At 70.1% G+C, this 227,599-nt stretch carries 216 protein-coding genes, 4 tRNA genes and 2 pseudogenes (2 of these 222 running past the window's edge); 102 read left to right on the top strand and 120 right to left on the bottom strand.

Features of this window, described 5'->3' with window-relative positions:
- The 3 genes from C3481_RS11675 to C3481_RS11665 all read left to right on the top strand — a co-directional run.
- A protein-coding gene (locus tag C3481_RS11675; RefSeq protein ID WP_146053644.1) for a sensor histidine kinase crosses the window boundary here: on the top strand, positions 1-322 show its 3' portion. 875 nt of this gene lie to the left of the window's left edge; 322 of the gene's 1,197 nt are visible here — the last part of the coding sequence; its start codon lies beyond the left edge, outside the window; it ends in the stop codon at positions 320-322.
- Positions 319-1,008: a response regulator transcription factor gene (locus C3481_RS11670; protein WP_103842424.1), complete on the top strand. Its 690-nt coding sequence runs from the start codon at positions 319-321 to the stop codon at positions 1,006-1,008. The genes C3481_RS11675 and C3481_RS11670 overlap by 4 nt, the downstream gene beginning before the upstream one ends.
- Positions 1,009-1,218: 210 nt before the next feature.
- Positions 1,219-1,962, top strand: a complete 744-nt coding sequence (locus C3481_RS11665; protein ID WP_103842422.1) for an SDR family oxidoreductase — start codon at positions 1,219-1,221, stop codon at positions 1,960-1,962.
- A gap of 37 nt (positions 1,963-1,999) precedes the next feature.
- On the opposite strand, the gene C3481_RS11660 is transcribed toward C3481_RS11665, so the two are convergent.
- Entirely contained in the window at positions 2,000-2,521 is a 522-nt protein-coding gene (locus tag C3481_RS11660; protein WP_103842420.1) for a tetratricopeptide repeat protein, read from the bottom strand.
- Positions 2,522-2,604: 83 nt separating this feature from the next.
- Between C3481_RS11660 and C3481_RS11655 the strand changes: the two genes are divergently transcribed.
- Positions 2,605-3,972: an alpha-amylase family glycosyl hydrolase gene (locus C3481_RS11655; protein WP_103842418.1), complete on the top strand. Its 1,368-nt coding sequence runs from the start codon at positions 2,605-2,607 to the stop codon at positions 3,970-3,972.
- Between the two features lie 87 nt (positions 3,973-4,059).
- Here the strand turns inward: C3481_RS11655 and C3481_RS11650 are convergent, their stop codons facing one another.
- From C3481_RS11650 to C3481_RS11630, 5 genes and pseudogenes are all read right to left on the bottom strand, one after another.
- Positions 4,060-7,467: an error-prone DNA polymerase gene (locus C3481_RS11650; RefSeq protein ID WP_071917920.1), complete on the bottom strand. Its 3,408-nt coding sequence runs from the start codon at positions 7,465-7,467 to the stop codon at positions 4,060-4,062.
- Positions 7,467-9,008: a DNA polymerase Y family protein gene (locus C3481_RS11645; RefSeq protein ID WP_258039106.1), complete on the bottom strand. Its 1,542-nt coding sequence runs from the start codon at positions 9,006-9,008 to the stop codon at positions 7,467-7,469. Before C3481_RS11645 ends, C3481_RS11650 begins: the two co-directional genes overlap by 1 nt.
- A gap of 1 nt (position 9,009) precedes the next feature.
- Positions 9,010-9,711 (bottom strand): hypothetical protein, encoded by a 702-nt coding sequence (locus C3481_RS11640; RefSeq protein ID WP_064954983.1) that lies wholly within the window; start codon positions 9,709-9,711, stop codon positions 9,010-9,012.
- An 857-nt stretch (positions 9,712-10,568) separates the two neighbouring features.
- Positions 10,569-10,964 (bottom strand): annotated as a pseudogene (locus C3481_RS16795) (diacylglycerol kinase family protein); the annotation flags it as partial.
- A 93-nt stretch (positions 10,965-11,057) separates the two neighbouring features.
- Entirely contained in the window at positions 11,058-11,669 is a 612-nt protein-coding gene (locus tag C3481_RS11630) for a TetR/AcrR family transcriptional regulator (RefSeq protein ID WP_103842414.1), read from the bottom strand.
- Between the two features lie 256 nt (positions 11,670-11,925).
- Here C3481_RS11630 and C3481_RS11625 point away from each other — a divergent pair, with 256 nt between their 5' ends.
- Both C3481_RS11625 and C3481_RS11620 read left to right on the top strand, forming a co-directional pair.
- Positions 11,926-12,399 (top strand): hypothetical protein, encoded by a 474-nt coding sequence (locus tag C3481_RS11625; protein ID WP_258039105.1) that lies wholly within the window; start codon positions 11,926-11,928, stop codon positions 12,397-12,399.
- 22 nt (positions 12,400-12,421) lie between these two features.
- Positions 12,422-14,011 (top strand): alpha/beta hydrolase, encoded by a 1,590-nt coding sequence (locus C3481_RS11620; RefSeq protein WP_219817665.1) that lies wholly within the window; start codon positions 12,422-12,424, stop codon positions 14,009-14,011.
- A 39-nt stretch (positions 14,012-14,050) separates the two neighbouring features.
- Here C3481_RS11620 and C3481_RS11615 read toward each other — a convergent pair whose 3' ends face one another.
- The 3 genes from C3481_RS11615 to C3481_RS11605 all read right to left on the bottom strand — a co-directional run bounded on the left by C3481_RS11615 (position 14,051) and on the right by C3481_RS11605 (position 16,748).
- Positions 14,051-14,548, bottom strand: a complete 498-nt coding sequence (locus tag C3481_RS11615; protein WP_023954771.1) for an HNH endonuclease — start codon at positions 14,546-14,548, stop codon at positions 14,051-14,053.
- A gap of 314 nt (positions 14,549-14,862) precedes the next feature.
- Positions 14,863-15,765 carry a M23 family metallopeptidase gene (locus C3481_RS11610; protein ID WP_088380125.1) on the bottom strand — a complete coding sequence of 301 codons (903 nt, stop codon included), beginning with the start codon at positions 15,763-15,765 and terminating at the stop codon, positions 14,863-14,865.
- A gap of 284 nt (positions 15,766-16,049) precedes the next feature.
- Positions 16,050-16,748 carry a metal-dependent transcriptional regulator gene (locus C3481_RS11605; protein ID WP_023954775.1) on the bottom strand — a complete coding sequence of 233 codons (699 nt, stop codon included), beginning with the start codon at positions 16,746-16,748 and terminating at the stop codon, positions 16,050-16,052.
- Between the two features lie 124 nt (positions 16,749-16,872).
- Here C3481_RS11605 and serC point away from each other — a divergent pair, with 124 nt between their 5' ends.
- Complete coding sequence (serC, locus tag C3481_RS11600) at positions 16,873-17,985, top strand: phosphoserine transaminase (RefSeq protein WP_103842410.1); 1,113 nt, start codon at positions 16,873-16,875, stop codon at positions 17,983-17,985.
- A gap of 76 nt (positions 17,986-18,061) precedes the next feature.
- Here serC and C3481_RS11595 read toward each other — a convergent pair whose 3' ends face one another.
- Positions 18,062-18,826, bottom strand: a complete 765-nt coding sequence (locus C3481_RS11595; protein ID WP_103842408.1) for a DUF3027 domain-containing protein — start codon at positions 18,824-18,826, stop codon at positions 18,062-18,064.
- Positions 18,810-19,193 carry a cold-shock protein gene (locus C3481_RS11590; protein ID WP_023954781.1) on the bottom strand — a complete coding sequence of 128 codons (384 nt, stop codon included), beginning with the start codon at positions 19,191-19,193 and terminating at the stop codon, positions 18,810-18,812. Before C3481_RS11590 ends, C3481_RS11595 begins: the two co-directional genes overlap by 17 nt.
- A 112-nt stretch (positions 19,194-19,305) precedes the next feature.
- Between C3481_RS11590 and C3481_RS11585 the strand changes: the two genes are divergently transcribed.
- Genes C3481_RS11585 through C3481_RS11575 form a run of 3 tightly spaced genes read left to right on the top strand, consistent with a single transcriptional unit; the run spans position 19,306 to position 23,014 of the window.
- Positions 19,306-19,581 carry a hypothetical protein gene (locus tag C3481_RS11585; RefSeq protein ID WP_023954783.1) on the top strand — a complete coding sequence of 92 codons (276 nt, stop codon included), beginning with the start codon at positions 19,306-19,308 and terminating at the stop codon, positions 19,579-19,581.
- A 1-nt stretch (position 19,582) separates the two neighbouring features.
- On the top strand, positions 19,583-21,310 hold the full coding sequence (locus C3481_RS11580) for a helicase-associated domain-containing protein (protein ID WP_103842406.1): 1,728 nt from the start codon (positions 19,583-19,585) through the stop codon (positions 21,308-21,310).
- Between the two features lie 60 nt (positions 21,311-21,370).
- The gene (locus C3481_RS11575) at positions 21,371-23,014 is read left to right on the top strand and encodes a DNA repair helicase XPB (RefSeq protein WP_088380128.1); all 1,644 of its coding nucleotides are present in this window, start codon (positions 21,371-21,373) and stop codon (positions 23,012-23,014) included.
- A 24-nt stretch (positions 23,015-23,038) separates the two neighbouring features.
- Here C3481_RS11575 and C3481_RS11570 read toward each other — a convergent pair whose 3' ends face one another.
- Complete coding sequence (locus C3481_RS11570) at positions 23,039-24,043, bottom strand: CPBP family intramembrane glutamic endopeptidase (protein WP_103842404.1); 1,005 nt, start codon at positions 24,041-24,043, stop codon at positions 23,039-23,041.
- A gap of 88 nt (positions 24,044-24,131) precedes the next feature.
- On the opposite strand from C3481_RS11570, the gene C3481_RS11565 reads away from it, so the two are divergent.
- The 3 genes from C3481_RS11565 to C3481_RS11555 all read left to right on the top strand — a co-directional run bounded on the left by C3481_RS11565 (position 24,132) and on the right by C3481_RS11555 (position 27,047).
- Complete coding sequence (locus C3481_RS11565) at positions 24,132-24,824, top strand: response regulator transcription factor (RefSeq protein ID WP_023954791.1); 693 nt, start codon at positions 24,132-24,134, stop codon at positions 24,822-24,824.
- 112 nt (positions 24,825-24,936) lie between these two features.
- Positions 24,937-26,625: a cell wall metabolism sensor histidine kinase WalK gene (locus C3481_RS11560; protein ID WP_023954793.1), complete on the top strand. Its 1,689-nt coding sequence runs from the start codon at positions 24,937-24,939 to the stop codon at positions 26,623-26,625.
- 134 nt (positions 26,626-26,759) lie between these two features.
- Positions 26,760-27,047 carry a WXG100 family type VII secretion target gene (locus tag C3481_RS11555; protein ID WP_023954795.1) on the top strand — a complete coding sequence of 96 codons (288 nt, stop codon included), beginning with the start codon at positions 26,760-26,762 and terminating at the stop codon, positions 27,045-27,047.
- Positions 27,048-27,105: 58 nt separating this feature from the next.
- On the opposite strand, the gene groL is transcribed toward C3481_RS11555, so the two are convergent.
- The 5 genes from groL to C3481_RS11530 form a co-directional block, all read right to left on the bottom strand.
- Positions 27,106-28,725, bottom strand: a complete 1,620-nt coding sequence (gene groL / locus C3481_RS11550) for a chaperonin GroEL (protein ID WP_064954993.1) — start codon at positions 28,723-28,725, stop codon at positions 27,106-27,108.
- Positions 28,726-28,899: 174 nt separating this feature from the next.
- Positions 28,900-29,103 carry a cold-shock protein gene (locus C3481_RS11545; RefSeq protein ID WP_023954799.1) on the bottom strand — a complete coding sequence of 68 codons (204 nt, stop codon included), beginning with the start codon at positions 29,101-29,103 and terminating at the stop codon, positions 28,900-28,902.
- Between the two features lie 121 nt (positions 29,104-29,224).
- Positions 29,225-29,809, bottom strand: a complete 585-nt coding sequence (locus C3481_RS11540; RefSeq protein WP_103842403.1) for a LytR C-terminal domain-containing protein — start codon at positions 29,807-29,809, stop codon at positions 29,225-29,227.
- A gap of 29 nt (positions 29,810-29,838) precedes the next feature.
- Entirely contained in the window at positions 29,839-30,081 is a 243-nt protein-coding gene (locus tag C3481_RS11535; RefSeq protein ID WP_023954805.1) for a DUF3263 domain-containing protein, read from the bottom strand.
- Between the two features lie 9 nt (positions 30,082-30,090).
- Entirely contained in the window at positions 30,091-31,086 is a 996-nt protein-coding gene (locus C3481_RS11530) for a DUF2332 family protein (RefSeq protein ID WP_103842401.1), read from the bottom strand.
- Positions 31,087-31,152: 66 nt separating this feature from the next.
- Between C3481_RS11530 and msrB the strand changes: the two genes are divergently transcribed.
- Positions 31,153-31,560, top strand: a complete 408-nt coding sequence (gene msrB / locus C3481_RS11525) for a peptide-methionine (R)-S-oxide reductase MsrB (protein ID WP_023954808.1) — start codon at positions 31,153-31,155, stop codon at positions 31,558-31,560.
- Positions 31,557-32,093 (top strand): nitroreductase family protein, encoded by a 537-nt coding sequence (locus C3481_RS11520; RefSeq protein WP_103842399.1) that lies wholly within the window; start codon positions 31,557-31,559, stop codon positions 32,091-32,093. Before msrB ends, C3481_RS11520 begins: the two co-directional genes overlap by 4 nt.
- A 5-nt stretch (positions 32,094-32,098) precedes the next feature.
- Here C3481_RS11520 and C3481_RS11515 read toward each other — a convergent pair whose 3' ends face one another.
- Positions 32,099-32,341, bottom strand: coding sequence for a helix-turn-helix transcriptional regulator (locus C3481_RS11515; protein ID WP_071917912.1), 243 nt, complete (start codon positions 32,339-32,341; stop codon positions 32,099-32,101).
- Positions 32,342-32,424: 83 nt separating this feature from the next.
- Here C3481_RS11515 and C3481_RS11510 point away from each other — a divergent pair, with 83 nt between their 5' ends.
- The 6 genes from C3481_RS11510 to C3481_RS11485 are packed head-to-tail and all read left to right on the top strand — an operon-like array spanning position 32,425 to position 38,415.
- Positions 32,425-32,790, top strand: a complete 366-nt coding sequence (locus C3481_RS11510; RefSeq protein WP_162815266.1) for a helix-turn-helix domain-containing protein — start codon at positions 32,425-32,427, stop codon at positions 32,788-32,790.
- 54 nt (positions 32,791-32,844) lie between these two features.
- Complete coding sequence (locus C3481_RS11505; protein ID WP_071917910.1) at positions 32,845-33,210, top strand: helix-turn-helix domain-containing protein; 366 nt, start codon at positions 32,845-32,847, stop codon at positions 33,208-33,210.
- On the top strand, positions 33,200-33,625 hold the full coding sequence (locus C3481_RS11500; protein ID WP_103842397.1) for an ImmA/IrrE family metallo-endopeptidase: 426 nt from the start codon (positions 33,200-33,202) through the stop codon (positions 33,623-33,625). Before C3481_RS11505 ends, C3481_RS11500 begins: the two co-directional genes overlap by 11 nt.
- Before the next feature lie 52 nt (positions 33,626-33,677).
- Entirely contained in the window at positions 33,678-34,772 is a 1,095-nt protein-coding gene (locus C3481_RS11495) for a 3-oxoacyl-ACP synthase III (RefSeq protein ID WP_103842395.1), read from the top strand.
- Between the two features lie 5 nt (positions 34,773-34,777).
- Positions 34,778-37,444 (top strand): alpha/beta fold hydrolase, encoded by a 2,667-nt coding sequence (locus tag C3481_RS11490; RefSeq protein WP_258039112.1) that lies wholly within the window; start codon positions 34,778-34,780, stop codon positions 37,442-37,444.
- Positions 37,441-38,415: an NAD(P)-dependent oxidoreductase gene (locus C3481_RS11485; protein ID WP_103842544.1), complete on the top strand. Its 975-nt coding sequence runs from the start codon at positions 37,441-37,443 to the stop codon at positions 38,413-38,415. The genes C3481_RS11490 and C3481_RS11485 overlap by 4 nt, the downstream gene beginning before the upstream one ends.
- A gap of 5 nt (positions 38,416-38,420) precedes the next feature.
- Here the strand turns inward: C3481_RS11485 and C3481_RS11480 are convergent, their stop codons facing one another.
- Entirely contained in the window at positions 38,421-39,374 is a 954-nt protein-coding gene (locus C3481_RS11480; protein WP_023954827.1) for a DMT family transporter, read from the bottom strand.
- Between the two features lie 194 nt (positions 39,375-39,568).
- Here C3481_RS11480 and C3481_RS11475 point away from each other — a divergent pair, with 194 nt between their 5' ends.
- The 6 genes from C3481_RS11475 to C3481_RS11450 all read left to right on the top strand — a co-directional run bounded on the left by C3481_RS11475 (position 39,569) and on the right by C3481_RS11450 (position 42,092).
- Positions 39,569-39,931, top strand: a complete 363-nt coding sequence (locus C3481_RS11475) for an ATP-dependent DNA ligase (RefSeq protein WP_103842393.1) — start codon at positions 39,569-39,571, stop codon at positions 39,929-39,931.
- A gap of 22 nt (positions 39,932-39,953) precedes the next feature.
- The gene (locus tag C3481_RS11470; protein ID WP_023954831.1) at positions 39,954-40,229 is read left to right on the top strand and encodes a hypothetical protein; all 276 of its coding nucleotides are present in this window, start codon (positions 39,954-39,956) and stop codon (positions 40,227-40,229) included.
- Between the two features lie 106 nt (positions 40,230-40,335).
- A complete protein-coding gene (locus tag C3481_RS11465) occupies positions 40,336-40,653 on the top strand; it encodes a hypothetical protein (protein ID WP_103842391.1) in 318 nt (105 codons plus the stop codon).
- A gap of 64 nt (positions 40,654-40,717) precedes the next feature.
- A complete protein-coding gene (locus tag C3481_RS11460) occupies positions 40,718-41,077 on the top strand; it encodes a hypothetical protein (RefSeq protein WP_137750504.1) in 360 nt (119 codons plus the stop codon).
- 154 nt (positions 41,078-41,231) lie between these two features.
- Positions 41,232-41,591: a hypothetical protein gene (locus tag C3481_RS11455; RefSeq protein WP_023954837.1), complete on the top strand. Its 360-nt coding sequence runs from the start codon at positions 41,232-41,234 to the stop codon at positions 41,589-41,591.
- Positions 41,592-41,747: 156 nt separating this feature from the next.
- Positions 41,748-42,092, top strand: coding sequence for a hypothetical protein (locus C3481_RS11450; protein WP_023954838.1), 345 nt, complete (start codon positions 41,748-41,750; stop codon positions 42,090-42,092).
- 4 nt (positions 42,093-42,096) lie between these two features.
- On the opposite strand, the gene C3481_RS11445 is transcribed toward C3481_RS11450, so the two are convergent.
- Complete coding sequence (locus C3481_RS11445) at positions 42,097-42,426, bottom strand: hypothetical protein (protein WP_023954840.1); 330 nt, start codon at positions 42,424-42,426, stop codon at positions 42,097-42,099.
- Positions 42,427-42,624: 198 nt separating this feature from the next.
- On the opposite strand from C3481_RS11445, the gene C3481_RS11440 reads away from it, so the two are divergent.
- The gene (locus C3481_RS11440; RefSeq protein ID WP_103842389.1) at positions 42,625-42,972 is read left to right on the top strand and encodes a hypothetical protein; all 348 of its coding nucleotides are present in this window, start codon (positions 42,625-42,627) and stop codon (positions 42,970-42,972) included.
- Here the strand turns inward: C3481_RS11440 and C3481_RS11435 are convergent.
- Together C3481_RS11435 and C3481_RS11430 are read right to left on the bottom strand one after the other, a co-directional pair.
- Positions 42,972-43,044: transfer RNA gene (locus C3481_RS11435), tRNA-Thr, on the bottom strand. The genes C3481_RS11440 and C3481_RS11435 overlap by 1 nt on opposite strands.
- Before the next feature lie 65 nt (positions 43,045-43,109).
- Positions 43,110-44,096, bottom strand: a complete 987-nt coding sequence (locus C3481_RS11430; protein WP_103842387.1) for a thioredoxin domain-containing protein — start codon at positions 44,094-44,096, stop codon at positions 43,110-43,112.
- Between the two features lie 245 nt (positions 44,097-44,341).
- Between C3481_RS11430 and C3481_RS11425 the strand changes: the two genes are divergently transcribed.
- Positions 44,342-45,445 (top strand): ABC transporter ATP-binding protein, encoded by a 1,104-nt coding sequence (locus C3481_RS11425; protein ID WP_023954846.1) that lies wholly within the window; start codon positions 44,342-44,344, stop codon positions 45,443-45,445.
- A gap of 85 nt (positions 45,446-45,530) precedes the next feature.
- On the top strand, positions 45,531-46,835 hold the full coding sequence (locus C3481_RS11420; protein ID WP_023954849.1) for a DUF4032 domain-containing protein: 1,305 nt from the start codon (positions 45,531-45,533) through the stop codon (positions 46,833-46,835).
- A gap of 21 nt (positions 46,836-46,856) precedes the next feature.
- On the opposite strand, the gene C3481_RS11415 is transcribed toward C3481_RS11420, so the two are convergent.
- The 4 genes from C3481_RS11415 to cysS form a co-directional block, all read right to left on the bottom strand.
- Positions 46,857-47,495 carry an NAD(P)-dependent oxidoreductase gene (locus C3481_RS11415; RefSeq protein ID WP_023954851.1) on the bottom strand — a complete coding sequence of 213 codons (639 nt, stop codon included), beginning with the start codon at positions 47,493-47,495 and terminating at the stop codon, positions 46,857-46,859.
- Positions 47,496-47,550: 55 nt separating this feature from the next.
- Positions 47,551-50,019 carry a glycogen/starch/alpha-glucan phosphorylase gene (locus C3481_RS11410; protein ID WP_064955097.1) on the bottom strand — a complete coding sequence of 823 codons (2,469 nt, stop codon included), beginning with the start codon at positions 50,017-50,019 and terminating at the stop codon, positions 47,551-47,553.
- 144 nt (positions 50,020-50,163) lie between these two features.
- Complete coding sequence (gene rlmB / locus C3481_RS11405) at positions 50,164-51,153, bottom strand: 23S rRNA (guanosine(2251)-2'-O)-methyltransferase RlmB (protein WP_023954855.1); 990 nt, start codon at positions 51,151-51,153, stop codon at positions 50,164-50,166.
- Positions 51,146-52,549 carry a cysteine--tRNA ligase gene (gene cysS, locus C3481_RS11400; RefSeq protein WP_103842385.1) on the bottom strand — a complete coding sequence of 468 codons (1,404 nt, stop codon included), beginning with the start codon at positions 52,547-52,549 and terminating at the stop codon, positions 51,146-51,148. The genes rlmB and cysS overlap by 8 nt, the downstream gene beginning before the upstream one ends.
- A 72-nt stretch (positions 52,550-52,621) precedes the next feature.
- Here cysS and C3481_RS11395 point away from each other — a divergent pair, with 72 nt between their 5' ends.
- Positions 52,622-53,551 carry a DMT family transporter gene (locus C3481_RS11395; RefSeq protein WP_023954859.1) on the top strand — a complete coding sequence of 310 codons (930 nt, stop codon included), beginning with the start codon at positions 52,622-52,624 and terminating at the stop codon, positions 53,549-53,551.
- 1 nt (position 53,552) lies between these two features.
- Positions 53,553-54,035 (top strand): GNAT family N-acetyltransferase, encoded by a 483-nt coding sequence (locus tag C3481_RS11390; protein WP_023954861.1) that lies wholly within the window; start codon positions 53,553-53,555, stop codon positions 54,033-54,035.
- A gap of 3 nt (positions 54,036-54,038) precedes the next feature.
- On the opposite strand, the gene ispD is transcribed toward C3481_RS11390, so the two are convergent.
- Positions 54,039-55,220: a 2-C-methyl-D-erythritol 4-phosphate cytidylyltransferase gene (gene ispD / locus C3481_RS11385; RefSeq protein WP_103842383.1), complete on the bottom strand. Its 1,182-nt coding sequence runs from the start codon at positions 55,218-55,220 to the stop codon at positions 54,039-54,041.
- 22 nt (positions 55,221-55,242) lie between these two features.
- Complete coding sequence (locus tag C3481_RS11380) at positions 55,243-55,725, bottom strand: CarD family transcriptional regulator (protein ID WP_023954865.1); 483 nt, start codon at positions 55,723-55,725, stop codon at positions 55,243-55,245.
- 155 nt (positions 55,726-55,880) lie between these two features.
- On the opposite strand from C3481_RS11380, the gene C3481_RS11375 reads away from it, so the two are divergent.
- Positions 55,881-56,414 (top strand): hypothetical protein, encoded by a 534-nt coding sequence (locus C3481_RS11375; RefSeq protein WP_064955010.1) that lies wholly within the window; start codon positions 55,881-55,883, stop codon positions 56,412-56,414.
- Between the two features lie 93 nt (positions 56,415-56,507).
- On the opposite strand, the gene C3481_RS11370 is transcribed toward C3481_RS11375, so the two are convergent.
- Together C3481_RS11370 and C3481_RS11365 are read right to left on the bottom strand one after the other, a co-directional pair.
- On the bottom strand, positions 56,508-57,191 hold the full coding sequence (locus C3481_RS11370; RefSeq protein WP_064955011.1) for a response regulator transcription factor: 684 nt from the start codon (positions 57,189-57,191) through the stop codon (positions 56,508-56,510).
- A complete protein-coding gene (locus C3481_RS11365) occupies positions 57,188-58,396 on the bottom strand; it encodes a cell wall metabolism sensor histidine kinase WalK (RefSeq protein ID WP_023954871.1) in 1,209 nt (402 codons plus the stop codon). The genes C3481_RS11370 and C3481_RS11365 overlap by 4 nt, the downstream gene beginning before the upstream one ends.
- 171 nt (positions 58,397-58,567) lie before the next feature.
- On the opposite strand from C3481_RS11365, the gene phoU reads away from it, so the two are divergent.
- A complete protein-coding gene (gene phoU / locus C3481_RS11360) occupies positions 58,568-59,254 on the top strand; it encodes a phosphate signaling complex protein PhoU (RefSeq protein ID WP_023954873.1) in 687 nt (228 codons plus the stop codon).
- 64 nt (positions 59,255-59,318) lie between these two features.
- On the opposite strand, the gene C3481_RS11355 is transcribed toward phoU, so the two are convergent.
- A complete protein-coding gene (locus C3481_RS11355) occupies positions 59,319-60,068 on the bottom strand; it encodes a phosphoglyceromutase (protein WP_023954875.1) in 750 nt (249 codons plus the stop codon).
- 40 nt (positions 60,069-60,108) lie between these two features.
- Between C3481_RS11355 and C3481_RS11350 the strand changes: the two genes are divergently transcribed.
- The gene (locus C3481_RS11350) at positions 60,109-60,927 is read left to right on the top strand and encodes a class I SAM-dependent methyltransferase (RefSeq protein WP_036305870.1); all 819 of its coding nucleotides are present in this window, start codon (positions 60,109-60,111) and stop codon (positions 60,925-60,927) included.
- 53 nt (positions 60,928-60,980) lie between these two features.
- On the opposite strand, the gene C3481_RS11345 is transcribed toward C3481_RS11350, so the two are convergent.
- Complete coding sequence (locus tag C3481_RS11345) at positions 60,981-61,676, bottom strand: HEAT repeat domain-containing protein (RefSeq protein ID WP_023954879.1); 696 nt, start codon at positions 61,674-61,676, stop codon at positions 60,981-60,983.
- Positions 61,677-61,750: 74 nt separating this feature from the next.
- Positions 61,751-62,680, bottom strand: coding sequence for a LysR family transcriptional regulator (locus C3481_RS11340; RefSeq protein ID WP_103842381.1), 930 nt, complete (start codon positions 62,678-62,680; stop codon positions 61,751-61,753).
- Here C3481_RS11340 and C3481_RS11335 point away from each other — a divergent pair.
- Together C3481_RS11335 and C3481_RS11330 are read left to right on the top strand one after the other, a co-directional pair.
- A pseudogene (locus tag C3481_RS11335) lies at positions 62,679-63,812 on the top strand (MFS transporter); the annotation flags it as partial. The gene C3481_RS11340 and the pseudogene C3481_RS11335 sit on opposite strands and share 2 nt — an antisense overlap.
- A 296-nt stretch (positions 63,813-64,108) precedes the next feature.
- Entirely contained in the window at positions 64,109-65,758 is a 1,650-nt protein-coding gene (locus C3481_RS11330; protein ID WP_103842377.1) for an amidohydrolase, read from the top strand.
- A gap of 32 nt (positions 65,759-65,790) precedes the next feature.
- On the opposite strand, the gene C3481_RS11325 is transcribed toward C3481_RS11330, so the two are convergent.
- The 5 genes from C3481_RS11325 to C3481_RS11305 form a co-directional block, all read right to left on the bottom strand.
- Positions 65,791-67,002, bottom strand: coding sequence for an alcohol dehydrogenase catalytic domain-containing protein (locus C3481_RS11325; protein WP_023954885.1), 1,212 nt, complete (start codon positions 67,000-67,002; stop codon positions 65,791-65,793).
- 117 nt (positions 67,003-67,119) lie between these two features.
- On the bottom strand, positions 67,120-68,238 hold the full coding sequence (locus C3481_RS11320; RefSeq protein WP_023954887.1) for an FUSC family protein: 1,119 nt from the start codon (positions 68,236-68,238) through the stop codon (positions 67,120-67,122).
- Position 68,239: 1 nt separating this feature from the next.
- The gene (locus C3481_RS11315) at positions 68,240-69,331 is read right to left on the bottom strand and encodes a folate-binding protein YgfZ (protein WP_103842375.1); all 1,092 of its coding nucleotides are present in this window, start codon (positions 69,329-69,331) and stop codon (positions 68,240-68,242) included.
- Positions 69,328-69,933, bottom strand: coding sequence for an FABP family protein (locus tag C3481_RS11310; protein ID WP_071917892.1), 606 nt, complete (start codon positions 69,931-69,933; stop codon positions 69,328-69,330). The genes C3481_RS11315 and C3481_RS11310 overlap by 4 nt, the downstream gene beginning before the upstream one ends.
- A gap of 177 nt (positions 69,934-70,110) precedes the next feature.
- Positions 70,111-70,401: a hypothetical protein gene (locus C3481_RS11305; RefSeq protein ID WP_036306055.1), complete on the bottom strand. Its 291-nt coding sequence runs from the start codon at positions 70,399-70,401 to the stop codon at positions 70,111-70,113.
- Between the two features lie 108 nt (positions 70,402-70,509).
- On the opposite strand from C3481_RS11305, the gene C3481_RS11300 reads away from it, so the two are divergent.
- The 8 genes from C3481_RS11300 to C3481_RS11265 all read left to right on the top strand — a co-directional run bounded on the left by C3481_RS11300 (position 70,510) and on the right by C3481_RS11265 (position 79,757).
- A complete protein-coding gene (locus C3481_RS11300) occupies positions 70,510-71,208 on the top strand; it encodes a response regulator transcription factor (protein WP_064955017.1) in 699 nt (232 codons plus the stop codon).
- Between the two features lie 50 nt (positions 71,209-71,258).
- The gene (locus tag C3481_RS11295) at positions 71,259-73,427 is read left to right on the top strand and encodes an RNA degradosome polyphosphate kinase (protein WP_103842373.1); all 2,169 of its coding nucleotides are present in this window, start codon (positions 71,259-71,261) and stop codon (positions 73,425-73,427) included.
- Entirely contained in the window at positions 73,424-74,362 is a 939-nt protein-coding gene (locus C3481_RS11290) for an NUDIX domain-containing protein (RefSeq protein WP_023954899.1), read from the top strand. The genes C3481_RS11295 and C3481_RS11290 overlap by 4 nt, the downstream gene beginning before the upstream one ends.
- A 162-nt stretch (positions 74,363-74,524) precedes the next feature.
- On the top strand, positions 74,525-75,628 hold the full coding sequence (pstS, locus tag C3481_RS11285; protein WP_071917891.1) for a phosphate ABC transporter substrate-binding protein PstS: 1,104 nt from the start codon (positions 74,525-74,527) through the stop codon (positions 75,626-75,628).
- A 78-nt stretch (positions 75,629-75,706) separates the two neighbouring features.
- Positions 75,707-76,660, top strand: coding sequence for a phosphate ABC transporter permease subunit PstC (gene pstC, locus C3481_RS11280; RefSeq protein WP_023954902.1), 954 nt, complete (start codon positions 75,707-75,709; stop codon positions 76,658-76,660).
- A gap of 1 nt (position 76,661) precedes the next feature.
- Positions 76,662-77,759, top strand: coding sequence for a phosphate ABC transporter permease PstA (gene pstA, locus C3481_RS11275; protein ID WP_103842371.1), 1,098 nt, complete (start codon positions 76,662-76,664; stop codon positions 77,757-77,759).
- A gap of 19 nt (positions 77,760-77,778) precedes the next feature.
- Complete coding sequence (gene pstB / locus C3481_RS11270) at positions 77,779-78,558, top strand: phosphate ABC transporter ATP-binding protein PstB (protein WP_023954907.1); 780 nt, start codon at positions 77,779-77,781, stop codon at positions 78,556-78,558.
- A gap of 362 nt (positions 78,559-78,920) precedes the next feature.
- Positions 78,921-79,757 carry a type IV toxin-antitoxin system AbiEi family antitoxin domain-containing protein gene (locus tag C3481_RS11265; RefSeq protein WP_103842369.1) on the top strand — a complete coding sequence of 279 codons (837 nt, stop codon included), beginning with the start codon at positions 78,921-78,923 and terminating at the stop codon, positions 79,755-79,757.
- Between the two features lie 146 nt (positions 79,758-79,903).
- Here the strand turns inward: C3481_RS11265 and C3481_RS11260 are convergent, their stop codons facing one another.
- The 4 genes from C3481_RS11260 to sigK all read right to left on the bottom strand — a co-directional run bounded on the left by C3481_RS11260 (position 79,904) and on the right by sigK (position 83,300).
- A complete protein-coding gene (locus tag C3481_RS11260) occupies positions 79,904-80,788 on the bottom strand; it encodes an aminodeoxychorismate lyase (protein ID WP_103842367.1) in 885 nt (294 codons plus the stop codon).
- Between the two features lie 337 nt (positions 80,789-81,125).
- The gene (locus tag C3481_RS11255) at positions 81,126-81,764 is read right to left on the bottom strand and encodes a hypothetical protein (RefSeq protein WP_036306059.1); all 639 of its coding nucleotides are present in this window, start codon (positions 81,762-81,764) and stop codon (positions 81,126-81,128) included.
- 118 nt (positions 81,765-81,882) lie between these two features.
- Entirely contained in the window at positions 81,883-82,704 is an 822-nt protein-coding gene (locus C3481_RS11250) for an anti-sigma factor domain-containing protein (protein ID WP_103842365.1), read from the bottom strand.
- On the bottom strand, positions 82,701-83,300 hold the full coding sequence (sigK, locus tag C3481_RS11245; RefSeq protein ID WP_023954917.1) for an ECF RNA polymerase sigma factor SigK: 600 nt from the start codon (positions 83,298-83,300) through the stop codon (positions 82,701-82,703). The genes C3481_RS11250 and sigK overlap by 4 nt, the downstream gene beginning before the upstream one ends.
- Positions 83,301-83,545: 245 nt before the next feature.
- On the opposite strand from sigK, the gene C3481_RS11240 reads away from it, so the two are divergent.
- The 5 genes from C3481_RS11240 (at position 83,546) to C3481_RS11220 (ending at position 87,018) form a co-directional block, all read left to right on the top strand.
- Positions 83,546-84,217: a fasciclin domain-containing protein gene (locus C3481_RS11240; protein WP_088380152.1), complete on the top strand. Its 672-nt coding sequence runs from the start codon at positions 83,546-83,548 to the stop codon at positions 84,215-84,217.
- A gap of 167 nt (positions 84,218-84,384) precedes the next feature.
- Positions 84,385-84,460, top strand: a tRNA-Lys gene (locus tag C3481_RS11235).
- 170 nt (positions 84,461-84,630) lie between these two features.
- A complete protein-coding gene (locus tag C3481_RS11230; RefSeq protein ID WP_103842363.1) occupies positions 84,631-86,286 on the top strand; it encodes a catalase in 1,656 nt (551 codons plus the stop codon).
- Positions 86,287-86,364: 78 nt separating this feature from the next.
- Positions 86,365-86,706: an Lsr2 family protein gene (locus tag C3481_RS11225; RefSeq protein ID WP_036305878.1), complete on the top strand. Its 342-nt coding sequence runs from the start codon at positions 86,365-86,367 to the stop codon at positions 86,704-86,706.
- Between the two features lie 78 nt (positions 86,707-86,784).
- A complete protein-coding gene (locus C3481_RS11220) occupies positions 86,785-87,018 on the top strand; it encodes a glycine zipper family protein (protein WP_103842361.1) in 234 nt (77 codons plus the stop codon).
- Here the strand turns inward: C3481_RS11220 and C3481_RS11215 are convergent.
- Both C3481_RS11215 and C3481_RS11210 read right to left on the bottom strand, forming a co-directional pair.
- Positions 86,979-87,335 carry a hypothetical protein gene (locus C3481_RS11215; protein ID WP_103842359.1) on the bottom strand — a complete coding sequence of 119 codons (357 nt, stop codon included), beginning with the start codon at positions 87,333-87,335 and terminating at the stop codon, positions 86,979-86,981. The genes C3481_RS11220 and C3481_RS11215 overlap by 40 nt on opposite strands.
- 48 nt (positions 87,336-87,383) lie before the next feature.
- Positions 87,384-87,626 carry a hypothetical protein gene (locus C3481_RS11210; protein WP_071917863.1) on the bottom strand — a complete coding sequence of 81 codons (243 nt, stop codon included), beginning with the start codon at positions 87,624-87,626 and terminating at the stop codon, positions 87,384-87,386.
- 158 nt (positions 87,627-87,784) lie between these two features.
- Here C3481_RS11210 and C3481_RS11205 point away from each other — a divergent pair, with 158 nt between their 5' ends.
- On the top strand, positions 87,785-88,822 hold the full coding sequence (locus C3481_RS11205; RefSeq protein WP_103842357.1) for a YdcF family protein: 1,038 nt from the start codon (positions 87,785-87,787) through the stop codon (positions 88,820-88,822).
- 76 nt (positions 88,823-88,898) lie between these two features.
- Entirely contained in the window at positions 88,899-89,177 is a 279-nt protein-coding gene (locus C3481_RS11200) for a PLD nuclease N-terminal domain-containing protein (protein ID WP_023954936.1), read from the top strand.
- A 23-nt stretch (positions 89,178-89,200) separates the two neighbouring features.
- On the opposite strand, the gene C3481_RS11195 is transcribed toward C3481_RS11200, so the two are convergent.
- From C3481_RS11195 to C3481_RS11180, 4 genes are all read right to left on the bottom strand, one after another.
- Entirely contained in the window at positions 89,201-90,055 is an 855-nt protein-coding gene (locus C3481_RS11195) for a PhzF family phenazine biosynthesis protein (RefSeq protein ID WP_103842355.1), read from the bottom strand.
- A 54-nt stretch (positions 90,056-90,109) separates the two neighbouring features.
- The gene (locus C3481_RS11190; protein WP_103842354.1) at positions 90,110-90,793 is read right to left on the bottom strand and encodes a PBS lyase heat domain-containing protein repeat-containing protein; all 684 of its coding nucleotides are present in this window, start codon (positions 90,791-90,793) and stop codon (positions 90,110-90,112) included.
- Positions 90,794-90,873: 80 nt separating this feature from the next.
- Positions 90,874-91,635 (bottom strand): response regulator, encoded by a 762-nt coding sequence (locus C3481_RS11185; RefSeq protein ID WP_103842352.1) that lies wholly within the window; start codon positions 91,633-91,635, stop codon positions 90,874-90,876.
- On the bottom strand, positions 91,632-92,918 hold the full coding sequence (locus C3481_RS11180; protein WP_258039104.1) for an ATP-binding protein: 1,287 nt from the start codon (positions 92,916-92,918) through the stop codon (positions 91,632-91,634). Before C3481_RS11180 ends, C3481_RS11185 begins: the two co-directional genes overlap by 4 nt.
- Before the next feature lie 163 nt (positions 92,919-93,081).
- Here C3481_RS11180 and C3481_RS11175 point away from each other — a divergent pair, with 163 nt between their 5' ends.
- From C3481_RS11175 to C3481_RS11165, 3 genes are read left to right on the top strand one after another with little or no spacing between them, the layout of a single operon-like run.
- Positions 93,082-94,104 carry a tripartite tricarboxylate transporter substrate binding protein gene (locus tag C3481_RS11175; RefSeq protein WP_103842540.1) on the top strand — a complete coding sequence of 341 codons (1,023 nt, stop codon included), beginning with the start codon at positions 93,082-93,084 and terminating at the stop codon, positions 94,102-94,104.
- The gene (locus tag C3481_RS11170) at positions 94,101-94,721 is read left to right on the top strand and encodes a tripartite tricarboxylate transporter TctB family protein (protein ID WP_023954948.1); all 621 of its coding nucleotides are present in this window, start codon (positions 94,101-94,103) and stop codon (positions 94,719-94,721) included. The genes C3481_RS11175 and C3481_RS11170 overlap by 4 nt, the downstream gene beginning before the upstream one ends.
- Before the next feature lies 1 nt (position 94,722).
- Complete coding sequence (locus tag C3481_RS11165) at positions 94,723-96,240, top strand: tripartite tricarboxylate transporter permease (protein ID WP_064955031.1); 1,518 nt, start codon at positions 94,723-94,725, stop codon at positions 96,238-96,240.
- A gap of 71 nt (positions 96,241-96,311) precedes the next feature.
- Here C3481_RS11165 and C3481_RS11160 read toward each other — a convergent pair whose 3' ends face one another.
- The 4 genes from C3481_RS11160 to C3481_RS11145 all read right to left on the bottom strand — a co-directional run bounded on the left by C3481_RS11160 (position 96,312) and on the right by C3481_RS11145 (position 100,450).
- Positions 96,312-97,859 (bottom strand): GMC family oxidoreductase, encoded by a 1,548-nt coding sequence (locus C3481_RS11160; protein ID WP_088380160.1) that lies wholly within the window; start codon positions 97,857-97,859, stop codon positions 96,312-96,314.
- A complete protein-coding gene (locus tag C3481_RS11155; protein WP_103842350.1) occupies positions 97,856-98,854 on the bottom strand; it encodes a gluconate 2-dehydrogenase subunit 3 family protein in 999 nt (332 codons plus the stop codon). Before C3481_RS11155 ends, C3481_RS11160 begins: the two co-directional genes overlap by 4 nt.
- Entirely contained in the window at positions 98,851-99,750 is a 900-nt protein-coding gene (locus C3481_RS11150) for an SDR family oxidoreductase (protein WP_103842348.1), read from the bottom strand. Before C3481_RS11150 ends, C3481_RS11155 begins: the two co-directional genes overlap by 4 nt.
- Before the next feature lie 109 nt (positions 99,751-99,859).
- On the bottom strand, positions 99,860-100,450 hold the full coding sequence (locus tag C3481_RS11145) for a TetR/AcrR family transcriptional regulator (RefSeq protein WP_023954958.1): 591 nt from the start codon (positions 100,448-100,450) through the stop codon (positions 99,860-99,862).
- 94 nt (positions 100,451-100,544) lie between these two features.
- On the opposite strand from C3481_RS11145, the gene C3481_RS11140 reads away from it, so the two are divergent.
- On the top strand, positions 100,545-100,934 hold the full coding sequence (locus C3481_RS11140; RefSeq protein ID WP_023954960.1) for a DUF1304 domain-containing protein: 390 nt from the start codon (positions 100,545-100,547) through the stop codon (positions 100,932-100,934).
- Positions 100,935-101,017: 83 nt separating this feature from the next.
- The gene (locus C3481_RS11135; protein WP_103842346.1) at positions 101,018-102,037 is read left to right on the top strand and encodes an NADP-dependent oxidoreductase; all 1,020 of its coding nucleotides are present in this window, start codon (positions 101,018-101,020) and stop codon (positions 102,035-102,037) included.
- Between the two features lie 78 nt (positions 102,038-102,115).
- On the opposite strand, the gene C3481_RS11130 is transcribed toward C3481_RS11135, so the two are convergent.
- The 5 genes from C3481_RS11130 to C3481_RS11110 are packed head-to-tail and all read right to left on the bottom strand — an operon-like array spanning position 102,116 to position 105,768.
- Positions 102,116-102,748, bottom strand: a complete 633-nt coding sequence (locus C3481_RS11130) for an HAD-IA family hydrolase (protein WP_181021922.1) — start codon at positions 102,746-102,748, stop codon at positions 102,116-102,118.
- A gap of 57 nt (positions 102,749-102,805) precedes the next feature.
- On the bottom strand, positions 102,806-104,218 hold the full coding sequence (locus C3481_RS11125) for a PTS ascorbate transporter subunit IIC (RefSeq protein WP_071917853.1): 1,413 nt from the start codon (positions 104,216-104,218) through the stop codon (positions 102,806-102,808).
- A gap of 59 nt (positions 104,219-104,277) precedes the next feature.
- The gene (locus C3481_RS11120; RefSeq protein WP_023954969.1) at positions 104,278-104,559 is read right to left on the bottom strand and encodes a PTS sugar transporter subunit IIB; all 282 of its coding nucleotides are present in this window, start codon (positions 104,557-104,559) and stop codon (positions 104,278-104,280) included.
- Positions 104,556-105,008 (bottom strand): PTS sugar transporter subunit IIA, encoded by a 453-nt coding sequence (locus tag C3481_RS11115; protein ID WP_023954971.1) that lies wholly within the window; start codon positions 105,006-105,008, stop codon positions 104,556-104,558. The genes C3481_RS11120 and C3481_RS11115 overlap by 4 nt, the downstream gene beginning before the upstream one ends.
- 13 nt (positions 105,009-105,021) lie before the next feature.
- Positions 105,022-105,768 (bottom strand): GntR family transcriptional regulator, encoded by a 747-nt coding sequence (locus C3481_RS11110; protein ID WP_071917852.1) that lies wholly within the window; start codon positions 105,766-105,768, stop codon positions 105,022-105,024.
- 121 nt (positions 105,769-105,889) lie between these two features.
- On the opposite strand from C3481_RS11110, the gene tkt reads away from it, so the two are divergent.
- Complete coding sequence (gene tkt / locus C3481_RS11105; RefSeq protein WP_103842342.1) at positions 105,890-107,965, top strand: transketolase; 2,076 nt, start codon at positions 105,890-105,892, stop codon at positions 107,963-107,965.
- A gap of 78 nt (positions 107,966-108,043) precedes the next feature.
- On the opposite strand, the gene C3481_RS11100 is transcribed toward tkt, so the two are convergent.
- Positions 108,044-109,519, bottom strand: coding sequence for a DHA2 family efflux MFS transporter permease subunit (locus tag C3481_RS11100; protein ID WP_103842340.1), 1,476 nt, complete (start codon positions 109,517-109,519; stop codon positions 108,044-108,046).
- Between the two features lie 53 nt (positions 109,520-109,572).
- Here C3481_RS11100 and C3481_RS11095 point away from each other — a divergent pair, with 53 nt between their 5' ends.
- Both C3481_RS11095 and erm read left to right on the top strand, forming a co-directional pair.
- Positions 109,573-110,247 carry a TetR family transcriptional regulator gene (locus C3481_RS11095; protein WP_103842338.1) on the top strand — a complete coding sequence of 225 codons (675 nt, stop codon included), beginning with the start codon at positions 109,573-109,575 and terminating at the stop codon, positions 110,245-110,247.
- Between the two features lie 298 nt (positions 110,248-110,545).
- Positions 110,546-111,337, top strand: a complete 792-nt coding sequence (gene erm / locus C3481_RS11090) for a 23S ribosomal RNA methyltransferase Erm (RefSeq protein ID WP_103842336.1) — start codon at positions 110,546-110,548, stop codon at positions 111,335-111,337.
- Here erm and C3481_RS11085 read toward each other — a convergent pair.
- From C3481_RS11085 to C3481_RS11065, 4 genes are all read right to left on the bottom strand, one after another.
- Positions 111,319-111,636 (bottom strand): hypothetical protein, encoded by a 318-nt coding sequence (locus C3481_RS11085; protein WP_088380167.1) that lies wholly within the window; start codon positions 111,634-111,636, stop codon positions 111,319-111,321. The genes erm and C3481_RS11085 overlap by 19 nt on opposite strands.
- Positions 111,637-111,785: 149 nt before the next feature.
- On the bottom strand, positions 111,786-112,655 hold the full coding sequence (locus C3481_RS11080) for a WcbI family polysaccharide biosynthesis putative acetyltransferase (protein WP_071917850.1): 870 nt from the start codon (positions 112,653-112,655) through the stop codon (positions 111,786-111,788).
- A gap of 45 nt (positions 112,656-112,700) precedes the next feature.
- Positions 112,701-113,252, bottom strand: a complete 552-nt coding sequence (locus C3481_RS11075; RefSeq protein ID WP_103842334.1) for a CGNR zinc finger domain-containing protein — start codon at positions 113,250-113,252, stop codon at positions 112,701-112,703.
- Between the two features lie 222 nt (positions 113,253-113,474).
- Complete coding sequence (locus tag C3481_RS11065; RefSeq protein WP_103842332.1) at positions 113,475-114,827, bottom strand: D-alanyl-D-alanine carboxypeptidase family protein; 1,353 nt, start codon at positions 114,825-114,827, stop codon at positions 113,475-113,477.
- A 114-nt stretch (positions 114,828-114,941) separates the two neighbouring features.
- Here C3481_RS11065 and C3481_RS11060 point away from each other — a divergent pair, with 114 nt between their 5' ends.
- From C3481_RS11060 to C3481_RS16635, 5 genes are all read left to right on the top strand, one after another.
- Positions 114,942-115,910, top strand: coding sequence for a hypothetical protein (locus C3481_RS11060; protein ID WP_103842330.1), 969 nt, complete (start codon positions 114,942-114,944; stop codon positions 115,908-115,910).
- Positions 115,907-117,481: a hypothetical protein gene (locus C3481_RS11055; protein ID WP_103842328.1), complete on the top strand. Its 1,575-nt coding sequence runs from the start codon at positions 115,907-115,909 to the stop codon at positions 117,479-117,481. The genes C3481_RS11060 and C3481_RS11055 overlap by 4 nt, the downstream gene beginning before the upstream one ends.
- A 101-nt stretch (positions 117,482-117,582) precedes the next feature.
- Entirely contained in the window at positions 117,583-118,230 is a 648-nt protein-coding gene (locus C3481_RS11050; RefSeq protein ID WP_370576225.1) for an ABC transporter ATP-binding protein, read from the top strand.
- Entirely contained in the window at positions 118,230-119,549 is a 1,320-nt protein-coding gene (locus C3481_RS11045; protein ID WP_103842326.1) for an ABC transporter permease, read from the top strand. Before C3481_RS11050 ends, C3481_RS11045 begins: the two co-directional genes overlap by 1 nt.
- Before the next feature lie 109 nt (positions 119,550-119,658).
- A complete protein-coding gene (locus C3481_RS16635; protein WP_219817664.1) occupies positions 119,659-121,281 on the top strand; it encodes a serine/threonine-protein kinase in 1,623 nt (540 codons plus the stop codon).
- Between the two features lie 4 nt (positions 121,282-121,285).
- Here the strand turns inward: C3481_RS16635 and C3481_RS11035 are convergent, their stop codons facing one another.
- From C3481_RS11035 to C3481_RS11020, 4 genes are read right to left on the bottom strand one after another with little or no spacing between them, the layout of a single operon-like run.
- A complete protein-coding gene (locus C3481_RS11035) occupies positions 121,286-121,870 on the bottom strand; it encodes an isochorismatase family protein (protein WP_023955001.1) in 585 nt (194 codons plus the stop codon).
- Entirely contained in the window at positions 121,867-124,071 is a 2,205-nt protein-coding gene (locus C3481_RS11030) for an efflux RND transporter permease subunit (protein WP_258039103.1), read from the bottom strand. The genes C3481_RS11035 and C3481_RS11030 overlap by 4 nt, the downstream gene beginning before the upstream one ends.
- A 60-nt stretch (positions 124,072-124,131) precedes the next feature.
- Positions 124,132-124,569, bottom strand: a complete 438-nt coding sequence (locus C3481_RS11025; RefSeq protein WP_023955005.1) for a hypothetical protein — start codon at positions 124,567-124,569, stop codon at positions 124,132-124,134.
- A gap of 27 nt (positions 124,570-124,596) precedes the next feature.
- Complete coding sequence (locus C3481_RS11020; RefSeq protein WP_071919331.1) at positions 124,597-125,175, bottom strand: TetR/AcrR family transcriptional regulator; 579 nt, start codon at positions 125,173-125,175, stop codon at positions 124,597-124,599.
- A 188-nt stretch (positions 125,176-125,363) separates the two neighbouring features.
- On the opposite strand from C3481_RS11020, the gene C3481_RS11015 reads away from it, so the two are divergent.
- Both C3481_RS11015 and C3481_RS11010 read left to right on the top strand, forming a co-directional pair.
- Complete coding sequence (locus C3481_RS11015) at positions 125,364-126,128, top strand: sugar phosphate isomerase/epimerase (protein ID WP_181021924.1); 765 nt, start codon at positions 125,364-125,366, stop codon at positions 126,126-126,128.
- Complete coding sequence (locus tag C3481_RS11010) at positions 126,125-127,252, top strand: Gfo/Idh/MocA family protein (protein WP_064955044.1); 1,128 nt, start codon at positions 126,125-126,127, stop codon at positions 127,250-127,252. Before C3481_RS11015 ends, C3481_RS11010 begins: the two co-directional genes overlap by 4 nt.
- Positions 127,253-127,320: 68 nt before the next feature.
- On the opposite strand, the gene C3481_RS11005 is transcribed toward C3481_RS11010, so the two are convergent.
- Positions 127,321-127,396: transfer RNA gene (locus C3481_RS11005), tRNA-Thr, on the bottom strand.
- A gap of 230 nt (positions 127,397-127,626) precedes the next feature.
- Between C3481_RS11005 and C3481_RS11000 the strand changes: the two genes are divergently transcribed.
- The 5 genes from C3481_RS11000 (at position 127,627) to C3481_RS10980 (ending at position 131,234) form a co-directional block, all read left to right on the top strand.
- Positions 127,627-128,523, top strand: coding sequence for a MetQ/NlpA family ABC transporter substrate-binding protein (locus C3481_RS11000; RefSeq protein WP_023955012.1), 897 nt, complete (start codon positions 127,627-127,629; stop codon positions 128,521-128,523).
- Positions 128,524-128,591: 68 nt separating this feature from the next.
- Positions 128,592-129,629: a methionine ABC transporter ATP-binding protein gene (locus C3481_RS10995; protein WP_023955014.1), complete on the top strand. Its 1,038-nt coding sequence runs from the start codon at positions 128,592-128,594 to the stop codon at positions 129,627-129,629.
- On the top strand, positions 129,622-130,281 hold the full coding sequence (locus C3481_RS10990) for a methionine ABC transporter permease (protein WP_023955016.1): 660 nt from the start codon (positions 129,622-129,624) through the stop codon (positions 130,279-130,281). The genes C3481_RS10995 and C3481_RS10990 overlap by 8 nt, the downstream gene beginning before the upstream one ends.
- Before the next feature lie 146 nt (positions 130,282-130,427).
- Positions 130,428-130,616: a nucleotidyltransferase domain-containing protein gene (locus tag C3481_RS10985; protein WP_103842322.1), complete on the top strand. Its 189-nt coding sequence runs from the start codon at positions 130,428-130,430 to the stop codon at positions 130,614-130,616.
- Positions 130,617-130,697: 81 nt separating this feature from the next.
- A complete protein-coding gene (locus C3481_RS10980) occupies positions 130,698-131,234 on the top strand; it encodes a hypothetical protein (RefSeq protein WP_146053643.1) in 537 nt (178 codons plus the stop codon).
- Between the two features lie 88 nt (positions 131,235-131,322).
- Here the strand turns inward: C3481_RS10980 and C3481_RS10975 are convergent, their stop codons facing one another.
- From C3481_RS10975 to C3481_RS10935, 9 genes are all read right to left on the bottom strand, one after another.
- Complete coding sequence (locus tag C3481_RS10975; protein ID WP_103842318.1) at positions 131,323-132,876, bottom strand: alpha/beta hydrolase; 1,554 nt, start codon at positions 132,874-132,876, stop codon at positions 131,323-131,325.
- Entirely contained in the window at positions 132,873-134,027 is a 1,155-nt protein-coding gene (locus C3481_RS10970; protein ID WP_103842316.1) for a DNA polymerase III subunit delta', read from the bottom strand. Before C3481_RS10970 ends, C3481_RS10975 begins: the two co-directional genes overlap by 4 nt.
- A gap of 76 nt (positions 134,028-134,103) precedes the next feature.
- Positions 134,104-134,742: a dTMP kinase gene (gene tmk / locus C3481_RS10965; RefSeq protein ID WP_064955050.1), complete on the bottom strand. Its 639-nt coding sequence runs from the start codon at positions 134,740-134,742 to the stop codon at positions 134,104-134,106.
- Positions 134,739-137,444 carry a type I DNA topoisomerase gene (gene topA / locus C3481_RS10960; protein ID WP_103842314.1) on the bottom strand — a complete coding sequence of 902 codons (2,706 nt, stop codon included), beginning with the start codon at positions 137,442-137,444 and terminating at the stop codon, positions 134,739-134,741. Before topA ends, tmk begins: the two co-directional genes overlap by 4 nt.
- 350 nt (positions 137,445-137,794) lie before the next feature.
- The gene (locus C3481_RS10955; protein ID WP_103842312.1) at positions 137,795-138,112 is read right to left on the bottom strand and encodes a helicase; all 318 of its coding nucleotides are present in this window, start codon (positions 138,110-138,112) and stop codon (positions 137,795-137,797) included.
- Positions 138,112-138,450 (bottom strand): TadE family type IV pilus minor pilin, encoded by a 339-nt coding sequence (locus C3481_RS10950; protein ID WP_103842310.1) that lies wholly within the window; start codon positions 138,448-138,450, stop codon positions 138,112-138,114. The genes C3481_RS10955 and C3481_RS10950 overlap by 1 nt, the downstream gene beginning before the upstream one ends.
- Entirely contained in the window at positions 138,447-138,647 is a 201-nt protein-coding gene (locus tag C3481_RS10945) for a DUF4244 domain-containing protein (protein ID WP_023955032.1), read from the bottom strand. The genes C3481_RS10950 and C3481_RS10945 overlap by 4 nt, the downstream gene beginning before the upstream one ends.
- 96 nt (positions 138,648-138,743) lie before the next feature.
- Positions 138,744-139,643: a type II secretion system F family protein gene (locus C3481_RS10940; RefSeq protein ID WP_103842307.1), complete on the bottom strand. Its 900-nt coding sequence runs from the start codon at positions 139,641-139,643 to the stop codon at positions 138,744-138,746.
- Positions 139,640-140,662, bottom strand: a complete 1,023-nt coding sequence (locus tag C3481_RS10935) for a TadA family conjugal transfer-associated ATPase (RefSeq protein ID WP_103842305.1) — start codon at positions 140,660-140,662, stop codon at positions 139,640-139,642. The genes C3481_RS10940 and C3481_RS10935 overlap by 4 nt, the downstream gene beginning before the upstream one ends.
- A gap of 415 nt (positions 140,663-141,077) precedes the next feature.
- Between C3481_RS10935 and acs the strand changes: the two genes are divergently transcribed.
- A complete protein-coding gene (acs, locus tag C3481_RS10930) occupies positions 141,078-143,042 on the top strand; it encodes an acetate--CoA ligase (RefSeq protein WP_103842303.1) in 1,965 nt (654 codons plus the stop codon).
- A gap of 22 nt (positions 143,043-143,064) precedes the next feature.
- On the opposite strand, the gene C3481_RS10925 is transcribed toward acs, so the two are convergent.
- The 3 genes from C3481_RS10925 to C3481_RS10915 all read right to left on the bottom strand — a co-directional run bounded on the left by C3481_RS10925 (position 143,065) and on the right by C3481_RS10915 (position 145,592).
- A complete protein-coding gene (locus tag C3481_RS10925) occupies positions 143,065-144,804 on the bottom strand; it encodes a Na+/H+ antiporter (protein WP_023955040.1) in 1,740 nt (579 codons plus the stop codon).
- Between the two features lie 102 nt (positions 144,805-144,906).
- Positions 144,907-145,374 carry a RidA family protein gene (locus C3481_RS10920; RefSeq protein ID WP_103842300.1) on the bottom strand — a complete coding sequence of 156 codons (468 nt, stop codon included), beginning with the start codon at positions 145,372-145,374 and terminating at the stop codon, positions 144,907-144,909.
- A complete protein-coding gene (locus C3481_RS10915) occupies positions 145,371-145,592 on the bottom strand; it encodes a DUF4177 domain-containing protein (RefSeq protein ID WP_023955044.1) in 222 nt (73 codons plus the stop codon). The genes C3481_RS10920 and C3481_RS10915 overlap by 4 nt, the downstream gene beginning before the upstream one ends.
- A gap of 107 nt (positions 145,593-145,699) precedes the next feature.
- Here C3481_RS10915 and C3481_RS10910 point away from each other — a divergent pair, with 107 nt between their 5' ends.
- The 4 genes from C3481_RS10910 (at position 145,700) to C3481_RS10895 (ending at position 150,117) form a co-directional block, all read left to right on the top strand.
- Positions 145,700-148,240: a transglycosylase domain-containing protein gene (locus tag C3481_RS10910; protein ID WP_103842298.1), complete on the top strand. Its 2,541-nt coding sequence runs from the start codon at positions 145,700-145,702 to the stop codon at positions 148,238-148,240.
- Entirely contained in the window at positions 148,240-149,169 is a 930-nt protein-coding gene (locus C3481_RS10905; protein WP_103842296.1) for a metallophosphoesterase, read from the top strand. The genes C3481_RS10910 and C3481_RS10905 overlap by 1 nt, the downstream gene beginning before the upstream one ends.
- A gap of 48 nt (positions 149,170-149,217) precedes the next feature.
- Positions 149,218-149,291: transfer RNA gene (locus C3481_RS10900), tRNA-Pro, on the top strand.
- 61 nt (positions 149,292-149,352) lie between these two features.
- Entirely contained in the window at positions 149,353-150,117 is a 765-nt protein-coding gene (locus C3481_RS10895) for an HAD-IIB family hydrolase (protein ID WP_181021921.1), read from the top strand.
- A 99-nt stretch (positions 150,118-150,216) separates the two neighbouring features.
- Here C3481_RS10895 and C3481_RS10890 read toward each other — a convergent pair whose 3' ends face one another.
- The 6 genes from C3481_RS10890 to C3481_RS10865 form a co-directional block, all read right to left on the bottom strand.
- On the bottom strand, positions 150,217-151,500 hold the full coding sequence (locus C3481_RS10890; RefSeq protein ID WP_103842291.1) for an alpha-hydroxy acid oxidase: 1,284 nt from the start codon (positions 151,498-151,500) through the stop codon (positions 150,217-150,219).
- Between the two features lie 49 nt (positions 151,501-151,549).
- A complete protein-coding gene (locus C3481_RS10885) occupies positions 151,550-152,269 on the bottom strand; it encodes a FadR/GntR family transcriptional regulator (RefSeq protein WP_023955054.1) in 720 nt (239 codons plus the stop codon).
- Between the two features lie 101 nt (positions 152,270-152,370).
- A complete protein-coding gene (locus tag C3481_RS10880) occupies positions 152,371-152,985 on the bottom strand; it encodes a thymidine kinase (RefSeq protein WP_064955064.1) in 615 nt (204 codons plus the stop codon).
- Positions 152,986-152,990: 5 nt separating this feature from the next.
- Positions 152,991-154,499, bottom strand: coding sequence for a malate:quinone oxidoreductase (locus tag C3481_RS10875; RefSeq protein WP_023955058.1), 1,509 nt, complete (start codon positions 154,497-154,499; stop codon positions 152,991-152,993).
- A 21-nt stretch (positions 154,500-154,520) separates the two neighbouring features.
- Positions 154,521-155,579 carry an aspartate-semialdehyde dehydrogenase gene (locus C3481_RS10870; RefSeq protein ID WP_023955060.1) on the bottom strand — a complete coding sequence of 353 codons (1,059 nt, stop codon included), beginning with the start codon at positions 155,577-155,579 and terminating at the stop codon, positions 154,521-154,523.
- Between the two features lie 94 nt (positions 155,580-155,673).
- Positions 155,674-156,390, bottom strand: a complete 717-nt coding sequence (locus tag C3481_RS10865; protein ID WP_023955062.1) for an NRDE family protein — start codon at positions 156,388-156,390, stop codon at positions 155,674-155,676.
- A 70-nt stretch (positions 156,391-156,460) separates the two neighbouring features.
- On the opposite strand from C3481_RS10865, the gene coaBC reads away from it, so the two are divergent.
- On the top strand, positions 156,461-157,672 hold the full coding sequence (gene coaBC, locus C3481_RS10860; RefSeq protein WP_071917835.1) for a bifunctional phosphopantothenoylcysteine decarboxylase/phosphopantothenate--cysteine ligase CoaBC: 1,212 nt from the start codon (positions 156,461-156,463) through the stop codon (positions 157,670-157,672).
- A 129-nt stretch (positions 157,673-157,801) separates the two neighbouring features.
- Here the strand turns inward: coaBC and thrC are convergent, their stop codons facing one another.
- The gene (gene thrC / locus C3481_RS10855) at positions 157,802-159,205 is read right to left on the bottom strand and encodes a threonine synthase (RefSeq protein ID WP_103842288.1); all 1,404 of its coding nucleotides are present in this window, start codon (positions 159,203-159,205) and stop codon (positions 157,802-157,804) included.
- Between the two features lie 93 nt (positions 159,206-159,298).
- Positions 159,299-160,585: an aspartate kinase gene (locus C3481_RS10850; RefSeq protein ID WP_036305893.1), complete on the bottom strand. Its 1,287-nt coding sequence runs from the start codon at positions 160,583-160,585 to the stop codon at positions 159,299-159,301.
- Between the two features lie 154 nt (positions 160,586-160,739).
- Here C3481_RS10850 and C3481_RS10845 point away from each other — a divergent pair, with 154 nt between their 5' ends.
- On the top strand, positions 160,740-162,131 hold the full coding sequence (locus C3481_RS10845; RefSeq protein ID WP_023955070.1) for a threonine/serine exporter ThrE family protein: 1,392 nt from the start codon (positions 160,740-160,742) through the stop codon (positions 162,129-162,131).
- A gap of 81 nt (positions 162,132-162,212) precedes the next feature.
- On the opposite strand, the gene C3481_RS10840 is transcribed toward C3481_RS10845, so the two are convergent.
- The gene (locus C3481_RS10840) at positions 162,213-163,241 is read right to left on the bottom strand and encodes a 6-phosphofructokinase (protein WP_023955073.1); all 1,029 of its coding nucleotides are present in this window, start codon (positions 163,239-163,241) and stop codon (positions 162,213-162,215) included.
- 185 nt (positions 163,242-163,426) lie between these two features.
- Here C3481_RS10840 and C3481_RS10835 point away from each other — a divergent pair, with 185 nt between their 5' ends.
- On the top strand, positions 163,427-163,966 hold the full coding sequence (locus tag C3481_RS10835) for a hypothetical protein (RefSeq protein WP_146053642.1): 540 nt from the start codon (positions 163,427-163,429) through the stop codon (positions 163,964-163,966).
- A 59-nt stretch (positions 163,967-164,025) separates the two neighbouring features.
- Here C3481_RS10835 and C3481_RS10830 read toward each other — a convergent pair whose 3' ends face one another.
- The 4 genes from C3481_RS10830 to C3481_RS10815 form a co-directional block, all read right to left on the bottom strand.
- Positions 164,026-166,179, bottom strand: coding sequence for a DEAD/DEAH box helicase (locus C3481_RS10830; RefSeq protein WP_103842284.1), 2,154 nt, complete (start codon positions 166,177-166,179; stop codon positions 164,026-164,028).
- 219 nt (positions 166,180-166,398) lie between these two features.
- A complete protein-coding gene (locus tag C3481_RS10825; RefSeq protein WP_023955079.1) occupies positions 166,399-167,043 on the bottom strand; it encodes a hypothetical protein in 645 nt (214 codons plus the stop codon).
- Positions 167,044-167,069: 26 nt separating this feature from the next.
- Positions 167,070-169,388 (bottom strand): cation-translocating P-type ATPase, encoded by a 2,319-nt coding sequence (locus C3481_RS10820; protein ID WP_103842282.1) that lies wholly within the window; start codon positions 169,386-169,388, stop codon positions 167,070-167,072.
- Entirely contained in the window at positions 169,388-169,600 is a 213-nt protein-coding gene (locus tag C3481_RS10815; RefSeq protein ID WP_023955083.1) for a heavy-metal-associated domain-containing protein, read from the bottom strand. Before C3481_RS10815 ends, C3481_RS10820 begins: the two co-directional genes overlap by 1 nt.
- A gap of 92 nt (positions 169,601-169,692) precedes the next feature.
- Between C3481_RS10815 and deoC the strand changes: the two genes are divergently transcribed.
- Complete coding sequence (deoC, locus tag C3481_RS10810; protein WP_023955085.1) at positions 169,693-170,409, top strand: deoxyribose-phosphate aldolase; 717 nt, start codon at positions 169,693-169,695, stop codon at positions 170,407-170,409.
- 42 nt (positions 170,410-170,451) lie between these two features.
- Here deoC and C3481_RS10805 read toward each other — a convergent pair whose 3' ends face one another.
- From C3481_RS10805 to C3481_RS10770, 8 genes are read right to left on the bottom strand one after another with little or no spacing between them, the layout of a single operon-like run.
- Positions 170,452-171,423, bottom strand: a complete 972-nt coding sequence (locus C3481_RS10805) for a bifunctional riboflavin kinase/FAD synthetase (protein WP_036306095.1) — start codon at positions 171,421-171,423, stop codon at positions 170,452-170,454.
- Complete coding sequence (locus tag C3481_RS10800; RefSeq protein ID WP_023955089.1) at positions 171,420-171,851, bottom strand: hypothetical protein; 432 nt, start codon at positions 171,849-171,851, stop codon at positions 171,420-171,422. The genes C3481_RS10805 and C3481_RS10800 overlap by 4 nt, the downstream gene beginning before the upstream one ends.
- Before the next feature lie 55 nt (positions 171,852-171,906).
- Positions 171,907-172,275: a hypothetical protein gene (locus C3481_RS10795; protein WP_023955091.1), complete on the bottom strand. Its 369-nt coding sequence runs from the start codon at positions 172,273-172,275 to the stop codon at positions 171,907-171,909.
- Entirely contained in the window at positions 172,272-173,207 is a 936-nt protein-coding gene (gene truB, locus C3481_RS10790; protein WP_103842280.1) for a tRNA pseudouridine(55) synthase TruB, read from the bottom strand. Before truB ends, C3481_RS10795 begins: the two co-directional genes overlap by 4 nt.
- Positions 173,208-173,249: 42 nt before the next feature.
- The gene (locus C3481_RS10785; RefSeq protein WP_103842278.1) at positions 173,250-174,767 is read right to left on the bottom strand and encodes an alpha-N-arabinofuranosidase; all 1,518 of its coding nucleotides are present in this window, start codon (positions 174,765-174,767) and stop codon (positions 173,250-173,252) included.
- The gene (locus C3481_RS10780) at positions 174,764-175,858 is read right to left on the bottom strand and encodes a Gfo/Idh/MocA family protein (protein WP_064955075.1); all 1,095 of its coding nucleotides are present in this window, start codon (positions 175,856-175,858) and stop codon (positions 174,764-174,766) included. The genes C3481_RS10785 and C3481_RS10780 overlap by 4 nt, the downstream gene beginning before the upstream one ends.
- On the bottom strand, positions 175,831-176,538 hold the full coding sequence (locus C3481_RS10775) for a ThuA domain-containing protein (protein ID WP_023955099.1): 708 nt from the start codon (positions 176,536-176,538) through the stop codon (positions 175,831-175,833). Before C3481_RS10775 ends, C3481_RS10780 begins: the two co-directional genes overlap by 28 nt.
- A complete protein-coding gene (locus C3481_RS10770; protein WP_103842277.1) occupies positions 176,535-177,719 on the bottom strand; it encodes a Gfo/Idh/MocA family protein in 1,185 nt (394 codons plus the stop codon). The genes C3481_RS10775 and C3481_RS10770 overlap by 4 nt, the downstream gene beginning before the upstream one ends.
- Positions 177,720-177,810: 91 nt before the next feature.
- On the opposite strand from C3481_RS10770, the gene C3481_RS10765 reads away from it, so the two are divergent.
- Positions 177,811-178,827 (top strand): LacI family DNA-binding transcriptional regulator, encoded by a 1,017-nt coding sequence (locus tag C3481_RS10765; RefSeq protein WP_103842275.1) that lies wholly within the window; start codon positions 177,811-177,813, stop codon positions 178,825-178,827.
- A gap of 16 nt (positions 178,828-178,843) precedes the next feature.
- On the opposite strand, the gene C3481_RS10760 is transcribed toward C3481_RS10765, so the two are convergent.
- Positions 178,844-180,667: a beta-L-arabinofuranosidase domain-containing protein gene (locus tag C3481_RS10760; protein ID WP_181021920.1), complete on the bottom strand. Its 1,824-nt coding sequence runs from the start codon at positions 180,665-180,667 to the stop codon at positions 178,844-178,846.
- Between the two features lie 76 nt (positions 180,668-180,743).
- Between C3481_RS10760 and C3481_RS10755 the strand changes: the two genes are divergently transcribed.
- Positions 180,744-182,963 (top strand): alpha-galactosidase, encoded by a 2,220-nt coding sequence (locus tag C3481_RS10755; RefSeq protein ID WP_103842271.1) that lies wholly within the window; start codon positions 180,744-180,746, stop codon positions 182,961-182,963.
- Positions 182,964-182,998: 35 nt separating this feature from the next.
- Positions 182,999-184,237 (top strand): glycoside hydrolase family 27 protein, encoded by a 1,239-nt coding sequence (locus C3481_RS10750; RefSeq protein ID WP_103842269.1) that lies wholly within the window; start codon positions 182,999-183,001, stop codon positions 184,235-184,237.
- Positions 184,238-184,442: 205 nt separating this feature from the next.
- Here C3481_RS10750 and C3481_RS10745 read toward each other — a convergent pair whose 3' ends face one another.
- The 5 genes from C3481_RS10745 to C3481_RS10725 form a co-directional block, all read right to left on the bottom strand.
- Positions 184,443-185,531, bottom strand: coding sequence for a Gfo/Idh/MocA family protein (locus tag C3481_RS10745; protein ID WP_181021919.1), 1,089 nt, complete (start codon positions 185,529-185,531; stop codon positions 184,443-184,445).
- Positions 185,528-186,307 carry a ThuA domain-containing protein gene (locus tag C3481_RS10740; protein ID WP_023955113.1) on the bottom strand — a complete coding sequence of 260 codons (780 nt, stop codon included), beginning with the start codon at positions 186,305-186,307 and terminating at the stop codon, positions 185,528-185,530. Before C3481_RS10740 ends, C3481_RS10745 begins: the two co-directional genes overlap by 4 nt.
- Positions 186,304-187,218: a carbohydrate ABC transporter permease gene (locus C3481_RS10735; RefSeq protein WP_233494953.1), complete on the bottom strand. Its 915-nt coding sequence runs from the start codon at positions 187,216-187,218 to the stop codon at positions 186,304-186,306. Before C3481_RS10735 ends, C3481_RS10740 begins: the two co-directional genes overlap by 4 nt.
- A complete protein-coding gene (locus C3481_RS10730; protein ID WP_023955117.1) occupies positions 187,215-188,186 on the bottom strand; it encodes a carbohydrate ABC transporter permease in 972 nt (323 codons plus the stop codon). Before C3481_RS10730 ends, C3481_RS10735 begins: the two co-directional genes overlap by 4 nt.
- A gap of 61 nt (positions 188,187-188,247) precedes the next feature.
- Complete coding sequence (locus tag C3481_RS10725; RefSeq protein WP_219817663.1) at positions 188,248-189,525, bottom strand: ABC transporter substrate-binding protein; 1,278 nt, start codon at positions 189,523-189,525, stop codon at positions 188,248-188,250.
- Between the two features lie 259 nt (positions 189,526-189,784).
- Between C3481_RS10725 and C3481_RS10720 the strand changes: the two genes are divergently transcribed.
- The 3 genes from C3481_RS10720 to C3481_RS10710 are packed head-to-tail and all read left to right on the top strand — an operon-like array spanning position 189,785 to position 194,060.
- On the top strand, positions 189,785-190,786 hold the full coding sequence (locus tag C3481_RS10720) for a LacI family DNA-binding transcriptional regulator (RefSeq protein ID WP_084670425.1): 1,002 nt from the start codon (positions 189,785-189,787) through the stop codon (positions 190,784-190,786).
- A gap of 13 nt (positions 190,787-190,799) precedes the next feature.
- A complete protein-coding gene (locus C3481_RS10715) occupies positions 190,800-193,184 on the top strand; it encodes a glycoside hydrolase N-terminal domain-containing protein (RefSeq protein ID WP_103842263.1) in 2,385 nt (794 codons plus the stop codon).
- A gap of 9 nt (positions 193,185-193,193) precedes the next feature.
- The gene (locus C3481_RS10710; RefSeq protein WP_023955125.1) at positions 193,194-194,060 is read left to right on the top strand and encodes an A/G-specific adenine glycosylase; all 867 of its coding nucleotides are present in this window, start codon (positions 193,194-193,196) and stop codon (positions 194,058-194,060) included.
- A gap of 44 nt (positions 194,061-194,104) precedes the next feature.
- On the opposite strand, the gene rbfA is transcribed toward C3481_RS10710, so the two are convergent.
- The 4 genes from rbfA to nusA all read right to left on the bottom strand — a co-directional run bounded on the left by rbfA (position 194,105) and on the right by nusA (position 198,784).
- Positions 194,105-194,542, bottom strand: coding sequence for a 30S ribosome-binding factor RbfA (gene rbfA, locus C3481_RS10705; protein WP_071919310.1), 438 nt, complete (start codon positions 194,540-194,542; stop codon positions 194,105-194,107).
- Positions 194,543-194,675: 133 nt separating this feature from the next.
- A complete protein-coding gene (gene infB, locus C3481_RS10700) occupies positions 194,676-197,420 on the bottom strand; it encodes a translation initiation factor IF-2 (RefSeq protein WP_103842261.1) in 2,745 nt (914 codons plus the stop codon).
- Between the two features lie 95 nt (positions 197,421-197,515).
- Complete coding sequence (locus C3481_RS10695; protein ID WP_023955131.1) at positions 197,516-197,767, bottom strand: YlxR family protein; 252 nt, start codon at positions 197,765-197,767, stop codon at positions 197,516-197,518.
- Positions 197,768-197,797: 30 nt separating this feature from the next.
- On the bottom strand, positions 197,798-198,784 hold the full coding sequence (gene nusA / locus C3481_RS10690) for a transcription termination factor NusA (RefSeq protein WP_023955133.1): 987 nt from the start codon (positions 198,782-198,784) through the stop codon (positions 197,798-197,800).
- A gap of 141 nt (positions 198,785-198,925) precedes the next feature.
- On the opposite strand from nusA, the gene C3481_RS10685 reads away from it, so the two are divergent.
- The 3 genes from C3481_RS10685 to C3481_RS10675 all read left to right on the top strand — a co-directional run bounded on the left by C3481_RS10685 (position 198,926) and on the right by C3481_RS10675 (position 201,644).
- Complete coding sequence (locus C3481_RS10685; RefSeq protein ID WP_071919308.1) at positions 198,926-199,534, top strand: GPR1/FUN34/YaaH family transporter; 609 nt, start codon at positions 198,926-198,928, stop codon at positions 199,532-199,534.
- Positions 199,535-199,632: 98 nt separating this feature from the next.
- Positions 199,633-200,739 (top strand): NAD(P)-dependent alcohol dehydrogenase, encoded by a 1,107-nt coding sequence (locus tag C3481_RS10680; RefSeq protein ID WP_088380190.1) that lies wholly within the window; start codon positions 199,633-199,635, stop codon positions 200,737-200,739.
- 95 nt (positions 200,740-200,834) lie between these two features.
- Positions 200,835-201,644, top strand: a complete 810-nt coding sequence (locus C3481_RS10675) for a DUF1206 domain-containing protein (protein ID WP_103842259.1) — start codon at positions 200,835-200,837, stop codon at positions 201,642-201,644.
- Between the two features lie 64 nt (positions 201,645-201,708).
- Here the strand turns inward: C3481_RS10675 and C3481_RS10670 are convergent, their stop codons facing one another.
- Genes C3481_RS10670 through C3481_RS10660 form a run of 3 tightly spaced genes read right to left on the bottom strand, consistent with a single transcriptional unit; the run spans position 201,709 to position 205,237 of the window.
- Positions 201,709-203,466, bottom strand: coding sequence for a proline--tRNA ligase (locus C3481_RS10670; RefSeq protein ID WP_103842257.1), 1,758 nt, complete (start codon positions 203,464-203,466; stop codon positions 201,709-201,711).
- A gap of 50 nt (positions 203,467-203,516) precedes the next feature.
- Positions 203,517-204,710 (bottom strand): hypothetical protein, encoded by a 1,194-nt coding sequence (locus C3481_RS10665; protein ID WP_103842255.1) that lies wholly within the window; start codon positions 204,708-204,710, stop codon positions 203,517-203,519.
- Positions 204,701-205,237, bottom strand: a complete 537-nt coding sequence (locus C3481_RS10660) for an RNA polymerase sigma factor (RefSeq protein ID WP_071919303.1) — start codon at positions 205,235-205,237, stop codon at positions 204,701-204,703. The genes C3481_RS10665 and C3481_RS10660 overlap by 10 nt, the downstream gene beginning before the upstream one ends.
- 135 nt (positions 205,238-205,372) lie before the next feature.
- On the opposite strand from C3481_RS10660, the gene pcp reads away from it, so the two are divergent.
- Positions 205,373-206,008, top strand: coding sequence for a pyroglutamyl-peptidase I (gene pcp, locus C3481_RS10655; RefSeq protein ID WP_071919302.1), 636 nt, complete (start codon positions 205,373-205,375; stop codon positions 206,006-206,008).
- Positions 206,009-206,155: 147 nt separating this feature from the next.
- On the opposite strand, the gene ispG is transcribed toward pcp, so the two are convergent.
- Positions 206,156-207,286 (bottom strand): flavodoxin-dependent (E)-4-hydroxy-3-methylbut-2-enyl-diphosphate synthase, encoded by a 1,131-nt coding sequence (gene ispG / locus C3481_RS10650; protein ID WP_023955151.1) that lies wholly within the window; start codon positions 207,284-207,286, stop codon positions 206,156-206,158.
- Between the two features lie 238 nt (positions 207,287-207,524).
- Here ispG and C3481_RS10645 point away from each other — a divergent pair, with 238 nt between their 5' ends.
- Positions 207,525-209,462 carry an anthranilate synthase family protein gene (locus C3481_RS10645; protein WP_103842251.1) on the top strand — a complete coding sequence of 646 codons (1,938 nt, stop codon included), beginning with the start codon at positions 207,525-207,527 and terminating at the stop codon, positions 209,460-209,462.
- 26 nt (positions 209,463-209,488) lie between these two features.
- Here C3481_RS10645 and C3481_RS10640 read toward each other — a convergent pair whose 3' ends face one another.
- Positions 209,489-210,793 (bottom strand): RIP metalloprotease, encoded by a 1,305-nt coding sequence (locus C3481_RS10640; RefSeq protein ID WP_103842249.1) that lies wholly within the window; start codon positions 210,791-210,793, stop codon positions 209,489-209,491.
- A gap of 56 nt (positions 210,794-210,849) precedes the next feature.
- Between C3481_RS10640 and C3481_RS10635 the strand changes: the two genes are divergently transcribed.
- The 5 genes from C3481_RS10635 (at position 210,850) to pflA (ending at position 217,143) form a co-directional block, all read left to right on the top strand.
- On the top strand, positions 210,850-211,437 hold the full coding sequence (locus tag C3481_RS10635) for a hypothetical protein (RefSeq protein WP_103842247.1): 588 nt from the start codon (positions 210,850-210,852) through the stop codon (positions 211,435-211,437).
- Positions 211,438-211,493: 56 nt separating this feature from the next.
- A complete protein-coding gene (locus C3481_RS10630; RefSeq protein WP_103842245.1) occupies positions 211,494-212,195 on the top strand; it encodes a DUF1775 domain-containing protein in 702 nt (233 codons plus the stop codon).
- 66 nt (positions 212,196-212,261) lie between these two features.
- Positions 212,262-213,869 (top strand): Mur ligase family protein, encoded by a 1,608-nt coding sequence (locus C3481_RS10625; RefSeq protein WP_103842243.1) that lies wholly within the window; start codon positions 212,262-212,264, stop codon positions 213,867-213,869.
- Positions 213,870-214,051: 182 nt separating this feature from the next.
- Entirely contained in the window at positions 214,052-216,325 is a 2,274-nt protein-coding gene (gene pflB / locus C3481_RS10620; RefSeq protein WP_023955163.1) for a formate C-acetyltransferase, read from the top strand.
- Positions 216,326-216,339: 14 nt separating this feature from the next.
- Positions 216,340-217,143: a pyruvate formate-lyase-activating protein gene (gene pflA / locus C3481_RS10615; protein WP_258039110.1), complete on the top strand. Its 804-nt coding sequence runs from the start codon at positions 216,340-216,342 to the stop codon at positions 217,141-217,143.
- 9 nt (positions 217,144-217,152) lie between these two features.
- Here the strand turns inward: pflA and dxr are convergent, their stop codons facing one another.
- Positions 217,153-218,238, bottom strand: coding sequence for a 1-deoxy-D-xylulose-5-phosphate reductoisomerase (gene dxr / locus C3481_RS10610; protein ID WP_103842241.1), 1,086 nt, complete (start codon positions 218,236-218,238; stop codon positions 217,153-217,155).
- Between the two features lie 57 nt (positions 218,239-218,295).
- Positions 218,296-219,273 carry an FKBP-type peptidyl-prolyl cis-trans isomerase gene (locus tag C3481_RS10605; protein WP_103842239.1) on the bottom strand — a complete coding sequence of 326 codons (978 nt, stop codon included), beginning with the start codon at positions 219,271-219,273 and terminating at the stop codon, positions 218,296-218,298.
- A gap of 139 nt (positions 219,274-219,412) precedes the next feature.
- Here C3481_RS10605 and C3481_RS10600 point away from each other — a divergent pair, with 139 nt between their 5' ends.
- The 3 genes from C3481_RS10600 to C3481_RS10590 all read left to right on the top strand — a co-directional run bounded on the left by C3481_RS10600 (position 219,413) and on the right by C3481_RS10590 (position 221,767).
- Positions 219,413-219,739 (top strand): hypothetical protein, encoded by a 327-nt coding sequence (locus C3481_RS10600; RefSeq protein WP_146053641.1) that lies wholly within the window; start codon positions 219,413-219,415, stop codon positions 219,737-219,739.
- Between the two features lie 12 nt (positions 219,740-219,751).
- Complete coding sequence (locus C3481_RS10595; protein WP_103842235.1) at positions 219,752-220,870, top strand: HNH endonuclease signature motif containing protein; 1,119 nt, start codon at positions 219,752-219,754, stop codon at positions 220,868-220,870.
- A gap of 93 nt (positions 220,871-220,963) precedes the next feature.
- Entirely contained in the window at positions 220,964-221,767 is an 804-nt protein-coding gene (locus C3481_RS10590) for a 1-acyl-sn-glycerol-3-phosphate acyltransferase (RefSeq protein ID WP_036305910.1), read from the top strand.
- 9 nt (positions 221,768-221,776) lie between these two features.
- Here the strand turns inward: C3481_RS10590 and C3481_RS10585 are convergent, their stop codons facing one another.
- The gene (locus tag C3481_RS10585) at positions 221,777-222,256 is read right to left on the bottom strand and encodes an OsmC family protein (protein WP_023955175.1); all 480 of its coding nucleotides are present in this window, start codon (positions 222,254-222,256) and stop codon (positions 221,777-221,779) included.
- A 52-nt stretch (positions 222,257-222,308) separates the two neighbouring features.
- Here C3481_RS10585 and C3481_RS10580 point away from each other — a divergent pair, with 52 nt between their 5' ends.
- Both C3481_RS10580 and ald read left to right on the top strand, forming a co-directional pair.
- Positions 222,309-223,298 (top strand): asparaginase, encoded by a 990-nt coding sequence (locus C3481_RS10580; RefSeq protein ID WP_023955177.1) that lies wholly within the window; start codon positions 222,309-222,311, stop codon positions 223,296-223,298.
- Positions 223,299-223,332: 34 nt separating this feature from the next.
- Positions 223,333-224,448, top strand: coding sequence for an alanine dehydrogenase (ald, locus tag C3481_RS10575; RefSeq protein WP_064955608.1), 1,116 nt, complete (start codon positions 223,333-223,335; stop codon positions 224,446-224,448).
- Here ald and C3481_RS10570 read toward each other — a convergent pair.
- Positions 224,414-227,149: an FtsK/SpoIIIE domain-containing protein gene (locus C3481_RS10570; protein WP_103842231.1), complete on the bottom strand. Its 2,736-nt coding sequence runs from the start codon at positions 227,147-227,149 to the stop codon at positions 224,414-224,416. The two genes, ald and C3481_RS10570, sit on opposite strands and share 35 nt — an antisense overlap.
- Positions 227,150-227,216: 67 nt before the next feature.
- Positions 227,217-227,599 carry the end of a PP2C family serine/threonine-protein phosphatase gene (locus tag C3481_RS10565; RefSeq protein ID WP_023955184.1) on the bottom strand. Its footprint extends 418 nt past the window's final position, so 383 of the gene's 801 nt are visible here — the last part of the coding sequence; its start codon lies beyond the right edge, outside the window; its stop codon occupies positions 227,217-227,219.

Below are 227,599 nucleotides of genomic sequence, written 5' to 3'. Positions count from 1 at the left end.
GCGCCTGGAGCAGACCGGAACCGTGACCGAAGGCGCTGCGGTGAGCCTGACGATCTACCGCATCGTGCAGGAGGCGCTGACGAACGTCCTGCGGCACGGACGTGACGTGCGCGACGTGCTCGTGCGGCTGGTGTTCGAGCGCTCCGAGGTGACGATCCTGGTGAAGGACGTGTCGGCGCCGGCAGCCACGCCCACCTCTCCGGGGCGCGGGCTCGTCGGCATCCGGGAACGGGCCGCCTTCTACGATGGCTCGGTGGAGGCTGGACCGGTCGCCGGCGGCGGCTGGCGGGTTCTCGTCCGCCTCTCGACGGAGGAACGATGACCCAGCCCGGCGCGCCCGAGGCCCGTACGGCGGTGCTGCTCGTCGACGATCAGGAGCTCATCCGGTACGGCTTGCGGCTCGTGCTCGAGGCTCAGCCCGACCTGGTCGTGGTGGGTGAGGCATCCGATGGCGCGGAAGCCGTGCAGGCCGCGCAGCGGCTGCGCCCCGACGTCGTGCTGATGGACGTGCGGATGCCGGGACTCGACGGCATCGAGGCCACCCGCCGGCTGACCGCGGCTCTGCCCGAAACGCGGATCATTGTCCTGACGACGTACGACCTCGACGAGTTCGCGTTCGGTGCGCTGCGGGCGGGCGCGGCCGGCTTCCTGCTGAAGAACACCCGCCCCGACGAGCTCGTCGCCGCGGTGCGGGCCGTGACGGCGGGTGACGCCGTGGTGTCACCTCGGATCACCGCGAAGCTCATCGATGCCGCGATGCCGCATCTCTCGGGTACCGGCCGACCGGCATCCCCGGATGCGCTCTCGGCGCTGTCGCCGCGCGAGCGCGACGTGTTCCGTCACGTCGGACAGGGCTTGACCAACGCGGAGATCGCGGCGGCGCTGCACCTGAGCGAATCGACCGTGAAGGCGCACTTCGGCCGCATCCTCGTGAAGCTCGACCTCGCGAACCGTGTACAGGCTGTGATCCTCGCCTACGAGCTCGGAGTGGTCAGCGTCGAGCGCTGAGCCTGTTTGCGGCACGGCACGGCGGTGTGGCTCGCCCGGGTCAGCGCTTCGCTTGGCACCTTGCGCCCCCTCGGGTCGGGGATGGGGGCCACAGCTGCCAGGTGAACCGCCTCGCCGAATGCGCTATCTGGGTGTGGGCGGGGGCGTCAGGAACGCGAGAACCATCCGTCGATTCTCGCCCGCGACCCCCAGCCCCGGCATACTGACCTCGTGAGGATCGCGATCGCCGGCAGCACCGGCACCGTCGGCAAGCTCGTCCACAGCGTCGCCACCGAACGCGGACATGACGTCGTCGCGCTCGCGCGCAGCAACGGTCATGACCTCGAGCATGCCTCGCTCCCACCCTCGGTGCTGGACGGTGTCGACACGATCGTCGACGTCAGCGGCATCCAGACGCTCTCGCGGCATCGCTCGCGGCGGTTCTTCGAGAGCGTGTCAGCCAACCTGCAACAGGCGGGAACGGCCGCCGGAGTCGGGCACCTCGTCGCGCTCTCGATCGTCGGCATCGACGGGGTGGATGCCGCCTACTACGGCGGGAAGCTGGCGCACGAACGGGCCGTGCAGCGCGGGGCGCTCCCCCACACGCTGCTCCGCGCTGCGCAGTTCCACGAGTTCGCCGAGCAGACGCTCGTCCGCGGAAAGATGGGCCCGATCACCGTCGTGCCGGCCGCCCGGGTACGCCCGATCGCTGCACGCGAGGTCGCCGAGCACCTCGTCACGCTCGCGGAGGGCGAGCCGGTCGGCCGGGCGCGCGATCTGACCGGGCCGCGCGACGAGCTGCTCATCGACATGGTGCGAGCGCTGCTCAATGCCCGCGGCATCCGCCGGACCACGATCGAGATGCGCCTGCCGGGATCGTTCGGTCGCGCGATGTCGTCGGGGCGCCTGCGCGGGCACGCGAACGCCGAACGCGGCACCGTCACGTTCGCGGAGTGGCTCGCGGCGCAGAGCTGAGTTGCCGGCCGCGGCGCCGGCTCACCGCGTGGCCCCGTCACGCCGCGGAGTCAGCGTTCGCCGCGAGCGACCGCAGGTAGGCGGCGTTGCCGCGCAGCGCGGGCTTGTAGCGGTCGAGCTCATCCGAGTCGACGGCATCGGCGAGGAGGTCGAGCAGTCCAGCGAGCGCCTGATCGGCCCGGCCGGCTGCGTGAAGCGTGAGAGCCTCGAACGCGCCGAGAGACACCGACTCGGGGTACTCCCGCCGCGCCTGAGCGAACACCGCGAGCGATTCGTCGAGACGGTCGAGGTTGCGCAGCGTGCTGCCGTACTGCAGCAGGCAGCGGCGCCGGGTGTCTCCGCTGAGCCCGGCCCCGAGCGCGCGCTCGTACAGCGCGCAGGCAGCCGCCTCGTCACCGGCGGTGTCGTAGGCGCCGGCAAGCTCGTACACGACACGCGCGTCGTCGGGATGCCGCTCGTACAGCGGCAGAAGAGCGGCGATGGTCGGGGCCATGTCGTCGCGATCGCGTGCGGCGAAGATCCGATCGAGTTCGGCGTAGTGGTCGTCCACATCCGCCATCCTCGCAGGCTCGGCCCTCTACGTCGTCGCGGGCCCGGCGGCAAGCACCTGCGACCGGAAACCGGTTCGTGTTGACTGCCGGGATGAGCAATTGGGCCGAGACCGTCATGTGGTGGCACGTGTACCCGCTGGGATTCACGGGAGCACCGATCCGGCCGGACCTCTCCGACGCGCAGGCGGACGCTGCCGGCGCGGACCAGCCCGTCGAGCACCGGCTCGGCCGTATTGAGGCGTGGCTCGATCACGCCGTCGAGCTCGGGCTCAACGGGCTGCTGCTCGGGCCGGTGTTCGCCTCGAGCACGCACGGCTACGACACGACCGACTACTTCCGCATCGACGCGCGGCTCGGCGACGGGCTCGATCTCGACCGCCTCATCGCGGCCGCCCACGACCGCGGCATCCGGGTGCTGTTCGACGGTGTCTTCAACCACGTGGGACGCGAGCATCCGGCCTTCGAAGCTCTCGAGGAACGGGGCCCGGAGGCTGACACCGCCGACCTCTTCCGCGTGCGGTGGGACGGCTGGCAGCCCGGTGGGCCGGTAGACGCCGACGTCTTCGAGGGGCACGACGCCCTCGTGACACTGAACCACGACTCACCCGCCGTCGCCGACCTCGTGGTCGAGGTGATGACCCACTGGCTCGGACGGGGCATCGACGGATGGCGACTGGATGCCGCCTACGCCGTGTCTCCCGCGTTCTGGGCTCGGGTGCTGCCGCGGGTTCGCGCCGAGTATCCCGAGGCGTGGTTCCTCGGCGAGGTCATCCACGGCGACGCCGCTCGCATCGTCGAGGAGTCGACGATCGACTCGCTGACGCAGTACGAGCTGTGGCAGGGCATCTGGCACGGCATCGCCGACCGCAACCTGTTCGAGCTGAAGCACGCGATCGAGCGGAACAACGAGCTGCTGTCGGTCTTCGCTCCGCAGACCTTCGTCGGCAACCACGACGTCACGCGGATCGCCTCGGCGGTCGGCCCCGACCTGATGCCGCACGCACTGGCGGTGCTGTTCACGGTGGCAGGCGTGCCGTCGGTGTACGCCGGCGATGAGTACGGCTACGAAGCGGTGAAGGAGGAACGTCTCGGCGGCGACGACGCGGTGCGCCCCGAGTTCCCCGACGCGCCGCCCGCTCCCGAGTCGCTGCCCGAGAGCGCGCAGCACATCCTCCGCACGCATCAGCAGCTCATTGCCGTGCGCCGGCAGCATCCCTGGTTGCATCGCGCCCACACCGACGTGATCCATATCGACAACACCGCGATGGTTCTGCGGACCGCGACGGGAACGGATGCCGTCGTCACGGCGCTCAACGTCGGCGACGCACCGGTGACCGTGCCGGTCGCCGACGCGACACAGGTGCTCGCCGGATCGCTGGCCGACGACATCGACAGGCGCGCCGGCGAGGCATCCCTTTCCCCGCGCGGCTGGGCAGTGCTATCGGGTACCCCCGCCTGACCCGCGACCCGACCCAGATGGCGGTTCTCCCCCACGCGTGACGACAGTTCGCGTCGGCTCGCATCGGGTTCGGGTCGCGCGGTGGCGTCAGCGGAAGTCTCGTGACTGGTGCCTCACCCCCACCCGCAGGTCTTCGAATGCGTCGGCGAGGATGTTCACGACTCCCTCGTTGGACCGCTCCAGGATGCCGCGGACGATGAGCGCCGGGCTGTCGCGCACGACTCGCCGGTAGCGGTGCCACATGCCCGTCGAGCAGATGACGTTCATCAGTCCGTGCTCGTCCTCGAGGTTGAGGAACGTGATGCCGGATGCCGTCGCCGGCCGCTGCCGGTGGGTGACGAGCCCGGCGATCTCGACGCGTCGTCCGGTCTCGTGCTGACGCAGGTCGTTCGCGGTGAGCACCCCGCGCGCGTCGAGCTGCGAGCGGTAGTGGGTCATCGGATGATCGTCGGGTGAGATGCCCGTGGCCCACAGGTCGGAGGCCAGCACGTCGTAGCTCGACTGGTCGGTGAACAGCGGCGGCTGCACGGCGATGAGCGAATCGGGCAGGTACTCGATGCGGTCCTGCGCGGCCGAGCCCGCCAGCCAGATGGCCTCGCGACGGGTGTGCCCGAAGCACTCCAGCGCGCCCGCAGTGGCGAGCGCTTCGAGCTGCGTCGTGTCGGCACCGGTGCGGCGCACCAGGTCGCGCATGTCGCGGTAGGGACCGGATGCCTCGCGCTCGGCGACGATCCGCTCGGCGAACCTCTTGCCGATGCCGGTGACCGCAGCGAGCCCGAGCCGCACCGCGAAGCCGCCGTCGCGGCGATGCGCCGCCGACTCGTCGGGGGCGTTGATGTCGAAGACCGGCACCGGAGGCTGCTCGCCGAGGCAGCTGTCGAGCCCCGTCGGCCCCGGCCGCCCCGCCTCGCCCGACACGGATTCGAGCACGGCTTCGGCCCCCGAGAGCTGCAGATCGGGGCGCCGCACCTCGACCCCGTGACGGCGGGCGTCGGCCGCCAACGTCGCCGGCGAGTAGAAGCCCATCGGCTGAGCCCGCAGCAGCCCGGCGAGGAACGCCGCCGGGTAGTGCAGCTTGATCCACGAGCTGGCGTAGACGAGCAGCCCGAACGACAGCGAGTGGCTCTCGGCGAAGCCGAAATTCGCGAACGCCTGGATCTTCGCGTAGATGTCGTCGGCGGCATCCCCCACCAGGCCGTTCTCAGCCATGCCCTCGTAGAGCTTCTGCTTGAGCGAGTCGATGCGCTCGATGCCGCGCTTGGAGCCCATCGCGCGACGCAGCAGGTCGGCGTCCTCGCCCGATAGCCCGCCGATGACCATGCCCATCTGCATGAGCTGCTCCTGGAAGACCGGCACCCCGAGCGTGCGTTCGAGCACGGGCTTGAGCTTCTCGTGCGGATACGTCGTCTTCTCGTACCCGAGCTTGCGGCGCACGTACGGGTGCACGGCGCCGCCCTGGATGGGTCCCGGCCGGATGAGGGCGATCTCGATCACGAGGTCGTAGAACCGGCGCGGCTGCAGGCGCGGCAGCAGGCCCATCTGCGCGCGGGACTCGACCTGGAACACCCCGATCGAGTCGGCCCGGCACAGCATGTCGTAGACGGCCGCTTCTTCCTTCGGCAGCGTCGACAGCTCGAACCTCTCCCCCGTCGCCCCCTCGATGAGGTCGAAGCAGTACTGCAGCGCGGCGAGCATCCCGAGGCCCAGCAGATCGAACTTCACCAGGCCCATCCAGGCGGCGTCGTCTTTGTCCCACTGGATGACGGTGCGGTCCTGCATCCGGGCATGCTCGATCGGCACGACCTCGCCGACGGGACGATCGGTCAGCACCATGCCGCCCGAGTGGATGCCCAGGTGCCGGGGAGCTTTCAGCAGCTCGGCGGCGTAGCTGAGCACCCGCTCGGGGATGTCGTGGTCGGGACCGGTGTCGAGGGTCGCACCCCAGCGTTCGACCTGCTTCGACCAGGCGTCCTGCTGTCCCGGGGAGTGCCCGAGGGCCTTCGCCATGTCGCGCACGGCGTTCTTGGGCCGGTACTGGATGACGTTCGCCACCTGCGCCGCCCGCTCGCGCCCGTAGGTGGCGTAGACCCACTGGATGATCTCCTCGCGCCGGTCGGAGTCGAAGTCGACGTCGATGTCGGGCTCCTCCTCGCGGAGGGCCGAGAGGAAGCGCTCGAACGGCAGCCGGTAGTAGATCGAGTCGATCGCGGTGATGTCGAGCAGGTAGCAGACGGCGCTGTTCGCGGCCGAACCACGCCCCTGGCAGAGGATGCCGCGACGCCGCGCCTCTTGCACGATGCCGTGGACGATGAGGAAGTACCCCGGGAAGTCCTTCTGTTCGATGACGGCGAGCTCTCGCTCGATGCGGTCGCGGTCTTCGGCCGGCAAGTTCGGGTACTTGCGCGGCACGGCTTCCCACACGAGGTGCCGCAGCCACGTCATCGGCGTGTGCCCCTCGGGAACGGGAAGCTTCGGCAGGGCGGGCTTGGCCCGGCGCAGCGGGAAGGCGAGCTCGTCGGCGAGCTCGACGGTGCGCGCGACGGCGCCGGGGAACCGGCGGAAGCGCCGCGTCATCTCGGCGCCCGACCGCAGGTGCGCGCCCGCATGCGAGGGCAGCCACCCGTCGAGCTCGTCGAGCCCGCGATTGGCCCGCACCGCCGCGATCGCCGCGGCGAGGTGGGCGCGCTCGGGCACGGCGTAGTGCACGTTGTTCGTCGCGAGGATCGGCAGACCCCGCTCACGGGCGAGGCCGGCGAGGATGTCGTTGTGCCGCGAGTCGAGCGGCTCGCCGTGGTCCAACAGCTCGACCTCGACGGCATCGCGCCCGAACCGGTCGACCAGGGCGTCGAGCTCGGCGGCGGCAGCATCCGGTCCGCGCTCGATGAGCGCCCGGCGCACTGCTCCCTTGCGGCATCCGGTGAGGACGCTCCATTCGCCTCCGGCGATGTCGGCCAGATCGTCGAGCCGGTAGCGAGGCTTGCCCTTCTCCGCTCCGGCGAGCTGCCCCTGGGTGAGCGCGCGCGCCAGCCGGTGGTAGCCCTCTTCGCCGCGGGCGAGGACGAGCAGATGCTCCCCCGGCGGGTCGGCCTCGTTGCGCGCGGCGCCGACGCGCTGCGGCAGATCGAGCGACAGCTCCGCCCCGAACACGGTCTTCACCGCCAACTGCTCGGCGGCTTCGGCGAAGCGGACGATGCCGTAGAACCCGTCGTGGTCGGTGACGGCGAGAGCGTGCAACCCCAGCCGTTCGGCCTCTTCGGCCAGCTCTTCGGGCGATGAGGCTCCGTCGAGGAACGAGTACGACGTGTGCGCGTGCAGCTCGGCGTACGGCACCGCGTTCTCGGGACGCTCGATCCTCGGCGCCGAGTACTTTCCGCGCTTGCGCGACCACGCGGGACTGTCGCCGCCGTCGGCACCCGCCGGCGCGCTCGGGGCACGGTTGCCGCTGAGCAGTCGTTCCATCTCGGACCACGGCACCGAGGGGTTGTTGAAGCCCATCAGTCGTACCGCCCCTCGACCGACCATTCGCCGCCGTCGCACACCAGCAGCCACGCGGTCTGGGTGGCATCGACCATCTGGAAGCGGTGGGCATGGCGCGCTCGCGCGGCATCCCACGCCCGCTCGATCACCGGCCACGGCCCCGCCCACGAGCGGATGCCGCGCGACCCGGTCGACGACACCAGAGTGGCCGGGATCGCCGTCAGCTCGCCCCGCCCGTCGACGGCCACCATGTCGCCCTCCCGATCGACGACCGCCAGCGGCAGCGCCCGCTCGAAGACCGTCGCGGGCAGCGGGTCGGGCAGGCTTCCCGGCCAGGGCCGCTCGCGCGAGCTCGTCACCGGACGGTCGCCCCACGGCACGAGCACCTGCCGCTCGGCGAGCCAGCGCCCGCCGCCGACAACCGGGGTCACGACGCCCGTGTGGCCGAGCATCGCCTGGACGCGCGACAGGGCGTGGTGCACCCGCTGCTCGGGACCGGAGCCGAACAGCGAGACGGCGTGGTGGGATGCCGCATCCACCGCTTCGGGCTCGATCTTGACCCGGGCGACACCGCTGGTGAGCTTGCCGCTCTCGGCCAGCTGCCAGCGCACCCGGTCGACGACGGCGGCGGCGTCGAACGTGCCGGGGTGGAGCCACACGCGGTTGCTCGTCTCGCCCCGGTCGCCGGTGAGAATGACCCGCAGCTCGGTGCACACGAGATCGACCGCACCGAGACCAGCGATGAACTCCTCGGCCGCGACCCTCATGCCGAACGCGACCTGATCGGCCAGCTCGAGAGGAGGCTCGAACGCGACCTCGCGGTGGAGCTCGGGCGGCGGGGTGCGCGGGACGACCGGGCGCGAATCGGCGCCGGAGGCGAGGCCATGCAAGCGCGCGCCGCGGGGGCCGAAACGTTCGACCAGTCGTTCGGGCTCGATCGCAGCGAGGTCGCCGAGGGTCTGCACGCCGAGCCGGGCGAAGAGGTCGACGGAGTCGTCGTCGAGCACCGCGATCGTCAACGGAGCGAGGAACTCCGCCGAGCGCCCGGCCTCGACCACCCGGATGGGCCGGTCGGGGCGGGTGCTCATCCGCGCCGCCTGCTGCGCCGTGAAGGGGCCGTCGGCGACACCGGCCCGCATGTCGAGGTCGCCCTCAGCCACCGCGGCCAGCAGCGCGCCGGCGGCCTCGGTCTCACCGCCGTAGAAACGCGCGGGGCCGCGCACGCGCAGCGCGCAGAGCCCCGCCTCGAGCACCTGCACTCCCGGCGCCATCTCTTCGAGGCGCGCCACGATCGGCGCGAACTCCCGGTGATCGCGCACCGCATCCGCGTCGGCCACCTGCAGCGCGGGACATCGGGCCTGCGCGTCACGGCGACGCTGCCCGCGGGCGACGCCGTCGGCACGCGCGGCCGCTGAACACGCGATGACCACGCCTTTCTCGAAGACCGCGATCGGCGCGTTCGGATCGCCGCCGCTTTCGCGCACGAACGCCACGACCGGCCAGTCGGGCACCCACACCACGAGACTGCGTACCGGCGCCGTCGCCTCCTGCTCCCCCACGTCAGACCGCCCGTCGCATCGGGATCGGCTCGACGACCGGGCCGCCCGCGAGAGCCCGCTCGTGCGGAGCGGCCGAGATCGCGCCATCGGGCGCGGGCAGCAGCATCCGCGCCGATCGGGGAACCGGGAACCGCCGGCTCGACACGGTGACCGTCAGCTCGCGGTCGCTGAGGTAGCCGTCACCGTCGCCCAACCCCGACCACCGCGGATCGGTGACGTCGAGCATCGCCTCGGTCTGCGGCCACGGCCCCTGCACGAGCAGCACCGTTCCACGGTCGCGCAGCCGACCCGCGAGCTTGGCGATGTCGGAGTCTTTCGCCCGCTCGGGCGGACGCACCGCGACGATAGGAAGGACGTCGGCGATCGTCGCGGTGACAGCGAGCCACCGGGCTCCCGGATCGGGGATCAGCACGACGCGGGACAGGTCGACCCCGGCGTGCTCCGCCGCTTCGGCCCCGAAGCCGGGCATCCCGACCACACCGCACCACGACCCGGTCTGCGACGGCTGGGCGAGCAGGGCGAACAGCAGCGAGGACGACGAGCCGAGCGAATAGGCGGCGCCGGGCCGCAGCCCCCGCCCGGGCAGCAGTCCGGCCAGGGCAGGATGGGTCGGCAGCACCGGAGCATCGAGGCGGCGCCCCTGCATCCGCTCCATCTGCGCGCGCAGTCGCTGCACGTCCTCGGCGGCAGCGGGATTGCGCATGATCGACCTCACTCAGCAAGGGTAGAACATATGTTCTAGACCATCAATGTCGAGATCGAAGATACGACCGACTTCCGACATCGCATCCGTATCGGAGCGCAGACTGCTGCTACCCGTATACCCCGGGGCCAGCGAGGCGTATGTTCACAAGCATGTGGACAGTACTTGTGATCTTGATCATCGTGTGGGTGGTGCTGTCGATTGTGGGGTTCGCGTTCGAGGGCTTGCTCTGGCTAGGAATCATCGGCGTGGTGTTGACCCTCGGGACCCTCGCGTTCGGGATCATCCGGCAGCGAGCGGGGCGCCGCCCCTGACACCGGAGCAGTTTCGGGCTCCGGTTTGCGCACACGTGCACCACACGCGGAACCTCGGACGCGGCCTCGAACACCCGACCGCGCGCATACGCGAGCGAGTGGAGCTCCGAGGCCCAAGCGAGGGTGCGGCGGGTGAAGCGCGATCGCCGCGCGGCTCCTTGCAGCGTCAAACGGGAACCGATCCCAGCCCATCCGAGCCGGCCGCGCGGTCAGCATGTTTCCGACGAGCGTTCCGCAGTTGCCGACGATGACGGTGTGCGCTCGCGCGGTGCGCGACCGGCTCCCGTCGATCCTGTAGTCGATGCGGAACGGCCGGTTGGCGAGGACTGGTCGCGCGATCGGCGAGACGTACGCGAGCCATCCGAGATGCTTCTTCGCGCGAGCATTCGTGTTGGCCGCCATATCCGCATCGAGCCCGATCCCCGCCATCACGACGAAAGCATGCGAGATCCACTCGCCGTCGGAGTCCCTGATATCGGCGACAGCCGCATCGATGCGCCGTTCGTGCCCGAAGAAGGCCGCCGCCACCGCCGTATCGAGATCAGCGAGAGCGACGCCGAGCTCGCGGGCGAGAAGATTCCCTGTCCCGGCAGGAATGAGCGCGACGGGCATGCCGGTGCCGCGCAAGACCTCTGCTGCGGCACGGACGGTCCCGTCGCCGCCCGCGACCAGAACCACCGCTGGCCCGTCTCGTTGGGCATTCTGAGCGGCCAGAATCCTCCGCCCGAGTCGAGTACCACCGAGCCGGCGCCCAACTCGCCGCGAGCTCGTGAGCTCGTGAGCGCCGACGAGCCGGCGAAGTCGATCGGCATCCGCTTTGCCGGGATGAAAGACCACCGCCGCGTGGGGTGCGCTCCTCGCCGCGCCCTGACTCACCGAGGGACGCCTCCTCTGCTGCCGCAGACCAACCGTCGATCTGGACGCGGTACGCCTCGGCATGCGCTTATGACCGGACGTTACGACTCCCAGATGTGAGCCACACAGGTTGGGCCCGAAGGCATCTGATGCCTGACCGTCGGAGGGGCGGCAGGCTCAGGCGCCAGCCCATCCGCATGCGACCGCGTGGACTGCGAGGCGCAGAATCTGCGTTTCGGAATCCACACGCACCACTTCAGACGGCAGCGCCCGTTCGGTTGCGATACCGGACGTCACGGTCGCAAGGAACCTGGCTCGCATCTCGATCTGCCCCCCGGGGATCGCGCCTTCGTCTACGAGAGTCGTCAGCCATTGCTCGATCCGGTGACGCCCCATCCGATCGAGTGCGAGGAACGTCGCAGCCTCATCCTCGGACGGTGCTGTGGCCACGTACGCCTCGTAAAGAGTCCCCCATCGCTCCCGAGCCTGATCGCCGACTCCGACGTGAGCGAGAAGCAGTCGCATGCACCCGAGCAAGCGGTCTTCGGGCGACAGGGAACGATCATTGATGGGATCGTCGGGGATCTCCAGGTCGTACATCGCGGCGACCACCGTCTCGACGAGCGCGCGCTGCGTCGGGAAGAAGTGGCGCAATGACCCAGTGCTCACCTGGGCGCGAGCAGCTACCGCCCTCACGCTCAAGCGGGCGGTGGGATTCTCACCGAGCATCGTCGCCGCGGCGATGAGGATCTTCGAGCGGGTTCCCGGCTCCGAGGAGTCAGCGTCCATATTCACCTCTGATGCGGCGTCGATCTATCACAGTGTGCTAGCTTACCCCTTCGATGACTATCACACCGTACTAGACAAGAGGTAGACGATGGCTCTCCGGAACTGGCGCAACCGCCGCGTCCACGCTGGCTCGGGCGAACCGATACGCCGATATCGCTGGTGGCAGATGTTCAGCCGTTCGCTGCGCTCGATCACCCTGATGACAGCGGAAGGGCACACGAGGACCTATACGGTCGATGTGCGTCATGGAGGTGACATGACCGACGGCGAGGTTCGCGCCCGCCTCTACGTCGACGGAGCGTTGCAGTCCTACGCGAAACTCCCCGCCCGCTTCGCTGCGCCCGGCGGCCACATCGAGGTTGCGATCACGGGATTCGGACTCAAGCGGTGCCACTTCGTGGCCGCAGACGGCGCCGAGCGGCAGCTGTCGCCTGAGCCGCGATCGGCCGAAGGGCGGCGCGCGCGCCTCCACCAGCAGCACCCGCGGGTCAGCCGTCTGGTCGGCCTCATCTCCGTTGCATTCGTCGTCGTCGGCCTCTGCATCGAGGTACCCCAGATCATCGAAGCCCTGTCGCAGATCCCCCTCATCGCCGATTCGATCGGCACCTTCGCCTCGCCCATCCAGCTCCCGCTCCACATAAATCTGATGATCGGGCTCGCAGCCGTCGTCGGCAGCACGGAGCGGGCACTCCGCATGCGTTCGAACTGGCTCGATGAGCTCGCCAGCTGATGACCCCACGAAAGGAAACGCTGTGACGAACAACACTCTGATCCGCCCGCAACGGATGGAAGGCGAAAAGCGACGATGGCGAACATCGGGCATCTCCGCGACCGCCGCTTCCCTGCTGGTTCTCACCGGTTGCGCCGTTGGGACTCCGGAGGGCGAACCGAATGCGGCAGAAGCGGATCTCGAACAGTACCTGAGCCAAGACCTCGAGTTCGGGCCCTGTGACCCCACGATCGTAGGCTCGCAGCCCCCGGTCCCGGAGATCGTCGCTGCCGCTGAGAGCGCAGAATGCTCCACTCTGACCGTGCCCCTGGACTACGAGGATCCCGACGGTGAAACCATCCAGATCGCCGTCAGTCGCGTCGCCGCCCAGGGCAACGACCGCATCGGGTCCGTGGTCCTGAACCCCGGCGGCCCTGGCGGCCAGGCGACGACGTTCGCACCCCTCGTCGCCGCGCTGTGGAACGGCACCTCCATCGCAGAGCGGTTTGACATCATCGGCTTCGACCCGCGAGGAGTCGGACTCAGCCGCCCAGCAGTCGACTGCTACACCGACGAAGAAAGAGACGACGACGTGACGCTTTCGGCGCTCGGCTCATGGACGCCTGAGTCCGCTCGCGAGATCGTCGACACGTGCGCGGGGCGTACAGGCAGCGAGGAGTTGCTCGCACACCTGGGTACCCGTGACGCCGCACGCGACATGGACATCCTCCGCTCCGCGCTCGGCGACGAGAAGCTGACGTTCGCAGGCGTGAGCTACGGCACACGACTGGGGGCGGTGTACGCCGAGATGTTTCCACAGAACGTCCGCGCCCTCGTCCTCGACGGCGCCGTGGACCCGCTCAAGAACACGCGGGAGCGCCGGATTCAGCTCAGCGAAGGACTTCAGTCAGCGTTTCAGCGCTTCGCCGACTATTGCGCGGCTCAAGGAGCATGCCCGCTCGGCGACGACCCGAGCGAGGCGACGAGAGCGGCGCAAGCGCTCCTGCAACCCCTGGCCGACAGCCCCCTGATCGCTTCTGACGGCCGCGAAGTCGGTTTCCTCGCAGCCGGCGAGGGGATCGTCGCCGGCCTGTACTCGGAAGCCACGTGGCCCGCGATAGCCGCTGCCCTGACAGAGCTGCAGGCGGGGCGGCCGGATGCCGTGCTCGCACTGCGCGACGGATACTACGGTCGGTCGGACAGCGGCGCCTACACCAACTCGTTCGAAGCTCTCTTCGCGATCAACTGCCTCGACGAGGAACGCTTCACCTCGGAAGAGATGACCCAGCTCGGTGAAGCCATCAACGAAGCGGTGCCGTTCCTCGATCCGGGGACCGACCCCGGAACGCAGGATGGGTGTGAGTACTGGCCGGCGCAACCCTCCCTCGGGTATCCCTACGCGACCGACACAGACGGACTGCCCGAAGTACTCGTGGTCTCCGCCACGGGAGACCCGGTGACTCCTCACGATGGCGGTATCAGCCTCGCCCATACGCTCGGCGCCCGACTGCTCACCGTCGAGGGCAATCAGCACGGGACGATCATCTCGCGCAGCGAGTGCATCGACGAGATCGTCGCGCGATACCTCGTCGATCTCGAACCGCCGGCGCGAGGAGCTACCTGCACCCTGTGACTCGGACCCGCACCCGCGGATCTCGAGCGCACAGGGCGATCAGGCGGCGAGACTCAGGTAGGGCTCCCAGCGCGGGTCGGATCGCTCCGTTCCCCGCACCGTCCACTGCGGTCCACGCGGAGGCTTCGGCAGCCACCGCAGCTCCCACCCCATCTCCTGCGGAGTGTGGTCGCTCTTGAGGTTGTTGCACCGCAGGCAGCAGGCGACGAGGTTCTCCCACGAGTTGCTGCCCCCGCGCGAGCGAGGCATGACGTGGTCGATGGTCGACGCCGCCTTTCCGCAGTACGCACATCGGTGCGCATCACGGCGGAGCACCCCGCGCCGTGTCACCGGCACTCGGCGCGCATTCGGGATACGGACGTACCGGGTCAGGACGATCACCGCCGGGCGTTCGTACGTCCCGTCGATCCCGAGAACGGGGTCATGGACGACGTGCTCGACGATCGTCGCCTTGTCGTTCAACACCAGGAGGAGGGCCCGACGGAACGACACCACAGCGAGTGGCTCATACCCGGCGTTCAGTACCAGAGTGCGCATTTCCTGTCCTCACGAACTGCCCTGACGGCTTCAGCGGATGTTCGATGACCGACGTAACGCGCGCCGTGCGGGCAGGTCCCGCGAGGGTGTGAGCACGAAAAAAGGCGCCGTCATGAAGACAGCGCCTTGATTCACGGCCGAGGCCGCAGTGGTGCACACGATGCCGCAGGACGTAGCGACCGATCGCATTCACGGTTCGAATGCCCGGTACTGGTCCCATCGGCTCCCCCTCGGCGTGCGCGAGCGTCGCGTTCAGGGTAATACACCCTCGACCCCGGGAAGGTCGACGGAAGATGAACGGATGATGCGTGTCGTCAGCCCGCGTTCGCGACGAGCCACGACTCGGCGTTCACGTACGCGCCGTCGACGACGATCTCGAGGTGCAGGTGCGTTCCGAACGCACGGCCTGTGTCGCCCACCTGGCCGAGCAGCTGGCCCGCCGAGACGGTGTCGCCGACCTGCACCGCGCGGGTGCCCCAGTCCATGTGGGCGTAGAGGCTCGTGACGTTGGTGCCGTTGATGTTGTGCGCGACCTTGACGTACACGCCCCAGCCCGGACCGCTCTCGCTCGACGCGACGACCGTGCCGTCGGCGACCGAGTAGATCGGCGTGCCACGGTCGGCCATGTAGTCGGTGCCGCGGTGACCGGCGTACGGGGTGCCGAAGTTGTTGAACGACATCAGAGGACGACGCACGAGACCGGAACCCGGCGCGACGAGCGGAATCGACTGGCTGTACGACGTCGAGGATGCGGTCGAGCTGCTCGCGGAGATGCGGTTGGCGAGAGCCTCGGCGGCTGCCTTCGCGGCGGCCTCCTCGTCCTTCTTCTTCTGGATCTCTTCGGGTGTGGTCGCCGTGAACCCGCTGCGGTCGAGGGAAGCGGGGCCCACCTCGGACGCGACGACGATCGACTGCGCATTGTCGGCGGCCACCTGCTGCAGCGTCATCGCATCGGCCGACGTACCGCGCACGGCGGCGAAGGCCGGGATGGCGACGGTCGCCACGAGACCCACCACGGCAGCGACCGTGAAGGTGCTGCGGACGGGGTGGACCCGACGTCGGCTGCGGCGGGTGGCGCGGTTCTCAATGGTCGCGACGTCCCGTGATTGCTTCTTTGCTGTCGGGAAGCGGCGGCCACGCAGGGCGCGACCAGAGCGGTCGGGATTCGTCGCGTCGACCTCGGGTACGTCTACCGACGAATCGTTGTTTTCAGCCAAATCAGTCCTCCGGCGCCTCTGCGCGATGGTCTGCGCTGGCTCGTCGATACTGCGCGTGTAGGTCCACGCGACATTCGGGTGTCACCGCGTGGACGACGAGCCGAAGAGGCAATCCATGCAGCGGTCTCGGGCGGGCTTCTCGCCTGAAGACTTCTCGAGGCTACCGGAAGGTAACGAATAAGTCACGCTGTCGCCCCCATCCCCACCCGACGCTCAGGGTCGACGCGACGCGGACTGGATCGACGTCTGCGCGGGGCGGATCGTGCCGCGAGCCGGCAGGGACCTCAGTCGCGGCGCGTGAGGAAGATGTGCGAGGCGACCTCGACGGGGAGCTCGAGCCCCTCGTCGACGCCATCCATCTGCACGAGGACGTAGCCCTCGGAGAACTGGAAGGTGCCGTCGCGACCGGGGACGACACCCGCGGCCCGCAGCTGCTGCAGCAGTTCAGGATCGACCTGGGCCGGCTCGGCGAGGCGGCGCACGGTGCCCTCGATCGGGCCCCCAGTCTCGTTGAGGACGCGGACGAGGCCGACCACGCCGTCATCGAACGTGCGAGCAGGCACATCGCCGAGCTGATCGAGGCCGGGGATCGGGTTGCCGTACGGCGATTCGGTGGGGTGACCGAGCAGCTCGATGAGGCGGCGCTCGACGAGCTCGCTCATCACGTGCTCCCAGCGGCACGCCTCTTCGTGGACGTAGGCCCAGTCCAGGCCGATCACGTCGCTGAGCAGGCGCTCGGCGAGGCGGTGCTTGCGCATGACGTCGACGGCCTTCTGTCGTCCGCTGTCGGTCAGCTCGAGCGAGCGGTCTTCCGAGACGACGACCAGGCCGTCGCGCTCCATGCGGCCGACCGTCTGCGAGACGGTGGGGCCGGAGTGCCCGAGACGCTCCGAGATGCGCGCACGCAGAGGGACGATCGCCTCTTCCTCGAGCTCGAGGATGGTACGCAGATACATCTCTGTCGTGTCGATGAGATCGGTCATCACAGCCCTTGTCGTGCGCGTGGTCGGAAGAACCCCAGCCTATCCGCTGGCGAGGACATGCGAGGCTGCCCTTACCTCATGCTCATGGCACGGCGGGCCCAGACACCGCCTCTAGAATCGGCTCATGGCGCACGTCACCCTGCCCCGAGACATCCTTCCTCGCGACGGCCGCTTCGGCTGCGGTCCCGCCAAGATCCGCCCCGAGCAGGTCGCCGCCCTGTCGGGTCCCGGCTCGATCCTGCTCGGCACGTCGCACCGTCAGTCGCCGGTGAAGAGCCTCGTCGGCCAGGTCCGCTCCGGTCTCTCCGACCTGCTGCGACTGCCGAACGGCTACGAGATCATCCTCGGCAACGGCGGATCGACCGCCTTCTGGGATGCCGCAGCATTCGGCCTCATCGAGAACCGCAGCCAGAACCTCGTCTTCGGCGAGTTCGGCGGCAAGTTCGGTGCGGCCGCATCCGCGCCCTGGCTGCAGGCGCCCGACATCCGCAAGGCCGAGCCCGGTTCGAGCATCACGGCGGAGCCCGTCGAGGGCGTCGACGTCTACGCCTGGCCTCACAACGAGACCTCGACGGGTGTCGCCACTCCCGTGCGCCGCGTCGCCGGCGACGAGGGCGCGCTGACGGTCATCGACGCCACGAGCGCGGCCGGCGGCATCGACTTCTCGGTCTCGCAGTGCGACGTCTACTACTTCGCCCCGCAGAAGAACCTCGGCTCCGACGGGGGCATCTGGTTCGCCGCGGTCTCGCCCGCGGCGATCGAGCGGATCGAGCGAGTCGCCGCCTCGGGTCGCTACATCCCCGAGTTCTTGAGCCTGAAGAACGCGCTCGACAACTCGCGGCTCAACCAGACGCTGAACACGCCCGCCGTCGCGACGCTGTACCTGCTCGACAAGCAGCTCGAGTGGATCCACAGCAACGGTGGCCTGCAGTGGGCCGCCGACCGCACTGCGGAATCATCGTCCGCACTGTACGACTGGGCCGAGGCTTCGGAGCACGCGACGCCCTTCGTCGCCGATCCCGCCGACCGCTCCCCCGTCGTGGTCACGATCGACTTCGATGAGACCGTCGACGCCGCCGCCGTCGCCAAGAGCCTGCGCGGCAACGGCATCGTCGACACCGAGCCCTACCGCAAGCTCGGCCGCAACCAGCTGCGCATCGCCACGTTCGTCTCGATCGAGCCCGACGACGTGCGCCAGCTCATCAAATGCATCGACTACACGATCGACCGTCTCTGACGGCGGCGCACCGCTGAGACGACAGAAGGGATGCCGCACCGCGCGGCATCCCTTCTGTCGTTCTGGGCGAGAGCGGTCAGCGCTCCCAGGGCGATTCGTCGTGGTCGGACTCGTCATCCTCGTCGTCGTCGGACTCGTCATCCTCATCGGACTCGTCGGACTCGTCATCCTCGTCGTCCTCGGAGTCCTCGGAGTCCTCGTCTGATTCGTCGTCTGCCGCCCCGGCGTCGAGGGCGTCGATGTCGACCCCGTCGACGTCGCCCGCGTGGGTGACGGCCGTGCTGCCGTCGGCGAAGTCGTCGTCGTCCGCATCGTCATCGTCATCGTCGATGTCGTCGGCATCGTCGAGGTCGACCGCGTCATCATCATCGAGATCGTCGTCGGAGTCGTCCTCGTCGGCAGCGGCCTGGGCAGCCTGATACTCGGCGAGCCGCACGGCCCAGGGCACCCACTCGGGGGCCAGGAGGGCACCGGCGGCGGGGAGCAGTTCGACTTCGAGAACCGTCGGCTCGGCGTCCTCGACCACCGCGACACTGACGGTCCAGAGCCACCCGGGGTACCCGGCGAGACGGTTCGCGAAACGCAGCGAGACCACACCGTCGGCCTCGACCACGTAGTCGACCGGGTCGCCGACCGTCGAGGCAGGGGTGATCTCGGCGAGCGCCGCCAGGGCCAGATCGTGCGCGGCGAGCAGACGCTCGTCGACGGTCACCGGATCGGTCGGCACAGCGTCCTCGGTTGCCGGAGCATCCTCGGAGACGGCGGTCACTTCGGCGACGGGCTCGGCGGAGCCGGGCTCGTGCGACGTCGAGGCGTCAGGAGAGTCAGGCGTCGAGGTCATCGGCGACCTTGCGCAGCACCGCGGCGATCTTCTTGCCGTGACCCGAGCTGGGGTACCGGCCGCGACGGAGGTCGGCACCGATGCCGTCGAGGAGCTTGACGAGGTCCTCGACGATGATCGCCATGTCGTCCGCGGGCTTGCGGTTGCGCTTGCTCAGGCTGACGGGAGCCTCGAGCACGCGAACGGCCAGGGCCTGCAGGCCGCGCTTGCCATCGGCGACGCCGAACTCCAGGCGCGTGCCGGGCTTGAGCGACTCGGTGCCCGCCGGGAGTGCCGTGGCGTGCAGGAAGACGTCCTGGCCGTCATCGGAGGAGATGAAGCCGAACCCCTTCTCGTCGTCGTAGAACCTGACCTTGCCGGTGGGCATGTGCGTACCTCGCTGTCACGGACCGCGTTTCGCGGGCAGAACGGAATGCCGGGACCGTTTGAGCCCCGGCAACCAGCCTACGGCACCGCCGCGAAGCGCTACGCTGATGCGGATGAGCACGCGCAGCACGGGCGACGACCTTCCGGTCCGCCGTATAGACCGCATCCTCGCGTTCATGTCGCTGGGACTGCTGATCCTGGCGATCGTCTGCTTCTTCGCGATCATCATCGGCACCGCGACCGGCATGGAGCAGGCGGACTTCGGCTCGGGGGTGTGGCCGACGGTCAGCGCGATCGTGTGGATCGCCCCGCCGATCGCGTTCGCCCTGCTGCTGACGGTGCTCATCATGACCTTCATCCGACGGAGCCGGGCCAACAAGGGCCGGTGACGTGTCTCCTGTCGACGCCCGTGCCCTCGCGAGCTGGCTCGCCACGGTCGACGACGACGTCCTGACGGCACTCCTGCGTCGACGCCGCGTCTCGATCGATGCCGCGTGGGCCGACTTCTTCGACGCCGCCGAAGCGCTGCTCGACCCCACGGCGGTGGCGAAGGCCGCCCCGCTGCTGTCTCGGCCGCTCGTCGACGCCATGGATCAGGCCGTCGCCTCGGACGAGCCGGTGCCCCCGGGCACGGCACGCGACGAGCTGCTGCACCTCGGGCTCGTCTCCCCCGAGGGCCTGCCCTACGCCGGCGCGGCGGCCGCATGGCGCGACCTCTCGCGACCCGAGACCCCGGATCCGGCGACCGCGGGAGCTGCCGCGGAGGATGACGCGCAGCTGGCCGAACGAGCCTTCACCGCGCTCTCGTCGCTCGCCGACGTTCTCTCGCTGACACAGCCGTCACCCCTCGGACGCACCGGCGCCGGAACTCTGGGCGCCGGCGATCGCCGCCGGCTGGTCGATGCGGGAGCCGTGGCGGATGCCGCGACGGTCGACCTCGTGATCGGCATCGGTCTCGACGCCGGGCTGCTGAGAGCGGTGGACCGGGAATGGCGGGTCACGACGGACGGGAGCGCGTGGCTCCTGCGCGGATCGGTCGATCGTTGGGTCGAGACCGCGTCACACCTCCGCGACGCCCTCCCCGCCGCGTTGCGCACGGAGAACGGCGGTTGGCGGCCGCCGGCCGAATGGCACCTCGCCTACCCGCTCGATCCTCAGTGGCCGGCTCGGGCCGGCCGCCTCGCGGCGCAGTGGCGGCTCTGGGCGATCATCGACGCCTCGGGCCGACCGGCAGCATGGGCGACGGCGATGGCGGACGGCGGCGACGTCGACCGGGAGACCCTGCAGGCGCACCTGCCCGGCGAGGTCGACCGCATCTTCCTCCAGAACGACCTCACCGCGATCGCCCCGGGACCCCTCGAACCCGCGATCGATGCGCGGCTGCGCCGGGCGGCGCGACGCGAATCGCGCGCGCAGGCATCGACCTACCGGTTCTCCGCCGAATCGATCGGAGCGGCGCTCGCGGCCGGAGAGGATCCGGCATCCCTCGCCGAATTCCTCACCGCGATCTCGCTGACCGGCCTGCCGCAGCCGCTGGCGTACGAGCTCGAGCGCGCGGCGCAGCGCCACGGGCGCCTGCGCGTGGGGACCGATGCGACCGGCCGTACCCAGGTCACCGCATCCGAGCCGACTGCTCTCGACACGCTCGCGGTCGACCAGGCGTTGCGCCCGCTCGGTCTCATCCGCGACGGTGACCGGCTCATCAGCCGCAGCTCGGTGGACGCCGTCTTCTGGATGCTGAGCGACGCCCGCTATCCCGTCGCCGCGGTCGACGCGGACGGACGGGTGCGCATCCTCGACCGCGCCCGCCTGACCGATTCCTCACCGGGAACGGCGGCGGGTGCCGACGACGCGTCGTATGCGCCACTCGTCGAGCGTATGCGCCGCGCTCACTCCTCCGACGACGCGGATGCCGCGTGGCTGGGGCGCGAGCTCGAGCAGGCCGTCAAGGCGCGGGCGGTGATCGAGGTGAGCGTGCGGCTGCCGGACGGCACGACGCGCGACTTCGTGCTCGAGGCGACCGGCCTCGGAGGCGGTCGTCTCCGCGGCCGCGACCGCGCATCGGATGTCGAGCGCACCCTGCCGGTGTCGAGCATCGTCTCGGCGCGTCTGACCTGAGCTCGGTCGCCGCTCGCCGCGCAGGCCGATGCCCGTTCAGCACCGGTACGATTGCTCGTTATGGCTGATGGCCCCCTGATCGTCCAGAGCGACCGCACCGTGCTGCTAGAGGTCGCCCACCCGAGCGCGGAGGACGCGCGGCACGAGCTCGCGATCTTCGCCGAACTCGAACGCGCCCCGGAGCACATCCACACCTACCGCATCACGCGGCTGGGCCTGTGGAACGCCCGCGCCGCGGGGCACGACGCCGACGACATGCTCGCGACGCTCGATCGGTGGTCGCGCTTCCCGGTGCCGCCGTCGGTGTCGACCGACATCCGCGAGACGGTCACCCGGTACGGACGCCTCGTCATCGAACGCGACGAGGAGGGCACGCTCGTGCTGCGTTCGAACGACGCGGCCGTGCTGGCCGAGGTCACCCGCAACAAGCGGATCCAGCCCCTGCTGCTGGGGCACCCCACGCCCGAGACGTACGTCATCGACGCCTGGGCCCGCGGCCAGATCAAGCAGGAGCTGCTGAAGATCGGCTGGCCGGCGGAGGATCTCGCCGGCTTCACCCCCGGCACACCCCACGAGATCGAGCTGCACGAAGACGGCTGGAGCCTGCGCCCCTACCAGCGCAAGGCGGTCGACATCTTCACCGAAGGCGGCTCGGGTGTGGTGGTGCTCCCCTGCGGCGCGGGCAAGACGCTCGTCGGGGCCGCGGCGATGGCCGACACGAAGACCACCACGCTCATCCTCGTGACCAACACCGTCAGCGCGCGGCAGTGGCGCAACGAGCTGCTCAAGCGCACGAGCCTGACGCCGGAGGAGATCGGCGAGTACTCCGGTCAGTCGAAAGAGGTCAAGCCGGTCACGATCGCGACCTACCAGATCCTCACCGCGAAGCGTAAGGGCGAGTACGCCCACCTCGCGCTCCTCGACGCCCTCGACTGGGGTCTCGTCGTGTACGACGAGGTGCACCTCCTTCCCGCGCCGGTGTTCAAGCTGACCGCCGATCTGCAGGCGCGACGCCGCCTCGGCCTCACCGCCACCCTCGTGCGTGAGGACGGCCGCGAGGGTGATGTGTTCAGCCTCATCGGCCCCAAGCGCTTCGACGCCCCCTGGAAGGAGATCGAGGCCCAGGGCTTCATCTCCCCCGCGGTCTGCTACGAAGTGCGCGTCGACCTCCCGGCGTCCGATCGCCTCGAGTACGCCGCGTCGGCCGACGACGAGCGGTACCGCCTGGCGGCCACCGCGCACGCGAAGATCGGCGTCGTCCGCGACCTCGTCGCGAAGCACGCGGGCGAGCAGATCCTCGTCATCGGGCAGTACCTCGATCAGATCGACGTGCTCTCCGACGCGCTCGGGGCACCGAAGATCACGGGGTCGACACCCGTCGACGAGCGCGAGGAGCTGTACGAGGCGTTCCGCACGGGAGAGATCCCCGTGCTCATCGTCTCGAAGGTCGCGAACTTCTCGATCGACCTGCCCGACGCCTCCGTCGCGATCCAGGTCTCGGGGTCGTTCGGATCCCGCCAAGAGGAGGCCCAGCGGCTCGGACGCCTGCTTCGTCCGAAGTCCAACGGTCACACCGCGAGCTTCTACACGCTCATCGCTCGCGACACCGTCGACCAGGACTTTGCGCAGAACCGGCAGCGCTTCCTCGCCGAGCAGGGGTACAGCTACACGATCCTCGACGCCGAGAAGCTCGAAGCGGCCTGAGCCGGTCGCCGCACGCCGGCCGCGTCAGGGCTTCGTGAGCTCGGGCGTCGGCTCGCCCGGAAGCGGCACGGTCGCCGTCGGCGTCGGCATGGGGATCGGCGCCGGCAGCGGTGTGCGCGGAAGGGCGTAGGTCCGCACGATCGGGCGGCGCCGCAGCACGTACTCGACGGCGAGGCAGTAGCCCCCGAGCAGCAACGTCGAGGTGGCGAAGCTCACCCAGCCGACATCCGCCGCCGTCGGGTCGGCTCCCGCAGCGATTCCGGTCGCGAAGGCCAGCAGGTTGTTGACGATGTGCACCGCGATCGCGGCCTCGAGTCCGCCCGTGCGCCACGTGAGCCAGCCCGCGGCGATCGCGAAGAGCGCGACGGGTGCCTGACCGACGGGGTCGTAGAGGTGCCCGATGACGAAGAGGGGAACGGGAAGCAGGATGGCGAACAGCGGATGCCGCAGCCACCGCCCGATCGCCTGCATCAGGTAGCCGCGGAAGACGTACTCCTCGGCCGCGGCCTGGACCGGAACGACGAGGACGACCACGAGCAGGCTCAGCCACAGGGTCGCGCCCGCCGGCGGCGTCAGTGCGGCTGCGCCCTCCTCGGCCGGGAGCAGCGCCGTGACGACCGTGACGACGACCGCCATAGCCACGGCGAGCGCGACGCAGACGAGCAGCCAGCGCCAGCGCAACCGCCCGAAGACGGCGGAGGCGAACCCGAGGCGACGACCGTTGACGATGAGCGACGCGAGCAGGTACGCGGGCAGCAGCAGCGCGATCGCGCCGAGGCCGAGAAGCAGTGACAGCGGGTCGCCGACATCCAGCGCTCCGCCATCGCGCAGGACGTCGTTGAGCGCGCGTGCCGCGTCATCGCTCGACAACGCGATGAGCAGGGCGGCGAGCGCGACCACGATCACCATGACGAGGTAGAGGACGATGCCGAGGGCGCCCACCGCGAGCGGGGTCCACCATCCCGAGCGACGACGTGCGAACACGAGCCGGTGGAATGCGAGACGGTCGGAATCGATCGGACGCGGCATGCCTCCATCCTCTCGCGACCCTTACCAGGTCGACCCGCTGCGGCGCGATATCCAGCAAACCGATGGGATCCGGTGCCAGTATGGGCCTATGACAGCACCGCGCATTCTCGTCGTGGACGACGAACCGAACATCCGTGACCTGCTGATCACCGGGCTGAAGTTCGCCGGATACCAGGTCCGCGCCGTGGGCAACGGAGCGCAGACGATCTCGGCGGTGCTCGAGGAGGAGCCCGACCTGATCGTGCTCGACGTGATGCTGCCCGACATGAACGGCTTCAGCGTCACCAAGCGCCTGCGGGGCGCGGGCTACACCGCGCCGATCCTCTTCCTCACCGCGAAGGACGAGACCGAGGACAAGATCGAGGGACTCAACGCCGGCGGCGACGACTACGTCACGAAGCCCTTCAGCCTCGACGAGATCGTCGCCCGCATCCAGGCCATCCTCCGCCGCACGATGCAGGCCGACGAGGAGTCGATCATCCGCGCCGGCGAGCTGACGATGGACCAGGACACGCACGATGTGCAGGTCGGGGACGTCTCGATCGACCTGTCGCCGACGGAGTTCAAGCTGCTGCGCTACCTGATGCTCAACCCCAACCGCGTGCTGAGCAAGGCGCAAATCCTCGATCACGTGTGGGAGTACGACTTCAACGGCGACGCCGGCATCGTCGAGAGCTACATCTCGTACCTCCGCCGCAAGATCGACCCGCACTCCTCCGAGCCGCTGATCCAGACCAAGCGCGGCTTCGGCTACATGCTCAAGGCCGACAAGTCGGCGTGATCCGCGGGAGCGCAGACGCCTGAGCGATTCCGCGAACGACGGCGTCACCCGATGGTGGCGCGGCATCAGCCTGCGCACGAAAGTCACGGGCGTCATCGTCACCCTGCTGGCGATGGGGCTGATCGCGGCGGGCGTGGGAACGATGATCTTCCTCCGCAACGCTCAGGTTGCGGCTCTCGACGGCAGCCTGCGGTCGTTGGCCCCGACTGACCTGGCGAGCACGGTGATGGATGTCTCCGTCGAAGACGGAATCGCCCTCTTCGAGGCGAAGGAGTCCCCGGCGCCGACCACCTTCGTCGTGGCGATCTACAGCGCTGAGGGCGAGCTGCTGTCGGTGGCGGGCGGGCCCGAGTCGATCCGCCCCGATCTTCCCGCCTCGTTCCCTCTCGATCGAACGCTCGTCAAGGGAACGGAGCCGTTCGAGCTCCCCGCCCGCCAGGGGAACGGGACCTTCCACGCGAGCGTCGACATCCTCCAGCCTGAGGGATCGCGAGAGAGCTACACGCAGCTCGTCGCGCTGCCGCTGACCTCGGTGACGCAGACCGTCGCGAACTTCATCAGCATCTACACCGTGATCGCCGCCCTCATCCTCGTGGCCGGTGCTCTCGGCACCCGCTGGCTCGTGACCCTCACCTTCCGCAGCCTCAGCCAGGTCGAGGAGACGGCGATGACGATCGCGGCCGGCGACCTGAGCCAGCGCATGGGCGACATCTCTCCCGGCACCGAGGTCGGCCGGCTGAAGATCGCCATCAACGCGATGCTCGACCGCATCGACACCGCCCTGGCCCAGCGCGACGCCACGGTCCAGCAGATGCGGCGGTTCATCGGCGACGCCAGCCACGAGCTGCGCACGCCGCTGGTGACGGTCCGCGGATATGCGGAGCTGTACCGCATGGGTGCGATCACCGACGCCGAGCACACCGCGCAGTCGATGGAGCGGATCGAGAAGGAGGCCGTCCGGATGAGCGGCCTCGTCGAGGACCTCCTGGCCCTCGCGCGCCTCGACGAACGCCGAGACCTGGTCATCACCCCCGTCGACCTGCGTCCGATCGCCCGTGATGCGGCGCTCGACACGCGAGCCGCAGCTCCCGAGCGCCAGGTGTCGGTGATCGAGTACTCCGATGAGACGTTGACCGTGGATCTGCCGACGGACACCGGGGCCGGGGCGACGGCCAAGCGCTCCGGCGGCGCCCGCAATCGCACGGGCCAGACGCTCGCCCGCCTGCGGCGACGTCCGAAGGACGACCGCGGCGCCCGCTCGGGATCGGAGTCGGGTTCGACGTCGCGGAAGGCGGATGCCGCGTCGGCGAGCACCTCGTCCGCCGCGGCCGCCGACACGAAGCCTCTGCTGCAGCCGGCCGAGCCGCCGCTCGTCCCCGTCGTGCTCGGCGACGAGAACCGCATCCGCCAGGTCGTAGCGAACCTCATCGGCAACGCCCGGCGCTACAGCCCCGAGGGCACTCCGATCGAGATCGCCGTGGGCCTGGACCGTGACGCCCGCATGGGATGGATCTCGGTGATCGATCACGGCGAAGGCATCCCGGAACCGCTGCGCGAGAAGATCTTCCAGCGGTTCTGGCGCGCCGACACGTCGCGCACGCGCGAGACCGGCGGGTCCGGCCTCGGCCTGTCGATCGTCGCGTCGATCGTCGAGGCGCTGCACGGCTCGATCGATGTCCAGGCTACGCCCGGCGGCGGCGCGACGTTCCGCGTCGCATTCCCCCTGGCCGATCGCCGCGAGGCCGCCGAGCACCTCTGGATCGAGACCCAGCCGCTGCCGCGTCTGCGCGACGAGCGCTGAGCGGGATGAGGGGCGCGGCTCCTCCCCCGGCAGCGCCCAGCGTCGCTCTCTCCCCCGTCCGCCCGGCCTGCGACCGCAGGCGGTGGGAGGGGCCCTAGCGTGTCGGCATCCCACCGCACGACGCAAGGAGCGACATGGCCATCTTCTCCATCGACAGCGACGCCGTGGCGAGTGCCACCGCCGCCATCCGAGCCACCTCGGGGCGCATCGAGAGCGACACCGGCGCCATGATGGCGCAGCTGACACAGCTGCAGGGGTCGTGGACCGGAAGCGCCGCACTCGCGTTCCAGGCGGTCGTCGAGCGCTGGCGCGCCGCCCAGCGCGAAGTCGAAGCGGCGCTCGGCGACATCGGATCGGCGTTGGATGCCGCGGGCCAGCAGTATCTGCACGCCGAGGCTGCGGCCGCCGGCCTCTTTCGCTGACCCGCCCGAAACGCAGAACGGCCCCTCCCGAAGGAGGGGCCGTTCTGTCTGCGATGGATCAGAAGTCCATGCCACCCGTGGGGTCGCCCGCGGGAGCCGGGTTCTTCTCCGGCTTGTCCGCCACGACCGCCTCGGTCGTGAGGAACAGGCCGGCGATCGACGCGGCGTTCTGCAGCGCCGAGCGCGTCACCTTGGCGGGGTCGATGATGCCCTGCTCGAAGAGGTTGCCGTACTCGCCGGTCGCGGCGTTGAGGCCGTGACCGATCTCGAGCTCGGCGACCTTGTTGGCGACGACGCCCGGCTCGAGGCCGGCGTTCAGAGCGATCTGCTTCAGCGGAGCCTCGATCGCGACCTTGACGATGTTCGCGCCGGTCGCCTCGTCGCCCGAGAGCTCGAGACCGTTGAACGCGTTCTTGCCGGCCTGGATGAGCGCGACACCACCACCGGCGACGACACCCTCTTCCACAGCTGCCTTGGCGTTGCGGACAGCGTCCTCGATGCGGTGCTTGCGCTCCTTGAGCTCGACCTCGGTCGCAGCTCCGGCCTTGATGACGGCGACGCCACCGGCGAGCTTCGCGAGGCGCTCCTGGAGCTTCTCGCGGTCGTAGTCGCTGTCGGTGTTGTCGATCTCGCGGCGGATCTGGGTCACGCGACCCTCGAGCTGAGCCGAGTCACCGGCGCCCTCGACGATCGTGGTCTCGTCCTTGGTGATGATGACCTTGCGCGCACGGCCGAGCAGGTCGACGGTGGCGTTCTCGAGCTTGAGGCCGACCTCTTCGGTGATGACCTGGCCGCCGGTGAGGATCGCGATGTCCTGCAGCTGAGCCTTGCGGCGGTCGCCGAAGCCGGGGGCCTTGACGGCAGCCGACTTGAAGATGCCGCGGATCTTGTTGAGCACCAGCGTCGCGAGAGCCTCGCCCTCGACGTCCTCCGCGATGATGAGGAGTTCCTTGCCCTCCTGGATCACCTTGTCGACGATGGGCAGAAGGTCCTTGATGTTCGAGATCTTCTGGTTCGCGATGAGGATGTACGGGTCTTCGAAGACAGCCTCCTGGCGCTCCGGGTCCGTGACGAAGTAAGGGTTGATGTAGCCCTTGTCGAAGCGCATGCCCTCGGTGAGCTCGAGCTCGGTGCCGAAGGTGTTCGACTCCTCGACGGTGACGACGCCTTCCTTGCCGACCTTGTCGATCGCCTCGGCGATCAGCTCGCCGATCGAGGCGTCAGCGGCCGAGATCGAAGCGGTGGCAGCGATCTGCTCCTTCGACTCGACCTCCTTCGCGTCGGCGAGGAGCTGGTCGGTGATGGCCTTGACGGCCTTCTCGATGCCCTTCTTGAGCGAGATGGGGTCCGCGCCGGCTGCGACGTTGCGCAGGCCTTCGCGAACGAGCGCCTGAGCGAGGACCGTCGCGGTGGTCGTTCCGTCACCGGCGACGTCGTCGGTCTTCTTGGCGACCTCCTTGACGAGCTCCGCACCGATCTTCTCGTACGGGTCGTCGAGCTCGATCTCCTTGGCGATCGAGACGCCATCGTTCGTGATGGTGGGGGCGCCCCACTTCTTTTCGAGCACGACGTTGCGACCGCGCGGGCCGAGCGTCACCTTGACGGCGTCGGCCAGCGTGTTCAGGCCGCGCTCGAGGCCACGGCGGGCCTCCTCGTCGAAAGCGATGATCTTTGCCATGTGTGTGTCGTCCCTCCCGGACGGTGGAGAACAGTCTTTAGCACTCGATGAACGTGAGTGCTAAAGCCATTCTGGCACTCGCCCATGGGGAGTGCAAGCCGCCCCGTCGGCGACCGGACCGGGAAACGACAGAGCGCGCCGCGATGGCGGCGCGCTCTGTGCGAGTGGTGCGATTCAGGCGACGACGCGCACCGATTCCGCTTGCGGACCCTTCTGCCCCGTCCCCACGGTGAACTCGACCGCCTGCCCTTCCTCGAGCACGCGGAAGCCGCTCATCTCGATGTTGGAGTAGTGGACGAAGACGTCCTGCCCCTCGTTCACGGTGATGAAGCCGAAGCCCTTCTCGGCGTTGAACCACTTGACGGTGCCCTGTGTCATGCGAATCTCCTGATGCTGTGCGACAGCGTCATCGTATGCAGGGCGCTCCGCCTGACCCGGCGCTTCCGGTCACTGTTGACACGGCCGCATCGAGAATTTCACGAGCGTGAAACACGCCCCCTCATTCACCCTCGGAAGAGCCGCCCGCCCGGTCCTCGCCGACCACCACGGTCAGCTGCTTGCTGGGGTTGCCGTCGGCCGCGTCGGGGCCCGCGTAGGCCTCGCTCATCTCCACGTCCGCACCCCCGATGACCTGGGCGAGACCTCGCGCAGCGCCCTCGTCCTCCGCATTGACGTAGAAGATCGTGGTCGTCGCGAAGTCATGAGTGCTGGCGTCACCCGCGTCGACGACATCCGAGTTCCACCCGGCGCCGACGACGGTGTCGCGGAGGGCGGTCGCCAGGCCGCGCTCGGAGGTGGCGTTGAGGATCAGCACCGGATAGGACGTGTCGACCACCGGATCGGCTTCCACGGGGGCTTGGACCACAGCCGTGGCGGTCGGTTCCGCCGGGAAGAGCGCGATCCGCCCGGTGACGATCATCGTGCCGACGATGCCCACCGCGACCAGGACGAGAACCGCGCCCGCGGCCCAGGCCAGAACGACGCCGGCACGGAGCCGGGGGTTCTCCGCCCGGTGGGCGCCGACTCGGGTGGTGTCGGCAGGGAGCTCGTCGAAACGGTCTTTCGGGTATGTCGTTGTCGGCACGGAGGAATGCTATCTGGCCAAGCTCCGCGTCACATGGCCGCGCGTTCGGCGCGCGAACGCTCCGCAGCCGCGCGCATGCGCCGCAGCCGGTGCACCAGCATGGGGTCGTGCGAAACCGCATCAGGCGAGTCGATGATGCGCCCCAGCAGCTGGTAGTACCGCGCCGGGCTCAACGAGAGCTCGGCGCGCACGGCCTCTTCTTTCGCGCCGCTGTGGGCACCCCAACGCGCCTCGAAGTCGAGGATCGAGCGGTCGCGATCGGAGAGTGCCACTCCTCCACGTTACGACCGCGGTCGCTCGGATCCGGGACGCCACTCCCACCACCGCCCGAGCGGGTCGGCTGCCGCGTCGATCTCGCCATCGAGCGCCACGGCGAAGCCACCCCGCCAGTCGCTCGGCTCACCCGACCACGCGTCGTGGGTCGCCGGGTCGTCGATCGTCAGCCATCGCCCGAGATCGCGGGCGCGCTCGATCACCCGCGAACGACGCTCACGCGGAATGTGGACGAGGACGCCGGGAGTGGTGATCACCAGCGTCGCCCCCGCCGGCGCGAGAGCCGCGGCCTCCGGCAGAAGGTCGAGAGCGTCTCCGGCGAACAGGAGGGGCGGGTCGGATGCCGCGACCGCCGCGGCCGCGCGGATCCGATCGGCCCGTCCGTTCTCGCCGGGCCAGACCAGCCGAGCCAGCCAGTCGACGTCGCGAGGGTCGCGCACGTCGAGCGGGGCGAGGTCGATGCCGGCACGCCAGACGATGTCGGGATGCCGCACCTGCGGCATCCGCTCCCCCGCAACCGCGCTGACGAGCTCGACGTCCGAGACGCCGGTCACCGGATCCAGCCGCACCTCGCCTCCGTCTACGCCGACATATCGATACGAGTAGCGGTCGGGATACAGGCACAGCCCCGCGCTCGCCCCGACCTCCAGCAGCGCGATCGGGCCGGTCACCCGCGAGAGCGTCGGGAGGAGTGCCGCGCAGCGCAGGGGCTCGTTCGTCTGCACCGAGCGCGCGAGGCTCTCCGAGACCACAGCCTCGGCATGCGCCAGCACCCAAGCGGCCCATGTTGGGGCATCGACGTCGCCCGACCCGAGCAGCCGGCACACCGCGAACACGAGCGGCGGCTGGCGGCGGTTCGCGGGAAGGCGCGAGAGCACCTCCTGCAGGGCCGGATCCTCGACGACGCGCCACGCCCAGTCGGCGTACAGCTCGGAGCGGCCCGGAGCCTCGTCTGCGGCGAAACGCCGGTAACGCTCGATCACGGCGGCGAACTCGTCGGACATGAGGACATTCTCCGGGAACATCGACCCCCAACGTCGAGTTGAATAGGACGAGGCGAAGGAGCAGACATGACCTATTCCGTGAACAAGACCGACGAGCAGTGGCGCGAGGAGCTCACCCCCGAGCAGTACGCGGTGCTGCGGCAGGCCGGCACCGAACGCGCGTGGACCGGCGAGCTGCTCGACGAGAGCCGCGCGGGCCTGTACACCTGCGCCGCCTGCGGCGCCGAGCTGTTCCAGAGCGGCACGAAGTTCGACTCGCACTGCGGGTGGCCGAGCTTCTACGAGTCGGTGCGTCCCGAGGCGGTCGAGCTCATCGAGGACCGTTCGCACGGGATGGTGCGCACGGAGGTGCGCTGCGCGAACTGCGGTTCGCACCTGGGCCACGTGTTCCCCGATGGTTTCGGCACGCCCACCGGCGACCGCTACTGCATGAACTCGCTGTCGCTGTCGTTCACCCCCGAGCAGGAGAAGTGACCGGAGCCTTCGAGGCCGCCGGCGCACGCCGGTCGTGGTCGAAGGTCACCGACGAGGCACCCTCGCACGAGGAGCTCGCGCGGCTGGTCTCGGCCGCGGGGCGTGTCGCCGACCACTCCTCGCTGCGCCCGTGGCGGCTCATCGAGATCAGAGGCGACGGGCGCACGCGGCTGGGCCGCGCGCTGAACAAGGCCGAGGGCAAGCGCGGTGTCTCGACGAAGCCGATGCGCGCACCGCTGCTCATCGCGGTCGTCGCCAGCTACCGCAAGAAGAGCAAGGTCCCGCGGTGGGAGCAGGAGGCCGTGGCGTCCGGCGTCGCGCACATGCTGAGCCTGCTGCTCGACGAGGCGGGCTGGGGCGTGTTCTGGCGCACCGGGGGCGCGACGCGCTCCAAAGCCGTCGCGAAGGCGCACAAGCTCGGTAAGCGCGAGGAACTGCTCGGGTGGCTCTATGTGGGCGGCAAGCCCGCAGACCGGGACTCGGGCCGACGCAAGACGATCGACGCCGAGGACTTCCTCAGCCCGATGCCCTGAACGCGTCAGGTGGGCGGCGGCCCGCCTGACCGCACCCGCCGTGTTCTCAGGCGACTGTCATCGAGCAGGTCGGACATGTCGACATCGAGGGCCGCCGAGATCCGTGCCAGCTCCTCGATCGACATGGCCGACGGGCGCCGGACATGCAGGCGGCGTGCGAGCGTTCGCATCGGGATGCCGCTCGCCTCAGCCAGCCATTCCTGCGTCAACCGCTCATCCGCGAGGACCGCGCGGATGGACCGGGCCACTCGAGCGCTTAGCAAGCCGTCTGCCATATGGCAACACTATTGACACGCTTGCCACATGGCAATGGTTCCGCCAAACTTGGCACGTGCCCACAGGAAGAACGCCGGAACCCGGCCCGCTCAGCCACCATGTCGCGAATCTGCTCGCCGCCGAGATCGCCCGCCGCGGACTGCGGCAGACAGACGTCGCCGCACAGGCGGGCATGTCGGCCTCGCAGCTGTCGCGCGTCCTCGCCGTGAAGAAGGTCTTCACGCTCGACCAACTCGACGCGGTGTGCCGCGCCGTCGGCATCCCCATCGCGCAGGTCGTCGTGATGCCCGGCGAGCAGGCGCGGCACGCCCACCGAACCGACCGCATCGCACCCATCGATGTCGGACCGGCGCGCCGCACCGAGCGCGCGGTGGCCAAAGCGCCGCAGGACGACCTCGGCGGGGACGACGGTCGCGGATGACACGCCGCTCCGGACGGGCGGACACGATGGCGACGACTCCGCCAGACTTGGCACGTGCCCTCAGGAAAGACCCCGGAACCCGGCCCGCTCAGTCGTCATGTCGCGCACCTGCTCTCCATTGAGATCGCCCGCCGCGGACTGCGTCAGTCGGACATCGCCGCGCGAGCCGGCATGTCGTCCTCGCAGCTGTCGCGGGTGCTCGCCGCGAAGAAGGTCTTCACGCTCGACCAACTCGACGCGGTGTGCCGCGCGGTCGGCGTCCCCATCACCCAGGTCGTCGACGTGCCGGGACAGCAGCCTGGCCGGGCCCTCGACGCGGCTTCCGTCCCCCGCATCGATGTCGGACCCTCACGCGATACTGAGCGGGCGGTGGCCAAAGCGCCACACGACGACCGCGGAGGGGACGACGGTGACGGATGACGAGCTTCTCGACACACTCGATCTTCTCGGCGTACGCGTGACCATCGTCGATCTGCCTCCCGACCGCGGCGAGTACGAGCACGGGCTTCGGATCGTCCGGCTCCGGCCGGGAATGGCCCGTCGCCTCCACCGGTCGGTCCTGGCACACGAGTGCGCCCACGCCGTCTACGGCGACGTGCCGCTTCGCGACCCGCACCACGCCGAACGGCAAGAGACGCGGGCCGACGAATGGGCGGCACGGACGCTGGTGTCGGTCGACGACTACGCGCGCGCCGAGAGCATCCACGACGGTCACGTGGATGCGATGGCCCTCGAGCTCGACGTCACCGTCGACCTGATCCGAGCCTTCCAACGCACGCTCCGACATCCGCGCGCCCTTCGCATGCCGGGCATCCCGACGAGCGCTTCCCGGTAGCACAGCGTTCCGCATGCAGCCGACCGCATGCGTCGAGACGTAAAATCGACGGATGCCCGGATGCGCCTCGAGCGCGGGTCGGAGGCAGAAGCCGCTGGCCACCGGAGACACCGCGGGAGTCGCATTGCACGGAAACGCCACCACTCGTTACGACGACGTCGCCCTCCTTTCGGTCGCGAGTGTCCTCCCCTCCCGCGTCACCTCTTCCGACGCGATCGAGGACCGATTGTCGGACGTGCTGCGGCAGCTCAAACTCAAGCCGGGCCTTCTGCGCCGGGTCGCGGGCGTGAACGAGCGACGCAACTGGGCTGCGGGCGAGTCCTCCGACGACGCGACGATCCAGGCGGGGCGCCGGGCGCTCGACGAGGCGGGCGTGCGTCCCGACCAGATCGGCCTGCTCATCAACACCTCGGTGTCGCGGAAGCATCTCGAGCCCTCCGTCGCGGTGCGACTTCATCACGGGCTCGGGCTGCCCACCTCGGCCATCAACTTCGACGTCGCCAACGCTTGTCTCGGCTTCATCAACGGCATGAGCCTCGCGTCGGGAATGATCCAATCGGGCCAGATCGACTACGCGATCATCGTCAACGGCGAGGACGCCGATGAGATCCAGGTCAACACGGTCGAGCGACTCAATCGCGGCGGCCTCGACCGCGACGGGTTCATGAGCGAGTTCGCCTCGCTCACCCTCGGCTCGGGCGCCGCCGCCGCCGTGCTGGGGCGTGCGAGCGAGAACCCCGGCGGACATCGCATCGTCGGCGGCGTGACCCGCGCGGCCACGCAGTTCCACGAGCTGTGCGTCGGGAGCGTCGACGGAATGTTCACCGATGCGAAGGCTCTCCTCAAGGGCGGTCTGGCGCTCGTCGTCGACGCCTGGAAAGAAGCGCAATCGACCTTCTCGTGGTCCGGCATCGACCGTTACATCACGCACCAGGTCTCATCGGTGCACACCAACGCGATCGTCAAGGCCGTCGGCCTCGATCGCCGCCGCGTTCCGGTCACGTATCCCCAACTGGGCAACGTGGGACCGGCGTCCATCCCCATCACCCTGGATGCGGAGAAGGCGACGCTGCAGCGCGGCGATCGCGTGCTGCTCATGGGTGTCGGCTCCGGGCTGAACACCAGCATGCTGGAGCTCGCCTGGTGACCCCGGTGGTGCCGCGGGAGCTCCCCGGAATCGAGGGCGGCGTCTCGACGACCCGCGTCGTGGCCGGTGTCGGCGCCGACGCCGGATCGCAGCGACGCTGGCACCTGCTCGACACCGCTCCGCTGCTCGAGCGAGAGGGCATCACCCCGGTCGGGACGATCGTCGCGGTGCACGGCAACCCGACCTGGTCGTATCTGTGGCGCACCCTCGTCGCGGCGTCTCTGCAGCGCGCACGTGCCGGCGGACCGGCGTGGCGCATCGTCGCCGTCGATCAGCTCGAGATGGGCTACTCCGAGCGCACGACACTGACGCGGGGCCTGCCGCAGCGCATCGACGACCTCGGTGCGCTGATCGATGAACTCGGCATCACCGGCACGCTCGTCACCCTCGGCCACGACTGGGGAGGCCCGATCTCGCTGGGATGGGCCGTGCGCCATCGCGACCGCGTCGACGCCGTCGCCGTTCTCAACACCGCGGTGCATCACCCCGCTGGGATGCCGCTGCCCTCGGCCCTGCGCGTCGCGGGAGCCCGATCGCTGCTGGCCACTACGACGGTCAAGACGACCGCGTTCCTCGACACGACCCTCGCGCTGGCCGATCCTCCGCTCGCTCCCGAGGTGCGTGCCGCTTACCGGGCGCCGTACGCGTCGAGCGGACTGCGGCGCGGCATCGGCGCATTCGTCGCCGACATCCCCGCCACGCCCGAGCATCCGAGCACTCCCGCCCTCGACGAGCTCGCAGGCGGCCTCGTCGACCTGACGGTGCCCGCCCTGCTGCTGCGCGGGCCGCGCGACCCGGTGTTCGGCGAGCACCATCTCGACGACCTCGCGCGCCGCCTTCCGCACGCCGACGTGCACCGCTTCGAAGGTGCCGGACACATGCTCGCGGAGGAGCGCCCGTACGCGGACGTCGTGCTCGACTGGCTCGACGACAACGGCCTGTCCTCCGGTGACGCGACTGACGCCCGTGACGCGGGTGAGCGCCGCATCCCCGCCGACGAGAAGGATGCGGACGACGACGCTCGCGCGTTCGTCCCGATCTGGCAGCGACTCTTCGACCGCAGCGATGACGACGACACCGCCGTGGTCGATCTCACCCGACGCGTCGGCGGGGAGCCGCTGGACGTCAGCTGGCGCGAGCTCGCGCAGCGTGTGGATCACCTCGCCGCGGGGTTCGCGGCGTTCGGAATCCGACGCGGTGACCGGGTCTCGCTGCTCGTGCAGCCCGGTCCGACGCTGACCGCCGTGCTCTACGCGTGCCTGCGCATCGGCGCCGTCGTGGTGGTCGCCGACCGGGGGCTGGGAATCCGCGGGCTCTCTCGCGCCGTCCGCGGCACCGAGCCCGCCTTCGTCATCGGCGAGCAGGCCGGCCTCGCGGCCGCACGCGCACTCGGGTGGCCGGGCCGGCGCATCTCGGCTCCGAATCTGCCCGCCCCGGCAGCCCGTGCGCTCGGCGTCGAGGCGTCGCTCGCCGAGATCGCCACCTCGGGTTCTCGCGGCGCGGTGCCGGCGCCGCCGTCTGCCGACGACGAAGCGGCGATCCTCTTCACCTCCGGCTCCACCGGCCCCGCCAAGGGTGTCGTGTACACCCACGCGCAGCTCGCCGCGCTCCGCGACACCCTCGGATCGCACTTCGACGTCACCCCCGATGTCGGGCTGGTGACGGGCTTCGCCCCCTTCGCCCTGCTGGGTCCTGCGCTCGGCACGCGATCGGCGACGCCGCGCATGGATGTCTCAGCGCCGCGCACGCTCACGGCGACCGCGGTCGCCGAAGCGGTCCGCGCCTCCCGTGCGCGCATCGTGTTCCTCTCTCCCGCGGCCGTAGCGAATGTCTGTGCGACGGCCGATGCGCTCACAACCGACGATCGCGCAGCGCTCGCGCAGGTGCGCACGTTCCTTTCGACCGGCGCGCCCGTGAGCATCGGCCTTCTGCGCCAGGCGCACGAGCTCATGCCCGAGGCCGAAGCTCACACGCCGTACGGCATGACCGAGTGCCTGCTCGTCACCGACGTCACCCTCGACGAGCTCGAGCGAACGCAGTCGGCGCCCGACGCCGGCGTCTGCGTGGGCACGCCGATCGGCACGGGCACGGTCCGCATCTCCGGCCTCGACGCCGATGGCCATGCAACCGGCGACCTCTCAGACACACCGCATGTCACGGGCGAGATCGTGATCTCGGCGCCCCACCTCAAGCGCGGCTACCACCGCCTGTGGGCGACCGATCGCGAGGCGGTGCGAGGTACGGGCTCCCACCCCGGCCGCTGGCATCGCACCGGAGACGTCGGTCACTTCGACGCCGAGGGTCGGCTCTGGGTCGAGGGGCGGCTCCCCCATGTCGTCGTCACGAGCGACGGGCCCGTGACCCCGGTCGGTCCCGAACAGCAGATCGAGAGGGTCGAGGGCGTCCGCCGCGCGGCCGTCGTGGGTGTCGGGCCCCGGGGCCGCCAGGTGTGCGTCGCCGTCGTCGAGACGACGCCCGGGGCGCGCCGGCCCGGCCTCGCCCCGTCGGCACTGGCCGAGCGCATCCGTGCGGCATCCGACTCCGCGATCGCTGCCGTGCTCGTCGTGCCGGCCCTGCCCACCGACATCCGGCACAACTCCAAGATCGACCGGTCGCGCCTGGCGGCGTGGGCCGAGCGCGCGCTCGCCGGCGAGAAGCCGAGCGCACCGTGATCGTCCTGGCCACCGGGGCATCCGGTTTTCTCGGTCGCGCTGTCGTCGCGGACCTGCTCTCCGCCGGGCACGAGGTGCGCACCTTACAGCGCCGCCCGTCCGGCGTCACCGGAGCGCACGACATCCGGGGATCGGTCACCGATGCGACCACCGTGGCGGATGCCGTGGCGGGCGCGGATGCCGTCGTCCACCTCGCCGCGAAAGTGTCGCTCGCCGGTGACAGACGCGAGTTCCACGACGTCAACGTCGGGGGTACGACGACCCTCCTCGATGCCGCCGCAGCGGCGGGAGTGTCGCGCTTCGTGCAGGTCTCCTCCCCCTCCGTCGCTCACGCCGGCTCCGCTCTCGCGGGCGCCGGGGCCGATCCCGCCGACCCCGTTCGCGCGCGCGGCGAGTACGCGCGAACGAAGGCCGAGGCCGAGCTGATCGCACTCGGACGCGACTCCGAGGCGATGCGCGTCGTCGCCGTGAGGCCGCATCTGGTGTGGGGCCCGGGCGACCCGCAGCTCATCGAGCGCATCGTGGCTCGCGCTCGACGGCGCACGCTGCCGCTCCTGAACGGGGGCACGGCCCTCATCGACACCACATACGTCGACAACGCCGCGTCGGGCATCGTGGCCGCGCTGGAGCGAGCGGACGCCGTCGGCGGTCGCGCTTACGTGCTCACCAACGGCGAACCGCGATCCGTGGGCGACCTGATGGCGGGCATCTGCCGCGCAGCGGGAGCCCCCGAGCCGAAGCTGCGCCTGCCGGCTGCCGTCGCCCGTGCGGCAGGAGCCGCCGTGGAGAAGGTCTGGGACGTGCGTCCCGGCGCCGACGAGCCGCCGATGACGCGATTCCTCGCCGAGCAGCTGTCGACCGCGCACTGGTTCGATCAGACGGAGATCCGGCGCGACTTGCGGTGGGCGCCGACCGTCTCGATCGATGAAGGACTCTCACGACTCGCGGAGCACTACGCCGCACACCGCTGAGACTCTCAGCGGACGCGGCGCCGCCAGGGAACGACGGCGATGATGACGCCGACGAAGGCGACCGCGGCGGCCGTGGTCGCAGCCAGCAGCGACGGTCCGGACGGGGGCGGAGCGATCGCGTCGAGGACGATCGAGGCGGCGAGGAGTCCGACGACGGATCCGAGGCCGAGGAGCAGCACCCCGGTGCGCTTGACCAACGCCGCCGAGATCACGATGTAGACCACGCCCGTCGCACCGCCGAGGTACATCCAGGGCTCGGCCTGCAGCGCCCCCGGCATCCCGTTGACCGTCACACTCACCGCCGCTGCGATGCCGAGCGCGATCGATCCTCCCGCGAAGTTCACCACCGTCGTCGACAGCGGGCTGCCGAGCTCCTGCCGGAGCCGGCCGTTGGTGGCCTGCTGCCAGGCGATGCCGGCTCCCGCGACGAGCGGCAGCGCCAGCATCCACCAGGCGACGGGCTCGCCGCGCTGGCCGAGAGCGCACAGCACGACGCCGACGATCGCCAGCAGACCGCCCGCCAGCCGGGGAACGGTCACGGCGACGACGCCGGCCGGTCCATACCCGACGCGGTCGAGCACCAGGCCACCTGCCGTCTGCCCCGCCACGAGCCCGACCGTGAAGAGCGCGACCCCGATCGTGGCGACGGTGAGCCCCTGGGTGGCGACCGTCACAGCGCCCGCGAGCCCGCCCAGCAGCATCCAGACGGGAATGCTGCGCCCCGCGCCCGCGACGAGCCGTCGGAGTCCTTGCCGGCCGGTGGGCGCGAGCAGGGTGACCACGAGGATCAGCACCAGACCGCTTCCGAACGAGATGAACGCCGCGACGAACCCATCACCGATCGCCGCGCCGAGCGCACCGTTGATACGAGCTTGAACGGCGGTGAGGACGCCGACCAACACTGTTGCGGCGATCGCCGCACCAAGCGGCAGCGCCGGGGGTCGATTCTGATCGGTCACTCGGTCAATAGTGCATCAGGAGGCACCGCGCCACGAACCGTGCGGGCTGCACGCGCCCCCTCTTGACGCTGGTGGGACGAACCGAGACCGTGGATGAGGAGAACGGGGAACGATTCGCGGGCGCGGTCCACACGCCGCATATCCCCCCTCAGTGCGGCGGCCGACTCGCGAATCGTTCCTCTTCGGGAGCCATCATGGGGCGATTCATCTACGGCAACGGCAACACGAAGGTCGAGATCGAGGACCGTGCTCTCGCGCACCTGCAACAGGTCATCGGGTCGAAGCTCCGTCGCAACGAGCGCTTCTTCTTCACCTGGCGCGACGACGTGAGCATCGGCGACGGGCGCCGGTCCGTCTGGATCCATCAGAACGCCGACCTGGTGTTCAAGTACCACGGGCATCGCCCGCCGCAGCTGAACCGGGACTGGCTCGAGGCCCTCACCACCGTCGCCAACTCCGGCGGCGGCCTCTACCTCACCCCGGAACCCCCTCCGCGCAGCCGCGTCGGCCACGACGCGGCGCTGCACGACCGGGCCGATGCGATCGGCGGCGGCTGACGCGCAGCCTAGGCTGGTTCCCATGTACGTGGGCACCATTCGTCGCGTCGAGAACACCACCGTCGAACTCGCAGGTCACTCGCTCGAGGAGATCCGGGATCAGGCACAGGCTGCCGCCCCGGAGGGCTTCGACCTCGTGTCCGCGCCGGTGCAGATGATCAAGGGCAGCAGCGAGCTCAAGGCGACCGCGACCTATCAGCGCCGCGACGGCTTGCGCGACATCGAGGCCGACGACCGGGAGGCGTTGTTCGCCAAGGTGCCCGAGGGTTGGCAGCTCGTCAACATCCGCAAGCACTGACGTCGCCCGTCCGGCCGGCTCCGCTTGGTCGCGTCGCGGAGAGCCAGACCACGTCGGGATGTCGTCGGGCCATGTCAGTCTCTGGCCGGGAGAGGAGACCCGGCCCGTGGGCACGAACAAGCGTTACGCCGATGCGATCGATCGACGGGTCGACGAACGCACCGAACGCGTCCTCATGCGCATCCCGCCGTGCACGATCCCGATGCAGGCCTACGGGCCACGCCCGCTCGAGTGGCCGGCGGACCGGCCTGCGGTGTGGGCGTGGGTGTCGTGGCCGCACAAGCCCGCCGAACGGGTCGCAGCCATCGCGCACGGGTGGAACGATCGCGTCGTGGTCGTGCACTGGATGAGCCCGGCCGGCGAGCTCAACACCGTCGTCTGGCGCAACGCCGTGACGCGCCGCGGCGAGCGCGCGCACGAATAGCCCGCCGCTGACGAGTTGGCAACCCCGTCCCGCACCATCGCCCGCCGTGGCATCGTGCGTCACGATGCGTTACGTCAAGTACGGGGGCGAGACCTTCATCACCAGCGATGCCGTCGCTCGCGCGCTGCTCGCGCTGACGGCGAGCGTGGCCGCCACATCGGGAAGTGAAGTCGTCACGGTCCTCGCGATCGAGCCGGGGTCGGAGGAGCCCGCGCAGGTCGATCTCGTCATCGGGACGGGCATCCACATTCTGTCCCGGCCCGCGGCCATCGACATCCCGGAGCCGGATTTCGAGGATGCCGTCGGCTGGCTGCAGTTGCATCCCGACTACCCCCGCCGCGCGCCTGAGCCCGGCCCGACAGCCGAGACCGACGACCTCACGTCGTGGAACGACGATTTCGGCGGAGCGATCGACATCATCTGAGATCTCGCGGCGTGAGCCGTTACGCGCAGCGCCCTTGACGACCGCTCGTGCGACGAGGACCGTTATGAGCAAGCAAGCGTGAAAAACGCGACGGCCTCCTCGCTCCCTCCCCTCATCGGAGCGGCCGTCGCCCTGTGCACGTGTGGAGGACAGCATGGGCCGCTTCATCTACGGAAACGGAAACGCCAAGGTCGAGATCGAGGATCGCACGCTCGCTCACCTGCAGCAGGTCGTCGGGGCGAAGCTCCGGCGGAGCGAGTCGTTCTTCTTCACCTGGAAGGACGACCCGAGCGTGGGCGGCGGGCGGCGTGCTGTGTGGATCCACCCGGGTGCCGACCTCGAGTTCAAGTTCCACGGCGGCCGCGAGCCCCAGCTCAGCCGGGAATGGCTCACCGCGCTCACGACCGTCGCGAGCTCCCCCACCGGACTGTACGTGGTACCGGAGCCGGCGCCGCGGGCGGCACCCTTGCACAGCGGCGGTGTCGAGCTCTACGGGGAGCGTATCGGCGGATGATCGACCGCCGGCCGGCGGTACAACGATCCCGTTTCGGTATCGGCGAGCGCCCTCGCGCACGCTGACCACGGAGGAGTCGGGAACGGTCGTCGGTCCAGGCGATAATGAGCGCCGGCGACACGACAGGCGTCTTGCCGGGTGCCATTGGAGGAGCGCATGCCGTTTCGCACGAAAGAGACGTTGGAGGCCTGGCTGGCTGAGTTCGCCGAACTCGGATACCCGATCAGCGAGCGGCTGCGGGTGATGCCGCAGGACGGCACCGACGGCTATGACACGGGCCTCATCGGCCTCGACCTGGTCAATGCCGGCACCGTGACCTACCTGCAGCCCGAGCCCGTCGGTTCGACCCGCTGGGCGATCACGTTCGAAGCCCGCGAGCAGGACGTGAAGCTCGACGCCGGCCGTGCCTTCGAGCTGTCGGCGGAGCTGGCGATGGTGTCCGCCCTCTGCTCGTTCCTGCAGTCCAAGTCCGCCGACTTCATCGCGAGCCGGGCGACCTGACGGGTCAGTCGCCGGTCGGCTCAGGAACCAGCCGCAACCCCGCCGCGCTGTTGGCCGCCTCATTGAGGAGCACGAGCCACCGCCGGTTGAGCGTCCCCGTCGGCGCTTCGGCGAAGCTGAAATACAGCGACGAGGCGCGGGAGATCCAGACGCTCCCGTACTGACCTTCCTGCCCCTCCGCGGCATCGTCGCCGTGCGTGTCGGGCTCGCTGCCCCACGTGAAGACGAAGCTCTCGTCGCGACGGAGCTTGGTGACGATCACCGCACGCAGATGCTGCAGCGCCCAGTCATCGACGTTGACGGCCGGTGCGACACCGTAGATCAGATGTCCCATGCTTCTCCCTCTCGAGCAGGGTCCGGTCTCACCCCGGACCAGGGGCCTCTGGCGCTTGAGCGTCGCGAGCGGCTGATCCACAAGGTACCTCCACCGCCGCCCGTCGGGAGACTGCGCCGAGGGGGCGAAGGATGCGCCGCGTGCGCCCGATCACGCAAGCCGCCTTGCGTGCTTTCTCCGACCGGGGACAATTGGCGGGTGCGTCGAATCCACTATGGAACAGGCGTCGTCCTCACCACGGACGACGTCGCCGACGTGTTGCTGCGCCTCAGCGTCGCCCTCGCGAACCTGTCGCACACCGAGCGGGTGACGATTCCCGTCGCCAGTGGCGACTCCGCGAACACCAGTGTCGACCTGATCCTCGGTCCCGGCATCGCGGTGATGTCCGAGCCCGCCCCCTGGTACGGCGACGAACCGGACTTCTCGACCGGTGCCACCCTGCTCCGGATGCATCCGCACTACCCCTATCGGCGTCCCGCCGATCGTCCACAGCCGATGACCCCGATCGAGGTGGACAACTGGGACCCCGATCTCGAGGGCTACTGAGCCGACTACGGGACTCGAACCCGTAACCCCCGTATTACAAGTACGGTGCGCTACCAATTGCGCCAAGTCGGCAGGACGTCCAGTCTATCGACGGACGCGGGCAGCGCAGAAACGCCTGCGGCCTCGACGGCGCCCTGTCAGGACGCGGGCGCCTCGGTGGGCGTCGGCGTCGGGGTCGGGGTGGGAGCGGACTTGTAGTACGCGTCGCTCGCGGTCGTCAGCACGAACTGCGAGAACTCGGCCGGGTCGCTCAGGTCGCCGATGTACTGCTTGCCGTTGACGAGCACCATCGGGGTCCCGGTGAGCGACAGGCCGTTCGTGTCGGGGATGCCGGCGACGGCGCGCTCTGTCGCCGACTTCGCCCAGGCGGCGTAGGAGCCCGACTCGATGCAGTCGCGGACGACGCGGGTCGAGTCGACGCCGGAGGCCTGCGCCATGTTCGCGAGCTCGGTGTCGGAGTAGCCGTCGGTGTCGACCTCGGGCTGACGCGTGAGCAGCTCGTTGTTGAACGCGAAGAAGGCGTCGGGCGCGTTCGTGGCAACGCACGCTGCCGCACTGGCCGCGCGGAGCGAGTACTTCGTTCCGTTCGACTTCGCCGTCAGCATCGCCACCGGGTAGTAGCTGAGAGTGACGGCACCGTCGTCGACCCAGGAGGTGAGCTGCTGGGCGTTGGCGACCTGCCACTCGCGAGCACCGGCGGAGAGGTAGTCGACGTAGACCCGGATCTCGACGGGCGGGGCCGTGGAGGACGTCGGAGCAGGAAGGCCCTCGGCGGGCGGCGCAGCCGCGGCATCTGGGGCGGACTCCGCCGGCGCGGACGCATCGGTCTCGGCGGCGATGTCGGTCGATACCGAGGTGTTGACCACATCGGCGACGACGAATCCGTCACCCGAGGCGGTCGCGGGCTCGAGCTGCGGCTGGCTTCCGGCGCTCGAGACGGTCATGGTGACGGCCACGGCTGCGGCGGCCACGACTCCGACAGCAAGCACTCCCAGACCCGAGCGGCGTGCGATGCGCGCACGCGACTGCCGGGTGTGAACCTGGAGCGCCTTCTCACGCACCGCCTCGCGACGGTCGGTGACTGCCGGCGTTTCAGGTGCGTCAGGAGTGTCGTCAGAAGACATGGAACCTCGGGGAACAGAAGAAGGATGAGGGCCGAGCGGTGGCACTCGCGACGGGCTTCACGAGTCACTCGATGGTAATCAGCCAGCCTGGGAAAGCCCAGAGCACCGGCCCGATCTCCATGTCTCTCGCACGCCCGCGCACGTGCCATACTGAGAGCGCGCCCGATGAGGGGCGTACGGGGGCGACCCCGTTCCATTCACAACGGATCGTCCGGCACGTACCTGCCGGTGAAGGAGAAGAAACGATGGCGACTGTCACTTTCGACAACGCAACCCGTCTGTACCCCGGTGGCACGCGCCCCGCGGTCGACAAGCTCAACCTCGAAGTGGGCGACGGCGAGTTCCTCGTCCTGGTCGGCCCCTCGGGTTGCGGAAAGTCCACCTCGCTGCGCATGCTCGCCGGCCTCGAAGAGGTCAACTCGGGCAGCATCCGCATCGGTGAGCGCGACGTCACCGACGTTCCCCCGAAGGACCGCGACATCGCGATGGTCTTCCAGAACTACGCGCTGTACCCGCACATGACGGTCGCTGAGAACATGGGCTTCGCGCTCAAGATCGCCGGCGTCGGCAAGGAAGAGCGCGCCCAGCGCGTGCTCGAGGCAGCCAAGCTCCTCGACCTCGAGGAGTACCTGACCCGCAAGCCGAAGGCTCTCTCGGGTGGTCAGCGTCAGCGTGTCGCGATGGGCCGCGCCATCGTCCGCAAGCCCCAGGTGTTCCTCATGGACGAGCCGCTGTCGAACCTCGACGCCAAGCTCCGCGTCCAGACCCGTACGCAGATCGCTTCGCTGCAGCGCAGCCTCGGCGTCACCACGGTGTACGTCACCCACGACCAGACCGAGGCCCTCACCATGGGCGACCGCATCGCGGTCCTCAAGGACGGCATCCTGCAGCAGGTCGGCACCCCGCGCGACCTGTACGAGAAGCCGAACAACGTCTTCGTCGCCGGCTTCATCGGCTCGCCCGCCATGAACCTGTTCACCGCCTCGCTCGCCGAGGGCGGCGTGCAGTTCGGCACCAAGGTCGCCCCGGTCGAGGCCGACACGCTCGGCAAGGCGCACGGCTCGACCGTCACCATCGGCATCCGCCCCGAGGACATCATCGTCAACCCCGAGGACGGCCAGGGCCTGACGGTCGACGTCGACCTGGTCGAGGAGCTCGGCGCTGACGGCTACCTCTACGGCCACACCGACATCAACGGCAAGCGCACCGACATCGTCGCGCGCGTCGACGGCCGCCGTCACCCGAACGCGGGCGACAAGGTCGTCCTGGCTCCCGTCCCCGGACACGTCCACGTGTTCGACGGCGAGACCGGCGAGCGCCTGACCGACAAGGCCATCGCCTCGGCCTGATCCGGTATCTTCGTACGCTGCGGCGCGGGTGGCCTCTGGTCGCCCGCGCCGCAGTCTTTGCGCCTCACATCCGATCGGAGAATCCGTGACCGCCTCGCTCTCGATCACCGCCAGCAGCGTCGACCCGGGCCTGCTCGCCCTTCCCTGGTCGACGACCCTCGCCGACTGGTCGACGCCCGACATCGTCTACCTGCCCAAGGGCATCTCGCGCCACCTCGTGCGCTTCGCGAACCTGTCCGGACGGGTCGTGGCGATCAAGGAGACGACGGCGGCGATGGCCCGGCGCGAGTACGAGATGCTCGGCTCGCTGCAGCGCCTCGACGTGCCCTGCGTCGAGCGGGTGGCGGTCATCGACGGGCGTCGCGACGCGGACGGCGAGGAACTGCCCGCGGCCCTCGTGACGGCACACCTGAAGTTCTCCCTCCCCTATCGCGCCCTGTTCACCCAGGTGCTGCGCCCCGACACGGCGACCCGTCTCGTGGACGCCCTCGCGGTGCTGCTCGTGCGCCTGCACAACGTCGGCTTCTTCTGGGGCGACGTCTCGCTGTCGAACACGCTGTTCCGCCGCGACGCCGGCGCCTTCGCCGCGTACCTCGTCGACGCCGAGACGGGCGAACTGCACGAGCGCGGCCTCACGCGCGGTCAGCGGATGCACGATCTCGACATCGCACGCACGAACATCGCCGGCGAGATCATGGACCTCGAGGCCGGCGGCCGTCTTGAGGGCGGCGTGGACGCCATCGCGATCGCCGACGGCATCATGTCGTCGTACCACTCGCTGTGGGCGGCCCTCACCGACCAGGAGACGTTCTCGGCGAACGAGTCGTGGCGCATCACCGAGCGCGTCCAGAAGCTCAACTCGCTCGGGTTCGACATCGGCGAGATGTCGATCGACGCCGCCGCCGACGGCACGCGCGTCTCGATCCAGCCGAAGGTCGTCGACGCCGGCCACCACCAGCGTCGACTGCTCCGGCTGACGGGACTGGACGTCGAGGAGAACCAGGCCCGCCGTCTGCTCAACGACCTCGACGAGTTCAGCGCGCGCGTCTCACGCCTCGGGTCGAACGAGGAGATGGTCGCGCACGAGTGGCTCACCCGAGTGTTCGAGCCCGTCGTGCTCTCGGTGCCGTGGGACCTGCGCGCGAAGCTCGAGCCGGCCGAGCTGTTCCACCAGGTGCTCGAGCACCGCTGGTACCTCTCGCAGACGGAGGGGCGGTCGGTGCCCCTGGCCGAGGTGCTGTCGTCGTATGTCGAGAACGTGCTCCGTCACCGGCGCGACGAGGCGACCGTGATGGGTCCGCCGACCGAGACGATGTCGGTTCCGATCGTCACCGACTCCGTCCCGGTCGACGACGACGAGGCTGAGGTCGACTGGCGCGACCTCGTCTGACGAACGAGGCCGCGCCGCCGCTCAGTAGCCGACGGTGAAGCGCTCGCGGACGTGCTTCGGGTTCTCGATCTCGTCGACGACCGCGATGGCGAAGTCTGCACCCGAGATGAACGAGTCGCCGTTCTCGTCGGTGACGAGCACATCGCCGCCGTCGCGGTAGCGTCCCGTGCGCTCGCCCGGGTTGAACGACCCGAAGCCGCCCGCCGGGTGGATGAAGAACCAGTCGCGACCGCTTTCGTCGGCCTGCAGATCTTCGAGGATGCCGATGGCCTCGAGCGCCTCGTCCTTGAACTCCTCGGGGAAGCCACTGTCGATCAGGCGCGGACCGCCCGGGGCGACGAGGCTGCCGCCCGCACCGCCGACGACGCCGACGCGCACGTTCTCGGGAAGGCTTTCGACCAGCAACGCGGTGTTCGGGCGCACCTGCCCCTGCATGTCGCCGCGCGGGGCGACAGCCGAGACGACGACGTCCACGCCGTCGAGCTGGCCGACGAGGGCGGGCACGTCCAGCAGGGTGCCCTCGAGGTACGTCGCGCCCTCGATGCGCTCGGCGGGAACCTTGCGGGCGACGGAGACGACGGTGTGGCCGCGCGAGACGGCCTCCTCGACGATGTGGCTGCCGGCGTAGCCGGTTCCTCCGATGACGGCGATGCGTGCCATGACTTCTTCCTCCGTTGGGTGTCGTGCGCGGGCCCCGGCCCGCGGGTGTGGCCGATCAGCGAGCGGGCTGCGTGTGCCAGATGCGGTCGATGTAGTCGCGGATCGACCGATCCGACGAGAAGAAGCCTGTTCGAGCGACGTTCAGGATGGCCGAGCGGGTCCAGGCATCGCGGTCGGCGTACGCGGCATCCACCCGCTCCTGGGCTGCGATGTACGACGTGTAATCGGCCAGCACCATGAAGCGGTCGTCGTACATCAGGTTCGACACGACGGGCTCGAAGGTCGAGCGGTCGCCGTCCGAGAACGCACCGGATCCGATGAGATCCAGCGCCCGGCGCAGTTCATCGTCAGCCTGGGCGAACTCTCCCGGACGGTAGCCCGCGGCCCAGAGCTCCTCGACCTCGGGCTCGCTCATGCCGAACAGGAAGAAGTTGTCGTCACCGACGAGCTCGCGGATCTCCACGTTTGCGCCGTCATCGGTGCCGATGGTGAGCGCGCCGTTCAGGGCGAACTTCATGTTGCCCGTGCCCGAAGCCTCCTTGCCTGCGAGCGAGATCTGCTCGGACAGGTCGGCGGCAGGGATGACCCGCTCCGCGAGCGTGACGTTGTAGTTCGGCGGGAAGACGACCTTGAGGCGCCCCTCGAGGCGCGGGTCGTTGTTCACGACAGATCCGACGGCGTTGATGAGGTGGATGACCCGCTTGGCCATCGCGTAGCCGGGAGCTGCCTTGGCACCGAAGATGAAAGTGCGCGGCTGCAGGTCGGACGCCGCCACCCGGCCCGACACGACCCGCTCGTAGAGCGTGACGATGTGGAGCAGCTTGAGCGTCTGACGCTTGTACTCGTGCAGTCGCTTGACCATGACGTCGAGCAGGTGGTCGTCGGCGATCTCGAAGCCGTCGCGCTTCATCAGCACGTCGTTCAGGCGCCGCTTGTTCGCGGCCTTGACGCTGGCGAAGGCCGCACGGAAATCGGGATCCTCGGCGTACGACTCGAGTTCGCGCAGCCGCTCGAGGTCGGTGAGCCAGCCGGTGCCGAGCGCGGCGGTGATGAGCTCGGACAGGTCGGGGTTCGCCAGACGCATGAACCGTCGCGGGGTCACGCCGTTCGTGACGTTCGTGAACTTCTCGGGCATCATCTCGTCGAACTGGTGCAGCACCTTCTCGCGCAGCAGCTGCGAGTGGAGTTCGGCGACACCGTTGACCTTCGACCCGGCGACCGTCGCGAGGTAGGCCATGCGCACGGCCCGCTGCTCGGAGACGATGGACATGTCGCGCAGGCGCTGCTCGTCGTCGCCGAACCGCTCGCGCACGCGGAGCAGGAACTCGTCGTTGATGCGGTAGATGATCTCGAGGTGCCGCGGCAGCAGGCGACCGAGCAGATCGACCGACCAGACCTCGAGCGCCTCGGGCAGCAGGGTGTGACACGTGTAGGCGAAGCACTTCTGGGTGATGGCCCAGGCGGCATCCCAGTCGAGCTTCCGCTCGTCGACCAGCACGCGCATCATCTCGGGAACGGCGATGACGGGGTGGGTGTCGTTCAGCTGGAAGATCACGCGCTCAGGAAGATCCTCGAGATCGAAGTCTTCGGGCAGCACCTTCGTCATGTAGTCGGCGATGGATGCCGCGACGAAGAAGTACTGCTGCTGAAGGCGCAGCTCCTTGCCCTGCGGCGTGGAGTCCTCGGGGTACAGCACCTTCGAGATGTTCTCCGCGAACGTCTGCGCGCGCACCGCCTCGACGTAGTCGCCGCTGTTGAAGGTGCGCAGGTCGAAGGCCTTCGTGGCTTCGGCGCTCCACAGACGGAGGGTGTTCACCCGCCCGTTCTGGTAGCCGGGCACCATGTAGTTGTAGGGCACGGCGCGCACGCTCCAGGCCGGCACCCACCGGCTGCGGATGACGCCGTCGTCGTCGTAGGTCTCGGTGTGGCCGGCGAACGAGACGGTCTGCGCCGATTCGGGGTGACGGAACTCCCACGGCGAACCGAGCGCGAGCCAGGCATCCGGCTTCTCGATCTGCTCGCCGCCCCGGAAGACCTGGCGGAAGATGCCGTACTCGTATCGGATGCCGTACCCGATGCTCGGAACACTGAGGGTGGCGAGCGAGTCGACGAAGCATGCAGCGAGGCGCCCGAGGCCGCCGTTGCCGAGGCCCGGCTCGACCTCGTGAGCGCGCATCGTGTCGATGTCGATGCCGCATGCGGCCAGCGCCTCGGTCGCGATCTCGGTCAACCCCGAGGCGAGCAGGTTGTTGTCGAGCTGACGCCCGAGGAGATACTCCGCCGACAGGTAGCAGACGGCCTTGCGCTGGTCCTCGCGCTGACGCCGCTGGTCCTCGAGCCACCGCGCGACGAGATAGTCGCGCACGGTGGCAGCGAGTGCCATGTACGTGTCGGTCTCGGTCGCCGACGACAACGCGACACCGCGTTCCATGTTGAGGTTCAGCAGGAACTCGCGCACGAAACCGTCCACCGTCGCCGGAGGCGACGCCACCGGCGCAAGCGCCAGCGGGTGGGTCGCAGCGATCGTGCGGGAGCCGGAGGTCTTGTCGTTCTCGCTCACGGTTCGAAACTACCCGTTCGATCGGAATCGCGCCGGGTCGTCAGGCGTCGACCGAGCGGAATTTACAGGAAGGTCATCGCCCGGTCACAGCCCGACGACGCCCGCCGATCATTCCTGCGCGGCGCGGATCGTGGCGACCTGGTAGAGCGCGACGGATGCCGCGATACCGGCGTTGAGCGACTCGGTCGCCGACGAGATCGGGATCGAGACGACCTGGTCGCACGTCTCGGTCACCAGACGCGAGAGCCCCTTGCCCTCCGACCCGACGACGATGACGACCGGGCGGTCGGCGAGCTGCAGCGACGGCAGCTCGATGTCGCCGCCGCCATCGAGGCCGAGCACGAAGACGCCCTGCTTCTTGAACTCCTTGAGCGTGGTCGTCAGGTTCGGCGCGATGACGACCGGGATGCGCGCGGCCGCGCCGGCGCTGGTCTTCCACGCGGCCGAGTTGACGCCCGCCGAGCGGCGCTGGGGAACAATGACGCCCTGGCTGCCGAAGGCGGCGGCCGAGCGCATGATCGCGCCGAGGTTACGCGGGTCGGTGACACCGTCGAGCGCCACGAAGAGCGGGGTCTCCCCCGAGTCGATGACCTCTTCGAGCAGGTCCTGCGGGTGGCCGTACTCGTAGGGCGGCACCTTGATCGCGACGCCCTGGTGCACGCCGTCGAACCCGGCCATGCGGTCGAGCTCCTGGCGCGTGACCTCGAGCACCGGGATGCCGCGGTTCGTGGCGATCGACAGCATCTCCTTGACACGGTCGTCCATCTCGACGCGCTGGGCGATGTAGAAGGCCGTGGCGGGGATCTTGGCGCGCAGCGCCTCGAGCACGCTGTTGCGGCCGGTGACCGTCTCGGTGTCATCGCCCGACTTCGACTTCGGCGCCCGGTTCGCGCTGCCCTGGCGCTGCTGCGGCTTGCCACCGGCGGCGATGTAGCGCTCCTGAGCGGCCTTCCGCTTGCCTGCGGGGTGCCACGCGCGATCCTCGGCCTTCGGCGTCGGGCCGCGACCCTCGAGCGATCGACGGTTCTTGCCGCCGGTGCCCTTGGTGGGGCCCTTCTTCTTGCCGCGTCCGGCGGACGGGTTTCCTGGCTTAGCCACGGTTCACACTCCAATGGGTCCCCTCGGGACCGTCTTCGAGGACGATGCCGGCCGCCGCGATCGCGTCGCGGATACGGTCGGCTGTCGTCCAGTCCTTGGTCGCGCGCGCTTCAGCGCGCTGGTCGATCATGGTGCGCACGAGCGCGTCGAGAGCGACGGTCTCGGCGTCGTCGCCGCGCGGCTCATCGGCGGCATCGAGCCCCAGCACGGCGAGCATCGCCGACACGGCTCCAACCGCGGCGGAGACCGCGTCGTGGTCGCCCTCGTCGAGCGCGGTGTTGCCCGCCCGGACGGTCTCGTGCAGCACGGCGAGCGCCTGCGGGACGGCCAGGTCGTCGTCCATCGCGGATGCGAAGGCGACGGGCACGTCCTCATCCCGACCGGCCGATCCCCCGGGCAGCACGCGAGCGGCGCGCTGCAGGAACGAACGGATGCGGCCGAGCGCGGCCTCGGCCTCGTCGAAGCTCGCCGGCGTCAGGTCGAGGCTCGACCGGTAGTGGGCGGCGCCGAGCGCATACCGGACGACACGGGGGTCGCGCTCGCGCAGCACGTCGTCGGCGAGCAGGAAATTGCCGAGCGACTTCGACATCTTCTGGTCGCCGACGGTGACGAGGCCGTTGTGCACCCAGTAGCGCGCGAAGGCGTCACCCGCCGCCGTCGACTGGGCGAGCTCGTTCTCGTGGTGCGGGAAGCGCAGGTCGAGTCCGCCGCCGTGGATGTCGAACTCGCCGCCGAGGTAGCGCCGGCTCATCGCCGAGCACTCGATGTGCCACCCGGGACGGCCGTGCCCCCAGGGGGAGCTCCAGGCGGCATCCGACGGCTCCTCCGGCTTGGCACCCTTCCACAGGGCGAAGTCGCGCGGATCGCGCTTGCCCCGGGGGTCGGCGTCGGCCGCGGCCTCCATCGCGTCGAGCGACTGGCGGGTCAACGAGCCGTACTCGGGCCACGACCGCACATCGAAGTACACGTCTCCCGAGCCGTCGGGGGCCGCGTAGGCGTGGCCACGCTCGATGAGGGTCTCGATGAGCTCGATCATCTGCGGAACGGATGCCGTGGCGCGCGGCTCATAGGTCGGCGCCAGCACACCCACGGCCGCGTAGGCACGGGTGAACTCGAGCTCGATCCGGTACGCGAGCGCCCACCACGGCTCGGCATCCGTCGCGTTGGCGAGGATCTTGTCGTCGATGTCGGTGACGTTGCGGACGAACGTCACCCGTCCGTGCCGGTACTCGAGCCAGCGGCGGAGGATGTCGAAGCCGACCGCCGCGCGGACATGACCGATGTGCGGACCGGACTGCACCGTCGGACCGCAGACGTAGACCGTGACGTTCGACGGGTCGCGCGGCGCGAAATCGCGCAGCGCCTGCGCGCGGGTGTCGTAGAGGCGAACGGTCACTGCACCAGCCTACCGGCGGGGCGCCGCGCCGCCGTGGCATGAGCGTGCCCCGAGACGCGGTAGAACTGGAGGGTGCTGCCCGTGATCGCCGTCCTCGTCGCAGCGGTGCTGTTCGGCACGACCGGCACCGCGCAGGCACTCGGCCCCGACGACACGACGCCGCTCGGTGTCGGAGCGGCCCGCCTCATCGTCGGGGGCACGGCGCTCGCGGCCGTCGGCCTGTCGATCGGTGCCCGCCGACAGCGCGCTCGCATCGCGCGCGACGGCATCCGCCCGGTCGGAGGTCCGCGCGCTGTCGCCCTCATGGCGCTGACCGGACTGTGCCTCGCGCTCTATCAGCCGCTGTTCTTCCTCGGCACGGCGCGCAACGGTGTCGCCGTGGGGACGGTCATCGCGCTCGGATCCGCCCCGGTGCTCGCGGGACTGCTGGAGTGGGCCCTCACACGGCGGCGGCCGACGTCGTCGTGGATGACCGCGACGGCGCTGGCCACGGCCGGAGTCGCCCTGCTCGCCGTCGCGGGCGGCGGCTCGGCAGGGGCCGACGGTCTCGGCGTCCTGGGGTCGCTGGGGGCGGGTGCCTCGTTCGCGATCATCGCCAATGCGCAGCGGCGGCTGATCTCCGGCGGATGGGACGCTTTCACCGTCTCGGGTGCGATGGGCGCCGGCGCAGCCGTGTGCGGCGCCGCGATGCTGCCGTTGACCGACATGCGGTGGCTCACCGAGCCGCGCGGCTGGGTCATGGCGCTCTGGCTGGGCGTGGCGACGGTCGCGCTGGCGTACGCGCTGTTCACGTGGGGGCTCGGCGGCTTGAGCGCGGCGACCGCAGCCACCCTCACCCTCGCCGAGCCGCTGACAGCGAGCCTGCTCGGCGTCATCCTGCTGGGTGAGCGCCTCGCTCCGCTGGCGCTCGTGGGACTCGCCGTGCTCGCCGCCGGCCTCGTGCTGCTGGCCGTCACCTCGCGCTCCCGCCGCAACCCCGCCCCGACACCCGTGGAGGCCTGACATGGCGGGATCCGTCACGATCGTCCGAGACGACCTCACCGGCGCCGCGACCCGCGGTCTGCTCGCCGCCCACCTCGCGGGCATGCTCGCCAACACGCCGGTCGAGAGCGTGCACGCCCTCGACCTGACCGCGCTGCAGCATCCGTCCGTCCGGGTGTACTCGGCCTGGGTCGGAGACGAGATCGCCGCTGTCGGCGCGTACAGGGCTTTCGACGGCGACCGCGCGGAGATCAAGTCCATGCGCGTCGCCGACGGGTTCCTCGGGCGCGGCTTGGGGCGCGCGATGCTGCAGCACCTCGAGCGGGAGGCCCGGGATGCCGGCATCCGCTCGCTCTGGCTCGAGACCGGCTCCGGCCCCGACTTCGTCGCCGCGCGGAGTCTGTACGAGAGCGCCGGCTTCTCGTACTGCCCGCCGTTCGGCGACTACTCCCCCGACCCGCTGTCGGTGTTCATGACGCGCGACCTCGAGGCAGCGCCCCGCTGAGCCTCAGCGGGTGCGGTAGACGAGGGCGACCGCGGTAGCGGAGACCCCTTCGCCGGCGCCGGTGAACCCGAGCCCGTCGGTCGTCGTGGCCGCGACGGAGACCGGCGCGCCGAGCGCCTGCGTCAGCAGCGCCTCGGCCTCGGCGCGGCGCGGCGCGAACCGCGGCCGGTTGGCCTGCACCTGCACCGAGACGTTTCCGATCGCGTAGCCGGCCTCGGCCACGAGCTCGCGCACGCGCCGCAGGAAGACGATGCCCGCGGCCCCCGCGTACTCGGGACGGTCGACCCCGAAATGGGTGCCGATGTCACCCAGGCCGGCGGCCGCGAGCACCGCGTCGACGATGGCGTGAGCGACCGCGTCGCCGTCCGAGTGGCCGCGAAGCCCGGGTTCGCCGGGCCATTCCAGTCCCGCCAGGCGCAGCGCCCCCTCGCCGCCGAACGCGTGGACGTCGGTGCCGATGCCGACCAGCGGGATCACGGATGCCGACGCCGCAGTGGGCCGCAGCAGGTGACGCGCCCGGTCGAGGTCGGCGGGCGTGGTGATCTTGAACGACAGGTCATCGCCCGCGACGGTGTGCACGGGGTGACCGGCGGCCGCGAACAGCGCGGTGTCGTCGGTGAACTCCTCGGCCGCCGTGGCGTACGCGGATTCGAGGAGTGCCCGAGGAAAGCCCTGAGGCGTCTGCGCTGCGGCCAGCGGAGCGCGATCGACAGCCTCGTCGACCGCAGCACCGGTCACGCGTTTGAGCGTGTCGACGACGGGGCGCACCGGCACGACTCCGGCGCCCGAGCGATCCACCTCGGCGATCACCCGTTCGAACACGTCCGGCGGGGTCAGCGCACGGGCGGCGTCGTGGACGAGGACGGTCTCGACGTCGGCCCACAGGGCCGCGAGTCCCGCGGCGACCGACTGCTGCCGCGTCTGGCCCCCGACGACGACCGAGACGAGGTCGGAGCGATCGCCGAATGCCGCCTCAGCCTCGGTGCGGGCGTCGCCCTCGCGTCCGGCGGGCGCCACGATCACGACCTGAGCGGTCGGTGCCGCGGCGACGCCGTCGAGGGCGTGCCTCAGGATCGAGAGCTCGTCGATCCCGACGAACGCCTTCGGAGCCCCGGCCGAGAGCCGTGTTCCGGAACCGGCCGCGACGACGATGACCGCGACGCGCGGAACGGGGATGATGCCCACGGCAGCGGATGCCGAGACGGACTCAGGAGGCGAGGACCTCGTCGAGGACGCCCGAAGCGTGGTCCTCGTCGGCCTTGAGCGCCAGCGCGATCTCGGACACGAGGATCTGGCGCGCCTTCGCGAGCATGCGCTTCTCGCCAGCGGACAGGCCGCGGTCCTGATCGCGACGCCACAGGTCGCGCACGACTTCGCTCACCTTGATGACGTCGCCCGAGGCGAGCTTCTCGAGGTTGGCCTTGTACCGACGCGACCAGTTGGTCGGCTCTTCGGTGAAAGGGGCACGCAGGACGTCGAACACGCGCTCGAGTCCGTCCTTGCCGATGACGTCGCGAACGCCGACCAGGTCGACGTTGTCAGCCGGGACCTCGATGATGAGGTCTCCCTGGGTGACGTTGAGCTTCAGGTATTTCTTCGTCTCGCCCTTGATGATCCGGTCCTTGACCTCGATGATCGTGGCTGCCCCGTGGTGGGGGTAGACGACGGTTTCGCCAACCTCAAAAAGCATGGAGTTATATCCCTTCGGCAACATCCAGGATAACACAGGGGGCATACAGTAAGGTTTGCCGCCGCTTATACCCCGCGGCATCCGAGGGGTGTCGGCACGTCGGCCCCGTCACCCTTAGACTTCTGAAGACGCCCGTCTGCCTGCCTGGAGGATCCGTGAAACTGCGAATCGTCGCTTCGATTGCCGTGGGCGCCGCCCTGACCCTGGGGGCCACCGGCTGCAGCATGATCTCGCCGCAGGCGACGACCATCGACTTCTCCGCCTCGGACGGCGTGAACATCCCGCCCTCCGGCCCGCTCGACGTCCGCAACGCGATGGTCATCGCCGACGAATCCGGCACCGCGGGCAACTTCCTCGCCGCCATCGTCAACCCCACCGACGAGGACCACACGCTCATCTTCGGCTTCGGCGAGACCACGACCACGCTGAAGGTGCCGGCGCGCGACAGCATCAGCCTGGGCGTCGACGGCAACAAGCCGATCCTGCTCGAGGACATCGACACCATGCCCGGCGCGACCCTGCCGATGTCGTTCCAGTCGGGAGACGCCGAGGGCGTGCGCATCGACGTGCCCGTCCTCGACGGCACGCTCCCCTACTACACGGAGTACGTGCCGCTCGAGGCGACGACCCCGTCGGCGACCCCCACTCCGTCCGCCACCCCCACCCCGTCGGCGACTCCGACCCCGTGACGGCCCGACGCATCTGACGCGAACGAGGGGCCCGGCGACGATCGCCGGGCCCCTCATCACGTCTTCGTGGCTTCCTCCTCGCCGCGAGCGAGCTCAGCCCTCGAAGCGATAGCCGAGACCGCGCACGGTGAGCAGCATCGACGGCCGGCCCGGGTCGGTCTCGATGCGGGAGCGGATGCGCTTGATGTGCACATCGAGGGTCTTCGTGTCGCCGAAGTAGTCGCTCCCCCACACGCGGTCGATGAGCTGACCGCGTGTCATCACCCGGCCTGCGTTACGCATCAGGACCTCGAGCAGCTCGAACTCCTTCAGCGGCATGTTGATCTCGCCGCCGTCGACGGCCACCGTGTGTCGGTCGAGATCGATCGTCACACGGCCACCGGCGAGCACGCGCTCGTCGACGTCGACCTCGGCCGTCGCGGCCCGCCGCAGAACCGCCCTCATGCGAGCGAGCAGCTCGCGCGACGAGTACGGCTTGGTGACGTAGTCGTCGGCGCCGAGCTCGAGCCCGACCACGATGTCGACTTCGGAGTCCTTGGCGGTCAGCATGATGATGGGCGTCTTCGACGTCGTCCGGATGATGCGGCACACCTCGGTTCCCGGCATCCCGGGAAGCATCAGGTCGAGCAGCACGATGTCGGCCCCGCGCGACTCGAACGCCTCGAGGGCGGCGGGTCCGTCCTCGGCGATCTCGACCTCAAAGCCCTCCCGTCGCAGCAGGTACGCCAGCGGGTCGGCGAGGTCGGGCTCATCCTCCACGAGCAGGACACGAGTCATGATGGGTCTCCCTTGGGCCGGGCGGGCATCGCCCGGACGATCTTCTTCCTGGTCTTCCTCGGCGCCGCGGCCGCACCATCGGGGGCGGCGATCGCGGGCAGGCGGATCGTGAACGTCGAGCCGCGTCCCGGACGGGACCACAGCTGGACCTCGCCACCGTGGCGCTGCACGGCGTGCTTGACGATCGAGAGCCCCAGGCCGGTGCCGCCCGTACGGCGCGAGCGGGCGTAGTCGGCGCGATAGAACCGCTCGAATACGCGCTGCTGCTCGCTCTCCGGGATGCCGATGCCGCGATCGGTCACGGCGATCTCGACGGTGTCACCCGTGCCGCGGATGCCGACGCCGACCTGACTGGCGGGCGGCGAGTACACGATGGCGTTCGCGATGAGGTTCCCCACCGCCTCGCTCAGCACCTGCACGTCGCCGCGCACGTACAGCCCGCGATCCCCTCCGCGCACGAGGGCGACGCCCGCCGACTCGGCGGCGATCGCGTGCGTCTCGATCGCCGACGTGACGACCTCGTCGATCGCGACGTCGCGCAGCTCCGTCAGCTCGTCGGAGGACTGCAGACGCGACAGGCTCATGATGCGCGAGGTCAGGTTGCCGAGCCGCATGGCCTCGGCACTCAGCCGGCTGGCGAACGAGCGCACCTGTTCCGGGTCGTCGGCGGCGGACTCGATCGCCTCGGCGAGCAGAGTGACCGCCCCGACCGGGGTCTTCAGCTCGTGACTCGTGTTCGCCACGAAGTCGCGCCGCATCTCCGCGAGCCGTTCGCGCTCGGTGATATCGCGCACGAGCACGAGGGTGAACCGCGGGGTGATACTGCTCGCGCGCGCGACGATCAGTCGCGGCTCCGCCGGAGCCACCCCGCGGCGCAGCCGCAGCGTGCCCGTCTCGGAATGCGCCACGCCGCGCGAAGAGCGCAGCAGCTCACGCAGCTCGTCACCCGGAACCGTCTCGCCCTCGAACAGGCCGAACAACTCGGCGGACGGCGACGTCGCGACAATGGTGAACGACGCATCAACGATGAGCGCGGCCTCATCGAGGGCGGCCAGCACGTCGCGCGCGCCGGCCGGGAGATCGCCGTCGGCCTGCTCCTGCGCCTGCACGCGGGCGCGCCAGGCCAGGAAGGCCACAGCGCTGATGAGAAGGCCGACGAACACGCCCCCGAGAAGGGCGACCAGCGCGAGCTGCGTCGGATTCATTCCTCCAGATTAGGACGAGGCGCGGGGCCCGCCCATCGCGTCTCGGCCGTTCCTTCTCGGACTCGGGTCTATGTTCATCGGCTCGGCACCGTTCGTTAACCTTGTCGAGCGACAATCGCGTCGCCGTGAGTACGGCGTCGTGCTGTCTCCGCAAGAAGGAAAGGTGCTCCGATGCGCGAAGTCTTCCACCAGTCCCTCGAGGACGTCCAGGCCCGCCTGGTCGAGATCTCCGAGCTGGTGACCGTCGCGATCGAGAAGGCCACGCGTGCATTCGGCACGAGCGACATCACCCTCGCCGAAGAAGTCATCGATGCGGACGCCGTCATCGACGACAAGGCCATCGCGATCGACGAGCTGGCCATCGAGATCCTCGCCCGCCAGCAGCCGGTTGCACGCGACCTGCGCATCGTGGTCTCGGCACTGCGCACCAGCGCGTCGCTCGAGCGGATGGGTGACATCGCCGAGCACATCGCGCAGCTCACCCGCATGCGCTTCCCCGAGCGCGCCATCCCGAAGGGCCTGAAGGGCACCTTCACCAAGATGGGCGAGATCGACGTCGAGGTCGCGCGCACCCTCACCGAGCTGCTTCGCTCGGAAGACCTCGCTCTGGTCGAGACGCTGCGCGCTCTCGACGACCGGCTCGACGACCTCCACCTGAGCGTGTTCGAGAAGGTCCTCAGCGAGAACTGGCAGGGCGAGGCGGCCGCCACCGTCGACGCGACGCTGGCCAGCCGGTACCACGAGCGCTTCGCCGATCACGCCGTCACGGTCGGCAAGCGCGTGGCCTACCTCGCGACGGGCGAATGGCGCCCCGACACCGAGACGATCAACGTCATCGTGAACGACGGCGGTCTCTGACCGGCATCCGGTCGATGACGAAGGGGCGGTGCCGATCGGCACCGCCCCTTCGTACGTCTCGTGCTTACGCCTTGCCCTGGTTGGCCACGGCGGCAGCACCGGCCGCAGCCGCCTCGGGGTCGAGGTACTCACCCGGGCCGAGCGGCTTGAGGTTCTCGTCGAGCTTGTAGACCAGCGGGATGCCCGTGGGGATGTTCAGCTCCGCGATGTCGTCGTCGCTGATGCCCTCGAGCTGCTTGACGAGAGCACGCAGCGAGTTGCCGTGAGCGGTCACGAGCACGGTCTTGCCCGCGCGCAGGTCTTCGGCGATGTCGGACTCCCAGTACGGCAGCAGACGGTCGATGACGAGCTTGAGCGACTCGGTGCGAGGCACCTCGCCGTCGATGTCGGCGTAGCGCGGGTCGTTCACCTGGCTGTACTGGTCGTCGTCGGCGAGGGGCGGCGGCGGCACGTCGAACGAACGACGCCACAGCATGAACTGCTCGTTTCCGAACTCCGCGAGGGTCTGCGCCTTGTCCTTGCCCTGCAGCGCACCGTAGTGACGCTCGTTCAGGCGCCACGAGCGCTTGACCGGAATCCACAGGCGGTCGGCCGCGTCGAGAGCGATCTGAGCGGTCTGGATGGCACGGCTGAGGACCGACGTGTAGAGGACGTCGGGCAGCAGGCCCGCCTCGGCGAGCAGCTCACCGCCGCGCTGGGCCTCGGCCTTGCCCTGGTCGGTCAGTCGGACGTCGACCCAGCCGGTGAACTGGTTGGACTTGTTCCACTCGCTCTGCCCGTGGCGGAGGAGGATCAGCGTGTACGGCGCACTCATGCTTCGAGTCTACCGAGCCGGGGCCTGCGATCATGGGGGCATGGCCCCGGGACATATCGGGCAGGCCACCCGTGGTACCACCAACACGAACCGCCTGCGTCGCGTCGATCGCTGGATCGCGCGGCATCCCGTGCTGCGCCGATGCGCCGACCCCCTGGTCATCGACCTCGGCTACGGTGCGAGCGGCGTGACGGCGCTCGAGCTGGAGGCACGGCTGAGGCCCGCCCGCCGGGACGTCGAGGTCCTCGGGCTCGAGATCGACCCCGACCGCGTCGCTCGAGCGCGCTCCCAGCTCGTCGACGTCCGCGCTGGACGCACGCCCTTCGCGCCGGATGCCCGCGTCGGGTTCGCGAGGGGCGGGTTCGAGGTGCCCGTCCCGGGTGGACGCAGACCCGCGATCATCCGCGCGTTCAACGTGCTGCGTCAGTACGACGAGTCGGATGTCGCCGATGCGTGGTCCCGGATGGCGTCGCGCCTCGCACCCGACGGAATGCTCGTCGAGGGGACGTGCGACGAGATCGGCCGCGTGAGCACCTGGGTCGAGGTGGGCCCGGATGCCGCGCCCCGCAGCCTCACGATCTCGCTCCGACTCGCGGGGCTCGACTCGCCCGCGATCGCGGCCGAACGCCTGCCGAAGGCGCTCATCCACCGCAACGTCGCCGGCGAACGGGTGCACGCGCTGCTGTCGTCACTCGACGACGAGTGGCAGCGGGCCGCGCCGGCATCCGCTTTCGGGCCGGTCCAGCGCTGGCGCGCCGCTCTCGGGGCGATGTCCGAGCGCGGGCTCGACCTCGGCGACCGCGCTCGGTGGCGGCTGGGCGAGTTCACGGTGCCGTGGAGCGCCGTCGCGCCCCGCTGACGCTCGCGGGGCGCGCCGTGCGCGGAGTCAGCGCCCGGGTCGGAGCAGTGGTGTCAGGCGTCGTCGTTCCAGTCCGCGGCGTCCCGTCGCGCTGCGGCACGGCGCGCGACCGCGACCGCCGCCTCGTAGCCGTCGTCGGGGTTCGAGACGAGGTGATCCGTCGCAAGCGCGTGCAACCGGACGTTCCATTCCGCCGAGGCCGCCGCGGCGTCGATCGCGTCGCGTCCCGACTCGCCGAGGGTCACGAACGCCCGACTGAGGCTCTGCTGGAGGTCGTCGGGGCCCAGGCCGAAGTGGGCGGCCAGCTCGGACGCGAGGGCGCCGCGCTCGGCCTCGGGCGCGAGGCCCGCTGCCGTCCGCCAGGCGGTGCGGGCGACGTCGGTGTTCGCGTCGTGAAGCAGTTCCCGCGTGATCGCGGGCCACGCCCGCGGGTCGCGGATCTTCGAGAGCGTGTGGAGCGCCTGGGCCCGTGCCCTCGGCAGCGGCGACCCGAGCTCGGGGATCACCCGGTCGAGGGTCGCCTCGCGGTCCTGTCGGGTGAGGGCCCAGGTCAGCGTCTCGCGCACGGTGAAGTCGGGTTCGTGCGCGCACTGCTCGACGAGCACCGGCACGTACTCGGGACGCGGGTAGGTTCCCGCCGCCATGGCGCTGCGGACCCGCTCGGATCCGTTCGGCGACCCGAGCGCACGGCGCAGGAGATCAGCGGCCGTCGGTGTGTCGTCGTCGGTCGCGGTGCTGTCGTTGCTCATGATGGCTCCTCCTCCCCTATCGAACACTCTCGGCGGCCCTCGGGGGCGGATCCGACTGATGTCGCAACGGCGTCTCAGGCCGGAGTCTCCGATCGGCGGCTGCGGCGCGCGGCTTGCCGCGCCCGTCCGCGACCGCGATCGGCGAGGAAGACCGCGAGATCGTCGACGACGGTCTCGATGAGCGGAGCCCGCGGTCCGTCCGCGTCCCATCCCGCGTACAGCTGTGCTGCGAGGCATCCGTCGGCCCCGACGATCGGGACCGTCACCGTGCCCGGGGCCGGGTCGTCCGTCAGCACGGCGACCCCGCGCCCGGCGGCCACGAGCGCGCGCGCGATCGCCGGCTGCCGCACCGTGATGGGGTCGTCGTAGGCGAGGCCGGCCCGACCGACCTCGTGGTCGAGGGCACGTCGCGCCGCGCTGTTGGGCGTCAGCAGCACGAGCGGATGCCGCACGAGCTCGTCGACGCCGACCTCGGCGCGCCGCGCGAGGTCGTGCTCGCGCGGCACGTGAGCCCACACCCGCGCGGCGGACAGTCGGCGCCCACGCCACCCCGGCCGCGGCGTCGTTGTCGAGATCCCAAGATCGGCGCCTCGCGTGGCGGCCAGGTCGAACACGCGGAACGGGTCTGCGTCATCGCAATCGAGCACCGGCGCGTCCGCTCCGCGTGCGACGAGGTAGGGGGCGATCGCCGACGTGATGGTCGCCGACGGCGCGATGACGTGCAGGATGGCCCGGGTCTGCCCGCTCTCCTGCTTGGTCCGTCCGACGACGTTCTCGGCGAGCGCGAGCAGGTCGGTTACGCGATCGTAAAATCTCGCACCGGCCGGCGTCGGGCGGACCGGCCCATTCCCTCGGACCAGCAGCCGGACGCCGAGCTCATCCTCGAGCCGCTGGATCTGCCGTGACATCGCCGGCTGCGTGATACTGCGGCGACGCGCCCCCGCCGAGATCGAGCCTTCCTCGACGACGGCGGCGAAAGACGCGAAAGCGAACAGGTCTGCCATGCATCGAGAACATACCTCAATGCCCGAATATCATTCGACAACATGGCGGACTCTCGGGAGCATGGCCGGACGGCGCTGCTGCGTCGAGACGAGAGGACCCGACCCCATGACCGTTTCCGCCCCCGCGCTCCACGATGAGCGCAAAGCCCGCCGCGCCGCCTTCGGCTCGTTCGTCGGCACCTCGATCGAGTGGTACGACTTCTACCTGTTCGGAACCGCAGCCGCTCTCGTGCTGCCGACGGTGTTCTTCCCCGGCGCGGATCCGGCCATCGGACTGCTGGCCTCGTTCGCGACCTTCTGGGCGGGTTTCCTCGCGCGGCCCCTCGGCGGACTCTTCTTCGGCCACATCGGCGACCGTCTCGGACGCAAGAACACGCTCGTCGTCACGCTCATGATCATGGGGGTCGCGACCTTCCTCATCGGGCTCCTCCCCGGGGCCGATGCCTGGGGCATGGCCGCCCCGATCCTGCTCATCGTGCTGCGGGCCGCGCAAGGGTTCGCGGTCGGCGGCGAGTGGGGCGGAGCCGTCCTGATGGCCTCGGAGAGCGCGCAGAAGGGGCGGGGCGTGCGGTCGGCGATGTGGGTGCAACAGGGTTCACCGGTCGGCAGCATCCTCGCCACCGTCGCGTTCCTGCTCGTGGGGCTGCTCGATCAGGAGGCCTTCGTCTCGTGGGGCTGGCGGGTGCCCTTCCTCGCCTCGGCCGTGCTCGTCGCCGTCGGGCTGCTCATCCGCCTCAAGGTCGAGGAGTCGCCCGAGTTCGAGGCGGCTGCGTCGGATGCGGATGTGCCCCGCATTCCGATCAGCGAGCTGCTGCGCCATCACTGGGGCACCCTGCTGGTCGGCGTGCTCGCGTGCGGCCTCGGCATCGGCGGCGCCTATTTCACCTCGACGTTCATGCTCTCGTACACGACGACCCAGCTGGGCGTCGACCGTCAGACGATGCTGATGATCCTGCTCGGCACGGTCTTCGTGCAGTTCGCCTGGCAGCCGATCGCGGCGCGCATCGCCGAGCGCGTCGGGACGGCTCGGTTCATGGTGGTCAGCCTCGTCGCGGCGATCGCCATCGCCTTCCCGGCCTTCCTCGTCATCTCCTCGGGCGAACCGCTCGGCATCTTCCTGGTTCTCGCGGCGGTCATGATCCCGACCTCTGGCTACTACGCCGTTCTGGCCGGCTTCCTCGCCCAGGCGTTCCCCGTGCGCATCCGCTACACGGGCATCTCGGCCGCGTACCAGCTGTGTGCCACTCTCATCGGTGGCACGACTCCCCTGCTCGCCCAGCTCGCGCTGAACATCGGCGGCGGGAGCTGGGTCGGGATCGCGGTCTTCTACGTCATCCTCATCGGCATCACCCTCATCGGTGTCGTGGGCGTGACGGTCCGCAGCGGCTTCTCGGCCGCCGCGGAGAAGCGCGAGCGCGAGGTGTCCGCATGAGGCTCGACGCGATCATCGAGAACGGGCGCATCCGCACCGGCGACGCCGAGCGCCCGATGGTCTCGCGGATCGGGGTCTTCGCGGGGCGGATCGTCGGGGTCGATGAGGAGATCGACGGCGCCACCGCAGACCGCATGCTCGACCTCGGAGGGGCGCCCGCGGTGCCCGGCTTCCACGACGCGCACCTGCACTTCAGCCTGCACGGACAGAAGCTGCTGCGACTCGACCTGTCGCACACGGCACAACCCGACCTCGACGCCGTCTACGCGGCGATCGCGACGGTCGTGGCCGCCGCTGCTCCCGGGGCGTGGGTGCTCGGGCGCGGACACGACCAGAACAAGCTCGGCCGCCACCCGTACCTGAAAGATCTCGATCGCATCGCGCCCGACAACCCCGTCTACCTCGAACACACCTCGGGACATATGGGCGTCGCCAACAGCGCCGCCTTCCGGGCCATGGGCCTCGACCCCGCCGCACTGCCGCACCACATCGACGGCGGGCACGTCTCGCGCGACGCCGACGGCCATCCCGACGGCCTGCTTCAAGAGCGGGCGCAGGAACTCGTCACCGGCGGCTTCCTGCCGGTGACGCTCGAAACCCACCGAGAGGGCTCCCGGCTGGCCTCGGCCGATCTCCTGCGATACGGCATCACCACCGTGACCGAGCCCGGCATCGGGGCACCGGGGCAGATCGGGCAGAGCCCCGTCGAGCTGCGCGCCTACCAGGAGGGCATCGAAGCCGGCGACATCCGCCTTCGCCTCAATGCCATGCCCTACATCCGCGTCATGCACGACCTCGGCGCGATCGGCGGCGGCGAGAGCGGATGGGGCCTCGACCTGGGGGCGCGCACCGGCCTGGGCGACGACCGGCTGCGCATCTCCGGGACCAAGGTGCTCAGCGATGGTTCGCTCATCGGACGGACCGCGGCCATGTGCTGCGACTTCAGCGACGACCCGGGCAACCGCGGGTTCCTCGTGTGGGAGGAACCGCAGCTGCACGAGATGATCCGCGACGCGCACCGCAACGGATGGCAGATCGCGACTCATGCCATCGGCGACCGGGCGCTCGATGCGCTGATGGATGCCGTCGACGCCGCGCAGCGGGAGTTTCCGCGCCATGACCCGCGCCACCGCATCGAGCACTGCGGGGTCTCGCGGCCCGATCAGATCGACCGGGTCGTGGCTCTCGGCCTCATCCCGAGCCCGCAGGGTCGGTTCGTCTCGGAAACCGGCGACGGCCTGCTCGCGGCGGTCGGCCCCGAGCGGGCCGACATGGTCTACCGCATGCGGACCTGGCTCGACCGCGGTGTCGTGCTGCCCGGCTCGACGGACGCCCCGATCGTGCACCCCGACCCGATCGCGAGCATCCACGACATGGTCAACCGCCGCACCGCGGCCGGCGTGCCGCTGGCGCCCGCCGAAGCGGTATCCCCCGCACAGGCGCTACGGGCCTATACCTACGGTTCCGCCTACGCCGCGCGCGAAGAGCATGTCAAGGGCACCATTCGCCGCGGGATGCTCGCCGACCTCGCGGTGCTCAGCGACGACCTGCTCGAGGTCGACCCCACGCGTATCTCGTCGATACAGGTGGGCGCGACGATTGTCGGAGGCGAACTCGTGCACGACCGCGGCGCCGTCGTGTCGTGATGGTGCCGCAGCTGCGGTGACGCCCGGCCGGATCAGCCGCCGATGTCGAGGGCGACCTTGATCCAGCCGGGCTCGCGGCGGTCGAAGGCCTCGTACGCGTCGATGACCCCGGCGAGCGTCTCGTGGGCGGTGATGAGGGCCGTGGGGTCAAAGACCCCGGCGGCGACCATGTCGATGAGCGGAGGCGTGACGCTGTGGTGGTCGCAGTTGCCCATCCGGACGGTGAGGTTCTTGTTCATGGCCTGCCCGATCGGATAGACCTCGGCCAGCGGCGAGTACACCCCGATGATCCCGATGCGCCCGTACTTCGCGACCATCTCGACCGCCCACCGAGACGCCTGCGACGGCGCATCGCCCGGTCGCCAGAGATCACCCTGAGGCGCGATGTCGGGCGCGACCTGCGCGACCTCCTCATCGAATCCCGCCGCGGTGTCGTCATCCGGGGCTGCCGGACCGCGAGCCGGACGCTCGGCGTCCACCCCCACGGCGTCGATGACGCAGTCGGCGCCGATGTCGTTCGTCAGCTCCATGACAGCGGCCACGGGGTCGTCGTCGTTGAAGTCGACCACTTCGGCTCCCAGAGTGCGCGCCTGCTCGAGGCGATCCGCGACGCCGTCGACGACGATGACGCGTCCGGCGCCCTGCTTGAAGGCCGAGACGACCGAGAACTGCCCGACGATCCCCGCTCCGAGCACGACGACGACGTCACCGCGGGAGACCCCCGCGAGCTGCGCGCCGAACCACGCCGTCGGGAAGATGTCCGAGAGCAGGATCGCCTGATCGTCCGAGACCGCGTCCGGCAGCTTCGTCATCGTGTTCTGAGCCCAGGGGATGCGGGCGTACTCGGCCTGCAGGCCGTCGACAGGTCCCGTCGCCTCAGGGCCGCCGAAGAACGAGGTGCCGGCGTGCGGCCCGTTCGGGTTGGCGACGTCGCATTGGGCCGTGTGCCCGTCGCGGCAATAGCGGCACGCGCCGCACGACATCGTCGAGTTGATCACGACGCGGTCGCCGGGCTGGAAGCCGCGAACGTGTTCGCCGACCTCGGTCACGACGCCGACGGCCTCGTGTCCGAGGATGGTGCCGTCCCTCATTCCCGACATCGTGCCGCGAATGAAGTGGAGGTCCGTGCCGCAGATCGCACTGCGGGTGATACGGACGATCGCATCGTGCCCGTCCTCGATCCGAGGCTCGTCGACCTCGTCGAGCCTGATGTCGCCGATGCCGTGCCAGACCACTGCCTTCATGCTCGCTCCTCACTCCAGGGGAATGCTCACGCTAGAGAACGGGAGGGATGCCGCACGAGGCGGTTGCGTGACATCCCGAGCTGTCATAGCGTCGGCGTTCGACGCGGAGCCCGGCGCTCAGATGCGCGGCATCGTCGCCCGGGCTTCGGCCTGCGGCATCCCCGCCGCCGTGAGCAGATCGACCACGAGGGGACGCAGCGCGGTAATGACGTTCTGATCTCCGAGCGAGGAGCCGGGCGCCAGGCGGGTCGGATCGAGGCGGGTCGCGACGGCGAGCAAAGACTCGCGGGCTGCCGGTTCCAGTGCGATGTCGTCGATCGACTGACCCAACAGGTCGGCCGCACGAGCGATCTGGGCGAGGAGGTCGGCGGCGATCGGGCGTGGCTCGCGGTCTTCGAGGGCGTACACGACACGGCGGGCGATGACCCGGAGGTTGCGCGTGGCAAGGTCGAGCGACGCCCGCATGCGGTCCTGGCGTTGCAGCTCCTCGCGCTGGCGCCGGAGGAACGGCGAGATGCGGGCGACGGCGAGCCCGGAGTCCAGCGAGGTCGTCCAGTCGTCGACGAGCGGCTGCAGCGCCCGCGCCTTCTCGAGGCCGCGGTCGGCTCGCACCCTGTCGCCGCGGCGCAGCGCCTGGATCACCGTCGCCGCAGCGCCGTCGAAAGCGGCGAAGAGGGCGCGGCCCGCCCGCGAGACCTCTCGCAGTGGCCGGCGCGGCAACAGGGCCGTCGCGAGCAGCGCGGCGACCGCTCCCACCGACCCGTCGACGAGGCGGAGGAACGGCATGCTTCCGGGGATCGCGATCACGATCACCGATTGGATCGCCGCCGAGATCGCGAAGCTCGGCTGCGCCGAGAGCACCCGAGCGGTGAGCAGCGTCGCGGCAAGAGCCAGGGCCAGCTGCCACGTCCCTGACCCGACGGCGAGCACGATGAGCTCGGAGACGAGCACACCCACCAGCATCCCGATCACGGTCTCGAGCACACGGCGCGGACGAGCATCGCGGACGAGCCCGAGACTCGAGATGGTCACGGTCGCCGCGAGCAGGGGCGACGGATGCCCGAGCACGAGGTGCGCGAATGCGTAGGCCGCGGATGCCGCCACGACGATCTGAACGATCGCGGGAGTCGAGTCGCGCGCGCGCTCGAAGCCCCGGCGCGGGCGCACGCGAGCCCGCCAGCCGGTCGCGATGGGCGCAGTGACGGCGGGCGGCTCGTCGGCACGCTCGGGTGTCACGTCAGGTGCGACGGCTCAGGCGGGGCAGCCGCGGCGGCGCGGCGGTGCGGCCGGCGTCGGGCGGGACGACGACCTCCTGCACCGCGGCGACCGTGTCATCACCGGCGTCGACGATGAGGTCGGCATCGATCGGCACCGATCGTTTGACGAGGGCGAGGGCGATCGGCCCCTGCTCGAAGTGGCGCGCAACCGAGGTGACGCGCCCCACCTCCTCGCCCTCGCGGCGCACGATCGCACCGGGTTCGGGGAGCACCGCGTCGCTGCCGTCGAGCTGCAGAGCCACCAGCCGCCGGGGCGGGTGACCGAGGTTGTGCACCTTCGCCACCGTCTCCTGTCCGCGGTAGCAGCCCTTCGACAGGTGCACGGCGGTGCGGAGCCAGTCGACCTCGTGCGGCAGCGTCATGCCGTCGGCCTCGGAGTCCGCACGCGGACGCCACGCGGCGATGCGCAAGGCATCCGCGGCCCACCGTCCGGCGATGCGGCGACGTCCCGCGACGGCCTCGTCGGCGAGCCGGCGGAGCTCCTCGCGGTCGACGATCGCCTCGGCCCAGTCGCGTCCGGCACCGGGATGCCCCTCGCCGGTCGCGTACCCCCACCCGCCGATCGAGACCTCGGGCCACGGGTCGCGCCACACTGCGGACGACGCGATGTCGGCGACTGCGGATGCCGTTCCGCCGACGACCGCGGTCTCGCCGGAGCGATCGGCGACCTCGACCCGCAACCGGAACCGCATGCGCGTGAGCCAGGTCACAAGCGCCTCGAGCCGCCCGGCGTCGGTGATGAGCCAGGTCGTCTCGCCGTCATCGACGACGGATGCCGCATGCTCCACGTGGCCCTGCGGATCGAGCACGAGCAGTTCGGTGCTCTCTCCGGGGAGCAGCCGCGTCAGTGCCTGCGAGGTGAGCGAGTCGAGCCAGCTGAGCCGGTCGGGACCGGTCACGGTGACGACCGAACGGTCGCCGAGCGGTGCGACGGCGGCGCCGCTGTCGAGCAGCTGCTGCTCGCGCATCGGGTTGCCGATGTGCACGAGGCCGAGGTCGTCGCACACCGCCCCGTCGACGCCGGCGAAGGTCGCGCCGTCGCCCGACATCATTCGGCCTTCGCCAGGCGGGCCGAGGCGTGGGAGGCGAGCTCGCCGCCGAGCGCGGCGATGTCCCAGGCCCACAGCAGGTGCCCGTCGACGAGGCCATACATGCGCGTGGCGGCCGTGTACTCCTTCGCACCCGCGGTGCGGACGACGGCATCGGTGGCGAGGTCGATGCGCGGACCGCGGACCTGTCCGAGATACAGCTCGCTCACGCCGTCCGAGTGCACGAGCGCGACCTCGAGGTCGAACCCGCCCTCGGCATTGCGGAGCGCCTCGACGTCGTCGACAGTGCGCTCGCGCGCGGGAGCGGATGCCGGCAGCAGTCCCGGTCCGGCGTCTTCGGCTCCGGCAGGCCGTGCGACGCGCCAATAACCGGTCTCGGCCACGAGAGGCCGAATGCGCGTGCCGCTGTCGTCGATCAGCCAGGCGGTGGCGGAGTAGTTGAGGTAGTCGCCGCCGTCATGGCTGAAGCTCACCTGGTGCGCGAACTCGCCGGTGAGATGACCATCGGCCGTCTCGTAGTCGATGACGCCCGAGCCTTCCCAGACTCCGAGCAGCCATGACAGCGGAACGAGGTCCGCCGGCAGATCGGTGGGCAGCTCGAGCACGATGTCAGCGCTGGCCGCGGTAGAGGTTCTTCACGACGACGCCCGACACGAAGACGATGGCGAGCGACGCCAGTCCGAGCAGGCCCACGTAGAAGATTTCGAGCGCGAGGAGATCCATGCCCCTACTCTATGCCCGCAGGGGCCGTCCGCGCCTGTGACGAGCGGCAACGCCGGCGGTCAGGCTCCGACGAGCGATGAGAGCCCGAACCCGATGCCGATGAACCCCATGACGAAAAGCGCGCCCAGCACGCTCACCGCGACGCGCTCGATGAACCCGCGCACCCGGCCCGACGCCAGCTGGACGACGAACGCGAGGATGAGGCAGCCGCCGAGGGCGATCGGCATCCATACCGCCCGCTGGTCGACCGGCGCGAGGATGCCCACCAGGACGGCCGCGACGGCGGCAGCGATCCAGACGGCGACGACTCCGGCGACGGTGCGCGGCGGTGCGAGATCGGGCGTGGTCACCGTCCCATTGTGGCCCACGGTGTCGTCCGACGCGACGCTGCGCACGGGCGGCATCCGGCGAACGCCTAAGATGAGTGCACGTCCCGGCCGCTCCCGGAGGAATCCCCGTTGGCACAGCTTCTCGTCCTGAGTTCCACGCACGGCGGTGGTCTCGCGCTCCCGGCGCTCGAGCTGCTCAGCCATCGGGTCCGTCAGATCCCCGCCGAACCCGCCCAGCTCGTCAACGCGCCCAGCGCCGACGTCGTCTTCATCGACGCGCGCCATGACCTCGTCGGCGCGAAGTCGCTGTGCAAGATCCTGGGCAGCACGGGCATCGACGCACCGCTCGTGCTCATCGTCACCGAGGGCGGCCTCACCGCAGTCTCCACCGACTGGGGCATCGACGACGTCATCCTCGCCGCGGCCGGACCCGCCGAGATCGACGCCCGCATCCGTCTCGCGATCGGACGCGTGAGCAAAGAGGCCGTATCGAGCCGCATCCAGACCTCCGGCATCACGATCGACGAGTCGTCGTACTCGGCGAAGGTCCACGGGCGCCCGCTCGACCTCACGTACAAGGAGTTCCAGCTTCTCCACTTCTTCGCGACGCATCCGTCGCGGGTGTTCACGCGCGAGCAGCTGCTGAGCGAGGTGTGGGGCTACGACTACTTCGGCGGCACGCGTACGGTCGACGTCCACGTGCGACGGCTGCGGGCCAAGCTCGGCGATCTCGAACAGCTGATCGGCACGGTGCGCAACGTCGGCTACCGCTTCAACGTCTACGAGGACGAGCCGGTTCCCGCCGGTGGCGAATCCGCGCAGGGCTGACTCTCCGTCTCGTTCACCGGCAGGACACGCAGGACTGCCATGATGAGGGGATGATCGACACCGAGGCTCTGGACTCCGGTCTGGGCGACGCCGACGACGACGACTTCGACCCCGCCGTCGAAGACGTCGACGCGCAGCTGCCCGACCACCGCTACACCGACCGTGAGATCAGCTGGCTCGCCTTCAATCAGCGCGTGCTCGAGCTCGCCGAGGACCCGACCCTGCCGGTGCTCGAGCGGGCGAACTTCCTCGCGATCTTCGCCAGCAACCTCGACGAGTTCTTCATGGTGCGCGTCGCCGGCCTGAAGCGTCGCATCGTCACCGGCCTCGCCGTGCCCACCAACATCGGACGCGCACCGCAGGAGGTGCTCTCCGACATCTCCGCCGAGGCGCACGCACTGCAGCTGCGCCACTCGAGCGCCTGGGGCGACATGGTCCAGCCCGCTCTGGCGGAGGCGGGCATCGAGATCGTCGGCTGGGACGACCTCGACGAGTCCGAGCGCGGGCGTCTGTACGACTACTTCCAGGCGCAGGTGTTCCCCGTCCTCATGCCCCTCGCCGTCGATCCGGCGCACCCCTTCCCCTACATCTCGGGCCTGTCACTGAACCTGGCGATCCGCATCCGCAACGCCAAGACCGGCCGGCAGGAGTTCGCGCGCCTGAAGGTTCCGCCGATGCTCCCCCGGTTCGTCGAGCTCGACACCGGCACCTCGGTCAAGCGCTACCTGCCGCTCGAGGACCTGATCGCCAACAACCTCGAAGACCTTTTCCCCGGCATGGAGATCCTCGAGCACCACACCTTCCGGCTCACGCGCAACGAGGATGTGGTGATCGAGGAGGACGAGACCGAGAACCTGATCCAGGCCCTCGAGGCCGAGCTGCTCCGGCGCCGCTTCGGTCCGCCGATCCGGCTCGAGGTGACCGAGGACATGGACGACGTCACGCTCGACCTGCTGCTCGGCGAGCTCGACATCACCGATCAGGAGGTCTACCGCCTGCCCGGCCTGCTCGACCTGCGCGGACTCTTCGATCTCGCCCGCATCGACCGCCCCGAGCTGCGGTACAAGCCGCACGTCCCGACCACGGCGACCGCCTTCCAGCCCGCCGAGCAGAACGGGCGCACCGACTTCTTCGGCGCGATCCGCGCCGGCGACGTGCTCGTGCACCATCCCTACGAGTCGTTCACCACGAGCGTCGTCGCGTTCCTCGAGCAGGCTGCGCGCGATCCCCATGTGCTCGCCATCAAGCAGACGCTCTACCGCACGTCGGGCGACAGCCCCATCGTGCAGGCGCTCATCGACGCGGCCGAACGGGGCAAGCAGGTGCTCGCCCTCGTCGAGGTGAAGGCCCGCTTCGACGAAGCGGCGAACATCGTCTGGGCGCGCAAGCTCGAGAAGGCCGGCGTGCACGTCGTCTACGGCCTGGTCGGGCTGAAGACGCACTGCAAGCTGCTGCACGTCATCCGCGAAGAGGACGGCGCGCTCCGCAGCTACAGCCATATCGGCACCGGTAACTACAACCCCAAGACGAGCCGCCTCTACGAGGACTTCGGCCTGTTCACGAGCGACGAGCAGGTCGGCCGCGACCTGACGCGACTGTTCAACGAGCTCAGCGGCTACGCGATCGAGAAGAAGTTCAAGCGACTGCTGGTGGCTCCCCTCCACCTGCGGAAGGGCCTGCTGCGTCACATCGACGCCGAACGCCGCAACGCGCTCGACGGCAAGCCCGCCCACATTCGCATCAAGGTCAACTCGATGGTCGACGAGCAGATCATCGACGCCCTCTACCGGGCGAGCCAGGCCGGCGTTCGCGTCGACGTGTGGGTCCGCGGCATCTGCTCGCTGCGCACCGACCTGGCGGGAGTGACCGACAACATCACGGTCCGCTCCATCCTCGGGCGATACCTCGAGCACTCGCGCATCTTCACCTTCCACAACAACGGCGACACGATCGCCTACATCGGCAGCGCCGACATGATGCACCGCAACCTCGACCGCCGCGTCGAGGCGCTCGTGCGCGTCGTCGCACCCGCCCACGTCAAGGAGCTGACGACGCTGTTCGACCTCGCGATGAGCGACTCGACCAGCTCGTGGCACCTGGGTGACGGCGGTGTGTGGACGCGTCACGCGTTCGACGACGACGGCAAGCCGCTGGTCGACCTCCAGGACCGCACGATGGCGCAGGTGCAGCGACGCCGCCGGGCGCGGGCGGTGCGATGACCGACACCGCGGTGTACGCGGCCGGTGGTGTGGTCTGGCGGTGGGTCGACGGCAAAGTGAAGGTGCTGATCATCCACCGCACCAAGTACCGCGACCTCACGCTGCCCAAGGGCAAGGTCGACCCGGGTGAGATGCTCGCCGAGACCGCCGTGCGCGAGATCCGCGAGGAGACGGGCATCTCGGTCCGACTCGGTCCGCCCGTCGGAGTGTCGAAGTACCACCTGCCGAGCAAGAAGCAGAAGATCGTCCACTACTGGGCGGCCGAGGCGACCGACCTGGCGATCAGGATGTCGACGTTCGTGCCGAACAAAGAGATCGCGGCACTGGAATGGATGGGGCTGAAGAAGGCGCGCAAAGCGCTGAGCTATCCCGTCGACGTCGAGATCCTCGACGAGTTCGTGCGACTCGTCGACGAACGCGCCATCGACACGTTCCCGCTCATCGCCCTGCGCCACGCCAAGGCCGTGGCCCGCGAGGACTGGGACGGCGAGGATGCCGCACGGCCGCTGTCGGCACGCGGGAAGAAGCAGGCGCACGCGATCGTGGGCCCGCTCGTCGCGTTCGGCGTCCGTCGGATCATCTCGTCCGACGCGCGGCGCTGCGTGCGCACCGTGACACCGCTGGCGGCGGCGATCAGCAAGCGGATCGACAAGAGTCCGCACCTGTCGCAGGACGCGTGGGAGAACGGACTGGCCGACGTCAGGTCGGTGGTCGGCGACCGGGTGCGCGCCCGCAAGCCGGTCGTGCTCTGCAGCCACGGCCCGGTTCTCCCCGACCTGTTGAACGAGATGGCGCTAGCCACCGGAACGCTGCGCGGCTCGTACCTCGGCAGCGCTTCGGCGCTCGAGACCGGCGCGTTCTCGGTCGTGCACCTGCCGCGTGAGAACCCGGGCTCGGGGATCGTCGCGATCGAAACCCACATGCCGAAGGTGTGATCTCGCTCGCGCCACCACGCCGCGAGGCCCGTCTTTCCGCGGCTCGAGAGCGCCGTTCACCTTCTGTTCACCCCCACAGCGCACTCTCGTAAGGGACGGTGTCTACCGTTCGGGACGAACCTGCACCGGGTTCTCGTCACCAACATGCGAAGGATTCACACAGTGAAGCTCTCCCGACTCGCCCAGCTGGGCGCCGTGGCCGCCGTGGCCTCTCTTGCCCTCGCCGGCTGCGCTGCAAACGAAACCGCTGCGCCCGGCGCCGGCTCGAGCGACTCCTCGGCCCCCTCCCTCGAGGGCAACCTCGTCGGTGGCGGCGCCTCGTCGCAGGAGGTCGCCGTCCAGGCCTGGACGCAGGGCCTGCAGACCGCCAACCCCGGTCTCACGATCGACTACGACCCCTCCGGTTCGGGCACGGGACGCGAGTCGTTCCAGGCCGGCGCCGTGCAGTTCGCCGGCTCGGACCGCGCGTTCAAGACCGACGAGATCACTGCCGGCCCGTTCGAGGCATGCGCGGCCGACTCCGACCTCGTCGAGCTTCCGACCTACATCTCGCCGATCGCCGTCGTCTTCAACATCGACGGCGTCGACTCGCTGAACCTCGACGCGACGACGCTCGCGAAGATCTTCGCCGGCCAGATCACGACGTGGAACGACCCGGCCATCGCCGCCCTCAACTCGGGCGTCGAGCTGCCCGCGACGGCGATCACGCCCGTCCACCGCTCCGACAAGTCGGGCACCACCGGCAACTTCACCGACTACCTCGCCAAGACCGCGCCCGATGTCTGGACCGCCGGCTCGGTCGAGGAGTGGCCGGCCCTCGGCGGCGAGGCCGCTCAGGGCACGTCCGGCGTCATCTCGGCTGTCGAGGGCGGACAGGGCACCATCGGCTACGCCGACGCGTCGCGCGCCGGCAACCTCGGCACCGTCGCGATCCAGGTCGGCGACGAGTTCGTCGAGTACTCGCCCGAGGCCGCTGCCGCGATCGTCGACGCGTCGCCCGAGGAAGAGGGTCGCGCCGCCACCGACATCGCGATCAAGCTCGACCGCACCAGCACCGAGGCCGGCGTCTACCCGATCGTCCTCGTGAGCTACCTCATCGGCTGCGCGGAGTACAAGGACGCCGCGACCGCCGAGATGGTCAAGGGCTTCTTCAGCTACGCCGCGAGCGCCGAGGGCCAGGACGCCGCGGCATCCGCTGCCGGCTCCGCCCCCATCTCGGAGACCCTGCGCTCGCAGGTCACCGAGGCCATCGAGGCCATCAAGTAAGACGCTCCGGGTGCCCGGTCCGGTTTCGCCGGGCCGGGCACCTCGCGCGGTTCCCGTCCGTCGCACAGAATCGAAGCCATGACCACCACACCCGAGGTCACCCGCACCGGAGCCCCGAAGGCCAAGACCCGAGCGGGTGACCGCTGGTTCTCCGGCACCGCGCTCTTCGCCGGCTCGATGATCCTCGTGACCCTCGCCGCGGTCGCGATCTTCCTGGTCATCCAGTCGCTCCCCGCTTTCGTCGCCACCAACGAAGACGCCTCGATCCTGCCCGACAACTTCTGGTCGTACGTCGGGCCGCTCGTCTTCGGCACCGTCTGGGCCGCCGCGCTGGCGCTGCTCATGGCCGTGCCGCTGTCGCTCGGCGTCGCCCTCTTCATCTCGCACTACGCGCCGCGCAAGCTCGCTCAGGCCCTCGGCTACGTCGTCGACCTGCTCGCGGCGGTCCCCTCCGTGGTCTTCGGCCTGTGGGGCATCGGCGTCCTGGCACCGGCCGTGCAGCCGGTCTACAGCTGGTTCGTCGACAACGTCGGGTGGTTCCCGCTCTTCAACGGGCCCGTCTCCAGCACGGGCCGCACGATCTTCACGGCATCCGTCGTCCTCGCCGTCATGGTCACCCCGATCATCACCGCGATCTGCCGCGAGATCTTCCTGCAGACGCCGACCCTGCACGAGGAGGCCGCGCTGGCCCTCGGGTCGACGCGCTGGGAGATGATCCGGATGGCCGTCTTCCCCTTCGCCCGCAGCGGCATCGTCTCGGCCGCCATGCTCGGCCTGGGCCGGGCGCTGGGCGAGACCATGGCCGTCGCCATGGTGCTCTCCGTGTCGGGCGGCGTCACCTTCGCGCTCTTCACGTCGGGGAACCCCTCGACGATCGCGGCGAACATCGCACTCACCTTCCCCGAGGCCTACGGGACGAACGTCAACGTCCTCATCGCCACGGGCCTCATCCTCTTCGTCGTCACCTTCGCGGTGAACGCGGTCGCGCGCTACATCGTGAGCCGCCGCAAGGAATTCTCGGGGGCCAACTGACATGACCGCGACTCTCACTCCCCCGAGCACGTCAGCGCGCAGCGCATCGACGAGCCTCACCACGGGGCACCTGCCCAAGTGGGGGCCTTGGGCGATCCTCGGCGCCTCGCTGGTGGTCGTCGGCATCTTCTTCGGCGTCATCGCCGCGGCATCCGGCGATGCGCTCAACATCCCCGGCTGGCTGATCCTGTCGGCGGTGGCCTACCTCGTGCTCATCACCGCGGTCTCGGCCGCCGTCGAGGGCCGCCGCAAGTCGGTCGACCGACTGGTGACGGGCGTCGTCACGGTGGCGTTCCTCATCGCGATGGTGCCGCTCGTCTCCGTGGCGTTCACGGTCATCACGCTCGGCGCTCCCAGCTGGAGCGGCGAGTTCTTCAGCTCGTCGATGCGCAACGTCGTCGGCGAAGGCGGCGGCGCGCTCCACGCCATCATGGGCACCGTCCTCATCACGCTCGCCGCAGCCGTGATCTCGATCCCGATCGGCATCTTCACCGCGATCTACCTCATCGAGTACGGCCAGGGGAAACGTCTGGCCCAGGGCATCACGTTCCTCGTCGACGTCATGACCGGCATCCCCTCGATCGTGGCCGGCCTGTTCGCCTACGCCCTGTTCGCACTCTTCCTCGGCCCCGGCATCCGCCTGGGCATCATGGGGTCGGTGGCCCTCGCGGTGCTGATGATCCCGGTCGTCGTCCGCTCGACGGAAGAGATGCTGCGCCTCGTCCCCAACGAGCTGCGCGAAGCCTCGTACGCGCTCGGTGTGCCCAAGTGGCTCACGATCGCGAAGGTCGTGCTGCCGACGGCGATCGCGGGCATCACGACCGGCGTCATGCTGTCGATCTCGCGCGTCATCGGCGAGACCGCACCGCTGCTGATCACCGCCGGCTTCACGGCATCCATGAACTACGACCTCTTCAACGGTCGTATGCAGACCCTGCCGGTCTTCACCTACACGCAGTACATGAACCAGGGCATTCCCGCCGAGGCCTTCGTCGGCCGCGCGTGGGCATCGGCCCTGACCCTCATCGTCATCGTGATGCTGTTGAACCTCGTGGCGCGCCTGATCGCCAAGTTCTTCGCACCCAAGACCGGCCGCTGACCCGAAAGAAAGAACCTCCGTGTCCAAGAGCATCGAAGTCAACGACCTCAACGTCTACTACGGCGACTTCCTCGCCGTCGAGGGCGTCTCCCTCGACATCGAACCCCGCAGCGTCACCGCCTTCATCGGCCCCTCGGGCTGCGGCAAGTCGACGTTCCTGCGCACCCTCAACCGCATGCACGAGGTGATCCCCGGCGCCCGCGTCGAGGGCAGCGTCCTGCTCGACGGCGACGACCTGTACGGCCCGGGCGTCGACCCGGTGCTCGTGCGCCGCCAGGTCGGCATGGTGTTCCAGCGGCCGAACCCCTTCCCCACCATGTCGATCCGCGAGAACGTGCTGGCGGGCGTCAAGCTCAACAACCGGCGCATCTCGAAGTCCGACGCCGACGCCCTCGTCGAGAAGTCGCTGCGCGGCGCCAACCTCTGGAACGAGGTCAAGGATCGTCTCGACAAGCCCGGCTCCGGCCTCTCGGGCGGACAGCAGCAGCGTCTGTGCATCGCTCGCGCGATCGCGGTCTCGCCCGACGTGCTGCTCATGGACGAGCCCTGCTCGGCCCTCGACCCGATCTCGACGTTCGCCATCGAGGAGCTCATCCAGGAGCTCAAGAGCGACTACACCGTCGTCATCGTCACGCACAACATGCAGCAGGCCTCGCGCGTCAGCGACAAGACCGCGTTCTTCAACATCGCCGGCACCGGCAAGCCCGGCAAGCTGATCGAGTACGACGACACGACGTCGATCTTCACCACCCCGTCCGTGCAGGCCACCGAGGACTACGTCTCCGGCCGCTTCGGGTGAGTCGAACCCCGGCTCGTCGTGGGCCGGGCCCCGCGAGTGCCGGGATGCAAGGGATCGTGCGCGACGCGCCGGTGCGAGGACTCCTCGCCCGGCGCGTCGCCGTTTTCGCCTTGCATCCCGACGCGACGGGGCTGCATCGTGCGTCCCGGAGTGTCCGGCTCGGGCCTTGCGCAGATGCAAGGGGTCGTGGCCGACACCCCGGTGCGGATGCCGCTCGGGCGGGGTGTCGCGCCGGATCTCTTGCGTCCCGGTACGCGGCCAGCGGGTGCAGCGGTTCCTGCACGAGGCACCGAGCACCAGAGCAGTGCACAGAACGAGCCGTATGGCCCACCGGTCGGCCCCGAGGCGAGCACGGTCGGGGGATGTGCGAGTCGCGATCCATCTTCTCCACCCGCGAGCTCCGTGCCGACGGGCTGAGCCGCCGGGAGATCGCTGCGGCCGTCGACTCCGGCCGGCTCAGCCGCATCCGGATCGGCATGTACGCCTCCCCCGGCGCGTGCGCCTCCGCCCGGGCGATCGCGGCGCACGGCGGGTCGATGGCGTGCGTCACGGCCGCGCGACATCACGGTCTGTGGATCCTCGATGACGACCACGAACCGCACGTGTGGCTGAAGACCGGCCAGCGAGCCCACCACGACGCGTCATGCGGGTGCACCGAGCATTGGGACCGAGACGCACGGCTCGCGGCATCCGGTGCTCTTCCACTCCGGCAGGTGCTGCGCCAGATCCTCGGATGCCGCGGCCCCGAGCACTTCTTCGTCGCACTGGAGTCCGCGCTGCGGCAGCGCCGCCTCACGAGGGACGACCTGCGGTGGCTCCGTCGGCACACCAACGCTCGCGGCCGGGAAGCGCTGAGTCTCGCTCGAACGGATGCCGACAGCGGACTCGAGTCGCTCCTGCGGTGGCGTCTACGTAAGCACGACCTCCGGGTGAGGACGCAGGTCTCCGTCTTCGGGGTCGGTGTCGTCGACGCGCTGATCGGCGACCGGCTCATCGTCGAGCTCGACGGCAGGGCCAATCATCACGGCGAGGCGAAGCGCCACAAGGACCTGACGCGCGACGCGAACGCCGCCTCGTGGGGCTACGTGACGCTGCGCTTCGACTACGCGCTCGTCGTCCACGACTGGGAGCTCGTCGAGTCCGCCATCCTCGGAGCCCTGCAGTCGCACCCGCGCCTGCAGCTCACGGCATCCGCCTGATGTCCGCTCCCTCGGCCATTCGGTCTCCTCACCGTGCCGGGATGCAATGCTTCTCACCGGACACCCCGAGGCGAGCGACGACCCGCCGGCGTGGCGCGCACGATGTCTTGCATCGCGATACACCGCCCCGCCCGGCGGGACGGGGGTCAGTCGCGCGGCGAGAGCAGGTAGGTGTTCAGGGATGCGGTGAACTCGGCGTCGATGTCGAGAGCGGCGCCGTCGAGCTCGATGATGGGAGCCGCGAGCCGGACACTCGACACCAGCCACGCGGCATCCGCTCGTCGCAGCTCGTCGACCGGAATCGTCTCGTACGCCGTCTCGAAGCCGCGCTCGGCGAGGTGCTCGAACAGGCTCAGCTGCGTCGTGCCGTGGAGGATGCCGCCGTTGGGCGCCGGGGTGACGAAGGTGTCGCCGCGTCGCAGGATGAGCGAGGCCGTCGGCGCCTCGAGCACGAAGCCGTCGGAGCTCAGGAAGATGGCGTCGTCCGCGCCGCGCCGGTGCGCCTCGCGCAGGGCGGCCATGTTCACGGCGTACGACAGGGTCTTCGCGCCCAGCAGCAGCCACGGAGCCCGCGCGGGCGCGTCGATGGCGTAGCCGCGGTCGAGAGTCACGACGCGGATGCCGCTCGTGCGCGGCGCGGTGAAGTCCGCTGCCGCCGCTGCCGTGGCCCACGCCGTCGGGGTCGGTCCGTGCTCGATCCCGCGACTGAGGATCAGCTTCACGACCCCCTCGCCCGAACCGCATTCGGCTGCCGCGTTCGCCACGGCCGCCCGCCACTGGCCGATGTTCGGCACCGGCAGGTCGCAGAGCTCGGCGGAGTGCGCCAGGCGCTCGAGGTGCGCCTCGACCTCCTGCGGGTGGCCGTCGACTACGCCGATCGATTCGAAGATGCCGTCGCCGCGCTGGGTGCTGAGCTCTCCCACCGTCAGCGCCGGGGCCGCGGGGTCGACCGCGGTGAAGGTCGACGTGAAGTCCGACCGGGTGTCATCCGCCGCGAGCGGGTCGATCATCAGCGCGAAACGCAGTGCCATGCGCCGAGCCTACGACGCGCCCGGTGCCCGGACGCACGACATCCCGCCCGACACCCCGGTACGGATGCCGCTCCCCCGGCGCGTCGCCTACGATCCCTTGCATCGCGGCCCGCACGCCGCCGACGGGAGGCCACGTCTCACTACCGGCCGACGGCCGGATTCGTCCACTCGGGAATGCCCACACCCGAGGCTCGGTTAGACTGTATGTGCCGGGCCGCAGTAACCCCGGGCTCCATCTTCAGCCGCTGCGAGCGGCCACGCGCCGAGAGGCGTTCTGCGGCCCGGCACTTCTCTTTGCCGGGTCTTTCCGGCTTTCTCTCCGGACGCCGGCGCTACCTCACGTAAGAGCTTCGCGACGCCACAACCCGGCGCACGAGCCCAGATCGTCGGCGTAGGTGCTCAGCCGGAGGGCGCGCGCGGTGAGCGCCGACGACCGGTCGGGCTCGCTGACATCGTGGTCGTCGGCCACCGAGGTCGCTCCGGCCGACTGCACCCGGCAGAACGACGCGGCACGTTCGAGCGCGACGGCGAAGTCTCCCCGGAACACGCCGCGCATGATCACGTCGATGAGGGCCACGAGCTCTTCCGGGCCCGCGGGCGTGGGAGCCCCGGCGATCACCTCGTCGGCAGAACGAAGCACGACCCGACCGCGTTCGTAGAGCAGCGCGGCGGTCCGCGGGTCACGATGGATCATCAGCTGCAGCAGGTACAGCCGCCAGAGGGCGCCCGGCAACGACTTGGCCGGCGACCGCGACCACAGCTCGGCGACGGTGTCGATCCCGTGCTCGGCCGTGAAGCCCACGAGACGGTCTACGACGGCGTCGCTCGGATCTTCGCGCACCCGCGACAGCAGGGCGCCCGCCGTCGCATGCGCAACGCGCGAGACCTCCGCCGGATCTTCACCGGCGAAGTGCCGGTCGAACTCGTCGGCGGGTCGCCGAACGGGCTTGTGGTAGTCCCGGGATCCGTCCGTCATCATTCCAGGCTAAGCGAGAGCGGCATCCCTGCGGCCCACGCAGGGACAAGCCGAAACGACGGAACGGCCGGCCCGAGAGGGGCCGGCCGTTCCGCTGCCGAATAACGGGGTAGGGCAGTCAGGCGTTCGTCGGGATCGCGACGATCGGGTCTGTGGTGGGCAGGCCGCTCGGCGACCCGCCGCTCTGTTCGATGGTGAGGGCGATGACGTCGTCGGGCTCCATGTCGCCCTCGAGCAGCATCGCCGCCGAGCCGTCGCTCGATTCGAACGCACCGGCCGGGATCGGGGCGCTGCCCCGGACGAACCATGCCTCGTACGACTGGTCGTCGGCGATCTCGGGCAGCCCCTCGGCGACGAGCACGACGCCGTCGACGCTCGGCGACCAGTGGACCGTGGCTTCGCCGCCGTCTCCCAGCTGAGCGGTGCTCGACTGCGCGTCGCCGGAACGCTCGATCTGCGCGAGCACGCTCTCGGCGGACGGAGCGCGCATGTCCTGCGTCAGCGCGCCGACGCCCCAGCCGATGCCGACGAGGAGTGCGATCGACGCCGTCAGGGCGAACAGGCTGCGCGTCCAGTTGCGACGCTGCACCAGCTGCACCTCTTCGGTCACCGGAGAGCCCACGGAATAGCCGGATGCCGCAGCCCGCGGGTCGTCGTCCTGGAGGTCATCCGCGGGGTCGGCGACATCGTCCTCGCCAGGCGAAGGCTGCTCCGCGACCGGCTGACCGATCTGTGCGAGCAGGCTGGCCCGCAGGGCCGGCGGAGGAGCCACATCGGCGACACCCTCCGACAGCAGAGCTGCAGCCGCGGCATCTGCCTCGACCAGCGGCATCCACTCGGGGTGCGCGTCGAGAGCTTCGCGGTAGGCGAGCTCGTCTTCAGGCGACAGCGCTCCGAGCGCGTACCCTGCCGAGAGCTCGGCGAAAGTCTGTTCGTTCACGATGTCACCCCCATTGCACTACGGAGCTTGGTCAATCCGTCACGCATCCGTGTCTTGATCGTTCCGAGCGGCGCTCCTACCAGCGCCGCGATTTCGCTCTGACTGTATCCCCCGTAGTAGGCAAGGGTGATGGCCTCTCGTTGCGCCTCGGGTAGAGAGCTGAGAGCCCGAGCGACGCGCCGTCCTTCGATGCGCAGCTCAACCTGCTCGGCGACACCTTCGGGCTGTGACGCCATCTCGCGGTAGCCCGCACGTACGTCGCGATCGCTGCTCGCCTGCGACGACCGAACCCGGTCCACCGCGCGGCGGTGAGCGATCGTGAGAACCCACGATCTTCCTTGCCCCTTCTTCGGAGCGAACGTCGAAGCGGATTGCCACACTTCCAGGAAGACCTCCTGGAGCACTTCCTCGCTCTGCGCGCGATCGACGAGCACGCGGAGGATGAGTCCGAAGACGCGCCCCGACAGGGTGTCGTACAGGCGGGTGAAAGCACTGTGGTCACCGTCGGCGCAGCGCTGGATCAGCTCCGCGACGTGATCCGTCGACGGCCCGTCGTCGGGCACGTCCATTCCATCTATGACCATCGCTACCAGCATGCCGCATCCTCCGACCTGTTCCCGGATGCAGCGCCGACCTGTTATCGGTTCTCTACCTGCCGCCTGCCGCGGTGTGCACCCGCGCCGACATCCGTGTCGCCGTCTTCGTATAGAAGTGGTGGTTCGGATGCCGGAAAACTCGGTTTCGAACTTTCTCGAACTTTTTCCGATCCGATCGGTGGGGGCCTCCGAAGAACCCTCGACGCCGGGGACGGACCCACGGCGGAGAACACACGGAGGCAATCATGCTCAGCACCAAGAAGAAGTTCACTGCTGCCCTGGCCCTCGGCTTCGCCGGAGCCCTCGCTCTGTCGGCCTGCTCGTCGACCTCGGGCGACACCATGACCGAGGAGACCGAGGCGCCCTCGTCGACCGCCGCTCCGATGGAGACGGCTTCGCCCGACGCCTCGATGGACCCGGCCGCCAACCTCGTCGGCCCCGGCTGTGCCGACTACGCCGCAGCGGTTCCGGACGGCGCCGGCTCGGTCGCCGGTATGGCTCAGGACCCGGTGGCCACCGCAGCGTCGAACAACCCGCTGCTCACCACCCTCGTCGCCGCCGTCAGCGGACAGCTCAACCCTGACGTCAACCTCGTCGACACGCTGAACGGTGACGAGTTCACCGTCTTCGCTCCCGTCGACGACGCTTTCGCGAAGATCGACCCCGCCACCATCGAGTCGCTGAAGACCGACTCGGCGACCCTCACGTCGATCCTCACCTACCACGTCGTGCCCGGCCAGATCGCGCCCGACGAGATCGACGGCACCCACACCACCGTCAACGGTGCCGACCTGACCGTCACCGGCTCGGGCGACAACATCATGGTCAACGACAGCGCCGCGGTCATCTGCGGTGGCGTCACGACGGCCAACGCCACGGTCTACCTCATCGACACGGTGCTGATGCCCCCGATGTGACCCGAACAGCCGCGGTGAGGGGTTCCCGCGGCACGGCCTCGGTATCTCCGTGGCCGAGGCGAAGCCGCCGGTGCGAGCACACCGGCGGCTTTGTCGTGGCCGGACGGATGCCGCCGGGTCGGGATGTCGGCGGGTTCGCCCCCGCGGCTACTAAGCTGGGAAGCTCAGGGCCTCTAGCTCAGTCGGTAGAGCATCGGACTTTTAATCCGCGGGTCGTGGGTTCGAGCCCCACGGGGCCCACCACGTGATCGTCATCTGTCGACTCGCCAGAACCTGCGTATGTGGGAGGCCTGGCATCCGCGATTCGTGGCGAGTCGACGGACGGTGAGCCCCCGCAACCCCCTTCCACCCGCATCCGCTCCCCCGTAGCGTCGGCCGCATCCCCACACGATGCGAACCATACGGAGGACGCGATGACCGATGTATCGAGCCAGGGTCCGGCAGAGGGCGACGAGCGCCCCGAGCTGACCACGCGACAGGGACACCCCGTCTACGACAACCAGAACCAGCGGACGGTCGGAGCGCGCGGACCCGCGACGCTTGAGAACTACCACTTCCTCGAGAAGATCAGCCACTTCGACCGCGAGCGCATCCCCGAACGGGTCGTGCACGCGCGCGGCTTCGTCGCTTTCGGCTACTTCGAGGCGACCGGCATGTGGGGCGACGAGCCCATCTCGCAATTCACGCGCGCGAAGCTCTTCCAGGAGCCGGGCAAGCGCACCGACCTCGCCGTCCGCTTCTCGACCGTCATCGGCGGACGTGATTCGTCGGAGGCGGCGCGCGACCCGCGCGGGTTCGCCGTGAAGTTCTACACCGAAGACGGCAACTGGGACCTCGTGGGCAACAACCTCGGCGTCTTCTTCATCCGCGACGCCATCAAGTTCCCCGACGTCATCCACTCGCTCAAGCCCGACCCGGTCACCTTCCGGCAGGAACCGGCGCGCATCTTCGACTTCATGTCGCAGACGCCCGAGTCGATGCACATGCTCGTAAACCTCTTCAGCCCCCGCGGCATCCCGGCGAACTATCGCACCCAGCAGGGTTTCGGGGTGAACACCTACAAATGGGTCAATGAGCAGGGCGAGACGAAGCTCGTGAAGTACCACTGGATTCCCTCCGTCGGCGTCAGCTCGATGACCGAAGCGGATGCCGCCGCCGTGCAAGCCGGTGATCTCGGTCACGCCTCCCGCGATATGTACGAGGCGATCGAGCGCGGCGAGTATCCCGAATGGGAGCTGCGGGTGCAGATGATGGACGACCACGACCATCCCGAGCTCGATTTCGACCCGCTCGACGACACGAAGGTGTGGCCCGAGAACGAGTTCCCGCCGCGCGCCGTCGGCAAGATGGTGCTCAATCGGAACGTGTCGAACTTCTTCGCCGAGAACGAGCAGATCTCGTTCGGCACCGGCGTCCTCGTCGATGGCCTGGACTTCTCCGACGACAAGATGCTCGTGGGGCGCACGTTCTCGTACTCCGACACCCAGCGTTACCGCGTCGGGCCGAATTACCTCCAGCTGCCGGTCAATTCACCGAAGAACGCCTCGGTGGCCACGAACCTCCGCGATGGACAGATGGCGCACTACGTCGACAACGGCGGCGAGAATCCCCACGTCAACTACGAGCCGTCGATCACCGGCGGGCTCCGCGAAGCCCGGTACCCCACGCACGACGAGCAGGGTCCGGACATCGTCGGACGGCTGACGCGCAAGCGGATTCCCCGGACCAACGACTACAAGCAGGCCGGCCAACGCTATCTGCTGATGGAGGACTGGGAGCGCGACGACCTCGTGGCGAACTTCGTCGACCTGATCGGGCAGGCCGCTCGTCCCGTCCAGGAGCGGATGCTCTGGCACTTCTACATGGTGGAGGACGACCTCGGCCGTCGCGTCGGCGAGGGCCTGGGAATCACGCTGGACGAAATCAAGGATCTGCCGCCCCTGCAGTCCCAAACACTCAGCGAGGATGAGGTCGAGCGACTGCGCAATCTCGGACACAACGGTCCTCGTGATGTGGCCGGTCTTCAGATGACTCATTGCGTTCCCAATGCGCGCGCACAGAAGGCCTGAGTCTTTTGCTGGCGACGACACGAAATAGTTTTGTCGAGTGGTGATGCGTAACGCGATCGAACCGCTAATATGTCAGCCATGGCCCGCAAACAAATCACCCAGCTCATCGACGATCTCGACGGAACCGTTCTCGAGAGCGGCGAAGGAAAGCAGATCACGTTCTCGATCGAGGGACGCGCTTACGAGATCGACCTCTCGGACGACAACGCCGAGAAGTTCTACAAGGCTCTGGCACCGTTCGTCGACGTCGCTCGTTCGATCCGCGCGAACACGCCTTCGCGTTCGCGCTCCTCGCGCGCGAACAAGAGCGACCTCGACCTGACGGCCGTCCGTGAATGGGCGCGTTCGAACGGTCACACCGTCAACGAGCGCGGCCGTGTTCCGGCAGCCGTGATCGAGGCGTACCGCGCCGCGAACTGACCCATCCGACCGCAGAAATGGCTCAGGCACCTCCAGTCCTGAGCCATTTCTCGTTTCCCGACAACGACGGAGCGCCTCGTGAACGACAGCTCAGCCAGCAATAGCGATCGCGCGAGCAGTGGCGCGAACGGGGTCGCAATCGGAATCGCGCTCGGCCTTCCCCTCGGCAGTGCGATCGGCATGCTCGCGTTCGACAACATCGCGCTCGGCGGCGCGATCGGCCTCTCTCTCGGGATCGTGCTGGGCGTCGCTGCCGACGCGCGTCGCCGCGATCAGTCGGATGACGCGGATGGTGCCGATGATGCCGACTGAGCTCGCTGCCTGCCGCTCGAGCTAAAACCGCCGTTCACGAGATAGATCGCGGCGAGCATCGGCACGAATGCCACCGCCACAGCGATCGGCGCGAGAAACCACAGCTCCGAGAGCGACGAGGCGAACATGGTCGACCCGAACATGATGAAGGCGACCCCGACGATGCGCACGGCCCGCACTCGACCGGGTTCCCGCGTGGGGAATGTCCACATCGGGTAGGGAATGCCCGGGCGAAGCCGTTCGAACCAGAGAACCGAGACGACCTGCATCGCCGCTCCGGCCGCGATGAGCAACAACCACATCCACGAGAGATCCATCTGTTCGATGCAATCACACGGATGCTCCGACGGCCAGCGACGAATGGATCAGTCGTCGCGAGACTCCCGCGCAAGCCGCCGTCGACGGATGCCGAAAACCAGCGCCACCACCCAGTAGAGCGCGAGCAACGGTGAGATGACGGCGAGAACGATACGAATGACGTCGCCGCCGTCGAGCGCCCAGGGAATCCAGATCGCCGACATCCCGACCCACACGATCGCCTGTACGACGATCACCCCGAACGGTGTCGCCGCCGAAGTCGCTGCGATTCGCTGGAACAGACTCTGCACCCAGCGAACCTAACAGCCGCTCAGGCCGGGCGATGCTCGACCTTGCCGTGCCGTCGACAGGCTGAGCGCCGATCCAATCTGTGCTCCGTGCCGATTCCCCGCTCACAGCCTGACAACGGCACCGGACTGCGCTTATCCCCCCTCTCTAGGCTGAGGACGTGCCCGGCTTCTTCACACTCCTCTTCACGGCGCTCGGGATACTCCTCGCCGCCCGCGACTCCCGCCGCATGTTGCCGGGCGTCCTCCTGACGCTCGCGGCGACCTCGCTCGTCGCCGCTGTGGTGACCTTCATCCTCGGCTTGACGGTGGCGCTCGCCACGCTCGCCGTTCCCGGGAACGACGTCGTCGGGCTCCTGCTGGTCTTCATCGTCCCTCTGCTCGCCGCGATCGGGCTGGGGGTCGCCCTGCTCGCCAACGGGGTGGTGATGCTGCAGCGCGAAGGACGATCGCTGGCGAACCGCCTCTCGCTCCTGGCCGGAATCGGCGTTCTCGCCATCCTTGCCCTCGGCATCGTCGCCGTCACGGCGGGATGGTTCGAGCTCGCCGTCATTCTCCTGCTGCTGGCCGGTCCGATCGGCTACGTCGGGATGGGGTTCGTCGCCTACCTCTGCTGGTCGGCGGTGTACGCACGCATCGCGCGCCGCAGCGCAGCACCGGCCGCGATCATCACCCTCGGGTCGGGCCTTCGCCGCGACGGGAGCGTGCCGCCGCTGCTCGCCCAACGCGTGGCGCTCGGCGTGGAGACCCTGCAGCGATCCCCCGGCGCGATGCTCGTCGTCTCGGGCGGTCAGGGCGCAGACGAGCCGCGGAGCGAGGCGGCCGCGATGGCGGAGTACGCCGCAGAGCTCGGCGCCCCCGCCCAACGCCTGCTCATCGAGGATGTATCCCGGACGACCGAAGAGAACCTCACGCTGACCCGCCGGATCCTCACCGAACGCGGCATCACGGGCCCGGTGCTCGCGGTGACGAGCGACTATCACGCATTCCGCGCCGCCACTCTTCTGCGGACCCTCGGCATGCCGGGCCACGCGATCGGCGCGCGCACCGCCCGCTATTACCGGCCGAGCGCTCTGCTGCGCGAATACCTCGCTCTGCTTCGCGACCACCTCGTACTCAACGCCGTCGCGCTCGGCGTCCTGATGCTGCCGGTCGTCGCGTTCGTGGCGATGTCGCTGATCACTCTCATCGCGGATTGAACGTCATCCTGGCGGGGTAGGCGAGATCCGTCGACAGGCTCACGACAGCGAGCTCGCCCCCCGCGAGGCTGGAAGCATGATCGAAACCGCGCGAATTCTCGTCGTGTCCGACGACTGGCTGCCTCGCGACTGGATGCCGGGAGTTGCGACATCCGTGGTCGTGGTGCTCGCCGTGGTCGCGGCCCTGGCGGCGATCCTGTTCATCTCGAGCCTGATCTCGATCCTCGCCTCGCCCCGTTACACCGGTGGCGGCAAGCTGCTGTGGATCATCGGGATCTTCGTCTTCCCCATCGCCGGTCCGCTCGTCTGGTGGCTCGGAGGGCGCAACGCGCAGATCCGCACCGACCGCCCGTGACCGCAGCGGCGAGGCTCAGCTGATCAGGCGATCGCGACGGCGTGCCCCGAGACGGTGATCCCGCCGCTGACGGGGATGTCGACCGTCAGCTCCCCCGGTCGTCCGACATGTCGCCCCTGCTCGATGACCACGACCGCGGGAACCTCGACCGCGCCGAGCGCGCGCAGATACGCGCCGAACGATGCGGCCGCCGACCCCGTCGCCGGGTCCTCCGTGATGCGACCGACGGGGAACAGGTTGCGCGCCTGGAAGCGATCGGATGCCGCGCAGAACGCGACGGTGATGGTGGCGGGCCACCCGCGGTCGTCGAGCAGCGCCCGAACCGCGTCGGGATCGAACGAGAAGTCGTCGAAGGTCTTCTGATCCGCCAGGACGACGACCGGATGCGTGTTGCCGGTGTTCGCGAGCCGCGGCGGCAGCGCGGGGTCGAGGTCTGCCCGCGTCAGGCCGAGGAGGTCGAGAATCGCCTCGAGATCGGTGCCGTCGAGGTCGCGGACCGACGGCTCGACGCTGGTGAAGGACGCACGGATGCCGTCGTCGTCGCGCGAGACCGCGATCGACACGACGCCGACGGGGGTGTCGAATCGAACCGCGCCGTCGGCGGCGACCTGGCCTCGCTCGGCGAGCGCGACCGCCGTGGCCACCGTCGCATGACCGCAGAACGGAACCTCGGCGATGGGCGAGAAGTAGCGGACCGAGCGCGCGCCGTCGGCGGTCGAGCCGGTGACGAAGGCCGTCTCGGCATAGTCGATGTCGGCAGCGATGCGCTGCATCGCGCTGGCATCGAGTGCGCCTGCATCCAGGACCACGCCGGCGGGGTTCCCACCCTCGGGCCGCGTGCTGAACGCGGTGTATCGCAAGACCTCGGGCGTGCTCATCCGTTCAGGCTACGCCCGCCGTCGCGGTGTCCGATGCTGCGCCGCCCGTCACCGTCAGAGCAGACGCGCCAACCGCTTCTTGCTCGCGTTCTCGCGGACGATCCAGGCGATGTCGGGGTCGGCGGTGTCGAGCGCCTCGAACGCGAGCAGACCGGGTCCGGGATCCGCAGCCACCGCGACGCTCCACGCGTAGCCGAGCGTCTGCCGCAGCGTGCGGGCAGCGCTGTCGTGCGGTCGGGCCTGGGGGCGCGCCACCAGTCGCTCGGTCGCGCGTGCGCACACCTCGACGGCGATCGCCGCCATCTCGGGCGACCGCAGCAGGCGTGGCTCGCAGATCGCGGCGACCGCGGCTCGAACCACGAGCGGGCTGTCGTCATCCGCCCACATCCGGACGGTCGTCGCGAGGGTCTCCGGGTCGGCGTCGCCGAGCAGCTGCAGACCGAGCGCGACTCCTTCGCGTACGCGCCACCGGTCATCGGCGGCGAACAGCCGCGCTCGAGCACCCCGGCCCGGGGCCGCTCGCCGGGCGACCGCCGCCGCCGCGCACATCATCGGGAACTCTCCGCCGTCCCGCACGAGCTCGTCGACGACCCCGGCATCCGCCACCTCCGCCGCCGCAGCGACCAGTGTCGTGTTCGCCCGCGGACCGGGCAGGCCGGAGTGCTCGACGAGGTAGTCGACCCACGCGTCTGCGTCGAGTCGTCGAAGCTCCGCCGCCCATGCGGTCACGGTGGCCATGCACCGCACGCTACGCGCATCGCCCTGGCGCGTCACCGGGCCAGGCGACGTGACAAACGCATCCGGTGAGGACTCGACGCTCAGCGCTCGGGCGACGGGGCGAGCCGGTACAGCACCTGCGGACGGCCGCGCTTGCCGTAGCGATGCGAGAGATGGATGACGCCGGTGTCGACCAGGTGCGTCAGGTAACGGTTCGCGGTCGCGCGAGAGATGCCGCAGGCCGTGGCGACCTCGGCTCCGGTCAGGGCGATGACCGGGTCGAGGGCGGCGACGACCTGCGCGAGCGTCGGCGCGGCGAGACCTTTCGGCAGCGCGTCGTGGTCGCCACCACCCGGCATCCGTCCCGCTTGCCGGTGCGATCCGGATGACGCAGGCGGGGTGGTTCGGATGGTGCCGGTCGACAGCAGCCGGTCGATCTCGCCCTGCGCCAGAAGCGCGTCGCGGTCGTCGGTGACGAGCCGCCGCTCGCGGTCTGCCGCATAGCGTTCCAGCCGCTCGCTCAGCGCGGCCTGCGTGAAGGGCTTGACGAGATAGCCGACGACACGCGCCGCGAGAGCCTGACGCACGGTGGTCTGATCCTGCGACGAGCTGATGACCAGCACGTCGGGCCCGTCGTCACCGAGAGTACGCAACCGGTGGAGCACCTCGATCCCGCTGATGCCGGGCAACCGCATGTCGAGCAGCATCAGATCGACGCCGGACCGGCTGCGTTCGAGAGCCGCTTCACCGGTGCCCGCGGTCGCGACGACGACGAACCCCGGGGTGTCGGAGACGAATCCGGCGTGAAGGGCGCGCGCACCGCGGTCGTCGTCGACGACGAGGACCCGGATCGGTCCGGTCATCGCGCAGCCTCCAGCTCGAAAGCGAATCGCGCTCCCCCGAGCGGCGAGCGTCCGACCTCGACCGACCCCGATCGGGCCGTGACGATCCGGCGTACGACATCCAGTCCCAGCCCGCGCCCGAGCCCCGTCGTGTCGGTCTTCGAGGAGTAGCCGGCCGCGAAGATACGCCGTGCGACGCGCGGCTCGACTCCGGGACCGTCATCGTCGACCGAGCCCACGATGCGCGAGCCATGATTCCGCAGCGAGCAGACCACGTTCGCGGCGCCCGCCTCGGCCGCGTTGCGGCAGAGGTTCGACACGACCGACACAATGCCCTCGTCGATGTCGAAACCGCGGTCGAAACCGCGGTCGAGGTCGAGGTCGAAGCGCACCCGAGCCCCGATCTCCTGCAGCTCGGCGCGTACCGTCGGGATCATCGCGGCGAGCACCGGCTGGTCGTCGCCTGCCTCGTCGCCGCCCGGGTCCACGGGGCGGCGGACGCTCGCGATCTCTTCGATGTATCCGCGAGCCTCGTCGGTGTCGCCGCGCGACAACAGGCCGTGGATGACATGCAGCCGGGTGCTGAACTCGTGCGACTGCTCGCGCAGCGCTGTCGCGGCGCGGCGCATCTGGGCGTGCTCGGCCGCGATGACATCCAGGCGGCGGAACCGGCGCTCGACTGCCGCGGTCAGGATCGAACTCGCCAGGGTCGCGACCACGAGCGCACCGATGGCCCAGGGCAGCAGGGCGCCGACGGCCTCGTCGAGCTCGCCGGCGATCTGCGACTCGAGCACCCCCACAGCCACCATCCCGATGGGCGTTTCGTCGGCGCCGCGCACCGGCACTTTGGCGCGCAGCGACGGCCCCGACGCGCCGACTTCCGTGCCGACGAACGTCTCGCCCGCGAGCACGGAAGCGTTGGCGGTCTCGACCTGCACGCCGCGTTCGGACGCGAGAGGGTGGGTGATCCGCACGCCCTCGTCGTCGGTGATGACGACGTAGTAGACGCCGGCCGCCTCGCCCACGAGCTCGGCGATCGGCTGCAGGATCGCGGTCGCCGGCGCGAGATCGGCCGCGTCGGCGAGCACGCTCGGCGACCCCGCGCTCATCGCTCCGGCCACGGCTTCGCGCACCTCCGGAAGGTCGGCGAGACTCGAGGCCACCTCGAGCACGCGTTCGGTCGTCGCCTCCCGGATCGTGCGCTCCTGCGCCGCGAGGGAGATGGCCACGCTGGCCGACAGTGCCGCGAGCGTCACGACCGACGGGAGCACGAGCAGCACGAGACGCGCGGCAGACGCTCTCACCGTGAACGGCATCCTGTCCACTTCCTCGTGCGATCGGACGCTGTCGGGCCGTGCCCGTGCGCATCTATGAGAACAAATCCCGCCATGCTCGGGGGCGGCTCAGCGAAGTGCCATCCTAATTCGATCTCGCGGAGACGACGATGTCCGCGCGAATGGAGTGATCATGACGCATAGCGCGACAGACGCCGGCGCGCGCCCGGCGCACCGCGGCCGCACGCTCGCGGCTCGCATCATCGGGGGCGCCGTCGCGGCGGCCGCCATTGCGACCGCCGCGGTCGGCTCGGTCACCTCGGCCGCCACCGGCCAGGAGATCAATGCCTCGATGACGATCATCGCCCCGGCAGCGGCTGGCGGCGGGTGGGACGGCGTGGCTCGTGAGTTGCAGCAGGCGCAGAAGGCCAACGGCCTGGTGAACAACGTGCAGGTGGTGAACATGCCGGGCGCGGGCGGGACGATCGCCCTCGGCAACGTCTCGGTGCTCGACGGTCAGCCGGGCAACATGCTCGTCGGCGGCACCGGGCTTCTCGCGGCGACGATCCAGTTCGACTCGGCCGCGAAGCTCGGCGATGTGACCCCGCTCGCAGTTGTCGTGGAGGAGTACGACGTCATCGTCGTACCGGCCGATTCGCCGTACGAGACCCTCGACGATCTCGTCAACGCCTGGCGTGAGAACCCGAAGTCGATCCCGTGGACGGGTGGCGGGTCGTTCGACCAGCTCGTGGTCACCGACCTGGCGCTGGCCGCGGGCGTCGACCCGGTCGACACGACCTACATCTCGTCCGACGGCGGCGGCGAGGCGATTCAGGCGCTTCTCAACGGCACGGCCAAAGCGGCAGCGGGCGGTTACCCCGACAACATCGACCAGATCGAGGCGGGTCGGCTGCGCGCGCTCGCCCTCGTCGCGAGCGAGCCGATCGACGGCATCGACATCCCCACCGCCGCCGAGCAGGGCTACGACATCTCGCTGTCGAACTGGCGCATGCTCGCGGCACCCTCGGGGCTCGATGACGCCGATGTGACCGCGTTGACCGAGCTCGTGCTCGACTCGGTCGCCACTCCCGAGTGGCAGGACGCGATCGAGCGCTACCGCTGGACCGAGCGCATCATCACCGGAGACGAGCTGACCGCGTTCCTCGACGACGAGGAGAAGCGCATCACGAACCTGTACGAGGAGATGGGACTATGACGTTCCCCCCGAACCCGACTGCGACCTCGGCCGTCGTCGGCGATCGCCTGAGGCTCGTCTCGGGCCCCGGCATCGCCGCCCTGCTCAAGGGGCTGACGATGCCGGTGATCATCGCCGCCTTCGCCACCTATCTGGTAGTGGGGATCTTCACGATGAAGGTGCCGGCCAACGCCGTGTTCCCCGGGCCGCAGTTCTTCCCCGCCATCATCGCCGGAGGCCTCTACATCTTCGCCGCGGCGCTCGTCGTCTCGGCGGTGAAGGAGATGCGCGAGACGAGCGCCGCACGGCCCGACATCGCAGCGGTCGCCGCCGACGTCATCGGGGGCGACGAACCGGATGCCGAATCGGGCGACTCCGGTGCCGCCCGACCGGTCCGCGTCGACGTGCGTTCGCTGCTGTGGGTGGTGCTGTCGTTCCTCGGCTTCGCGTTCCTGCTCGAGATCCTGGGCTGGATCATCGCGGCGGGGCTCCTCTTCTGGTGCGTCGCGCGAGCCTTCGGCTCGACGAGGCACCTCGGCGGGCTCGTCGTGGGGCTCACGGTGAGCTCGATCGCCTACATCGGTTTCGACATGGTGCTCGGGATGCCGCTCCCGTCCGGCATCCTCGGAGGGTTCTGACATGGATGTGCTTCAGCTTCTCGGCGAGGGCTTCGCCGGCGCACTGACCCCCGCCAACCTGCTGTGGGTGCTCGTGGGATGCCTCCTCGGCACGGCCGTCGGCGTTCTTCCCGGCCTCGGCTCGTCGATGGCGGTCGCCCTGCTGCTGCCGATCACGTTCTCGCTCGATCCGACGGCTGCCTTCATCATGTTCGCCGGCGTGTACTTCGGCGGGCTGTTCGGCGACTCGACCATGGGCATCCTCATGAACACGCCCGGCCAGGCCTCGGCGATCGCGTCGACCTTCGAGGGCCACAAGATGGCGCTCAACGGACGCGCGGCGCAGGCGCTCGCGACCGCGGCCATCGGCGCGTTCATCGGCGGCTTCGTGGCGTCGGTCGTCGTGGTCTTCGTCGCTCCGGCCCTCGCGGACTTCTCGAGCAGGTTCGGTCCGGCGGAGTTCTTCGCCCTCGCGGTCTTCGCGTTCGCGGCGACGTCGTCGGTCGTCACCGACAACGTCGTCAAGGGCCTCACCGCCCTGTTCATCGGCCTCGGCATCGCCGTCATCGGCATCGACGGCGTCTCGGGCGCTCCGCGCTTCACGATGGACTCCCCCAACCTGTTCGACGGCATCTCCCTCGTCACGGTGACGGTCGCGATCCTCGCCCTCGGTGAGGTCATCTACGTCGCCTGCCTCGAACGGCATACCTCGAACAAGGCGCTCATCAAGCCGACGGGGCGGCCCTGGCTGTCGCGCCGCGAGCTGAAGGAAGCCGCGCCCGCCTGGGCACGCGGCACCGCGATCGGTCTGCCGTTCGGCGTCGTGCCCGCCGGCGGTTCGGAGATCCCGACCTTCCTCGCCTACGGCCTCGAGAAGCGGCTCGACGCGCGGCGCAAGAACCCGCAGTTCGGCAGGGGCGCCATCCGTGGCCTCGCTGCGCCGGAGGCGGCCGGCAACTCCACGACCGGCATGGCGATGGGCGCGCTCCTCGCACTCGGGCTGCCGATCTCGGCGACGGCCGCGATCATGCTGGCCGCCTTCCGCCAGTACGGCCTGCAGCCCGGCCCGCTGCTGTTCGACCGGGCACCCGACCTGGTGTGGTCGCTGCTGGCGAGCTTCTTCATCGCGATGATCGTGCTGCTGATCCTCAACCTCCCGTTCGCGATGCTGTGGGCGAAGCTGCTGCTGATCCCGCGTCCCTACCTCTACGCGGGCATCACCGTGTTCTGCGGTCTGGGCATCTACGCGACCTCGGGCTCGACCTTCGACCTGCTGATGCTGCTCGGCATCGGGCTGCTCGGGTTCCTCATGCGCGCCCTCGACTTCCCGCTCGCGCCGCTGATCATCGGCATGGTGCTGGGACCGCTGGCCGAGACCAGCCTCCGCGACGCCGCGATGAGCTCGAACGGCGACTTCTCCGTGCTCGTCCAGAGCCCGATCACGATCGTGCTCTACGCGCTCCTCGCGCTCGTGCTGATCGTCTCGGTGCGAGGTCGCGTCGTGGCTCGCAAGCGCGAGAAGCAGCTCGCCAAGGTCTGATCGAGCAGGCGACATGAGAAGGGGCGGATGCCGCAACGCGCGGCATCCGCCCTTTTCCGTCTTCCCGCCGATCACACCGACGCGAGCAGACGGTCCGCCGTGCGCAGCGACAGCGCCATCTGCGTCAGGCCCGGATTCGCCGACAGCGCACTCGGGAACGTCGAGTTGTCGCAGATCCACATGTTGGGGATGTCGTGCGACCGCCCGTCCGGGTCGACGACGCCGTCAGCGGGATCGGTGCTCATACGGCACGTGCCCATCGTGTGGGCTGTCCGCGCTAGCGTTCGCGTCTCGCGTGCGCCGGCGGCCTCGAGGATCCGCGTCATGACACCGACGGCGTGATCGTCGATCGCCTTCTCGTTCGGCCCGGGCGAGAAGCTGATCTCCGCGCGCGGGATGCCCCATTCGTCGGTCTCATCCGAGAGGATCAGCATATTGTCGTCCGACGGAAGACACTCGCCGTTGATCCCGATGCCCGCCGAGAACTGCCAGGCGTCGAGGGCGTCCATCAGGTCTTGTCCCCAGAGCGAACCGCCGCGCACGAGCGAGGTCGCATAGGTCAGGGGCATGACGCCCAGGCTCTGGATAAGGTAGCCGCCCGCGAAGTCGGCGCCGTCGGGACGCACGAAGTCCTCCGTGATCGCCGCCGACGGGTAGCCGCGGTAGCCGCGGATGCTCTCGTCGAACCGCCCCCACACCTGTACGGCGCCGTGGGCGAGGAAGTTCCGTCCCACCTGGCCGCTGGAGTTCGCGAGCCCGGTGTTCAGCAGCAGCCGCGGGGTCTCGATACCGCCGCCCGCGAGTACGAGGGCCGCGCAGCGCTGTCGGTACTCGGCTCCGTCGTGCAGGTAGACGACGCCGGTGACCCGTCCCGCGGCATCCTGCTCGATACGGTGCACCATCGAGTCGGGACGGATCTCGGCACCGTGCGCCACGGCGACGGGCAGATAGGTGATCGCCGTCGTCGCCTTGTAGCCGAAGCGGTCGCCCTGGTGGATGCCGCCGACGTCGATGCTGGCCTTGCGCTGACCGTAGTGCGGCTGCTCGCGGTCGCGGGTGATGATGGCTGCAGGCGCATCGGTCGCCGTGATGCCCAGGTGCTCGCACCCTCGCAGCACGAGATCTGCCGGGGCGTTGCGGCGGGTCGGACCGTCGAGGTACTCGCGCTGCGGATCCCACGGGTAGGGGGTCGGCCCGCTGACTCCGATGACTCGCTCGACCTCGACGATGTAACGGATGAGCTCGTCGTACTCGATCGGCCAGTCTCGCCCCTGTCCCGTCTCGCTGCGCAACGAAAGATCGCGGCGGTCGGGTCGGGGCGTGAACGCACCCCAGTGCAGCGTCCCACCGCCGACGCCCCAGCCGCTGTTGTTCGGGCCGAAGGCCGTGGGGGTGTCGCCGCCGCTGAACCGGTCGGACATCCAGTTGATGCGGGTCGCCTCGCGCTCGTCCGGGGTGAACTCGTCCATCTCGAGGTTCGGTCCCGCCTCGAGCGCGACCACGCGCAGTCCGCGTTCCGCGAGCCTGCTGAGCAGTGGCCCGCCGCCGGCCCCCGTGCCCACGACGACGACATCCACGACCTCGTCGAGGTCGTACCGGCGCATCCCGGAGAGGTTCATTCGGTACGTCCTTCCGCGGCGCCGAGGCGGCCGAGTTCTTCCGGTTCCCATTCCTCGCGCTCGCCCGCTGCGAGCACGAGGTAGCCGGCGGGCTCCGGCCCGGTGCCCCCGGTCGCGAAGCCGGTGTAGCCCACGCGCGCCAGCGACGCCGGGTGCGACAGCCAGACACGCGCGAGATCGTTGCGGGCATCCTCGAACCACAGGCTCAGCTGATCGGGGGTGAGGACGGAGCCCGAGGGGGCGTCGCCGTCGATCACCCGTCGGATGACGGCATCCTGGGCGGCGGGCCCGCGCATCCAGATCGCGGCGAGCGCGTCGAGCCCGGCGCGATACGCCTCGACGTCGGTCGACATGCCGGTGGGGCGCCAGCCGTCGCTCTCCCCCGCCTCGACCATGCGATCGAGACGAGCAGCGAGATCGATCGCGGGTCCGTCGCCCTGGGGCACGATTCGGCGCGCCACGTCGCGCAGGAGGGCGAGCTGCTCGGGGGTGAGCGCTCGCGGATGGTACGCCGGGTCGTCGACGAGCGCTCGGCGAGAGAGGGTGGCGCGCATGGCGACATCCGTCCGCGACGAGGCGATGATCCGCGCCCACGACTCGGGAACGCGCGGGCCCCAGGCGGCGATGTCGGCCGCCAGGCGTCGGACCGCTGCTGCGAGGTCGTCTGCCGCGAGCGCTGCAGGCACCTCGTGCGCACGGATGCCCTCGGGAATCTCGGCGGCGTCGAACACCGCTCCGGCGAGACCGAAGACACCGAGCGCTCCGTCGAGGATGCGGTCGATCAGGTCTTCCGCGAGCCCCTGATCGTCAGGGCCGGCCACGAGGATCCACGGCGTGGTGATCTCGGCGTCGGCGATGGCCTCGATCAGACCATCAGCACCGAGAGCCGCGTCGACCGCGACCTGGCGGAAGGGGCCGATGGCGTCCTCTGGTGCGTCATCGAGCTGCGGTACGTCTCCGCGGAGCGAGACGACCGCGAATGGGTTGTCGCTCACGGGGTGACCATGCCTCCGTTGACGTTGAGCGTCTCGCCCGAGACGTAGCTCGACTCGGCTGAGGCGAGGAAGACGAAGGCGGGGGCGATCTCGGCCGGCTGCCCGGCTCGCTGGTAGGTGCTCTCGTCGTCGAAGGCCCGCATCTGCTCGTCCGAGACGCCGTCGCTCACCTGCAGCGCCGACCACGTCGGACCGGGGGCGACGACGTTGACCCGGATGCCGCGCGGTGCGAGCTGCTGTGCGAGGCCCTTCGAGAGGTTGTTGATCGCGGCCTTCGTCGCGGCGTAGTCGACGCGGTCGGGGGCGGGCTTGTACGCCTCGAGCGAGGCGGTGTTGATGATCGAGGCACCCGCCGGAAGGTGCGGCAGAGCGGCCTTCGTGATCCAGAAATTCGCGAAGACGTTGGTGTGGAAAGTGGCCGCGAACTGCTCGTCCGACAGGTCCTCGAGCCGCTCGACGGCGACCTGCTTGCCTGCGTTGTTCACCAGGATGTCGATGCCGCCGAGGAAGTCGGCGGCCTCTGCGACGAGCGCGCGACATGCCTCGGCGGTCGAGATATCGGCGGCGATGGCGTGCCCGCGCACACCGGCGTCGGCGATGAGGCCGAGGATGCGGTCGGCGTCGCGCTGCTCGGCCGGCAGGTGGACGATCACGACGTCGGCGCCCTCGCGGGCGAACGCGATCGCCGTCGCGCCGCCGATGCCGGAGTCGCCGCCCGTGATGAGGGCTCTGCGACCGAACAGCCGCCCGGAGCCGCGATAGGTCGCTTCACCGAGGTCGGGAACCGGCTGCATGTCGGCCTGGACGCCGGGCTCGGGCTGGTGCTGGACGGGCGGCTCGACCCGGTCGTATCGGGTCACCGGGTTGTCGAAGGTGTACTGATCGCTGTGCTCCACGGGCTCACGGTAGGTCTCGGCCGAAACTCGGCGCGAACGCTTGCCAAAAGTCAAGGGAGGGGCGTAAAGCGGATCACCGGCCGACGCGCTGCGGACCCGCCTTGCGGCGTCAGGGCTGCGGCGACCCCGTGACGAGCGCGATCGCCGTGCCGACAGCGTCCGCCGCGCCGGCGGCATCCACGCGGGCGAGGGCGAAGGCCGAGACGACCAGCCCGGTGCACGCATCGGCGAGGACGGCGACCTCGGTGCCGTCGAGATCGGGACGGCGCGCGGCGACGCCCCGGCCGAAGGCCGCGCGCAGCTCGGCGCGGTACCCGGCGATCACCTGCGCGACGGCTTCGTCCCGCCCGATGGGGGCCGCCGCCGTGTTCACGAGCAGGCACCCACTCGACGCCGGCAGCGAGCTCGGCTGTCGAAGCGCGCCACGCAGTCCATCGAGGTACTCCTCCAGGGCCGCCGGAGTCACGTCCTCGCCGATCAGCGGCGCCAGCCGCGGTCGGATGATCTCGTCGAGATAGCTCTCGACGGCGGCATCGAAGAGGCCCCGCTTCGAACCGAACGCGTGGTAGATGCTCGATCGGTTCAGACCCGTGACGCGCTCGAGCTCGGGCAGCGGCGCGCCCTCGTAGCCCTGCTCCCAGAAGACGCTCCGCGCCGCGCGGACGACGTCGTCGCGGTCGTAGCTCTGCGTTCGGCCCATGCGCCGCGCCCCCTTTTGTGTATCGTTCAGTTCAGTATATATTGAACCAAGCGATACAGAAACTGCGGTGTCCACCGCCGGAAGGGAACAGCTCATGATCATCGCCGGTCTTGCGCTCGCGGGCCTCGCAGCGCTCATCCACGTCTTCATCTTCTACCTCGAGTCCATCGCCTGGACGAGCGAACGGGCACGCAAGACGTTCGGCACCGGAACGGCAGCGCAGGCCGAGGCCCAGAAGGCGCTCGCCTTCAATCAGGGCTTCTACAACCTGTTCCTCGCCATCGCGGTGTTCGTCGGCATCGTCGTCGTCATCGCCGGGAACCTCCCGGTCGGCGCGACGCTCGTCTTCACCGGGGCTGGTTCCATGGTCGCGGCCAGCCTGGTGCTCGTCCTCTCCGACCCCTCCAAGGCCTCCGCCGCCCTCAAGCAGGGCGTGGTCCCCGCCCTCGGCGTCCTCGCGCTCGCGCTCGGCATCGCACTCTGACCCGCCGTAGCGCGCCACCCCTGTCCGCGACTCCGACCGAGCATCGCGGCATCCGTCACCGACCCCTCACGAAGGAGAAACACATGACCCACGGAACCAGCACGCAGGTCCGTCTCGCACGCCGCCCCCAGGGCTGGCCGACGCCCGAGGACTTCTCGCTCGAGCGCGTCGAGCTGAGCGATCCCGCGCCGGGCGAGGTGCGCGTGGCCAACGAGTTCGTCTCCGTCGACCCGTACATGCGCGGACGTATGAACGACGTCCGCAGCTACGTCCCCCCGTACGCCCTCGGCGACGTGATCACCGGCGGCGCGATCGGCCGCGTCGTGGCGAGCGCGTCGGACGACCTGCCCGTGGGCACCGTCGTGCTGCATCAGCACGGGTGGACGGATGTCGTGCAGGCCGACGCCTCGACGTTCCGCGCCGTCCCCGAGGTGCCGGGCCTGCCCCTGTCGGTGCGGCTGCACATCCTCGGGATGACGGGCCTGACCGCCTACGTCGGACTCACCGCGATCGCGCACATGAAGCCGGGTGACACCGTGTTCGTCTCGGGAGCGGCCGGAGCCGTCGGCACCGCCGTCGGCCAGATCGCGAAGCTCCTCGGCGCGGGCCGCGTCATCGGCTCGGCGGGCTCCGCCGAGAAGGTCGCGCTGCTCACCGAGAAGTACGGCTACGACGCAGCCTTCAACTACAAGGACGCCCCCGTCCGCGAGCAGCTCGCCGCGCATGCTCCCGACGGCGTCGACGTGTTCTTCGACAACGTGGGCGGCGACCACCTCGAGGCCGCGCTCGACGTCATGAACACCGGCGGACGCCTGGCGCTCTGCGGCGCGATCACGGGCTACAACACCACCGAGAAGACCCCTGGGCCCGACAACATGGCCAACATGATCACCCGCGGTCTCACCGCGACCGGCTTCACGCTGGCCGCCTACCTCAACCTGGCGCCGGAGTTCACCGAGAAGATGACCGCCTGGTTCGCCGAGGGCAAGATCGCCTACGACGAGACCATCGTCGACGGCATCGAGAACACCGTCGACGCCTTCCTGGCGATGATGCGCGGCGCCAACACCGGCAAGATGCTCGTGCGGACCTCCGCGCGGTAAGCCCTCGAGCCGACCGAAAAGGCGGTGACGCTTCGCGCGTCACCGCCTTTCGCGTCGGCTCGACGACGGACGAAGCCGTCACCCCCGCAGGTGCAAGCTGCCGTCTCGCCACTCGGCGGAGCGGAGGTCGTCGATCCGGGCGTCGACGACGGCGGTACCGAGATGGTCCCCCACGCCGACGACCCATCCCGCTCCGGCGGCGCGAGCCGAACGCACGCCGGCCTCGGCATCCTCGAACACGACGCATCTCGCAATGTCGACGCCGAGCAGCGCGGCGCCGGCGAGGTAGGGCCCCGGGTCGGGCTTACCGCGACCGACGTCCTCCGCCGCAACGAGCGCGGACGGGACGGGATGCCCTGCGGCCGCGAGTCGCCGGCGCGCCAGCTCGCGCGTGGCCGAGGTCACCACGGCCCACATCCCCGACGGGATGCGCGAGGTCAGGGCGACCGAGCCGGGGATCGGCTCCGTCAGCGCGGCGGATGCGACCTCCGCCTCATCGAGAGCGGCGACGGCCTCGTCGCGCAGCCCTGCCGCCACGAGCGTCGCGACGGTGTCGGCGGCGCGCACCCCGTGCTCGATCTGCGTGCGGAAGTCGAACCCCGGGGCGTACCGCGTCGCCCAGGCGTCCCAGGCGGTGGCGGCGGCCTCGAGCGAGTCGACGAGCACGCCGTCGCAGTCGAACAGCACGGCACTCGGGGTGATGGCGGTCACAGGAGGCTCCAGGGAGGAGGATGCCGCCGGGGCGGACCCCGGCGGCATCGGTTCGGTTCAGCGGGACGTGGCTGCGGGGGCCGGAGTCGCGTCGGCCTCGGCTTCCGCCGCCTTCCGCCGATCGCGACCGCGCAGGGCGAAGGTCGTGCCGTAGAGCGCGACGAGGGCAACAGCGAGCGCGACGATGACGGCGATCTGCCCGCCGGCACCGGAGACGCCACCGAGGATCAGGCCGAAGACGCCGTAGTCCGAGTCGGAGAAGGTCGAGTTCGAGAACCCGATGTCGCCGAGGACCGGCAGCAGGAACAGCGGCAGGAAGGTGATCGCCACGCCGTTGGCGAAGGCTCCGAGGACGGCGCCCCGGCGACCGCCGACGGCGTTGCCGATCACGCCCGAGGCGGCACCCGTCATGAAGTGCGCCACGACGCCGGGGATGATGATCGCTGTGCCGAGCGCTGCCATCCCGAGCATGCCGACGATGCCGCCGACGAAGCTCGCGAGGAACCCGATGAGCACCGCGTTAGGAGCGAAGGGGAAGACGATCGGCACGTCGAGCGCGGGCTTGGCGTTCTTCACGAGCTTCTCGGAGATGCCCTTAAAGGCGGGCACGATCTCGGCGAGCACGACGCGCACGCCGGCGAGGATGATGAAGACGCCGGCCGAGAACGTCGCGGCCTGCAGAGCGAGGAAGACGATGAAGTTCTGTCCGTTCGACAGCTCCCCCTCGATGTACGCGGCCCCCGCGAACAGCCCGACGATGATGTAGATCACGGCCATCGAGAGCGCGACGATCACGGTCGTGTCGCGGAGGAAGCCGAGCCCGCTGGGGAACGAGATCTCCTCGGTCGACTTCGAACGTCCCTTGCCTCGGGTGACCAGGGCGACGAGACCGCTGAGGGCGACGCCGGCGCCGCCGGTGTGCCCGAGGGCGACGTCATCGCTGCCGGTCACGCGGCGCATGAAGGGCTGGACGAGAGCAGGCGAGACCACCATGTAGATGCCCTGTGCGATCGACCCCCAGAGCACGACGGCCCACGGCTCGAAGCCGGCGACCCCGAGGATGACGGCGAACATGGCCGCGATGTAGAACGCGACGTGACCCGACAGGTAGATGTACTTGAAGCGTGTGGTCGCCGCCAGCACGATGTTGACGATCATGCCGAAGAAGAAGATGAGCGCGGCGGCGGAGCCGTAATCGAGCAGCACCTGGGCGACGATGGCCTCGTTGTTGGGGACGACGCCCTGCACGTTGAACGCGTGCTGAAACATCGCACCGAACGGATCGAGCGAGCCGACCACGACGCCGGCGCCGGCGGCCAGCACGAGGAAGCCGACCAGGGTGCGGATCGTGCCCTTGAGGACGTCGCTGAACGACTTCCCCTGCACGGCGAGACCGATCAGGGCGATGAGCGCGACGATGACCGCCGGCTGGGTGAAGATGTCGAGCAGGACATCGATGACAGCATCCATCGCGGATGCTCCTTTCGTCGGTGAAAGCGTCGGGTGGAGAGCGGAAGGGTCGGGTCGGGTCAGGAGTGCCGCTTGACGGCCTCATCGACCTTCGTCCGGAGCTCCGCGAGGTCGATGATGCTGTCGAGCGCGACGACGTCGTCGCCGAGGCCGCTCGCGGCCTCGGCGATGTCGCGGCCGACGAAGATGGTGTCGGCGTCGCCCCGGGCGACCGAGCCGAGGTCGGCGTGATCGACGGTGATGCCGGAGACTCCCAGCTCCTTCAGCACCTTCTCGATGTTCATGTGCACCATGAAGCTGCTGCCGAGGCCGGAGCTGCAGACGGCGAGAAACTTGGTCATCGGATGACTCCTGTCGTGAGGGCCGCGCGGACGTCGGCTGTGGTTCGGGCGGAAAGCAGAACTGCACGGGCGCGATCGTCGCTGAGCAGTCGGGCGAGCTCCGACATCGTCGAGAGATGCGACTCGGTGTCGGTCGCCGCCAGGCAGAAGAAGAGGGTGATGGGGTGGGCCTCTTCGTCGTTCAGCAGAACGGCGGGGTCGACCCAGAGCGCGGAGAGTCCCGTGCGCACGACACCCTTCTCGGGGCGGGTGTGTGCCAGCGCGATGCCGAACCCGAGATCGATGTAGGTGCCGCCGCCGGCGATCGACTCGATCATCGCGTCGATGTACGAGCGCGTGATGGAGCCGTCATCGAGAAGCGGTCGGCTGACCGTCTCGATGGCCGTGCGCCATCCGTCGAGGTCGGTCGCGAACTGGATGCGGTCGTCGCTGAGCTGTTCGATGAGCATGGGGTCCTTCCGGTCAGACGCCGGGCCGAGGGCCGTGGAGCGTGAGGGAGATCTCGCTGTTCTCCGGAGCGTGGCGTGCCGTGCCGAAGGCGACCGGGGTGCCGTCGGCGTCGAACACGAGGGAATCGATGGTGAGCAGCCGCAGGCCGGCGCTCACCCCCAGGTTCAACGCCACGTCCGGCGCCGCCTCGTCGACGCGCACCGTCATGTCGTTGCGGACGAGACTGACGCCGTACTGCTCCTGCAGGAAGGCGTAAAGCGACTGATCCGAGAAGTCACCGGTGTACACCCCGGGGTACCGGGCGTGCGGAACCCACGTGAACACGTGCTGGTGGAGCTGGCCGTTGACGTAGCGCAGACGGACGAGCTCAACCACGCCCTCCCCCTCCTCGAGTTCGAGGAGGCGGGCCACCTGGGCGCCGGCGGGCACGAGCTCCTGACGGAGCACGCGGGTCGTGACGACGTTGCCCGCACTCGTCTGCTGACGGTGGAACCCGGTGACGACGTCGGCGAAGTGCTCCGGGTAGTGATCGCCCGCAACCGGCTCGGTGACGAACGTGCCGCGGCCGTGCTCACGAGCGAGCCATCCGTCCTGCACGAGCCCGTCGACGGCCTTGCGCAGGGTGATGCGGCTCACCGCGAACTCCTCGCACAGCTCGGGCTCGGACGGCAGCCGGTCGCCGACGGCCATCTCGCGGATGCGTCGCAGGAGTTCGTCGTGGACGGCCCGGTACTTCGCGGTTCCGGTTGCTGTCACCATCGGTCGCCTCCTTGCTGACTCGCGTCATTATGACGTCATGACTAATCCGAGGTCGATCATGCCTGAAACCGAGCTTTCGTGCAAGATTGCACCTCAGAGTCATTATGACATCATAATGACTATGGAGAATTTGATCTCGACACCCGCCTTACCGGCCGACGCCCCGGACGCCACCGAAGCCACCGAGCACGACGTCGTCGTCGCCGCCCGCCTGCTCGCTGCGGACGCCGTGGAGGCCGCTCGATCCGGACACCCGGGCACCGCGATCGCCCTCGCCCCGATTGCGACCGCGCTCTTCCAACGGCACATCGAGCACGACCCCGCCGACCCGGAGTGGCAGGGTCGTGACCGGTTCGTGCTGTCGTGCGGGCACGCGAGCATCCTGCTGTACACGCAGCTCTTCCTCACCGGGTACGACGTCACGATCGACGACCTCCGCGCTTTCCGCACGCTCGGCTCGCGAACCCCGGGCCACCCCGAACTCGGCCACACCGCCGGGGTCGAGACGACGACCGGGCCGCTCGGGCAGGGCCTGGCCACCGCCGTCGGCATGGCCATGGGCCTGGTGCACGAGCGGGCGACCTTCGACCCCGACGCGCCGCGGGGCGCATCGCCGTTCGACCGGCACGTGTGGGTCCTCGCCTCGGATGGCGACCTGCAGGAGGGCATCTCGTACGAAGCCGGGGCCCTCGCAGGCCGTCATGGACTCGACAACCTCACCGTCGTGTACGACGACAACGACATCCAGATCGAGGGCGACACGCGTCTGACCTCGTCGGAGGACGTGGGCGCCCGCTTCCGCGCCCAGGGGTGGCACGTCGAGCGGATCGAGCTGGCCGCAAGCGGCGACGTCGACGTCGACGAGCTCGACCGCGTCCTGGGCGCGCCGAACCCCGTCGGCAAGCCGCGCCTGGTCATCCTGAAGTCGCAGATCGCGTATCCCTCGCCCGGAGCCCTCAACACCGCGGCATCCCACGGCGCCCCGCTGGGGGCCGCCGAGATCGGACTGCTGCGCGAGGCGCTCGGCACGCAAGCTGCGCCCTTCGACGTGAGCGAGGCGGTCCTGCGCCGTTCGCGCGTCGCGCGAGCGCGCGGTGCGCGTCTGCACGAGGCATGGGACGAGGCCTACTCGCGGTGGCAGGCATCGGATCCCGCTCGGGCCGACGCGCACGCCGCTTTCCGGGCGCGCCGTCTGCCCGACGACCTCGGCGCGCGGCTCCCCCGCTTCGACCCCGGTACGGAGGTGTCGACGCGCGACGCTTCGGGCGCCGCCATCCAGGCACTCGCGCAGGCGCTACCCGCGATGTGGGGCGGATCGGCCGATCTCGCCGAGCCCAACCGCACCGAGATCCACGCGGGCGGATCGTTCCTGCCCGAGGAGACGGGCCTGGGAACGCGAGCGGGCCGCAACATCCACTGGGGCGTCCGCGAGCACGCGATGGGCGCCGCGATGAACGGCATCGCCCTCGCCGGCGGTTGGCGCGTCTTCGCCGGCACGTTCCTGGTGTTCAGCGACTATCAGCGCCCCGCGATCCGCCTGTCGGCGCTCATGGGACTTCCGGTGACCTACCTGTGGTCGCACGATTCGGTCGCGCTGGGTCAGGACGGTCCCACCCATCAGCCGATCGAGCACCTGGCGAGCCTGCGCGCGATGCCCGGCTTCACCGTGGTCCGCCCAGCCGACGCGAACGAGACCGTGGCGGCATGGCATGCGATCGTCGAGGCGGACTCCCCCGCCGGGCTCGTGCTGGGCCGGCAAGGCGTGCCGGTGCTCGACATTCCCATCGATGACGTACGCGCCGGGGTCCGCCGCGGCGGCTACGTCGTGCGCGACGTCGCCGCTCCGGACGCCGTCATCATCGCGACCGGGAGCGAGGTCGGCCTCGCACTGTCGGCCGCCGAGGCGGCCGCCGCATCCGGCCTCCAGGTCCGGGTCGTGTCGATGCCGAGCCGTGAGTGGTTCCTGGCACAGGACGCCGCGTACCGCGACGCGGTCCTGCCGCCGTCGCTCCACGCGCGAGTCGCGGTCGAGGCGGCGTCGCCGTTCGGCTGGCACGAGATCGTGGGCTCATCGGGCGCCGTGGTCGGCATCGACGAGTTCGGGCTCTCCGCTCCGGCGGCAGATGCTCTGCGCGAGCGCGGCATGACGCAGGAGCGGGTTCTCGACGCCCTCCGCTCCGTCACCGCCCGGAGCTGATCGACCTCATCCCTCGACCCGACCGAGAAGGCGGTGACGCTTCGTGCGTCACCGCCTTTCGCGTCGGCTCGGCGACCGTCAGCGCCCCGGCGTCGCGACGGGGGCCGGGCGGCGCACGAAGAACGTCAGCACCACCGCCGCCGAGGCGATGCATGCGCCGGTGACGAAGGCCGTGTGCACGCCCGAGGCGGTCGCCGCGACGGCATCCGCCCCGCCTGCCGCAGCCGCGGCTGCGCCGACCGACATCAGCGTCACGAACAGCGCGGTTCCCGCGGCACCGGCGACCTGCTGCAGCGTGCTGACCGTCGCACTGCCGTGCGAGTAGAGACGCGTCGGCAGCGATCCCAGCGCCGAGGTGAGCAGCGGCGTGAAGACGCAGCCCAGGCCCAGGTTGAGCCCCATGTGCACCGCGATGATCCAGGCGATCGGGGTACCGACGCCGAAGGTCGTCATGCCCCACAGCGCCGAGGCGGCGACGATCATGCCCGGGATCACGAGCGGCGTCGGGCCGAACCGGTCGAACAGCGCACCGACGACGGGAGCGATGAGCCCCATGAGCACACCGCCGGGCAACAGCATCAGGCCGACCGTCAGGGTGTCGAGCCCCAGAACCTGCTGCAGGTAGATCGGCAACAGGATCAGCGACCCGAACAGAGCCGACATCACGACCACGACCAGCACGACGGCGAGGCTGAACGACCGCGACTGGAACGTCCGCAGGTCGAGCAGGGCCGCGTCGGTGCGCTGCAGCTTCAGCTGACGCGTGACGAAGGCGGCGAGCGAGAGGGCGCCGATGACGAGCGGGATCCAGACGGGCACCGGTGCGTGACCCGTCGCCGACTCCCCGATCGAGCTCAGCCCGAAGATCAGCCCGCCGAAGCCGAGAGCGGAGAGCACGACGGATCCGACGTCGAAGCGCGCCTCGCGCGTCTCGGTGACGTTCTGCACCCAGATCGCGCCGAGGCCGAGCGCGAGCAGCGCGATCGGCAGCACGAGCCAGAACATCCAGCGCCAGTCGAGCACAGACAGGATCAGACCCGACACGGTCGGGCCGATCGCCGGGGCGACGGCGATCACGATGCTGATGACGCCCATCATCCGTCCGCGACGGGCGGGCTCGACGACGTTCAGCACGGTCGTCATCAGCAGCGGCATCATGATGGCCGTGCCGGACGCCTGCACGACGCGTCCGGCGAGCAGCATGCCGAAGCCGGGCGCGAGCGCGGCGATCAGCGTCCCGGCGGCGAACAGCGACATCGCCGTGAAGAAGACGCCGCGGATCGGGAATCGCGCCAGCACATAGCCGGTCAGCGGGATGACGACGGCCATCGTCAGGAGGAAGCCGGTGGTGAGCCACTGCGCAGTCGCCGCGGTGATCTCGAGGTCGACCATGAGCCGCGGCAGGGCGACGCTCATGATCGTCTCGTTGAGGATGACCACGAACGCCGATGCGACGAGCAGGGCGATGACGGGGCCGGTGCGCCCGGATGTCGTGCGGGGAGGGGCCGATGTCGGGATGGCGGAGGTTTCGGGATGCTGCTGCTCGAGTGTCACTCACTGATCTTATGGCAGTCTCTGCCACATTGGCGCTGTGCGACACTTATCTCATGGAGCGCGAACGCGATCAGGCCGCCGCGGTCGCTGACGAGCATCCCGCGGGCCGCCGGGAGCGACGACGTCAGGAGACCCAGCGCGAGCTGTCGGACGCAGCCCTCGACCTCTTCGAGCAGCACGGAGTGCACGGCACGACGGTGGACGACATCGCGCGCCGCGCCGGCACGTCGCAGCGCACCTTCTTCCGCTACTTCGCGACGAAAGAGGCTGCCGTGTTCGCGAGCGCCGACGACTCGGCGCGCGTCGTCGGCGACGCGATCGATGCCGTACGTGCGGGAGCCTCCGTGGTCGAAGGCATCGAGCGCAGCTGGCTGAAGCTCCTCGACCGCTTCGACGCGCATCCCGACGAGCACATCCGCGCTCTGCGCATCCGCCGCCTCGTCGGTTCGGAGCCGTCGCTCCTGGCCGTCGCGTTGCGCAATGAGGCTGAAGAGGTCGAGCAGCTCACCGACGCCGCCGTCGATGCGGCGGGGGCCGACGCCGATGTGCTCGCCGCTCGCGCGGCCGTCTCGACCATGGCGCTCGTCCTCCGGCTCACGATCGACGAGTGGGTACGTCGCGCCGAGCTGAACGAGCGCGCGAGCGTCCGCCAGATCTACCTCGAGATGCGCCGCGGCGTCGCGACGGTGGCCCGCGACCTCGAGGCTCATCCCCCGCATCTCGGCTGACCGACCCCGGCCTCTTGACCGAGGTCCCACTTCGGCCGGCAATACCGTCGGGAAACCCGGCTCACGTGGGACCTCGCGGTGGACCGATCCCCGCCTGCTAGCCTGGATCGGTGGGTTACTTAATTGCAGCGCCCGTGATGGCGCGCATCTTCACGTTCCGCGACCGCCGCGCCTGACGGCGCGTACGGCATCGCTGGTCTGACCGCGCCGTCCTTCGAGATGTCTTCTGCACCTCGGACGGGCCTCTTGCTTGCCTCCCCGCACCCGGGGTGCTCCCCTCGAACATCGGAGCACACCCATGCCTCGTTCCCGCCATGGCGGACGCCACGAACTCGGCCAGAACTTCCTGACCCATCGCCCCACCCTCGACACCATCTCCTCACTCGTCACCGCCACCGACGGCCCGATCCTGGAGCTCGGCGCCGGTGACGGTGCACTCACCCGCGTTCTCGTTTCGTCCGGCCGCGCACTGACGGCCATCGAGATCGACGAGCATCGCGCGCGCCGACTGTCGCGCGCCCTTCCGGAGGTCACCGTCATCGCCGACGATGCGTTACGGCGACGGCTGGATGCTCCGGTCGTCGTCGGCAACATCCCGTTCCACCTGACGACACCGATCCTGCGCCACCTTCTCACCGATCCCGGCTGGCAGCATGCGGTGCTCGTGACGCAATGGGAGGTTGCGCGGAAGAGAGCGGGGGTGGGCGGCCGAACCATGATGACGGCGCAGACCGCTCCCTGGTTCGACTTCGCCCTCCACGGGCGCGTGCCGAACTGGGGCTTCGACCCCCGCCCGTCGGTGGATGGCGGCATCCTCGCCATCACGAGACGAGCATCGCCGCTGCTTCCCGAAGCCGAACGTCGCAGCTACGAGTCGTTCGTACGCACGATGTTCACGGGGCGCGGGCACGGCATTGCGGGCATCCTCCGGGTGTCGGTCGGCGCGAGCGCCGCGACCGCCCGCGGAGCCTGCCGCCGTGCCGAGGTCGCCCCCGACGCCCTGCCGCGCGACCTCACGCCACGGCAGTGGACCGAGCTGTGGCGCGCGCTGCGGGAGTGCCGGCGAACCCGTCAGGAGCGCACGCGCTGAGGCGATCCCGCGCCGCGGGTGCGTCGCCGCGGCGCGCGTGCACCGCGGCGCAGGGTCGCCGGCCGAGCTGCTTCGGCGACGGCCGCAGCAGCCGCGTCGGGCGAGGCGTGGGTGCCGAGGTCGGCGCCGTGGCCGCTCTCGGCGTCGAAGGTCGCCGGCATCGAACCGGTGGTCACGAATCCGGCGTACTGGCCGTCGAGAGTCGCGACGAAGAAGTCGGCATCCGCCTGTCGCCAGACGAGCGAAGGCGCGGAAGAAGAAAGAGTTGAAAGCACGATGTCCTGAGAACGAGCGCGCACAGCACGGTGCGCGGAGAAAAGATGAGGGCTGGATGAACCAGTGATCGCGTCGGACGATCTGCTCGACGGTGAGCCAGGCGAACGACACACGAGCCCCGAAGGGACGTTTCAACGCTAGCACGCTCCCGCCGGGCGGGGGCCGGACGCGGTCAGCCTCGCCAGCGGCCGATCACGTCGCGGAGTCGGACGATCGCGGCGGTGACGAAGTCGGGGTGTGCGCGGTACCAGTCCGCGTGGGCCTCGGCGACCAGTTTCGGATCGACCTCGACACCGTCGACGATCCACGAACCCTGCGGCGGATCGGAGAGCTCCCAGGCGTCGGCCACCCACTCCTCGAGCGGGGCCCGAACCGCGTTCAGCAACGGCCGCCCCGGATCGGTGGGAACACCCGGCAGGCCGAGGGCCGCCAGCACACGCTCGGCGAGAGGCAGCCACACGACGTTGCCCGGGTGATTGACGGTGCGCATCAGTTCGGCCGACGCGGGCCGCAGCAGATCCGACACGGCGACGTCGATCGACTCCTCGCGACGACGCAGCTCGGCCAGCGAATCGCTCGCTACCTGCCGCACCGCCCGGCGGTCCAGCCGCGGAATTGTCGGAAGCCCGGCCGCCGCGGCGAGAGTGCGGATGTCGTGGTAGGCCACGATCGGCGGCACCTCTTCGATCCCGTCGACGTGCAGCGCCGCCTGGAACGGATGCAGCCCCGCGTAGCGGACGACCGGGAAGGTCACCAGAGGCGCGGACGGAGCGAGGGATGCCGCCAGCTGACGCGTGCCCAGGCGCAGGCCGTGGTAGTCGTCGCGCACGGGCTGAGCGACGAGGAAGGAGGCCCGGGGCAGCAGTTCATGCAGGCGCTCGACGTCGGCGGCATCCATCTCGTGGACCGGAGGCACCCGGACCGTCGGGCGGTCGGGGGCGTCGAGGACGATGCGCATCGACTCGGCCTGGCAGTTGCCGACGACGAGCCCGAAGCCCTCGGGCGGTTCGACTTGCCGGAAGGGGGCGGGGGCATGAGGCATCCCTCCACTGTGACCCGCGGCCTCGACCGACGCCGGTGTTTGCCGTCAGGCCCCCGGATGCGCTATCGCCGATCTGGCCCGGTGACGACGCACCCCGTCGCGATTCGCGCAGCGCACCGAGCAGTAGCGCTGCCGCCCGTTACGGGTCACGTCGACCACGACGTTGCGGCAGGGGTCGCCCGGAAAGCGTCCGGCGGCGCACCGCGACAGACGGCCCATCCCCCGCGTCGTCACATGGAGCGCGGTGCCGACGGCGATGACCGCGCGGAGCACCTGCGGCAGGCGCTGATCGTCGTCGCGGTAGTGCAGGTGCCATTCGCCGTCGTGGTCGGTCAGCCGGGGATACGCCGTCGCCGCCGCCATCAGCCGGTTCAGCAGCCTCGCGCGTTCCGCCGCCGTCTCGGCATCGACCACTTCGAGCCACGAATCGATCACCGCCCGGGTCGCCTCGAGGTCGGACGGCGCCCCGGGCGCGTACACAGCGGTCATGCCGTATTCGTACGTGCGCGCCACGACGCCCTCGCGGTCGCTCGGCCAGTCGTTCGCGAGCGATGCGGCGAGAAGAACCGCGTACTCACCGTAAGGGTTGAGCTGCATAACGGCATTACATCACGATCGAATCATGTCGCCGTCCTCCCCTGCATCCCCCACCGCTCCGCTGCCGTCCCGTACTCATGAGCACGGCTGGACGACCGAGTCGGCGCATCGCACATCGGACGGCCTCGTCCGTTACGTGCGGTGCGACGGATGCGGCGCCCGACGTGTGGACCTGCAGGCGACGGCATCGCGGCCGCCGGTCGCGGAAAGCGCCGAAATCGGTCAGCCGATTTCACCCGGATGAGTGAGACGCCACCATTCCGACGGCGGTTCGATGTCGCCGTCGAGCACGACCGGCACCGTGACCGACTCGGGACCGGCCGTCCACGTGATCTCACCGAGCACCTCGCCGTCGGTCCAGTCGCGTGGCTCGCGCACGTCGCCGGTGACCGCTATGGGCGTGTCGGACCAGGTGCGCAGAGACGCTCCCTTCGCCAGCACCACCCGCACCGAGCTGCCCCACGCCGTCGTGTAGATCCCGAGCTGCTGCCCGTGCTGCGCGACCGCAGTGACGTGGAACCCGTCGGCGAGACGCTGCAGAACACCGAGAACACTGGCGGCGACGCCGCGCTGGGATGAGCCGCCGAGCGCGACACCGACGACGCTCAACGGCTCGGGAAGCCCGACATCGACGGTCGCCGTGTAGAGCAGGTTCGCACCGCTGTCGTCGAGCGTGCCCGTCTTGAGCCCCGTGATCCCGCTCTGACCGAGGAGGCTGTTGGTGTTCGCCATGGCCCCCGGCCCCGGCAGATTCAGAGACGGCGTCGCGGCGATCGCTGCCACCGTCGGATGTGCCGCGGCGATGCGACCGAGTGCGATCAGGTCGCTCGGCGTGCTGGTGTTCCGGGGATCCAGCCCCGTCGGCTCGACGACCTCCGTCCGCTCCAGGCCGTTCGCCGTGAGCCACCGGTCGGCGGCGGCGCGGAAGCTCGACACCGAACCGAAGGCCCAGACGGCGATCGCCTCGGCGTAGTTGCTCGCAGACGGGATGAGCATCGTCGCCAGGGCGTCGCGCAGCGACAGCGAACTGCCGATCGGCATGGGAGCGATCGTCGCATCGCGGACGAAGTACGCGTCGTAGAGGGCGTGGTCGTCACGGTCGAAGGTGAGCGTGGGCCCCCGGTCGCCATCGGCGATCGGGTAGGCGTCGAGGACCACCAGTGCCGTGATGACCTTGGTGATGCTGGCGATCGGTCGAGGGTCATCACCGCCCTCGACCATCCAGACGCCGGCCGCCGCCGAGCCGAGGTACGCCTCGGCGCCCGCAACGGACAGCGCCGCGGACCCGTCGGCCGTGAAGCCGATGTCGACGGGGGTCGGCGGCACGGGTGCTGGCGGGATCGAGACCTCCCCCGCGGCCGGCCTCAGCGGAGCCGTCAGCGCCCATGCGGCGTATCCCCCGGGCGCGCCGAGAACGATCGCCGTCGTGATGCCCGCGGCGATCCATCCGTTCCGGCGACGGCGGCGGCGCCCGGTCGCCACCTCTTCCGCAGTCATCGAGAGCTCAGGAGCGGAGGTCGAGAAGAAGGCCCCGAAATCGTCGAGGTCGTCGCTCACCGAGTCGCGTCGCGTCATCGCGGTCCCTTCGTCATGGCGCCCATCTTCACGCAAAACGTCATCCTCATGGATGATTCGCGACTCTCAGCGAGCCCATAGTGTTGAGGCGTTCTTGAAACAAGGGGGTTGCACGTGCACCGCAAAACACTTCGTTGGGCCGCACCGGCGGCGGTCGGCCTGGTCTTCGTCTTGGCGGGCTGCACGGCCGCGGACGGCTCCGTCGACAGCGCCGAGGATTCGCCGCTCACCGAGTACTTCTCGGCGTTCTACGGCGGCGAGATGAGCGAGGAAGAGCAGCAGGCGCAGTTCGAGACGCAGAACAAGCAGCGCGAGGAGCTCGTCGCGCAGTGCATGCAGGACGAGGGCTTCGAGTACATCCCCGCCCCCTCGACGATGACGTTCAGCTCGGGCACCGAGTGGAAGCCCGAGGACCGCGAGTTCGTGGCGCAATGGGGCTACGGTGCCGTCGAGTATCCGGACGCGGACGAGCAGCCCGAGCCCGAGCAGATGACGCCCGAACCCAACGCGGATTACGTGATGGCGCTCTCCGAGTCGGAGCAGGCCGCCTACTACGAGGCGCTGTACGGCCCGGGCCCGACCGAGGAGGAGATGTCCGAGGACGGGTCCTACGAATACAACTGGGAGACGTCCGGCTGCAACGGCTGGGCCGATCACGAGATCAACGGCGACGACCCTCTTCAGTCCGACGAGTTCGCCGACCTGATGGACGCCGTCACGAAGTTCTACGAGTCCTCGGCCACGCTTCCGGCCATGGTGGACCTCGACCGCGAATGGGCCGCGTGCATGGATGCCGCCGGGTACCCGGGATTCGCCTCGCAAGCGGATGCGCAGAACTCCATCTACGAAGAGCTGAACGGCGTCTACGAGAACTCGACCGAGACCGGCCCGGATCAGGCGACCATGGACGAGATCCACGAGCGTGAGGTCGAACTGGCTCTCGCCGACCTCGACTGCCGCAAGGAGACCGACTACCGCGCCAAGTACCAGAAGGCGCAGTTCGCCGCCGAGGAGCAGTTCATCGCCGATCACAAGACGGAGCTCGAAGCGATGAAAGCAGCGGCTGAGCAGGCTCGCCCGTGACCGCAGATCCCGCGAAGGACGGCACGACCGCGGCCGATGACTCGTTCGACGAGCTCATCGCCGACCCCGCCGCCCCCGCGCCGACCGGCGGGGGCCGGCTCGCGGTGTGGCGGTCGGTCGTCTCACGCAACCGCGTGCTCTGGATCTCCGCGGCGGTCGCCGTCGTGGCGCTCATCGGAGGGCTGCTCGTCGGCCGGTTCGTCATGGCGCCCGCCTCGGCGGCTGCCGACGACGCGCCGGCACCCGGTCTCGTGACGGTTCCGGTGGAGTTCGGCCCCCTCAGCAACGACGTCACGATCCGCGGCGAGGTCGGGTTCGCCGACCCCGTCGAGGTGAAGATCGACACGTCCGCGATCTCGGGACCGGCCGTCGTCACCGGCCAGGTTCCGGCGCTCGGAGCCGAGCTGACCCAGCTCTCCGTCGCTCTCGAAGTGGCAGGGCGTCCCGTCATCGTGCTCCCCGGCGAGCTCCCGGCCTACCGAACCTTGCGGTTCGGCGTGGCCGGCCCCGATGTCGTGCAGTTCAAAGAGGCCATGCGCGCCGTCGGCATCGACGCCGGAGACCCGGGCAACGACGTCTTCGACGAGCAGGCCGCGACCGCGGTCACCGCGCTGTACGCGGCGGTCGGCTACACCGGCCCCGAGTCGGAGGACGACGGCGACAACGCGGTGCGTTCGGCGCAGGAGAGTGTTCGGTCCGCCGAACAGGCGCTGTCCGCGGCGCGCGCAGCGCTGGGCGCAGCGGGACGGGACGGCAACGCCATCGCGCGCGCCGACCTCGAGGTCGCGAACGCCCGTGCTGTTCTGCAGGGGGCACGCGACAACGGCGCGTCATGGGACGAGATCGTCGCAGCCCAGAACCAGGTCGCGACCGCCGAGCTCGCACGTGAGCAGCTGAACGCCGCACCCGATACGAGCAGCGAGCGGGCCGCGGTCGACGCCGCGGCGAGCCAGCTCTCGCAGGCGCAGGACGACCTCGTGCGCGCCCGCCAGCAAGCCCTGCCCGCCCTCCCCGCCGGAGAAGTGCTCTATCTGACGGAGCTGCCCCGCCGCGTCGACGCGGTGACGGCCGAACGCGGCAGCATCCTCTCCGGCGCGGCGATGACCGTGTCAGGGGCGACCGTGGCGCTGACCGGCTCCGCGGCGGAGGCGGACGCCAAGCTGCTCACGGTCGGCTCGACCGCGAGCTTCGCCCTCCCCGACGGGGCAGAACATGCCGCCACCGTCACCGCCGTGGAGGCGGGCGCGGGCGGCGAGAGTCGGTGGAAGGTGAGCCTCGAGCCGGCGGAGCTGACGCCCGAGCAGATCTCGCAGCTCCAGGGCACGAACGTGCGCGTCACGATCGCCGTCGGGGCGACGGCGGGCGACGTGCTGAGCGTTCCCGCGGCGGCGCTGACGGCTGGCCCCGGCGGCGAGACGCGCGTCGAGGTCGTCGACGGCGACCCGCGCGACCCCGATGCCCGCACCCGGCTGGTCGTCGTCGAGACCGGGCTGTCGGCCGGCGGGGCCGTCGAGGTGCGTGCCACCGAGGGCGAGCTGGCGGAGGACGATCTCGTCGTGGTCGGGCGATGACGGAGGCGGCCGCCGTCCTCTCGGACCGCTCGACGGCGCCGGACGGGAGCGACGACGTCATCCGATCGGATGAAAAACCGCCGGTTATCGAGCTGCGCGACGTGACGAGATCCTTCCCCGGGCCGCCCGAGGTGCAGGCCCTGAAGGGCATCAACCTGACGGTCTCCGACGGCGAGTACGTATCCATCGTCGGACCGAGCGGTTCGGGCAAGTCGACGATGCTCAACATCCTGGGTCTGCTCGATCGCCCGACCGTGGGCGAGTACCGCCTCGCGGGCGAGCTGACGGGCGGATACACCGAGGACGAGCGAGCGGCGGTGCGCGCTCGTCGGCTCGGCTTCGTGTTCCAGGCGTTCCACCTGATGCCGCGGCGAACCGTGCTCGAGAACGTCTCGCTGCCGATGCTCTACAGCGGAACCCCGCGCGCGGAGCGCACCGAACGGGCACGAGCCGCGCTCGAGCGCGTCGGCCTCGGGCACCGTGTCGACTTCCGCCCCGGACTTCTCTCGGGTGGTGAGCGCCAGCGCGTGGCGGTGGCACGTGCCGTCGTGACGCAGCCGCGGGTGATCCTCGCCGATGAGCCGACCGGCAACCTCGACCAGGCCACGACGGCGGACATCATGGCGTTGTTCGAAGAGCTGAACGCGGGCGGGCTGACGTTCGTCGTGATCACGCACGACCAGGGCGTGGCCGACCGCGCGGCGCGACGTATCCGCATCGCCGACGGCCGGATGAGCGAGCTGAGCTGATGACGGGATTCTGGAAGAGGCTCCGCGCGCGGCGGTCTCGTCGCGCCGTCGATGCCGAGGCCACGACGACGGCGGTCGCCGAGGCGCGCCAGGTTCCGCGAGCCGACCGGTTCGGCTTCGGCGACCTCGTGCTCGAGGCGACGACCGACATCGGCTCACGCCCCGGCCGCCTCGTCATGACCGTCATGGGAACGGTGCTCGGCATCGGCGCGCTCGTGGCGACCGTCGGCTTCGCGCAGACAGCGGCCGGGCAGATCGCCCGACAGTTCGACGCGGCTGCTGCGACGCACCTGAGCATCGGTCCGGCCGAAGCGCAGGCTCGGGGCGGGCAGCGCGTTGCCACCGCATCGCTGCCGTGGGACGCGCCGGCACGGCTCGAGAGGCTCGCCGGCGTCGAGTCCGCCGCTGTGCTGGCCCCCGTCACTCTGCGGGAGAACTCGATCACCGCCGTGCCCATCAACGACCCTTCCATCGCGGCCTCCGCTCCCCCGGCGCTCTTCGCCGCCTCCGGCGAGATCCTCGACACGCTGGGCGGGCACATCGTCACGGGCAGATCGTTCGACGAGGGGCACGACATGCGCGGCGACCGGGTGGCGATGCTCGGCTCCCGGGCCGCGGAGCGTCTGGCGATCAACCGTGTCGACACGCAGCCGTCGGTGTTCATCGGCGGGGTGGCCTACGCCGTCGTCGGAATCTTCGACGAGCTCGACCGCCGCGCCGAGGTCGTCGATGCCGTCGTGATCCCCACGAGGGCTGCGCGGCAGGACTTCCAGCTCGCCTCGCCCGGCGACGCGATCGCGCGCATCGTGGTCGGGACCGGTCCGCAGCTGCGCGAGCAGGCCCCGCTGGCTCTCGCCCCCGACGCGGTCGACACGCTCGAGGTCAGTGCGCCGCAGGGCCGCTCAGATCTCGCGCGCGACGTGCAGGGAGACGTCAACGTGGTCTTCCTCATCCTCGGCGTGATCGTCCTGCTGGCCGGCGGGCTTGGGATCGCGAATGTGACGACCCTGTCTGTGCTCGAACGCACCGGCGAGATCGGCCTCCGTCGTGCCCTCGGGTCCACCGGGAGGCAGATCGCCGGCCAGTTCGTCGTCGAGTCGATCGTCATCGGACTGCTGGGCGGCCTGATCGGGTCGGCCCTGGGCGTCTTCGCCGTGCTGGGCGTCTCCATCGCGCAGCAGTGGTCACCGGTGCTCGATCCCTGGGTCGCTCTCGGCGGCACGGTGCTCGGAGCCATCATCGGCCTCGCGGCGGGCGGCATCCCGGCTCGACGGGCCTCGCGTATCGAACCGGTCGTGGCGCTGCGCGGCAATGCCTGACCGTTCTCGCGCATAGCGCGCACCGGGCGCGAGCGCCAGCCCTCTCCGCCGCGAATCGTGCGGGTCTACCGTTGCTGGCGGTGGGGACGGGCGAAGACGAGGACGCGGGATGATCGACGGTGTCGCGAACGATGATGCCGTGCTGCCGGGCGCCCTCCTGGCAGGCCGGTATCGGGTGGTCGAGCCGATCGGGTCGGGCGGCATGGCGCGGGTGTTCCTGGCTCGCGACGAAGCCCTCGGGCGCCCGGTCGCAGTGAAGGTCCTGCGGCCCGAACTGTCCGACAGCGCCGCGTCGGATCGGGCGGCGATCGAGACACGACTGCTCGCCTCGCTCAACCACCCCGGCCTGGTGACGCTGTTCGACGCGCACCTGAACGACGAGCCGCGGTTCCTCGTCATGGAGCACGTGGTCGGGATGACGCTGTCGCAGCGCATCGCGGCGGGCGTCCTCGATGACGGCGAGCTGACCGCGCTCGGCTCTCAGCTCGCCGATGCCCTCCATGTGGTCCACGACGCGGGGATCGTGCATCGCGATGTGAAGCCCTCGAACATCCTCCTCGCGCGGTCGACCGTGCCCGGGGTCCCTCTGCGCGCGAAGCTCGCCGACTTCGGCATCGCGCACCTGCTCGACAGCGACCGTGTCACCTCGCCGAGCCTGCTGATCGGCACGGCCGCCTACATCGCTCCGGAGCTGTTGCACGGGGCGGATCCGGCACCCCCATCCGATATCTACGCTCTCGGGCTGGTGCTGGTCGAGGCGGCGACGGGCGAGCGTGCGTTCGCCGGGTCCGACGGCAATCGCGGACAGCTGCTCGCGCGACTGTCGCGCGACCCCGACATGCCCATGCTTCTCGACCACCGCTGGCGCGATCTGCTGTGCGCGATGACGTCGCGCCGACCGGAGGACCGCCCGACCGCCCTCGAGGTGATGTCGAGCCTGAGCCGGCGCGCGCCCGGCACGCCGGTCGGCGTGGCGCTGGTTGCTGCCGCGGCGGAAATGAGCGGGCACGAGACGCAGGCCGCATCCCGTGCCGCTCAGGCCGATGTCGCGACGGCGACATGGCCCGTCACCGCCTCGCGAGCGATCGACGTCAGGGCCCTCGACGCGCCGGTCCCAGCGTCCGCCGCCGTGCAGGCGCGCGGCCCGAGCGTGGAATCGGGGACCGAGCCGATGTTCGTGGGCCCGAGTGTTCCGGCCGCTGCAGGACGGGCATCCGAGCGGCGGCCCCGGTCACGCCGTCGCCGACGTCAGCGGACGGCGATCACCGTCGGCGCCGTCTCGATCGGAGCGATCGGGGTGGCGCTCGCCGCGCACCTGATGCTGGCACCGCCGCCCACTCCTCCGACGACGGACGTCCCCGTGCCTGCGGTGGTCGAGACCCCCGCAGGCAGCCCGACGGAAGACACAGGTGGCGTCGAGTCGCCACCGGACGAGGTGACGACGGCGACCGAGACGGTCGTCTCGTCGGACACGGGCGACGTCGCCGGCACCACGCCGCCTGCTGACGCCACGCCTGCCGAGACCGCGCCTGCCGACACCACACCGCCCGAGACCATCCCGGCCGAGACCGTGCCCGTCGGGGCCACGACGGTCGACCCGCCCGCCGGCCCCGCCGAGAAGAACGGTTCGGCCCGGGGCTCCAACAGCGGCAACGGGAACGGGCCCGGTGCCAACAGCGGCAAGGGACCATCGTCGCCGGGCTCGGGCAAGCCGGAGAACCCGGGCGGCTGAGGCCTCAGCGACCGGAACCGGCGGCGAGCTCGGCTCCCGCATGCGCGAGCTCGGCAAGGGCGGCCGCGCTGGACTCCTCGGCGACACCGGCCACGAGGTCGGTGAGGATGCGCACGCGGCGACCGTGGGCGATCGCGTCGAGCGCCGATGCACGGACGCAGTAGTCGGTGGCGATGCCGACGATGTCGACGTCGACGACGCCGTGACGGGTCAGCAGGTCGGCGACGACATCCCCCTCCTCGGTCGTCCCTTCGAAGAGCGAGTACGCGGGTACGCCCTGCCCCTTCTTGACGTGATGGGTCACGGCGGAGACGTCGAGCTCGGGGTCGTACTCGGCGCCCGCCGTGTCGGCGACGCAGTGCACCGGCCAGGTGTCGACGTAGTCGGGCTCGCCGTCGGCGAAGTGCCCGCCGTTGTCATGATCGCCGTGATGCCAGTCGCGCGAGGCGACGATGATCTCGTAGTCGCCGGCGTGCTCGCGGAGATGACGCGTGATCGCCGCAGCGACCGCGTCACCCCCGGTCACACCGAGCGCTCCACCTTCGGTGAAGTCGTTCTGGACATCGACGATGAACAGGGCACGGGTCATGCGTCGAGGGTACGCTCCGTCTCAGCGGCCCGCACGGCCCTTTCGCGACGCCACTGCTTCGACGGCCACCAGATGGCGGGGCCGATGTCGTGGGCGAGGGCCGGAACGAGGAGCGAGCGCACGACGAAGGTGTCGAGCAGGACCCCGAACGCCACGATGAAGGCGATCTGGGCGAGGAACAGGATGGGGATGACGCCGAGGGCGGCGAACGTCGCGGCGAGCACGAGACCCGCCGACGTGATGACCCCTCCTGTGGCCACGAGGCCCCGCGCGATGCCCCGACGGGTGCCGTGCGCAAGCGTCTCCTCACGCACGCGCGACATGAGGAAGATGTTGTAGTCGACCCCGAGCGCCACGAGGAACACGAAGCCGTACAGCGGGACGGCGGGATCGCCGCCTGGGAAATCGAACACGTGGTTGAACACGAGAGCGCTGACGCCCAGCGCCGTGCCGAACGACAGGATCGTGCTCAGGACCAGCAGAACCGGCGCGAGGATCGAGCGCAGCAGCAGCATCAGGATGAGCAGGATCACGACCAGGATGACCGGGATGATGACGGTCCGGTCGCGGATCGAGGTGTCGTTGGTGTCGACGTTCGTCGCGGTCGTCCCGCCCACGAGGACGTCGGGGACCTCATCGGCGAAGGCGGCCCGTAGATCGCGCACGGTCTGCTCGGCCTCGAGCGAGTCGGCCGGATCGGCCAGCGTCACCGACAGCAGAACGTCGCCCTCCGACACCGTCGGCTCGGGCGCCGGTGCGCCCGGCGGCCCAGCGGCGGCGAAGACCGGCTCGCCGTCCTCGAGCGCCACCGAGACCTGTCCCGTGGGCGAATCCGCTGCGACGGCGGCGACCGACGAGATGCCGGGATTCGCGTCGAGCACGGTGAGCGCGTCGGCGAGACGGTCCTGCGAAACGATGACGGACGCCGGGCTGCCCGAGCCCGCGGGGAAGTGTTCGGCGAGAGCCGCCTGACCGTCGCGCGCTTCCGAAGCGCCCAGCACGAGATCGCTCGAGGGGACGCCGTTCGCGTTGAGCTGCAGGACCCCCGCTGCACCGACGAGGAGGACGACCGTGCTGGCGATCCAGACCGACCGAGCGCGACGTGCGACGAAGCGCGCTTGGCGCGGCCAGAGACCGCGGACCGGTTCGCGCGGGTCGTCGGGAAGGTCGATCGCGCCGGTGCGCGGGATGAACGGCCAGAACGCGGCCCGACCGAACAGCGCCAGAAGCGCGGGCAGGAAGGTCAGCGCCGACAGCATCGAGAAGGCGATTCCGATCGAGGCGATGGGCCCGAGCGCCTTGTTGCTCGCGAGGTCGCTCAGCAGCAGGCAGAGCAGACCCGCGATCACGGTTCCTCCCGAGGCGAGGATCGGCTCGACCGCACCCTTCCAAGCGCGCAGCGTCGCCTCCCAGCGCGACGCGCCCGACCCGATCGCCTCGCGATATCGGGCCGTGTAGAGCAGGGCATAGTCGGTCGCCGCGCCGATGACCAGGATGAACAGGATGCCTTGGACCTGCCCGTTGAGCACGACGATGTCGGCCTTCGCGAGCCACCAGACCGTCAGCAGCGCGACGCATAGCGCGAACACCGACGTGAGCAGGACCAGGATCGGCAGCAGCGGCGAACGGTAGACGACGACCAGGATGACGAACACAGCCGCGAGCGCGACGATCAGGAGCAATCCGTCGATACCGAGGAATCCCTCCGCGAGATCGGCCGTGAACCCCGCCGGGCCGGTGACCCACGCCTCGACACCCGCGGGCAGGTCCTGCTGGACGAGCCCGCGGATCTCTTCGACGATGTCGCGCACCTCCCCCGAGGCGTCGATCGGCACGAAGACCTGCACGGCGAGACCGTCTTCGGATGGGATGGGCGGCGACACCTCGCCGACCCCCTCGAGCTGACTGATGGCGGTTCCGAGTTCGCCGAGCGCTGCGAGCTGCGTCTCGTCGAGCGGATCGGAAGCCGCGGCCACCACGACCGCCGGAATCTCATCGCCGCCGGTGAAGTCGGTCAGCCGCTCGCTGACCTTCGTCGCGTCGGCGCTGGCGGGAAGGAACGAGGACTGATCGTTCGTGGCCACCTCGCTGACGCGACCGAAGTACGGTCCGCCCACCGACCCGCCGACGAGCCACACGAGCACGAGCAGGGCGGGGATGCCGATGCGCAGCCAGCGCGGGACATTTCGTTCGCTCTTCACGTAGGTAGCTTATCTAGCTAAATGTGGATGCACCAGTCCGATGGCCGACGTTGCCCCGATTCAACCGCGGGCGAAGAGGACGATCCACGACGCGACGAGCGCGGCCACACCCACGGCGAGGAATCCGGACGACAGGCCGACCAGGAGGCGATGCGCGGGCGGTCGCCGGGTCAACCGCATCCTCCCCCGCCATCCGTGTCGATACCAGATGTCTGCCCGATCGCGGCCCGCGAGGAGCGTCGCCGTGTGGTCGTCGACCCGCGCGCTGTTCGCTTCACCCTCGTCGTCGTACCAGCGCACCCAGGTGCCGTCGGGCTCGTGGTCCACGAGCGCATCCGCCGGAAGCCAGGTGCCGTCGGCGGCCCACAGCACGAGGAGCGCGACCGCGAAGAGGGCGGCGCCGCCGAATCCCGCCCAGCTGAGGATCTCGAGCACCGCGTCGAGGATCGCGTTCACGCGCGCCGCCGACTCGGGACGCGGGTCGCTCGGGTCATGCACTCAGTATGGTTGACGCCGGGCGCGGATTCACGACGGACGCAGCAGCACGGCCAGCGAGGCGAGCGTACGCTCGAGCTCGATCGAGGGCTCGAGGAGCCACTGGATCTGCAGACCGTCGGAGGCCGCGATGAGCAGGGCCGCGAGTTGTTCGGCCGGGACGTCGTCGCGAACGGTTCCCGCCCGCTGCTCCGAACGCAGGCGCTCGGTCAGCTCACGACGGATGCGCTCGAAGCGGGCCGTGAAGAACCGCTTGCCGTGCTCACTCCCCGCTTCGAGCGCTCCGGCGACGAGGATCGAGTAGAGCTCGACGAGACCCGGGACCTCGAGGTTGTCGACCGCGGCGCGCGTCATCACGCCGACCGCCGTCTCGGGCGGAACCGGATTGCGCCGGCCGCGCTGCGTCTCGGCGTGCTCGTAGACCGCGACGAGCAGCTGCTCTCGCGACTCGAAGTAGTGCAGCAGCGCGGCGTGCGAGACCCCGATGGCCTCGGCGATGCGCCGCAGCGAGGTCCCCTGCAGGCCACGTTCTTGGAAGACCTCGATCGCGCGGTCGAGGATCTCCTGACGTCGCGCCACGCCCTTGGCGTAGGCGCCCGGACGCCCCATCTCCGCGCGATCGTCGTTGCTCACACCGCGACTGTAACAAAAAACCTCCACCTGGATGTATTACGTGTTAGCGTGACGTCGTGCCACCACAGGCACCCCGCACGATGACGTACGAAAGAAGGTCGACTGTGACTCAGGTCCAGGCATCCGTCCAGCTCTATTCGCTTGCGAAGGAGTTCTCCGCCGACATGTCCGGCTCGCTGGCGAAGCTCGCCGAGATCGGATTCGCACACGTCGAGGCGTTCGACTTCGTCTCGCGCCCGACCGAGATCCGCGCGGCCCTGGATGCCGCCGGCCTCACCTCCCCCACCGGTCACGCTCCCCTGCTGACCGACGAGCTCTGGACGCCCGACGGCTCGATCCCGACGCCCGCACCCGAGGTCGTCTACGACGCCGCGGCCACGATCGGGATGAAGACGGTCATCGACCCGTTCGTCGCGCCCGACCGCTGGCTCACCGAGGACGGCGTCGCCGACATCGCCGAGCGCCTCAACGCGCAGGCCGAGATCGCCGCCGGATTCGGCCTGAGCGTCGGCTACCACAACCACGCGCAGGAGTTCGTCGCGTCGTTCGACGGTCAGAGCGCCTACGAGCGCTTCGTCTCGCTCCTCGACGAGCGGGTCACCCTCGAGCTCGACCTCTTCTGGGCCCTCACCGGCGGGCAGGACGTCCCCGCCCTCGTGACGAGCCTCGGCGACCGGCTCATCGCCGTCCACGTCAAGGACGGCGTCGTGCCGGCATCCAACCCCTGGGCTCCGGGCGCCGAGCAGTTCGGCTCGGACAGCCTCGACCAGCGCCACGCAGGCACGGGCGATGTGCCCCTCGCCGAGTCGCTGCGCGCGGCCACCGCTCTGAAGTACGCCGTCGTCGAGTACGACAAGGCACCCGGTGACGTCTTCGCCGACGTCGCGGCCAGCCTGGCGTTCCTGCGCGAGAACGGTGTCAGCGCATGACCGGGCCCGTCGGAGTCGGTTTCGTCGGCGTCGGTGTCATCAGCGACACCTACCTCGAGAACCTGGGTTCCTTCCCCGATGTGCGCGTCGTCATCCTCGGCGACCTCGACGTCGATCGCGCCAAGGCTCAGGCCGAGAAGCACGGCGTCGCCGAATGGGGTACGACCGATGACGTCCTCGCGCACCCCGACGTCGACGTCATCGTCAACCTGACGATCCCCGCCGTTCACGTCGACATCTCCTCGCGCGCGATCGCCGCCGGCAAGCACGTCTGGACCGAGAAGCCGCTCGGCCTCGACCGCGAGAGCACGGCGGAGCTCCTGCGCCAGGCGGATGCCGCCGGCCTGCGCATCGGCTCGGCACCCGACACGCTCCTCGGCCCCGGCTTCCAGACCGCGAAGCGCGCGATCCAGAGCGGCGTCATCGGCGAGCCCATGTTCGCGTCGACGACGTTCCAGACCGTCGGTCCCGACCTCTGGCACCCGAGCCCCGCGTTCCTGTTCGCCCAGGGCGCCGGACCGCTGCTCGACATGGGTCCGTACTACTTCAGCGGTCTCGTCAGCCTGTTCGGGTCGGTCGACCGGGTCGCCGCCGTCGGACGCAAGAAGCTCGAGGAGCGCACCATTCAGGCCGGGCCCAACGCGGGCACCGTCTTCCCCGTCGAGGTGCCCACCACGATGCAGGTCATCACCGCCTTCGAGGCGGGCCAGCAGGCGGCGAGCCTGCTGAGCTTCGACTCGGCCCTCGAACGCCACGGCGTGTTCGAGGTGCACGGCACCGAGGGCTCCATCGTGCTCCCCGACCCCAACCAGTTCGAGGGGCGCATCGCCTACGTCAAGGCGCGGAAGTCGATCTCGGACGGCAACTGGGGCGAGCAGGAGTGGATCGAGATCGAGCAGGAGGGCAAGCTCACCGGCCGCGGCCTGGGCCTGCTCGACATGGTCCGCGCGATCGCGGAGGACCGGCCCCACGTCGCCACCGGCGAGCTCGGCTACCACGTGCTCGACGTCATGCTCTCGGCGCAGGAATCTGCCGCCTCGGGCGAGTTCGTCAAGGTCGCGAGCACCGTGGCGCCCGTACCCACCGTTCCGGTCGACTTCGACCCGTTCGCCGCGACGCTGTAAGCAGCGCGGCGTCCCGCACAGCGGGTACGCGAAAGGCCCGGACTCTTCGGAGTCCGGGCCTTTCGTTGTGGAGCCGCCTAAGGGAATCGAACCCTTGACCTATTCATTACGAGTGAATCGCTCTGCCGTCTGAGCTAAGGCGGCGCGCGTCGCTGTGCGATGCACGATCAGCAATGTTACATGCTCGGAGACCCCGTCGCGAACCGGCGGCGCGGCCGACGCCCTTATATCGGGAGACGCCGTGTTACGCGACGATTACTCCCCGTCCACCCGTGGCGCTTACCTTCGGAGGGCACCGCGATGAGGCGAGCGCGACCCCGGTCGCGCACGGGCGGGTCACCGTCCCGCGGTGCCCGATCCGAGGAGCACCACTCATGTCCAAGCGACTTCTGACCGCGGCCGCCCTGGCCCTCCCCCTGACCCTGCTGCTCGGCGCCTGCGCGTCGGACGCCGGCTCCGGCGACGCCGGTGACGCCGCACAGGACGGCCCGGTGCGCATCGGCGTCGTCGGCGCGGGCGACCCCTACTGGGAGACCTACAAGGAGGCCGCGGCCGACGAGGGCATCGAGGTCGACATCGTCGACTTCACCGAGTACACCCAGCCCAACCCCGCGCTCTCGGCGGGCGAGCTGGACCTCAACCAGTTCCAGCACATCATCTACCTCGCGACCTACAACGTGAACGCCGGCGACGACCTCGTAGCCGTCGGCTCGACCGCGACCTACCCGCTGGGCCTGTACTCGACGCAGTACGACTCGGTCGACGACATCCCCGAAGGCGCCACCGTCGCCGTCCCCAACGACGAGAGCAACCAGGCCCGCGGCCTGCTCGTGCTGCAGGCGCAGGGCCTCATCGAGCTCAAGGACGGCGGCACCGTGTTCTCCACGACGGCGGACGTCGAGCCCGGCTCGAAGGTCAAGGTCGAGGCGCTCGACGCCGCCCTGACCGCGACATCGCTGCCCGATGTCGCCGCCGCGATCATCAACAACGACTTCGTCGAGGATGCCGGACTGAAGTTCGACGACGCGCTCGCGACCGACGACCCCAGCGACCCGAGCGCGCAGCCGTACATCAACATCTTCGCCGCCAAGGCCGAGGATGCCGACAACCCGACCTACCAGAAGCTCGTCGAGATCTTCCAGGACACCCAGGCGGTCACCGACGGACTGCAGGAGGCGTCCGGCGGCTCGGCCGTGCTCGTGAAGACGCCGAAGGACGAGCTCGCCTCCGCCCTGAAGCAGGTCGAGGACGACATCCGCGCCAACCAGTGACATCATGCGTGTGCGGCCCGCCCCACCGGACGGGCCGCACACGCATGTCCCGTTCGAGGAGCCCCCGCATGACCCTCATCCGCCTGTCCGGCGTGACCAAGCGCTTCCCCCCGTCCACGAAGGGCGGTGACCCGGTCGTCGCGGTCGATGACGTCGACCTCGAGATCGAGGCCGGATCCGTATGCGGCATCGTCGGGTACTCCGGCGCGGGGAAGAGCACGGTCCTCCGGTTGGTCAACGCTCTGGAGACGCCCACGAGCGGCAGCGTCGAGATCGATGGCCGCGACATCACCGCGCTCCGCGAGCGCGAGCTGCGTGCCCTCCGCGGCGACATCGGCATGATCTTCCAGCAGTTCAACCTGTTCGACTCGCGCAACGTCGCCGGCAACGTCGCGTATCCCCTCGAGGTCGCCGGACGCTCACGCACCGAGGTCAAGCAGCGCGTCGCCGAACTGCTGGAGTTCGTCGGGCTGTCGGGCAAGGCCAAGAACTACCCCGAGCAGCTGTCGGGCGGACAGCGGCAGCGCGTCGGCATCGCTCGAGCGCTCGCCACGAGTCCCCGCATCCTGCTGGCCGACGAGGCCACCAGCGCGCTCGACCCCGACACGACGCAGGAGGTGCTCGCCCTCCTCAAGCGCATCAACACCGAGCTCGGCGTGACGATCCTCGTCATCACCCACGAGATGGAGGTCGTCCGTGCGATCGCCGACCGTGTCGTCGTCATGGAGCACGGACGCGTCATCGAGAGCGGCGACGTCTTCGACGTGCTCTCGGCACCGTCGCATGCCGCGACTCGCCGGTTCGTGGCCAGCATCATCGACGAGGCGCCCACCGGCGAGAAGCTCGCGGCGCTGCGCGCGCGGCATCCCGGCCGCATCGTCACCTTCACCATCCGCGAGGGCGAGTCGCCGCAGGCAGACGTCTTCGCGGCGCTGTCGTCCCATGGGGTGCGGTTCGAGCTCATCCACGGCGGCATCAACGACATCCGTGGGCGCGTCTTCGGGCATCTGACGCTCGCTCTGTCGGGAGAGACGGATGCCGTCGATCGCGCCGTGGCCGCGGCATCCGCCCACGCACCGCTCATCGAGGAGGACTCCCGTGGATAGGCTCATCGAGCTGCTGCCCGACCTGTGGCCGGCGACGGCCGAGACGCTCTACATGATCACGCTGAGCCTGCTGTTCGGCGGCATCGCGGGCTTCTTGATCGGCCTCGCGCTGTACGCCACGCGGGCCGGCAGCCTGTTCCCCAACCGTGTCGTGTTCGGCATCGTCAACGTGATCGTCAACACGTTCCGGCCGATCCCGTTCATCATCTTCATGGCCGCGGTCCAGCCCCTCGCTCGCGCGTTCAGCATCCGCGGCATCGGCATCGAGTTCGCCGTCTTCGCGATCTCGATCGCATCCATGTTCGCCATCGGACGCATCGTCGAGCAGAACCTGCTGACGGTGCGCCCCGGCGTGATCGAGGCCGCCCGCGCCGCCGGCGCGAGCCGCTCGCGCATCCTGTTCCGGCTGGTCCCGCGCGAGTCGCTCGGCCCGCTCGTGCTCGGTTACACCTTCATCGTGGTCGCTCTCGTCGACATGACCGCCGTCGCGGGCGCGATCGCCGCGGGTGGCCTCGGCCAGTTCGCGCTCGTGAACGGCTTCCGCCAGTTCAACCCCTGGGTCACCTGGGCCGCCGTGATCATCATCATCCTGCTCGTGCAGGGGGTGCAGTTCCTCGGCAACGCCCTCGCGCGCCGCATCCTGCGGCGCTGACGGCCCGCCGCGTCGAGGGGTCTCGACGCCCGCGGTCGAGGTCCCACTTGGGCCGGGCCCGTGCCCTGCGAGGTCCCAGTTCGGCCGGGTATGACGGCACCGTTCCCGGCCGAACTGGGACCTCGCAGGGGGGCTAGCCTGGCGGCATGCTCTCGGACGGCGATCTGGTGCGGATCGCGCGCGATCTCGCGGCGACTCCCGGTGTCATCGCGGTGGCGCTGGGGGGCAGTCGAGCGCGCGGGACGCACTCCCCCGACTCGGACGTCGACCTGGGTGTGTACGTCGACGGGCGAACAATCGACCGCGATGCTCTCTCGGCGGCGGTGTCTCGCTGAGCAACGACCTCGGTCAGAATCGGACCAGCCGGAAGCTGGGGCCCGTGGGTGGACAGTGGCGCGTGGGCGACGATCGCCGGCATGCCCGCCGACGTCATCATCCGCGACGTGGACCGCGTTCGAGCTCAGGTCGAGAGGGCTCGTCGGGGCGAATTCGCCTTCCACCCGCAGCCGGGACATCCGCTCGGGTTCCTGGATGTCGCGTACGCCGGCGAGGTCGCGCTCGCGAAGCCCCTCGTCGACGGCGCAGGTTTCCTGCGCGACCACGCCGACGCTCTCTCGCCGTACCCCGAGCCCCTGCGGCGGGCATTCCTCGACGACCTGTGGCAGGTGGACTTCCTCGTCGATGCCGCGGCCAAAGTCACCGATCGCGGCGACACCGCCTACGTCGGCCTCTGCCTCAGCAATGCAGCAGTGCGGCTGGCGTACGCCTGGCATGCCCAGGCCAGAACCTGGGCCATCAACGAGAAGGGCATCGTCCGCGGCGTGACGCGCCTCCCATCCGCGCCCGCGGACTTCGATGTCCAGGTCGCCGCGGCCCTCAGCGCGGTCGACGCGTCACCCGAGGGCGCTCGGACAGCGACCGACCTGCTGCGCGCCCTGCCTCGCCCGTCCTGAGCGCCGCCGAGGTCCCACTTGGGCCGGGTATGGCCTCAGCGTTCCCGGCCCAAGTGGGACTTCGCGCGGGAGGCAGACGGGCAGGGGCCTAGCGGCAGACGAGGCCGTCCTCGGGCACCGTGTCGTCGATGAAGAAGGCCTCGACTGCGTCGTCCACGCACGAGTTGCCCTTCTGGAACCCCGTGTGCCCCTCACCCTCTCGCGTGACGAGCACACCCGAGGCAAGCTGATCGGCGAGCGACTCGGACCATTCGTATGGCGTGGCGGGATCGTTGGTCGTGCCCACCACGACGATCGGCGCGGCGCCGTCAGCCGTGATCTCGCCACGGGTACCGGTCGGCGGATAGGGCCAGACGGCGCACGCGTCGACGCCCTCCCAGTACGGCGCGACCGTCGGCGCTTCCACCGCGAGGCGGGCCTTCGACGCGGCCTCGGCTTCGGGGTCGTTCTCGACCGGGTAGTCCATGCAGTTGTACGCGCGGAACGCCTCGGACGAGTTGTCCGAGTACTGCCCGTCGGGCGTGCGCGCGTAGTAGAAGTCGGCGAGTAGGAACGCCGTCTGCGGGTCGCCCGCCAGCGTCTGCGAGAGAGCCTGCCTCAGGATCGGCCAGTTGTCCTGCGAGTACAGCGCGGCGATGATCGCGGTCATGAGCGAGTCCGCGCCGAGGCGCCGGCCATCGGATGCCGGCAGCGGCGACGCATCGACGCTCGCGAGCAGCGTCCCGAGGTCGGTCATCGCGTCGTCGACGGATCCGCGGAACGGGCAGTCCTCCTCTTCGAGGCAGGCAGCCATGAACGCGCGCAGCGCCGACTCGAAGCCGACCGCCTGGGTGGCGCTGACATCGAGCGACGACACGCTGGGGTCGATCGCGCCGTCGAGCACGAGCCGGCCGACGTTCTCGGGATAGAGCTTGGCGTAGGTCGCGCCGAGGAAGGTCCCATAGGAGTAGCCGAGGTAGTTGAGCTTCTCGTCGCCGAGCACGGCGCGCAGCAGATCCATGTCGCGCGCGGCGAACTCGGTCGTGATGAAGGGCAGGATGCCGCCACTGTTCTCGTCGCACGCGGCGGCGAACTGCTCGTTGCGCGCCGTCAGCTCGGCCTCCCACTCCGGCGTTCCGCGAGGCTCCGCCGGGATGTCGAAGAAGTACGCGTCGGTGCCCGCGGCGTCGAAGCAGGCCACGGCGCTCGATCGGCCCACGCCGCGCGGGTCGAACCCGATGACGTCGTACGCGTCAGCCAGGACGGAACCCACCGCGAACCGGGCGCTGTCGGCGACGAGGTCGTATCCGCTCGCGCCGGGACCGCCGGGGTTGACCAGCAGCGATCCGAGCGCGTCTCCCGATCCCGCCGCCCGCCGCACGACCGCGAGCTCGATCTCACCCGCGGACGGATCGTTCCAGTCGCGCGGCGCGCGCACCGTCGTGCAGTCGTACGAGCCGGAGTCGGCCCCCTTGCAGGACTCCCACTCGAGTTCCTGACCATAGAACGGCATCAGGTCTTCCGAGACGCCGTCGGTGACAGGTGTCCGGCTCGGCGCCGGCGATGCCTGATCGGGGCTTCCTTTGAACACGCATCCGGTGAGAACCGTCACCGTGGCCGCGGCGATGGCGACGACGGTGATCAGACGACGAGGAGCTTTCACGGTGTCCTTCCGCTGGCGACGGTGATGAGCATGCTCTCGAGGGCGAGCAAGGGGGCCGCATTGCCTTCGAGGGCGCTGCGGGTGGCCGAGATGCGGTCGAGCACGACGAGCGTGCGGTCGGGCGTCCACGCCGACGCGAGAGCAGCGAGCTCGCTCGACAGCTCTCGATTGATCAGGTCACCCTCCCGGCCGAACTGCAGCATCAGCGTGTCGCGGTACATCGACTCGAGATCGGTGAGGACGCGGTCGATGCCGTCGCGCAGGCTCCGTGTGGCGCGACGCTTCTGCTCGTCCTCGAGCGCACTGAGCTGACCGCGCACGGCGGGCGGCACGGGTGCCCCCGGAGCGACCCCGAGCGTGCGCCGCAACGCCTCGCGTTCGGACTCGTCGCGTTCGGCCGTCAGAGCCTTGGCATCTTCCGTCGCGGCGCTCACGATGCGGCCGGCCGTCTCGACGGCGTCGGACACGCCGCGCACCGCCAGCACGGCGCGCAGCGTCGCGTCGCGGCGCTCACGGGAGGCGGCATCCGTCGCGAGGCGCTGGGCCATACCGATGTGGCGCTGGGCGAGACGGGCGGACTGCTCGGCCACCGCCTCGTCGACCCCCGTGCGCGCGGAGATGAGGCGTGCGACATCCGCCACGTCGGGCTCACGCAGGCGCAGCGTCCGCACGCGGGAGCGGATCGTCGGCAGCAGATCGGCGTCGCTCGGCGCGCACAGCACCCAGACCGTCTGCTCCGGGGGCTCTTCGAGGGCCTTGAGCAGAACATTGCTCGTGCGCTCGACCATCCGGTCGGCGTCTTCGACGACGATGACGCGGTACCGCCCCAGTGAGGGCGAGAAGTACGACCGTTCGACGAGGGCCCGAGCATCGCGGATGGAGATGACGACGCCCTCGGTGCGGAGCGCCGTGAGATCGGGATGCGTGCCGGCGAGCACCTGCCGCATCGCGGCCTCGTCACCGGGCTCGGCGATCAGAGCGGCCGCGAAGGCGTGCGCGAGCGTCGAGCGCCCCGAGCCGGGCGGGCCCGTGATGAGCCAGGCGTGCGCGAGCTGCGCGGGATCGGAGGCCGCGGCCTGCAGCGCTGCGACGGCCGAGTCCTGACCCCAGACCTCGCCCCACGGTGGTGCGAGCGGAGCGGAGGCGGTCATGGGTCCAGCCTACGGGGAGCCTCCGACCTCGGTTACCCCGCGGGCGCACGGCCGAGTGGACCGGCGGCGACGCAGCTCAGCCGCGCAACGAACGCTCGACCCGCGCCCGGATCTCGACGGACAGGTCGACGGGCGGACGGGACGCGTCGAGCACGAGGAACCGCTCGGGCTCTGCGGCGGCGAGCCCGAGGAAAGCGGTGCGGACGCGCTCGTGGAAGTCGGCCTTCTCGGCCTCGAGCCGATCGAACGGTTTGTCGTCGGCGTCGAGCCGTGCCCGAGCCGCGGCGGGGTCGAGGTCGAGCAGCACGGTGATGTCGGGCAGCGCGCCGTCGGTGGCCCACAGCGACAGGTCGCGCACCTCGCCGGCGTCCAGCACGCGTCCGGCGCCCTGATAGGCGACGGATGAGTCGAGGTACCTGTCCTGCACGACGACGGCGCCGCGCTCGAGGGCCGGACGGACCACGGTCGCGACGTGGTGAGCGCGGTCGGCGGCGTACAGCAGGGCCTCGGCACGCGGAGCGATATCGCCACGGTGGTGCAGAACGATGTCACGGATGAGCACGCCCACGTCGCTGCCGCCCGGCTCGCGCGTGCGCACGACCTCTCGGCCGCTCTCGCGGAGCCAGGCCTCGAGGGCGGTCGCCTGCGTCGTCTTCCCCGACCCGTCGCCGCCCTCGAGGGTGATCCAGAGCCCGCGGTCCGCGGTGCCGGTCACTTCTTCTTTGCCGCGGGCTTGCGCGTCGTCGTGGTCTTGCGTGCCGCCGTCTTGCGCTTGGGCGCGGGGCCCTTGGCGCGCTTGTCGGCGAGCAGCTGAACGGCGCGTTCGAACGTGATCTCTTCGGCGTTCTCACCGCGCGGGATCGTCGCGTTGGTCTCACCGTCGGTGACATAGGGACCGAAGCGGCCGTCCTTCAGCTTGATCGGCTTGCCGCTGGTGGGGTCGGCCTCGAACTCCTTGAGCGCGCTCGATGCGGCGCGAGCCCCGTACTTGGGCTGCGCGTAGACGGCGAGGGCCTCCTCGAGCGTGATGTCGAACAGCTGCTGCTCGCTCGCGAGGGTGCGCGAGTCGGTGCCCTTCTTCAGGTACGGACCGTAGCGGCCGTTCTGGGCCGTGATCTCGTTGCCCGACTCGGGGTCGACGCCCACGACGCGGGGAAGCGACAGCAGCTTGAGCGCCTGCTCGAGGTCGACCGTGTCGACGCTCATCGACTTGAACAGCGACGCGGTGCGCGGCTTGGGAGCCGCTTCCTTCTTCTTGGTCGTCTTCTTCTTGGCGGGGGCGACCTCGCCGGTCGCCTCGTCGACGGTCTCCTCGGGCTCGGGCTCGAGCTCCTGCACGTAGGGGCCGAAGCGTCCGTCCTTGACGACGATGAGCTTGCCGTTCTCGGGGTTCTCGCCGAGAACGCGGTCGCCGGCGACAGGAGCGTCGATGAGTTCCTGCGCCTTCTCGGGCGTCAGCTCGTCGGGCGCGAGGTCGTCGGGCACGTTGACGATGCGCGTCTCGCCGTCGCCGACCGGAACGTCGAGGTACGGGCCGTATTTGCCGAACCGCAGCGTCGCGACGTCGCCGATGGGCGTCGCGTTCAGCTCGCGGGCGTCGATGTCGCCGAGGTTCTCGACGATGTTGCGCAGGCCCACGTGGTTGTCCGAGCCGAAGTAGAACTCCTTCAGCCACGCCTCGCGCGCCTGCTCGCCCCGTGCGATGGCGTCGAGGTCGTCCTCGAGCGCGGCCGTGAAGTCGTAGTCGACGAGGTCGGAGAAGTGCTGCTCGAGCAGCCGGACGACACTGAACGAGAGCCAGCTGGGCACGAGCGCCTGGCCCCGCTTGGTGACGTAGCCGCGCTCGAGGATGACGTCGATGATGCTCGCGAAGGTCGACGGACGGCCGATGCCCTTCTCCTCGAGCGCCTTGACGAGGCTCGCCTCGGTGTAGCGGGGCTTCGGGCTCGTCGCGTGCCCCTTGGGCTCGACATCCGACAGCGCGAGTGCGTCGCCCACGGCGACCGGTGGCAGCGATTGGTCTGCGGAGCGGTCGTTGTCGCCGCGCTTCTCGTCGTTGCCCTCTTCGTACGCCTCGAGGAAGCCCTTGAAGGTGTAGACGGTGCCGGATGCCGTGAACGCTGCGCGCTTGCCGCCGGCGTCGACCTCGAGCGTGACGGTCGTGGTCTCGTACTTCGCGTCCGACATCTGGCTGGCGACGGTGCGCTTCCAGATGAGGTCGTACAGGCGCTGCTCGTCGCGGTCGAGACCGGAGGCGACGGATGCGGGCGTGCGGAACTCCTCGCCCGAGGGGCGGATCGCCTCGTGGGCCTCCTGGGCGTTCTTGGCGTTGTTGCGGTAGGAGCGCGGGCTAGCGGGAACCGCGCGGTCGCCATAGAGCGCGACCGCCTGCGTGCGCGCCGCCGTCACGGCCTGCGCCGAGAGCGCGGTCGAGTCGGTGCGCATATAGGTGATGTAGCCCTTCTCGTAGAGACGCTGGGCGACGCTCATCGCGTGCTTGGCGCTCATCGAGAGCTTGCGGCCGGCCTCCTGCTGCATCGTGGAGGTCGTGAACGGAGGCTTGGGGCTGCGGGTTCCGGGCTTGGCCTCGACCGCGGTGACGGCTGCGGTGGCCGCCTTCTCGATCGCGGTCGCGAGCTCGCGGGCGTCCTTCTCGCTGAGGACGACGACCGCCTTCTTCAGCGCGCCGGCGTCGTCGAAGTCGGTGCCGCGGGCCAGCGGAGCACCGTCGAGCCGCGCCAGGCGCGTCGAGAACGAGCCGCCGTCCTTCGCCGCGTGGGCCTCGATGTCCCAGTACGACGCCGAGACGAACGACATCCGCTCGCGCTCACGCTCGACGACCATGCGGGTCGCGGCGGACTGCACACGGCCGGCGCTCAGCGCCTGACCGTCGCGGCCGGAACCGATCTTGCGCCAGAGCACGGGCGAGACATCCCACCCGTAGAGCCGGTCGAGGACGCGGCGGGTCTCCTGCGCGTTGACGAGCGCGAGGTCGAGCTCGCGGGTGTTGTCGGCGGCCGCGCGGATGGCGTCCTTGGTGATCTCGTGGAAGACCATGCGCTTGACGGGGACCTTGGGCTTGAGCACCTCGAGCAGGTGCCAGGCGATCGCCTCGCCCTCGCGGTCTTCATCGGTGGCGAGCAGGACTTCGTCGGCGTCCTTCAGGGCGCGCTTGAGCTCGGCAACGGTCTTGGTCTTGCGATCGCTGACCACGTAATACGCATCGAAGCCGTTCTCGACGTCGATGGAGTACTTGCCGTACGCCTGCTTCTTGTCGGCCGGGATGTCCTCTTTCTTAGCGAGATCCCGGATGTGCCCGACCGAGCTGAGCACTTCGTACTCGTCGCCCAGGTAGCCCTGGATCGACTTCATCTTGGTCGGGGACTCGACGATGACGAGTTTCTTGCCGCCTGCCACGAGTCTTCCTTTCTCCAGCGCACACCATACACGCGCCACACGATGGAGGACGCTGGGAACGGCGCGCCATATCCTTCCGTCGGCATGCCAGGCCGCGAGGGCCGCGCGGGCGCGCGCACGCACGCGGAATACACCCTCCACAGGCCCGTCTGCGACGACGCGACGCGACGCGGTGCAGCGGTCGATCACGCATTGCGGACGACCCGCACGCGCGGGGTGCCGGGCGCACCCTCACGATCGCCGCAAGCCGGCGGTTCCTGATCAGTCCCACTCGGCCACGCTCGGTGGCTGAGGCGGCTGAGCCGCGCCCCTGGGTAGTAAATCGGCGAGGGTGGCTCGCCACCCCTGAGTCACTCCGGCGGACCTGCTCGAGAGCGCGCCTGAACGGTGAACACACCGGCCGGCGAGGCGACGACGACGGTCACGGTCACGCCGTCCACCTCGCACGCGGCGAACGCCAGCCCGGCGCGCGCGACGACCTGGCCGGCTCGCTCGCACGGCGCTCTCCCGACGAACCCGAGCGCAGCATCGGCCGCCGCGAGCGCCGCGGTGTCGGCGGCCGCAGACACCCGCGCCGACTGGATCGCCGCCACTCCCGCCAGCACGCAGCCCGCGGAGACCGTCGCCGTCACCGCGAGAACACCGATGGCCGTCGCGACGCCGGCCATCAGAGCCCTCCGGAGAGCGCGCAGGCCTCCGCCCGCAGCGCTGGCAACGGCAACGGGATGCCGTGATGGGCCGTCACGATCGCACAGGTGAGATCCGCGTCGGACCGGAGCTCGAGCGCCGCGCCCCCGACCGCTGTCTGCACGACCGCTGATGCCCTCCCGGCGTCCTCGCCCCGCGCGACGAGCCGTGCCGCCTGAGCCGCCGCGTGCTCGAGACGAATCTGCGTGCCCGCCGCCGCCAGCGCGGCGACGGCGAGCAGCAACAGAAGCATCGCCGCCGGCACGACGACCGCGAACTCGGCGGCGGCCGAGCCGCGATCGTCACGGCGGAAACTCATTCGACGGTCAACGCCCGTCGTACGAGATCGGTGAGGATGCCGCGCACCTCGTCGCTGCGCATGATCACCACCAGCAAACCGGCGAAGGCCACGGCGGCCATCGTCGCGATGGCGTATTCCGCCGTCGCGGCGCCGGACTCGTCGGCGAACAGCTTCGCGGCGCGCGCCCGCGTCAATCGAGGAAAGGATCGGTTCATGTCTGCTCCGTTCTGTGGATGCGTGTTCGGATCGGGCACGGTGGGCACGGTCTGGGTCTGGTCGGACGCGATCGAGCTCGCGCAGGGGTGGCCGCGTCACAGCGTCACCGAGGCGCTCGTCATCGCGCTGAGGAGCATCGGTGCGACGCCGATCAGGAGGAACGCGGGCAGGGTGCAGACCCCGAGCGGCAGCAGAAGCCGCGATGTCAGCTGCGCCGCACGCATCCGCCCCTCGATCCGGGCGCGATGGCGCTCGAGCTCCGCGGTGGCGCGCAGAAGGTCCACTGCGGGCACCCCTGCGGATGTCGAGAGGTCGAGCACCTCGCGGTCTGCAGCCGCAGCCGCGACGTCGACGGAGGCCAGCACCTCCTCCGCCCGGCCGATCGAGACGCCGCTCGACAGGGCGATCGCAAGCAGTTCGGCCGACATACCGGGAACACCGTCGACCGATCGGGCGCGCGCTACGAGCCGACGCGTCCACACCTGCGCTCCCACCATCAGCAGCGCCCCGACGACGAGGCATGCCGCACCCACGGGATGCCGCAGGGTGGCGAGCACGTCGAAACCGAGCAGCAGTGCGAGCGCCACGGCGACGAGCGGGAGCCACCCGACAAGCCGGGCCGTCGCCGTGGGTTCGGCGAGCGCGACACGGATGTCATCGCGAGCCTGTTGGGCGTCACGCAGAGCCTCGGCCATCCCGCGCAGCGTGCGCGCCAGCGGAGCGCCCACGGTCGTCGCGACATGCCAGGCCGCCGCGACCTCGCGCCACGCGCCGGGTTCCGCAGCGATGGCGTCGGTGAGGGGCTCACCCGCCCGTCGTCGTTCGTGCACCCGCCGGGATGCGGAGTCTCCCGAGGCGGCCAGGTGCTCCCAAGCCGCATCGGGTGCGATCCCGGCTTCGAGCAGCACGGCGAGACGGTGCAGGACGGGCGCCGCCTCCGCTGCCGCGGCATCCGTCTCGACCGGAGGACGGCGCGAGTGCCACGGGGATCTCATTCCGGCTCCTCGATCCCGAGGCGCCCGTCTCGCAGGACCGGGCGGGCGATTCCCTCGACCCGGCGAACGCCCTCGACGTTCCCGACATGGACGATCGCGCCGATCGCGCTCACCACCTGGCGGGCGACGCCGTGATCGTCGAGGCCCGCCAGCGCACCCAGCGCCTCGAGCCGCGCCGGCACGTCGGCGAGACCGCTGGCATGCACGGTGCCGGCGCCGCCGTGGTGCCCCGTGTTCAGGGCGGTGAGCAGCTCGCGAACCTCCTCGCCGCGGCACTCCCCCACCACGAGCCGATCGGGTCGCATGCGCAGCGCCTCTCGCACCAGACGGGCCAGCGGTACCGCCCCGGCCCCCTCGAGATTCGGCTGACGGGCTTCGAGTCGCACGTGATGGGGGTGATCGAGCCTCAGCTCGGCGACATCCTCGATCGTGACGATCCGGTCAGTCGGGCTCGCGGCGGACAGGAGCGCTGCGAGGAGCGTCGTCTTCCCGGCGCCCGTGGCCCCCGTGACGAGGAGATTGGTGCGGTCCGCGACGAGCCGACGAAGGTCTGTCGCGACCGCGGCGTCGAACATCCCGCGCTGCTCGAGATCGGCAAGACTCAGCTGCTCGATCGCCGGGAGCCGGATCGAGATCACCGAACCCCCGCAGGCCACCGGCGAAAGCACGGCGTGCACCCGGATGCCGCCGGCCCAACGCACGTCGGCACAGGGTGTCGCATCGTCGATATGTCGTCCGCCGAGGGCGATCAGCGCGACAGCAAGAGCGCGGACCTCGCCATCGCTGGGCCGCCACCGGCCCACGTGCTCGGCGCCGCGCCCGCGGTCGACGAAGACGCCGCGCTCTCCGTTGACGAAGACGTCCGTGACGGCCGGGTCGATCAGATGCTCGCGCAGTGGATCGAGCGCAGCTTCGTCGGGAAGCTTGCGCTGCGGCGCCGGAGTCAGCGCCGCAGGGGGTTTCGGACGCGCGGCCCCACCAGACTCTCGGCGGGGAACGACGACGAATGCTGAGGACATGCCCCGACACTAGGAATCGTCGGGATCATCAACCGCTCCGCGGTCCCAGATGCTGGACAATCGGCGTCGGTGGCCCGGTGGGGAGAAGACGCGACGAGCAACGCCGCCGCGCGGCTGTGCGCGGCGGTCCAGCCCGAGAAAAAGAAGAAGGACGGCACCCCACATTGGGGGATAGGGGTGCCGTCCACGCAACGTCCCGCCGCTTGGGGGGTAGGTCGGGCCGCCACGGGCGCGATCGATGTCGCAGCCACGGATCAGCTTACGCTGTCGAACCCGCTGCGACCCAATCACCGCACCGCCGCGCCACTCTCGGCACGACCACCCACTATCGGCGGTAGTCTCCTGATCTCGCCGCGGTCTAGATTGACCGCACGCCGCCGTGCGCGGCGCCATCGACCGCGAAGGAGCGCGCCGTATGAGCAGCCAGATCGACCACCTGCTGACCGAGACCCGGCGTTTCGCGCCGTCGCCGGAGTTCGCCGCATCCGCCGTCGGCACCGCCGAGCTCTACGAGCGCGCGGCAGCCGACCGCGAGGGCTTCTGGGCCGACCAGGCCCGGGAGCTGCACTGGCACAAGCCCTTCACGCAGGTGCTCGACTGGTCCAACCCCCCGTTCGCGGAGTGGTTCGCCGACGGTGAGCTGAATGTCGCGTACAACTGCCTCGACCGCCACGTCGAGGCGGGTCTCGGCGACCGTGTGGCGCTGCTGTGGGAGGGCGAGCCGGGTGATGACCGCGCCGTGACCTACGGCGAGCTCACCGACGAGGTGAAGCGCCTCGCCAACGTCCTGACCGGGCTCGGGATCGAGCAGGGCGACCGTGTCGCGATCTACATGCCGATGATCCCCGAGGCCGTCGCCGCGATGCTCGCCGTCGCCCGCGTCGGCGCCGTCCACTCCGTCGTCTTCGGCGGGTTCTCGGCCGACAGCCTGCGTACCCGCATCGACGACGCCGGCGCCAAGCTGGTGGTCACCGCCGACGGCGGCTATCGCAAGGGCAAGGTCTCGCCGCTCAAGCCCGCCGTCGACCAGGCGCTGGCCGACCGGGGCGCCGGCCCGCAGCTCACCGTCGAGCACGTCATCGTCGTGCGGCGCGGCGGCAACGACATCGAGTGGAATGACGAGCGCGACCTGTGGTGGCACGACGTCGTGCCCGCAGCCTCCCCCGATCACGAAGCGCAGGCGTTCCCCGCCGAGAACCCGCTGTTCATCCTTTACACCTCGGGCACGACCGGAAAGCCGAAGGGCATCCTGCACACCTCGGGCGGCTACCTGACGCAGGCCGCGTTCACCAACCGCGTCGTGCACGACCTGCACGCCGAGACGGACGTCTACTGGTGCACCGCCGACATCGGCTGGGTCACCGGCCACAGCTACGTCACGTACGGCCCGCTCGCCAACGGCGCGACGCAGGTGCTCTACGAGGGAACCCCCGACACGCCCCACTCGGGCCGCTCGTGGGAGATCATCCAGAAGTACGGCGTGACGATCTACTACACCGCCCCCACCGCGATCCGGTCCTTCATGAAGGTCGGCCGCCAGGTTCCGGCGCAGTACGACCTGTCGAGCATCCGCCTGCTCGGTTCGGTGGGCGAGCCCATCAACCCCGAGGCGTGGATGTGGTACCGCAAGGTCATCGGCGGCAAGAAGGCCCCGATCGTCGACACGTGGTGGCAGACGGAGACCGGCGCCATCATGATCTCCGCGCTGCCGGGCGTCACCGAGACGAAGCCCGGATCGGCGCAGGTCGCACTCCCCGGCATCTCGATCGACGTCGTCGACGAGGAGGGCAACCGCGTGGGCGAGGGCAACGGCGGACTGCTCGTCATCACCGAGCCCTGGCCGAGCATGCTGCGCGGCATCTGGGGCGACCCTGACCGCTTCGTCGAGACCTACTGGGAGAAGTTCCAGAAGCAGGGCTACTACTTCGCAGGCGACGGTGCCCGCCTCGACGACGACGGCGACATCTGGCTCATGGGCCGCGTCGACGACGTCATGAACGTCTCGGGCCACCGCCTGTCGACGACCGAGATCGAATCCGCGCTCGTCGCGCACGAGTCGACCGCCGAGGCCGCGGTCGTCGGAGCATCGGACGAGACCACGGGCCAGGCCGTCGTAGCCTTCGTCATCATCAAGCAGAGCTACCTCGACGCGCACTCCCCCGACGGTCTCGCGACGTCGCTCCGGCAGTGGGTCGGCGAGCAGATCGGCCCCATTGCACGGCCCCGCGACGTCTACATCGTCGGCGAGCTGCCGAAGACCCGCTCGGGCAAGATCATGCGTCGTCTGCTGCGGGATGTCGCCGAGGGCCGTGAGGTCGGCGACACCACGACGCTGGCCGACACTGCGGTGATGTCGGTCATCAGCGCTCAGCTGAAGTAGCCCGCGACCGGCCTCGATCGCGTCACTCGGCGTCGCGGTCGAGGCCGCGCGCCCGGATCTCCTCGATGTCGAGGTCGGCGAGGATGCGCCTCGCCACGAGGTCGTCGATCGTGCCGTCGCGCCGCAGGCGCAGCAGCACCTCGCGCTTGCGGTCGAGCATCGCCAGCCGCAGCCGCGTCGCCTCCCGGTGCCGGATGAGCGGCGAGCGCTGCGTCAGGTCGATGTCGTCGCTGACGGCGAGCATCTCGAGCTGCGGCGCAGGCCGGTGCCCGTCCCCGTCCGATGGCCCGGGCGGCACCGGGCCCATGCGCGAGGCATCCTCGTCGGACGAGTCGTCGTCGATGTCGGCATCCGAATCGCGTTCCTCGGCCGCCCGCTGACGCGCGACGGCGCGGGCGTTCGCGAGCTCGAGGCGTTCGTAGCCCTCGTGACGGGCACGGTCGCGAACACGATCGCTGACCCCGTGCTCTGCGGCGAGGTCGTCGAGAGCCGCGAGGGCGGCGCCCGAAATGGCCCGCTGGGCGAGCTCGTACTCCTCGATCGCCGCATCGTCGGCGGGCAGCTTCGCCCAGCGGATGACGACGGGGAGCAGCGGCCCCTGCACGAGGAGCGTGAGCACGATGACGCCCGCCGTGACGAACACGATCGAGTCGCGCCCCTCGACCGGCTCACCCGACGCCGTCGTGATCGGCACCGACAGCGCGATGGCGAGCGAGACGGCCCCGCGGAACCCCGACACGGTGCTGACGACGCGCGAACGGTGCCGGAGCGACCTGCTCGACCCGGCCGCCGGACGCGAGAAGGGCGAGAACAACCACTGGAAGAGGTAGCGCACGACGAACAGCGCCACCCACGCCGCGACGGTGACGAGAAGCAGGATGCCGATCTCCGACGGCGAGATCTCGTGCAGGACCAGCTGCACCTCGAGGCCGATCAGCACGAACAGCGCACCGTTGAGCAGATACACCCCGAACGGCCAGGTGGCATCGGCGGCCCGGCGCGACATCGCCGTCGTGATGCGCGGCGACACCCAGGCGACGATGAGCCCCGCGAAGACGACGGCGAGCACCCCGGACGCCTCGATCAGCTCGGCGACCAGGAAGGCGACGAACGGGACGAGCAGCAGCGTCAGGTTGATCGTCAGGGTCGACTGCATCCGTCGCAGGGCGAGGAAGGCGAGGGCTGCGACCGCGATGCCGGCCGCCGCCCCGCCGAGGTACGACAGCAGCACCATGCCCGTGATCGAGAGCGCGCTCACCTGGTCGCCGAGGAGGAGCGAGACCGCGATGGCGTAGAGGACGAGGGCGGTGCCGTCGTTCGTGAGGCTCTCCGCTTTGAGCTTCATGAAGGTGCGGGCGGGCAGCAGCCGGCCGAGGGCGGCCACGGCGGTGGCGTCGGGCGGCGCGACGGCCGCGCCGAGCACGAGGGCGGCCTCCCACGGCACACCCAGCCACGTCGCGACGGCCGCGACGGCGAATGCCGAGGCGACGACGAGCAGGGTGCTCATCGGCACGATGTAGCGGAGCGACCGGCGGACCGAACGCAGCGACGTCGTCCACGCCTCGCGGAACAGCAGCACCGGCAGGAACAGCAGCAGCACCGTCTCCGGCGGCAGCTCGATGGCACGCAGCTCGGGGATGAACCCGAGCAGCAGACCGATCACGAGCAGCACCAGCGGCGTCGCGACGCGCAACCGCGGCGCCAGGACGGTTCCGACGAGAAGGGCGATGCCCAGCAGAACCGTGACCTCGAGTCCCTGCATCCCTACCGCCCTTCCGCGTGGTCCACACCAGAGCGTAGGGCCGCGAGCCACGGCACGGGCGGTGTTCCGCCCGAGGTTCGCGGTGGGCGGAGCGCCCGGCGATCAGACCAGGGCGAAGACGACCTCGACCTCGACCGGCGAGTCGAGCGGCAGCACCGGCACCCCGACCGCCGACCGTGCGTGACGACCGGCCTCGCCGAAGATCTCGCCCAGCACTTCGCTCGCGCCGTTGATGACGCCGGGCTGGCCGGTGAACTCGGGGACGGAGGCGACGAATCCGGTCACCTTCACGACCCGAGCGAGGTTGTCGACGCCGCCGGCCACATCCGCTGCGGCGGCGACGGCGTTGAGCGCGCACTGGCGAGCGAGGTCCTTGGCCGTCACGGGCGCGACGAGGCCATCGCCCTCGCCGACCTTGCCGGTCGCGGGCAGCGAGCCGTCGACCACGGGCAGCTGCCCCGACGTGTAGACGAGTCCGTCGTGCTCGGTCGCGGGGATGTATGCCGCGACGGGCGGAACGACGGGCGGAAGCTGGATGCCGAGCTCCGTCAGCCGTGCAGAGACGCTCATGCGCCCGTCCCCTCGAACTGCTGAGCGGCCTGCTGGGCGGCGCCGAGACCGGCGTTGGCCGCTCCGCCGCCGACCGGACGCTTGAAGTACGCGACGAGACCGCCCTCGGGGCCCGGCACGACCTGCACGAGCTCCCACCCCTGCTTGCCCCAGTTGTTGAGGATCGCCGCGGTGTTGTGGATCAGCAGGGGCGTGGTGAGGTACTCCCACGTCGTCATCGGGGCTCCGATCTTCGGCTTTCGCTCGCGCGCCGGCATGCGCGGAGGCACGCGCGCAAGGGGTGGTCCTGAGGCGGATGCCCAGGTATCTCGCTTACGATCACCCTATGCCTCACAAGAAACGCACGGCCACCGGTGTGCTCGGCGGTCTCGCCGGCCTGGTCGGCCTGAGCGCTGTGGCCGGGATCCTCGTCACCGCGACCGTGACCCCCGCCATCGCCGTGTCGGGTTACGCAGCGACCAGCGCGATCGACGTCTTCGACAACATGCCGAGCTACCTCGAGGTCGACGAGCTCATGCTGCCGACCGAGTTCTACCGCAAGGACGCAGACGGCAACGACGTCCTCATGACGCAGTTCTACGACCAGAACCGCATCCCCGTCACGTGGGACGAGGTCGCGCCGGTCATGTTCGACGCGATCACCTCGAGCGAGGACAAGAACTACTACACGCACGGCGGCGTCGACCTCGTCGGCACGGCCAGCGCGGTGCTCGGCAACCTCCGCGGCAGCGACACGCGCGGTGGCTCGTCGATCACGCAGCAGTACGTCAAGAACGTGCTGCAGCAGGCCTGTGAGAAGGAGGCCAAGTCGCAGGAGGAGGTCGAGGCGTGCTTCCGCTCGACGACGGTCGCCTCCGGCACCGACGGCATCGAGCGCAAGCTGCAGGAGATGCGCTACGCGATCCAGCTCGAGAAGCGGTATCCCAAGAACGAGATCCTGCTCGGCTATCTCAACATCGCGCACTTCGGTGGCACCGTCTACGGCATCGGGGCGGCGTCGCAGTACTACTTCGGCGTGGCCGCGTCGCAGCTCACGATCGGCCAGGCCGCCGCGATCGCCGGCATGGTGCAGGAGCCGAACACCTACCGTCTCGATCGGCCCGACAGCGAGTCGAACGGCGCCGCCAACGGCTACGAGCTGACGAAGGATCGCCAGATCTACGTCCTCAATCGCATGTTCTCGGACGGCAAGATCACGCAGGAAGAGCGGGATGCCGCCATCGCGGAGCCCATCACCCCCAACATCCAGGAGCGCCCGCAGGGCTGCCAGCTCGCCGCCGGCGCCGAGTTCTTCTGCGAGTACGTGCGCAACATCGTCCTCGATGATCCCGCCTTCGGCGAGTCGCTCGAGGAGCGCCAGCAGAACCTGCGCCGCGGCGGCATGAAGATCTACACGACCCTCGACCCGCAGCTCCAGGATGCCGCGCTCGACGCGATGTCCGTCGTGCCCGCGACCGACGACCGTCTGAACCTCGGCGCCTCCGGCGTCCAGGTCGAGGTCGGCACCGGCCGCGTGCTCTCCATGGTGCAGAACCGTCCGTTCGCGCCCACGGGGGACGAAGCGGGCACAGTGACCCCGGTCAACTACAACGTGCGCAACCAGGACGGCGGCGGCGGTCACTCCGCCGGCTCGACCTACAAGGTGTTCAGCCTCATCAACTGGCTCGAGCAGGGTCACTCCGTCAATGAGGTGCTCAACGGCCGCGTCGGGAACAAGCGGGTGCTCACGAGCTGCGACGGCGCGACGCAGAACGTCCGCACCGGCAACAGCGGCCGCGCGAACGAGATCGGTAACTTCCAGAGCAGCAACGGCTACTCCGGCACGATCAAGAAGTTCACCGAGGACTCGCTGAACTCGGGCTTCCTCGCGATGGCCGAGCGCATCTCGGTCTGCTCGACCAACCAGGTCGCGATGAAGATGGGCGTCATGCAGTCCAACGGCGAGCCGCTGGACATCAACAACAACCCTTACGACGTGCTGGGGTCCGCCGCGGTCGCTCCCATCGACATGGCGGAGGCGTACGCCGCGATCGCCGGCGGTGGCATGCGGTGCGAGCCGAAGGTCATCGACCGCGCCGTGAACTCCGCGGGCGAGGACATCACGCCGCAGACGAGCTGCGACCAGGCCATCTCGGCCAACGTCGCCGCCACAGCCGCGTTCGCGCTCGAGGGCGTCATGAACGCGACGGGTCAGGGCGCCCGAATCTTCGATGGTGTGCCGGTGTTCGGAAAGACCGGTATCCACGAGTACGAGCACACCTGGATGGACGGCGCGAGCACCAAGGTCGCCACCGTGGTCTGGGTCGGCAACGTCGACGGCTTCGCGAAGCTCAACGAGTACCGTGTGAACGGCTGGCGCCTGGATCAGATCCGAAACGCGATCTGGCCGAAGATGCAGGGCGCGGCGAACGCCAAGTTCGGCGGAGACCGCTTCCCGACTCCGGACACGAACCTCACGAAGAACGTTCTGACCGATCTGCCGAACGTGGTGGGACAGAACGTCGATGAGGCACGCGGCACCCTCGAGGCGGCCGGCTTCGCCGTGAACGTCGCGGACCCCACCGACTCGACCGAACCCGAAGGGCGGATCGTGTCGCAGGATCCGGGCGCGGGCCGCGCTCCGGGCGGCACCACGGTGACCATCACCCCGAGCAACGGCCAGGGCGCAACGGTGCCGCCGGTGACGGGCAACCCGCAGGAGGCGGAACGCCAACTGCGAGCGGCAGGCTTCACCAGCGTGACGACGGCGTGCACCGAGAAGGACGATTCGCCGCAGCCGACGGTGACGGGCACCAGTCCCGCCGCGGGCGAGGCGGTCGGCCGCGGGACGCAGATCACCATCGAGTACACCGCGAAGACCTGCTGATGGCCGGCGTCCGCAGGACGCTCTCCACGATCGCCACCGCCGGCGCCTTGGGCGCCGGCGGTGCGGTCGTGTGGGGGGTCGGAATCGAGCGCTATCTGTTCACCGCCCGGCGTCACGAGGTTTCCGTGCTGCCGGCCGGTAGCCCGAGTATCACCGTGCTGCACCTCTCCGACGCCCACATGGCGCCGTGGCAGCAGCGCAAGCAGCGGTGGATCGCAGACCTCGCCGAGCAGACGCAGCCCGATCTGGTGGTCAACACGGGCGACAACCTCGGCCACACCCGAGGCCTCGACGGCATCCGCCGGGCCTTCGCTCCCCTGCGCGGCGTGCCCGGATTCTTCGTCCACGGTTCGAACGACGTGTACGAGCCGACCGGACGGAACCCCCTGCGGTACTTCACGGGCCCGTCGCAGCACGCCAAGGCGGCGCCGAAGCTCGATACGGCGGCGATGGACTCGTTCTTCGCAGGCGACCTCGGCTGGTCCGAGCTCGACAACGCCGCCGCCACGGTGCGCGTGGCCGGCCTGCGGATCGACGGCATCGGCGTCGACGACGCTCACCGCGACTGGGACGACCTCGACGCGCTCCCCGGCGCTCTGGCAGCCCTGGAAGGCCGCAAGCGCGCCGACCTGACCCTCGGGGTCACCCATGCCCCGTATCGCCGCGTGCTCGACCGTTTCGTCGATCTGGGAGCCGACATGATCTTCGGCGGGCACACCCACGGCGGGCAGGTGCGGATCCCCTTCGCCTCCCGCGCCCTCGTCGCCAACTGCGACATCCCCCTCGACCAGGCGCGCGGACTGAGCTCGTGGGGCCCGACGTCTGTGCCGCTGAACGTCAGTGCGGGTCTCGGACACTCCATCTACGCGCCCGTGCGGTTCGGATGCCGCCCGGAGGCATCCGTCATCGTCCTCCGCGCCCGGGCGTGAGCCGATTCGTCTTCCGAGCGAGATCGGGGTAAGCTTGGAGGGTTGCCACGGGGTGTGGCGCAGCTTGGTAGCGCGCGTCGTTCGGGACGACGAGGCCGCAGGTTCAAATCCTGTCACCCCGACAGCGAAGAGGCTCCGCCGCGAGGCGGGGCCTCTTTCATGCCACCGGAGAACGGAGCACGGATGCCCATCCCCCGCCTGGTCGCCTTCGACCTCGACGACACGCTCGCTCCCTCGAAGAGCGCCATCGACCCGCGCATCGGACGCCACCTGCTCGAGCTCGCGGCCCGCGTCGAGGTCGCGATCATCTCCGGCGGACAGCTCGCGCAGTTCACCGCTCAGGTCGTCGACCAGCTGCCCGAGACGGATGCCGAACTGCTGTCGCACTTCCACCTGCTTCCGACCTGCGGCACCCAGTACTACCGCCTCTCCCCCGCCGGCATCGAGACGATCTACGCCCGCTCGCTGACCGACGACCAGAAGACCCGCGCCCTCGCCGCTGTCGAGGAGGAGGCGCGTCGCCTCGGGCTGTGGGAGACCGAGACCTGGGGTCCCATCCTCGAAGACCGCGGATCGCAGATCACCTTCTCGGCGCTCGGTCAGCAGGCTCCCGTCGACGCGAAGATGGCGTGGGACCCGACCGGCGAGAAGAAGAACGCGCTGCGCGCGGCGGTCGCGGACCGCATCCCCGACCTCGAGGTGCGCGCCGGCGGCTCGACGTCGGTCGACATCACCGAGCGCGGCATCGACAAGGCATACGGCATGACCCGTCTCATCGAGCAGAGCGGCATCCCCCAGGACGACATCCTGTTCGTCGGCGACCGTCTCGACGAGAACGGCAACGACTACCCCGTGCTCGCGATGGGCGTGGCCTGCCACGCTGTCGAGGGCTGGGAGGACACCGCCGACTTCCTCGACCGGCTCATCCCCACGCTTCCGCTGCGCTGATGCGCTGACGCGGACGACCCCGCACGACACGTGCTCAGGCCCCGGGCCGGCCAGCCGATCGGCTGCCGGCACCGGGGCCCGCTGCTTTGCGTCCCGTCGTCAGGCTCGGGATGCGGTTTTGGCGCGCGACGGGGCGCGACGCGGGGCTGAGCCTGCGATCGGCACGAGCCGCTGGAGCTGAGTGACGTGACGGGGCTCGAGCTCCTCGAGGCTCGAGACGCCGAGCAGCTGCATCGTTCGCTCGATCTCGCTGCGGAGGATCGCGATCGTACGGTCGACGCCCTGGCGACCGCCGGCCATGAGCCCGTAGAGGTATGCGCGCCCGATCAGCGTGAACTTCGCACCCTGCGCGATCGAGGCGACGATGTCGGCGCCGTTCATGATGCCGGTGTCGACCATGACGGTCGCGTCCTTGCCCACCTCGCGCACGACCTGCGGCAGGAGATGGAACGGCACGGGGGCGCGGTCGAGCTGGCGACCGCCGTGGTTCGAGAGCACGATGCCGTCGACCCCGAGGTCGATGAGCCGCTTGGAGTCCTCGACGTTCTGGACGCCCTTGACCACGATCTTCCCGGGCCACATGCCACGGATGACCTCGAGGTCGTCGTAGCTGATGGTGGGATCCATCGCGGCGTTGAGCAGCTCGCCGACGGTGCCCCCGGTGGTCGTGAGCGACGCGAACTCGAGCTTGGGCGTCGTCAGGAAGTCGATCCACCACCAGGGGCGCGGGATGGCGTTGACGATCGTGCCGACGGTCAGGGCGGGCGGGATCGAGAATCCGTTCCGCTTGTCGCGCAGGCGGGCACCCGCGACGGGGGTGTCGACGGTGAACATCAGGGTGTCGAAGCCCGCCTCGGCGGCCCGCTCGACGAGGCCGTACGAGATCTCTCGGTCGCGCATGACGTAGAGCTGGAACCAGTTGCGGCCATGGGGGTTCGCGGCGCGCACACCCTCGATCGAGGTCGTTCCGAGCGTCGAGAGGGTGAACGGGATGCCGGCCGCGCCCGCGGCGGACGCTCCGGCGCTCTCGCCCTCGGTCTGCATGAGGCGGGTGAATCCCGTCGGGGCGATTCCGAACGGCAGGGCCGAGCGCCCGCCGAGGATCTCCGTGGACATGTCGACCGACTCTGCCGGACGCAGGATGTCGGGGTGGAACTCGATGTCCTGGAACGCCTGGCGCGCTCGCGCGAGCGAGATCTCGCCCTCGGCGGCGCCGTCGGTGTAGTCGAAGGCCGCCTTGGGCGTCCGGCGCTTCGCGATGGTCCGCAGGTCGTCGATCGTGAGGGCCGACGTGAGCCGGCGGCGACGACCGTTCAGATCCGGGGCCTTGAACTGCATCAGTTCGAGCAGCTCGGGGATCTTGGGCAGCTGACGGGTGACCATGTCTCTCCTCTGTTCCGGCCGGGGGCCGAAGGGGTCGGGTCGGATGGATTCAGGTGGATTCGGGGCGGACGGGGTTCGCTGACGCGTAGTACCCCGTGATGTGGTCGTGGACGGCGGTGCGGGCATCCGCGACCCGCCGCTCGTCGATCGCGGCCACGATCGCGTTGTGCTCGTCGCGCAGGCGGTCGACCGCGCTGTTCCAGTCGGGAATGCGCGCGGCACCCTCGAGCACGTAGTCCTCGATCGAGGAGCGGAGGCCGGCCATCATCGCGGCGACGACCTCGTTTCCCGACGCCTCGGCCAGGGCGACGTGGAACTGGGCGTCCAGCGCCAGGAAGTCGGCGGGACTGAGGTCGGCGGCATCCATCGCGTGGAGCGCTTCTCGGGCCCGTTCGAGATCCACGTCGGACGAGCCGGCGAGCTCGCCGGCGACCCACTCCTCGAGCAGCAGACGCGTGTTCACGACATCCGAGATGGCGAAACCCTGCGCCGCGACCTGCAGGCGCAGCAGAGCCTGCATGCCGCCGGTCGGCCGCGCGACCACGATCGCGCCGGCGCTGGGACCCGAACCGGTCGCGGTGCGGATGAGGCCCATGACCTCGAGCACGCGCAACGCCTCTCGGACGCTCGAACGCCCGACGCCGAGCTGCGCGACGAGGTCGCGTTCGGACGGCAGCCGGTCGCCGGGACCGAGCTTGCCGGCGAGCAGATCGGACTCGATCTTCTCCAGTACGACGCGCCAGGCGCGCGCCGGGGTTCCGTCGGCCATGACGCCCCTCTCGTTGGTGGCCGGACCACGATACATCTTGTGGTCTGACCGCGCAAAGCGCTGGACGGGCGCGTCGTGAAACGTATCAGGCGCGAGTCGCGTCAGGCGAGGCGACCACCCGACTCGCGGAGGTAGCACTCGGCGCACATCGACTCGTAGGTGACACGATCGAGAGCGAGCTCGTCGATCGCGACCTGGTCGCCCTCGAACACGAAGCGTCCACCGACCAGACGGGCGTTGAAGAGCGCCTTCCGTCCGCAGCGACAGATCGTCTTGAGCTCCTCGAGGCTGTGCGCCAGCTCCATCAGCCGAGCGGAACCGGGAAAGGCCCGGGTCTGGAAATCGGTACGGATGCCGTAGGCCAGCACCGGGACGTTCTCCTCGACGACGGTCCGCAGCAGATCATCGACCTGGTCGGATGTCAGGAACTGCGCTTCGTCGATCAGGAGGCAGGCGACATCCGAACCGGTCTCGGCACGGACGCGCTCGCGATGAACGCCGAAGACGGCGCGCAGGTCGTCGTCCGCGCCGACGAGGAAGTCGACGTCGCGCTCGACTCCCAGCCGACTGGCGATCTGGCCCGCGCCCTTCGTGTCGATCTCGGGCTTGGCGAGGAGAACGTGCTGGCCGCGCTCTTCGTAGTTGTAAGCCGCCTGCAGAAGAGCCGTCGACTTGCCGGAGTTCATCGCTCCGTAACGGAAGTAGAGCTTGGCCATGCCCGTCAGGGATTGATCGCGAGCGCCTCGGCGGTCGCCTCGATCGACGAGCGCGCGGCCTCGGCCCGCGGGTTGAGCGGCTGACCGTAGCTGGGGATGAGCTTCTTCAGCTCGGGCTCCCAGCCCGCGATGCGCTCGGGGAAGCACGTCTTGAGAAGTCCGAGCATGATGGATGCCGCCGTCGACGCGCCCGGCGAAGCGCCCAGCAGACCGGCGATCGATCCGTCCGCGGAGGTCACGACCTCGGTGCCGAACTGCAGCACGCCGCCCTTCTTCGGGTCCTTCTTCATGACCTGAGCACGCTGGCCGGCCTGGATCAGCTCCCAGTCCTCGTCCTTCGCGGTCGGCATGAAGACGCGGAGCGACTCCACCTTCTTGCGGTGGTTCTTCAGCAGCTCGCCGACCAGGTACGAGATGAGGCTCGGATTGTCGACCGCGACCTTCAGCATCGGCAGCAGGTTGTGCGGACGCACCTGGGCGACGATGTCGGTGATGCGCCCGTTCTTGAGGAACTTCGGGCTGAAGGTCGCGAACGGACCGAACAGCAGCGACGCCTCGCCGTCGACCACACGCGTGTCGAGGTGGGGAACCGACATCGGCGGGGCACCGACGGAGGCCTGCGAGTACACCTTGGCCTTGTGCTGCGACACGACGGCGGGGTTGGTGGTCTTGAGGAACTGCCCGCCGATCGGGAAGACGCCGTACCCCTTGATCTCGGGGATGCCCGACTTCTGCAGCAGCTTCAGCGCCCAGCCTCCCGCACCGACGAACACGAAGCGCGCGTCGGTGTGGCCGGGGGTCTTGCCGAGGCGATTGCGCCAGAAGACCCGCCACGAGCCGTCCTTCTGGCGGCGCAGGGTGCGCACCTCGCGGTCGGTGATGACCTCGACGCCCTGCTCCTGCAGGTGCGAGAACAGCTGACGGGTCAGCGATCCGAAGTCGACATCCGTGCCGGCGGGAACCCGCGTCGCGGCGAACGGCTCGCCCTTGCGGCGCTCCTGCATCAGCAGCGGCGCCCACTGGTTGATGACGCGCGAGTCCTCGGAATACTCGATGCCCGCGAAGAGGGGCTGGTCCTTGAGGGCCTCGTAGCGGCGCTTGAGGAAGGCGACGTCCTTCTCACCGCGGACGAAGGTCATGTGGGGGGTCGCGTTGATGAACGTCGAGGGCTCGTCCAGGATGCCGCGCTCGATGAGCGAGGCCCAGAGCTGCCGGCTCTGCTGGAACTGCTCGTTGATCGTGATCGCCTTGCCGGGATCGACCGAGCCGTCGGGCGCCTCGGGCGTGTAGTTCAGCTCGCAGAGCGCAGCGTGGCCCGTGCCCGCGTTGTTCCACGGGTTCGAGCTCTCCTGCGCCAGATCCGACAGGCGCTCGTGCACCTCGATCTTCCAATCGGGCTGGAGCTGCTTCAGCAGCACACCGAGCGTGGCACTCATGATGCCCCCGCCGATCAGGACGACGTCGACCTTTTCACTCACGATGCACCAGTCTATCCCGGTGGCGGCGCGCGGCATCCCGCCGCCACCGTGGTCGGGTCAGAGGCGCTCGGCGACGATCTCCGCGATCTGCACGGCGTTCAGCGCGGCGCCCTTGCGCAGGTTGTCGTTGCTGATGAACAGGACGAGCCCCTTGCCCTCGGGTGCGGACTGATCGGCACGGATGCGGCCGACGTAGCTCGGGTCGTTGCCGGCGGCCTGCAGGGGCGTCGGTACCTCCTCGAGCACGACGCCGGGCGCCGCGGCCAGAACCTCCCGCGCCCGCTCGGGCGTGATGTCGCGCGCGAACTCGGCGTGGATCGACAGCGAGTGGCCCGTGAAGACCGGGACGCGCACGCAGGTCCCGGCCACCCGCAGGTCGGGCAGCTCGAGGATCTTGCGGCTCTCGTTGCGGAGCTTCTTCTCTTCGTCGGTCTCGTTGTCGCCGTCGTCCACGAGGTTGCCGGCGAACGGGATGACGTCGAACGCGATCGGGGCGACGTACTTCTCGGGCTGCGGGAAGTCGACCGCCGAGCCGTCGTGCACGAGATCGAGCGTGTGCCCCTGAGCGAGGACCCCCTCGACCTGACCGAGGAGCTCCTCCGCACCCGCGAGACCCGAGCCCGAGACCGCCTGGTACGTCGAGACGATGAGGCGTTCGAGACCGGCCTCGGTGTCGAGCACCTTCAGCACGGGCATCGCGGCCATCGTGGTGCAGTTCGGGTTCGCGATGATGCCCTTGGGCGGGTTCACGGTCGCGTGGGGGTTGACCTCGCTCACGACGAGCGGGACCTCGGGGTCCATGCGCCAGGCGCTGGAGTTGTCGATGACGACGGCGCCCGCCTCGGCGAAGCGAGGGGCGTGCGCACGCGATCCGGTCGCACCGGCCGAGAAGAGGGCGATGTCGATGCCGGCGGGATCGGCCGTGGCGACATCCTCGACGATCACGTCGTGGCCGGCGAACTCGATCGAGGTTCCCGCCGAACGAGCGGTCGCGAACAGGCGCAGCTCGCGGATCGGGAAGTTCCGCTCGATGAGAATCTCGCGCATCACCTTTCCGACCTGGCCGGTGGCGCCGACGACGGCGACGGAGAGTCCGGAATCGGAGATGCGGGTCATAGCTGTTCCTTGCGTGAAGCGGGATCGGGTTTCCGCGATTCTATCGGCGCGGCGATACCGCGCCGACGCACGTGACAGCCAATGACCGTGCGAATCACGCCATCTCGGGACGGTTCCACTCCCCCGGCACGGCCAGCGCGCCGTAAGCCACGTCGACCCCGTCCGTGCCGACCGACGCCGTGCAGACGAGCAGCGACAGGGTCGGCACGCCGTACGGACGGTTGTCGCGGATGATGGCCGCGTCGTCGGTCGCCGGGGTGACCGCGGTGTCCTGGAGCACGTCGAGCCAGGGCTGCAGCCCGTTCGCGTGATCGAGCTCGGGCGCGGCCGAAGCGAAGGCGCCGAGCCAGCGACGGATGCGGGCCGTGCGTGGATCGTCGACGTCGTCGTGAGCGATCATGTGGGTTCCGGGAGCCAGGTCGACGGTGCGCAGGGTCGCGGCATCCCACATCGTCACGCGGACCCCCGCGGCGGAGACATCGACGAGGTTGAAGCCGTGGGTGGGCGGGGCGCCCACCGGAGGCTGTCCGGCGACCGCGTCGAGCACGATGCCGCCGCGCGAGAGCGCCGGCGCATCGTCGGGCAGCACGTCGGCGCGATTGAGGATGACCGCGAGGCGGCGCGCGGCGGGGTCGGCGGCCAGCCAGGCGCCGCCCGCCCGACGGTCGCGCACGCCGATGACACCGGGGTACGCGTCGGGCCACCACGGACCGACCGGATCCCATGCGCGGGCCGGATCCTCGTCGCGCACGGCCAGCAGCCGAACCGGACGGCTCGGATCGGCGGGCACCTGGATGACGACGGTGCACATGGGATCACTCGCTCTCGGCACCCGACGGTCGCTCCGCGCACCCGCCCGGGGCCGTGGGAGGATCGGGGGCATGTTCATCGTAGTCGGGGTCACCGGAGGCATCGCCGCCTACAAGAGCGTCCACCTCGTACGGCTGCTCGTGCAGCAGGGGCACGAGGTCCACGTCATCCCGACGGACGACTCGCTGCGCTTCATCGGCCTGACGACGTGGGAGGCGATCAGCCGCAATCCCGTCACGACCTCGGTGCACGACGACGTGGCCCGTGTGCGGCACGTAGCCCTGGGGCAGAGCGCGGACCTCGTGATCGTCGCGCCCGCGACGGCCAACACGATCGCGTCGATGACGGCGGGGCTGGCATCCGATCTTCTCGGCACCACGCTTCTCGCCACGACGGCGCCCGTCGTGGTCGCCCCGGCGATGCACACCGAGATGTGGCGGCACCCGGCGACCACCGCCAACGTCGCCACGCTCCGCGAGCGCGGTGTGCTGATCGTCGGTCCCGCGGACGGCCCACTGACCGGCGGCGACAGCGGCCCGGGTCGCATGTCCGAGCCGGAGGACATCGTCGCCGCGGCCCTCGCGCTCGTGTCCCCGGCACCGGCCGACCTCGACGGCCTGCACGTCGCGGTCTCGACCGGCGGAACGCGAGAACCGCTCGACCCCGTGCGCTTCCTCGGCAACCGGTCGAGCGGCCGCCAGGGAGCGGAGATCGCCGTCGAGGCGGCGCGGCGCGGCGCGGCCGTGACCCTCGTCGCGGCATCCGTCGACGCCGGCGTCCTCGACGCCGCCGCCGCGCACCCGCGCATCACGATCCAGCATGTCGAGACGGCGGCTGAACTGGGCGAGGCGATGTCGGATGCCGCCGCCGCGGCCGAGGTCGTCATCATGGTCGCGGCCGTCGCCGACTACCGCGCCGCACGGGTGTCGGATCACAAGCTGCGGAAGGAAGACGGTCCGCTCGAGACGATCGAGCTCGTGCCGAACGACGACATCCTCGCGAGGCTCGCCGCCGCTCGCCGCGACGGTCAGACCGTCGTCGGGTTCGCCGCCGAGACCGCCGACGACGACCTGCTCGGGCGTGCTCGGCGCAAGCGTGAGCGCAAGGGCGTCGACCTCCTCGTCGTCAACGAGGTCGGGTGGGACGCCGGTTTCGGCTCGGGCGAGAACGCCGTCGCCGTGATCGGTGAGGGCGGGACGGTGGTCGCCGAGGCCGCGGGCGCGAAGAGCGCAGTCGCCCGTGCGGTCTGGGACGCGATCGTCGCCACCCGCTCCGCGCACTGACCGCCTCGGCAGGGGACGCCCGCCCGAGCCCGATACATCCGTCGGACGCGTGGTGCCCCTGAGCACTCTCCGCTGTGCGTGGGCCTCACCAGCCCCACCGGTCCGACCGATGTATCACCATGCGGGGTGTCAGCGGAGCGCGCGCTCCCGGATGAAGGCCGTGAGTGCGGCGGCGTCGTCGGGCACATCGACGACGTGCTGGGGCGCATCGAGCATGGCCTGCAGCTCGTCGGAGTAGGTCAGCTCGACGCCGATGGCCTCGCGGATCGTCTCGGCGAACTTCTCGGGCTTGGCCGTCTCGAGGACGAGCATGACCTCGCCGGACTCGACGTACTCGCGCGCCACCGTGACGCCGTCCGCGGTGTGCGGGTCGATGATCTCGCCCGTCCCCTCGTGGACCGAGCGGATGGTCGCGAGACGGTCGGCGTGGGTCGAGGTCCCGCTGACGATGCCGAACTCGGCCGTGAAGCGCGCGAGATCGGCGGAGAAGTCGGCGAAGCCCTGAGTCTCGAGCTCGCGCCAGGCCGCGACGACGCGCTGGGGGTCGCGACCGACGAGCTCGAAGATGAAGCGCTCGAGGTTCGACGCCTTGGAGATGTCCATCGACGGGCTCGAGGTCTGCAGCGTCTGCGCCGCCGAACGCGGGCGATAGATCCCCGTGCGGAAGAACTCGTCGAGAACGTTGTTCTCGTTCGCCGCCAGCACGAGCCTGCGGATCGGCAGGCCCATCTCGCGGGCGTAGAACCCCGACAGGATGTTGCCGAAGTTGCCCGACGGCACCGTGATCGAGACCTCGGCGTGGCCGTCGGCATCGGTGGCTCGCAGCCACGCCCAGAAGTAGTAGACGACCTGGGCGGTGATACGGGCGAGGTTGATCGAGTTGACGGCGCCGAGGTGCAGCTCGCGCTTCACCTCGAGGTCGCCCGCGAGCTCCTTGACGAGGTTCTGGCAGTCGTCGAAGACGCCCGCGACGGCGATGTTGTGGATGTTGGGCTCGTCGAGCGAGAACATCTGCGCTCGCTGGAACGGGCTCATGCGCCCCTGCGGCGAGAGCATGAAGACCGCGATGCGCTCCTTGCCGCGCAGCGCGTACTCCGCCGCCGAGCCGGTGTCACCCGATGTCGCACCGAGCACGTTGAGCACCGAACCGGTGCGCTCCAGCGCATGCTCGACGACCTGCCCGAGGAACTGCATCGCGAGGTCCTTGAAGGCGAGCGTCGGCCCCTCGGAGAGCCCGACGAGCGTCATCCCGTCGCCGATCGGGCGCAGCGGGACGACCGCGTCAGGGAAGGGGGCGTACGCGGCCTCGGTCATGCGCGCGAGGTCATCGCGCTCGATGTCGGTCGCGAAGAGCGCGAGCACCTCGGTGGCCAGCTGCGGGTACGTCAGCGCCCGCCAGCGCTCGAGCGTCTCGGGTGAGACGGTCGGCATCTCCTGCGGCACGGCGAGGCCGCCGTCGGTCGCGAGACCTTCGAGGAGCGCGTCGCAGTACGGCAGCGGCTCAGCGCCGCCTCGGGTCGAGATGTACAGCACGCGGGCTCCTCGGTGACGGGTCGGGGACGGCTTTCGATTCTCGCAGGTGCCGCGCCTGCCCGGCGACGGCGGGGTGCCGACGATCGGAGGGGGTCAGCGACCGGTGCCGGCGTAGACGACGGCTTCGGTGTCGCCGTCGAGCCCGTAGGCGGTGTGCACGACGCGCGCGGCCTCGGCCAGCTCGTCGCCGCGGACCACGACCGAGATGCGGATCTCGGAGGTCGAGATCATCTCGAGGTTGACGCCGGCGTTCGACAGCGCCTCGAACAGCGTCGCGGAGACACCCGAGTGCGTGCGCATGCCCGCTCCCACGACCGACAGCTTGCCGATCTGGTCGTCGTGCACGAGGCTCTCGAACCCGACCTCGTTCTGCTCCCCCGCGAGGGCGCGGAGCGCGAGCGTCGCATCCGTCTTGGGCAGCGTGAACGAGATGTCGGTGCGTCCCGTCGCAGCGGCCGACACGTTCTGGACGATCATGTCGACGTTGGCACCCGACTTCGCCACGATCTTGAAGATCTCGGCGGCCTTGCCCGGGACGTCGGGCACGCCGATGACGGTGATCTTGGCCTGGCTGAGGTCGGTGGCGACGCCCGCGACGATCGGCTCTTCCATCTCTTCTTCCTTTCGACCTTCGGGCAGCGTCATGCCGGGACCGAGCACGAACGTGCCGGTTCCCGAGCTGAACGTCGACCGGGCGTTGATCATGACGCCGTGACGGCGGGCGTACTCCACCGCACGGATGTAGAGGACCTTGGCGCCGTTCGCGGCGAGCTCGAGCATCTCCTCCGCCGAGACGACGCCGAGCTTGCGAGCCTTCGGCACGACGCGCGGGTCGGCGGTGTAGATGCCGTCGACGTCGCTGTAGATCTCGCAGACATCGGCCGAGAGGGCGGCGGCGAGCGCCACGGCCGTGGTGTCGGATCCGCCGCGACCGAGCGTCGTGATGTCGCGGGTGTCGCGGTTGAACCCCTGGAACCCCGCGACGATGACGATCGCCCCCTCGTCGAGTGCCTCGCGCAGGCGCACCGGGGTGACGTCGACGATGCGCGCCGCGCCGTGCGTGGCGTCTGTGATCATGCCCGCCTGGCTGCCGGTGAACGACCGGGCTTCGAAGCCCATCGAGTGGATCGCCATCGCCAGGAGCGCCATCGAGATGCGCTCGCCCGAGCTGAGGAGCATGTCGAGCTCGCGGGGAGCCGGGATCGGGGCGACCTCGTTCGCGAGATCGAGCAGCTCGTCGGTCGTGTCGCCCATCGCGCTCACCGCGACGACGACGTCGTGACCGGCGCGACGGGTGTCGACGATGCGCTTCGCGACCCGCTTGATGCTCTCCGCGTCGGCGACGGACGACCCGCCGTACTTCTGCACGATCAATGCCATGTGGGACTCCCGGATGCCGGTGCCGGCGCGATTGCTACGGGCGCCCGGATGCCGCGCCCACCGGACCATCTTACGGAGCGTCCCATGCGCGCAGCGCCATGTGACGACCCGCCCGGGGGCGAGGCTGCGGGCGCACGGACCTAGGCTGGAAGGCATGGGACGCCGCTCGCTCTTCACGGCGCTGAACGCGCTCGTCCACACCTCCGATCCGGCCGGCGGCCCGGCGACGGAGATGCTTCCGGTCATCGACGACGCCTTCGCCGTACGGGTCCTCGATCTGGCGATCCGGCTCGGGGAGACGATGCTCGTCGCAGGTTCGCCCGCGAGCGAGGTGACGCTGACGATCGTGCGGGTCGCGGGTGTGTACGGACTCGACCCCGTGCACGTCGACGTCACGTACAACTCGATCACCGTCGCGCACCATCGCAGCGGTGAGGACCGGCCCATCACGCTCATGCGCGTGGTCCGCGGCGCGGCGCCCGACCATGCGCGTCTGCAGCGATTGCAGGCGCTCGTGACCGAGATCCGCTCCGGACTCCCCCTGGATGCCGCAGCCCTGCGCTTCCGCGGCATCCGTCGCACACCGTTCCGGTACCACCAGCCCGTCGCCGTCTCGGCGCAGGCGCTGCTGGCGGTCGGGGTCGCGGTGATGTTCGGCGCGAACTGGCTCGTCATCGTGCTCTCGTTCCTCGCCGCCGGGTCTGCGGCCGTCACGCAGTTCCTGCTGGGCCGGGCGCGCGTGCCGTTCTTCTTCAGCCAGATCGCCGGGGCGTTCGTGCTCACGATCGTCGCGGCGGCCTCCCCACTCCTGCGCGCAACGGGGTGGGAGGCCGCGATGACCATGCGACCCTCCGTCATCGTCGCCTCGGGCATCGTGCTCATGCTCGCGGGCCTCACGGTGGTCGGTGCCGCCCAGGACGCCATCGACGGGTTCGCGTTGACAGCCATGGGCCGCATCCTCGAGCTCGTGACCCAGACTCTCGGCGTCGTGCTCGGCATCCTCGCCGGCATCGAGACCGCCCGGGTCATCGGGCTGGGCCTCGAGGCGCCGACGGAGGCGCTGCCCCTCGGCCCCGTGCCGCTGCAGTTCCTCGGCGCGGGCCTGATCGCCCTTGCGGTCGCCGTCATCAACGGAGCCGGGCTCCGCATCATCGTCGTCAGCGTCGCTCTCAGCGTGGTCGCGTGGCTCGGCTACGTGGCGGCAGCGGCGATCGGCTTCGAGACGGCTGCGGCGAGCGGCGTCGGGGCGTTCGTCGGCAGCCTCGTCGGCATCCTGGCCGCCTATCGTCTGCACGTGCCCTCCGTCGCGATCACGACGGCGGCGATCCTGCCCATGGTCCCCGGCGCCGCGGTGTTCCGCGGACTCCTCGGAGTCGTCGAGTCGGGCGACAGTCCCGCGACCCTGCTCACCGGGTTCAGCACGCTCGCAGCGGCAGCGACCGTCGGCATCGCCCTGGCGGTAGGCGCGTCGCTCGGCATCTACCTGGGTCAGCCGCTCCGCGCGTCGCTGGGGTCGGTAATCCGTGCTCGCGCACGGGTGCGCTGACACCGGCAGAAGCGGAACGGCCGCGCCGCGCGCAGGCTGTGAGCCTGCCGCGGACGCGGCCGAGATGACGCGAGCGCGAGGTCAGCCGAACAGTGCGGCGGCCTCCTCGTAGCGGTACAGCGGAACGGTGTTCAGCTCGCCGAGGGCCTCGTCGAACGAGACGCGGACGATATCGGTGCCCTTGAGCGAGACCATCTGGCCCCATGCACCGTCGACGAGCGCGTCGGCCGCCGCGAGCCCGAGGCGCGTCGCGAGAACACGGTCGAACGCGGACGGCGAGCCGCCGCGCTGGATGTGGCCGAGCACGGTGGCGCGCGTCTCGATGCCGGTCAGGCGCTCGATCTCGGGGGCCAGCACCTCGCTGATGCCGCCGAGGCGGGGACGGTTGAACGCGTCGAGCCCCTTGTCGCTGTAGGCCTCGTCCTGGCCCTTGAGCTTGAAGCCCTCCGACACGACGACGAGCGGCGCGCGGCCACGGTCGAAGGCCTTGGTGACCTGGGCCGTGATCTCCTCGATCGACATCGGCACCTCGGGGATGCAGATGACGTGGGCGCCTGCGGCGATGCCGGCGTGCAGGGCGATCCACCCGACGTGACGGCCCATGACCTCGGCGACCATGCAGCGCTGGTGCGAGTCGCCGGTCGTGCGCAGCCGGTCCATCGCGTCGGTCGCGATGTTAACGGCGGTGTCGAAGCCGAACGAGTAGTCGGTCGCCTTCAGGTCGTTGTCGATCGTCTTGGGCACACCGAGCACGTTGATGCCGTCGTTGGCGAGACGGTTGGCCGCAGCGAGCGTGCCTTCGCCGCCGATGGCGATGATGCCGTCGATGCGGTGCTTGTCGAGGGTCGCCGCGATGTTCTCGGCGCCGCCGCGGGGGCCCTCGTACGGGTTCGTGCGGCTCGTGCCCAGGATCGTTCCGCCGACCTTCGACAGCCCCTTCACCTCGTGGCGCGTGAGCGGGAAGAAGTCGCCGTCGACGACGCCGCGCCAGCCGTCGCGGATGCCGACGAACTCGATGTTGTACGAGGTGGTGCCCTTGAGCACGACGCCTCGGATGACAGCGTTGAGTCCGGGGCAGTCGCCGCCGCTGGTGAGGATGCCGATCTTCATGGGGAGATCCTTCGTTGTTGCTCAAGGTGGAGTGTGGCGACGCTGCCTCAGGTCGAGACTATCGTCGCGGCGCGGGTGCTGCCAGGCGAGCCCACCGGGAGAACTCGCCGGGCCCGGGCGCGCGCATCCGACAGCCTGCTCGAACGAGCTTGGCACGGAAGCTGCGGCTGCGACACGATCGGATGATGCGCAGAATCATCGACCGCCTCGCTGCGGCCTTCGGAGGCGCCGAACCCGACTACGTCGCCGAGATCGCCGCGGGCACCGACGACGCTTCCGACGTCGTCCTCGCCCATGCCCGGTGCTTTCCCGCCGCCTATACCCGCGGCGGCACGGCGGGCGTGATGTCCGTGGAGGGCGTCATCGGCAACGCCGCCCTCTCGGCGGCGCAGAACACGATCGCGGGAGCCCGTCATGTCGCGGGCGACGCGGGCTCGATCGCCGCGGGCCTGTCGCGCGACGCCGCCCTCCGCATCCTCGCGCTGGGCGAGCGCCGCGTCACCTGGTGGGATTTCGGCATGTCGGGGACCCACCCGCCGGCGGAGCTCGTGCAGAGCGTCGCGCGAACGGCGGTGGGGTCGATCACCGACACCGGCGAGCGCGCTCAGGGCGGCGCCGTCGTGGTCCGTTTCACTTTCGTCGACGGGTCGACCTTCGACTACCGCTTCATCCGCCCGTCGGACGAGTTCTGGTCGGTCGCGAAGACCTATCCCGCGGCGCCCTGACGAACGACGGCCGGGCGCCGGTTCGATGACCGGGCCCGGCCGTCGCCGAAGAACGCTGCTCAGTCGGCGCCGAGCGCCTGGCGGAGCAGGTGCATGAGGGCCGACAGCTGCACCGAGTCGCTCGAGGTCGGGTCCACGGCCTCTCCGTCGAGCGCGCGGGCGGCGAGGCCCTGCTTCGAGTCGATCAGCTCGGCGATCTTCGTGTCGATCGTGTGGGCGGCGATGATCCGCCAGGCGGTGACCGGCTCCTCCTGACCGATCCGGTGCACGCGGTCGATCGCCTGCGTCTGCTCGGCTGCGGTCCACGACAGCTCGGCGAGGACGACGTTGGAGGCGGCCTGCATGTTCACGCCGACACCTGCCGCCGTCAGCGAGCACACCGCGATGGCGACATCCGGGTCGTTGTTGAAGGCGTCGATGGCGTCCTGGCGGGCGGTCGCGCTCTGATCGCCGCGCAGCGAGACGGTCCGCAGCCCGGCGGCCGCGAAGTGGGCCTCCGCGGCGTCCATGACGTCGATGTGCTTGGCGAAGAACACGACTTTGCCCACCGACCGCTGCAGCTGAGCGGCGTAGTCGGCGGCGAGCACGGCCTTGGCCTGGCCGATGCGGCGGACCATCGTGAAGACGTTCTCCGCGCCGGCACCAGCGGCCTTCGATTCCTCGAGCTCCTGCGTCGCGACGAGGCGCACGATGTCGGAGTCGGCTTCGCCGACGAGCACGCGGTCGCCGCGCGCCTCGATGATGCGACGGTACCGGGCGGCCAGACGCTCACCGAGCTCGTGCTCGGCCTGGCGGATCGACCGGCCGTACTCGTCGTCGAGCTGCACGGGCAGGTCGGCGATCAGCTTGTCGGGAAGGTCGGCGGCGACGTCCTTCTTCTTCCGGCGCACGATGCCCATCGAGATGACGGCGTCGCGAGCAGCGGGATAGAACGCCTTGTCGGCCGGCGTGAGGCCGGTCTCGTCCAGACGCTCCATGAGCGCAGGCCCCGGCTTCTCGCCGTTGGTCCAGCCGAGGAACCGCCAGATCGCGTCGAAGTCCTCGACGTCGTTGATCAGCGGCGTTCCCGTCAGCGCGAGCATGAGCGGGTCGCGCACCTGCTCGCGGATGCGGCCCGCGAGGGCGAGCACGTTCTGCGAACGCTGCGAGCTGAGGTTCTTGATGAAGTGCGCCTCGTCCACGACCATGCCGCGCAGGCCGATCGATCCGAGCCACGAGAGGTGACGGTCGAGCACCTCGTAATTGACGATGAAGACGTCGGCGAACGCGTCGATCTGGTCGCCGTCGCCCGAGATCACGGTTGCGCGGCGCTGGGGCGTCCAGCGCTCGACCTCGCGGGCCCAGTTCATCTTGACGACGTTCGGCACGACGGCCAGCAGCGGATAGGCACCGGCGACGGATGCCGCGAGCACCGACTGCGCCGTCTTTCCCAGACCCGGCTCGTCGGCGAGCAGGAACGAGCGGTGACCGGCTCGCACCGACTCGAGGAACCGCGACTGGTGCGGCATGATCTCGAGGCCCTTGGGCGACAGACGATCGAACTCGGGCACGGGAGGAAGGTCCATCGAGGCAGCCGCCCCGCCTGCGCCGGACTCGAACGCCTTGTAGAGCGGCCCCATCAGCTCCCAGCCGTCGAGTCGACGACGCGGTGTGTCGTGCGGGGCGTGCAGGTCGGGATCGGGTGCGAGGAACGGGTTGGCCTCGCGGCGAGCGACGACCTGCGGAGGCGTGACCTGCCGGTCGGCGAGGGCCGGAGGCACGACGGGGGCCTGCACCGGGACGACGTCGGTGATGATCAGCTCGTCCTCGGGCAGCTCGGCGCCTGACTCGAGCAGCCAGTCGCGCCGCATCCGCTTGGCGACCGGCGATGTCGCCTGGTCGACCTCGAGCAGCTGGATGAGGGATGTGTCTCGCGCCGCGGTCTTGGCGAGGATGGTGGCGACGCCGTCGAGCCGCTTGAGCAGCTCTGCGCGGGCGGCGGCGGAGACGTTCTCGTCTGCCTTCACCCGCGCGCGCTCTTCGCGCACCAGGAAGGCGATGACCTGGAACTTCACGCGATTGGTCGGTCCGAGCTTGCCTCGCTGCGCCTTCGCCTCGACCTCGCGCACCTTGCGGGCGAGGATCGGGATGAGCGGGGCGTCGTCGTCGCGTCGGGCGGACGAAGACTTCCGTCGGCGGTTGGCGGTCGCTGCGGCGGTGGCCATGGTCGGCATGCTCCTCCTGAGCCTGAGTGCCGGAGTTCCGTCGTGACGGAAACGTACGGGTGCCGCTCGAACGGACGCCGAAGCGTCATGCGAGCGAAGGGCGAATCGCGCCGGCCGGCCGCGGGCACTCGCTTCAGCGAGCTGCGGCGTCGAACCCGACGATGTCCCCGGCGACCATTCTATGCCACGACCGGCGCGGCCCGCGAGGTGGGCGCGCTCGGGCCGACCTCAGGGCCAGAGCTGGGCGACGATGCCGGGTGTGTACGCATCGGGGCCGTAGTTGACCCATCGCGTCGCAACCCACACGTTGCCGCGGAGGAAATGGGTCTCCCCCAGGTCGACGACTTCCTCGTCCATCGAGAGCATCCGCTGGGACGTGCGGAAGTACATCCCGCCCGAAGCCTCCTCCGAGCCGAACCCGGACGACGTCAATGCGTCGACGATGAGCTCGGACTGAGCGGGCGAGACGATCGACACGGTGGTCGCGATTCCGCGGTCGGAGGGGGTACCCCACGTGCACCGCAAGCTCGGCACGCCGGACTCGAGCACCGTGAGCGCTTCTGCGTTCTCGGTCGAGTACATCGTCACCCCGGGGTCGTTCAGCGGTGCGATCTCCGCGTCGAGCGTCGCCCTCAGGTCGCCCGCGAACAGCTCGTCGCACGACGAAGGCAGACTGATCTCGTCGTCGGTCGCCTGGGACTCGATCGGGCTCGGCGTCGCTGACGGGGTCGGATCGAGCGAGGGCGATGCGGTCGACTCCGCGGGAGCGGGGGTCGCGGTGCCCCCCGCGGGCGTCGCGCATGCCGTCACCAGCAGCGCGACCGCGGCGACGACCGGGATGAAGCGGAGAGCGGTGCGGTGCGTGACGGCCATGTCGAGATCTTAACGAGCCGCTCGCCCTACGCGCTCCGGCGCGCGGGTCGCAGCGCCGATCGCAGCCGCAGGCTGTTGAGCACGACGAAGACGCTCGAGAACGCCATGGCGGCCGCGGCGACCATCGGGTTGAGCAGGCCGGCGACGGCGAGCGGGACGGCGGCGACGTTGTACGCGAACGCCCAGAAGAGGTTCCCGCGGATGATGCCGAGGGTACGACGGCTGAGTTCGATCGCCTCGGCCACCGCCCGGGGGCTGCCTGCGGTGAGCGTGATGTCACTGGCGTGCTTGGCGGCGTCCGTGCCGCCGCCCATCGCGATGCCGAGGTCGGCGGCGGCGAGGGCGGCCGCGTCGTTGACGCCGTCGCCGACCATGGCGACGCGCTCCCCCGCGGCCTGGCGACGTCGCACCTCGTCCAGCTTGCCCTCCGGGCGCACATCGGCGACGACCTCGTCGATGCCGAGCTCGCGGGCGACCGCTGCCGCGGCCCCGGCGTTGTCTCCGGTCACCAGGACAACCGAGGCTCCCGTGCGGTGCAGCCGCGTCACGGCTTCGCGGGCGTCGTGGCGGACACGGTCGGCGACCGCGATGACCGCTCGGGCGGCGCCGTCCCAGCCGACGGCGACGACGGACGCTCCGGATGCCGCGGCCTCGCGCGCCGCCGCATCGAGCTCGGCACTCAGCGCGCCCAGGCGCTGGGCGACGAAGGCGACGCTCCCTGCGGTGACCTCGCGCCCCTCGACGGACCCGCTGACGCCGCCGCCGGGAACCCCGGTGAAGTCCGTCACCGGAGGAACGGCGCCCGCTGCCGCGACGATCGCGCGGGCGATCGGGTGCTCGGAGGCCGACTCGACGGCGCCGGCCGCGCGCACCGCCTCGTCGCGGTCGATCCCGCCCGCGGTGACGACGGAGGCCACCGACATCCGCCCCTCGGTGAGGGTGCCGGTCTTGTCCATGAGCACAACATCGATGCGCTCGGCCGCTTCGAGGGCCTCGGGTCCGGTGATGAGGATCCCGAGCTCGGCACCGCGACCGGTGCCGACGAGAACGGCGATGGGCGTGGCGAGACCGAGCGCGCAGGGGCAGGCGATGATGAGGACGGCGACGGCGGCCGTGAAGCCCGAGGCCACGGGCGCACCGGCGATGATCCATCCGACCAGGGTCAGCACGGCCACGACGATGACGACGGGGACGAACACCGCGGAGACGCGGTCGGCGAGTCGCTGCACACGGCTCTTGCCCGACTGGGCCTCGTCCACCAGACGCGCCAGGTGAGCAAGACGGGTCTCGTCGCCGACCGACGTGGCGCGCACGCGCAGGCGGCCGCCCGAGGCGATCGTCCCGCCGGTCACCTCGGAACCGGGGCCGACGTCGACGGGTACCGACTCGCCCGTGAGCATGCTCTCGTCGACGGCGGCCGCGCCGTCGACCACGACGCCGTCGGTCGCGATCTTCTCGCCGGGACGCACCACGAACTCGTCGCCCACGCGGAGCGCCTCGATGCCGACGCGACGACCGTCCGCGAGCTCGACGTCGGTGGCCCCCAGCTCGAGCAGGGAGCGCAGGGCGGCTCCCGCGCGTCGCCGCGAGCGCTGCTCGATGTAACGGCCGAGCAGGATGAGCACGGTGACGGCCGCGGCGACCTCGAAGTAGACGAGCGACGTCGGATCGTGCACGGGGCCGAAGAGGACGACATCGTGACGGATGCCGATGCGCCCGGCAGATCCGAACAGCACCGCCCACAGGCTCCAGGCGAAAGCGGCGAAGGTGCCGAGCGTGACGAGGGTGTCCATCGTCAGGGCGCCGTGGCGCGCGTTGGCGAACGTCGCGCGGTGGAAGGGCCAGCCGGCCCAGAACACCACCGGCGCGGTGAGGACGAGCGACACCCACTGCCATCCGGGGAACTGCCATGCCGGCACCATGCCGAGCACCACGACGGGCGCCGCGAGCACGATGCCCCAGATCAGCCGGGTGCGCAGGGTGGTCCGGCCCGGCACGTCCTCGACGTCGTGCTGGTGACCCGCCCCGTGGTCGTGCGCTGCGCCGTGGTCGTCGTGCTCCTCGGGTGCGTCGTGCGCGCCCGAGGGGTGCGCCTGCGGGCGCCCCCGCGGCGCGCGGACCCGAGCGCTGTACCCCGCTTCACCGACGGCCTGGACCAGGTCGTCGACCGAGACCGCGGCGGGATGCTCCACGCGCGCGGATTCGGTCGCGAGGTTCACCGTCGCGTGGACACCGTCCAGGCGCTGCAGCCGCTTCTCGACCCGGGCGACACAGCTCGCGCACGTCATCCCCTCGATGTCGAGGACGGCGTGGCTGCTCTCCCGCCCGGCGGTGTCCGCGCTCATCAGCGTCGTCCGGTGACGGTGTAACCGGCCTCGGCCACAGCGGCCGAGACGACGTCGTCGTCGGGCGGCTGCACGGCCGTGACCGCGACGGTGCCGGCGTCGACGTCGACGGCGACGTCGGAGACACCCGGAACGAGCCCGAGCTCGCGGGTCACCGCTGCGGCGCAGTGCCCGCAGGTCATGCCTTCGACGGTGTAGGTCTGAGTCGTCATGATGCTCCTTCTTCGTTCGAGGACGCCAACAGGATACCCCCTAGGGGTATTCCCGTCGATGCCTGGACATCCGAACGGCGTACGCTGAAACCATGTCCACGATCTCCGAGCGCGAGCTCGCCGCGACCCTCGACCACGCCATCCTCAAGCCCGAGCTGACCCGCGAGCAGGTCGACGCCGAGCTCGACATCGCCGCCGAATGGCGGGTCTTCTCGGTGTGCGTGCGCCCCTCCGACATCGCGCACGCCGTCGCGCGACTCGACGGCACCGGCGTCGCCGTCGGCACGGTCATCGGCTTCCCGCACGGCACGACGTCCACGGCGGCGAAGGTCGCCGAGGTCCGTCAGGCCGCCGCCGACGGTGCCTCCGAGTTCGACATGGTCGTCAACATCGCCGCGCTGCGTTCGGGCTTCGACGACGTCGTCGTCGACGACATCCGTGCCGTGGTCGAGGCAGCCGAGGGCAAGATCGTCAAGGTGATCCTCGAGACCAGCCTGCTCGACGACGAGCAGATCGCCCGCGGCAGCCGCCTGACCGAGGCCGGCGGAGCCGACTTCGTCAAGACCTCGACCGGCTTCGCCGGGGGCGGCGCCACCGTGCCCCACGTCCGCTTGATGCGCGAGAACGTCGGCGAGGCCGTTCAGGTCAAGGCCTCCGGCGGCGTGCGCAGCTTCGCCGACGCGGTCGCCATGCTCGACGCGGGCGCCACGCGCCTCGGCACGAGCGGCAGCGCGACGATCCTCGGCGAGGCGCGCCGGCTCGAGGCCGGCGGCGAGGCCACCGGCGCCGTCGACGAGTCGTCGTACTGACCACGCGGGCCGCGGCCCGCTCCGGCGCGCGAGGCGCTGGCCTCAGGCGAGGGCCTCGCGCACCCGGACGACGTCGTCGTCCATCTGCTCGATGAGCGCCGGAATGCCCGCGAAGGCCACCATCCCGCGGATGCGGGCCGTGAAACGGACCTCGACGCGGTGACCGTAGAGGTCGAGGTCGGTCTCGTCGAGCACATAGGCCTCGACCTGCCGTTGCGGGACGTCGTCGAACGTGGGGTTCGTGCCCACCGAGATCGCCGCCGGATAACGGATGACGCTTGCCGGCAGCATCCCGTCGGCACCGGGCATCCCGAGGTCGATGAGCCATCCGGCGTACACGCCATCGGCCGGGATGAACCCCGCGGCATCGGTCGCGAGGTTCGCGGTCGGGTATCCGAGCTCGCGCCCGCGCTTGAGTCCGTGCACGACCTCGGCCTCGACCGCGTGAGGGCGGCCGAGCAGGCGGGCGGCCCCCGCGACGTCGCCGGCCGCGAGCAGATCGCGCACCCAGGTCGATGAGACGCGCCGTCCGGCGTCGCGGGCACGGACGTCCGTGACGACGTCGACGTCGAACCCGTGCTCGCGCCCGAGTGCGGCGAGTACCGCGGGATCACCCTCGCCGCCGCGACCGAACCGGAAGTCGTCGCCGACGAGGACCCCGACGGCGCCGAGCGCGCGAACGAGGATGCTCTCGACGAAGTCGCGTGCCGAGAGCGCGGCGAGCTCCGCGTCGAATCGCAGCACGAGGACGGCATCCACCCCCGCCGCCGCGAGGAGGCCGATCTTCTGATCGAGCGCGACGAGCGGCTCGGGGCACAGCTCCGGACGCAGCAGGCTCAGCGGGTTGCGGTCGAAGGTGACCGCGACGACGCGCGCGCCGCGCGCGGCGGCATCGACCCGGGCCCGGTCGATGACCGCCCGGTGCCCCGAGTGCACGCCGTCGAACTTGCCGATGGCCACGACGCTCGGGCCGAAGTCTGCGGGAACCTCGGCGGGGTCTCGATAGACGGTCACCATGACGATCCCTCCAGGACGGCCGGACGCTCGCGGCTGTCCTCAGCGCCGTTGCGGTGCGACACGAGCCACCAGATGCCCACGAACGGCAGGGCGAGCGGAACCCAGAAGTAGCCGAAGCCGTAGCCCGACCAGACGGTCGCGTCGTGCGAGAACAGGTCGGGAAGCACGAGGCTGAGCGTGCCGACGACGAGGACACCCACCAGCTCGAAGCAGATCGCGACCCACGCGATCGCGTACCAGGTGCGCGACCCGGACTTCACCAGTGCGACGGTGGCGAGCACGTACACGAGGGCCGCGGCCGCCGACAGCGAGTACGCCAGCGGTGCGTTCGAGAAGTCCTCCACGATCTGGACGAACGAGCGTCCCGTCGCGGCGAGTGCCATGACGGCGTACACGACCACCAGAACGCGGCCGATGCCGGTCATTCGAGGGCGGGGATGATCCATGACCTCACCAATGATAGGTGGCACGCGGGCGGCTTCAGACGACCTGAACCGTCCAGATCACCTGCATCCGCCAGACCATGATCGCGACCGACAGTGCGGCCACCCCGAGGATGACGGTGCTCCAGCGACTGCGTTCGACGAGCGCCCAGAACACGGCAGCGGGCGGCAGCAGCACGGCGGAGACGAGATACACCCAGAACTCCAGGAGACTTCCCGACGGGGCGTTCCCCGCGAGCGGCGCGATGATCGCGACGACGACCTGCGCGATCAGGAGCACCTCGACGAGAGCGAGCGACCCGACCGAGAGATCGCTCGGGCGGCGGTTGGCGAGGCCGAGGACGGTGCACAGCAGGCCCGCGGCGACCGCCACCGCCACCTGCACGATGGTGAAGACCGTGATCATGCGTCCTCCGCCATGTTCATGAGGCTCTTGACGTCGGCACCGCGACGCTCGACGATGCCGACGAGTCGTCCGTCGGGATCGATGGCCGCCGGATGCGGCGCCGACAGGCGCGCCGCCGCTCCGAGGAGTCGCTTGCCGTGGCGCAGGTCGCGCGCCTCCTCGGCGGTCACGTCGAAGGCGCCGAGCACCGCGGCCGCGACATCCGCGTCGCGCAGCAGCTGCGTGTCGGGGGCGATCTCGGTCGCGGCATCCGAGACCGCGAACGGTCCGATGCGGGTGCGGCGCAGGGCCGTGAGGTGTCCCCCGACGCCGAGGTCGGCACCGAGATCGCGAGCCAGCGCCCGGATGTACGTGCCGCTCGTGCAGTCGACGACGACATCGACGTCGACGGCGCGGGATGGTCCACCCTCGGCGGCGCCGGGGTCGGCCTCGAGCGCGACCTCGCGCACGTCGCGCACGTCGAAGCGCGAGACGGTGACGCGACGTGGCTTCAGCTCGACCTCTTCGCCCGCGCGCGCGAGGTCGTACGCCCGCTTGCCGCCGACCTTGATCGCCGACACCCGGCTGGGCACCTGGTCGATCTCGCCGGTGAGCGCCGCGATGCCGCGATCGATGCCGGCGCGGTCGACCGCGGCGAGTGCCTCGTTCGTCGCATGGTCCGTCACGGTGCCGTCTGCGTCGTCGGAATCGGTCGAGACGCCGAGGCGAATGGTCGCCTCGTAGGTCTTGTCGAGCCCCACGATGTAGGTCAGCAGGCGAGTCGCCGGCCCCACACCGAGGACGAGCAACCCCGTCGCCATCGGGTCCAGCGTTCCGGCATGACCGATCTTGCGGGTGCCGAGGGCTCGGCGGGCACGGGCGACGACGTCATGACTGGTCATCCCGCCCGCCTTGTCGACGAGCAGGATGCCGCGGGGCGCGGTTTCGGGCATGCCTCCCAGCCTACGGCGGCACCCCGCCGGCCCCGGACGCGGTCAGTCCAGCGCCAGCTCCACGGTCGCGAAGGAATGCGGCGGCATCGTCACGACGAGCTCACCGCCCTCGAAGGCGGTCGTGAGGGGCCGCGGCTCGACACGGTCGGGCACGTCGGCGTCGTTGTACGTCGTCGCGCTGTCCGCCCCCAGCACACGGGCACGCGTGACGCGCGCGCCGCAGCCTCGGAGGTCGATGCGCACCTCGCACTCGTCGTCCGTCGAGAGGTGGGTGAGCGAGATGAGCGCCGCCCCCTCCTTCGTCGAGGCGGACATCGACACCAGCGGCAGCTCTCCCCCGCGCGCCGTCGTCGCGGGCGCGTCGAGCACGTGGGCGGCGAGCGCACGGGCGTCCTGGTGCCCCTTGTTCATCTCGAACACGTGATACGTCGGGGTGAGGACGAGCTTGTCACCGTCGGTGAGGATCATCGCCTGCAAGACATTCACCGTCTGGGCGATGTTGGCCATCGAGATGCGCCGCGCGTAGCGGTGGAAGATGTCGAAATGGATGCCGGCGACGAGGGCGTCGCGAATCGTGTTCTGCTGGAACAGGAACCCCGGGTTGGTCCCCTTCTCGGCGTTCCACCACGTGCCCCACTCGTCGCAGACGAGGCTCACCCGGTTCTCGGGGTCGTACGAGTCCATGACCGCGACGTGTCCGCGGACGACGCGCTCGAAGTCGCGAGCGTACGCCATCGTGTCGTAGAACTGCTCGTCGGTGAACGTCGTCGCGTCCTCGCGATTGATGCCCGATCCGGTGTGCGTGTAGTAGTGGAACGAGATCGCCTGGTACGGATGCTTGTCGTACAGGTTCGCGGCGTGCGACTCGACGAGTGTCTTCACGAGCACCCGCGTCCACTCGAAGTCATCCTCGTTGGCGCCGGCAGCGATGAGCGTCAGCCGGTTCTCGCCGTGATCATGGCAATAGGTCGCGTACCGCCGTGCTTCTTCCGCGTAGAACTCGGGAGACAGGTTGCCGCCGCACCCCCAGGGCTCGTTGCCGATGCCCCAGAACGGCACACGCCACGGCTCGTCGCGACCGTTCTCACGGCGCAGCCGCGCCATCGGGCTGTCGTCGTCACGCGTGAGGTATTCGACCCACTCCGACATCTCCTGCACCGTGCCGCTGCCGACGTTGCCGTTGACGTACGCCTCGGTACCGAGCAGGTCGCACAGATCCATGAACTCGTGGGTTCCGAAGTGGTTGCTCTCGACGACGTCGCCCCAGTTCGTGTTCGCGATCTTCGGACGCTGCTCGCGCGGACCGATCCCGTCGCGCCAGTGATACGTGTCGGCGAAGCATCCGCCGGGCCAGCGCAGGTTCGGGATGTCGAGCGCGCGGAGGGCATCGACGATGTCTGTGCGGATGCCGCGGATATTGGGGATCGACGAATTCTCGCCGACCCAGAAGCCGTCGTAGATGCAGCGCCCGAGGTGCTCGGCGAAGTGCCCGTAGATGTGTCGGCTGATGCGATCGCCGACGACGTCGAGGTCGATGACCGCACGTGCGGACGAGGTCATGTGGTTCTCCAGTGCTCGTGCTCGGTGAGCGGGACCAGCGGAGGACGCTCCGCGGTCGTGGTCAGGGTGATGCGGCGGCCCTCTCGCGCCGACCGGGTGAGAGCGCTCATGATCTCCAGGACGTGCAGGGCGACCTCGCCGCTCGCACGCCCCGCGCCGGCGCCGCCGCGCACGACGTCGAGAACCCCGATGCCGCGGCCCGCGCCTCGGTAGCCGGCGCGCGGTGCGATCGCGGTCCACTCCGCTGCCCGCGGCCGGCGCATGGTCACCTCGCCGTCGAAGAAGTTGGGGTCGGGCAGGGTCAGCGAAGCGCTCTCGCCGTGCACCTCGATCGGTGCGGCGTGGGTCGCGGCGGCGTCGAAGCTGAAAGTCACCGTCGACAGGGCACCGCCGGCGTGCTCGAGCACGCCGGTGACATGCGTGTCGATCTCGACGGGGATGCGCTCCCCCGCGCGCGGACCGGAACCGATCGTGCGCTCGTCGCGGGATCGCGATGACGCGCCCGATACGCGCACGACGGGCCCCAGCAGATGGAACAGGGCCGTGAGGTAGTAGGGCCCCATGTCGTAGAGCGGTCCGCCGCCTTCGCGATAGTAGAAGTCGGGATGCGGGTGCCAGGCCTCGTGTCCCGACGACAGCCACGTCGCGACCGCCGCGATCGGCCGGCCGATCTCACCGGCGTCGACGACCGCGCGCGCGGTCTGCACCCCCGACCCCAGCACGGTGTCGGGAGCCCCGCCGACCCAGGCACCGTTCGCGCCGGCCATGACCCCGAGCGCCTCGTCGAAGGTCGCGGCCAGCGGCTTCTCGCCGTAGACGTTCTTGCCCGCGGCGAGTGCTGCGCGCGCGACCTCGCCGTGGGCGGCGGGGATCGTCAGGTTCACCACGGTCTGCACCGCCGGGTCGGCGACGAGCTCGGCGACCGACAGCGCCCGCGCCCCCGGGAACCGCTCGGCGACCGACCGGGCGCGGTCGGCGTCGAGGTCGGCCGTCGCCGCGATACGGACGGCGGGGTGTTCGCCCAGCGTCTCCAGATACTGGCCCGAGATGACCCCGAGGCCGACTACACCGATGCCGTGCGGCTCGCCCACAGCATCCCCCTCTCGATGATGGTGCGGACGTTGACGTCGCGCAGGACGACGAGACTGTGCCCCGGCGTCGCGACGAAGATGCGCCCCTGTCCCCACTCGCGCGTCCAGACGGCGGGCGAGGTGATGGGGCGGTGCCACGGGTGGTACGGCTGCACGGGGTGCGTCGTCGTCGCGAGAACGTCGTTGAGGTCGTCGCAGAGCACCCAGTACTGCTCCGTGCGCAGCGTGAAGTCCTCGAGACCGGCCATGATCTGCGACCGGCGCCCCGCGTCGGTGAGGTCGACGGTGTAGCAGAGGTAGTTATCGGTCTCGTCGCCGACCCGGGCATCGGGGTGCTTCGCGGGATGCGTCGCGAACTGCCCGCCGATGAGCTGCAGGTAGTCGGAGTTGTCGCGGTACGAGTCGGCGATGCCGCCGTGCCAGCCCGCGAGTCCTGTTCCACGCTCGACCGCGTCGCGGAGGCCCGCGAAGGCCTCGCGCGAGATCTTCGACATCGTCACCGATTGCACGATCAGATCGGTGCGCTCCATCGTCTCCCGGTCGGTGTAGACCTCGTTGTCCTCTTCGATGCGGACCTCGAAGCCGTTCTCCTCGAGGAACGGGACGAAGAGGTTGGTGGCCTCGACGGGCTTGTGCCCCTCCCAGCCGCCTCGGACGATGAGCGCCTGTCTCGCGGTCATGAGCTGACCCCTTCCACTCGGATGCTTCTGCTGTCGGATGCCGCGCTCTCCTCGACCGCCGCGAGCACGCGCTGCACCCCGGCGGCCTCGGCGAACGACGGATGCGCGTCGATCTCACCGGCGACGGCGCGGACGAAGTCGACGCTCTGATGCGTGAACAGGTGCTCGTAGCCGAGCCCGTGCCCCGCTGGCCACCAGGCTCCCGCGTAGGGGTGCTCGGGCTCGGTCGCGTCGATGCGCCGGAAGCCCTGCTCGCCGGCGGGGAGTGTCGCGTCGGCGAAGAGCAGGTCGTTGAGGTGCGAGAAGTCGAAGGCGACCGCCCCGCGGTCGCCGCTGATCTCGATGCGGTTGGCGTTGCGGTGGCCCGTGGCCATGCGCGTCGCCTCGAAGACGCCGAGAGCGCCGTCGGAGAAGGATGCCGTGAACGCCGCGGCGTCGTCGACGGTGACGCGCTCGGCCCCGGCCCCGGCTCCGGCCCGGCCGCCGAGCCCGACGCGCTCGTCGAGGACGGGACGCTCGTCGACGAAGGTGCGGAGCGTGCCCGAGACGCTCGTGATGCGCGATCCCGTGAGCCATTGGGCCGCATCGATGCTGTGCGCTCCGATGTCGCCGAGAGCGCCCGATCCCGCGCGGTCACGATCGAGGCGCCACGTGAACGGAGCCTCCGGATCGGTGAGCCAGTCCTGCAGGTACTGGGCGCGGACGTGCCGGATGCGGCCGACGCGGCCCTCCTCGATCAGGCGCCGCGCCAGAGCGAGGGCGGGCGTGCGGCGGTAGCTGAACCCGCACATCGCGACGACGCCGCCCGATGCCGCCGCGGCGGCGGCATCCGTCATCCGGTCGGCGTCGGCGACGTCATTGGCCAGCGGCTTCTCGCACAGGACGTGACGGCCGGCGTCGAGGGCGGCGAGCGCGATCTCGGCGTGGGTGTCGCCGGGGGTGCAGATGTCGACGGCGTCGATGTCGTCGCGTGCGATGACGGCGCGCCAGTCGTCGCCCGACTCGGCGATGCCGAACCGCGACGCGGCATCGGACGCACGCTGGGCATCGCTGCCCGCGAGCACGACGACCTCGGGCTCGAACGGCAGATCGAAGAAGCGCGGAGCAGTGCGCCAGGCGTGCGCGTGCATCCGTCCCATGAACCCGGTTCCGATGATCGCGATGCGCAATCGTCTCGACATCCTCGTCTCCCTCCGCACCGGTGCGTGTGATCGCGGACCACGATGTCACAGCCTCTCGACGCGGCCGTCGCGCTTTGCGCAAAATAGGGGCATGCCGTCTCACCGACCGAGTCTCACCGACGTCGCCGCGGCCGCCGGGGTCAGCGTCGCGACAGTCTCACGCGCGCTCCGCGGGCGCGGCGAGCTGTCGCCCGAGACCCGCACACGTGTGCTGCAGACGGCCGAAAGGCTCGGGTACACGCGGGGCGGAACACCGCGAGGCCGGCCTCGCGGCGGTACGTCCCGCATCTTCGATCTGGTTCTGGGGCACTTCCACGATCCCTACACCGACGAGGTCGTCGCGGGAGCCCACACCGCTGCATCGCGCCTGAGCTACGACCTTGTCCTCACCGCCGAGCGCGACGATCCGGGCGACGATTGGCCCGCTCGCATCCGCTCGCGGGGATCGGCAGGGGTCGTGCTCGGCCTCATCCTGCCCACGGCCGCTCAACTGGAGATCGTGCAGAGCGCGGGCATCCCCGTCGTCCTGCTCGAGCCGCCGTCGGGGACCACCCAGCGCGTGCCGAGCGTGCGGAACACCGATCACGCGGGCGGCTCGGCGGCGGCGGAGCACTTGCTCGCGCAGGGCGCGCGGCGCTTCATCGTCATCGGCGGCGCTCCGTCCTACCGGTACGGCCGCGCGCGGATCGAGGGCTTCCTCTCGACGCTCGACGAGACGGCACCGGCCGCGCCCCGCACCCTGACGACGGCGGACTGGGGTGCGGCGGACGCGCGGCGCGCGTGCGCCGCTGCGCTCGACGACCTCGGCGGCGAAGGCCCCATCGGACTCTTCGCCTGCTCCGACGAGATGGCCGCGGGCGCCTACCGGGCGATCGCCGAGGCCGGGCTCGCGGTAGGGCGCCACGTTCTCGTCGTGGGATACGACGACGTGCGTGGTGCGCGGTGGCTGCATCCCCCGCTCACCACGATCCGCCAGCCCATCCGCGAGATGGCCGCGGCAGCGGTCGGCCTCCTCGCGCAGATGGCGGGCGGCGCCCAGCTCGCCGACGAGGTGGTCGAGCTGCCCACGGTCCTCGTCGCCCGCGGCTCGACCGGCCGCCCTCGGTGACGACCGCCGCGACGGCTCAGGATGACGCGACGACCGGGAAGTACACGGCGTAGCGCTCGTCGACGATCTCGTTCAGCGGCACGAATCGGATGCCGGCCGAGTTCCCGACACTGCGGTATCGCGTGAGCCACTGCGACCACTGCCTCTCATCGTCGGCGGCCAGCAGCGTCGCCGGGTCGGAGCCGTCGCCCACGAGCGGCGTCTCACGGTCGACGAGGCCCGCGAGAACGACGGCGCCCTCGACGAAGGCGACGGTCTCGGGCTCGTCGGGAATCGGCACCGTTCGCAGTTCGAATCCGAAACCCAACTCGACCTCGGTGCGCCCGCCGGGGTGATCGACCTCCACGAAGCTCCCGCGACGCACCACCGCGAGGTCCGACCGAACGTGCACCTCGCCCATGGTCCAGGCCGGCACGCGCATCCGGACGCGGCCCCCGACGCTCGCCGGCGACTCGATCACGACCGACACCCGCAGCGCGTGCGGCCGATGCGCCGGGCCACCGGGGCCCGCGTTCGCGTCCGGACCGACGTAGAGCGCGTCGTCGAGGGTGCGCACCTCGACAACGAGGCGGCCCGCCGCGGTCTGCGCATCGGCGCGGACGGGGATGTACTGCGCGACGGTGACGGCGTCGTCGTCCGCGTAGACCGCGAGCGAAGAGTGCCGCGTGTGCGCCTGCACCACCGTGCCGTGGCAGCACCAGAAGTCTTCGGTGGGCGATCCCCATTCCTTGCGCGAACCGCTCTGCAGGGGCAGGAAGTAGCTCACCATCCCGGTGCCGGGATGCTGCTGCGCCAGGATGCCGTTCACCAGATTCGCCTCGATGTAGTCGAGGTACGACGCCTCCCCGGTCCATCGGTAGAGCACGTCCGCCAGCCGGATCATGTTGTACACGGCGCAGTGCTCCTGCGTCTTCGTGCCCCGCCGCGCGGCGAAGGCGAACGGCGGCGTCCAGATCTCACCCGAGGTCTGCCCGCCCGTGCAGAAGGTCCCGCGTCGCGTGACGGCCCAGTCCCAGTACGCCTCGACGACGCGTCGCCAGCGTTCCTCTCCGGTGACCTCGAAGGCGCGGGCAGCGCCCAGCACCTCGGGGATCGTGGTGTTGGCGTGCATGTTGGTCAGCATGTCCTCCCCCGCCAGCAGACCGTCGAAGAGCGACCGGTGGTCGTACCGGTCGAGGAGCTCGCGATACATGTGGTCGCTGGTGGCGTCGAGGAGGTCTGCCCACGCCTCGAGCATGCCGCCCGTCTCGACCTCGAGGATGGCCTGGAACTCCTCGGGCTCGAATCCCCGCGCCCATTCCGCGAGCACCCCGGCCGCCCGGTGGGCGATGCGCAGAGCTTGCTGGTCGCCGAGGTCTCGGTAGACGTCGACCAGACCCATGAGGGTCTTGTGGATGTTGTACTGCGGCGCCCACACCTCGCGCCCCTCGGCGAGGCGGCGCAGGAATGTCTGCGGAATGCCGAACACCCAGCCGTCCCCGGCATCCTGGCACGCCTCGAGCTCATCGAGGACGACCGCGAGCTTGCCCCGCAGCACGGGGTCTCCGGTGACGGCGACCTCGCGCGCGGCAGCCGACATCCAGTGCCCGACGAAGTGGCCCCGCAGAAGCGCGCCCGGTGTCTCCCAGCCCCAATGCCGCCCCCAACCGCTCTCGACCCCCGGGGTGGCCGACGGCTTCAGGTGCCATCCCTGGTCGCCGATTCCCGCCTCGATGCGGTGGTTCTGCACGAGAGCGCGTTCGTCGAGCGACGCGAGGTACTCGCGGTTGACGCGGCGACGGCGATCGTAGGTGCCTGCGAGCAAGCGGGCGGCACCGGGCGCGAGAGCGGATGCGGTCATGGTTGTGCCATCTCCTTCGATGTGCTGAGATCGATCTCTGACTGTACCGCCCGAGCGATGCCAGCAGAATAGGAGCATGGATTCCATGCGCGTGATCCACCTCAGTGCCGAGGGAGTCTCCGTCGTCATCGCGACGACGAACGACGGGATGCCGGAGATCGTCCATTGGGGCGCGGCCGTGACGTCGGCAGAACCCGATCTCCTCACGTTCGTCGAAGCCGAGAACAGAACCGGGATGGTCGGTGATTCCGATGTTCCCTACCGCGCGAGCATGCTTCCCGAGCACAGCCGCGGGTGGTTCGGAGCACCAGGGCTGTCGGCGCATCGCGGCGGCTCGGGGTGGGCGCCCCGCTTCGCCCTGCGCTCTCTCGCCCTCGACGGCGAGGAGGTCGGAGCGGGGGTGACGTATGCGGACGGGGGCCGCGTCAGCGCCGTGCTCCACGACGCGTACGCCGAGATCGAGCTCGGACTAGAGATCGATCTCACGTCAGATGGGCTCATTCGCGCCCGCGCCCGAGTCCGAAACACGGCCGACGCCGACACGGCAGCGGTGCCGCTCGAGATCCACGCCCTGGCTGTCGCCCTTCCGATACCGACGTGGGCGCAGGAGGTGCTCGACTTCACCGGCCGGTGGGGACACGAGCGCATTCCGCAGCGGCATCCGATCGTCCGCGGCGATCATTCGCGCATCTCGCGCCGAGGCCGTACCGGCTTGGACGCGACGCTGGTCCAGGCGGTCGGGACCCCGGGCTTCTCGGCGAGCACCGGCGAGGTGTGGATCGGACACGTCGGGTTCAGCGGCAACCACGAGCACACGATCGAGCGGACCGACGGGCGCCTCCACTTCCGGGGCGGCGAGTCGTTGCTCCCCGGCGAGATCCGGTTGGCGCCCGGCGAGGAGTACTCCGGGCCGTGGGTGTTCGGCAGCTACGGATGCGGACTCGACGGCGCCGCGGCGCGCTTCCACTCCTACCTGCGTGAGCGCTCTCGTTCGTCCCGCCGCCCCCGCCCCGTGACGATGAACGTCTGGGAGGCGGTGTACTTCGACCACGACCACCGGGTGCTCGTCGACCTGGCGGCCGGCGCCGCCGAGCTCGGCGTCGAGCGCTACGTCCTCGACGACGGCTGGTTCCGCGGGCGCAACGACGACCGTGCGGGACTCGGCGACTGGACGCCCGACCCGGTCGCGTGGCCCGCCGGCCTCCGCCCCCTGGCCGACGAGGTCCGCGCTCTCGGTATGGAGTTCGGGCTCTGGGTCGAGCCGGAGATGATCAACGAGGACTCGGACCTCGCCCGTGAGCACCCCGAGTGGATCCTCCGCGCGGGACCCGAGCTTCCTCCGCGCTACCGGTTCCAGCAGGTGCTCGACCTCACGCAGCCGGGCGCCTTCGACCACATCCTCGCGGCCCTCGACGGGCTCATCGACGATATCGGCGTGAGCTACCTCAAGTGGGACCACAACCGTGACCTCATCGCGGCCGGGCACCCCCGTTCGGGCACTCCCGCCGTCCACGAGCAGACCCTCGCGGTGTACCGCCTCATCGACGAGCTCCGCCGTCGCCACCCCGACCTCGAGATCGAGAGTTGCGCCTCCGGCGGCGGGCGGGTCGACCTCGGCATCCTCGAGCGCACCGACCGGATCCATCCGTCCGACAGCCACGATCCACACGATCGCTTCGGCATCCTGAGGTGGACGGGGCTGCTGGTGCCCCCGGAGATGATGGGGTCGCACGTCGCCTCCCCCGTCTCGAGCGTCACGGGCCGCATACACGATCTGCAGTTCCGGTGCGCCGTCGCATTCCTCGGGCACTTCGGCATCGAATGGGACATCCGCGACCTCGACGCCACCGACCGGCGCATCCTCAGCGACTGGATCGCGCGCTACCGTCGGCACCGCGAGCTCATCGCGACGGGGCGCACCATCGGTGCGGGTGAGCTCGACGCCACATCTCCGCAGGTGCGTGGCGTGGTCGCCGCCGACCGTTCGGAGGCGCTCTTCACGATCGTCACTCCGACGACCTCGCCCGACACGATCGCCCGCGTGCGGTTCCCCGGCCTGGCCGCCGACCGCAGCTACCGGGTGTCGGTGAGCGGCTCGGACTCGTTCGGACCGCCGTGGCAGGTTCCGGCGTGGCTCCGGGAGAGCCCCGATCTCGGCGGTGACGGCGACGGCGAGCGCGAGGGCCGCGGTCCGGTGATCGCGGGGGCCGTGCTCGCACGCGTCGGGCTGGACTTCCCCACGTTCCACCCCGACCGCGCGGCGGTCGTTCACCTCGCGGCGGTGGTGGGCTCGTGATCGGCGAGCGCCGGGCTGCCGCATCCCGTCCCCCCATGGGGTGGAACAGCTGGGATTGCTTCGGGTCGTCCGTGACGGAGGCCGAGGTGCTCGCGAACGCGGAGTACGCCGCCGAACACCTACTCGCGTTCGGGTGGGACACGATCGTCGTCGACATCCAGTGGTACGAACCCGATCCGGGTGCGCACGACTATCGAGAGGTCTCTCGTCCGCTGCTCGACGCCTGGGGACGGCCCCTCCCCGCGCCCGGGCGCTTCCCCTCCGCTGCAGGGGGCAGCTTCCGGCCGCTCGCCGACCGCGTCCACGAACTCGGCCTGCGCTTCGGGGTCCACCTCATGCGCGGCGTCCCGCGCGCCGCCGCGGATGCGGGACTGCCCGTCTCGGGCCACCCCGACGCGACGTGCGACTCGATCGCTGATCGTGCGAACGTCTGCGCGTGGAACCCCGACAACTACGGCGTCGACATGACCGCGCCCGGCGCGCAGGAGTACTACGACTCGGTCATGGCACAGCTGGCCGCCTGGGAAGTCGACTTCGTGAAGCTCGACGATGTGCTCTACCCGCCTGTCGAGACGGCGGAGATCGCGGCGATCTCGCGCGCGATCGACCGCTCGGGACGCCCCATGGTCCTGAGCCTCTCGCCCGGCAAGCGACTGTCGCTCGCGCACCTCGACGCCCTCCGCGAGCACGGCCAGATGTGGCGGATCTCGGACGACTTCTGGGACGACTGGACCCAGGTGGTCGAACAGTTCCAACGCGCAGCCCGCTGGGCGCCGTTCCAGATGCGCGGAGCGTGGGCGGATGCCGACATGCTCCCCTTCGGCCGCATCGGTGTGCGCGGACACGTCGGCGAAGACCGGCTCAGCCGCTTGTCGGTCGAGGAACAGCGCACCGTCATGACGCTGTGGAGCATGATGCGCTCACCGCTCATGATGGGCGGTCACCTGCCCGACACCGCGCCCGAGACGCTCGCGCTGCTGCGCAATCGTGGGGTCCTGGCGCTCCGTGACGGCGAGGAGTCGCGCGAGATCGTCCGCGACGGACACCTCGTCATCTGGAGTGCGCGTGTGGGCGCGCGCGAGTATCGCGCGGTCTTCTGGCTCGGAGACGATGAGCAGGAAGTCATCGTCCACCTCGCCGATCTCGGGCTCGCGGACACGGGGACGGCCGGTGCGTGTACGGACGTGTGGAGTGGGAAGAGCGTCGAGATCGCCGACGGACGCGTCATGCTGACCGTGCCGGCTCACGGCACGCGTCTGCTCGTCTTCGACTGACACTCGGGATGCGCGGCCCCGCCCGACAGGCGAGCCGGCGCAAAGGGCTGTCATCTCGCCGCCGACACGACCATTCACGTCGGGTCGGCGACCATCGACGACGCACGCTCCCCTCCGGCACGCGAGCCGACGCAAACGGCTGCCAACTCGCCGCTCACACGACCATTCACGTCGGGTCGGCGTCGGGGTGGCGTCGAGCCGACCGTCAGGGTACGCGGCGTGGGTCGATCCCGAGTCTGCCGGCGGCGTCATCGAAGCCCCCGGCGCGCGCGAGCTCCTCAGCACGCGCCGATGCCCGCTCGAACAGATCGTCGAACCTGACCGGTGCGCCGGCGGCCGCAGACGCCACGGCCGCCTCGACCATGGCGAGGCTGCAGATGTTCCGCGAGATCTCGCCCGACGGCTCCGGACCGCCGTCGAGGGCGGCGACGAACTCGGCGAGCGCGGCATCCAGTCCCTCGACCTCGTCCGCCAGCGCGCAGGCCTGGGCATCGCCCTCTCGGGGCTGGACCACGACGTCGGTCTCTCCGTCCCAGGCAGCGGATCCACCGGCGGCGCTCCCCCGCCAGTCGCCGTTCCACGAGGTCGTGAGACCGTCGGCGCACCAGCTGCCGGAGTACGAGAACCGGCGCCCGTCCGCGAAGCGGAAGATCGCCTCGGCCGCGGCGGCGCCCCGATACCAGCTCCAGCTCGGCGAGAACTCTTCGCAGAAGACCGAGACCGGTTCGCTCGAGAGCAGATATCGCGCCTGGTCGAACTGATGGATCGCCATGTCCACGAGCAGCGGCGACGGCATCTCGTCTCGGAAACCCCCGAACCGGGGGTTCTGGAAGAAGCGGACGTCGAGCTGCTCGGCGCCGCCGAGACTGACGAGGGCGTCGCGGAACGCCCGGATCCCGCGGGAGTGCCGACGCGACTGACTCGTCGCCATCAGGGTCCCGGTCGATGCGCTGACGGCGGACAGCAGCAGGGCCTCGGCCACGGTCGGCGTCACCGGCTTCTCGCTCAGGACGGGAACGCCCGCCCGCAGCGCTGCGGCGCTCACCTCGAGATGCGCCTGCGGGATCGTGACGTTGACGATCAGGTCGACGTCGAGGACGGCGAGCGCGTCACCGACCGAGCCGAAGCTCGGAACATCGAGTCCCCGTTCGAGTGCCGCGGCCCGCGCGGCGTCGGCGAGGATGTCGACGAGCCCGACGATCTCGAGATCGGGACGGCGAGCAACCGTGTCGATCCACGCCTTCCCCATCGCTCCCGCCCCGACGACGACCACACGACGGACGCGCTCCGTCACGACTGCTCCTCGCCGTCCCACTCCCGCGGAACGTCCCACTCCCCCGTGCGATGCATCGCCAAACGGGCCGCGCGGCGGGGGCGGTCGCTCCGAGCCCATCGTGCCGCGTTCGCGAGGACGAGCTGGATCTCGGGCTGATGGTAGACGGGATAGTCCTGGTCACCCGGCGAGAAGTAGAACACCCGCCCGTGACCGCGGAAGAACGTCATCCCCGATCGGAACACCTCACCGCCCGAGAAGTTCGAGACGAAGACCAGCTCGTCCGGCTGCGGCACGTCGAAGAACTCGCCGTACATCTCCTGCTCGGGGATGACGATCGGCTGCGGCACGCCGGCGGCGATCGGATGCGTCGGCGAGACCGTCCACACGAGCTCGCGGTCCTGCGCCTGCCGCCAGCGCAGCGCGCAGGTCGTCCCCATGAGACGGATGAAGATCCTCGAGAAGTGCGCCGAATGCAGCGCGACGAACCCGAGCCCGCCGAGCACGTGCCGGTGGACCCGCTCGACCACGACCTCGTCGACCTCGTCGTGCAGGAGGTGCCCCCACCAGAACAGCACATCCGTCTGCGCGAGCCGTTCCTCGCTCAGCCCGTGCTCGGGATCGTCGAGTGTCGCCGTCTCGACGACGGCGGCGTCGCCGAGAAGTCGCCGCAGGCCCGCCGCGATGGTCCCGTGCATCGTGTCGGGATAGAGGGCGCGCGGGATGTCGTGGTGCTTCTCGTGATGGTTCTCGCCCCACACCAGCACGCGGATGGGGGCGGATGCCGTGCCGGTCACCCCTTGAACGCTCCGTCCATGATGCCCGCGACCATGCGGCGCCCGACGACGAAGAACACGATCAGCAGCGGCAGTGTCGCGAGGAACGATCCGCCCATCGTCAGCGCGAGGTCGATCGAACGGTTGGCCTGCAGCTGCTTCAGGGCGATCTGCACCGTGAACAGCTCGGGCGACTTCAGCACGATGAAGGGCCACATGAAGTCGTTCCACACCGAGGTGAACGTGATGAGTCCGAGCACGAAAGCCGCCGGCCGCACGACCGGGAATCCGATGCGCCAGAAGATCTGCCAGCTGTTCGCGCCGTCGATGCGCGCCGCGTGCATGAGCTCGTCATTGAGCGTGGTCGCCATGTGCTGCCGCATCCAGAAGATGCCGAACGCGCTGGCGAGCCCCGGAACGATGATCGCCTGCAGGGTGTCGACCCAGTCCAGCCACGAGATGATCAGGTACTGCGGGATGACGCTCAGCTGAGCGGGCACCGTCATGGTGAGCAGCACGATGACGAACAGGGCGCCCCGGCCCCGGAACTGCAGCTTCGCGAAGGCGAATCCCGCGAGCGCGCACAGCAGTGACGCGATGACCGCGATCGAGAGCGACACGATCGCGCTGTTCAGCAGCGACTGGAAGAACGGGACCGTGTCGAACACCTTCGTCGCGATGTCGAAGAAGTTGAGCCCCGGGTAGAAGCGCGGCGGGATCGAGGTGACGGCGGAGGCACCCACCGAGGCGATCACGAACATGTAGTACAGCGGGAACACGCTGATCACGACAGCGATCCCGAGCAGGACGTAGACCGGCCAGGGCACTCGGCCGACGCGCCCACCGCCTCGCCGCGGACGCTTGCGGGGCGCGCTCAGCGCGGTCGGGTCGAGGGGACGCGGCACAGCTGTGTCGACGGCGTCGGACATCATCGGGCCTTTCGTGTGCGGGTGGTCAGGAAGAAGTTGATCGCCGAGACCACGACGACCACGACGAAGAGGGCGACCCCGATCGCGGAGCCGTAGCCGAACTCGAACTGGCCGAAGCCCTGCTCGTAGAGGAACAGTGCGAGGGTCTGGCACTGGCGCCCACCACCGCAGGTCAGCCCCGACTCGGGAGCCACCAGCAGGGGCTCCGTGAAGATCTGCAGCCCGCCGATGGTCGACATGATGACGGTAAAGATGATGATGGGCCGCAGCGACGGGATCGTCAGGTGGATGAACTGCTGCCAGCCGGATGCGCCGTCGACCGAGGCCGCTTCGTACATCTCGCGCGGAAGCGCCTGGAGCCCCGCGAGGTAGAGCAGCGTGTTGTATCCGAACCATCGCCACATCACCATCGACGAGATGACGATCCACGAGCCGACCTGAGACGACAGGAAGTTCACCGCCGGGATGCCGAAGAGGTCGAGCACCCAGTTGATGAGCCCGAAGTTCTTGTCGAAGATCTGCGCGAAGACGAGGGCGGTCGCGGCGACCGAGGTGATGTAGGGCACCAGGAGCGCCATGCGGAAGAAGTTCGCCATCTTCAGGGTGGCGTGGTTCAGCAGGTGCGCGAGCCCGAGCGCCAGGAGCAGCTGCGGGATGGTGGAGATGAGGAAGATCCCGAAGGTGTTCACGAACGCGTTCCAGAATCGGGCGTCTTGGACGAGCCGTTCGAAGTTCGCCAGGCCGACGAACGTCTGCTCGCCGATCGGGTTCCAGTCGAACAGGGCCACGTAGAACGTGAACAGCAGGGGGAACAGCCCGAAGATCAGGAAGATCACGAAGAACGGGGCGATGTAGACGTAAGGCGCGATGCGCTCGGCGAGCGGCTGTCGGATTGCGCGCTTCGGCGGGCGCTCGCGCCGGGCGGCCTTCTTGTCGATGGTGATGGCGGTGGCGGTGGCTGTCGCAGTCATGATGCGTCCTCGATGAGGGTGGTGGTCCGCCCGCAGACGGACCACCACCGAACGGGTAAGGTCAACCGCCGATCGCGGCCCGGGCGCTGTCGACGCCGGTCTGCCACGCGTCGCGCGGCGCGACGTTGCCCGCTTCCATGTCGACGAGGGCGTTCAGAAGCGCCGCCCCGATCGCGCTCGTGTCGGGCCCGTTGTGGAAGGACTGGAACTGCAGCACCGAGTTGCTGATGACCTCGCCGATGCGGGAATCGCCGAAGAAGGGGTCGGTGTAGCTGGTGACCTCGGAGCTCTCGAGAGCGCTCTTGGCGGCCGGGAACGTCCCGGTCCGGGCGAAATGCGCCGTCTGCCCCTCCGGCGACAGCATCGTCTCGATGTACTTCCACGCCGCCTGCGGGTTCTTCGCTCGGGCCGGGATCGCGATGACACTGCCACCCCAGTTGCCGCCGACGCCGGGGATCGAGGTCACCCGCCACAGCCCCTCGGTGTCGGGGGCGTCGTTCTTGTAGCCCGACAGCATCCACGACGGCGCGGTGCTCACGGCGAACGCGCCGTTCGCCTTGCCGGGAGCCCAGCCCGACGACCACGCGGCGATGCCGGCGCTGATGCCCGCTTCGTAGGTGCGCACAGCGACGTCGAATGCTTCCTCGACCTGCGGGTTGGTGTCGAAGATGAGCTCACCGTCGGGGGTGTAGTACTTCTCGGTGACCTGGTTCACTGTCGAGAAGAAGACACTCGTCTCGACGTTGTCGACGAAGGGCTCTCCGGTCGCGGCCGTGTACTTCTTGCCCATCTCGATGAAGCCGTCCCACGTCGACCACATCTCGGCGACCTCGTCGGGGTCGGTCGGGAGCCCGGCGGCCTCGAACAGGTCGGCCCGGTACGCGAATCCCAGTCCGCCGATGTCGGTCGGGATGCCGATGATCGAGCCGTCCTCACCGGTCGCCTCGGCGATGGCCCAGTCGAGGTAGCCCTCCCCGAGCTCATCGCCCCCGAGGGTGCGGAGGTCGATGAAGTTCCCGGGGTTCTCGATGAACTTCGGAAGCTCGTCGTTCTGGATCATGACGAGGTCGGGGACCCGTCCGCCGGCGAGGGCCGCGGTGAGCGCGGTGGCAGTCTCGGCGGTGCTGCCGACCTCCGACAGCTTCACCTTGGCGTCCGGGTTCTGCTCCAGGTACTGGTTGACGGAGTCCTGCTGCCCGATGCCGGTGAAAGACCAGAACTCGAACTCGGCGTTGGGGTCGTCAGACCCGCCGCCGGACCCACCGGATGTGCACGCGGTCATCGCGATCGCGACGACGCCGAGAGCTGCGACGGGCAGGGCCAGTCTGCGACGATTCACAACTGCTCCTCTTCTTTGGGGACATGTGATGTGCGCGGGGCGTTGAGAGACCCCGCTGAGAGATCGTTCTCTCATGCCGGGACACAGTATCCCGAGATCGAAGGGCTGGCAAGCCGCGGCATCCGCCAGTTTCGTCACCGGAACCGTAAGACCACGACCGGCAGACGATGGGTTGCGCGCAGCGGCTGCTGTCGTGCAAAGATCGTCGCGTCAGAGAACGATCTTTCGCTCGATGACCCTGACTGAGGAAGAGGGAGCCATGTCTCGACCGACCATCGTCGACGTCGCCCGCGCGGCCGGCGTCTCGCGCGCGACGGCCGCACGCGTCCTGGCCGGAGCGACGAACGTCGACCCGGCGATGGCCGCCGCCGTCGGCCGGGAGGCCGCACGCCTGGGCTACGAAACGAACTTCGCCGCGCGCGTGCTGCGCGGCGGGCGCGCCGGGGCGATCGGCCTCGTCATCGCCTTCGACGAGTTGGGCGGGTTGAGCGGCACATTCTTCACCGCGGTCATGAAGGGCGCAGCCAAGGGGCTCTCCGCCGGCGAGGTGCAGCCCGTCCTGCTGCCCGCCGATCACGAGGACCTCGATCGGATCCCGCGGTTCCTGCGATCGGGGGCGATCGACGGCGCCATCGTGGTGCTCCAGCACGAGATCACGCACCTCGTCGACCGACTCGCCGACTCGCCCGTGCCGATCGCGTGGGTGGGCCGCCCCCGCGGCGAGATCGGCCCCGACCCGATCGTGATCGACTCCGACAACTACGGCGGCGGAGTCCTCGCCGCACGGGCGCTCGTCGAGCACGGGCGCCGGAACATCGGCATCATCACGGGCCCTCTCGACATGGAGCAGGCCCGTGAGCGAACCCGCGGATGGACCGACGAGCTGGCACGCCACGGCATCGAACCCGGCCCCATCGTCCACGGCGACTTCACCCTCGACAGCGGCACGGCCGCGATGGCGCGGCTGCTCCAGCGCGTCCCGACCCTCGACGGGGTGTTCGCCTGCTCGGATCTCATGGCCGCGGGCGCCATGCGCGTGCTGCAGGCCGCTGGACGCCGCGTCCCCACGGATGTCTCGCTCGTCGGCTTCGACGACATCCTGCTGGCCGCGGCGAACGACCCCCCGCTGACGACCGTGCGCCAGCCGCTCGAGGAGATGGGTCGCGCCGCCGCCGACACGCTGCTCGGCGCGATCCGGGGAGACGACATCGAACGCGTGCAGGTGCTTCCCACCTCGCTCGTCCACCGCGAATCGCTGTGACCCCGGCCTCGATGTGAGCGCCCGCCCGGAGCTGGTGTTCCGCAGCACAGAGCCCGCCGACTCGTGGGAGGACGGCCTCATCGTCGGAAGCGGGAGGGTCGGCGCCGTCGTTCACGGGCCCGGCGACGAGCTGCGCATCTCGATGGCGCACGAGCGGTTCTTCCTCCCGGCGAATCCCCGTCCCCCGGCGCCGCTGCTGCACCCGGTGCTCCCGCGACTGCGGGCGGCGCTCGCGGCCGGAGACTCGGGGTCGGCCGACGAGCTCCTGGGTGCGGCGCTGAGCGATGCCGGGTTCACCGATCTCGTCTGGACCGACCCGCTCGCGCTCTGCGGCTCGCTGACGGTGACGACCCCGGGTGGGTGCGCCGCGACGACGCGGGAGATCGACCTCGTCCGTGGCGTGGCGAGCGTGACCTGGCGCGACCACTCCGACACGTTGCGTCGGGTCAGCGTCGTCGCCCCGCGCGCAACCGACACGATCGAGCTCGCCCTCGAAGCCGGGGCCGACACCGAGATGCGCATCCGCCTGGCGCTCGACACAGTCGACGACACCCCCGCCGCATCGTTCGCGCCCGACTACACCGGCACCGTCACGGGCCGCGTGCGCGCCGGCGACACCGGGCGCCTCGAGATCGTCGACGTCGCCGGTCGGATCCTCGCCGCCGCGACCGCGACGACCGCCGAGTCCGGCGTCGTCTGGCGGCGGGATGCCGACGGGCTCGAGGCGCGCGTCCTCGTGCCCGCGGGCGCGAGACGGACGGTGCGCGTCGATCTGTCGGTCATCGGGCACCCGTTCGTTCCCGCACCCGCCGCCGACTGGGGCGAGCGTCTCGACTCGCAGGAGCGCGCTCATGGCTCGCTGGTCACGACATCACTGCTCGACCTCGACGGCGCATCCGACACGGTCGCCACGACGACGGAGCGGCTGTGGCGCGAAGCCCGCTCCGGGAACCCCGAGGCCGTCCGCCGCGCGATCGAGATCGCGTACATCTCGGGCAGGTCGAACATCATCTCGTCGACGGGCGAGCTGCCCCCGACCCTGCAGGGTGTTTGGCAGGGCACCTGGAGGCCGGCGTGGTCGGCCGATTACACCATGAACGGAAACGTGCAGAACGGGGCTCTCGCGGGAGTGGGGGTGACGGGAACGCCCGAGCTCGCGCTCTCGCTCCTCGGCCTCGTCCTCCCGCACCTCGACGACTATCGAGAGAACGCGCGCCGGGTCTACGGTGCCGACGGGATGCTGCTCCCCTCGCGCATGTCGACCCACGGGATCGCCAATCACGTCGACCGGTCCTTTCCGCATGTGTTCTGGACCGGCGCCGGCCCGTGGGTGCTGCGCATCGCGGCCGACACCGTGGCCCTCACGGGCGACCGTTCGGTCGTCGACGACCGGCTCTGGGAGCTCGTCGAGGGCGTGCTGGCGTTCGGTGAGACCGCGACGGTCGTGGTCGACGGCATCCGCCACTTCTCACCGAGCTACTCGCCCGAGAACACCCCCGACGGCTCGGCGACGCCGCTCGCGATGGACGCCGCGATCGATGTCGCCGCCTATCGCGACGCCGCCCGCGCGGCCCGTCTGCTCGGGCGCGCCCGGGGCGACGACTCGCTCGACGACCGCTGGCAGGCGCTCGCGAGCAGCGTGCCCGACTTCGCCGTGGCTCCCGACGGGACGCTGGCCGAGTGGCTCGACCCCGCCGCGCAGGAGAACGCCGCGCACCGGCACGTCTCGCAGCTGTATCCGCTCTGGTACGAGACCGACGAGATGTTCGGAGCCGACGCGCCACCGGCCGCCGCGCTGCGACAGGCTGCGCAGCGCACGATCGACGCGAAGGTCGCGTGGCGTGCCGCCGATCCCGCTCCCCCGCCCGGCCGCATGGAGATGGCGTTCGGGCTCGCGCAGATCGGTCTGGCCGCGGCCGCGCTCGGTGACGCCGAGACGGCGGTGCAGTGCGTCGAATGGCTCTCGCTCCTGCATTGGCGGCCGTCGCTCACGACGACCCACGACGCCGACAGCATCTTCAACCTCGATGCCAGCGGCGCGCTGCCCGCCGTCATCGCGTCGATGCTCAGCCGGTCCACCGTGGACTCGCTCCACCTGCTGCCCGCGCTCCCTGCGCGGTGGCCCCGTGGCCGCATCACGCGGCTCCGCGCGCGTGGCGGCATCGTGATCGACCGACTGTCGTGGGACGAGGCGTCGGCGACCGTCGAGGTGCGCAGACTCGCCGCGGCGTCGTGGCTGTGTCCATCGGGCACCACGACGGTGCACGCCGGCTCGGGCTTCACATGGGCGGACGAGCACGGCGGCGAGCGCATCGTCGAGCTGGGCGAGGCCCCCGTCACCCTGCGGATGCGGCGGAAGGCGAGCACCACGGCGGAGGGGACGACATCGGCATCGTAGGCTGAACGGATGCCGGACCTCGCCTCGCCGCTCATCGCGTGGTACCGCGACAACGCGCGCGACCTTCCCTGGCGACGGCCCGGATTCGGCGCCTGGGGCACGCTGGTCAGCGAGTTCATGCTGCAGCAGACGCCCGTGGCTCGTGTGATCCCGCTGCTGGAGGCCTGGCTCGAGCGATGGCCGACACCGGCGGATCTCGCCGCCGCGGCCCCCGCCGACGCCGTCCGGCAATGGGCGAACCTGGGGTACCCACGACGCGCGCTCTGGCTCCACCGCGCCGCCGTCGAGATCCGCGACCGCCACGCCGGCGTCGTCCCCCGTGACGTCGACGATCTGCTCGCGCTCACCGGCATCGGCGACTACACGGCACGTGCCGTCGCGGTCTTCGCCTATGGCGACCGGCACCCCGTCGTCGACACCAACACCCGGCGGGTTCTGGCGCGGGCCGTCCAGGGCCGTTCACAGCCGGGTCCGGCGGCCAAACGCGACCTCGTCGACATGGCCGAGATCCTGCCCGACGACATCGCCGCGTCGACTGTCGTGAACGCGGCGGCGATGGAGCTGGGTGCGCTGGTGTGCACGGCGCGCGTACCGCGGTGCGACGCGTGCCCGCTGGCCGACCGCTGCGCGTGGCGTGCCGCGGGCTATCCCGACACCGGCGACACCCGCGTGAAGCAGGCGCGCTACGAGGGCAGCGACCGGCAGGCGCGAGGCGCGATCCTGCAGGTCCTGCGCGCAGCGACGACCCACGACGTCGCCGCGGAGGACGTCATCGGCGACTGGCCCGATGCGGCTCAGCGCGACCGTGCGATCGATTCACTCGTGGTCGACGGCCTCGTCGAAGCCGTCGACGGTCGGCTGCGTCTGCCGCGCTGACCGGACAGAAGAGGGATGCCGCTGTGCCGCGGCATCCCTCTTCCTCAGTCCTCGTCCTCGTCGGCCTCGCGAGGCTTGACGTAGGGGTCGGCTTCTCCCGCGTAGCTCGCGCCGGTCGCGGTGGCGGCGGTAGCGGCATCCCGCTCGCGCGCCTCGCGGAGCAGGTGCTCGATGTGGCCCGCGTTCTCGGGAATCGCGTCGAGGATGAACTCGAGCGTCGGGGTGACCCGGACGCCGAGCTTTCGGCCGACCTCGCTGCGGAGCATGCCCGTCGCCGCGCGCAGCGCATCGGCGGAGTCGGCACGCTCCTGGTCGGAGCCGTACACGGTGTAGAACACCGACGCGTGCTGCAGGTCACCCGTGACCCGCACGTCGGTGATGGTCACGAAGCCGAGGCGCGGATCACGCAGCCCCTTCTCCAGCCGCTCCGCGACGAGCACGCGGATGCGATCGGCCAGACGCGACTGACGTTCGCTGGACATACCTTCTTCTCCCTCTTCCCCTCCACCCGCTCGGCGGATGGAGGCAGCGAAGGCGTTGGATGCCTCCTCGATAGTCGGGGTCTCGGGGGTCCTGTTATCGAGGAGGCATCCAACGCCGTAGCGTCTGACGAAATCAGCCGCGCGGCTTCTCCACCATCTCGGTCGTCTCGATCTCGTCGCCGATCTGGATGTCGTTGTACTTGCCGAGGCCGATACCCGCTTCGAAGTCCGTACGGACCTCGGTGACGTCGTCCTTGAACCGGCGGAGCGACTCGATGGCCAGGCCATCGGCGATCACGACACCGTCGCGGATGACGCGCGCCTTGGCGTTGCGCGTGATCGTGCCCGAGCGGACGATGACACCCGCGATGTTGCCGAACTTCGAAGAACGGAACACCTCGCGGATCTCGGCCACACCCGACTGGACCTCTTCGTACTCCGGCTTGAGCATGCCCTTGAGCGACTGCTCGACGTCGTCGATCGCGTTGTAGATGACCGAGTAGAACCGGACGTCCACACCCTCGCGGGCGGCGCGCTCGCGAGCCTTCGTGTCGGGACGGACGTTGAAGCCGATGACGATCGCGTTGTCGATCGTCGCCAGGTTGATGTCCGACTCGGTAATGGCGCCGACGCCGCGGTGGATGATCCGCAGCTGCACGGAGTCGTCGACCTCGATCTTGAGCAGCGACTCCTCGAGGGCCTCCACGGCACCCGAGACGTCACCCTTGATGATGAGGTTGAGCGACTCGACCTTGCCCTCTTCGAGAGCGCGGGTGAAGTCCTCGAGCGAGATGCGCTTGCGGGCCTTGGCCAGCTGGGCGTTGCGCTCGGCGGCCTCGCGCTTCTCGGCGATCTGACGCGCGGTGCGGTCCTCCTCGGTGACGATGAACACGTCGCCGGCTCGGGGCACCGAGTTCAGACCCTGCACCTGCACCGGACGCGAGGGGTAGGCCTCTTCGACCGGGTCGCCGTTCTCGTCGATCATGGCGCGGACGCGGCCGTAGGCCGTTCCCGCGACGATCGCGTCGCCGACACGGAGCGTTCCGGACTGGATGAGCACCGTGGCGACCGAACCGCGGCCCTTATCGAGCTTCGCCTCGATCGCGACACCGCGTGCAGCCTTGTTCGGGTTCGCCGTGAGGTCGAGACCGGCATCGGCGGTGAGCAGCACGGCGTCCAGGAGCTCCTGGATGTTGGTGCCCTGTCGCGCCGACACGTCGACGAACATGACGTCCCCGCCGTACTCCTCGGCGACCAGACCGTACTCGGTGAGCTGCTGACGGACCTTGGCCGGGTTGGCGTCGGGCTTGTCGACCTTGTTCACCGCGACCACGATCGGCACGTTGGCGGCCTGCGCGTGGTTCAGGGCCTCGACCGTCTGCGGCATGATGCCGTCGTCGGCCGCGACCACGAGGATCGCGATGTCGGTCACCTGCGCACCACGGGCACGCATGGCGGTGAACGCCTCGTGACCCGGGGTGTCGATGAAGGTGATCGCACGCTCGATGCCCTCGTGCTCGGTCCAGACCTGGTACGCACCGATGTGCTGCGTGATGCCGCCGGCCTCGCCCGCGACCACGTTGGTCTGACGGATCGCGTCGAGCAGTCGCGTCTTACCGTGGTCGACGTGGCCCATGACGGTGACCACCGGAGGACGGATCTCGAGGTCTTCGTCGCTCTCGGCCTCCAGCTCGGCGTCGAGGTCGAGACCGAAGCCCTCGAGGAGCTCTTTGTCCTCGTCCTCGGGCGAGACCATCTGGATCTTGTAGCCGAGCTCCTCGCCGAGCACCTCGAAGGTGGCCTCGTCGAGCGACTCGGTGGCCGTGGCCATCTCGCCCAGGTTGAACAGGATCGTCACGAGCGTGCCGGGCTGCACGGTGTAGCCGCGCAGCGCCTCGAGCTTGTCGGCGAAGTCGGCGATCGATGCGCCGCGGCGCAGGCGGATGATCTCGCCGTTGCCCTTCTGAACGTTGACGCCGCCGACGACCGGCGCCGACCGCATCTCGAACTCCTGCCGCTTCGCCCGACGCGACTTGCGCTGCTTGGACTTGCCGCCACCCTTTCCGAACGCACCCGCGGTTCCGCCGCCGGGGCCGCGACCGCGACCACCGCCGCCGCCGGGACGACCGGCGAAGCCGCCGCCGGGAGCACCCGGACGCTGGAAGCCGCCGCCGGCACCGCCGGGACGACCGGGACCGCCGGGACGCTGCTGGAAGGGCGCGCCGGGACGACCGCCGCCACCGGGGCGACCGGCGCCACCGGGACGCGGAGCACCGGGGCGCGGCGAACCGGGACGCGGAGCCTGCGGACGCGGGATGTTTCCAGGCGTGGGCCGCTGACCCATGCCCTGCGCCGACGCGAAGGGGTTGTTGCCCGGACGCGGACCGGCGGGACGCTGACCCATGCCCTGCGAGGGGGCGAAGGGGTTGTTGCCGGGGCGCGCGCCGCCGGGACGCGGCGGCTGCGAGCCACCGGGCGTGGGACCGGCGGGCTTGGCCGGACCGGGCTTGCCGGCCCCGGGCGTCGGAGCCGACGGAGCCGAAGGCGCGGCGGGGGTCGCCGACGGTGCGGCAGGGGCCGCCGGGGCGGACGCCGCAGGTGCAGCGGGAGCGGCCGGCGCAGCCGGAGCGGCGGGCTTGGCCGGACCGGGCTTGGCGGCCGGACCGGGCTTGGCACCGCCGGATGCCGCGGGAGCGGGGGCCGCGGCAGCGGAGCCGCCCTCAGCCTCGAGCGCAGCCCGCAGCTTGCGAGCCACGGGGGGCTCGATGGTGGATGAGGGGCTCTTGACGAACTCGCCGAGCTCCTTCAGCTTCGCGAGCGCGACTTTGCTGTCGACGCCGAGTTCGGAAGCGATCTCGTGTACGCGTGGTTTTGCCACAATTCTCCTGTCTGAAGGCCCACCCTCGGACAGGGCGGACCGCTTAAGCGCGGACGGGTCTCATTTCGAGCCGTTCACTTCGTGTCCATAGCCGTTCAGCCTTTGCGCTGGTGATCAATCGGGAAATCCTGCGTGTCCAGTGGGCCGGACACCCGCAGGGCTCGTCCGAACGCGCGGCGCCGCAGTGCGGCATCCATGCATTCGCGCGTCTCGTGCACCCACGCGCCCCTGCCCGGCAGCGACGCGGCTCGATCTGCGATCAAGACGCCGTCGCGGGCCACGACTCGCAGGAGTGAGGACCGGGAGGCACGCGCGCGGCAGCCCACGCACGTTCGAACAGGTTCCATTCTACCCCCTCGACCGAGTTCCCGGTTTCGTCAGGACTCCAGGATCGAGTCGGGCTGGATGTCGATCTTGGCGCCGGTGAGCTTCGCGGCGAGACGGGCGTTCTGGCCCTCCTTGCCGATGGCGAGCGACAGCTGGTAGTCGGGGACGAGCGCCCGGACGGCCTTGGTAGCCGCATCGAGCACGAAGCTCGAGGTCACCTTGGCCGGCGACAGCGCGTTGGCCACGAAGGTCGGCAGGTCGGCGTTGTAGTCGATGATGTCGATCTTCTCGCCGCCGAGCTCTTCCGTGACGGCGCGGACGCGGCGGCCCAGCTCGCCGATGCAGGCGCCCTTGGCGTTGATCGAAGGGTCGTTGGCCTTGACCGCGATCTTCGTGCGGTGACCGGCCTCACGGGCCAGCGAGGTGATCTCCACGAGACCGTTGGCGATCTCGGGCACCTCCATGGCGAAGAGCTTGCGGACGAGTCCGGGGTGGGTGCGCGACACCGTGATCGAGGGACCCTTGGTGCCCTTGGAGACCGAGGTCACGTACACGCGCAAGCGCGAACCGTGACGGTACTCCTCGCCCGCGACCTGCTCCTCGGGCGGGAGGATGGCCTCGATCGTGCCGAGGTCGACGTGCACCATGCGCGGGTTCGGCCCCTGCTGGATGACACCGGCGACGATGTCGCCCTCCTTGCCCCGGAACTCTCCCAGCACGGCGTCGTCGGCGATGTCGCGCAGGCGCTGGCTGATGACCTGCTTCGCGGCGAACGCGGCGATGCGGCCGAAGTCGTCGGGAGTCGACTCCTCCTCGCCGATGACGGCGCCGTCCTCATCGCGCAGCGGCACGTAGATGGCGACGTGACCGGTCTTGCGGTCGAGCTCCGCACGAGCCCCCTCGGGCAGCTCGCCGTCGGGCGAGGTGTGCTTGGCGTACGCCGTGAGGACCGCCTGCTCGATGATGCGGACGAGTTCGTCGAAGGGGATCTCCTTCTCTCGCTCGACGGTGCGCAGCAGTGAGAGATCGATGTCCATGGGGGCCCTCCATATTCAGCTCTTGTCCGGGCGCGTTTCGCGCTCCCGGCATCCATCCCACGTTACCCGATGGGGCTGTGAACGTGTTTGCCCGGCCCCGAGGAGACCGCGACCGGCGGATGATCTCGCGATACTGGGGGCATGACCGAACGCGCTCCCCGCCTCGCAGACCCCGGACTGATCGGACTGCTCGGTTTCGTCATCGCCACGCTCACGGCGCAGCTGGAGCATCTCGGGCTGCAGAACGAGAGCCCGGTGTTCTGGGTCGGCGCCGTCTTCGGCGGCGTGGTCCAGGTCACCGCGGGGATGCTCTCCTACTTCGCGGGCGACGACTTCCACTTCATCGTCTACAACGCCTTCGGGTGGTACTGGATCTGCATGCCCGGCTTCCTGCTCGGCGGCGAGCTCGGGTTCTTCGAGGTCGAAGGACCCGCACGCGGCGTGTTCACGCTGATGTTCTCGATCCTGGCGCTCGTGTTCGCCCTCTCGGCGGCATCGCGCAACACCGTGCTGCCCGTCACGCTGCTCGCGGTCGCGGTCGGCCTCGGACTGCAGACGATCACGGCGTTCGGCGGGCCGGCGGCCGTGGGGGCAGCAGGCTCGGTCGCGCTGCTGGTCGCGTCGGCACTCGCGGCATACATGCTTCTCGAGAAGTTCTACACGCGAACGCTGGATCGCAGCATCCTGCCTCTGGGCCCCGCGTGGTTCCGGCCCGCCTCACCTGTATCGATTCAGGCGCATACTGTTTGAGGACCGGGCGGCCCGCGCTGCGGGAGACGACGCCCGATCGTGACATCGGTCGCGACGACGGCTCTGCCGCCGCGACCGCAACGCGAAAGGAACCTCACATGACCACCAACGCGCACGCCGCCGTCCTCCACGGCCAGGACGCCCCGTTCACCTTCGAGGAGATCGTCCTCGACGACATCCGTCCGAACGAACTGCTCGTGAAGGTCGCCGCCACCGGCCTGTGCCACACCGACCTCGCCGTCCAGCACGGTCACATCCCCGCGGCGTTCCCGTTCGTCCTGGGGCACGAGGGCGCGGGCACCGTCGAACAGGTCGGCGACGCCGTCGTCGGCTACGCCGTCGGCGACAAGGTCGCGGTGTCGTTCGCCTCGTGCGGCCACTGCACCAACTGCCTCACGGGACGCGAGGCCTACTGCCGCAACTTCATGGCGCTCAACTTCGGCGGAGCCCGCGAGGACGGCTCGGCCACCATGACCGCCGCCGACGGCTCCGCCGTGCACGGGTCGTTCTTCGGACAGTCCTCGTTCGCCAGCCACGTCATCGTCGAGGCCCGCAACGCGGTGAAGCTGCCCGCGACCGCCGACGTCGAGATCGCGGGACCCCTCGGCTGCGGCGTGCAGACGGGAGCCGGCACCGTGCTCAACTCGCTCGACGTCCCCGCCGGCGCATCGGTCATCGTGACCGGCACCGGCGCCGTGGGCCTGTCGTCGATCATGGGCGCGAAGGTCGCCGGCGCCACGACGATCATCGCGGTCGACATCATCCCGGAGCGGCTCGAGTTCGCGGCGAAGCTCGGCGCCACACACACGGTCAACAGCAAGGACGAGGACGCGGTCGCACGCATCCTCGAGATCACCGGCGGGGTCGGCGCGGACTACGCCGTCGACACCACCGCCGTTCCCGCCGTCGTCGACACGATCGTCGCCGCCACCGCATTCGGTGCGAAGATCGCGCTGGTCGGAGTGCCGAAGCCGGGCACCGAGATCGCGCTCGCCTCGATCTCGGGCTCGGGCAAGACCTTCGTGGGCGCGATCGAGGGCGACGCGGTGCCGCAGAAGTTCATTCCCGAGATGCTCGCGCTGCACGAGGCCGGACGCTTCCCGTTCGACCAGCTCATCACGAAATACCCGTTCTCGGAGATCGAGCAGGCCATCGCCGACACGCAGTCGGGCAAGGCGGTCAAGGCCGTCCTCGTCATGGACTGACGGTCCGGATACGCCGATCGGGCCGGAGCATGCACATGGGTGCGCGCTCCGGCCCGATCCGTCTCGTCGGGCGCGGGAGGCCGTAGGCTCGCGGGATGGCCGAACACGGGGTGCACGACGCGGCGAGCGCCGTCGAACGGCATCCCGCGGCACGTGTGCTGGCCCGAGGCGGTTACGTCGCGAACGGCTTCGTGCACCTGCTGATCGGGTCGCTCATCGTCGCGGTGGCCTTCGGTGGCGAGCGCGACGCCGATCAGACGGGGGCCTTCCGCGCGGTCGCGGAGCTTCCGCTCGGTTTCGTCGCGCTGTGGGCTGCGGCCGCGCTCCTGGCGGCGCTGGGCGTGTGGCATCTCGCCGAGGGCATGCTCGCCTCGCGGCGGCGGCGCGGCGCGGCCGTCTGGGCGCTGCGGGTCTCGGAGTGGGGACAGGCGGTCGTGTTCCTGTTCTTCGGCGGGTTGTCCGCCGCGGTGGCGCTCGGTGCACGTCCGCAGGCCGACGAGGCCGCGCGCGACGCGAGCCGCGGCATCCTCGCGCTTCCCGGCGGGGTCTTCGCGATCGTGCTCGTCGGGGTCGGTGTCGCGGTCGCCGGAGTGGTCTTCGTCGTCATGGGCGTGCGCCGTTCGTTCCACACGAAGATGACGATCCCCGATGGCGCCGTCGGTCGCGCCGTCGAGGGCCTCGGGATTCTCGGCTTCATCGCCAAGGGCATCGCTCTGGGGTCGCTGGGCGGAGTGCTCATCGTCGCCGCCGTGAGGTCCCGCGCCGAGGAGGCCGGCAGCCTGGATGCCGCGATCCGAGCGCTGCTCGACCTGACGTTCGGCCCCGAGATCGTGGTCGTCGTGGGAGCCGGGCTCATCGCCTACGGCGTGTTCACCGTATTCCGCGCGCGCTACGCCGACCTCTGAATCCGCAGCAAGAAGTGCGCCGGATGCCGCGACCTGCGCGGCATCCGGCGACCGGAGGCTGAGATCAGCGGGCGGTGAGTCGTGCGACGGCGTCGGCGACCGCGACGGTCTCGCGCTCCCCCGTGCGGCGGTCCCACAGCTCGACCTGGCCGTCGGCCGCGCCGCGCCCGACGATGACGATGCGCGGCACACCCACCAGCTCGGCGTCGCCGAACTTCACGCCGGGCGACACCTTCGGGCGGTCGTCGTAGACGACCTCCAGGCCCGCCGCCTCGAGCTCGCCCGAGAGCTGCTCGGCCAGCTCGAAGGCCGCGGCATCCCGGCCCGTCGCCACGACGTGGACGTCGAATGGCGCGACCGATGCGGGCCAGATGAGTCCGCGCTCGTCGTTGTTGAGCTCGGCGATGATCGCGAGGATGCGGGTCACGCCGATGCCGTACGACCCCATCGTGACCGTGACGAGCTTGCCGTTCTCGTCGAGGACCTTCAGCCCCAGCGCCTCGGCGTACTTGCGGCCGAGCTGGAAGACGTGGCCGATCTCCATGCCACGCGCGATCGAGACCGGGCCCGAGCCGTCGGGGGCCGGGTCGCCCTCGCGCACGGTGGCGACCTCGACGAACGCGTCGGCCGTGAAGTCACGACCCGCGACGAGGGAGTGGACGTGCTTCTGGTCGATGTTCGCGCCCGTGATCCACGAGGTGCCGTCGACGACGCGGGGGTCGAGGACGTAGCGGATGCCGGTGGCCGACTCCTCGCCGAGCACCGGGCCCTCGGGCGACCAGGGGCCGATGTACCCCTTGACCAGCAGCGGGTTCTTGGCGAAGTCCTCGGCCGTCGCCGGCTCCACCTCGGCCGGCGCGAAGGCGACCTCCACGCGCTTGTCGTCGACGTCGCGGTCGCCGGGCAGGCCCACGACGACAAGCTCGCGCGTTCCGTCGAGGTGCGTGAGGGCGAGCACGACGTTCTTGAGCGTGTGCGCCGCGGTGTAGTCGCCCTCGAGGTTCGCGTTGACGTGTGCCACGAGCGTCTCGATCGTGGGGGTGTCGGGCGAGTCGAAGACGACCGGCTCCGGCAGCCCGTCGATCGGCCCCGCCTCGGGGACGACCGTGGTGAACGCCTCGACGTTCGCGGCGTAGCCGCCCGCCGAGCGCACGAACGAGTCCTCGCCGACGGGCGTGGGGTGCAGGAACTCCTCCGACCGCGACCCGCCCATGGCGCCGGCATCCGCCTGGACGATCACGTACTCGAGACCGAGGCGCTGGAAGATGCGCTCGTACGCGTCGCGCTGGGCCTGGTAGCTCGCCTCGAGCCCCGCGTCGTTCGCGTCGAACGAGTAGGCGTCCTTCATCGTGAACTCGCGGCCGCGCAGCAGACCGGCGCGGGGGCGCGCCTCGTCGCGGTACTTGTCCTGGATCTGGTAGATCGTCAGCGGCAGGTCCTTGTACGACGAGTACAGGTCCTTCACCAGGAGCGTGAACGCCTCTTCATGCGTAGGCGCGAGCAGGTAGTCGCCGCCCTTGCGGTCCTGCAGGCGGAACAGCAGGTCGCCGTACTCCTCCCAGCGCCCCGTCGCCTCGTACGCCTCGCGCGGCATCAGGGCCGGGAAGTGCACCTCCTGGGCGCCGGCCGCGGCCATCTCCTCGCGCACGACGCGCTCGATCTTGGCCTTGACGCGCAGGCCGAGCGGCAGCCACGCGAAGATGCCCGCCGCCTGAGGTCGGATGTAGCCGGCGCGGATCAGCAGCTTGTGACTGGCGACCTCGGCGCCCGCGGGGTCTTCACGGAGCGTGCGGAGGAACAGGTGCGACATACGGGTGACCACGAGTCGAGTCTACGGATGCCGCGGGGCCGCGATGTGCGCACGAACGTTCGTCATCCCGTCGCGTCTCGCATCGCCGACAGCACGCGCTCGGCGGCATCCACGACGTCCGGCGCCTCCATGATCTCGACGACATTCACGCCATCGGTCGCGAGGAGGTACGAGCTGTCGGGACGGATAGCACCGACGCCCCGCACGGCCTCGGTCGCGCCCGCGACGTCGACTGACACCGGAACGTCTTGTCGCCTGTCACCTGCGGCAAGCCGATCCCATTCCCACGCGCCTCCGGGATAGATCGTCACGATGACGGCGTCGAGACGCGCTGAATTCGGCGCGTACCAGCGGCAGACGGTGCCGAGCCCCGCGTCGCGCGCGATCTCGATATGAACGTCCGTGCCGAAAGCCGACGGGTAGCCCTCGACGAAATCGGTCGTGCCGAGGATGTCGGCCACCGAGACCTGTTGCAGCAGCTCATCGCAGGTCGTCGGAGACCACCACGCGGCGGTTCGAGCGGCCGGAGTCGGTCGACCCGCATCCGCAAGGGCTGAGATGAAGAGCGGGGCGACCGCGTCGAGTCGGGCAGTGACGACCTCGTTGCTGACTCCAGCAGCCTGACCGAACAAGCCGCTGACGGTCACGAGCATCCAGGTGTCGTCATCGGACAACGCCCGACGGCAACCCTCGTTGTCGTAGCTGAAACCCTCGCACACCGTGTCGGAGTATGTCGAGACGACGCCGGCGGGAACGACGCTCGCTGGAAGGGCGTAGACCGTCACGGATTCGAAGGTTGCGGATTCCCACGAGCAGCCGAGCCCACCGAGCGTCCGAACCTCGGGTGTACTGACGTCCGTTGCTGGCCCGACCTCCACCCCGAGGGACGCCGACAGCGCGCCCGTATCGACCACCTGCGCACAGTCGCCCTCAAAGGCCATGGTCGGGGCGAGCAGCTGCGGCTCCGGATCCGGGGTCGCTGTCGGGGTGGGCGCTGGCTCCCCGGTCGGAGTCGGTGTGGGCGTCGGCGTCGGGGCCGGCGTGGACGTCTCGACGGGAGTCGCGATGCGGTCGTCCGGGCGGAGGGCCGCGAAGGTGACGCCAGCGACGACGACGGCCACGAGGGCCGACGCGGCCGCTCCCGCGACGATGCGCGAGCGGCGGGCGCGGGCGGCGCGCAGCCGCTTCACGCCGCCGACGACGCGTTCGCGCAGATCGCCGTGCTCGTTCGGGGTGAGCTGATCGTTCAGGTCCACGATGCCTCCAGCGCCGTCATCTCGTCTCGTAGCCGGCTCTTCGCCCGTGAGAGGCGTGACTTCACCGTGCCGACCGGGATGCCCAGGGTCTGAGCGACGTCGCGCTCCGGGTAGCCTTCGAGCACGCTGAGGACGACGACGCTCTGCTCACCGGCCGGCAGCTGCTTGAGTGCGGCGAGCACACCGCTCTCGTCGTGGGCGGACGGTGCTGCGGATGCCGCCGCCGCCGGGGTCTTCGCCAGCAACGCTCGGTAGCGCCGCCCCGCTCGCTCGAGATTGCGCGCCGCGTTCGCGACCGTTGTCAGCAGCCACGGCAGCGGCGACCCGTCGACCAGGCGCACGCCTGTGCGCTTGCGCCAAAGCTCGAAGAACGCGATGGCGACCGCGTCCTTCGCGTCCTCGCGGTCGGTCAGCAGCCGGGTCGCGTGCCGGAACAGCCGCGGCTCGTATCTGTCGAACAGGTCTCCCAGCGCGGACTCGTCGCCCGCCCGCAGTCGCTGCCATGCAGCGGCCTCATCATCTCCCACACCCTGTAGTGTCCGGCACTGCCGCGAAGGTTCGCGGATGCGCGAACCAATCTGAGCGGATGGCGACCGTACCGGAGGCCGCGGAGCAGCGACGTGAACCGATCGAATGTCGGAGCAGGCGCCTAGCCTGAACTCATGAGAACCGTGCTACTGACCGGGTTCGAACCCTTCGGCGGAGACGCGACGAACCCATCGGGCGACGCGGTCAACCTGGTCGCCGACCATTGGACGGGCCCGGAGAACCTGGTCATGGCGGTGCTGCCGGTGACCTTTCACGGGGCCAGGTTGCAGCTGCTCGAGCTCATCGTCGAGCACTCCCCCGACGTCATCATCGCGACCGGCCTGGCCGGGGGCCGCACGGGGATCGCCGTTGAACGCGTCGCGCTCAACCTCAAGGACGCGCGGATCCCGGACAACAGTGGCGAGCAGCCCGTCGACGAGCCGTCGGTCCGGCACGCGCCCGACGCACACTTCGCGACGCTGCCCGTGAAAGCGATCGCCGCGGACATCATGGCGGCGGGCATCCCCGCCTCGATCTCGTATTCCGCGGGCACCTTCGTCTGCAACCACGTGATGTTCACGGCCCTGGATGGCGGCGAGCCGGGCGATCGCGCCGCCGGCTTCATCCACGTTCCCTACGCCACCGAGAATGCACCCGAGGACCAGCCGTCGCTGCCGCTCTCTGACATTGCGCAAGCATTGCGCATCGCCATCCGCACGTCGTTGGACACCGAGATCGACCACTCGTATACAGCAGGCTCCATCTGGTGAGAGGCAGCTGGCTCGTCAGCTCGAGAACGCGAAGAGCATCCGTCCGAGGATCTGATCCACGAGGTCGAGGAATGGCGGAGGCGTCGGTCGCGCCAGCCACGTCCAGTTCGACGACCGGCGACTCTCCGCCGCGTCACGGAACCGATCTCAGGCGGTGACGACCTGCGCCGTACCGAGGGGCGCGTCGGGGCCCAGCTCGTCGGCGATACGGCGGGCCTCTTCGATGAGCGTCGCGACGATCTCCGACTCGGGCACGGTCTTGATGACCTCGCCCTTGACGAAGATCTGGCCCTTGCCGTTGCCCGACGCGACGCCGAGGTCGGCCTCGCGAGCCTCGCCCGGCCCGTTCACCACACAGCCCATGACCGCGACGCGCAGCGGCACGGTGACATCCTTCAGACCCGCCGTGACGTCGTCGGCGAGCGTATAGACGTCGACCTGCGCGCGCCCGCATGACGGGCACGAGACGATCTCGAGCTTGCGCTCCCGCAGGTTGAGCGACTGCAGGATCTGGTGTCCGACCTTGACCTCTTCGGCCGGCGGCGCCGACAGCGAGACGCGGATCGTGTCTCCGATCCCCTCTCCCAGCAGGATGCCGAACGCGGTGGCGCTCTTGATCGTCCCCTGGAACGCCGGGCCGGCCTCGGTCACCCCGAGGTGCAGGGGCCAGTCACCGCGCTCGGCGAGCTGCCGATAGGCCTTGACCATGACGATCGGGTCGTTGTGCTTGACCGAGATCTTGAAGTCGTGGAAGTCGTGCTCCTCGAAGAGCGAGGCCTCCCAGACCGCGCTCTCGACGAGGGCCTCCGGGGTCGCCTTGCCGTACTTCTCCAGCAGACGACGGTCGAGAGAACCGGCGTTGACGCCGATACGCAGCGAGACGCCCGCGGCCTTCGCCGCATTCGCGATCGCTCCGACCTGGTCGTCGAACTTCCGGATGTTGCCCGGGTTCACGCGCACCGCGGCGCATCCGGCGTCGATCGCCTGGAAGACGTACTTGGGCTGGAAGTGGATGTCGGCGATGACGGGGATCTGGCTCTTCTTGGCGATGATGTGCAGCACGTCCGCGTCGTCCTGCGAGGGTACGGCGACGCGCACGATCTCGCAGCCGGACGCCGTGAGCTCGGCGATCTGCTGCAGCGTCGCGTTGATGTCGGTGGTGGGTGTCGTCGTCATCGACTGCACGCTGACGGGGGCTCCTCCCCCGACGAGCACCTTTCCGACGCGGATCTGCCGGCTCTTGCGGCGGGGGGCGAGGACGTCCGGAACCTGGGGCATCCCGAGATTGACAGCTGGCACGGGCACAGCCTACGCGGCAGGGCCGCAGACGGGCTGGGAGCCGCGCGACACCGCATCCCTCGTGCGGGTGTGATAATTTCGGCCCATGCGCACGCGCCTCTCCTGGTGGCACACCGCCTAGGCGGTGTGTTCGACGTGCACACGTTTCAGACCGCCCGGCGTTGAAGGCCCGGCGGTCTTCTTCGTGGGGCGGGCGCTCCGACGAAGAAAGACGACGATGACCGGTTCCCTCCCGACCCTGACCGATCTCGCCGCGAGCGGTGAGCCGTTCGCGCTCATCGCGCGCGACGGGGCGAGCGTCGAGGTGCTCCGCGGCGACGTCGTCGACGTCGACCGGCTCGCCGACATCCCGCTCGACGATGCCGACGGCACACCGCGCGAGGTGCTCGCCCTCGTGCCGTTCCGTCAGGTCGTCGAACGCGGCTTCGTCTGTCACGACGACCGGGCACCGCTGCGGTGCCTGCGCGTCGCCGATCACGATTCCCTGCCCCTGGCCGAGGCGCTGCGGCAGCTGCCGTCGGAGCGGGTGCCGCTCGAGGATGCCGGGTTCGACATCTCCGACGAGGACTACGCCGATATCGTCCGTCGCGTGATCGCCGACGAGATCGGCCGCGGCGAGGGAGCCAACTTCGTCATCCGCCGTGATTTCACCGCGACCGTGGAGACGGATGCCGTCACCGCCGGCCTCACCTGGTTCCGCGCGCTGCTGCAGCACGAGCGCGGCGCGTACTGGACCTTCCTCGTCGTGACCGACGGTCACGTCGCGGTCGGCGCCAGTCCGGAGGCCCACGTCAGCGCGCGCAGCGGGGCGCCCGCGGAGCCCGGGACGAGCATCGTGACGATGAACCCGATCTCCGGCACCTTCCGGCACCCTCGCGGCGGCGCGACGGCCGAGACCCTGACGGAGTTCCTCTCCTCGACCAAGGAGACCGAGGAACTGTTCATGGTCGTCGACGAGGAGCTGAAGATGATGTCGGCCGTCTGCTCGGACGGGGGTCGCATCACGGGGCCGCATCTGAAGGAGATGTCGCGCCTCACCCACACCGAGTACATGCTGCGCGGCTCGAGCACGATGGATCCCCGCGACATCCTCCGTGAGACCATGTTCGCCCCCACCGTCACGGGCTCGCCCATGCAGAACGCGTGCACCGTGATCGCGCGGCACGAGCGCACGCCCCGCGGGTACTACTCCGGCGTCGCGGCCCTGTTCACGCCCGCGGCCGGCGGCGGCCACGACCTCGATGCGCCCATCTTGATCCGCACGGCCTACCTCGTCGACGGCCGGCTGCGCGTGCCGGTCGGCGCGACGCTCGTGCGGCACTCCGACCCGGCGGGCGAAGTGGGCGAGACCCACGGCAAGGCGGCCGGCGTCCTGGGCGCGATCGGCGCCGTCGACCGCGACGAAGCGCCCGCGGCGATCGCCGACACGACGGCCGTCGACGAGGACGCGCCGGCCGCGCACCGCCCGCGGCTCGGCGACGATCCGACCATCGCGGCCCTGCTCTCCTCGCGCAACGCGCGTCTCGCGCAGTTCTGGCTCGACCCGCAGGCCGCCGAGGGCGGGCCGTACGCGGGCCGCGAGGTGCTGGTCGTCGACGCCGAGGACCGCTTCACCACGATGCTCGGACACCAGCTGCACCACCTCGGGTTCACCGTTCGCATCGCTCCCTGGCACGAGGTGACGGATGCCGCGGTCGACGAGGCCGGCCTCGTCGTCTTCGGTCCCGGCCCAGGCGATCCGCGCGACGGCGCGAGCCCTCGCATCGCCCGCATGCGAGAGCTCGTCGGCCGGCGCGCCGACGCGGGCACTCCGCTGCTCGCGGTCTGCCTCAGCCACCAGATCCTGGCCGACCGGCTCGGCATCGCGCTGGCCCCTCTCGCGTCGCCCCATCAGGGCCTGCAGAAGAGCGTGGATGTGTTCGGGCAGCCGGCATCCATCGGGTTCTACAACACGTTCACGGCGCGCGTCGCTCCCGGCACCGACCGCCTCGGCGACACCGAGATCGCGGCCGACCCGTCGTCGGGTGACGTGTACGCGCTACGCGGTCCCGCGTATGCGTCGGTGCAGGGGCACCTCGAGTCGATCCTGTCCCGCGATGGCCTGCCGACACTCGAGCGGCTCATCGGATTCGCGGTCGAGCCCGTCCCAGCCTGATCGCCGCCGCACCGGCGGCGAGGGCGTCAGCCGAGGATCGAGATCGGGTTGAAGACGTCGGCGAGGATCAGGGTCCCGCCCATGACGATGAGCCCGATCACGACGACGAAGGTGACGGGCACGAGCTTCGTGGCGTCGACCGGTCGCGGACGCGGGCGGCGGAAGAGCTTCGCCCAGGCGCGCTTGATCCCGTCCCACAGGGCCACCACGACGTGTCCGCCGTCGAGGGGCAGCAGGGGCAGCAGATTGAAGATGAACAGCGCGATGTTGAGCGAGCCGAGCAGGCTCAGCACCTGGAAGGCGCGGTCCTGAACCGGCGCGTCGGTCGCGGCGACCTCGCCCGCGATGCGCCCGGCGCCGACGACCGACAGCGGCCCATTGGGATCGCGTTCCCCACCGGTGACGAGGGCGACTCCGGTTTCGTAGACCTTGACGGGCAGCTGCCAGATGACGCTCGCGACGGCGCCGAGCCGCTCGACCGCCGCCTGCGGTCCGGTCCAGATCGGCTGCGGCACGTTGATACGCGTTCCCGTCATACCGACGAAGCCGACCTCTTTCACCTCGGTCGTCCCGTCCGCGGCCATCACGGGGCGTTCGGCGGCGATCGGGGTGACCTCCAGCGTGACGCGGTCGCCGTCGCGCTCGACGATGATCGGGATCGTGCGCCCCGGCGACGCCTGGATGATCGCGGTCGCCTCGACGTAGCCCGTCACCTCGGTGCCGTCGACGGCGACGATGATGTCGCCGGGGCGGATGCCGCCTGCCGCGGCCGGTGAGACGGGATCACCGGGCTCGCACGTCGTGCGCTCGACGCCGGCCGGGACGACGCACTCGTTGACGCCGGCGATCGTCGTCGAAACGCTCGGCAGTCCGATGGCGCTCAGCGCGATGCCGAAGAGCACCATCGCGAGTACGAAGTTCATGAGCGGCCCGCCGACCATGATGACGATGCGCTTCCACACCGACAGCTGGTAGAACGCCGGTCGCGTGTCGTTCTCGACGAGGGTCTCGGCGTTGGCGAGGCGGGCGTCCTGCACCATCGCCCCGAAGAAGCGACCGCTGCGCCGGGTGGCGGCCTCGGGATCCTCGGGTGCCGGCGGATACATGCCCGACATCGAGATGTAGCCACCGAGAGGCAGGGCCTTCACGCCGTACTCGGTCTCGCCGAAGCGCCGCGACCAGAGGGTCGGCCCCAGGCCGATCATGTAGCGGCCGACACGCACACCGAACAGCTTGGCGGGGACGAGGTGCCCGACCTCGTGCAGCGCGATCGAGACGGCGAGCCCGACGACGAGCAGCACGACGCCGATGACGAAAGCGAGGACGGTCACGACCGCTCAGAGTACCCGCCGAGTCTTTGAATCGGCCCAGGCCGTAAACTCCCACCATGGAGCGGGCGCAGAGTGCGGCAGTGCGGCGTGCTCGCGCGCTGCGGGGAACCGCCTCCGCCGCGATCGCCACCGTCTTCGCCGCCACGGCCCACACCATCTCGGGCGGTCTGGCGCCGCTCTGGCTCATCGTCGTCGCGGCGCTGCTCGCGGCGCCCGCGGCCGTCTGGCTCGTCGGCCGCGCACCCTCGGCATGGCGCACCGGCCTGGTCGTCCTCGCCAGTCAGGGCCTGTTCCACACCTTCTTCTCGATCGCGGGTGCCGCTGATCCGACGGCGCCGGTCCCGCACACCCACGGCGGAGGGCTCCCCGCCCTCGCGCCTCTCGCGCATACGCACGCCGTGAGCTCGGGAATGACGGCGACGCATGTTCTCGCCGCCGCCGTGACCGTCGCCACGCTCGTCGCCGGCGAACGCATGGTGCGCGCCATCCATCGCGGCATCCTGCGGTTCGTGCGATTGATGTCGCCGTCGGTTCGTGCGCTGACTCCGATGCTCCGTCCCGTCCCGCGCCGCGAACGCGTCGCGGCGGCACGTCGCCTCCGTTTCTCTCTGTCACTGCGGGGTCCGCCGGTCGCCACCGTGTGACCTCCCCTTCCCGTAGCGGGCCGCATGACGCCGCCCGCATGTTCTGAGAGATGACAATGACCCGCACCATGACCGCGCGCCGCCGTGCGCGCCTGGCCGTCGGCGTGACCGCCGGTGCCGCCCTCGCCCTCGCCCTCCCGCTCGCCGCTTCGGCACACGTGCACGTGACGCCGGAGGAGGTCGCCGCCAACGGCTCGACCCGTATCGACTTCTCGTTCAGCCACGGCTGCGACGGGTCGCCCACGACGGCACTCGTCGTCGACATCCCCGCCGAGGCACAGGGCGCGACCCCCGTCATCGACGGCGCGTGGACCATCACGACCGAGGCGGGCGAGAACGGCGTCCCCACACGCGTGACGTACACGGCGGTCGCGCCCATCCCCGACGCGTACGCAGCCTCTGCCGGCATGAACGTGATCTTCCCCGGCTCGGCCGAGGGCGAGAGCTTCGCCTTCCCCGTCACGCAGCAGTGCGAGACCGGCGAGGCCGCCTGGGTGCAGGTCGCTGAAGACGGTCAGGACCCGGACGACCTCGAATACCCGGCTCCCGTCGTGGTCGTCGGAGCAGCGGCGGCCGACGCGCACGGCGGACACTCCGAAGGCGGCCACTCGTCCGGCGACACGGCCGATGCGGCCGACGCGGAGACGACCGCGGCATCCTCGTCCGCGGCCGATCCTCTGCCCATCTGGCTCTCGGCCGGGGCTCTCGTCGTCGCGGCCGCAGCGCTCGTCCTGGCCATCACCCGCCGACGCGCCTGAGCACACCCGGGGCGGGCGCGTCAATCGACGCGGCCGCCCCGGAACCGGGGTGAGACAATGGTCGCAATGCCTACCGACGCCCCGAACCTCCCTCCCGTCCTCCGCCCCGAGAGTCCGCCGCGCCGCTCCCTGACAGAGCTCGCGGCGCACGTCGGCGGGCGGATCGTCGGCGCCGCCACCGACGTCACCGTGACGGGCATCACCCTCGCGACGGCAGATCTACGCCCGGGCGAGGCTTTCGTCGCGATCCAGGGTGCCGTCCGGCACGGTGCCGAGTTCGCAGCGCAAGCCGCCGCGACGGGCGCAGCGGCCATCGTCACCGACACTCGCGGGGCCGAGCTCGCCGCCGACGCCGGTCTGCCCATCGTCGTCGTCGACGATCCGCGGGCCCGACTGGGCGAGCTCTCGGCCTGGGTCTACGGAACCGGCCGCGAGGACCGTCTCCCCCTGCTGTTCGGCACGACCGGGACGAACGGCAAGACCAGCGTCTCTCACCTCATCGAGGGGATCCTCGGTCAGCTCGGAGTCGTCACGGGCCTGTCCTCGACGGCGGAGCGCCACATCGCGGGCGACGTCATCGTGTCGCGGCTCACGACCCCCGAGGCCTCGGAGTTCCACGCGCTGCTCGCCCTCATGCGCGAGCGCGGCGTCGACGCGGTCGCCGTCGAGGTGAGCGCGCAAGCGCTGACCCGGCACCGCGTCGACGGAGTGGTGTTCGACGTCGCCGGGTTCACCAACCTCACCCACGACCACCTCGACGACTACCGAGACATGGCGGAGTACTTCGAGGCGAAGCTGCCGCTCTTCCTCGCGGACCGGGCGCGACGCGGGGTGGTGTGCCTCGACTCCGACGCCGGCGCGCAGATCGTGGCGCGCGCGGAGATCCCCGTGACGACGATCATCACTCCGGCGATCGCCGAGACCCCCGCAGCGACAGCGGACTGGACCGTCGAGATCGTCGAAGAGCGGCAGGACGGCACCGAGTTCCGGCTGGTCGGGTCCGGTGGCCGACAGCTCACGACGACGGTTCCGGTGATCGGACGGCACATGGCCGCGAACGCCGGTCTCGCGATCGTCATGCTCCTCGAGGGCGGATACGCGTGGGACGAGCTCGTGCGCGTGCTCGACGGGCACCGCATCGATGCGCACCTGCCCGGCCGCACGCAACGCGTCTCGGGCGACCGCGGGCCGGCCGTGTACGTCGATTTCGGGCACTCCCCCGACGCGTTCGAGAAGACCCTCGCCGCCGTGCGGCGCGTGACCCCCGGGACCGTCGTGATGGTGTTCGGCGCCGACGGCGATCGCGACAAGACCAAGCGGCACGACATGGGGGCGACGGCTGTCCTCGGCAGCGACATCCTGATCGTGACCGACCACCACCCGCGCTTCGAGGATCCCGACGCGATTCGGGCCACCCTGCTCGAGGGCGCTCGGCGAGCGCGACCGGATGCCGACATCCGCGAGTCGTCGCCGCCGGAGAAGGCGATCATCGAAGCCGTCTCGCTCGTCGGAGAGGGCGACGCGATCCTGTGGGCCGGCCCGGGACACCAGGACTACCGCGACATCCGCGGAGTCCGCACGCCCTACTCGGCTCGCGAGCTCGCTCGTCGAGCGCTTCGGGATGCCGGCTGGCCGGTGCCCGAGCCCAGTTGGGCCGTGCCCTACGCCGACTGAGCGCGTTTGTGGTCGGACCACTGTGAAAAATCGGCGGTCCCCCGCCGTCCTGTCGCTCCCGTGCACGATCGCCGCACCCTCTGCGGCCCGGGCGTAACGTCGGCCGCAGGCACGCCGCGGCAGGCACGACCAGCGCCTTCCCCGCTCCCCGGCGGGCCTTCCGACAGGACGAAGGACCCACGATGAGCACAGTCATCCCGACCACGACAGCACACGACGACGACGCGGTCCCCGCCGCGTGGGAGGGCTTCGCCCCGGGCCCGTGGCAGGACGACATCGACGTCCGCGACTTCATCCAGCGCAACTACGAGCCCTACACCGGCGACGCGTCGTTCCTCGTGGGACCGACGGCCCGCACGACCGGGCTCTGGCAGACGCTCAGCGAGATGTTCCCGGCGGAGCGCGAGCGCGGCGTGTACGACGTCGACGCCCTCACCCCCTCGACGATCACGTCGCACGCTCCGGGCTACATCCGGCGCGAGGACGAGCTGATCGTCGGTCTGCAGACCGACGCGCCGCTGCGTCGCGCGATCATGCCGAACGGCGGCTGGCGCATGGTCAAGGGAGCCCTCGAGACGTACGGCTATCCGGTCGATCCGACCCTCGAGACGATCTTCACGCGCTACCGCAAGACCCACAACGACGGCGTCTTCGACGTGTACCCGCCGGCCGTCCGCCGCGCCCGCAGCAGCCACATCATCACGGGCCTTCCCGACGCCTACGGTCGCGGCCGGATCATCGGCGACTACCGGCGCGTCGCCCTGTACGGCACCGACGCGCTCGTGGCGGCGAAGAACGTCGAGCGGGCGGAACTCGACATGCACCCCTCGACGGAGAACATCCTGCGCTCGCGTGAGGAGAACGCCGAGCAGATCCGCGCCCTGCACGAACTCGCCGAGATGGCCGCCTCGTACGGCTTCGACATCACCCGGCCCGCCGCCACCGCCCGCGAGGCGATCCAGTGGCTGTACTTCGCCTACCTCGGGGCGGTGAAGGAGCAGAACGGTGCCGCGATGAGCTTCGGGCGCAACACCGCGTTCCTCGACGCCTACATCCAGCGCGATATGGCGCGCGGCATCCTCACCGAGGTCGAGGCGCAGGAGCTCGTCGACGACCTCGTCATCAAGCTGCGCATCGTGCGGTTCCTCCGCACGCCCGAGTACGACGCGCTGTTCTCCGGCGACCCGACCTGGGTGACGGAGTCGATCGGCGGTGTCGGCGAGGACGGACGCACGCTCGTGACCAAGACCGCCTTCCGATTCCTGCAGACGCTCTACAACCTCGGCCCGGCACCCGAGCCCAACCTGACGGTGCTGTGGACCGACGCGCTGCCCGACGGCTTCAAGGAGTTCTGCGCACAGGTCTCGATCGACACCTCGTCGATCCAGTACGAGTCCGACGACCACATCCGCGCGCTGTGCGGTGACGACGCGGCGATCGCATGCTGCGTCTCGCCGATGACGGTCGGCAAGCAGATGCAGTTCTTCGGGGCTCGGGTCAACCTCGCCAAGACTCTCCTGTACGCCATCAACGGCGGACGCGACGAGGTGAGCGGCAAGCAGATCGCGCCGGCCGCCGCCCCCGTCTCGGGAGACGTGCTCGGGTACGACGACGTGCGCGAGCGCTTCCGAGTGATGATGGAGTGGCTCGCCGAGACGTACGTCGACGCGCTCAACTGCATCCACTTCATGCACGACAAGTACGCCTACGAGCGTCTGGAGATGGCGCTGCACGACGGGAACGTCCTGCGCACCATGGCATGCGGCATCGCCGGCCTCTCGGTCGCCGCCGACTCGCTCTCGGCCATCAAGTACGCGAAGGTCGAGCCGGTGCGCGATGCGTCGGGTCTCGTCGTCGACTACCTCGTCCACGGCGACTTCCCCACCTTCGGCAACGACGACGACCGTGTCGACGAGATCGCCCGCGAGCTGGTGTCGGACTTCATGTCGATGATCCGCAAGCACCAGACATACCGCGACGCGGTCCACACCCAGTCGGTGCTGACGATCACGTCGAACGTCGTGTACGGCAAGGCCACGGGCAACACCCCCGACGGACGCCGTGCCGGCCAGCCCTTCGCCCCGGGCGCGAACCCCATGAACGGGCGCGATACGCACGGGATGCTGGCGGCGGCGCTGTCGGTCGCGAAACTGCCCTTCGACCAGGCCCAGGACGGCATCTCGCTGACCACGACCGTGACGCCGAGCGGGCTCGGGCGCACGCCGGACGAGCGGGTCCGCAACCTCGTGGGACTCCTCGACGCGCAGATGGCCTCGGACGGCTACCACCTCAACGTCAACGTGCTCACGCGCGAGACGCTGGAGGACGCGATGGTCAACCCCGACAAGTACCCGCAGCTGACCATCCGGGTCTCCGGCTACGCGGTCAACTTCGTGCGACTGACCCGAGAGCAGCAGCTCGACGTCCTCAGCCGCACCTTCCACACGGGAGTCTGAGTCCCGTGTCCGCCATCCTGGTGCCGGGCGCGGCCTGCACCGCCGATCTGAGCGACCCCCGTCACGACCGTCTCGCCGCACGACGGTCCGGGCATGTCGCGAGCGTGCACTCCTGGGAGCTCGTCACTTCCGTGGACGGCCCCGGCACCAGGATGACCCTCTTCCTCGCGGGATGCCCGCTGCGCTGCCAGTACTGCCACAACCCCGACACGTGGCGTCAGCGTGACGGCGAGATCACTGAGCTCGATGACATCGTCGCCCGTCTGCGCCGGTACCTGCCGGTCTTCCGGGCGACGGGAGGAGGACTGACGATCTCCGGCGGTGAGCCGCTGCAGCAGGCGGCCTTCGTCACGCGCCTGGCCCGGGCCGCGGCCGAGCTCGGCGTCCACGTCGCCATCGACACCTCGGGGAACCTCGGCCGCGCGGCATCCGATGCACTGCTCGACGACGTCTCGCTCGTCCTGCTCGACGTGAAGTCGGGCCTGCCCGACACCTATCGCGAGGTCACCGGGCGCGACCTGCAGCCGACGATCGACTTCGGCGACCGCCTGGCCGCTCGTGGCACGCCCGTGTGGATCAGGTTCGTGCTCGTGCCCGGACTCACGGATGCCGTGGAGAACGTCGACGCCGTCGCCGACATCGTCGCCCGATGGCAGAACGTGCACCGCGTCGAGGTCCTGCCGTTCCATCAGATGGGTACGTCGAAGTGGGAGCGACTCGGCATCCCCTACCCGCTCGCCGGGCGACCGACGCCGGATGCCGAGCTGCTCGCGCGGGTCCGCGATCAGTTCGCGGAGCGAGGCCTCACCGTCTACTGACGGCGGCCGTCATCGCGTCGCACCGATCGCGCGGTCAGCGGCGTTCCGCGCCCACGATTCGGCCTCCGCGAGCGACTCCCGTGTGAGCTCGCTCGGCGGACAGTGCGCGTCGACGACGCGCTCGACGGTCTCGACGATCCCGAGGAAGCTCAGCACCCCGGCGTGGAACGCCTCGACGGCCTGCTCGTTCGCGGCGTTGAACACCGCCGGGTAGGTTCCCCCCTCTCCGCCCACGCGCTTGGCGAGGGCGACAGCCGGGAACGCTGCGTCGTCGAGCGGCTCGAAGGTCCACTCGCCCGCACGTGTCCAGTCGAGCGGAGCGCCGACGCCCGCGACTCGGCGCGGCCAGTCGAGGCCGAGCGAGATCGGCAGGCGCATGTCGGGCGGCGAGGCTTGGGCGATGGTGGAGCCGTCGATGAACTCGACCATCGAGTGCACCACCGACTGGGGATGCACGACGACGTCGATGCGGTCGTAGTCCACGCCGAACAGCAGGTGGGCCTCGATGACCTCGAGCCCCTTGTTGACGAGCGTCGCGGAGTTGGTCGTCACGACGCGTCCCATATCCCAGGTGGGGTGAGCGAGCGCCTGCGCGGGGGTCACAGCGGCCAGCTCGTCGCGCCGGCGGCCGCGGAACGGCCCACCGGATGCCGTGAGCACGAGCCGGCGCACCTCGTCGGGCTCGCCCGACCGCAGGGCCTGCGCGATGGCGGAATGCTCGGAGTCGACCGGGACGATCTGACCGGGCGCGGCGAGAGAGGTGACGAGCTCGCCGCCGACGATCAGCGACTCCTTGTTCGCGAGCGCCAGGGTTCGACCCGACTCGAGCGCGGCGAGAGTGGGCCCCAGCCCGACCGACCCGGTGATGCCGTTGAGCACCACGTCGGCGTCGACATCACGGACGAGACGTTCCGCATCAGCCGCGCCGAGTGCGGTGCGGGTCACCCCGAAGCGAGCTGCCTGCTCTTCCAGCATCCGCGCGTTCGACCCGGCGGCAAGCCCGACGACCTCGAACCGGTCGCGCCGGGAGTCGATGACGTCGAGCGCCTGCGTCCCGATCGAACCGGTGGAGCCGAGGATGACGACGCGACGCATCCCGTCAGCCTAGGTGCTGCGGGGGTGCCGGGTTGATTGGCGCGGCGGCGGGCGACCTCAGCCTGCGGCCGGCGCGGGCGTGCGCTGGACGCCGAGGATGTCGACGACGAAGACGAGCGTCTCGTTCTGGAGCTCGCTGCCCTCCTGCGCGCCGTAACCCGCGGCCGGCGGGATGACGACGAGCACCTGCGAGCCGACCTGCTGTCCCTCCAGGGCCTGCTGGAAGCCGGCGACGACCCCGTTCGTCGGGAACGCCGCAGGCTGGCCGCGGTCCCAGCTCGAGTCGAACACCGAGCCGTCCGACCACTTCACGCCGGTGTACTGCACGAATGCGGTGTCGCCGGGCTGGATCGTGGCGCCGTCGCCGGTCTTCAGGTTCGCCAGCTTCACCTCGGTCGGCGCGTCGGTGCCTGGGAGGGTGATGGTGGGGGCGCCGTCGTCGGCGAGCTCGACCGTCGGCATGCCGTCGACGGCCGCCTGGTCGGCGCCGGTCGCCCGAGTCGGGAGCTTCTCGACGCCCTCCGCGACGACCACCACGGCCGTCCGGCCCTCGCCGAACGCCGACCCGGGAATCGCCAGAGCCGCCGTCGAGCCGAGCGGGGCGCACTCGAGCGCCGCGACGAACACCGAGTACTGCTGGGTGTCGAGCAGGACCGGAACCAGCCCGGAGTCGTCGGGCGAGGTGTCGCGCGACTGCTCGAGCAGTTCGCCCGTCGCGCCGTCGTAGATCGCGTAGGACCCCGACACCAGGTCGCCCGAGTGGAGGTCCTCGCCGTCGCCGCGGGTCGTGAGCGTCCGCTCGATCTCGGCGGGCTCGAGGCCCGGGTCGACCGTCGCCGTCAGCTCGGGCGCCGCGCCCGACACCTCGATGCTGTCGGAGGACTCTCCCGGCTGGGCGTCGACGAGGCACTGCTCCGACCCGCCGGAAGCGTTGGGGCTGGGCGACTCGGTGGCCGTGTCACCGCCCGCGCAACCGGCGAGCGCAAGCGCCGAGACGGCGACGACGGACAGAGCGGCGAACGGGCGCAGACGCACGGAGAACCTCTTCGATCGGGGAGACGGAACTGTCATCCTCTCGCACCAGCATCAGTGCGCGCTGAGAACCCGGGGCGTCCTCCGTCAGCGTTGTGGATTGTGACGGGGCGATGTCGGAGGCCCGTGGCAATATTAGAACATGCATTCGAATGACGGGGTGAGCGGCGGGATGGGCAGCGACGCTGATGTCGCTGAGCTCGCGATGCTGGTCGCGGATGCCGAGGGGGCGGCGGACGTGGTTCGGGCTGGCCAGGTGCGTGAGGTTCGGGTGCTCGCCGCCGCCGGGGTACTCGCGGAGAAGCAGGCCGCCGGGTCGTCGGAACGCGTGAAGGCGCGCGAGATGGCGCTGCGCGGAATCGCAGCGGAGCTGGCTGGGGTGTTCGTGGCGACCGACCGGACCGTGCAGCGCCGCATCGATGAGGCGCGAGACCTGGTGGAGAACTACCCGGTGACGATGGCGGCGTGAGAGGACGGGCGCATCGTCCGCGGGCATGTGCGGGTCATTCAAGAGACGGGATGCCTGGTGCCTGCGGAGGAGCGGGCGGAGTTCGAACGGCTTGCGATCGAGCGGTGCGAGGGCGAGACCCCGAACCGGGTGCGGGACGCGTTGCGGATGATCGCCGAGCGGATGCACCCGAGGACGTTCACGGAGCGGCATGAAGAGGCCGCGGCGGGGCGGTGCGTGCGAGTGCAGGCAGGCGCGGATGGGATGTCGGATCTCATCGCGACCCTGCCGACGGTGATCGCGGATGGGATTGTCGACCGGCTGACGCGGCAGGCGCGCGAGATCATCAGCGCGCGGCATCAGGCCGACGCGGCATCCGGTGGCACTGGCGCTGGCGCTCGAGCTGACGCGGCGTCCGGTGGCGCTGGCGCTCGAGCCGACGCACCTGACGCACGAGCCGACGCCAATGGTGGCGGTCGCGATGCCGATGCGACGATTCGCGACGGGTCGTCGTTCGTCGACGATGCCCGCACGATCGACCAGGTCCGCGCCGACGTGCTCAGTGACCTCCTCCTCGCCGGCACACCCGCCCTCGACCCCACCGCGACCGGTGACGGCAACGGAACCCTCGGAGCGATCCGGGCGCACGTGCAGGTCGCCGTGTCTGCGCTGACGCTCACGGGCCAAGACGAGGGGCCGGCAGATCTCGCTGGTCGCTCCCCCATCGACGCGAACACTGCACGCGAACTCGCCGGAAACGCCACCTCGTGGGACCGGCTCCTCACCCACCCGGTCACCGGGACCGTGCTGGAGTGCGACACCTACCGGCCGACCGCCGCCATGGTGCGACTGCTGCGGGCCCGCGACCGGCACTGCCGGTTCCCCGGATGCCGGCAACCGGCGATCCGCTGCGAGCTCGACCACACAATCGCTGCCTCCGACGGCGGTGCGACGCACGTGTGCAACCTCGCCAACCTCTGCAAGAGACACCACGACGTCAAACACCACACCCGCTGGCGAGTCCGACAACTCCCGGGCGGCCTGCTCGTCTGGACCTCACCCACCGGACGGATCTACCGCGAAGACGCACCACCACCATTGATGGCGTTCACGACCGCGGGTCCACCCGGACCGGGAGCTCCACCGTTCTGACGATCCGTACTCGATACGGCCTCGCCCGCCCACGTCGGTCGTGTGCGCTCGCACAACATGTCCGCGCAGTTATGCGTTCCGCAGTAGCCTCGTCTGGTGAACGCTGACGCAACCGAGCCGCAGTCCGGCGAGCCCGGCGAGCACGACGAAGCCGCAGCCGCCGTCGAAGCAGTCCCCGGAATCGGTCTCACCTACGTGATCGGCCGGTGGGTGCTCGCACCGCTGGCTCGCATGATCTACCGGCCGCGCATCGAAGGACGCGAGCACTTCCCCCGGAAGGGCGCCGTCATCCTGGCGAGCAACCACCTCTCCTTCATCGACTCCTTCGTGATCCCCATGGCGTCGCCACGCCCGGTGCGGTTCCTCGCGAAGTCGAGCTACTTCGACGGGACCGGATTCCGCGGGTGGCTGTCGCGCGAGTTCTTCTACGCTGCAGGCGCGTTCCCGGTACGCCGCGGAGCAGGCCAAGCCGCGCTCGATGCCCTGGACCAGCAGAAGAAGATGCTCGACGCCGGATGGTCGACGGCGCTCTACCCCGAGGGCACGCGCTCTCTCGACGGCCGCCTCTACAAGGGGCGCACCGGTGTCGCTTTCCTCGCGCTGCAGACCGGCGCACCGGTGATCCCCGTCGGACTCATCGGGACGAGCGACATCATGCCCGTCGGGGCGAAGTTCCCGCGGCTCCGTCCGCGGGTGACCGTCCGCTTCGGCGAGCCACTCGACCTCAGCCACCACGGTTCGGCGGACTCCGGTCGAGCCCGCCGCAACGCCACCGACGAGATCATGGCTGCCATCCACGCCCTGTCAGGTCAGGAGCTGGCAGGCGCTTACAACGAAGCCCCGCCGCAGAACACCGTCGAGCGGATCAAGCAGGCTCTGCCGCACGAACGCCGCTGACCAGACAGGTCACTCCTCGCCCGAGACGAGGATCGTCGGCTCGTGGCGCACCGGGAAGTTCACCGAGTTCGCGATGAAGCACCAGGCATTCGCCTGAGCGTGCGCCTCGAGCGCCGCCTCTCGCATCGAGGCCTCCGCGACGACGACCCGGGGTCGCAGGACGACCTCCGCGAACGCGCCGCCACCCCGCCCGTCCTCACGCATCGTTCCCGTCGCGTCATCGGTGTACGAGACGACGACGACCCCCGCCGTCACGCACGCGTGAAGGTACGACAGCAGGTGGCATTCGGAGAGCGCCGAGAGCAGCAGATCCTCCGGGTTCCACCGGGTCGGGTCTCCGCGGAACGGCTTGTCGCTCGACGCCGCGAGCGACGGCTTTCCGTCGATGCTCAGCGTGACGGCCCGGTCGTAGTCTCGGTAGCCGCTCGTTCCGGTGCCGCGATTCCCGGTCCACTCGGCCCGGACGGAATAGCGGTGCTCACCCAACATGCAGACAGTCTGACACGCGGCACGGCGGGGCCCGCGACGGTAGGCTGTCGGGGTGCCGCAGACCTTCGCCGTTCCCGCCGCCGTCGAGCTCGCGGTCGTCGAGCGCAGCGGTTTCATCGAGTCCCGTCACGCCGGCGCAGCGGTCGTCCTGGGAGCCGACGGCAGCCCGATCCGCACCCTCGGCGACGTAGACGCACCGATCCTGCCGCGCTCGACCCTCAAGCCCCTGCAGGCACTCGCCAGCATGACCGCCGGAGCCTCGCTCGAGGGGGAACGGCTCGGCCTGGCCACCGCCAGCCACTCCGGCACCGATCGGCACGTCGCGGTCGTCCGCGGCATCCTGAACGACGCAGGCCTCGGCGAGGACGATCTCGGCTGCCCACCGGCCTGGCCCGGCGACACCGCCACGCGCGACGAGATCGTGCGGGAACTCGGCACCCCCACCCGCATCCGCATGAACTGCTCGGGCAAGCACGCCGCGATGCTGGCTGCGTGCGTCGCGAGCGGCTGGGACACCGCCACGTATCTCGACCCTGAGCATCCGCTTCAGGTGCACACGCGGGAGGTCATCGAACGACTGACCGGCACGAAGGCCTCGGCGATGGCGATCGACGGATGCGGCGCCCCCGTCTACGCGATGAGCCTCATCGCGCTCGGGCGCGCGATCCAGCGCATCGGCACCGCGAGCGAGCGTTCGCCGTTCGCACTGCACCGCATGGCTGGTGCCCTCGTCCGGGCCGTTCGCGAGAATCCCTGGACGATCGATGGTCCCGGGCGACCCGACACCGTCGCGATCGAGAGACTCGGAGTCTTCGCGAAGACGGGCGCCGAGGGCGTGCTCGTCATGGTGGCCCCCGACGGGACCACGGTGGCCCTCAAGGTGCTCGACGGCAACGGCCGCGCCGCGTCGGCGATCGCGCTCACCCTGCTGGTGCGGGCAGGCGCCCTCGAGGCCGCACCCGTGGCCCGCGTGATCTCTCATCTTCCGCTGACCGTGCTCGGCGGCGGACAGAACGTCGGCATCATCCGGCCGACGGTGTAGCGGCTCCTCACGAGGGAGCGCAGAAAGGACTGCCATGCGCATCAGCGTTCCCAGCGAGGTCAAGAACAACGAGTACCGCGTTGCGCTCACACCATCGGGTGTGCACGACCTCGTCGTCAACGGCCACGACGTGTTCGTCCAGCGCGGTGCCGGCGAGGGCTCGTCGCTGCCCGATTCGGAGTACGCCGACGCCGGAGCAGTGCTGCTCGACGACGCCGACGAGGTCTGGGCGCGCGCCGAGCTGTTGCTGAAGGTCAAGGAGCCGATCGCGAGCGAGTACCACCGCTTCCGCGATGACCTGGTCCTGTTCACCTACCTGCACCTCGCGGCCGACCGCCCGCTCACCGAACGGCTCGTCGAGAGCGGCATCACCGCCATCGCCTATGAGACCGTGCAGCTCCCCGGCGGGGGCCTGCCGCTCCTCGCACCGATGAGCGAGGTCGCCGGCCGCCTCGCCCCGATGGTGGGCGCCTCCACGCTGCTCCGCTCGGCCGGCGGTCTCGGCCTGCTCATGTCCGGTGTCCCCGGCACCCGGCCCGCCGCGGTCACGGTCATCGGCGGCGGAGTGGCCGGCGCGAACGCCGCATACATCGCGGCCGGCCTCGGCGCGGACGTGACGATCTTCGACACCAACATCCAGCGCCTCCGCTTCCTCGACGACCACTTCCAGGGGCGGGTCAAGACCGCCGCCTCCAACCCGCTCGATCTCGAACGCGCGGTCGTGGCTTCCGATCTCGTGATCGGATCGGTGCTGATCCCCGGCGCCAAAGCCCCCAAGCTCGTGCGCAACGAGACCGTCGCACGCATGCGACCGGGTTCGGTGCTGGTCGACATCGCCGTCGACCAGGGCGGCTGCTTCGAGGACACCCGGCCGACGACCCACGCCGACCCCACCTTCCGCGTGCACGACACGGTGTTCTACTGCGTCGCGAACATGCCCGGCGCCGTACCGAACACCTCGACCTCAGCTCTCACGAACGCGACACTCCCCTACGTGCGGCAGATCGCCCGCCACGGCTGGCGCCGGGCGCTGAGTTCCGACCCGGCGCTCGCGGCCGGACTCAACACCGCCGCGGGCCAGGTCGTGAACGAGGGCGTGGCAGCAGCGCACGATCTCACGGCAGGCTCGCTGGCCGTCGCGCTGGGCTGAGAGGCAGGACGACCCGGCGGACACGATCCGTCCGCGTGTCGATGACCCACGCGCGCCCGCGGCCCGGCACGGCGTAGGGCGGCAACCGCCGGCTGCCCGTCACGAGCCGCAGCTCGGACCCGCAGGCGGCGTCGACCACGAGCTGAACCCGCGTCTGCGCGCCTGCCGCCGCGCCGCGCCAGCGACCGATCCATGCCTCAGGGGTGCCCCACACGACCCTCCCCGGGCGTAGGGACGTCGTCTGCTCCACAGAAGTGACCTCGAGGCCGCGACTGCGCCAGTGGTCGAGCACCGCCTGCGTGGCGCCCGTGGGCGGTGCCACGAACGCTGTGGCGAAGCTCGGCTCGAACACACCGGGGAGCGCTGCCTCGCCGCGCGGCGGAGGAACGTCGCCGGGATCGGCGAACTGGACGAGCGCACCACCCCATCTCCCCCGCCCCGCCGGCGCCGACGGGTCGTGGTGCGATGGGTCACCGCCGAACGAGACGTGCTCCGACCGCGAGACCGCTGTGAGCACCGCACGATCGGGCAGAAGGTCGATGATCCTCCCGACGGCTCCCGTTATCCGCTGCGCCGCGCAGATGAACTGGATGCCGCGGGCTCGAGCGTCGCGCGCGACGCGTTCCAGGATCGCCGCCGCGGCGGCGCTGTAGTCGTCGGGCAACGCCGCGAGCAGGCGGTCGAGATCGTCGACGACGACCACCCAGCCCTCCGGAACGTCATCGAGCGCGGTGACGACGTCCCACGCCGCCTCGAGGTCGCCGGGTACCCAGCACAGCCGGTCGGCGGGCACCTGTGCCGCGATGGTTCGCAGGAGCGTCATGCGCCCCGACCCCGCGCGTCCGAGCACCCCTGCTCCCGGCGCACGTCCGTCGAGGACCACGACGCGCCGACGCTGCTCTGCCGGCTCGTCGGCCACACCCAGAACGAGGGCCCCCTCCCGCCGCACCTCGGCCAGCGCGATGTGAGCGGGCAGCGGCGGCAGCCAGGGGCGACGGGCCGGAGTCGCTCCCGCGGCGGCTCGAGCGATGTCCGCAATGGCCTCGGGAGGACACAGACTCACCCGCAGCAGGTGCGGCTGCGCGTCCGCCGGACGCTTCACCAGCGCGGCACCGCGGTCCGCGCGTCCACCGGGCAGTGCCGCAGCCTCCGCCGACCCGAGCACGGCGCGCGACTCCGCGCCATCGGCCACACGCAGGGCGATCCGCAGCGGCGCATTGGCGAGCACCGCTTCGCGGTACCCCGCCGCACGCTGCGTCGCCAGCACGAGATGCATCCCGAGCGCGCGGCCGCGTGCGGCGATGTCGGCGAACACGTCGTGCATCGCGGGGTGAGCGGCCGTGAGCGCGGCGTATTCGTCGACGACGACCACCAGCCGCGGCAGCGCATCGGACGCCTCGGCGATGTCACGTGCCCCGAGCTCGGCCAGGACGCGTTCCCGACGCCGCACCTCGGCGGCGAGGCTCTCGATCGCACGCACAGCGTTCCGGTCGTCGAGATCCGTCACCACGCCTGCCACGTGCGGCAACGACGTCAACGCGTCGAAAGCCCGACCGCCCTTGAAGTCGATGAGCAGGAAATTCACGCGCGACGGCGGCGAGGCCCGTGCGAGCGACGCGATCCAGGTCACGAGCAGCTCGCTCTTCCCGCTACCGGTAGCCCCCACCACGACCGCGTGCGGCCCGTCGTCGACGAGATCGACGATCACAGGACCGCCGCGGCCGGCTCCGAGAACCGCGGTGATCCCCGCGCCGCCGGGGCGAGGAAGATCGTCGAAAGGCAGTGGCGTCACGTCGTCGCCGCCCACCGCGGTGGCCCGTTCGCGGAGCAGCGCGACGACCGTCGTCGCCTGGGCCCGGCCGATCGTCTCCGGACGCAGCACCGAGGAGGAACCGCCATACCCCAGCACCGCTTCGTCGACGCCGGAGACTCGCACGACGGCGGCGCATTGCGGGGGCGGGGCAACCGAGTCGACGCACACGATCGCGATGTCGGCATCCGCGGGTGGCGCCCCTGACCCCCACCAGAGCCGCAATCCTGCGAGCACCGACGCGTGCGGGAGCTCTCGGGCCCAGTCCTCGGCCGCGGCGACGAGCGAGACTTCGCCCGGCCCATGGACGAGGCAGATCTGCAGCACGAGAGCTCGCGCGATCGACGCCGCGGGCGCCGCGGGCCCGACGACCGCGATCCCCGCCGTGAGCGGGACCGTGACCGGCGCGTTGCGCACGGTGGCGGCGGCCTGCCGGAACTCCGGCGGCGCGTCACCATCGACACGCGTGCGCGACGGCGCGTCGCCCGATCCCACGACCACCAGGTCGCGGGCGGGCCTCGGACGCCACAGGTCGTCGGGGGCGGCGAGGAGTCGGGCGACATCCGGCGTCGTGCGCCAGCGGTCGGCGCGCTCGTGTGCGTGGCGCTCGTCCAGCTCGACGTGAGCGGACAGCAGGCCGGCAGCGGCGCTCCCCGCGGAGCTGCGCCGCTCTCGACGCGCCACGCGCATCCCGTCGAGCAGCGACGCGACCGCGACGAGGGGCCCGAGCGCCGCGAACCACAGCACCGTCGGCGACCCCGTCATCTGCCAGAGGAGGACGGCACCCGCCACCGGGACCGCCAGCGCCCACACCGGGAGCGGCGGACGCCGTGTCTCAGGCCGCGGCGGCGGCAGCCGGATCGGGTCGTCGAAGGGGACGGTCGGATGCACGCGTCCGAGTCAAGCAACGCACTCGTGGTGCCACCATACTGATGGCGCAGGAGGTGGAGAGCCGGGTTCAGTCCGCGTTCGGGGAGGAGGCGTCGTCGGCGCTGCGGAAGTGCGCGTCGAGCACGATGATCGTCACGTTGTCGCGACCGCCGTTCTCGAGCGCGGCGGTCATCATCGCCGAGACCGCCGCAGCGGGATCGGGGTTCTCGAGCAGGAAATGCAGGATTCCGTAGTCCGTCAGCTCCTTCGTGAGCCCGTCGCTGCAGATGACGAACCGGTCGCCGTCGACGACATCCAGACGCACGTAATCAGGAGTGACACCGTCGCTCGGCCCGACGGCGCGCGTGATGACGTTCCCGTACGGGTGCTGCTCCGCCTCCTCGGGGCTGAGCCGCCCCGCGGCGACGAGCTCCTGGACGACGGAATGGTCGGTCGTGACCTGAGCGATCG

The organism is Microbacterium sp. Ru50, assembly GCF_002920555.1.
Lineage (GTDB): Bacteria > Actinomycetota > Actinomycetes > Actinomycetales > Microbacteriaceae > Microbacterium > Microbacterium arborescens.
Note: the sequence above shows the minus strand (reverse complement) of the source record. Positions and strands in the feature narration are given on the sequence as shown.

Coding starts and splice junctions, on each gene's coding strand:
- C3481_RS11670 (WP_103842424.1), top strand. CDS start 319: ATGACCCAGCCCGGCGCGCCCGAGGCCCGTACGGCGGTGCTGCTCGTC.
- C3481_RS11660 (WP_103842420.1), bottom strand. CDS start 2,521: ATGGCGGATGTGGACGACCACTACGCCGAACTCGATCGGATCTTCGCC.
- C3481_RS11655 (WP_103842418.1), top strand. CDS start 2,605: ATGAGCAATTGGGCCGAGACCGTCATGTGGTGGCACGTGTACCCGCTG.
- C3481_RS11650 (WP_071917920.1), bottom strand. CDS start 7,467: ATGGGCTTCAACAACCCCTCGGTGCCGTGGTCCGAGATGGAACGACTG.
- C3481_RS11640 (WP_064954983.1), bottom strand. CDS start 9,711: ATGCGCAATCCCGCTGCCGCCGAGGACGTGCAGCGACTGCGCGCGCAG.
- C3481_RS11630 (WP_103842414.1), bottom strand. CDS start 11,669: ATGGACGCTGACTCCTCGGAGCCGGGAACCCGCTCGAAGATCCTCATC.
- C3481_RS11625 (WP_258039105.1), top strand. CDS start 11,926: ATGACCGACGGCGAGGTTCGCGCCCGCCTCTACGTCGACGGAGCGTTG.
- C3481_RS11615 (WP_023954771.1), bottom strand. CDS start 14,548: ATGCGCACTCTGGTACTGAACGCCGGGTATGAGCCACTCGCTGTGGTG.
- C3481_RS11605 (WP_023954775.1), bottom strand. CDS start 16,748: ATGACCGATCTCATCGACACGACAGAGATGTATCTGCGTACCATCCTC.
- serC (WP_103842410.1), top strand. CDS start 16,873: ATGGCGCACGTCACCCTGCCCCGAGACATCCTTCCTCGCGACGGCCGC.
- C3481_RS11595 (WP_103842408.1), bottom strand. CDS start 18,826: ATGACCTCGACGCCTGACTCTCCTGACGCCTCGACGTCGCACGAGCCC.
- C3481_RS11590 (WP_023954781.1), bottom strand. CDS start 19,193: ATGCCCACCGGCAAGGTCAGGTTCTACGACGACGAGAAGGGGTTCGGC.
- C3481_RS11585 (WP_023954783.1), top strand. CDS start 19,306: ATGAGCACGCGCAGCACGGGCGACGACCTTCCGGTCCGCCGTATAGAC.
- C3481_RS11575 (WP_088380128.1), top strand. CDS start 21,371: ATGGCTGATGGCCCCCTGATCGTCCAGAGCGACCGCACCGTGCTGCTA.
- C3481_RS11570 (WP_103842404.1), bottom strand. CDS start 24,043: ATGCCGCGTCCGATCGATTCCGACCGTCTCGCATTCCACCGGCTCGTG.
- C3481_RS11565 (WP_023954791.1), top strand. CDS start 24,132: ATGACAGCACCGCGCATTCTCGTCGTGGACGACGAACCGAACATCCGT.
- C3481_RS11560 (WP_023954793.1), top strand. CDS start 24,937: ATGGGGCTGATCGCGGCGGGCGTGGGAACGATGATCTTCCTCCGCAAC.
- C3481_RS11555 (WP_023954795.1), top strand. CDS start 26,760: ATGGCCATCTTCTCCATCGACAGCGACGCCGTGGCGAGTGCCACCGCC.
- groL (WP_064954993.1), bottom strand. CDS start 28,725: ATGGCAAAGATCATCGCTTTCGACGAGGAGGCCCGCCGTGGCCTCGAG.
- C3481_RS11545 (WP_023954799.1), bottom strand. CDS start 29,103: ATGACACAGGGCACCGTCAAGTGGTTCAACGCCGAGAAGGGCTTCGGC.
- C3481_RS11530 (WP_103842401.1), bottom strand. CDS start 31,086: ATGTCCGACGAGTTCGCCGCCGTGATCGAGCGTTACCGGCGTTTCGCC.
- msrB (WP_023954808.1), top strand. CDS start 31,153: ATGACCTATTCCGTGAACAAGACCGACGAGCAGTGGCGCGAGGAGCTC.
- C3481_RS11495 (WP_103842395.1), top strand. CDS start 33,678: ATGCCCGGATGCGCCTCGAGCGCGGGTCGGAGGCAGAAGCCGCTGGCC.
- C3481_RS11475 (WP_103842393.1), top strand. CDS start 39,569: ATGGGGCGATTCATCTACGGCAACGGCAACACGAAGGTCGAGATCGAG.
- C3481_RS11470 (WP_023954831.1), top strand. CDS start 39,954: ATGTACGTGGGCACCATTCGTCGCGTCGAGAACACCACCGTCGAACTC.
- C3481_RS11460 (WP_137750504.1), top strand. CDS start 40,718: ATGCGTTACGTCAAGTACGGGGGCGAGACCTTCATCACCAGCGATGCC.
- C3481_RS11455 (WP_023954837.1), top strand. CDS start 41,232: ATGGGCCGCTTCATCTACGGAAACGGAAACGCCAAGGTCGAGATCGAG.
- C3481_RS11450 (WP_023954838.1), top strand. CDS start 41,748: ATGCCGTTTCGCACGAAAGAGACGTTGGAGGCCTGGCTGGCTGAGTTC.
- C3481_RS11445 (WP_023954840.1), bottom strand. CDS start 42,426: ATGGGACATCTGATCTACGGTGTCGCACCGGCCGTCAACGTCGATGAC.
- C3481_RS11430 (WP_103842387.1), bottom strand. CDS start 44,096: ATGTCTTCTGACGACACTCCTGACGCACCTGAAACGCCGGCAGTCACC.
- C3481_RS11425 (WP_023954846.1), top strand. CDS start 44,342: ATGGCGACTGTCACTTTCGACAACGCAACCCGTCTGTACCCCGGTGGC.
- C3481_RS11415 (WP_023954851.1), bottom strand. CDS start 47,495: ATGGCACGCATCGCCGTCATCGGAGGAACCGGCTACGCCGGCAGCCAC.
- C3481_RS11390 (WP_023954861.1), top strand. CDS start 53,553: ATGGCGGGATCCGTCACGATCGTCCGAGACGACCTCACCGGCGCCGCG.
- C3481_RS11380 (WP_023954865.1), bottom strand. CDS start 55,725: ATGCTTTTTGAGGTTGGCGAAACCGTCGTCTACCCCCACCACGGGGCA.
- C3481_RS11370 (WP_064955011.1), bottom strand. CDS start 57,191: ATGACTCGTGTCCTGCTCGTGGAGGATGAGCCCGACCTCGCCGACCCG.
- C3481_RS11365 (WP_023954871.1), bottom strand. CDS start 58,396: ATGAATCCGACGCAGCTCGCGCTGGTCGCCCTTCTCGGGGGCGTGTTC.
- phoU (WP_023954873.1), top strand. CDS start 58,568: ATGCGCGAAGTCTTCCACCAGTCCCTCGAGGACGTCCAGGCCCGCCTG.
- C3481_RS11355 (WP_023954875.1), bottom strand. CDS start 60,068: ATGAGTGCGCCGTACACGCTGATCCTCCTCCGCCACGGGCAGAGCGAG.
- C3481_RS11350 (WP_036305870.1), top strand. CDS start 60,109: ATGGCCCCGGGACATATCGGGCAGGCCACCCGTGGTACCACCAACACG.
- C3481_RS11345 (WP_023954879.1), bottom strand. CDS start 61,676: ATGAGCAACGACAGCACCGCGACCGACGACGACACACCGACGGCCGCT.
- C3481_RS11340 (WP_103842381.1), bottom strand. CDS start 62,680: ATGGCAGACCTGTTCGCTTTCGCGTCTTTCGCCGCCGTCGTCGAGGAA.
- C3481_RS11330 (WP_103842377.1), top strand. CDS start 64,109: ATGAGGCTCGACGCGATCATCGAGAACGGGCGCATCCGCACCGGCGAC.
- C3481_RS11325 (WP_023954885.1), bottom strand. CDS start 67,002: ATGAAGGCAGTGGTCTGGCACGGCATCGGCGACATCAGGCTCGACGAG.
- C3481_RS11315 (WP_103842375.1), bottom strand. CDS start 69,331: ATGATGTCGGGCGACGGCGCGACCTTCGCCGGCGTCGACGGGGCGGTG.
- C3481_RS11295 (WP_103842373.1), top strand. CDS start 71,259: ATGATCGACACCGAGGCTCTGGACTCCGGTCTGGGCGACGCCGACGAC.
- C3481_RS11290 (WP_023954899.1), top strand. CDS start 73,424: ATGACCGACACCGCGGTGTACGCGGCCGGTGGTGTGGTCTGGCGGTGG.
- pstC (WP_023954902.1), top strand. CDS start 75,707: ATGACCACCACACCCGAGGTCACCCGCACCGGAGCCCCGAAGGCCAAG.
- pstA (WP_103842371.1), top strand. CDS start 76,662: ATGACCGCGACTCTCACTCCCCCGAGCACGTCAGCGCGCAGCGCATCG.
- C3481_RS11265 (WP_103842369.1), top strand. CDS start 78,921: ATGTGCGAGTCGCGATCCATCTTCTCCACCCGCGAGCTCCGTGCCGAC.
- C3481_RS11260 (WP_103842367.1), bottom strand. CDS start 80,788: ATGGCACTGCGTTTCGCGCTGATGATCGACCCGCTCGCGGCGGATGAC.
- C3481_RS11255 (WP_036306059.1), bottom strand. CDS start 81,764: ATGACGGACGGATCCCGGGACTACCACAAGCCCGTTCGGCGACCCGCC.
- sigK (WP_023954917.1), bottom strand. CDS start 83,300: ATGCTGGTAGCGATGGTCATAGATGGAATGGACGTGCCCGACGACGGG.
- C3481_RS11240 (WP_088380152.1), top strand. CDS start 83,546: ATGCTCAGCACCAAGAAGAAGTTCACTGCTGCCCTGGCCCTCGGCTTC.
- C3481_RS11230 (WP_103842363.1), top strand. CDS start 84,631: ATGACCGATGTATCGAGCCAGGGTCCGGCAGAGGGCGACGAGCGCCCC.
- C3481_RS11225 (WP_036305878.1), top strand. CDS start 86,365: ATGGCCCGCAAACAAATCACCCAGCTCATCGACGATCTCGACGGAACC.
- C3481_RS11215 (WP_103842359.1), bottom strand. CDS start 87,335: ATGGATCTCTCGTGGATGTGGTTGTTGCTCATCGCGGCCGGAGCGGCG.
- C3481_RS11200 (WP_023954936.1), top strand. CDS start 88,899: ATGATCGAAACCGCGCGAATTCTCGTCGTGTCCGACGACTGGCTGCCT.
- C3481_RS11195 (WP_103842355.1), bottom strand. CDS start 90,055: ATGAGCACGCCCGAGGTCTTGCGATACACCGCGTTCAGCACGCGGCCC.
- C3481_RS11190 (WP_103842354.1), bottom strand. CDS start 90,793: ATGGCCACCGTGACCGCATGGGCGGCGGAGCTTCGACGACTCGACGCA.
- C3481_RS11185 (WP_103842352.1), bottom strand. CDS start 91,635: ATGACCGGACCGATCCGGGTCCTCGTCGTCGACGACGACCGCGGTGCG.
- C3481_RS11175 (WP_103842540.1), top strand. CDS start 93,082: ATGACGCATAGCGCGACAGACGCCGGCGCGCGCCCGGCGCACCGCGGC.
- C3481_RS11170 (WP_023954948.1), top strand. CDS start 94,101: ATGACGTTCCCCCCGAACCCGACTGCGACCTCGGCCGTCGTCGGCGAT.
- C3481_RS11165 (WP_064955031.1), top strand. CDS start 94,723: ATGGATGTGCTTCAGCTTCTCGGCGAGGGCTTCGCCGGCGCACTGACC.
- C3481_RS11160 (WP_088380160.1), bottom strand. CDS start 97,859: ATGAACCTCTCCGGGATGCGCCGGTACGACCTCGACGAGGTCGTGGAT.
- C3481_RS11145 (WP_023954958.1), bottom strand. CDS start 100,450: ATGGGCCGAACGCAGAGCTACGACCGCGACGACGTCGTCCGCGCGGCG.
- C3481_RS11140 (WP_023954960.1), top strand. CDS start 100,545: ATGATCATCGCCGGTCTTGCGCTCGCGGGCCTCGCAGCGCTCATCCAC.
- C3481_RS11135 (WP_103842346.1), top strand. CDS start 101,018: ATGACCCACGGAACCAGCACGCAGGTCCGTCTCGCACGCCGCCCCCAG.
- C3481_RS11125 (WP_071917853.1), bottom strand. CDS start 104,218: ATGGATGCTGTCATCGATGTCCTGCTCGACATCTTCACCCAGCCGGCG.
- C3481_RS11120 (WP_023954969.1), bottom strand. CDS start 104,559: ATGACCAAGTTTCTCGCCGTCTGCAGCTCCGGCCTCGGCAGCAGCTTC.
- C3481_RS11115 (WP_023954971.1), bottom strand. CDS start 105,008: ATGCTCATCGAACAGCTCAGCGACGACCGCATCCAGTTCGCGACCGAC.
- C3481_RS11110 (WP_071917852.1), bottom strand. CDS start 105,768: ATGGTGACAGCAACCGGAACCGCGAAGTACCGGGCCGTCCACGACGAA.
- tkt (WP_103842342.1), top strand. CDS start 105,890: ATGGAGAATTTGATCTCGACACCCGCCTTACCGGCCGACGCCCCGGAC.
- C3481_RS11095 (WP_103842338.1), top strand. CDS start 109,573: ATGGAGCGCGAACGCGATCAGGCCGCCGCGGTCGCTGACGAGCATCCC.
- erm (WP_103842336.1), top strand. CDS start 110,546: ATGCCTCGTTCCCGCCATGGCGGACGCCACGAACTCGGCCAGAACTTC.
- C3481_RS11080 (WP_071917850.1), bottom strand. CDS start 112,655: ATGCCTCATGCCCCCGCCCCCTTCCGGCAAGTCGAACCGCCCGAGGGC.
- C3481_RS11075 (WP_103842334.1), bottom strand. CDS start 113,252: ATGCAGCTCAACCCTTACGGTGAGTACGCGGTTCTTCTCGCCGCATCG.
- C3481_RS11065 (WP_103842332.1), bottom strand. CDS start 114,827: ATGACGCGACGCGACTCGGTGAGCGACGACCTCGACGATTTCGGGGCC.
- C3481_RS11045 (WP_103842326.1), top strand. CDS start 118,230: ATGACGGGATTCTGGAAGAGGCTCCGCGCGCGGCGGTCTCGTCGCGCC.
- C3481_RS16635 (WP_219817664.1), top strand. CDS start 119,659: ATGATCGACGGTGTCGCGAACGATGATGCCGTGCTGCCGGGCGCCCTC.
- C3481_RS11035 (WP_023955001.1), bottom strand. CDS start 121,870: ATGACCCGTGCCCTGTTCATCGTCGATGTCCAGAACGACTTCACCGAA.
- C3481_RS11020 (WP_071919331.1), bottom strand. CDS start 125,175: ATGGGGCGTCCGGGCGCCTACGCCAAGGGCGTGGCGCGACGTCAGGAG.
- C3481_RS11015 (WP_181021924.1), top strand. CDS start 125,364: ATGTCCGGCTCGCTGGCGAAGCTCGCCGAGATCGGATTCGCACACGTC.
- C3481_RS11010 (WP_064955044.1), top strand. CDS start 126,125: ATGACCGGGCCCGTCGGAGTCGGTTTCGTCGGCGTCGGTGTCATCAGC.
- C3481_RS11000 (WP_023955012.1), top strand. CDS start 127,627: ATGTCCAAGCGACTTCTGACCGCGGCCGCCCTGGCCCTCCCCCTGACC.
- C3481_RS10995 (WP_023955014.1), top strand. CDS start 128,592: ATGACCCTCATCCGCCTGTCCGGCGTGACCAAGCGCTTCCCCCCGTCC.
- C3481_RS10985 (WP_103842322.1), top strand. CDS start 130,428: ATGCTCTCGGACGGCGATCTGGTGCGGATCGCGCGCGATCTCGCGGCG.
- C3481_RS10980 (WP_146053643.1), top strand. CDS start 130,698: ATGCCCGCCGACGTCATCATCCGCGACGTGGACCGCGTTCGAGCTCAG.
- C3481_RS10970 (WP_103842316.1), bottom strand. CDS start 134,027: ATGACCGCCTCCGCTCCGCTCGCACCACCGTGGGGCGAGGTCTGGGGT.
- C3481_RS10955 (WP_103842312.1), bottom strand. CDS start 138,112: ATGGCCGGCGTCGCGACGGCCATCGGTGTTCTCGCGGTGACGGCGACG.
- C3481_RS10950 (WP_103842310.1), bottom strand. CDS start 138,450: ATGAGTTTCCGCCGTGACGATCGCGGCTCGGCCGCCGCCGAGTTCGCG.
- C3481_RS10945 (WP_023955032.1), bottom strand. CDS start 138,647: ATGAACCGATCCTTTCCTCGATTGACGCGGGCGCGCGCCGCGAAGCTG.
- C3481_RS10940 (WP_103842307.1), bottom strand. CDS start 139,643: ATGAGATCCCCGTGGCACTCGCGCCGTCCTCCGGTCGAGACGGATGCC.
- C3481_RS10935 (WP_103842305.1), bottom strand. CDS start 140,662: ATGTCCTCAGCATTCGTCGTCGTTCCCCGCCGAGAGTCTGGTGGGGCC.
- acs (WP_103842303.1), top strand. CDS start 141,078: ATGAGCAGCCAGATCGACCACCTGCTGACCGAGACCCGGCGTTTCGCG.
- C3481_RS10925 (WP_023955040.1), bottom strand. CDS start 144,804: ATGCAGGGACTCGAGGTCACGGTTCTGCTGGGCATCGCCCTTCTCGTC.
- C3481_RS10920 (WP_103842300.1), bottom strand. CDS start 145,374: ATGAGCGTCTCTGCACGGCTGACGGAGCTCGGCATCCAGCTTCCGCCC.
- C3481_RS10915 (WP_023955044.1), bottom strand. CDS start 145,592: ATGACGACGTGGGAGTACCTCACCACGCCCCTGCTGATCCACAACACC.
- C3481_RS10910 (WP_103842298.1), top strand. CDS start 145,700: ATGCCTCACAAGAAACGCACGGCCACCGGTGTGCTCGGCGGTCTCGCC.
- C3481_RS10905 (WP_103842296.1), top strand. CDS start 148,240: ATGGCCGGCGTCCGCAGGACGCTCTCCACGATCGCCACCGCCGGCGCC.
- C3481_RS10895 (WP_181021921.1), top strand. CDS start 149,353: ATGCCCATCCCCCGCCTGGTCGCCTTCGACCTCGACGACACGCTCGCT.
- C3481_RS10890 (WP_103842291.1), bottom strand. CDS start 151,500: ATGGTCACCCGTCAGCTGCCCAAGATCCCCGAGCTGCTCGAACTGATG.
- C3481_RS10885 (WP_023955054.1), bottom strand. CDS start 152,269: ATGGCCGACGGAACCCCGGCGCGCGCCTGGCGCGTCGTACTGGAGAAG.
- C3481_RS10880 (WP_064955064.1), bottom strand. CDS start 152,985: ATGGCCAAGCTCTACTTCCGTTACGGAGCGATGAACTCCGGCAAGTCG.
- C3481_RS10875 (WP_023955058.1), bottom strand. CDS start 154,499: ATGCCGCGCGCCGCCACCGGGATAGACTGGTGCATCGTGAGTGAAAAG.
- C3481_RS10870 (WP_023955060.1), bottom strand. CDS start 155,579: ATGACCCGCATCTCCGATTCCGGACTCTCCGTCGCCGTCGTCGGCGCC.
- C3481_RS10865 (WP_023955062.1), bottom strand. CDS start 156,390: ATGTGCACCGTCGTCATCCAGGTGCCCGCCGATCCGAGCCGTCCGGTT.
- coaBC (WP_071917835.1), top strand. CDS start 156,461: ATGTTCATCGTAGTCGGGGTCACCGGAGGCATCGCCGCCTACAAGAGC.
- C3481_RS10850 (WP_036305893.1), bottom strand. CDS start 160,585: ATGGCATTGATCGTGCAGAAGTACGGCGGGTCGTCCGTCGCCGACGCG.
- C3481_RS10845 (WP_023955070.1), top strand. CDS start 160,740: ATGGGACGCCGCTCGCTCTTCACGGCGCTGAACGCGCTCGTCCACACC.
- C3481_RS10840 (WP_023955073.1), bottom strand. CDS start 163,241: ATGAAGATCGGCATCCTCACCAGCGGCGGCGACTGCCCCGGACTCAAC.
- C3481_RS10835 (WP_146053642.1), top strand. CDS start 163,427: ATGCGCAGAATCATCGACCGCCTCGCTGCGGCCTTCGGAGGCGCCGAA.
- C3481_RS10830 (WP_103842284.1), bottom strand. CDS start 166,179: ATGCCGACCATGGCCACCGCCGCAGCGACCGCCAACCGCCGACGGAAG.
- C3481_RS10825 (WP_023955079.1), bottom strand. CDS start 167,043: ATGGCCGTCACGCACCGCACCGCTCTCCGCTTCATCCCGGTCGTCGCC.
- C3481_RS10820 (WP_103842282.1), bottom strand. CDS start 169,388: ATGAGCGCGGACACCGCCGGGCGGGAGAGCAGCCACGCCGTCCTCGAC.
- C3481_RS10815 (WP_023955083.1), bottom strand. CDS start 169,600: ATGACGACTCAGACCTACACCGTCGAAGGCATGACCTGCGGGCACTGC.
- deoC (WP_023955085.1), top strand. CDS start 169,693: ATGTCCACGATCTCCGAGCGCGAGCTCGCCGCGACCCTCGACCACGCC.
- C3481_RS10800 (WP_023955089.1), bottom strand. CDS start 171,851: ATGACCGGCATCGGCCGCGTTCTGGTGGTCGTGTACGCCGTCATGGCA.
- C3481_RS10795 (WP_023955091.1), bottom strand. CDS start 172,275: ATGATCACGGTCTTCACCATCGTGCAGGTGGCGGTGGCGGTCGCCGCG.
- truB (WP_103842280.1), bottom strand. CDS start 173,207: ATGCCCGAAACCGCGCCCCGCGGCATCCTGCTCGTCGACAAGGCGGGC.
- C3481_RS10785 (WP_103842278.1), bottom strand. CDS start 174,767: ATGACCTCGTCCGCACGTGCGGTCATCGACCTCGACGTCGTCGGCGAT.
- C3481_RS10775 (WP_023955099.1), bottom strand. CDS start 176,538: ATGACCGCGAGACAGGCGCTCATCGTCCGAGGCGGCTGGGAGGGGCAC.
- C3481_RS10770 (WP_103842277.1), bottom strand. CDS start 177,719: ATGTCGAGACGATTGCGCATCGCGATCATCGGAACCGGGTTCATGGGA.
- C3481_RS10765 (WP_103842275.1), top strand. CDS start 177,811: ATGCCGTCTCACCGACCGAGTCTCACCGACGTCGCCGCGGCCGCCGGG.
- C3481_RS10760 (WP_181021920.1), bottom strand. CDS start 180,667: ATGACCGCATCCGCTCTCGCGCCCGGTGCCGCCCGCTTGCTCGCAGGC.
- C3481_RS10755 (WP_103842271.1), top strand. CDS start 180,744: ATGGATTCCATGCGCGTGATCCACCTCAGTGCCGAGGGAGTCTCCGTC.
- C3481_RS10750 (WP_103842269.1), top strand. CDS start 182,999: ATGGGGTGGAACAGCTGGGATTGCTTCGGGTCGTCCGTGACGGAGGCC.
- C3481_RS10735 (WP_233494953.1), bottom strand. CDS start 187,218: ATGATGTCCGACGCCGTCGACACAGCTGTGCCGCGTCCCCTCGACCCG.
- C3481_RS10730 (WP_023955117.1), bottom strand. CDS start 188,186: ATGACTGCGACAGCCACCGCCACCGCCATCACCATCGACAAGAAGGCC.
- C3481_RS10720 (WP_084670425.1), top strand. CDS start 189,785: ATGTCTCGACCGACCATCGTCGACGTCGCCCGCGCGGCCGGCGTCTCG.
- C3481_RS10710 (WP_023955125.1), top strand. CDS start 193,194: ATGCCGGACCTCGCCTCGCCGCTCATCGCGTGGTACCGCGACAACGCG.
- rbfA (WP_071919310.1), bottom strand. CDS start 194,542: ATGTCCAGCGAACGTCAGTCGCGTCTGGCCGATCGCATCCGCGTGCTC.
- C3481_RS10695 (WP_023955131.1), bottom strand. CDS start 197,767: ATGGAACCTGTTCGAACGTGCGTGGGCTGCCGCGCGCGTGCCTCCCGG.
- nusA (WP_023955133.1), bottom strand. CDS start 198,784: ATGGACATCGATCTCTCACTGCTGCGCACCGTCGAGCGAGAGAAGGAG.
- C3481_RS10685 (WP_071919308.1), top strand. CDS start 198,926: ATGACCGAACGCGCTCCCCGCCTCGCAGACCCCGGACTGATCGGACTG.
- C3481_RS10680 (WP_088380190.1), top strand. CDS start 199,633: ATGACCACCAACGCGCACGCCGCCGTCCTCCACGGCCAGGACGCCCCG.
- C3481_RS10675 (WP_103842259.1), top strand. CDS start 200,835: ATGGCCGAACACGGGGTGCACGACGCGGCGAGCGCCGTCGAACGGCAT.
- pcp (WP_071919302.1), top strand. CDS start 205,373: ATGAGAACCGTGCTACTGACCGGGTTCGAACCCTTCGGCGGAGACGCG.
- ispG (WP_023955151.1), bottom strand. CDS start 207,286: ATGCCCCAGGTTCCGGACGTCCTCGCCCCCCGCCGCAAGAGCCGGCAG.
- C3481_RS10645 (WP_103842251.1), top strand. CDS start 207,525: ATGACCGGTTCCCTCCCGACCCTGACCGATCTCGCCGCGAGCGGTGAG.
- C3481_RS10635 (WP_103842247.1), top strand. CDS start 210,850: ATGGAGCGGGCGCAGAGTGCGGCAGTGCGGCGTGCTCGCGCGCTGCGG.
- C3481_RS10630 (WP_103842245.1), top strand. CDS start 211,494: ATGACCCGCACCATGACCGCGCGCCGCCGTGCGCGCCTGGCCGTCGGC.
- C3481_RS10625 (WP_103842243.1), top strand. CDS start 212,262: ATGCCTACCGACGCCCCGAACCTCCCTCCCGTCCTCCGCCCCGAGAGT.
- pflB (WP_023955163.1), top strand. CDS start 214,052: ATGAGCACAGTCATCCCGACCACGACAGCACACGACGACGACGCGGTC.
- dxr (WP_103842241.1), bottom strand. CDS start 218,238: ATGCGTCGCGTCGTCATCCTCGGCTCCACCGGTTCGATCGGGACGCAG.
- C3481_RS10600 (WP_146053641.1), top strand. CDS start 219,413: ATGCATTCGAATGACGGGGTGAGCGGCGGGATGGGCAGCGACGCTGAT.
- C3481_RS10585 (WP_023955175.1), bottom strand. CDS start 222,256: ATGTTGGGTGAGCACCGCTATTCCGTCCGGGCCGAGTGGACCGGGAAT.
- ald (WP_064955608.1), top strand. CDS start 223,333: ATGCGCATCAGCGTTCCCAGCGAGGTCAAGAACAACGAGTACCGCGTT.